The sequence below is a fragment of the Massilia sp. CF038 genome, assembly GCF_900129765.1.
In the GTDB taxonomy this organism is placed as follows: Bacteria; Pseudomonadota; Gammaproteobacteria; order Burkholderiales; family Burkholderiaceae_D; genus Telluria_A.
Map to the genome: position 1 here is coordinate 1,766,298 of NZ_FQWU01000001.1, position 224,895 is coordinate 1,991,192.

Consider the following 224,895-nt stretch of genomic DNA (forward strand, 5'->3'; position numbering starts at 1 on the left):
GGGCAGCCGCCTGGGCCGCCCGCTGGCCTGGGCATTGTCGAATTCATTTGCCTTCGGCGGCTCGAACGCGGCGCTGGTGCTGGGGAGAGGCCGATGAACTGGCCGCCCATCGAAGAGCTGGTGCCGCACAGCGGCGACATGGTCTTGCTTGAGCGCGTCATCGAGGCCAGCGACGATGCCTTGACGGCCGAACTGACCATTGGTCCGGACACCGTGTTTTTTGACGGCGCCGGCGTTGGTGCCTGGGTCGGCATGGAGTACATGGCGCAGGCGATCGCCGCGCATGCGGGCCACAAGGCCAGGCTGCGCGGCGACACCGTCAAGGTCGGCTTTTTGCTGGGCGCGCGCCGCTACCAGGCCGGGGTGCCGCTGTTCGCCCTGGGCACGGTGCTGCGCGTCCATGTGCAGCATGCGATGCAGGGTGATAACGGTCTGGCCGCGTTCGAATGCAAGATCACCGATGGCGCCAGCGGCGCGCTGCTGGCCAACGCCACCATCACGGTGTTCGAGCCCGATAATGTCAACGAATTTTTGCAGCGGAGTTTTTCATGAGTACTAACAGCGAAACCATCCTGGTCACCGGATCGTCGCGCGGCATCGGCAAAGCCATCGCCCTGCGCCTGGCGCGTGACGGCTACGATATTGTGGTCCACTGCCACAGCAAACGCGACGAGGCCGATGCGGTCGCGCGCGAAATTGTGGCCATGGGCCGCCAGGCCCGCGTGCTGCAGTTCGACATTGGCGCACGCGAGAGCGCGGCCGCCATCCTGCTTGCCGACGTCGAGCAGCATGGCTGCTATTACGGCGTGGTGTGCAATGCTGGCGTGGCGCGCGACAACGCCTTCCCCGCCATGAGCGGCGACGACTGGGACCTGGTACTGAAAACCAATCTCGATGGCTTCTACAACGTGCTCAATCCGCTCATCATGCCAATGGTCCAGCGCCGCAAGCCCGGGCGCATCGTGACCATGGCGTCGGTGTCTGGCCTGGTGGGCAACCGCGGGCAGGTCAATTACAGCGCTGCCAAGGCTGGCATCATCGGCGCCACCAAGGCCCTGGCCCTGGAACTGGCCAAGCGCGCCATCACTGTCAATTGCGTGGCCCCGGGCTTGATCGAGACCGACATGATCGCCGATGTGCCGCTGGAAGAAGCGCTGCAGATGGTGCCGGCGCGGCGCGTGGGCAAACCGTCCGAAGTGGCGCACGCGGTCAGTTTCCTGATCAGTGCCGACGCGGGCTACGTCACGCGCCAGGTCATTTCCGTCAACGGAGGCATGGTATGAGCCGCCGCGTCGTCGTCACCGGCATGGCCGGCATCAGCCCGATCGGCAACGACTGGGCCAGCATCCGCACGCGCCTGGGCGAATACCGCAACGCCATCGTCAACATGCCGGCGTGGGCCGACTACGAAGGCCTGAACACCAACCTGGCGGCGCCGGCCGCGCCGTTCGAACTGGGTGAGCGCTTCAACCGCAAGGCCATCCGCAGCATGGGCCGGGTGGCCCTGATGGCGACCCGCGCCAGCGAAATGGCGCTGCAGCATGCCGGCCTGCTGGACCATCCGCTGGTCAAGAGCGGCAAGATGGGCATTTCCTATGGCTCGTCGGCCGGCACCACCAGCGCCATGGCCGACTTTGGCCACATGCTGCAGGAACGCACCACGCGCGGCATCAATGCCACCACCTACATCAAGATGATGGCGCACACGGCGCCGGTCAATATCGGTGTGTTCTTCGGCCTGACCGGACGCGTGATCACCACCTCGTCGGCCTGCACCTCGGGCAGCCAGGGTATCGGCTACGCCTATGAAGCCATCAAGAGCGGGCGCCAGCTGGCCATGATCGCCGGCGGCGCCGAGGAGCTGTGCGCGACCGAAGCGGCGGTGTTTGACACCCTGTTTGCCACCAGCGTCATGAACGATGCGCCGCACACCAGCCCGCGCCCCTTTGACGGCAGTCGCGACGGCCTGGTGATCGGCGAGGGCGCCGGCGCCCTGATTTTGGAGGAGCTGGAGCATGCGCTGGCACGCGGCGCCACCATTCACGCCGAACTGGTGGGCTTTGGCACCAACAGCGACGGCTGTCACGTGACCCAGCCAAACGCGGCGACCATGCAGGGCGCCATGCAACTGGCCCTGGACGACGCCGGCCTGGCGCCGTCGGACATTGGCTACATCAACGCGCACGGCACTGCCACCGAACAGGGCGACATTGCCGAGACCAACGCCACGGCGCAGCTGTTTGGCCCGGCCATGCCGATCAGTTCACTGAAAAGCTATATGGGGCACACGCTGGGCGCCTGTGGCGCGCTGGAAGCGTGGATCAGCATCGAGATGATGCGCGAAGGCTGGTTTGCACCAACGCTCAATTTGAACGAGCCGGATGCGCGCTGCGGCCAGCTCGATTACATTCGCGGCGAAGGGCGCCACATCGCGTGCGACTACGTCATGTCGAATAACTTCGCCTTTGGTGGCATCAATACCTCGCTGATCTTCAAACAATGGCGCTAGCGCCCCAGGTATGGCTGGTTGACGGGGCGCCGCTCGATGACGCCCGGCTGGCCGGCTTCACCCACTGGCTCAGTGCTGGCGAGCAGGCGCGCTACCGTGCCTTTGTGCGCCAGGCGCGGCGCCGCCAGTTCCTGATCGGACGGGTGCTGCTGCGCCAGATGCTGGGGCAGATGCTGAACCTGGCGCCCGAGCGCGTGGTCTTGCAGGAGCGCCCGGGCGCGGCCCCGCAGCTGGACCATCCCGACGCTGCCGCCATTGGCTTGAGCATTGCGCACAGCGGCCCCTGGGTGGCCTGCACGGCCAGCCTGGAATGCAAACTGGGACTCGATATTGAAGTGCTTGATCCAGCGCGCGACATTGGCGCTCTGGCGGCGCAGGCCTTCGATGCGCAAGCATGCGCGTGGCTGGCGGCCCGCCCCGAAGCGAGCCGGCTGCGCGACTTTTACGCCATGTGGTGCGCACAGGAAGCGCGCATCAAGCTGGGCCCGTCCCCTGCGCAGCATGTCGTTGCACTGGACACGGCCGCGCTGGCCATTGCCGTCTGCAGCAGCAGCGCGCTGGCACAGGTGCCGGCGCTGCTGCCGCGCTGCTTGTTCGATCAGTCGACGCCGAAGTCGAAGTAGCTGTTGGCAGCCTGGGCGAAGAAGCCGGCAGTGCGCATTTCGCCCGTGTACAGCACCAGCGCGTATTCGCCGGCCTTGAGCGGCGCTTCCGGTGTGATCTTGTACAGGATGAAGCCTTCGCGCGCGCCTGACTGGTCGGGCAGGGCGGTGGTGGTGACCTTCACGACCCGGCTCTTGTTGATGCCGCTCGAATAACTCATGTAGCCGCCGCCAGTCATCACTTCACGCGTGTCGTTATTGCGCACGGCGAAATTGGCCAGGGTGAGGTAATTGTCGGCCTGGGCGTTCTTTGGCACCGAGACGATGAATTCCGGGGTGTTCGAGGCCAGGCGGCGCTGCGCAGCCTTGCCGCTCAGGCTGGCATAACTGGCCATGCCGCCAAAGCCGAGGGCACGGGCGGCAGTGCGGGTTTGCGGGATGATGTACGACATGATCTGCGGCTGGCCGTTGACAATCAGGGTCACTTCCTCGGGGTTGTAGCCGCTGTTGCTGGCTTTGCGCTGCTGACTTGGCGCGCTTTGCTTGCCAGCGCTGGCTGCCGGGGCGGCAGTGGCGCCTGCCGGACGCAGCATCGCACTCAGAATGGCCGGGGTAGCACCCTTGGCCTTGAGGGCGATCAGGGCGTCGGTCGAGGTATCGAACTTCGGTGTGCCATTGGCGATGGCTTGCAGTACAACTTCTTCGGGCATGCCCGCTTCCAGCAGCTTGATGACGTCGGCGTTGCGCACGGTGGCAGCCAGGGCGGCGGTGGAGACCAGCACGGATGCCAGCAGGGCAGTAAGCAGGGGAGTGACACGTTTCATGGGATCTCGCTGTAAAGGAACTTGAAAAAGGAACTGCATTGAAGAATAATTGATTCTTTCACAATATGCAACATTTCAACCTAATATCATTATGAAAGTTTAGTTTCTCCGTGTCAATTTATTGATATAATCCGGCCCTGCGCTGTCTTCCGCCTGCTGACGCCTTTTTCTTCCCCCTCGTTTTCCCGACCATGCCGCACTTGCTTCCGATCTGCCGTCTGCTTTTGGCAACTATGTTGTGCGCAGCGCTTGGCGCTTGCGGCACCCTGTCGCGCATGGAGCTCGACACCGACGCCGCGCCGGCGCAGCGTCTGGCCGCTTCTAGCGACCTGAAAGCGGAAGTCGACGGGCTGGCACAACCCTTGATCGAGCGTGGTGAAAACACCGGCCTGGTGGTGGGCGTGCTGGCTGCGGACGGGCAGGCACAGTATTTCGGCTACGGTGTGACGGCGCAAGGAGGCAACCGTCCGGACGGCGATACCTTGTTTGCCATTGGTTCACTGAGCAAGGGTTTTCTCGGCGGTACGACCGCGATCCTGGTGGAAGAAGGTGCCCTGGGTTGGGACGAGACCCTGGCGACACTGTTGCCCGCGCACGTCAAGCTGAGCGACGATGCGCGCCGCATCACCCTGCGCCAGCTGGTGACCCATACCTCGGGTTTGCCGCGCCAGCCATTCACGCCCGAAACGCTGCGCTATTTCATCGAATACCTGTTCACCGGCAAGAGCTTCTACCGCCATTTTGACCGCGATTATTTGCTCAACTATCTGGCCACCTTCAAGAAAAGCGGCGAAGCACGGCCGCAGTATTCGAACATTGGTTACGGCATTCTGGGCGCCATCCTGGAGCTGCGCTCCGGGCAGCGCATCGATGCGCTGGTGCATCAGAAGATCCTCACACCGCTGCAGCTGGACCATACCGGCTATGTGCCAGCGGCCTTGCCCGGTTATGCCACGCGTGCGCGCGGCCACGCGGGCGACCAGCCCAAAATGATCCGGCGTGGCCAGCCAGTGCCCGATTGGGAATTTACAGACGTGATGAGCGGCTCGGCGGCGCTGTACTCGAATGCACATGACCTGCTTGCTTATGCGCGCGCCCATCTGTACCCGGGCGCGGATGCCCTGCGCGACCGGGCCTTGCGCAACAGTTTGCAGGTCCAGTTCGCGCGCCCGCAAGAGGCCGCCGCCACCGCCTGGATTGTGGACGAGATTGAAGGGCGCAAGATCACTTACCAGATTGGCCTGGTGGCCGGCTACACCGCCTATATCGGCATGGATGTCGAAAGCAGGATGGCGGTGGTGGTATTGCAGAACAATTTCAACTGGACCAATCGGATTGGTCACCGCTTGCTGCTGCGCATGGTGCATGCGCAGCAGGTGCGCACGCGCTAGCGGTTCACCCCCATCAGTTTGTGCACCAGCTCGGACGAGGTGGCTGCTGCAAACTTGCGCATCAGCTTGGCCCGATGCATTTCCACCGTGCGCGGGCTGAGGCCGGTTTCACGCGCAATCACCTTGCTGGTTTTGCCTTCCACCAGAAACGCGGCAATTTCCCGTTCACGTGGCGTCAGCTCGGCGGTGACCGGGCGTTTTTCGCTCACATCTTCAAACGTCCATACACCGGCCCCGAGGGGATCGCGCGCGTCAATGGCGCGCCCGCTGACATGGCACCAGAACAGTTCGCCATTGGCGCGGCGCATGATCCGCTCGTCCGAATACACGCCGCGCGCGTTCATGACGGGAATGATGCGGTCGCCGGTGCGCAGAAACTCGTCGATGGTCGGGTACAGCACCTGGAACGATTGCCCGTCGAGCGCTCCGTGCGCGTAGCCAAACATGGCGCTGACCGCCTCATTGCAGGACTGAATCACGCGATTGACCGAGATGCACATGCCAACCGGCGCGTGACGGAAGATCATTTCAAAATCGATTGCGGGGGCTGCGCTCATTTGATCCAGATTCATTGGTTCAGATAAAAGGAGATGACCGGTATTTCTACGGTATTGTGCTTTTGGCTGGCGTATTTTATGCTGAGAATCCACTTGGCAGTACAGAAACGAGCGCATCGCGCTCACACTATAAAAGGGACAGTATGAACAAAGTTTATCCCGACGCGGCAGCGGCGCTGGCCGGTATCGTGGCCGATGGCCAGACCATTGCCGTGGGGGGCTTCGGCCTGTGCGGCATTCCCGAGGCGCTCATCCTGGCACTGCGCAACTCCGGCGTCAAAGGCCTGACCGCCATTTCGAACAATGCGGGCGTGGACGATTTCGGCCTGGGCCAGCTGCTCACCACGCGCCAGATCAAGAAAATGATCTCGTCCTACGTCGGCGAAAACAAGGAGTTTGCGCGCCAGTACCTGGCAGGCGAACTCGAACTGGAATTCACGCCGCAAGGCACGCTGGCGGAAAAACTGCGCGCCGGCGGTGCCGGCATTCCTGCCTTCTTTACCCGGACCGGCGTGGGCACCATCGTCGCGGAAGGCAAGGAAGTGCGCGAATTCGATGGCGAACAATACGTCATGGAACGCGCTCTGGTGGCCGATGTGGCCCTGGTTAAGGCCTATATGGCCGACCGCGCAGGCAATCTGGTGTACCGCAAAACCGCGCGCAATTTCAATCCGAATGTGGCGATGGCAGGCAAGATCACCATCGTGGAAGTGGAAAAGCTGGTCGAAGTGGGCGAGATCGATCCGGACCAAGTGCACACCCCAAGCATTTTCGTGCACCGCATCGTCGTCAACGCCACGCCGGAAAAGCGCATTGAACAGCGCACCGTGCGGGCCAACTAAGATCAACCGGAGAAAAACATGGCATGGACTCGTGACGAAATGGCCGCGCGCGCGGCAAAAGAGCTGCAAGACGGCTTTTATGTGAATCTGGGCATTGGCTTGCCCACCCTGGTGGCCAATTACGTGCCCAAGGATATCGAAGTATTTTTGCAGTCTGAAAACGGCTTGCTTGGCATCGGCCCGTTCCCGACCGAGGCGGAAGTCGATGCCGATCTGATCAATGCAGGCAAGCAGACCGTCACGGCCTTGCCCGGCGCGGCCTACTTCAGCTCGGCCGATTCCTTCGGCATGATCCGCGGCGGCAAGATCAACCTGGCCATTCTGGGCGCGATGCAAGTGTCGGCGCAGGGCGACCTGGCCAACTGGATGATTCCAGGCAAAATGGTCAAGGGCATGGGCGGGGCCATGGATCTGGTGGCCGGTGTGCGCCGCGTGGTGGTGGTGATGGAGCATGTGGCCACCGCCAAGGATGGCACCACCTCGCACAAGATCCTGAAGCAATGCGATCTGCCGCTGACCGGGGTGGGCGTGGTCGACCTGATCATCACCGACCTGGGCGTGATTGAAGTGACCCCGGCCGGTTTGAAGCTGATTGAACTGGCGCCCGGTGTCAAGCCCACCGAGGTGCTTGCAGCCACGGGTGCGCCGCTGGACGTGTCCGCCTTCTAAGCCGGCAAGGTTTTTCCAACTCGGGCTCGATGATGAGCCCGAGTCAATGCATTACTGCAGCGTCCACACATACTGCATGTGCATCCACTCCTGCACAGGTTTGCCTTTCTTGACTGCGGGCGAGAACTTGCACAGCTTGATGGCCGTGCGCGCCGCTTCATCCAGGTCTGCGTGGCCGCTGGACTTGGCCACGCCGGTATCAACCACGGCGCCATCGGTGCCAATCAAAAACTTCAGCGTGACCGTCCCCGTGCGGTTGGCGGCGAGGGCGTCCGCCGGGTAGACCGGCTTGGCGCAGCTGGTAAAGTTGACCACTGCTGGCTTGTCGGTTGCGGCCAGTGCGCCCGTGCTCAACAACAGGGCGGCGCCTGCCAGTAGCAGCGATTTTGTCATGCTCATCTACATCTCCATTGTGTTGGTGTTGGAGTATGTAGAATAGTTTGTCTAGACACTATTGTCTAGATAATTTCGCGCGTCCAGACATTTATTTCTATTCCAGCACCCAGACATACTCCATCTTCATGACGGAGCGCACCGGCTGCCCGGCGCGCACTGCCGGCACAAACTTGCACAGGGCAATGGCGCTGCGCGCCGCCGCATCCAGGTCGGCGTGGCCGCTGGAGGCAGCAACGCGCGACTCGGCCACGCGGCCATCGGGGCCGATCTCGAAGCCCAGCGTCACGGTGCCGGTGCGGTTCTCGGCGATAGCGCTGACCGGATAGCGCGGTTTGGCGCAGCTGGAGAAATCGGCCACGGCAGTGTGGTCCACAATCAGACGTTCCAGCGCCGGCACGCGCGCTGCCGCATGGGCATACATCCCGGCGCATGCCAGCGCACATACCAGCAAGGGCAAGCCCGCTTTCCAGCTGCGCGCCTGGGTATCTGGTTGCAGCAGGCGCCGCACACGCGTGAGCAGCGCGCCGCCGCTGGCTGCCACCGTGAGCTGGCTGCCTGCAAATTGCAGGCGTTCGAGTTCGGACAAGGCTTGCGCGAGCTGGCGCGGCTGGCCCGTGTGGCGGGCCGCCAGATCGTCGGCGATCTGTTCGCGCTCGTCGCGCACGCGGCCTGATAGCCACCACACCGCCGGATGATAGAACAGCACTGTTTCAATCACGTTCTGGCCCAGGTTGACCAGGTAATCGTAGCGTTTGATGTGCGCCATCTCGTGCGCCAGCAAGGCCGTGAGCAGCTCGGGCGGCATGCCCGACACCAGTGCCGCCGGCAGCAGCACCACCGGGCGCCACCAGCCAACCGTGAGCGGACTGGCGAGGCGCTCGACCACGTACAGGCGCACCGGGCGCGTGACCTTGAAGGCAGCCGCAATGCCGCTGGCGCATGCCTGCCAGTGCGCATCGGTGCGCTGGCGCGCTGCGGTGTGGCCGATCCATGCCAGACCAAGCGCCATGCGCAGTGCCAGCACGGCGGCGCAGACGGCCCAGAAGCCGACGATCAGTGGGAGCGAAGCCTGCAGCAGGGCCAGCAAGCCACCGGAAGCGCCATTGACCGTGTTGACCAGCATGGCGTCGGTAAACCGCATCAGCGGGACGGCTTCGCTGCCGGCGCTCAGGCGCAGTGTCAGTTCGGCCGCGGGCCACAGCAGACAAGTGAGCAGGCCGGCGCACGCGACCAGGTAGCGTGCGCCCGGACCGGCCCGGCGCAAGGCGGCCAGCGCCACGGCACTGGCCAGGCCGATCACGGCGCCTTGCCAGACAAAATGCAGCAGCGTCCAGCCGATGCTGTCGATCAGGGGCGCGTTCATTTGGGTTGATCCCCTTGCTGGAGCAGCTTTTCGATTTCTTCGCGCTCACTCTTGGAAATGCCGCTCTTGAGGGCGGCCAGCACCAGCGCCTTGGCCGAGCCGGCAAAGGCTTTCTGAATCAAGTCCTTGAGCAGCCCGGTCTGCAGGGAGTCCTGGGCCTGGGCGGGCGCGTACACGTGCGATCGCTCGCTCTCGTCGCGAATCAGCAAGCCCTTGGTGTGCATGATCTGCATCAGGCGCAGGACGGTGGCGTAGGTCACCTCGGGCCGCTCCTTGCACATTTGCTGGTGCACTTGCTTGGCTGTGGCGGCGCCCAGAGGCCACAGTACCTGCAGCAAATCGAGTTCAGCGGCGGTGGGTTTGGGTGGGGCAGGGCTTTTGGACATGGGTCAGGTAGAAGAATCCGGGTCTGACTAGGGTAGCGGAACTAGACCGCGATGTCTAACTAAACCCGTGCACGGGGTTTTAATGATGCCTTGCCTGATCGCTGCGCACGACTTAATATAGACAATATTGTCTATATTGGAGCCATCATGTTCAAGCTTGTCCTGTTCGCCTTGTTCTGCGCCATGCCGGCCGCTGCGGCGCTGGCTGCCGATCTGCCAGCCTATCCCTTCATTCACGCCGATGGGGTCGGCAGCGCTACGGTCTTGCCTGATCAGGGCGAGATTGACTTTGAAATCGCCGCGCGCGACGCGGACCCGGCATTGGCGGTGGCCCAGGTGCAGGCGCGTGTCGCCGAGATCCGCGCCCTCATGGACGAGAACGGCATTGGGCCGGATGACGTGGAAGTGCGCGACTTGCGCAAGGAGATCGTCAAGGATGGCAGCGCCGAGGCCCCCAGCTACGAGATCCGCTGTGGCGTCAAGCTGATCGTACGCAACCTGGCCAAGTGGCGCGCCGTGGTGGGGCCGCTGCTGGACAAGCCCAATCTGGATGGCTTCATGACCGTGTTTGACACCGCTGAGCGGGCCCGCGTGGAAGGGGACTTGATGCGCGAGGCGGTGGCCGCGGCACGCCGCAAGGCCGAGGCAATGGCAGCGGCCGCAGGGCGCAAGCTGGGTCCGGTCAGTGCAATCAGTAGTGGGGAAATGAAAAATCTGTCGCGGGCCATGAATCTGGCCCCGGGCGACTTCGGCCGCTACAGTGGCAGCAAGAGCGAGCCGGCCAGCCGTGCCGATCTGCTGGCGGTCACCTTGCTGAAAATGGCGCAGCCGGTCAGCGTGATCTACCGGCTGCGCTAGGGTAAGAGCGTGGTCGCCCTCGCGAAGGCGGGGGGCTATTCCATGGATCCGAATCCGGAGAAATGGAATAGGCCCCCGCCTTCGCGAGGGCGACGTCGCTTCATTTTCGTGGTTTCACCTACGTTGTAGCTGCCAGCGCATCTACATTTGCCCGTCAACCTGCGGATCAGGCTGCCTTACGAACCGGATACAGTTCGCGGTCGTCTTCCAGATGGGTGGGGTGGCGCAGTTCCGATTGCAGGCGCTCGTGGTTGAGCTCTTTCTCCCAATGCGACACCACCACGGTGGCCACGCCATTGCCGATGAAGTTGGTCAGCGCGCGGCATTCGCTCATGAAGCGGTCGATGCCGAGAATCAGCGCCATGCCGGCCACGGGGATGGTGGGCACCACTGCCAGCGTGGCCGCCAGGGTGATGAAGCCGGCCCCGGTAATGCCCGAGGCTCCCTTGGAGGTGAGCATGGCCACGCCCAGAATGGTCAGTTCCTGCATCAGCGTCAACTCGGTATTGGTGGCCTGGGCCACGAACAGGGCGGCCATGGTCATGTAGATGTTGGTGCCATCGAGATTGAACGAGTAGCCGGTCGGCACCACCAGGCCGACCACGGGTTTGGAGCAGCCGAGCTTTTCGAGTTTGCGCATCAAGGCCGGCAGCGCGCTTTCCGACGAGCTGGTGCCCAGCACGATGAGTAATTCTTCCTTGATGTACGAGATGAAGCGGAAGATATTGAAGCCCGTCAGCCAGGCAATGGTGCCCAGCACCACGACCACGAACAGGCCGCAGGTAAGGTAGAACGAGCCCATCAGCTTGGCCAGCGGCAGCAGCGATGCCAGGCCGAATTTGCCAATCGTGAATGCCATGGCGCCGAACGCACCGATCGGCGCCGCCTTCATGACAATGCCGACCACCCCGAAAATCACATGCGACAGGTCGTCAATCAGCTTGGTGACGGGGCGGCCGCGTTCACCCAGCAGCGAGAGCGCAAAGCCGAACAGGATCGCAAACAACAGCACTTGCAATATATCGCCCTTGGCAAAGGCGTCGACCACGGTGGTCGGAATGATGTTGAGCAGGAAGTCGACCGTGCTTTGCGAATGCGCCTTGGCCGTGTATTCGGCAATGGCCTTGGTGTCGAGGGTGGCCGGGTTGGCATTGAAGCCGTCGCCCGGGCGCACCAGGTTGGCCACCACCAGGCCAATGGCCAGGGCAAAGGTGGACACGACCTCAAAGTAGAGCAGGGCCTTGCCGCCCACGCGGCCGATTTTTTTCATGTCCTGCATGCCGGCAATGCCCGAGACGACCGTGCAAAAGATGACTGGCGCAATGATCATTTTGATCAGTTTGATGAAGCCGTCGCCCAGCGGTTTCATGTCCACCCCCAGCTTGGGGTAAAACACGCCCAGCAGAATGCCACAGAAGATGGCGAACAGGACCTGAACGTACAGGATTTTGTAGAACGGTTTCTTGGTCATGGCGGTGTCTCCGGCCGGTGTTGGAATCCTTCCATCATTGTTCAATTAGACCGCGTAATCTATTGTGGATATCCGCAGTGGGTAGGATTTGACCGTAAGAAGACATGCGCGGGACCGATGCGGGCGGGCATCGATCCCCTTCCGCTTACTGCGCGGCCCAGCCGCCATCCATATTCCACGCCACGCCGCGCACCTGGTCGCCAGCCGGGCTGCAGAAGAAGACCGCCAGGGCGCCCAGTTCCTCGGGGGTCACGAATTCACCGGACGGCTGTTTCTCCGACAGCAGCGCTTTTTTGGCGTCCTCGTTGCTCAAGCCTTCCTTGGCGGCGCGGTCGTCGACCTGTTTTTGCACCAGCGGCGTCAGCACCCAGCCTGGGCAGATGGCATTGCAGGTCACGCCAGTGTGGGCGTTTTCCAGTGCCGTCACCTTGGTGAAGCCGACCAGGCCATGCTTGGCCGCCACGTAGGCCGATTTCTGCGCCGAGCCGACCAGGCCGTGCACCGACGCCAGATTGATGATGCGGCCCCAGTTCTTTTTCTGCATGCCGGGCAGGGCCAGGCGTGAGGTGTGAAAGGCGGAGGTAAGGTTGATGGCGATGATGGCATCCCATTTCTCGACCGGGAAATCTTCGATATTGGCCACATGCTGGATGCCGGCATTGTTGACCAGGACGTCAACCCCGCCAAATTTGGCATCGGCAAACTGCATCATCGCGGCAATTTCGTCCGGCTTGGACATGTCGGCGTTGTGATACGCGGTCTGGACATCGAATTCCTTGCCAATGTCGGTGTAGAGCTTTTCAATCTGCTGCGCATCGCCAAATCCATTGAAGACGAGGTTGGCGCCTTGCTGGGCCAGCGCGCGGGCAATGCCCAGGCCAATGCCCGAGGTCGAGCCCGTGACGAGAGCTGTTTTGCCGCTCAGCATGGAAGTTTTCATTGTGTCCTCTGTCGGAAAGGTTAGTGGGTGATGATGTAGAATTCTAAACACGGTAAAGATTGAAACACATATTTGAATTTGGAGTCGGCATGACCGAAGCGAGTATTAAATCCGTCCAGTGCTGCTCTCCAACCGGCCTGCATTCAATGTCGTACAAGGAATGGGGCGCGGCAGACAACCCGAACATTCTCATTTGCGTGCACGGCGTGACGCGGGTCGGCGACGACTTCGATGCGCTGGCACGCGCGCTGGCGGGCAACTATCGGGTGATCTGTCCCGATGTGGTCGGCCGCGGCCGCTCGGGCAAGCTGCTCGACCCGCGCCTGTACAGCGTGCCCCAGTATGTTAGCGACATGGTGACCCTGATTGCACGGGTAACGGCGCACAATGCTTCTGCGCAGATCGACTGGTTCGGCACCTCGATGGGCGGTTTGATCGGCATGGCGCTGGCATCACTGCCGGGCAGTCCGGTGCGCAAACTGGTGCTCAACGACATCGGCCCCACGCTCGATCCGGCGGCCTTGCTGCGCATTGGCGATTACATCGGCCAGGAATTGCGCTTCCCGGACTTCGATGCGGCGGCGCGCTTTGTGCGCGAAGTGTCCCTTTCCTTCGGCGAGCATACCGATGAGCAATGGAACAAGCTGGCCAGCGACGTGCTGCGCCAGCAGCCGGATGGCCAGTGGGTACGCCATTACGACATGGGCCTGGCGGTGCCCTTCAAAAATACCACGCCCGAGAGCAGCAAGGCCGACGAGGCCGCGTTGTGGGCGATTTACGATGCGATCCGCTGCCCGACCTTGCTCATTCGCGGCGCCAATTCCGATCTGCTCTCGCGCGAAACCGCCCAGGCCATGGCCGCGCGCGGACCCAAGGCGCAGTTGATCGAAATTGCGAACGTGGGCCATGCGCCCACCTTCCTCAACGAAGACCAGATCGCCATCGCACGACAATTCCTGATCGGCTAAGCGCCGCTCTTTATCAGACACGGAACCACCATGGAAATTACAAGACTGCACGTAGGAAAACGCTTATCGGAAGTGGCCATTCATAACGGCACGGTGTACCTGGCCGGCCAGATCGCCGAAGACACCAGTGCCGACATTGAAGGGCAGATGCGCGAAGTGCTGGGCCACGTCGACCGTTTGCTGGCCGAGGCCGGCAGCGACAAAAGTTGCATCTTAATGTGCCAGATTTTTATTGCCGACATGGCCCACTTTGCCGGCATGAATGTGGTGTGGGATGACTGGGTCGCATCGGGCCACACGCCGCCGCGCGCCACCGTCGAATCGAAGCTGGCCGATCCGGCCTGCCTGGTCGAAGTCATCGTCACCGCCGCCTTGCGCTAGCCACGGTATGGTTTCCATTGCCGCGCTGGGGAGCGCGACCAGTCAGCTGGTCCAGGGGCTGGGCGCCGAAGATGCCGCCCGGGTCGAGGCTGCGCTTGACTACGCGAGCCAGGCTTACCAGGACAAGGTCTGTACCTCGGGCCAGAACGCGCTCGACTTCGCCGTCGGCGTGGCCGGCACGCTAGCCTTTTTGCGCACTGACGCCGAAACCCGCATCGCCGGGCTGATGTTCGAGCTCACCGTCCTCGACCCCAAGGCAGTACTGGGACTGGAGGCGCGGGTAGGCAAGGAAGCGACCGATCTGGTGACTGGCGTGCGCCAGCTGATTCGCCTGCGCGACATGACGGTCGGTAAAGAGACGGCAGGGCGCGGCAAGAACGCGGCCCAGCAAGCCGTGGCCCAGGTCGAAACGCTGCGCAAGATGCTGCTGGCCATGGCCAGCGACATGCGCGTGGTGCTGGTGCGGCTGGCATCGTGCGTGACCACGCTGCGCTATTTTGCCGACCTGAAGCTGTTTAACGACCTGACCCAGGCTTATGGGCGCGAAACGCTGGAGCTGTACGCGCCGCTGGCCAACCGATTGGGGATCTGGCAGCTCAAGTGGGAGCTGGAAGACTTGTCGTTCCGCTTCATCGAACCGGACACCTACAAGCGCATCGCCAAGATGCTCGAAGAAAAGCGCATGATGCGCGAAGGCTTTGTGCAGACCTCGATCGAGCGTTTGCAGCGCGAACTGGCCGAGGCGGGCATCAAGGCGGAGGTATTTGGCCGGCCCAAGCACATCTACAGCATCTGGAACAAGATGCGCGGCAAGGAGCTCGATTTCTCGGAGCTGTATGACGTACGCGCCTTCCGCGTGATTGTGGCTGATGACAAAACCTGCTACACGGTGCTGGGCGTGGTGCACAATATCTGGACCCCGATTCCGAAAGAGTTCGACGATTACATTTCGCGGCCCAAACCAAACGGCTACCAGTCGCTGCACACCGTGGTGATGGCCGAAGACGGGCGGCCGCTGGAAGTGCAGATCCGCACCCAGGAAATGCACAATTTTGCCGAATACGGGATTGCGGCCCACTGGCGTTACAAGGAAGAAGGCGGTTCCAACTTCAAGGGCCAGAAGTACGACGAAAAGATCGCCTGGCTGCGCCAGCTGCTGGCCTGGAAAACCGACGTGGCCGACGCCGTCGTCAGTCAGGAAGAAACCCAGCGCGAATGGGTGGAGAAGCTCAAGTCCGCATCCCTGGACGACCGCATCTTCGTGCTGACGCCGCAGGCGCGCGTGCTGGAGCTGCCGGTGGGCGCGACGCCGATCGACTTTGCCTACCACCTGCACAGTGAAGTGGGGCACCGCTGCCGTGGCGCGCGTGTGGACGGCGTGATGGTGCCGCTCAATACACCACTGAAAAGTGGCCAGACCTGCGAGATCATTACCGCCAAGGGCGCGCCCGGTACCGCTGGTCCGTCGCGCGACTGGCTTGGCGCCGGCTATACGGTCAGCACCCGCACCCGCTCCAAGGTGCGCGCCTGGTTCCATGCCATCGACCTGGAAGAAACGCTGGCCCATGGCCGCGCAATGGTGGAAAAATCGCTGCAGCGCGAAGGCAAGACGGCGGTGAATCTGGAATCGCTGGCGCACAAGCTGGGCTTTGCCAAGGTGGACGATCTGTTCATCTCGGTCGGCAAGGAAGAATTCAGCCTGCGCCACGTGGAGCAGGCGCTGCACGATACCGGTGAAGTGGCGCCCGTGGAAGACGCGGCCGTGGTCAACAAGAGCCGGGCGTCCAGCGTGGAGCAGGGCGCCAAGTCGGGTGTGCTGGTCGTGGGCACCGATGGCTTGATGACGGCGCTGGCCAAGTGCTGCAAGCCGGCGCCGCCGGACGGCATCGTCGGTTTTGTCACGCGCGGCAAAGGGGTGTCGATTCATCGCGCCACCTGCAAGAATTTTGCCGAGATGCGGGCCAAGGCACCCGAGCGCGTGATTCATACCGACTGGGGGCGTACCGGGCAGGATACGGTGTATCCGGTTGATTTGTTTATTCTGGCGGGCGACCGTCAGGGTCTGCTGCGCGATATCTCTGAAGTTTTTTCGCGCGAAAAGATCAATGTGATCGGCGTGAATACGCAAAGTGCGAAGGGGCAGGCGCGCATGACCTTTACGGCCGAAATTGGATCGACCGCGCAGCTGCAGAAGGCCCTGCTGGCGATCATGGAAGTGACGGGCGTGCAGGAGGCGAGGCGACAATGACTGAGCCGAGGTGGTATGGGTCCCCGCCTGCGCGAGGACGATGTAGTGGTTTTCCGTCGTTCGCATCCCCTCGGTTGCGCGCCAGTGTTACATCGCCCTCGCGCAGGCGGGGGCCTATGGCACCGATGCTCAGCCTCCAACAATGAACAGCTTCCTCACCACCAAACCCTCGCGCTGGGGCCCGCTCCTGTGGCGCTACCTGGCCAGCTGGTGGTATTTGACCCACCTGGGCGCCATCGCCATCGTGATGGCATTCTCGCCGTCCACCTACAACCGGCGCAACCGGATCGCCACGTCCCACTACATCTACACCAGCACCTGGCAAGTGCTGCCCTGGTTCACACTGCTGTCAGCACTGGTCAGCCTGGTCATCATCCGCATCGTGGTGGTCACGGCGCGCAGTTACGGTTTGTCCGCCTATGCCCTTGAAATGGTGGTGCGCGTGCTGGTGCTGGAACTGATCCCCCTCACTGCCGCCATGTTTGTGGCCTTGCGCGCCGGCCTGGCCTTCAACGCCGGCGACGCGCTGGCCGTTGCCGCTGCCGCCTCGCCGGACCGATCGCGCGAAGCGCAGAACCGCTTGCGCGCCGATCTGGTTCCGCAAGTGATTTCAAATGCGTTCGCGGTCCTGAGCCTGGCCATGGTCAGCAGCGTGATCGTGCTGGTGCTGGCCTACATCAGCGTGTACGGCGGCTCGCCATGGGGCCTGGTCGACTACACGCGCACGGTCGGCCGCATCTTCGACCCGGTGGTAACCACCGGCTTCGCGCTCAAGACCATCTTGTTTGGGCTGGCGGTGGCGGTGATTCCAACCGCAGCCATCCTGGAAACCCACCGTACCGGCCTGCGTCCTACGTCGACCGTGCAGCCAGGCGCGGTGCGTTTGCTGTTTGTGCTGCTGGTGATCGAGGCGGCCTCGCTGGCCGTCAAATACATTTGAACAGGAAGTGTCCATGACTGAAGCCGATCTGCCGTCCGAACCGGTAGCCCATGTCGAGACCAAGGCGGTCATTCTGCTGGTGCTGATGGCGGCCCTGATTGCCGCGTTCCTGCTGTACGTGATGTATGCGCGGGGTGTGTTCGAGAGCACCCAGCGCCTGGTGCTCATCGCTGACAATTCCGAAGGCGTCATTCCCGGCATGGACATGACGTTCTCGGGTTTTCCGATCGGGCGCGTGCAGCGCGTCGAGCTGGCCGCAGACGGCAAGGCGCGCATTCTGGTCGACGTGCCGCGCAAGGACGCCAAATGGCTGCGCCAGTCGAGCGTGTTCACGATGGAAAAGAGCATGGTGGGCGAGACGCGCATTCGCGCCTACTCGGGCATCCTGACCGATCCGCCTTTGGAAGATAATGCCTCGCGCACGGTACTTGCGGGCGATACCGCAGCCGAGATTCCCAAGCTGGTGGCGAGTGCCCGCGCCTTGCTGGAAAATCTGGACAACATGACGCGCAGCGACTCGTCCATCAACAACAGCCTGGCCAATATCGAAGCTGCCACTGGCCGCTTCGGCGGCAAATACGGTTTGCTGGGCGGTGCGCTGGGCAGCGAGGCGGAAGCGCGCAAGCTGCTGCAAACGCTGGAGCATGTCGATGCCCTGATTCTGAAAGCGGACCGGCGCGTGTTTGGCAAAGAAGGCGTGATGGACGACGCGCAGGCGGCCATTCGCCAGTTGAATGTGGTGCTCAAGGATGCCAGCGCCAGTCTGAAAAAGGTGGACGCGGTGCTGGTGGAGGCGCAAGCCGTGGCAGGTAACGCCAACAAGGCCACCAAGGACCTGAGCGTGCTGCGCGCCGAAGTGGACGCCAGCTTGCGCAAGGTGACGCGCCTGATCGATGAAATCAACCGCAAGTGGCCCTTTGCCAGTGAAACGGAGCTCAAGCTGCCATGAAGACCCTGACCACACTATGCGTGCTGGCGGCGCTGCTTGCCGCATGTGGCAATCAACCGCCGCAGCCGGACTGGAAGGCCAACGCCGGCTCCGCCCTGGGCGCCTACAGCGACGCTTACCTGAAGGGCGACAGTGCCATCGCGGCCACCGAGTTTGCCCGCGCGCGCAGCGAAGTAGCCAGTACCGGCCGTCCCGATCTGGTCGCACACGCAGAACTTGTGGCCTGTGCCACGCGCGTGGCCAGCCTGGAGTTTGACGATTGCCCGCGCTTTGCAGCACTGGCCCAGGATGCCACGCCAGCCGAGCGGGCTTACGCCAGCTATCTGGGCGGCCAATGGCAGGGCTTGGATGTGGCGCTGCTGCCGGAACAGCACCGTGCCGTCGCCCAGGGCAAAGGGACGCTGGCGGCCATCGCCGATCCGCTGGCGCGCCTGGTGGCAGCAGGTGTGTTGATGCGCACCGAGCGCATTACGCCGCCCGACATCGCCGTCGCCACGGACACGGCGTCCGGTCAGGGCTGGCGCCGCCCGTTGCTGGTATGGCTCGGGATCTCGCTGAAGCGCGCCCAGGCGGCGGGTGACAGTGACGGGGCCGCGCGCCTGCAGCGCCGCATCGATATTGCGAGCGCGCCGTGACGCGGCAGCTGGTTGCTGTTTTTGGATGAGCCCTGTGGCCCTTGCGCAAGCTTGCTGGATGGACCTGTCGCATGTGCACGGAGACCTAAAAACATCGTCCTCGCGCAGGCGGGGACCCAAGGCACGCGCGCGCTGAGGTATTGCTTGCGTGGAATGGGTCCCCGCCTGCGCGAGGACGATGCAGGCTGACTGTTCCTGCGGTCCATGACGCTCGTGGCCCGTGCGCAAGCTGCTGGGTGGACCTGTCGCATGTGCACGGAGACCTAAAAACATCGTCCTCGCGCAGGCTGAACTGCTCCTGCGGTCCATGACGCTCGTGGCCCGTGCGCAAGCTGCTGGATGGACCTGTCGCATGTGCACGGAGACCTAAAAACATCGTCCTCGCGCAGGCGGGGACCCAAGGCACGCGCGCGCTGAGGTATTGCTTGCGTGGGATGGGTCCCGAGTCGTCGGACCGCCGCCTGCGCGAGGACGATGCAGGCTGAACCGCTCCTGCGGTTGACGCTCGCTGCCAGTGCGCAAGCGTGCTGGAGCCGCAGGTGACCCACATGTAAGCCGAGACCAACTGCCTGGCGCGTTAGTGTCGCACGGCGCTGACGTCGAGATACTCGGCATTGACGAGCGTGCTGCCATCGGTGGCCTCGTTGTTGCTGGCCCATAGCGCGGCCAGGTCCTTGCGCAGATTGTCCTTCGATTCGCCTTCCAGCGCGGCCAGCGCGCGCACCGTGGGGCCGTAATACGTGAAGAAGAATTCGGCTACCTCGGCCGGCGGGAAGGGGTAATGCATGGGGTAGGTCTTGCGCACCAGCGACAGGCTGCGCGTGCCGGCGCCCAGCCGTTCGCGCACAGTGTCTTCGTCGCCCCATTTGAGCGGTGACACCATCAGCGGCGAAGGCGGCACGTAGCCGGCGATGGTTTTGAACATCTGGCCGACGTGGCCCTGCGGGGTCCAGTTGGCCATGGCAATGCGTCCGCCGGGTTCGCACACGCGCAGCAGTTCGGCGGCCACCAGGTCCGGGCGCGGTGCGAACATGGCGCCAATCAGGCTGACCACCAGATTGAAACTGGCGTCGGGGTAGGGCAGTTGTTCGGCATCGCCCTCGGCGAAGGTGACCTGCACCCCTTCGCGCGCGGCCCGCTCGCGCGCGTGCGCAATGAGGTTCGAGGCAATGTCCACACCAGTGACCTGGGCGCCCGCGCGGGCGGCGGGGATGGCGATTTGCCCGGCGCCACAGCCCACATCGAGCATGCGCACACCTGGTCCGGCTTCCAGACGCTGCAACCAGGCCAGTGCGCCCGGTTCGAGGTAGCCGGCGAAATGCGCGTAGTCCCCGGACATCCAGGTGGCTTTCAGCCGCGTTTTAAGCGTTTCCATTTCAGGTGTCATGGTGGGCATGTCGTTCTCCTGGTGGCTTGAGAAGTAGACAAGATTGCGCTTGACTGGTTCCGCTGTCCAGTACATTATCGGCTTGTTTTCTTGCAGCAATTCTTTGAAAGTCGCGATGGAACCGATCATTCTGCCCGTCCCCAAAAAGCTGTTCACCACCATGCTCATCGGGTGTGCGATCGTGATACTGGCGCCCCTGCGCCTGTTGTTCAGTCCCTTGCCAGGGGCGACCACGGTGGCGATCGTGGGCATTGTGTTCATTGCAGCCGGCGCCATCTTTTTTGTCATCAAGCTCAATTCGTCGGCGCCCATGCTGGTCATTGACAGCACCGGCGTCACCGACAACGCCAGCGCCGTCAGTGCCGGCTTCTTGCACTGGCACGAAATCAGCAGGGTGGAAATCAAGCACTTTCTTGGAAACGATTTTCTTTGTTTCCATCTGGTCGAGCCGGAGGCGATGCTGGCGCGCATGAATCCCCTCAAACGGGTGCTCATGCGCATCAATGCGCGCTGCTTTGGGGCGGCCCATGTCAACTTGCCGATGCGCTCGCTAGAAATTGCCCCCGGTGTACTGATGGCCAACCTGCAGGGGTGGATTGACGCCAACCGGGGCTAGGTCCGGTAACGCGGCGGCAGACGGTTGTGGATGCGGGTGGCGGCCACGGCAGCCTGGCCGGCAGCCACGCTGATCTGATTGAGGCCGCGTGTAACGTCGCCCACCGCGTACAAGCCAGGCACGGAGGTCTGCTGATGCTTGTCGACGAGTAGCTCCTTGCAGTCAGCCATTTCCGCTCCCAGCGCGGCGGCCAGGTCGGAACGTGCCGTCTCGCCCAGCATCGGGTAGACCACATCGGCGTGGTGGTCCTCGCCGTCTTCGGTGTGCATGACCGGCTTCATGCTGTCGGTCATGCCGATGCCTTTAAGTGGGGAAAGCACGTAACGCACCCCGGCTTGTTCCAGCTGGGCGCGCTGACCCGCGTCCAGATGCGCATCGGCCCCCCGCTCGAACAGGGTGACACTGGTGGAAAATGTGCGCATGAAAAGGGCGTGCCCCACTGGATTGGTGGCCGAACTGACCACGGCAATGCGCTTGTCGAGTACATCGTACCCATCGCACACCGGACACAGGCGTACGGCGCCGCTGGCTACGGCTTCGTGCCAGTTCTCGATGGGCAGGCCGGCGTCGGCGATGCCACTGGCCAATAGAACTGTGCGTGCGAGCAATTGCTGTTCTCCCATCGTCGCTACGAACAGGTCATTTTCGAGTCGGACATCCGTGATTTCGCCCTCGGTCACGCTGCCTTCGTATTTGCCCAGCTGGCAGCGCAGATTCTCAAGCAGCTGCTTGCCCTGAATCCCATCCGGGAAGCCGGGAAAGTTGTGCGTGACAGGAATCAATTGAAGGCGGCTATGCCCTTTGTCGACCAGGATAATGTCGCGCCGGAAGCGGCGCAGATAAATGGCGGCAGTCAGGCCGCCAGGGCCGCCACCGATGATCAGGGTGTCATAGATGTGTGTATCCATGCACAGATTGTCAAAGTGCCGGGCAGTCGCGGCAATCGGTGCGCGTGCCGCGTCCAGGTAAGACGGGGCCCACAGCAATCAGGCGCGCGCCTCGGGCTGGAGCGTGACATGGTCGATCCCGTGGCGGGCCAGCAGCATGGCGTTGACCGCCGCGAGGATGCGCGGCCAGTCCTGCATGCTGCGAATCTGCAAATGGCCAATCAGGGCAGGCTGGCCTGGCGACATATCCCATACGTGCAGATCGTGCACCGACAGCACGCCATCGATCAGGGCCAGATCGTCGCCCACCTTCAGATAGTCGATGTCGTGCGGCACGCCTTCCATCAGTGAATGGTAGGACTCGCGCAGAACGCCAATGGTGGATTTGAGAATCAGCAGCGACACCAGAATCGACAGCAGCGGGTCGATCTGCATCCATCCCGTCTGCCAGATGACGGCGCCGGCAATCAGGGCCGCGATGGAGCCAAGCACGTCACCCATCACGTGCACCAGGGCTGCGCGGGTATTCATGTTGGCCTGGTCGCGCGAAAGCAGCCAGGCCACGCCCAGATTGATCGCCAGGCCGATGCCGGCCACGATGAAGACGGTGCCGCCGGCCACGGGTTTGGGCTGGGATAGCCGGTGCACTGCCTCAAACAGGATCCAGCCGACCACCAGCAGCATGGCCAGACCGTTGACGAAGGCGGCCAGCGCTTCGGCACGGCCAAAGCCGAACGAATGGCGGGCCGACGGCGGCCTGCGCGCGATCAGCTGGGCCAGCAGCGCTAAGCCAAGCGCGGCGGCATCGGTCACCATGTGGCCAGCATCGGAAATGAGCGCCAGCGAGTTGGCGGCCCAGCCAGCACCGACTTCGACGCCGGCAAACAGCAGCGTCAGCGTCAGCGAAAAGGCCAGCGCATTCTGGCTGCGCTTTTCGGCAACGTGTACATGGCGTGCGTCGCCCTCGTGGTGGGCGTGCAAATGGGCGCTGGGGGAGGGCGATTCGGAAGGCTGCATGGCAAGATAGAAAAATGCGATGGCACCAGTGTAGTGGAAAACGCTGCAAGGATGCTGGACTTGTGATGACGGAAATATTTACACTTCCATCACGCATGATTTGTAAGTCTTTGATCTGGAACAAATTTTCGCTCTGGCGCGGCGCTTGCTTCGATTGCCAGTTCCCGTCCTGTCAGGAGAATGCAATGCGTAAGCTGTTGGCAATGTTGTTTGCCGCCGCGATGGCTGTGCCGGCCGTCGTCCAGGCCACGGTCATCGATTTCAATCACGGTCTCGACGAGCATTTCTATTACACGAACATGTATACCACCCGCGGGCCGCGTGGCGGCGACAACGGCTTTGCCCAGATGGTCAGGCTGACTGGCGGGCAGGTCCTGTCGAACCCGTTCGGCGCCCCCCACGCATCGCTGTTTTTGCCGGGCCTGGATACCTTCACGCTTAATTCGCTGTTCATTGGCGGCGCCTGGGGCACCCAGACCGTGTTCATCGAAGGCATTCTCGACGGACGGGTGCTGTATGAACGCTATGTGCCGATCAGTCCGACCCCGCTGGCCTTGCAGCTGGACTGGGGCGGGATCGACTTCATCCGCATTGCCACTGGCGATGATTACGTCAACACGGTTGAGGGCGGCAACGGCCGCAACTGGGTGATCGACAATCTGCTCATCAACGATCCGGTGCTGGTGTATGTGCCCGAACCGGCGCCGTTCGCGCTGCTGGGCCTGGGCGCGCTGGCATTGTTAACGGCCCGGAAAAAGCGATACACACTTTCTGCGAAATAGCCCTTGTTTTTCTGAAAGCGGCTCTCTATAATGCTGGTCTTCGGGCGGTTAGTTCAGCTGGTTAGAATACTTGGTCGACATCCAAGGGGTCGGGGATTCGAATTCCTCACCGCCCACCAGAACATGCAGTACATTATGTAAGAGCGAGAAAGGCACCATGGTTATGGCACCGCGAACTACGACGGGGTTGTTCCAGCGACGCTAGTCGAGGTGACTTCTTTTGCTCTTCAAAAAAGAAAACGCGGCTAGTCCGCGTTTTTTTTCGTCCGCATTTTTGTTAATCTTTACACCGCAGTCTTTGTTCAGGAGAACAGCATGGTTTCAGTCCGACTTCCCGATGGTTCCGAGCGCCAGTTCGATGGCCCAGTCACCGTAGCACAAGTTGCGGCCAGCATCGGTACCGGCCTGGCGAAAGCCGCGCTGGCCGGCAAGGTCAACGGCAAAGTCGTCGATACTTCCTTCCTGATCGAAAGCAATGCCGATCTGGCGATCATTACCGACAAGGATCCGGAAGGGCTGGACGTGATCCGCCACTCGACGGCGCACTTGCTGGCTTACGCCGTCAAGGAATTGTTCCCGGACGCGCAAGTGACGATCGGTCCTGTGATCGAAAACGGTTTCTACTACGACTTTGCCTACAAGCGTCCGTTCACGCCGGAAGACCTGGTGGCGATCGAAAAGAAGATGGCCGAACTGGTCAAGAAGGATGAAAAAGTCACGCGCACGGTCCTGCCGCGCGACGAGGCGGTGGCTTACTTCAAGTCCATTGGCGAGCACTACAAGGCTGAAATCATTGCCTCGATTCCTGCCGGCGAAGACGTGTCGCTGTATGCGGAAGGCGGCTTCACCGATTTGTGCCGCGGGCCTCACGTGCCATCGACGGGCAAGCTGAAGGTATTTAAGCTGATGAAGCTGGCCGGCGCCTACTGGCGTGGCGACTCCAAGAATGAAATGCTGCAGCGCGTGTACGGCACTGCCTGGGCCAAGAAGGAAGATCAGGAACTCTACCTGCACAATCTGGAAGAGGCGGAAAAGCGCGACCACCGCAAGCTGGGCAAGCAGCTCGACTTCTTCCATTTCCAGGATGAAGCGCCGGGCCTGGTGTTCTGGCATCCCAAAGGCTGGACCATCTGGCAGCAGGTGGAGCAGTACATGCGCAATAAGTACCAGGTCAATGGCTACCAGGAAGTGAAAGCGCCGCAAATTCTCGATTCCAGCCTGTGGGGCAAGACCGGCCACTGGGAAAACTATCGCGAAAACATGTTTGTTACGGAATCGGAAAACCGTTCCTACGCGCTCAAGCCGATGAATTGCCCGGGTCACGTGCAAATCTTTAACAGCAACATGCGCAGCTACCGCGACTTGCCGCTGCGCTATGGCGAGTTTGGCCAGTGCCACCGCAATGAGCCCTCGGGCGCCTTGCACGGCATCATGCGCGTGCGCGGCTTTACTCAGGACGATGGCCACATTTTCTGCACCGACGAGCAGATCGAGCCGGAAGTGGTGGCCTTCCACCAGCAGGCGATGGAGGTGTATGCCGACTTCCACTTTGAAAACATCGAAGTCAAGCTGGCCCTGCGTCCGGATAGCCGCATCGGCACCGACGAAGTGTGGGACAAGGCCGAAGACGCGCTGCGTTCGGGTCTGCGCGCCTGTGGCGTAAGCTGGACCGAATTGCCGGGCGAGGGCGCGTTCTACGGTCCGAAGATCGAGTACCACCTGAAGGATAGCCTGGGCCGTCCATGGCAGGTGGGCACCATGCAGGTTGACTTCTTCATGCCGGAGCGTCTGGGCGCGGAATACGTGGCGATGGACAATTCGCGCCAGGTGCCTGTGATGCTGCACCGGGCGATTGTCGGATCGTTGGAACGTTTTATCGGCATCCTGATCGAAAACTATGCTGGCGCCTTGCCACTGTGGTTGGCGCCAGTACAGGTTGCGGTCCTGAACATCTCCGATGCCCAGGCAGACTACGCCCGGGAAATCTCGGCGCAGCTCAAGAAACTCGGGTACCGCGTTCACACTGATTTGCGAAACGAGAAGATTACCTATAAAATACGCGAACATTCCGTCCAAAAACTGCCATATATCCTCGTGATTGGCGATAAAGAGCGGGATGCCAATACTGTGGCCGTGCGAGCACGTGGCAATGTCGATCTGGGCGTCATGTCCATCGATACGCTGGTGGAACGCCTCAAACACGAGGTCGAATCCAAAGCTTAACCAGCATGGCTAATTCATCAGACATTAAAAGGAAACAACATAGCTACTGACAAGTCGCATCGCATCAACGGCGAAATCACCGCCCCTGAAATGCGTTTATCCGGGGTGGACAACGAGCCGCTTGGCATTGTGAGCCTGGCTGAAGCATTTCGTCTGGCCGAAGAAGCGAACGTAGACCTGGTGGAAATTGCGCCAACCGCGCAACCACCAGTTTGCCGCCTGATGGACTACGGCAAGTTCAAATATTCGGAGCAGAAGAAGGCGCACGAAGCCAAATTGAAGCAGAAGATCATCCTGGTCAAGGAAGTCAAATTCCGTCCTGGTACCGATGATGGCGACTACAATATCAAGCTGCGTAACCTGATCAAGTTCCTCGACGAAGGTGACAAAACCAAGATCACGCTGCGCTTCCGCGGCCGTGAAATGGCCCACCAGGATATCGGCTTCCGCATGCTGGAACGCCTGAAAGCCGATCTGGAGCCGTACGGCCAGGTTGAGCAGTTCCCGAAGATGGAAGGCCGTCAGATGATCATGATTCTGTCGCCGAAGAAGAAGAAATAAGCTGTAAGGCTTAATCAAAATACAAGGGCGGGTGAGCAATCACCCGCCTTTGTTGTTTCAGCCACCACATCGTCCTCGCGAAGGCGGGGACCCATTCCACATCGCCAAAGTTGTTCAGCATGCTATGGGCCCCCGCCTTCGCGAGGGCGATGTGGTGGTTGCTCGCGGCTGTGGGGATAACGCGAGCGCCTATGTGAGACTTTTGTTGCTTCTCCGCAGAATCGTGTTAAAATCTCCGGCTTCCTTCTGTAAAGAGGGAAGTCTAATGTGAAAGCAGGCCCCTAAGCGCAGCGCGTTGCTGCCACCTGCAATCCTGCTACTGGAGCTGTCCTACAGGACAGAACTAATATGCCTAAAATGAAGACCAAAAGCTCCGCGAAGAAACGTTTTCGCGTGCGTCCAGGTGGAACCGTCAAGTCGGGTCACGCTTTCAAGCGCCACATCCTGACCAAGAAGACCACCAAAAACAAGCGTCAACTGCGTGGTACCCGCAACATCAATGCGTCCGACGTCACGTCCGTCATGCGCATGATGCCATCTGCTTAATCTCACAACTAAGGAGTTACTATGCCTAGAGTAAAACGTGGGGTTACAGCTCGTGCCCGTCATAAAAAGATTCTTGTACAAGCTAAAGGCTACCGTGGTCGCCGCAGCAAGGTATACCGTGTTGCCAAGCAAGCAGTCATGCGCGCTGGCCAATACGCCTACCGTGACCGTCGTAACAAGAAGCGCGTATTCCGTCGTCTGTGGATCGCTCGTATCAACGCCGCTTCCCGTGAGCATGGCGTAACGTACAGCGTCTTCATGAACGGCCTGAAGAAAGCATCGATCGAACTGGACCGTAAAGTCCTGGCCGATATGGCTGTGATGGACAAGCCGGCGTTCGCCGCGATTGTCAACGCAGTAAAGGCAAAGATCGCTGCGTAAGCATCGATGTTTGTCATGGGCGCCGTCAGGCGCCCCTAGAAGCGGGGCAGAGGTTCAAACCTGTGCCCCGTTTTTGATTGTGGCGCGTGCGCCGTCCAACACCGGAAGACTTTCATCGCATGAACTCCCTCGAAGAACTCGTCGTCTCGGCCCAGGCTGACTTTATCGCCGCCGAAGACGCTGCCGCACTCGAAAACGCCAAAGCCAAGTATCTTGGCAAGACCGGCCAGATCACCGAACAGATGAAGGGCCTGGGCAAGCTCGATCCGGAGCAGAAAAAAGCCCAGGGCGCCCTGATCAACGCTGCCAAGGTGCAAATCGAGGCCGCGCTGACCGCGCGCCGCGACGCCCTGGCGAACGCCATCATGGAAGCACGTCTGAACCTGGAAGCGATCGATGTCACGCTGCCGGGCCGTGGCCGCGCCATGGGCGGCATCCATCCGGTGATGCGCAGCTGGGAGCGGGTCGAGGAGATCTTCCGTTCCATCGGGTTCGACGTGGCCGACGGCCCCGAGATCGAAACCGACTGGACCAATTTCACTGCCCTGAACAGCCCCGAGAACCATCCGGCCCGTTCGATGCAGGACACCTTCTACATCGAAGGCAATGACAGCACCGGCAAGCCGCTACTGCTGCGTACCCACACCAGCCCGATGCAGGTGCGCTACGCGCGCACCCACACGCCGCCAATCAAGGTGATCGCGCCCGGCCGCACCTACCGCGTTGACAGCGATGCGACCCACTCGCCGATGTTCCACCAGGTCGAAGGCCTGTGGATTGCCGAAGACATTTCGTTTGCCGACTTGAAGGGCGTGTACCTCAACTTCGTCAAAGCCTTCTTCGAGACGGACGATCTGCAGGTGCGCTTCCGCCCCTCGTACTTCCCGTTCACCGAGCCATCGGCCGAAATCGACATCGCCTTTGGCAGTGGCCCGCTCAAAGGGCGCTGGCTGGAAGTGTCGGGCGCCGGCCAGGTGCATCCGACGGTGGTCAAGAACTTCGGCCTCGATCCTGAAAAATTCATCGGCTTCGCGTTCGGCTCCGGCCTCGAGCGCCTGACCATGCTGCGCTACGGGATCAATGATCTGCGCCTGTTCTACGAAGGCGATCTGCGCTTCCTGAAGCAATTTAACTAATTCCGAGGTCCATACAATGCAATTTTCTGAAAATTGGCTCCGTACCATGGTCGATCCGAAGATGACTTCGGATGAACTGGCCCACCTGTTGACCATGTCCGGCCTGGAAGTGGAAGAAGTCGAAGCAGTCGCGCCCCCGTTTTCCAACGTGGTGGTGGCCGAAGTGCTGGAAGTGACGCGGCATCCGAACGCGGACCGCCTGAACGTCTGCAAGGTCGATGCTGGCACCGGCACGCTGCTCAATATCGTCTGCGGCGCGCCCAATGTGCGCGCCGGGATGAAAGCCATTTGCGCCATGGCCGGCGCAGTGCTGCCGCCAAGCGCGGACGGCAAGCCTTTCGTGATCAAGGTCGGTGAACTGCGCGGCGTGGAGTCGCAGGGCATGATGTGCTCGGCCAAGGAACTGAAAATCTCGGAAGAGAGCAGCGGCTTGATGGAGCTGCCCTCGGACGCCCCAGTGGGCCAGAACATCCGCGACTACCTCGCTTTGAACGACCTGAAATTCACCATCAAGCTGACCCCGAACAAGGCGGACTGCCTGTCGGTGCTGGGCGTGGCACGCGAAGTGTCGGCCCTGACTGGCACCCCGTTGCAGGCACCCGTCACGCGTCCGGTGGCGGTCAACGGCAGCGAAATTCTGCCTGTCAAAATCAGCGCCCCGGACCTGTGCGGCCGTTTTTCGGGCCGCGTCATCCGCGGCTTGAACGCCAAGGCGGAAACGCCGGCCTGGATGCGTCAGCGCCTCGAGCGCAGCGGCCAGCGTCCGCTGTCGGCCCTGGTCGATATCTCCAACTACGTCATGCTGGAGCTGGGCCGTCCGTCGCACGTGTTCGACCTGGCCAAGATTCACGGCGGGCTGGACGTTCGCTGGGGCAAGAAGGGCGAGTCGCTCAAGCTTTTGAATGGCAGCACCGTGGACGTGGACGAGTGGGTTGGCGTCATCTCCGACGACAAGGAAATTGAATCCCTGGCTGGCATCATGGGCGGCGACGCGACTGCCGTCTCGCTTGAGACCGAAGACATCTATCTGGAAGCGGCCTTCTGGTGGCCGAACGCGATCCAGGGCCGGGCACGGCGCTTTAACTTCTCGACCGATGCGGGCCACCGCTTCGAGCGCGGGGTCGATTTTGCCACCACGGTGGAACACATCGAGCGCATCACCGCCCTGATCGTGGAAATCTGCGGCACCGCGCAGACCGTGGTCGGACCGGTTGACGACCAGATCGTCAACATCCCCCAGCGCCAGCCAGTGCAGATGCGCACGGCGCGCGCGCAAAAGGTGATTGGCGTGCCGATCACCGATGCCATGGTGGCCGACATCTTTACCCGTCTGGGCTTGCCGTTCACGCAGCAGCCTGGCCTGTTCGCCGTCACGGCGCCGTCCTACCGCTTCGACATCGAGATCGAGGAAGACTTGATCGAAGAAGTGGCGCGCGTGTACGGCTTTGAAAACATCCCGGCGCTGCCGCCGGTCGCTGCCAGCGCCATGCGCATCGCGCCGGAGCACACCCGCTCCCTGTTCGCGGTGCGCCATCAACTGGCCGACCTGGGCTACCAGGAAGTGGTCAACATGAGCTTTGTGGAAGCGCAGTGGGAAGCCGACTTCAATGCCAATGAAGCGCCGATCAAGCTGCAGAACCCGATCGCCAGCCAGTTGTCAGTGATGCGTTCGTCGCTGATTGGCTCCCTGGTGGCCAATGTGCGCTACAACCTGAACCGCAAGGCGGGCCGGGTGCGCGTGTTCGAGGTGGGTGCCATCTTCCTGCGCAATGCGCAGGCGGTGGACGGTCCGCTGTCGATCGCCGGTTTCGACCAGCCCAAGCGGGTGGCGGCCATTGCCTACGGCCAGGCCGTGGACGAGCAGTGGGGCGCGGCCGCGCGCCTGGTTGACTACTTCGACGTCAAGGCCGATCTGGAAGCCTTGTTCGCGCCGCGCCAGCTGCGTTTCTCGAAACTGAATCACCCTGGTTTGCACCCGGGCCGTTCGGCTGCGGTCGAGCTCGATGGCGTGCAGATTGGCTTCATTGGTGAACTGCATCCGCGCTGGCTGCAGAAATACGACCTGCCACAGGCGCCGGTCCTGTTCGAGGTCGATGCAGTTGCGTTGCAACAACGAGTGGTGCCGAACTATTCAGAAATTTCGAAGTTCCCGGGCGCCACCCGCGATCTCGCCTTGATCGTCAAGCAAGACCTTGCGGCACAAGACCTGCTCGATACTTTTGCTGCTGAATTACAAGTAAATCCTGCAGGAAAGATTGTGCAAGCCATTGTTTTGTTTGATGAATATCGCGGAAAAGGGCTGTCGGCGGATGAAAAAAGCCTTGCTTTCCGCTTTAGCTTGCAAGATACTCAAACCACCTTGCAGGACGATGCGGTCGACGCTTTGATGTCGGCGATGACCGATGCTGCCAAGCGAAATAACGGCGCGACACCTCGCGCATGAACCCCACGGGTAAGTTCGATTTAAAGGCAGGGCTGGAAAATTAATAACAACGACGTTGATTCCGCGGTACTCCAATCGGCACTGGCGGCCGACCTGCATCGGGCCATGCAGGTCGCCAAAGTGCGCGCCGAGGCCGAAAAAGATTTGCCGACCTTGACCAAGGCCGAGCTGGCCGAACTGCTGTTCGAGCAGGTCGGACTGAACAAGCGCGAAGCCAAAGATATGGTCGAAACGTTTTTCGATGAAATCCGCAATGCGCTCGAGCGCGGCGAGGCGGTCAAGCTGTCCGGTTTCGGCAATTTTCAGCTGCGCGACAAGCCGCAGCGGCCCGGGCGCAATCCTAAAACCGGAGAAGAAATACCGATTACGGCGCGCCGGGTCGTCACCTTCCATGCGAGCCAGAAGCTCAAAGGAATGGTCGAAGAAACCAGCCCGCTGTCCCGTGTCGTCTAGCCTGCTCTAAAAGCGCCCTATGAACGATCGTGCAAGCAAGACCGATCTGATTGTGTTGCCGGCCATTCCGGCCAAACGGTATTTCACGATCGGTGAAGTGAGCGAGTTGTGCGGCGTCAAACCCCACGTACTGCGCTACTGGGAGCAGGAATTTACCCAGCTAAAGCCGGTCAAACGACGCGGCAACCGCCGCTATTATCAGCACCACGAGGTGCTGCTGATTCGCCGCATCCGCGAACTGCTGTATGAGCAGGGCTTTACCATCAGCGGCGCACGCAACAAGCTCGATACCCGCCACGGCGAAGGCGCACCCGACGACGTTGGCGCTGCCGATGCGCACGAGGCCTCGCCCGAGTTCCTGGCCGGTCCCGACATGGCCACCCTGCGGGCCGAACTGAGCGCGATCCTCGCCCTGCTCAAGGGCTGATTACAACCCCACGTCCAGCACACGCCGGCTGCATCTGCTTGGCGTGCGGCCGCCGGATCAGCGATAATCTCTGCGCACGCCAAAATGCCGTGTTTCGATATGCACGTGTGTTTGTATAAAACAATCAGAGTGCTAGAATACCAAGGGATGCGCAGTGCCGGGCGTGGGGTTGGCCTCGGGCTCTTTCCTGTGACAGGGAAAATTTAAGGGAAGACAATGATACGCGTTGCCATTTGTGACGATCACCAGATAGTAAGAGCAGGATTCAAACAGATTTTTTCGTCTTCCGATGACTTTGAGGTCGTTGCTGAAGGCGCTACCGGGCGCGAAGCGCTCGATATCGCACGCCGCGAAATTTGCGACGTGCTGTTGCTCGATATTGCCATGCCCGACCAGAGCGGCATCGATATCCTGCGTACCATCCGTCAGGGCCAGCCCAATCTGCCGGTGCTGATTTTGTCCGGCTACCCGGCGCAGCAGTACGCGCTGAATTTGTTCAAGATGGGCGCCAACGGCTACCTGAACAAGGAGTGCGAAGCGGACGAACTCAAAACCGCGGTACGCACCGTGTTCCAGGGCCGCCGCTACGTCAGTTCCACTGTCGGCGAACTGCTGGCGCAAAGCTTCGACCGTGATCCGAGCACGGCGCTGCACACCGAGCTGTCGGACCGCGAGTTCCAGGTCTTCTTGCGCCTGGCCAAGGGTGCGACGGTGTCCGACATCGGCGTGGCCTTGTCCCTGTCCATCAAGACCGTCTCCACCTACCGTACACGTATCATGGAAAAAATGGGATTGCAGTCGAACAGCGACCTGACCTATTACGCCATGAAAAACAATCTGCTCGACTAATTGTCCCCGCGGCCGGCACACGCCAGCGGCCGCTGTTTTTCCCCCTCACAGATGTGCTTGGCTGCAGCCAGGCAAGGTCCGGACTATAATTGCCTCTCGCTGAGTGTGCGGAGCGCAAAGGATCCTGGATGTATTTCACCATCGACCCACCCCTGAAGGCGGGACTGCCGTTCTACAAGACCGCTGTGGCACTGTTCTGCGTGCTGCTGCTGGTGGCGAACGGGGTGAGTCTGTTCCATAACTACGGATCGCTGAACGCGGCTAACCGCCTGCAAAGCAAGACCGCGCTCGTCACTGACAAGGTGCAATACCTGAACGTGCTGGTCATGGATGCGGAAACCAGCTTGCGCGGCTACTTCCTGTCCGGCTCCGAGGTGTACCTGGGGCCGCTGCGCACGGCCACCAGCAAGATCGACGATCAGTTCGATGAGCTTGGCGTGCTGGTGGCCGACAGCGCGTCCCAGCGCAAGAACCTGGCGCAGCTACGCACCCTCGTCAAGCGCAAGCTGGAAAACATGGAACAGGTGCTGGAGGTGTACCAGAAGGGTGGCCTGAACGATGTGGTGGCCATTGCCGCCACCAGCGACAGCAAGTTCCTGCTCGATGAAATTCGTTTTCAAGTGGTGATCATGGTGCAGGAGCAAACAGAATTGCTTGCTGCCCGCCGCGCCGCGTTTGACAAGGAGCACCGCAATGCCGTCATGCTGGGCATTGGCATCAACGTGCTGGCGGTGCTGGTGCTGGGCCTGTTCTATCGGCTGATCCGGCGCGGTTATTATGAGCGCGTGGCCAGCGCCCAGGCACTGCGCAACGCCAACGAAAACCTGGAATCGATGGTGGTGGTGCGCACCGAGCAGCTGTCGGTGCTGTCGCGCCACCTGATCCGCGTGAGCGAGGAAGAAAAGGCGCGCCTGGCGCGCGAGCTGCACGACGAGCTGGGCGCCAACCTGACGGCTATTAACATTGACTTGAACGCGGTGGCGGACACGCTGCGGCCTGTGCAGCCCGCGCTGGCGGCCATGCTCGACCGCGCACGCGGCACCCTGGTCGATACGGTGGAACTGAAGCGCCGCATTGTAGAAGACCTGCGCCCCAGCATGCTCGACAACCTGGGTCTGGCCAGTGCCTTGCAAAGCTATTGCGACGATTACGCCCGCGTGACCGGACTTGACTGCGAAGCCTTGATCGAAGGCGAGGTCGATAGCGCCGGGCCGATGCAGGCCATCGCAATCTTCCGTATCGTGCAAGAGTCGCTGAACAACGTGGCCAAGTACGCCAATGCCAGCCAGGTCATCGTGCACCTGGCGCGCGAAGGCAGCCATCTGGCGCTGGAAATTACAGACAATGGGATCGGGATCGATGCCGAGGCGGTCAGCAAACCGCGCTCGCATGGCTTGCTGGGCATGCGCGAGCGCGCATTGTTATTGGCGGGAAGCTTGACGGTGAAGCGGGGAATGAACAATCGCGGTACCTGCGTCGAAGCGCACATACCGCTGGGCGGGCCGCCGGAGCGCCCGCCCGGGCAGGAAATCAGCGTGCCACATCCATCAGCAGGCGGTCATATTCCGTCTTTGCCACCTTATAGCACTCGCCCGCATACGCCTCAAGACCTTGTCGGTCGATGACGGTGATATTGCCGCGGCGGTAGGTGATCAGACCATCGTCCTGCAGCTTGCCGGCGGCAGCGGTAATGCTTTCGCGGCGCACGCCCAGCATGATGGAGATCAGTTCCTGGGTGACTTTCAGTTCGTTCGAAGCGGAGCGATCCAGGCGGTCGAGCAGCCAGCGGCACAGTTTTTGTTCGATCGAGCTGTGACGGCCGCCCACGGCGTTCTGCGCCATTTGGGCAAACAGGGCATTGGTATAGCGCATCAGCAGCTGGGGCAGGGCGCCGCCCTGGTTGAAGGCATCGCGCAGGTACTGGGTTTTAAGGCGGTAACCGTAGCCCGCGCTTTGCACCACGGCGCTGCACATGGCGCGCTCGCCCATGAACAGGGACATGCCCACCACACCTTCATGGCCGACCACGGCGATCTCGGTGGTGGCGCCATCTTCCATCACATACAGCAGCGAGACAATGGCAGTGGTAGGGAAGTAGACGTTTTCCAGCTTGCTGCCGTATTCAAACAGTTCTTTGCCGAACGGGAGCGCAACGAGCTCCAGGTGTTCGAACAGCGATTCCAGATCATGGCGGGGAAGGGCGGCCAGCAATTCGTTTTGCTGGGTGCCGCTATAGCTGACAACTGGCTTGGACGCAACTTTCAACTCCTGTGCATTGGCAGGAATCTGGTTTACCGATGGCGCATTGTGCGCGGTGGTACCAAGTTGGGTGTTGTTCATTGTTTTCCTCACTCTCGAACGTGCTTCAGGGGCGACCTGCACACAGCAGCAGATCGCGATGTGTGAACATTAAAGCTATCGTCTGTTGGCGAACATAAGATTAGCAGTCGCCCCCATGTAGGCTGCATGCATACGGCCTTGTGGGCCCAGTCCTACTGGGGAGAAATCGCGTTTTCCCTGCTGAATGCCGCTTTTTTACGCACACTTGCCTAAAAGCAGCACTTGAAACCGGCTGTCAGCGGCACGACATGGGGCCGCAATGCCTGGCGAGATGCTTGGGCGCACAGCGTGCTATGCCTCATAATGTATGTAACGCAACTAAAAGAGCTTCCGCATGCACGTGTTACTGGTCGAAGATGACGCCGTTCTGGCCGATGGTCTGTGCCGCATTCTGCAAAGCCATGGCATGCTGGTCGAGGTGGTCGGCAACGGCACCCAGGCCGACCAGCTGCTGCAGGGCGGCGACATGGCCGTGGTGGTGCTCGACATCGGCCTGCCAGGCATCGACGGTTTTGAAGTGGTACGGCGCCTGCGCGCGCGCCAGGACAATGTGCCGGTGCTGCTGCTGACCGCGCGCGACGCCATCGAAGACCGGGTGCGCGGCCTGGAGCTGGGCGCCGACGATTACCTGGTCAAGCCGTTTGCCACGGCCGAACTGGTGGCCCGCATCAAGGCACTGGCGCGGCGCAATGCGCCCAAGCCGGCTGTGCTCAGTCTGGGCCAGCTCACGCTGGACACCCAGACCCGGCGCGCCCAGGTTGGCACGCGCAGCATCGATTTGTCGGTGCGCGAGTGGGCCGTACTCGAATACCTGGTCCAGCATGGTGGCCGGGTGGTGTCCAAGCAGCAGATCATTGACGCCATTCTGCCCTGGGGAGACGATGTCACCCTGAATGCGGTGGAAGTCTACATTTCGCGCATCCGCCTCAAGACCACCGATGCGGGCATCAGCATCCGCACCATTCGCGGTTTCGGCTACATGCTTGAGCTGGACAAATGAACAGCATCCGCCTGCGCCTGCTGAAGTGGCTGATCGTGCCGATCATCCTGATCAATCTTGCCGGCGCAAGCATGACTTACCTGCTGGCCTGGATTCCAGCCCAGATTGCGTTTGACCAGAGCCTGGCCGATGCCGCCGTGGCCCTGGCCTCGCGCCTGCGCGAAGGGCCGGCCGGCGCCAGCATCGACTTGCCGCGCCAGGCCGAACAGATTTTGCGCGCCAACGATATCGATGCCTTCTACTTCGTGGTGCGCACCGGGAAGGGCCAGATCCTCGCTGGCGACGTCGATTTCCCCTTGGGCGGGCGGCTCGAGGTGGCAGCCCATGACGGCACCATGCGCGGCGAACCGATCCGGATTGCTTTTCTGCCCGTGGTGCAGGGCGAGGAGCATCTGCTGATCGGGGTCGCCAAGACCATGCGCAAACGCCAGCAAGTGCGCTCGGCCATCCTGCGCGCGCTGCTGCTGGTGGAAGGCGTCTTCATTCTCGCGCTGGTCGGCCTGATCTGGTTTTCCGTCACCAACGGCCTGCTGCCGCTGGCGCGCATGCGTGCCAACCTGAATGCGCGCGAAGTCAATGATCTGGCCCCGATTGACAGTGGTGCCGTACCCTATGAGCTGGTGCCTGTGGTGGGGGCCTTCAATGAAATGCTGGGCAAGGTGCGTGCTGGTGCCACCGCACAGCATAATTTTCTGGCCGACGTGGCGCACCAGTTGCGTACCCCGCTGGCAGGCTTGAAACTGCAGCTTGAGTGGCTCGCGGCCCGCTACAAGGGCGATCCGGACACGGTGCGCTCGGTGCAGCTGATGCTGACGTCGAACGAGCGCATGATCCGCCAGACCAACCAGTTGCTGGCCCTGGCGCGCGCCGAGCCAAGCCGGTTCGAGAAAAAACGCCTGGAACAGGTCGACCTGTCGCAACTGGTGGGGCAGGTGGTGCAGTATTTCGTCGACGAGGCGGGCAAGAAGCAGATCGATATCGGCTTCGACCTGCAGCCAGCACCGGTGGCGGGCGATACCAATTTGCTGCGTGACCTGATTGATAACCTGGTCGACAATGCGGTGCGCTACACGCCCCAGGGCGGCACGGTCACCGTGCGCACCTTCGCCGATGGCCAGCAAGGGGTGCTGGAAGTGGAGGATTCCGGTCCCGGGATTCCGCCCCACCAGCGCGGACTGGTGTTCCAGCGCTATGTGCGGCTGGACGACAAGAGCACCGGCAGCGGCCTGGGGCTGGCCATTGTGCGCGACATCGCCCAGGCGCACCGCGCCAAGGCCGAAATCGGCGATGGCCGCGATGGCCGCGGCATGACCATGTCGGTCCGCTTTCCGGCCCTGAAACGGCGCGCCAGTCCGCTGACCATTGCCGCGCTGCCCGGGCGCAGCAGCAGTGGCCGACCGCGCGCCTGAGGGCTGGCGTAATCATTTCACACGAGCGGCTCAAGAATCGGTAAAATTGAGGGTTTTGTGCACAGGGCCAAGCTATGGCTGAGAATATGGCCAACGATATCGATCCAACACTCCCCGACGCCGACAGCGGCGTCACCAGCGCGGCGCGCCAGCCGGTCCAGATTGCGCGTGAAGTCGCGCGCCGCCGTACCTTCGGCATCATCTCGCACCCGGATGCGGGCAAGACCACGCTGACCGAAAAACTGCTGCTATTCTCGGGCGCGATCCAGATGGCGGGTACCGTCAAGGCGCGCAAGAGCGGCCGTCACGCCACTTCCGACTGGATGGAGATCGAAAAGCAGCGCGGCATTTCCGTGGCCAGCTCGGTGATGCAGTTCGAGCATCGCGACCATGTGATCAACCTGCTCGACACCCCCGGCCACCAGGACTTCTCGGAAGATACCTACCGCGTGCTGACGGCAGTCGACTCGGCATTGATGGTGATCGATGCCGCCAAGGGCGTTGAAGCGCAGACCATCAAGCTGCTGGCTGTGTGCCGCATGCGTAGCACGCCGATTGTCACCTTCATGAACAAGATGGACCGCGAAACGCGCGATCCGCTTGAGCTGCTCGACGAACTGGAGTCGGTACTCAAGATCCAGTGCGCGCCAGTGACCTGGCCAATCGGCATGGGCAAGAACTTCCGCGGTGTGTACCACCTGCTGCGCGATGAAATCATGCTGTTCAAGGCCGGCGAAGAAAAGGCCGACGGCGCCTTCGAGATCATCAAGGGCATCGACAATCCCAAGCTACAGGAGATGTTCCCGCTCGAGATCGAACAGCTGAAAATGGAAGTGGAGCTGGTGCACGGCGCCTCGCATCCTTTCGATCTGGAGCAATTCCTGGCGGGCGTGCAGACCCCGGTCTTCTTTGGTTCGGCGATCAACAACTTCGGCGTGCGTGAAATTCTGTCGGCCCTGGTTGACTGGGCACCGGCGCCGCGCGAGCGCGATGCCAGCGTGCGCGTGGTCGCGCCCGACGAGCAGCCATTCTCCGGCTTCGTCTTCAAGATTCAGGCCAATATGGACCCGGCCCACCGCGACCGCATCGCCTTCCTGCGCGTGTGCTCGGGACGGTTCGAGCGCGGCATGAAGGTCAAGCACCTGCGTTTGGGGCGCGAGATCAAGGTGTCGTCGGTGGTGACCTTCATGGCATCGTCGCGCGAACAGGTCGAAGAAGCCTACGCGGGCGACATCATCGGTCTGCCCAACCATGGCAACATGCAGATTGGCGACAGCTTCTCCGAAGGCGAGATGCTGCAATTTACCGGCATTCCTTATTTTGCGCCGGACTTCTTCCGCTCGGTGCGGATTCGCAATCCGCTCAAGATCAAGCAGCTGCACAAGGGTTTGCAGCAGCTGGGCGAAGAGGGCGCGGTGCAGGTGTTCAAGCCGGTGCAGGGCAGCGAGCTGGTACTGGGTGCGGTTGGTGTGCTGCAGTTTGAAGTGGTGGCCAGCCGCCTGCTGAACGAATACGGCGTGGACGCCGTGTTCGAAGGCACCAGCATCAGCAGCGCGCGCTGGGTCAGCGGTGACGACAAGCGCGTGCTGGCTGATTTCGAAACCGCGCTGGGACACAATGTGGCTTACGATGCGGCGGGCAATCTGGCGTATCTGGCCACGTCCAATGTGAACCTGCGGCTGACCGAAGAGCGCTGGCCCAAGCTGAAGTTCCACGCAACGCGCGAACACGCGGCCAAGCTGGGATAAGCACATCGTCCTCGCGGAGGCGGGGACCCATACCACTTTGCCGAAGTTGTTCAGTGTGGTATAGGTCCCCGCCTCCGCGAGGACGATGTTGGTTAGAGCAGCAGCGCCTGCGCACTCGGCTGCCAATTACCCCCGTGCGTGCGCAGCAGATCGGTCAGCTGCGCCGCCGGCATGGGCCGCGCAAAATAGTATCCCTGCATGATGTCGCAGCCTGCGCGGCGCAAAAATTCCAGCTGTTCCAGTGTCTCCACACCTTCTGCCACCACCGTCATGCCCAGGCTGTGCGCCATGGCGATAATGGCGGTCGCAATTGCCTCGCCGTCGCCCGGTACGTCATGCACGAAGCTGCGGTCGATCTTGAGCTGGTCGATCGGGAAGCGCTTCAGGTAGGACATCGACGAATACCCGGTGCCGAAATCGTCAATCGACAAGTGAATCCCGGCTGCCTGGAAGCCATGCAGCAAATCGAGGTTCGCGTTCACGTTCTCCATCAATACGCCTTCAGTGATTTCCAGTTCCAGCAAACGTGGCGGCAGGCCGGTCTCGCGCAGGATCGCCTGGATGTCGTGCATCAGACCATCGTCACGGGTCTGGCGCGCCGACAGGTTGACCGCCACGTGTTCGATGGTATCGAGCAGGCCGGCGTCGCGCCACGCCGCCGCCTGGCGGCAGGCGTGCTGCAGAACCCAGCGTCCGAGTGGAACGATGATGCCACTCTCCTCGGCCACCGGAATGAATTCCGCCGGACTGACGTGGCCCAGTTCTGCGCAGTGCCAGCGTGCCAGCACCTCAACGCCGACCAGGCGCCCGCTGCGCAGGTCGATCTGCGGCTGATAGTGCAGCTCCAGTTCGTCGTGTTCCAGTGCGCGGCGCAAATTGGCTTCCAGCTTCAGGCGCTTTTGCGCCTTTTCTTCCATGGCCGGCTGAAACACTTCAAAGGCGTTCTTGCCATTGTTCTTTGCGTGGTACATGGCCGTGTCGGCACTGCGCGTCAAGGTGCGCGCATCGCCTGCATCGCGTGGATAAATGCTCACACCGATGCTGGCACTGACATACAGCTGGTGACCGTTGACTGCAAACGGGGCGGCCAGCACGGCCAGAATCTTGCGCGCGACCGCTTCGGTCTCGCCCTGATCGCCGGCCGGCTCGACGATGATGACAAATTCATCGCCACCTATCCGGCAGATGATGTCGGTTTGGCGCAAACTGGCCAAAAGCCGGTCTGCTACCTGCTTGAGCAGCATGTCGCCGCAATCGTGTCCAAGCGTGTCGTTGACGACCTTGAAGTTGTCCAGGTCGAGCAGCAGCAGGCCCACCGTCGCGTTGATGCGGTCTGCCTCGCTTAACGCGAGGGCCAGCCTTTCATTGAATTCGTGTCGATTTGGCAGCGTGGTGACGGAGTCCACATGGGCCAGGAAATGCAGGTGCTCCTCGGCCTTGCGCACCCTGCGCCGCATCGAGGCGACCAGTGCCCATGCAAGTGCCAGCGAACACAAGGCCACGGCCAGGGTCAGCACCGCGTAAGCAAGCAGGCGCGCGAACAAGCCGTCCAGCGAGGCGCGGATGGCGATGGTGCCAATATGCTGGTTGTTGACCCGCACCGGTTCGGACACGTCGATGTAGCGTGCGCCAACGTCATAGGCGGAATCGGCCTGCGCGGCCGACGGCGCCTGCAAGGTGATGCGTCCGGCGCGTTCATAGTGCGCCAGGGTTGCGCCCCGGGCGTCGAAGATACTGGCCGCCACCACTGGCGGCGAGGCTGCCAGGCCAGCCAATGTTTCGACGCCGGCACGCTCGTCGCCAAACATCAGTGCCGCGCTGCTGTTGGTACCAATGATGCGTGCCTGGACGCGCAGATCGTCGACCATGGCCGCCCGTAGCGAGACGAATTGCACGGCGATCAGTGCCAGGCTCGCCACCAGCAGGGCGGCGCCCGCGGTGATGATCGTGGTCTGGGTCAGGCGGCGGCCCAGGCCTGGGGCCTGGTCGCTTTTACGCCGATTGTTCATTGCACGCTCCTGGCAAGGCGCAGCAGTTTGGATGAAATGGTGAGCTGCGTGCCGCGTGCCGCGGTCAGGTCGATGTCAAAGCTGACGCGTTGATTTTGCATGGACAGCAGGATGACCGCGCCATCGGCGCCAAGTTCGTCGGACACCGTCAGCACGTGGCTGCCGCCCAGTTCGCGCTTGTATTGGGGCCATTGCTCGTGGTCCGCGCGATCCAGTACCAACACATGGCAGCCGCGCACCGGCGTCACGCTGGATCGCACGGCAATGCGGTGACCATTGACTGCCTTGTCATTGAGCTGCAACAGTGCCGGCAGCATGGCGTTGCCCGCGCCAGCGCAAATATTGAATGGCGCCCCGTCTGGCAGCACCTGGCGTGGCCATTCAGTAAAGACCGCAAAATTGAAGATAAATGCAGCCTTCAAATCATTGGCCTGCACCGGCTGGGCCGCGACGGGTCCCGCCGTGAACAGCGCGAGCACTGACGCGACGGCCAGCAGGGCCCCGCCAATACGCTTAGAACGCATGGCCAACGCGAAGCCGCAGCGCGCGCCCGTCCTGCGCGATGAGCGCCTGCGTATGCTCGGTGGAGCCGGGGTCGGCATAGCGCCGTCCGAACAGGTTATACACCGACAGGGATGCCTCTGTGTGACCCCACAATCGGGCCGTGAGAAGATTGGCATTGGCCAGCCAGAAGCCGCCTACCGGGCCGCTTAGGCCCTGGCGCGGTCCCACGTACTGCGCTTCGATCGCCCCTTGCCAGTTGGCGATGCCGATCGGACCGGTCAGATTGAACTTTGCCAGGCGCGATGGGGCGTTGAGCTGCTGCCCCCCACCGTTGGCGATATGGCTGTAGCTGTAGCTGGCGCGCAGCGCCGCGCCGTTTTCCCAGCGCTGTTCGAATTCCAGTTCCGCGCCCCGGGCCTGAATCTTTGCCTGATTCTCGAAACGGGTGGTGCCATCGGCATCGAATTGCTCTTGAGTGATCAGCCTTGAAACGATATTGCGAAACGCGGTGGCGGTCAGGCGCGCGCTGGTGTCCAGCTGCTGCACGACGGCCAGCTCGGTCGATGCAATCCGTTCCTTGTACAGATCCGGATTGGCCGCCTGGCCACCAGGGCCGGGGTAAGCATAAAAGCGTTCGAAGGCATTCGGCGCGCGAAATGCGAGGCCATGAATGGCTTTAATCGTGGTCGCCTTGCTCAGTGCGTGAATCAGGGCCACACGCGGACTGACGCCGCCTGGCTGGCCGCTGGGCCGGTCATAGCGCATGCCCAAGTTCAGGCGCGATGCCGCACTGAGCGCCAGCTCGTCTTGCAGATACACGCCTGCGCGCCGCGCGCTACGCTGGTCGCTCAGGTAAGTAAAGAAGGGGGCCACATCAAAGTTGTACTGCTGCAGCCGGTAGTCGCTTTGCAATTCGGCGCCGGCCAGAATGGTATGGCCGGCAAACCGGGTGCTGACCAGTGACACTTCGCCGCCCCACCAACGCCCGGCGCTGCCATCGTGATTGAGCGTGCTGGTGGCATTGTCAACGGCGTAGTCGCCAAAGGAGTCGTACTGGCCCCAATACAGGCGCGCCTTCAATTGCTCGGGCACGTCGGTCGCGCTGTGCCAGGACGCGCTCAGGTAGTTCTGGCGGTCGGTGGTGCTGGAACGCGGGTCGTTAAAAGGTTGATAAAACGCGGCCGTGGGCACGCCCTTGACCCGGCGCGCGTGCATCCATGTGATGGCAAGTGCGCCGTTGCCAATCCGCGCCAGTAGACGTTCGCCGCGATCATAGTCGAGCCCTTGCGCGATGCCCTTGTTTTGTGTCGGCGTGTCGAATTCGGCGTAATACAGATCGCGTCCGGCGTCGTCCCGTACGCTGCCCGACAGCAGAACGTCTGTCCCGCCTTCGCTGCGCCAGGCATAGCTGGCACCGACACGGCGTGCGCCCGCGCCGCCTGCCTCGGCAAAGGCGCGCCCGCCAGACAAGACCTGCGCGTTTTTGGTGATCACATTGATCACGCCAAAAATGGCATTCGATCCGTAGATTGAAGAACCGGGTCCGGGCACGAATTCAATCCGCTCAACCAGCTCCAGATCGAGCGGAAATTCGGTGCCCACCGGGGCCTGGTCGTACACGGCGTCGTTGATCCGGTTGCCATCGACGAGCAGCAGAAAGCGTGTGTTGTAATCGCCCGGACGCAGGAAGCCGCGTTCGCCCAGGTAGCTGTAGTTACGGTCATAGCTGACGTACAAGCCGCGCACACTGCGCGCGACATCGGCAAGCGTGCGCCAGCCGTACTGGCGGATTTCCGCAGCGCTGATCACGGTGACCAGGGCCGGCGCATCGCTCGCTTTTTGTGTGAATTTGGAGGCGCTGTATACCTCCATCGTCAACAGTTGTTCAAATGGCAGGGAGGTAAGATCGTTCGCGGCAGCGTGGCCGGTTCCAAGCGCATACAGAGCGGCGGCGAGCGCAACAGTGCGATGGCGTGCTGCCAGTTGATGTCTGAACAAGGCGGTCATGTCTAGCAGTCGCAAGGCGCTTGCGATGTCAATGAATGTTGATGTGGATCAACATGGTGACATCGGTTTTCCTCCTTGTACAGCCGCACACGAAGCATTTCTGTGTCGCGTTTCAACGCCGCCACAGTCGGGAATCTTACCTTCTTAGCGTTCTGATAACCACGCGTCAAGAATGCTCACGGCCCAGCAGCCGACCAGCACATACACGGCGACATGGACGCCGCCGCTGGCGCTCAGCGCCGCCGCACGCATGCGCAGAAACGCCGCGACCAGGTCAATCATTTCTCCTGCGGCGATCTGGATCTCGAGCTGCTCTTTAATTGCCAGCACCGGCTTGAGCACGTCGCTCAGGAATACGCCGACGGCAATCAACGTTGGCACTGCAAAGGCAAGCGCGCGCGCGCGCTTGCCAAGGTACAGCTGGCCCGCGCCGGGGAAGATCAACGCTGACCGTAGCGCAGCCTGGATGTGTCGCTTCATTGCACTCCCTTGTTTGGATCACTTTGATGTAGCGCAAACCGCCCAAGTCGCGCGAGCGTAGATTGCTCCATGCGCCGCGGAAACTTTGTATCAAATGGTGGCGACTATCATACTACCCCCGCGTTCTGAGGAGAATCCGCGTGAGCCAGCAGCGTCGATGGAAAAGCCTGGACCTGCTGGCGCAACTGCGCATCGGCCCCAAACTGCTGTTGGCGCCCGGCCTGGTCTTGCTGATTTTGCTGGCCTCATCGGGCGGCGCGTATTGGGCGCTGTGGCGCCAGAACCAGTCACTCGAGAGCATCGTTCAAGTTCGCTCGGCGCGCATTCGCGACGCGACCGAACTGGTCGCCGAAGCGCAAAGCGCGCACGCACGCGCCTACCAGCTGCTGACCTGGATCAGCGGCAGCTTTTCCCTGGCGCGCATTGATGCGCTGGCAGCCGACATCGAGCGCCGCCACGGCGCCATCGAGCAGCGCTTTTCAGGTTTGCGCGGGCATACCCTACCGGGCAGCGCCGAGCGGCGGCTGCTGGAACAATCGCAAGGCGCACACGCCGACTATCTGCGCGAGCTGGGCGAGGCAATTGAATTGGCGCGCGCCGATCAGACGATCGGCGCCAGCGCGATGCAGAAGCCGCAACGGGCATTCGAGACGGTCGCGCAGCGCCTGCAGGAACTGGCCCAGCTTGAGCGCGAACTGAGCGAGGCTGCCTCGCTGCAGGCAGCGCGCGACTTTCGTGCCATTTCGACCTTGATGCCCTTGCTGGCGGCGCTGTCGGTGGTGCTCTCGCTGGCCATTACGCTGGCCGTGCGACGCTCGCTGCTGCGCCAGGTACGCGGCATCGACGCCACCGCACTGGATCTGGCCAGCGGTAACCTGACGGTGCCGCAGCGCGAGTATGGCGTCGACGAAATCGCCGATACCTCGCGCACCCTGGACGCCAGCATCCGAAATCTGAGCGGTACGCTGAGGGGCATTCTCGATTCGGCCCGGTCAATTGACGACGCCTCGCGCGCGATCACCGCCGGCAATGCCGATCTGACCCACCGCAGCGGCGAGCAAGCCAATTCGATCGAACAGACGGCCGCCTCGATCCTGGCCTTGTCGGCAACCGTCAGCAGCACGGCCGACACGGCGCAGCAGGCCAACCGCCTGGCCGCATCGGCCTCGACCATCGCGCAGAAAGGCGGCGGGGTGGCCGAGCACCTGACCCGCACCCTGGCAGGCATTGGCGTCAGCAGCGCGCGGGTGATGCTGTTGCTTGAACAAGCCGAGGGAATGGCTGCACGCGGCGGAACACTCACCTTGAACGCGGCGGTGGAAGCGGCGCGCCTGGGTGAGCAGGGCGGCGCCTTTGCGGCGCTGACGGGCGAGCTGCGGGCATTGGCGCAGCAGTCGGCCGGCATGCTGGCCGAGATGCGCGCGCTGGTGGCGCAGTCGATGGTGCAGATCGAGGCGGGCAGGACGGCTGCCGAGGAGGCGGGTTTCAACCTGGCCGATATCGCCAGTTCGGTGCGCGAGGTGGGGGATATGATTGACCGCATCAGCCACGCCAGTGTGGCCCAGGCGAGCGGTATCTCGCATGTGAATACGGCCATCGTGCAGATGGATCAGGTGTCGCAGAAGAACGCTGCGCTGGTGGCGCAGGCGGCGACGGCGGCGCAGTCGCTGCAGAGCCAGGCGGTGGCGCTGTCGCGGGCGGTGGCGGGGTTCCGGCTCGATGATACGGTGGCGCCGGTGGTGGCTGGTGGCCGGCCGCGTTTGCGGCTGGCCTCAAAACGCTGATACATCGTCCTCGCGAAGGCGGGGACCTATACCACGTTACCGAAGTTGTTCCGCGTGCTATAGGTCCCCGCCTTCGCGAGGACGATGTAGGGGATAAAAAAATGGCGCGGCGGTTTGCACCGCCGCGCCATGTTTACCACCTTATACAGCGATTACTCGTAATCGCTGATCGGTGCGCAGCCGCAGAACAGGTTGCGGTCGCCATACACGTTGTCGGCACGGCCTACCGGCGGCCAGTACTTCTGCTTGCGCAGCGACGCGACCGGGAACGCTGCCACTTCGCGGCTGTACTTGTGCTCCCAGACGTCGGCAGTGACCACTTCCGCCGTGTGCGGCGCGCCCTTGAGCGGATTGTCCATGCGGTCATACTCGCCGCGCTCGACCTTGACGATTTCGGCGTGGATCGCGATCATCGCATCGATGAAGCGGTCGATTTCGACCTTCGATTCGCTTTCGGTCGGCTCGATCATCAGCGTGCCCGGTACCGGGAAACTCATGGTCGGAGCGTGGAAGCCGAAGTCCATCAGGCGCTTGGCCACGTCTTCGTTGCTGATGCCGGTGGCGTCGGTGATCGGACGCAGATCCAGAATGCACTCGTGCGCGACCAGGCCGTCGTGACCGGTGTACAAAACCGGATAGTGCGGCGCCAGGCGGCGGGCAATGTAGTTGGCTGCCAGGATGGCTGTTTCGGTGGCGGCGGTCAGGCCCTCACCACCCATCATCGCGATGTACATCCACGAAATCGGCAGGATCGAGGCCGAACCGTAAGGCGCCGCGCTGACGGCACCGATGCCTGCTTCGTCGCGGGTATAGCCGGATGAACGCTGGTTCGGCAGGAACTTGGCCAGATGCGCGCCCACGCCGATCGGACCGACGCCAGGACCGCCGCCGCCGTGTGGAATGCAGAAGGTCTTGTGCAGGTTCAGGTGGCTGACGTCGCCGCCGAAGCTGCCTGGGGCCGCCACACCGACCAGCGCGTTCATGTTGGCGCCGTCGATGTAGACCTGGCCGCCGTGCGAATGGATGATGTCGCACAGTTCGGTGATGCCTTCTTCAAACACACCGTGGGTGGACGGGTAGGTCACCATCACGCAGGCCAGATTGGTGCTGTGCTGTTCGGCCTTGGCGCGCAAATCGGCCAGGTCGACGTTGCCGTTATCGTCGCAGGCGGTGACCACGACCTTCATGCCGACCATGTTGGCCGATGCCGGGTTGGTGCCGTGGGCCGACGATGGAATCAGGCAGATATTGCGGTGGCCTTCTCCACGCGACTGGTGGTAAGCCTGAATCACCAGCAGACCGGCATACTCGCCTTGCGAACCGGCGTTCGGCTGCAGCGAAATGGCGGCGTAGCCGGTCAGTGCGCACAGCATGTCTTCCAGCTGGCCGATCATTTCACGGTAGCCGACGGTCTGCGCATCGGGCGCGAACGGATGAATGTTGGAGAACTCTGGCCAGGTGACCGGGATCATTTCCGAGGTCGCGTTCAGCTTCATGGTGCACGAACCGAGCGGGATCATGGTGCGGTCCAGCGCCAGATCCTTGTCGGCCAGCGAACGCAGGTAGCGCAGCATTTCGTGCTCGGCGTGATAGCGGTGGAAGGTCGGGTGGCTCAGGAACGCGCTGGTACGGCACAGGTGGTCGGGGAACGCGGTTTGCGCAGCCGCTTCGATGGCGTCGAAGTCAGGTTCTGCCGGCGCGTTCGAGACGCCCTGCGAGAAAATCGACCACAGCAGGGCGATGTCGTCGCGGGTGGTGGTTTCATCGAGCGAGACGCCAATATGGCTGGCGTCCACGCGGCGCAGGTTCACGCCTTTTTCAGCGGCGATCGCGTGCAGCTCGGCGGCGCGGTCGGTCTTGATGGTCAGGGTATCGAAATAGGTGCTGTTGACGATGCCGTAGCCCAGCTGGCCCAGTTTGGCAGCCAGGATGTTGGTAAAGCGGTGCACCCGGCTGGCGATCTGGGTCAAGCCTTTCGGGCCGTGGTAGACGGCGTACATCGAGGCCATTACGGCCAGCAGCACCTGTGCGGTACAAATGTTGGAAGTCGCTTTTTCGCGGCGGATGTGCTGCTCGCGGGTTTGCAGCGCCAGGCGGTAAGCCTGGTTGCCCTGGGCGTCGATGGTCACGCCCACCAGACGGCCAGCCATGCTGCGCTTGAATTCGTCGCGCGTGGCCAGGTAGCCGGCGTGCGGGCCGCCGAAACCGAGCGGTACGCCAAAGCGCTGGCTGTTACCGACCACCACGTCCGCGCCCCATTCGCCTGGGGGCGTGAGCAGGGTCAGGGCCAGCAGATCGGCAGCGGCGATCACCATGGCGCCCGATGCGTGCAGCTTTTCGACAGCGGCGCGGTAGTCGCGCACGTCGCCGTTCACGCCTGGGTACTGGACCAGCACGCCAAAGCAAGGCTCGGACAATTCGCCAATCGCGCCAGCGGCAATCACGCGCACTTCAACGCCGATTGGTTCGGCGCGGGTCTGGATCACTTCCAGGGTTTGCGGCAGCACGTCGTCGGCTACGTAGAACACGTTCGAGGCCGATTTGCCCACGCGCTGGATCAGCGTCATGGCTTCGGCGGCGGCGGTGCCTTCGTCGAGCATCGACGAGTTGGCGATGCCCATGCCAGTCAGGTCGGTGATCATCTGCTGGAAGTTCAGAATCGCTTCCAGGCGGCCTTGCGAAATCTCTGGCTGGTACGGGGTGTACGCTGTGTACCAGGCCGGGTTTTCAAAGATGTTACGCAGGACGACGCCTGGCGTGTGGGTGTTGTAATAGCCCTGGCCGATCATCGATTTCATGACCTTGTTCTTCGATGCGATGCCTTTCAGCTTGGCCAGTGCGGCCTGTTCCGGCATCGGGTCGAAGAACTGGCCCAATTCCAGCTTGCTCTTTTTGCGGATGTGGGCAGGGACGATTGCGTCGATCAGTGCAGCGCGCGAAGCGTAGCCGAGGGTCGACAGCATGGCTGCCTGTTCGCTCTCGGATGGGCCGATGTGGCGCGGGATGAAGGAGTCGCGTGCTTCAAGTTGGGTCAGGCTGGAGCGGGTCATGAGATCTGAAAGGCCAAAAAGAGAAGAGGAGGGGCGTGCACATCGTCCTCGCGGAGGCGGGGACCCATAGCACGCTGAACAACTTCGGTAACGTGGTAATGGGCCCCCGCCTGCGCGAGGGCGATGTCACTTATTCTGCGGTGGTCTTGCCGTAGGCGGTCGCGTCAAGCAGACCGTTGATGGCGCTCGCGTCGCTTGGTTTGAGCTTGAACAGCCAGGCCGAATACGCATCGCTGTTGATCGAGTCAGGTGCATCCGACACGGCGGTATTGACGGCCACAACTTCGCCCGAGACTGGCGCGTAGATGTCGGAAGCGGCTTTCACCGATTCCACCACAGCGGCGTCGTCGCCAGCGGTGTAGGACTTGCCCACTTTTGGCAGTTCGACGAACACGATGTCGCCCAGTGCATCCTGCGCGTACTCGGTGATGCCGACGGTGACGGTGCCGTCAGCTTCGGCGCGCACCCACTCATGGGACTCGGTGTATTTCAGATCGGCAGGGATGTTCATAAAGTTCGCTCCAGTGAGTTTGATTTGTTTGTGAAAGGTCAGGCAACCAGGATTTTACCGTTACGCACGAAGGGCAGCTTGATTACCGTGGCGGCCAGGCGTTTGTCGCGAATTTCAACGTGCACGGTGTCGCCCACGGCCACATCCATCGGCACGCGTGCCAGGGCGATGGCTTGCTGCATCGACGGGCTGAAAGTGCCGCTGGTGATTTCGCCTTCGGTGCCCGACGCTGCCACCACTTTCTGGTGGGCGCGCAGGATGCCGCCTTTTTCGCGCAGGATCAGACCCACGTATTGTGCGTTCTGGCCGAGGGCCTTGAGCGCAGCCTTGCCGATGAAGTCGCGCTCGGACACCAGGTCGATGGTCCAGGCCAGGCCGGCGTCGAGCGGGTTGACGGTGTCGTCCATATCCTGACCGTACAAGTTCATGCCTGCTTCCAGGCGCAGCGTGTCGCGTGCGCCCAGGCCGGCCGGCTTGACGCCCGCTGCCAGCAAGGCGTTCCACAGCGCGTCGGCCTGGCTGGCAGGGAAGGCCAGTTCGAACCCGTCTTCGCCGGTGTAGCCGGTGCGCGCCACCATCACTTCGCCAAACGCGGTGTCGTTCACGATGACGGCATTGAACGGCTTGAGCGGCTCGGACGCGTCTTTGGTGGTGGGCAGTACTTCCCATACCTTGGCGCGCGCATTCGGGCCCTGCACGGCGATCAGCGCCATCGGGTCATTGCCGTCGCGGCGCTGGGTGATTTTCACGCCGCTGCCGGTGGCGGCATTTTGCGCTTCGATCCAGGCCACGTCGCCTTCGGCGGTGCCGGCGTTGACCACCAGGCGGAACCAGTTCTCGTTGAAGAAGTAAACGATCAGGTCGTCGATGACGAAGCCCTGCGGATTGAGCATGCACGAGTAGAGGGCCTTGCCAGCCACTTGCAGCTTGTCGACGTTATTGGCCAGCAGGCCGCGCAGGAAGGCGCGCACATTCGGGCCTTCCAGGTCGACCACGCACATGTGCGAGACGTCGAACATGCCGACGTCGGTGCGCACGGCATGGTGTTCTTCGATCTGCGAACCGTAATTGACGGGCATGTCCCAGCCGCCGAAATCGACCATCTTGGCGCCGGCGGCGCGGTGTGCGGAATTGAGCGGGGTCGCTTTAAGCGTCATGGAATCCTCGAGGCAGGTGTAAAGGGGTCGCCGAACAGGCATTGACGGCCCCATGGCCGCCAACGGGTGTTCTTGCCCCTCTGTCCTTGATACCTGAGAGATAGCGGTGTGTGTGCCGCCTGCCCCTTCGGTGTGCCGCCGGCATGATGCCGCGGCCGCTCTCCAGAGTTTGACCGGATGCGCTGTGCGCTGCCGACCCCTGACCGGTCCTTTTGCCTGAGAGTTTTTGGGTGATGCCCCTTCGGCGGCAGCGCGTGTCTGCCCTCTCCCGATCAAGAGGGTAGAGGATATGCCAGCGGGCCCTGGATGTCAACCTTCGCCCTCTGGCGCCGGGTGCGCACGGCTGAACGGCGGGCAAGGGCCGCGCACGCCGCTCTTTGTTAAAATAATGCATCCACTAGACGAGGATATGACATGAGCGACGACCTGGAAAAAGCAGCAAACGAAGCCTGGTTTACTCTCTCCGGCGACGTCAACAGCGACATGGTGCACCGTGTGTTCGAAGCCGTGGCCAGCATGAGCGAGTCCGGTGTCGAAACTGCCCACGTACTGATTCAATCGAACGGTGGCTACGTCAGCGATGGTCTGTGCATGTATAACTTCCTGTCCAATGCACCGGTCAAGTTCGTGATGTACAACGGCGGGGCGGTCGCGTCGATTGCGGTAATCCTGTTCCTGTCCGGCAGCCGCCGTTATGCCAGCGAGACGGCGCGCTTCATGGTGCACAAGTCGCATGCCACGGCTTCGCCTGGTGCGCGTCCCGATGCGCTCAACATCATCGTTGAGGGGCTGCGGGCCGACGACGCGCGCACTGAATCCATTTTGCGCAAGCACATCGAGCTCACGCCCGAACAGTGGGCCATTCATCAGTACTCCGATCTGCACCTGACCTCGCGCGACGCGAAAACGGCACGCATGATCGACGACGTGGCCGACTTCGCGCCGCCGCGTGGGGTCCGCATCCGTAATATATAGGCAGTTAGTTCAGGCAGTCAGGCCAGGCGCGTTGCGCCTTTGGCCGTCCCAATACAAAAGAGCCTGTCAACGGCATGGCCGCTGCAGACTCTTTCGATTGCTTCCTGTTTGATCACTGATCGGGCTTAGCCCGGAAACCCGGCTTGCCCCAGCGTGCCGCCTGAGCGGCTACGATCAGCGGTTACCGCTGCTCTTGTTGCCCGACTGGCTGCTGCCGGAATTGGAGCCGGACTGACGCGAACCGCTCTTGTCGTCATTCTTGTGGCTTTGACGGCCAGCTTCCACGTGCTGCTCGTGGGTGCCGCCCTGGGTGCCGCTGCCCGAGCGCGAGCCGGAGCCTTGGTTGCCCGATTGCTTGTTCGAGCTGCTGCTATCGTCTTGCTTGTTCTGACCGCCTTTTTGATTCGAGTTCATGTTCATTCCTTTGTAAAGTTTGAAAATGTCGTGCTCGCCGTTCCGCTGGAAAATTGTTTCTGACCAGCGTTTCCGGAGACACAATGATGGGAGTGGCACTGTTCAGACGGTATCGGATGATCGCTTGAACCCATGTAGGAGCGATTCCTACAGGATTGAAATAGATTCTTAGACGAATTTTTCGCTTCTGCAAGTGCCGGGCCACCACCTCGTCCTCGCGGAGGCGGGGACCCATTCCACGTTACCGAAGTTGTTCAATGTGCTATGGGTCCCCGCCTCCGCGAGGACGATGTGGTGCATCAGTTCAGCGTCATCCCCCCACCATGGGTGGCACCACACGCATGACGGTGGGTGCCAGCGCCTGGGCCGCGCGCGCTGGCTGCCGTGCATTGCAGTGCGCAAGGTGAATCAGCGGCGCTGCCGGATGCGCCGCACCAAGATGCAAGGGCGAAAGGATGCGGGTCAGTGTGGCGGCCTGATCGCGCAGGCAAGCCGCAGTGTGCGCTGCCGATTGCGCGCCAGCGGCGTCGCGCGCCGCGTCCTGCGCCAGCGCGGCGATGGACTCGTGCAACTGCCTGATATCAGGGGCGAGGCTGGCGTTGCCGTCTTCTATATGACGGAGTTGCTGGGCGCCACAGTCGACCGTGCGTGCCGCATCGTCAATCTGGCCGCAGATCCGGGCCAGCGCCGTGCCGGCCGCGCTGGTGCGCGGTGCGATGCTGGCTAGCGTCTGTCTGAGCGCTTGCGCTGCCTGCGTTAGGTGCTGGCTCTGTTGCCGCATGGCTGAAGCGGCCCGTCCCAGGCCATCGCCTGCTGTTCCGGCACGGTTTGCATCCAGCTCGGCACTCACGGCCAGCAGATTCAACTGCAAGGCCAGCGCGTCGATGCTCTCCTGCAGCGCGTTGCCTTGGGCGACGCCGGTCTGGATAGCGGCAATTTCTGCGCGGACGGCGGCAACGGCCGGCGCGATGGGATGGAGGGCGCGCCCTGCCGCAGCCATGCTCAGGCGCGCTCCCTGAATTTGCCCGGCTTGCTCGGCAAAGCCAGTCGCCACGGCGGCGCTCGTGCTGAGCCCGGCCTGAAGGGCGTTGCCCTGTGTCTGGGCGCGCGCAGCCAGCTGGCGGCCGGCGCGCAGCAGGTCGACCGCACTGCTGCCCACGTTTGTGCCTTCTTCCCGCGTTCGTGCAACAATGTCTGCAAGGAAAGCATTCATTTCTTGCATTGTAGAAATAAGTTCATTATTCTTGAGGTTCGGGCGGCTGAAATGGTCGGCATCGAGCTGTCCCTGGGCAGCCTGGCGTGCGATCAGCAGCGCAAGCTCCGCCGGCTCGACCAGGGCGCGCCGAAGCCAATGCGCCATGGCTGCGGTGAGGGCCAGACTCAGGGTCAGTGCGAGCAGGGCGGCAAGGCGCAGGTCGAAAATATGTTGGGCCGACCCACTAAACTTTTGCCGTACAGCAACCGTTAACAAGTTGGGCGCGGTACACTGGCTCAGTACCCCAAGCACGATTGCCGTGTTGATACAGCAGAGCAGGGCGAAGCAGAAGTACAATTTACGGCGGGTGTCGAGCGGGCGCAGGGCAGGCATGGCAGGCATCCTTGGCAAGTGAAGCGGCGGGTCACCTTTGTTATGTTAGGGAAAGGTCTTGGCGCAACTTTGCGTCGGATCAAAAAGTCCCAAAGGCAAGAAAAATCGACTGTTTCTTCGGATTTTGTGAGTTTTTGCAAGATTCTCGATTTTTTTCCCATTACTTTCCTTTTGGCTATTGCCTTGTGGAAAGGCTGTGGCACAATTGATGGTAGCGTAGTCAAAGTAATATTCCTCCGGAGAAGACCAGATCATGGCATCAGCGGCAACATCAACAGTGAATGCAAAGAAAGCGGCGGTCGTGTCGCAGCATGAGCTATTGGATTCGCTGATCGCGATTGTGACAAAGCACGTCAATGAGCAATTGAAGGGCGTGACCACCCGTCTGGTGGCCAGCCTGCTCGACATCGAAGATCCGCGCCTCGACGCGCGCCAGGTGTTCCAGCGTGTCAAATCAGGTAACTTGCTGAAGGAGAACAGTTACGCGTTCATTCATCTCGCTTCAGGTGGCCTGGACAAGGCCTTGCACAGTGCGGTAGACGAGCTATTGCCACGTCCGCGGAAGGTCACGTCGATCAGCGAGGCCAACCTGTCCCTGGTCCCGTTCGAAGAAATGGATCAGCGCGTTGCCTTCGACGCCATCAGCCGCCCGTTCGAAATGAAGTACGCCAGCCAGATCGCCACGCTCAACGTGCGCATCGGCTTCCTGCTCAATCGCGACATTCTGCGCATTGCCCAGAACCCGTTCCGGCCCGAGATGTTCCTGTCGGTCATCAACAGCGCCTGGAAAGAATTCGAACCAAATCAAGAAGCGCACAGTCTGGTCGCGCCGCTGCTGCAACCGACCGTGATGTGGGACTTCGGTCCCATGTACGATGCCCTGTGCGACGCGCTCATCAGCCGTGGCCAGCCTGGCTCGGTCGATTCGTTCAACATCAAGAAAACCGAAACCGCCAAGGCTGCCAAGGCCGAGCGCGCCAAAAAGCAGGATGCGCTGGCCAAGCAACTGCGCCAGTTCCTGGCCGGCGGCGCCGAGAGCGAGTTTGGCGACGATATTCCGATGATTCCCGATCTGCCTGTCATCAGCGGCAGTGGTGGCGGCTGGCGGCCAAGCGGCGCCGAAGGCTTTGGCGTGGAAGCGCCGGCCGAGCCAAGTCAGGTAGTCCAGGGCGGTTCCCCGCAGCACGCCTTCGCCGGCGCGCCTCAGGGTGCCCCGTACACGGGTGCGCCGATGGGCCAGCAGCAGGGCGGCAATGGCCAGCCTTCGCCGCACCACGGTAACCATTATCCGGATCACGGCGCCATTGGCGCGGCACTTGGCCAGGCTGGCTACGGTGCCACCCAGGCGCCCTTGCTCGATATGCTCAAGGCCTTGCAGGCACGCATGCCCGAGCAGTTCGCCGCGACCCCGCTGGCACCGAACAGCGGGCAGGCACTCGATGTCTTCTATTTACCGCGTCTGAAGGAAGGCTTGCCAAAGGGCACCCTCAGCCGCGGCGACGAAAGCACGATCGACTTGCTGTCGAAAGTGTTCGAAACCGTCTTCCTGGATCCAAACATTCCGCAGGAAACGCGTGAACTGATCAAGTTCCTGCAGATTCCCGTCTTGAAGGCAGCCCTGTCGGACAAGAACTTCTTCTTTGAAGAGGCGCATCCGGCGCGGCGCATGATCGACCTGCTCTCGCGCATGGGTCTTGAGCAGCGCAGCCAGGACGATCCGCTGTTCCAGGCCATGCAGCGCAGCGTTGACCGCGTGGGCCGCGAAGCCGACGACAGCGCCGTATTCAGCAGCGCCGTGGAAGAGCTCGAAGCATCGATCAAGGCCGACGAGAGCGAGGCCGTGGAAGCGATTGCCGAGCCGATTGCGGTCGCGCTCAAGCAGGAAAAAGTCTACGCGGCAACACGCTCGGCCAAGACAGCCGTGGCAGCACGTGTGAGCAGCGGTGAAGTCGTGGCCGTGCTCGAGACCTTCCTTGAAAACAAGTGGACCTCGGTCCTGACGGTCGCTTACAGCGTCGAAGAAGACAAGCCTGGCGCCGTCAGCAGTGCGACCAAGACCATGGACGACCTGATCTGGAGCGTCAAGCCGAAGATCACCCACGACGAGCGCAAGCAGCTCATCGCCAAGTTGCCCGGTCTGCTTGCCACCCTGAACAAATGGCTGGACGTGATCAAGTGGCAGGAAGCCGAACGTCTGCAGTTCTTTGCCGAACTGGCCGAGTGCCATGCGTCGATCGTGCGCGCGCCGCTGGACATTACGCCTGAACGTCAGCTGGAAATTGCGGTCGAAGTGGCCCAGGAAGACGCCAAGCGCCGCCTGGAGAAGGAAACCGCCGCAGCTGTCGAGCCGGAAATCGAGATCGACGAAGCCGTGCTCACGGTCGAAACGCTCGAGCGCGGCGCCTGGCTGGAGTTCACCCAGACCGATGGCAGTCTGCTCAAGGCCAAGCTGGCCTGGGTCAGTCCGCTCAAGACGCTGTTCATCTTCTCGCTGGGTGCGCGCAAGGAATCGTTCTCGCTCTCGTCCGAGAAGCTCATTGCCGGCGTGCGCGCGACCAAGGTCAGCGTGGTACGTACCGACGGTCTCGTCGAGCGCGCACTGTCGGACGCCATGTCCGGTGGTGCGGTCAACGACGCCAACGCCATGGACGTCGCTGCCTAAAATACATCGCCCTCGCGAAGGCGGGCTCGCATGCGAGCCCCCTATTCCTTTTGACCGAATCCGGTGATGTGGTATAGGCCCCCGCCTTCGCGAGGGCGATGTGCTTTCGGCGTCAAATATTGCTTCATACCATAACTACTTTCACGCTTTCGGAATGAAAGCAACAAATGGTATGATGAGGCTCTTTTATCATCGCGAGCCAGCCCTGCAACGTGCGTCTATCCTCTATTAAATTGTCGGGATTTAAGTCTTTCGTCGATCCCACCAATTTCCAGGTGCCGGGTCAGCTCGTTGGCGTGGTCGGTCCCAATGGCTGCGGCAAGTCCAATATCATCGATGCGGTGCGCTGGGTGCTGGGTGAATCGAAGGCCTCGGAACTGCGCGGCGAGTCGATGCAGGACGTGATTTTCAACGGTTCCACCCACCGCAAGCCAGCCGGGCGCGCCTCGGTCGAACTGGTGTTCGACAATAACGACGGCAAGGCTGCCGGCCAGTGGGGGCAGTACGCTGAAATCGCGGTCAAGCGCACGCTGACGCGCGATGGCACTTCCACGTATTACATCAACAGCCAGCCTGTGCGCCGGCGCGATATTCAAGACATTTTCCTTGGCACCGGTCTCGGCCCACGCGCCTACGCCATCATTGGCCAGGGCATGATCTCGCGCATCATCGAGTCGCGCCCGGAAGAGCTGCGCGTCTTCCTTGAGGAAGCTGCGGGCGTATCGAAGTACAAGGAGCGGCGTCGCGAAACCGAGAACCGCCTGAACGACACGCGCGAAAACCTGCTGCGGGTCGAAGATATTCTGCGTGAACTGAACACCAACCTCGAAAAGCTCGAGGCGCAGGCTGTGGTGGCCAACAAGTTCCATTCGCTGCAAGCCGACCAGGAAGAAAAGCAGAAGCTGCTCTGGCTGCTGCGCAAAAACGAAGCGCAGGCCGAGCAGGGCAAGTACCTGCGCGACATGGCGCAAGCCCAGACCGATCTGGAAGAACAGACCGCCAAGCTGCGTCACGTCGAACTCGAACTGGAACATATGCGCCAGGCGCATTTTGCCGTGGGCGACCGCCTGCACCAGGCCCAGGGCCATCTGTACCAGACCAATTCCGAAATCGGCAGCCTGGAAGCGCAGATCAAGTTTGTGATCGAGTCGCGCAGCCGCCTGCAAAACCAGCTGCTGGCACTGACCGCCCAGCGCAACCAGTGGCAAACCCAGGGCCAGGACTACCAGCAGCAAATCGAGGAAGCGGAGTTTCTGCTGGAAGAACTGGGCGGACGTGTCGAGCAGTCGCAAATGGCAGCTGAAGCGCAGGGCGAACGTTTGCCGGCGCTGGACGCGGCGTGGCGCGAAGCCCAGCACAAAACCACCGAGTCGCGCGCCAAAATCATGCAGGCGCAGCAGCAGATCGAGCTGGAATCGGCCCATCAGCGCAACGCCTCCAACATTTTGAATGGCTTGCTGACGCGGCGCGAGCGCCTGCAGCAGGAAAAGAGCGGCCTCAATCTCCCCGATAGCAGCCATCTGGCCAACCTGCGCATGCAGCTCGAAGAAAAGCAGCAGGCGCTGGAAGAGCAGGGCATGTTCCTGGAAGAGGCAACCGAACAGCAGCAACGCGTGGAAGAAGAACGCGGCGCGGCGCAAGCCCAGGTCAATGCGGAAACCACGGCCAACGCGCAGCTGGAGGCGCGCCTGTCTGCCCTCAAGCAGCTGCAGGAACGCACCCAGACCCAGGGCAAAGTCACGCCCTGGCTGCAGAAGCACGAACTCGATACTTTGCCGCGCCTGTGGCAGAAGCTGCACATCGAGCAGGGCTGGGAAACCGCACTGGAATCGATCCTGCGCGAACGCACCACGGCGCTGGAAATGTCGAACATCGACTGGGCCAAGGCCTTCTTCAACGATGCGCCGCCGGCCAAACTGGCCCTGTATTCGCCATCGCTGGCCAATGTCGCAGCGCCAGCCGACGTGGCCGGCCTGAAGCCCTTCGTCAACCTGCTCAAGCTGAACGAATCAGGTTTGCGCGGCCTGCTGCACGACTGGCTGCACAATGTGTTTGCCGCCGAAGACGCGCCATCGGCGCTGGCCGACCGCGCGCGCTTGCCACAGGGCGGCTCCTTCATCACGCGCCAGGGCCATGTGGTGACCCAGTCGAGCGTGCGCTTCTACGCGGCTGACGCCGAACAGGACGGGGTGCTGGGCCGCCAGCAGGAAATCGAGAACATCACGCGCCAGCTGCGCGCGCAGACCATGCTGGCCGACGAAGCACGTGCCCGCGCGGTACGCGCCGATGCCGCCGCCTCGGAACTGACGCGCCGCCTGCAGGACACGCGCCAGCGCGTGGCCACGCTCACCCAGTCTGTGCACGCGCTGCAGATCGAGGTGGTCAAGCAGTCCGAAGTCGAAGCGCGCTTCAACCAGCGCAGCTCGCAGATTCAAAACGATCTGGCGGAAATCGCCGCGCAGGAAGCCGAGCAAAAGCAGATCCAGGCCGAATCCGAAGAAAAATTCGAGCAGCTCGATATCGCCCTGGGCGAATTGCAGGGTGCGCACGAAGACGGCCAGACCGAATTCCTCAACAAGGAGCAGGCACTGGCCGACGCGCGCGAAAAGCTGCGCGAACTTGAACGCGCGGCCCAGGAAGCCCAGTTCGCGGAAAAATCCCAGCGCAGCAAGATCGAAGAACTGCGCCGCAATATCGCCACCGCCACCCAGCAGGCCGCCCAGGTCAGCGAGAGCATTGAAGCAGGCCAGCAGGAGCTCGAAACGCTGGAAACGGGCGCCGCCAATGACGGCCTGCAGGAACTGCTGGACCGCCGCACCACCCAGGAGCGGGCCCTGTCGGACGCGCGCCACGAACTCGATCAGATCACGCAGCAGCTGCGCACGGCCGAAGAATCGCGCATGGCGGCTGAACGCAGCTTGCAGCCGCAGCGCGACAAGATCACTGAAATGCAGCTCAAGGAACAGGCCGCGCGCCTGAACCAGGAACAGTTTGCCGAAGCGCTCAAAGCCGTCGAAGCCGACGAAGCGGCGCTGTCCGAAAAACTGCACCCGGACCTCAAACCGTCCTACCTGCAAGGCGAAGTGACGCGCCTGACCAATGCCATCACGGCCCTGGGCGCGGTGAACCTGGCGGCGCTGGACGAGCTGTCGCAGGCGTCCGAACGCAAGAACTTCCTGGATGCGCAAAACAAGGATCTGGTGGAGGCGATCACCACGCTGGAAGACGCCATCAGCCGCATCGACAAGGAAACGCGCGAACTGCTGCAGGATACCTTCGACCGCGTCAATCACCACTTCAGCGAACTGTTCCCGATCCTGTTCGGCGGCGGCAACGCCAAGCTGGTCATGACGGGCGACGAAATCCTCGATTCGGGCGTGCAGGTCATGGCGCAGCCGCCTGGCAAAAAGAACGCGACCATTCACCTGCTGTCTGGCGGCGAAAAAGCGCTGACCGCGACGGCTCTGGTGTTCTCGATGTTCCGCCTCAATCCGGCGCCTTTCTGCCTGCTGGACGAGGTGGATGCGCCGCTCGATGACGCCAACACCGAGCGCTTCTGCCGCATGGTCAAGCGCATGAGCGACCATACCCAATTCCTTTTCATCTCGCACAATAAAATTGCGATGGAAATGGCCAATCAACTTATCGGTGTGACGATGCAGGAACAAGGTGTATCGCGCATTGTGGCGGTGGACATGGAGTCCGCCGCGAATTTCGCTACCGAGGCACAAGCAGCATGACAGATATCGAAATGAGCATCAGCATCGGCGCCGTCATCGTCGCCGGTGTCATTGTGTACAACAAGTGGCAGGAACATAAAGCCCGCAAGAGCGTCGCGCGCGCCTTCTCGTCCGACCATGACGATGTGCTCATGCGCACTGACGAAGCACGCCAGGAGCCCAGTTTCGACCTGCACGGCGGCGCGGCCGACAAGGGCCGCCATGACGAGCAGGACATGCACGACAATGTGCCCATCTTGCACGGTACCGACCCCACCACGCCAGCGGCCGAACTGGCCATCAGCCTGGTCGACCCCCTGATTGACTGCCTGATTCCACTGGCGCTCGAAGTGGCTGTTCGCGGCGATAAAATCCTGCCGATTCTGCAGACCCTGCGCCACGTTGGCAACAAGCCGGTCCACTTCATCGGCCTGCACGTGAATGGCGACTGGGAGCCGATCACCCACGGCGGCGTGTACACCAAGCTGCAGGCTGGCGTGCAACTGGCCAGCCGCACCACCGCGCTTAACGAACTCGAATATTCGGAGCTGATCACGCGCCTGCGCGCCGTGTCCGACGACATTGGCGCCGAGCCGGAAATTCCTGACATGATCGAAGTGATGGGCGAAGCGCGCACCTTGCATCGCTTTGTGGCCGGGCACGACGCGCAGCTGGGTGTGAACCTGCTGTCGAACGGCGCCCCGTGGTCGATTGCGACCCTGATCGGCGCACTGGAAAAACAAGGCTTCGACGTGCGTCCCGATGGCCGCTACATCATGCCTGACGGCGATGGCGGTCAGTTGTTTACGCTCTCGACCAATGTCACTCTGGGCGCCGACACCACCAGCCGCCTGACGCTGCTCCTGGACGTGCCGTGCGTGGCACCAAGCCGCGACGGTTTCGGCCAGATGGTGGCCTGCGCCAAGGCGCTGGTCGGGCGCCTGGACGCGATCATCGTCGATGACAGCGACCAGCCCCTGATGGATCCGGCGCTGGCCGAAATCAACAACCAGGTGCTGGACTTCTATCACGAGATGGAAGCGGCCGAAATCGCAGCCGGTTCCACCCGCGCCATGCGCCTGTTCAGCTGAGGAAGACTGTTTCGTGAGTACTGAAGTCGCTGGCAGTGATGCCCTCAAGCGGATGGCGTGGCTGACGCAGGAACTGAACCGCCACATCTACGCCTACCATGTGCAGGATGCGCCGACCATCCCGGACGCGGAATACGACCGCATGTTCGGTGAGCTGCAGCAGCTCGAGGCAGCCCATCCCGACGCCGTATCGGTCGACTCGCCCACCTTCCGCGTGGGCGCGGCCCCGCTGCCGGAATTCAAGCAGGTGACCCACAGCGTGCCGATGCTGTCGTTGAACAACGCGTTTGCCGACGAAGACATCGACAACTTCGACCGCCGCGTGCGCGAAGGCCTGGGTGCCGAAGAGGCGCTGTACTGCGCCGAACTCAAATTCGACGGCCTGGCAATCAGCCTGCGCTACGAGCACGGCGTATTCGTGCAGGCCGGTACCCGCGGTGACGGTGCCACCGGCGAAGACGTCACTGCCAATATCCGCACGATTCGCGCCATCCCATTGCGTTTGCACGGGGATAAAGTGCCCGCGGTGCTGGAAGTGCGTGGCGAGGTTCTCATGTTCAAGGCGGACTTCAACCGCTTGAACGAGCGTCAGCGCGAGGCAGGGCAGAAAGAATACGCCAACCCGCGCAATGCCGCTGCCGGCAGCCTGCGCCAGCTCGATTCCCGCATCACGTCGTCGCGCAAGCTGAGCTTCTTTGCCTATGGTGTGGGTGCGCTGGAAGGTGCGCCAATGCCACTGTCGCATTCCGGCCTGCTGGACTGGTACCAGGCGCTGGGTCTGCCCGTATGCAAGGAGCGAGGCACCTTCACGGGCGCCCAGCAGTTGCTGGCGTTTTACCGCGACATCGGCAAGCGGCGCGCCAGTCTGCCTTACGACATTGATGGCGTGGTGTACAAGGTAGACCGCCTGGAAGACCAGCAGCAGCTGGGCTTCGTGTCGCGCGCGCCGCGCTTTGCCATTGCCCATAAATTCCCTGCCGAAGAAGCGCTGACCAAGGTGCTGGACATTGAAGTGCAGGTTGGCCGTACTGGCGCCATCACGCCCGTGGCACGCCTGGAAACCGTGTTTGTCGGCGGCGTGAACGTGAATAACGCGACGCTGCACAACGAAGGGGAAGTGCGGCGCAAGGATGTACGCATCGGCGACACTGTCATTGTGCGCCGCGCCGGCGACGTGATTCCCGAAGTGGTGGGCCCCGTGCTCGAGCGGCGTCCCCTTGATGCGCGTGAGTTTGCCATGCCAGCTGTCTGCCCGGTATGCGGCTCGCCCATCGTGCGCCCCGAAGATGAAGCTGTCGCGCGCTGCTCTGGTGGCTGGACCCATTGCGGTGCCCAGAAGAAGGGCGGGCTGATGCATTTTGTGTCGCGCCGCGCGATTGATGTGGAAGGCTTGGGCGACCAGCTCATTGAGCAGCTGGTCGACAAGAACATGATCCATACCGCCGCCGATCTGTACAAGCTGGACAAGGCCAAGCTGCTGTCGCTGGACCGCATGGCCGAGAAATCAGCGCAGAATGTGCTCGATGCGCTGGAAAAATCGCGCGATACCACGCTGACGCGCTTTATTTACTCGCTCGGCATCCGCAACGCAGGCGAAGGCACCAGCAAGGCGCTGGCGGCCCACTTCGGCAACCTGCCGGCGCTGTTGCACGCGGCCACCTGGGAAGGCGGCATTCAGCTGCTGGAAGTCCCCGATATCGGGCCGGTGGTGGCACGCTCGATTCACGAATTTCTGACTGACCCCGACAACCTGGCGCTGGTCAATGAGCTGGCCACCATGTTGCGCTGGCAGGACGGCGCTCACGTCATGACCGCCGCCGGCGGGGGCTTGAGCGGCAAGACCTTTGTGCTGACAGGGACGCTGCCGACCATGGGGCGCGACGACGCGGGCGCCTTGATCGAAGCGCTGGGCGGCAAGGTGTCCGGATCGGTGTCCAAGAAAACGTCGTACGTGGTGGCCGGTGCCGATGCCGGCAGCAAGCTGGCCAAAGCCCAGGAACTGGGCATCACCATCCTCGACGAAGCGGGTTTGCTGGCCTTGCTGGAGAGCGTCAAATCCCAGGAGAGTGCCGCCGATGAAGCCAGTTAGAAAAGCCGTGTTCCCGGTTGCCGGTCTTGGCAGCCGCTTTCTGCCTGCGACCAAGGCGCAGCCCAAAGAAATGCTGCCCATTGTCGACAAGCCGCTGATTCAGTATGCCGTTGAAGAAGCTGTCGCGGCGGGCGTGACGGACATGATCTTCATTACGGGCCGCAGCAAGCGCGCCATCGAAGACCATTTCGACAAGGCCTACGAGCTCGAAGCGGAACTCGAGCGCGCGGGCAAGACCGCGCTGCTGGAGATGGTGCGCAACGTCATTCCACGCCATATCAACTGCATTTACATCCGCCAGCCCGAACCCCTGGGATTGGGCCACGCCGTGCTGTGCGCGCGTCCCGTCGTGGGCGACGAGCCGTTCGCGGTCATGCTAGCCGATGATTTCATGGCGACCGGCGCCGGCACGGTCCCGGTGCTGGCGCAGATGACGGCGATTTTCGAGAAAGAGCAGTCCAGCATTCTGGCGGTGCAGAAGGTGGCGCGCGAACACACGCGCCAGTACGGCATCGTGGCGGCCTGCGCTTATCAGCCGCGCCTGGAGCAGGTGTCGGCCATTGTTGAAAAACCGCTGCCTCAGGATGCGCCTTCCACCTGCGCGGTGGTCGGGCGCTACGTGCTGACAGCGGCCATTTTCGATGCCTTGACCACGGTCCGTGCCGGCGCCGGCGGCGAGATCCAGCTTACCGACGGCATCGCAGCCCTGATGTCCAGCGAACGCGTACTGGCCTATCATTACGAGGGCCAGCGCTACGATTGCGGCTCCAAGCTGGGCTACCTGAAAGCGATGACGGCGATGGGCTTGCAGCATCCGGAAACGGGCGCCGCCTTCCGCGCCTTTTTAGATCAAATGCACCAGGAGCAGCATCAGCCATGACGGTTCACCAAATCCTCAAGATGGGCGATCCGCGCCTGCTGCGCGTGGCCGAACCGATCCGCGACTTCAACACGCCGGCACTCGATGCCTTGATCGCCGACATGTTCGACACCATGTATCATGCCAATGGTGCCGGCCTGGCTGCGCCGCAGATCGGGGTCAACCTGCAGCTGGTGATCTTCGGCTTCAAGCAGAACCAGCGCTATCCGGATGCGCCAGCCGTACCCGAAACGGTGCTGATCAACCCCGTGCTGACGCCCTTGTCGAACGAGACCGAAGAGGCCTTTGAAGGCTGCCTGTCGGTGCCGGGCTTGCGCGGCAGCGTACCGCGTTTTGTGCGCCTGCGCTACGAGGGCGTGGACCAGCATGGCAACAAGATCAGCCGCGACGTGGAAGGCTTCCATGCGCGTGTTGTGCAGCACGAGGTCGATCACCTGCTTGGTATCTTGTACCCGATGCGGATCACCGACTTTTCGAAGTTTGGCTATACCGAAGTCATGTTCCCGGACATGGACCCCAACGACGACGATTGAACCCGATGACAATGAAAAAATTTGCCGTGCTTGCAGCGACCCTGATCGCATGTGGCCATGCATGCGCCGACGATGAAGGCGCAAAGCGCAACGAGCTGTGGCTCGACACCGGCTTTGCGACCTACCACTTCCAGAGCGACAAAAATCTGAACGGCCGCAATCCAGGCATCGGCATCGAATACAAGTTCGATGACGAATACGCGCTCACCGCCGGGCGCTTCTTCAACAGCGACCGCCAGCACTCCAACTATGCAGGTTTGTACTATCAGCCATGGACAATCGGGCCAGTACGTGTGGGTGCGGTGGTGGGTGGCTTTAATGGCTACCCAAAAATGAATGATGGCGGCTGGTTCCTGGCCGTCATTCCGGCAGCCACCTTCGAGTACAAACGCGTGGGCATCAACATCGCCGTGATCCCGACCTACAAGAACCGGCTGCATGGCGGTATCTCGGCGCAGCTGAAATTCAAGCTGTGGGACTGATCAGGTAGTGTTCGAACAGCGCATACGTGCGCTCGTTCGCCAGCCTGGCCGCGGCGGCATCGAAATGCTTGCCGTTGACGCGCGCAAAAGCGTGGTTCTGGCCGGGGTAGGTGTACACCTTGATGTTGTATTTGGCTTGCACGGCGTTTTCAATCTGTGAGCGCGCTTGCTGGTCGATGTATTCATCGGCTTCACCCAGGTGCATGATCAGCGGCGTGTTCAGCTGCGCCACTTCGCCCAGGTACTTGTGGGTGCCGCCGCCGTAGTAGGCAGCAGCAGCGTCGGCGCCATGACGCGCCGCCGTCAGGAAGGTCAGCAAACCACCCGCGCAATAGCCCATCACACCGATTTTGCCGGTTGCGCCGGGCAGGGCGCGTGCCGCTGCCATGGTCGCGGCCACGTCGTCCACCCCTTTGTCGACGTTGAATTTTTTGTAGAGCGCCATGGCCCTGGCCCATTCGGCCTCGCTTTGATCGGTTAGTTCCACGCCTGGCTCCAGACGCCAGAACAGGTCGGGGCAGAGCGCGATATAGCCCTTGGCAGCAAGCGCGTCGCAATGGGCCCGCATATCGGCGTTGATGCCGAAAATCTCTTGAATCACGACCACGCACGGCGCCTGTGCTGCGTCAGGGCGCGCAATGTACGCTTCAAACGCACCGTCCGGCACGGTAATGGTGATGCGATCGCTCATGGCAACTCCTTGGCAGGGAAAAGTGCGGTCATTTTGTCACGGATCAGCGACGCGATCCGCACGGCAGAAGACAATAGCCAGTTGCCACCCACAACAGGAAATCCATGGATACGCCGGACAATGAAAAGATGGAGCGCATCATTGCCGCTGTCGCGCATCTGACGGGCACGCTCGCTTGCCTGGTCGGCTGGATGTCCGGCACCAGCCCGCGCGGTGTGCAGGCCACGGCCATGCTGCTGGCCAGGGCCCGCTACGCGGGCGAGCGTTACATGTGCGCGCACGGCATGCCGGAAGATGTACGCGGCAGGCTGCTCGATCTGCTGGAAACCGTGCGCGAACTCGATTCCTGCAGCACCAGCCTGATGGCGCGTTCTGGCGCCGACATCGAGCGCTATCTGGCCATGGCCAGCGGTGCCGAACACGCGCTGGCCGACATCATCGGCGATCTTGGTTACGTGGCCAATGCCTAACGTTTGACGCGGCCGAGCGGGTCGGTCTTGTTCCACACTGGCGCGGCCGCCGCGTTGGCCACGTCGTAGCCCAGGTTCAGCGTAAATTGCGCCTGCTGCACCATGCCGGACAAATCCCAGCTTGGGTCGTAGCGGTCCGTCACCTGGTGGTAACGGGTGTTGAAGCTCTTGATCTTGTCGGTCGACGCAGCCGGGTCGTGTTCGAACTCGAAGGCGCCATCGCCCGAAAACACGGCCGAGCCCACGTTAAATGCCGGCACGCCTGCCTTGGCAAAATTGAAGTGGTCGGCCCTGAAGTAGGCGCCGCCCAGGTCAGGCGTGGTGGGGGCCAGGCGCAGGCCCATCGTCTTTGCCACCCGCGCCGCGCTGGCGTACAGGCTGCTGCGCTCGGCGCCGGCCACCCCGATATCGCGCGTCTTGCCCACAAAATTCATGCTGTCCAGGTTCAGATCCGCCACGGTTTTCGCCAGTGGCCACAAAGGTTCGCGCACCCAGGTTGCGCTGCCGCTCAGGCCATGTTCTTCGGCAGCAGGCCACAGGAAAATCTGGGTCCGGCGTGCCGGCTTGCGCACAGCCACTTCGGCCATCGCCAGCAGCGCCGCGGCGCCAGACGCATTATCGACGGCGCCATTCCAGATCCGGTCCGGCCCATTCGGCGTGCTGGATTTGCCCAGGTGATCCCAGTGCGCGGAGTAGATGACTGCTTCGTCCTTGAGCTTTGGATCGGTGCCGGGCACGATGCCAGCCACGTTGAATTCTTCGATCGGCCGATGGGTCGCGTCGAGCGCAACGCGCACACGCACGCCAAGGTCGACCGGCTTGAAGCCGCGTACTTCGGCCTGAGCGCGCAATGTATCGAGGTTCTTGCCTGCTGCGGCGAACAGCGCGCGTGCCGTGTCCTCGTGCAGCCAGCCTTGCATGGCGTTGCCCTGGCCAGCCAGGTGGAATTGCTCTTTGCCGTGGCCATTCGAAGCCACGCTCCATGGGTAGGAGGCCGATTCGGTGGTATGAATCAGCAGCACGCCGGCGGCGCCCTTGCGCACGGCCTCTTCGAACTTGTAGACCCAGCGTCCGTACCAGGTCAGCGACTTGCCGCCAAAGCGGTCCGGCTCGGCCGCAGTGGGTTTGGGATCATTGACCATCATGATCAGCACCTTGCCGCGCACGTCGCTGCCTTCGTAGTCGTTCCAGTTGTCGTCGGGCGAGTCGATGCCGTAGCCGACAAACAGCACGGGTGCATCAAAACGCGTTTCGGCAGTGCCATTGGCATTTGCAACGTAGATCTCGCTGCCCAGTTTGGGCGCCAGCGTTTTGCCGCCGGTCTCGAACTTGATACTGGTCGTGGGCCGCGTGATGCTGCCGACCATATTGACGGTTTGCCGGTAGCTGCCGGCGCGGATCGGTTTGAGACCAATGGCGGCGGCCTGCGTTTCGAGGTAGCGCACGGTCAGGTCGCCGCCGCGCTGGCCGGTGCCGCGGCCTTCGAGCAGGTCGTCAGCGAGAAAATCGAGGTGGGCGCGCAGCGGCGCTTCGGCTACTTGCGGTGCGGATGGCGCAGCCTGCACCTGGGCGGCCAGCAGAATGCCGGCCGCGAACGAGTAAAACAAACGCATGTGATCTCCAGCGGACTTAGTTTTTTAGAACTGTTCTTCCGGGCGCAGATAGCGCCACTGGCCAACGGGCAGGTCGCCCAGTTTGACTTTGCCGATGCGCACGCGCTTAAGGCCAATGACCTTCAGGCCTACCATGTCGCACATGCGGCGGATCTGGCGTTTTTTGCCTTCCTTGAGCGTGAAGCTGAGCTGGTCGTCGTTCTGCCAGCGCACTTTGGCCGGCAGCAGCGGCTTACCGTCCATCCACAGGCCGAAGCACAGTTTTTTCAGGTCTGATTCGGGCAGCTTGCCTTCCTTGGTGTACTGCACGCGCACCAGGTATTCTTTTTCGATCGAGGTGTCTTGGCCGATCAGGGTTTTGGCGACGCGGCCGTCCTGGGTCAGGATCAGCAGGCCGACCGAGTCGATGTCCAGGCGACCCGCAGGCACCAGGCTGCGCAACTGGGTCGGGTGGAACTGCTGGTCGGTGGCGGGATCGTCGGCCCAGCGGTTTTCCGGCTTGATGAGGGCCACGGCCGGGGTGTAGCCATCTTCGGCCTGGCCGCTGACGTAGCCCATTGGCTTGTTGATCAGGATGGTCACGCGTTTGGATTGCTCGGCTGCGGCCTGGCGTTCGACGGTGATTTTCTGATGCGGCAGCACTTTGCTGCCCAGTTCGGAGATCACCTGGCCGTCGACCCGCACCCAGCCACGCGCGATCCATTCATCGGCTTCGCGGCGGGAGGACAGGCCCAGTTCGGACATGCGTTTGGAGAGGCGTACTAGTTCGGTCATAAAACCACTTCAGTTAAAGGTAAGTTACATCTTCCTCGCGAAGGCGGGGACCCATGGCACGCGTGCTGCCTCGCAGAGCTGGCGTGGTATGGGCCCCCGCCTGCGCGAGGGCGATGTTGGTTAAGTTCGGCGGTAACGCAGATGCGGCAAGGTTAAACTTTCAGGGCGTCGAGCAAATCGGTTTCGAGCTGGATCTGGTTGCGTGCGTTGTTGAGCACTGCGCCGTCAACCAGGAACACGTCTTCCACCCGTTCGCCCAGCGTCATGATTTTGGCGGTGTGCAGGTTGATGCGGTAGCGCGTCAGCACGTTCGCGATCGAGTACAGCAACCCGGTGCGGTCGTTGGCGGCAATCGACAGCAGATAATACTGCCCCCGCTCGTCCGGCCGCAGATCGACCGTGGGCGTGATCGGGAAGGTGCGCGACAGGCGCGACAGCCGTCCGCGCGTGGGCGCCGGCAAGGGCGCCTGCGAGACCAGCAACTGGCAGATCTCGTGCTCGATCAGGCTGATGATGTCGCGGTAGCTCTTGGCGAAATTCTGCTCCGTGACCAGGAAGGTATCGAGCGCGTAGCCGTGGCGCGTGGTGTGGATCTTGGCGTCCAGGATGGAAAAATTCTTGCGGTCGAAATAACTGCAGATGCGCGCAAACAGATCCGGCTGATCCTTGGTGTACACCGCCACCTGCAAGCCTTCGCCAATCGGCGCCAGGCGGCATTTGACGACCGGCTTGTCGCTGTTGAGGCGGTCGTACAGGGCGCGCGTCTGCCAGGCGATGTCGGATGCTTCATGGCGCAGGAAATAGGCCACGTCGAGCTGGTTCCACAGCGCCTCGTGCGCGTCCGCCGGCAATCCATACAGGCGCAGCGTGGCCTTGGCCTCATCCTGGCGGTTCTTCAGTTCGCGGTCAGTGGAATGAGCTTCGCCGCCCAGCACGCGCAAGGTGATGCGGTACAGGTCTTCGAGCAGCTTGGCCTTCCAGGCATTCCACACCTTGGGACTGGTGCCGCGAATGTCGGCTACCGTCAGCAGGTACAGCGCTGTCAGGTGCCGTTCGTCCTTGACCGTTTTGGCGAAAGCGGCAATCACGTCCGGATCGGACAGGTCCTGCTTTTGCGCCACTTGCGACATGGTCAGGTGGTTCTCGACCAGGAACACGATCAGCTCCGAGTCTTCCGAGCCCAGGGAATGGTCTTCGCAGAACTGCGCCGCGTCCACGGTGCCCAGCTTGGAATGGTCGCCGCCCCGGCCTTTGGCGATGTCATGGAACAGGGCGGCGATGTAGAGCAGCCAGTTCTTGCGGAAGTTGGCGATCAGCTGGCTGCAGAACGGGTACTCGTGCGCGTGCTCGGTCATGGTAAAGCGGCGCATGTTCCGCACCACCATCATGATGTGCTGGTCGACGGTGTACACGTGGAACAGGTCGTGCTGCATCATGCCGACGATGCGGCGGAAGCTCGGTAAGTAGCGCCCCAGCACACTGGTGTCGTTCATGCGGCGCAGCGCGTGCACCAGTCCCACCGGCGCTTGCATGATGCGCAGGAACAGGGCGCGGTTGACCGGGTCTTCGCGGAACTTGGCATCGATCTCGAAGCGGGCATGCCACAGCGCGCGGATGGTGCGCGCTGTCATGCCCTTGATGTGCGGGCGCTCGGTCATCAGCACAAACACTTCCAGCACCGATGACGGGGTATTGGTGAAGGTGTCGTCGTCGGCAATATCGATAAAGCCATTGACGTCGTTGAAGCGCGCATTGATGGCAATCGGTTCGCCCGACTGCGGGAACAGCTGCGCCTCGATATTTTGCAGCATGATGGCATTGAGCTGGGTGACCGTCTTGGCCGCCCAGTAGTAGCGCTGCATCAGGTATTCGCTGGCGCGGCGCGCGTTCAAGCCTTCGCCGGTGGTCTTCAGGCCGAAGGTTTCGGCGATCGGCGTCTGGACGTCAAACACCAGCCGGTCTTCGCGGCGGTTGGTGTGCAGGTGCAGGCGGATGCGGATGTCCTTGAAGGCGCGCTCCTTTTCCATCAGCTGGCGCGCTTCGGTCTGGGTGATCAGACCGCGCGTGGCCAGCTGGCTCCAGGAATTGGCCAGGCCGGCCGCCTTGGCCACCCACAGAATGACTTGCAGGTCGCGCAGGCCGCCCGGGCTTTCCTTGACGTTCGGTTCAAGCGAGAAGGCGGTGTCTTCGTATTTGGCGTGACGCAGCCGCATTTCGGCTGCCTTGGCGTGAAAGAAGGACTGGGCGTCCAGCGCCTTGTCGTAACGCTGCTGCAGTTGTTCGAACAGGGCCGCGTCGCCGGTGACGATGCGCGCTTCCAGCAAGCTGGTTTGCACGGTGATGTCAGCCTTTGACTCGCTCATGCATTCGTCGATGGTGCGGATGCTGTGGCCAATTTCGAGGCCCAGGTCCCACAGCATCTGCACCAGTTCTTCCAGGCGCGCTTGGGTGATGGCGTCCGCCGGCTGGCCCAGCAAAATCAACAGGTCGACGTCGGAGTAGGGAAACAGTTCGCCGCGCCCGTAACCGCCCACGCCCACCAGCGCCGTGTTGGCCGGCAGGCTCACCGATTCCCAGGCTTCGGTGAGGACTGCGTCCACGCTCTGGCGCAGGCTGCGCAGCAGTTTTTCAGGCTTGCCGTCCTCGCGGAAGGCGGCAATATGCGCCAGCCGCTCGGCTTTCAGCCTTTGCTTGAGCAGGTCCCGGCTTTCCTTTTTCAGCGCGGCGGCGGACATGGCTTAGGCCGCAACAGCCTGGTGCGGGGCCGTGATAAAGGCAGGCGGTGGCGGCGAACCAGCCGACAGGGTCAGCACTTCGTAACCGGTCTCGGTCACCAGCACGGTGTGTTCCCACTGGGCTGAAATGCTGCGGTCCTTGGTTTTGACGGTCCAGCCGTCGCCCATCATCTTGATGTCGCGCTTGCCGGCGTTGATCATTGGTTCGATGGTGAAGATCATGCCCGCTTCCAGGCGTTCCAGCGTGCCCGGGCGGCCGTAGTGCAGCACTTGCGGTTCTTCGTGGAAGACCTTGCCAATGCCGTGGCCGCAGAATTCGCGCACCACGCTGTAGCCGTTCTTTTCGGCGTGCTGCTGAATCACGTGGCCGATGTCGCCCAGGTAGGCACCGGGTTTGACCTTGGCAATGCCCAGCCACATGCATTCATAGGTGACGTCGGACAGGCGCTTGAGGAAGGGCTTGGTTTCGCCGACCAGGAACATGCGACTGTTGTCCCCGTGGTAGCCATCCTTGATGACGGTGATGTCCAGGTTGACGACGTCGCCGCTTTTCAGGACTTTGTCGCCCGGAATGCCGTGGCAGATCACGTCGTTGACCGAGGTGCAGATGGCCTTGGGGTACGGCGTGTACCCGGGCGGACAGTAATTCAGCGGTGCAGGGATGGAACCTTGCACGTTGACCATGTATTCATGGCAGAGGCGATCGAGCTCGCCGGTGGTGACGCCTGGCTTCACGAAGGGCGTGATGTAATCGAGCACTTCGGAGCCAAGGCGGCCCGCGATGCGCATGCCTTCGATGTCGGCAGGGGTTTTGATCGAGATGGAATCGGACATATTAAACAATCGACAAGAAATCGTAAGAATCGGTAACACTGGTCCCGGCGCAGGGCTGGGGCGTGCAGAATATGTTGCCATTATAAGGGAAGTAGCCCCGCATCGTCCTCGCGGCGGCGGGGACCCATGCCACGTCGAACGACTTCGGTGACGTGGAATAGGCACCCGCCTTCGCGAGTGCGATGTAGTGGTTTCGGTGAGCGATGTACAGGAAATAACTTTTCCGCCCGTTTTACCTATGACAATGCTTGAACAATTCATGAAATCCGGTTAGAATCTCGGGTTGCTTGAATTCGGTTTTGAGCAATGATGTAAAAGCAGTGCAAATATTTTGTTAAATCGCGAGTCCGGTCGCAAAGGGTGCCTGAATGGTGACTGACCGGATTCCAGACCCAACCCTGGAGAATTACATGTCCGTAACAATGCGTGAAATGCTGGAAGCCGGTGTCCACTTCGGTCACCAAACCCGTTTTTGGAATCCAAAGATGGCACCGTTCATCTTCGGTCACCGCAACAAGATCCATATCATCAACTTGGAAAAGACGATGGGTATGTATCAAGAAGCGATGAAAACCATCAAGCAAGTCGCCTCGAACCGCGGCACCATCCTGATGGTCGGCACCAAGCGTCAAGCACGCGAAATCATCGCTGCTGAAGCTGCTCGTGCTGGCGTGCCTTTCGTCGACCAGCGCTGGCTCGGCGGCATGCTGACCAACTTCAAGACCATCAAGACCTCGATCAAGCGCCTGAAAGACATGGAAGCCCAGATCGAAGACGGTTCGGTTGAAAAGCTGTCGAAAAAAGAAGCCCTGATGTTCCAGCGCGAAATGATCAAGCTGCAGAAATCCATCGGCGGCATCAAGGACATGGGCGGCGTTCCTGACGCAATCTTCGTCGTTGACGTTGGCTACCACAAGGGTGCGATCACCGAAGCCGGCAAACTGGGCATTCCAGTCATCGGCATCGTCGATACCAACCACTCCCCAGAAGGCGTGACCCACGTCATTCCAGGTAACGATGACTCCTCGAAAGCCATCATGCTGTACGCCCGCGGCGTCGCTGATGCAATCCTGGAAGGCCGTGCCAACGCCACCAACGACGTTGTGTCGATGGTGAAAGAATCGGGCGACGACTTCGTCGAAGTGTCCGAGCAGGCTTAATGCTCAGGCAGCCCTGACGGGTTGCCACGCAATAAAAAGGGGTAGCGTCTGCTCCCCTTTTTTTTAAACCGAATACGAAATAATCTAGGAGAAACACATGGCAGCGATTACAGCAGCGATGGTAGGCGAACTGCGCGCGAAGACCGACGCACCGATGATGCAATGCAAAAAAGCACTGACCGAAGCCGAAGGCGATATGGCCCGTGCGGAAGAAATCCTGCGCGTCAAGCTGGGTACCAAGGCTGGCAACGCCGCCTCGCGTATCACCGCTGAAGGCGTAGTAGCAATCCACATCGCCGGCGGCGTTGGCGCTCTGGTAGAAATCAACTCGGAAACCGACTTCGTCGCCAAGAACGACGACTTCCTGGCTCTGGGCAACAACGCAGCACGCCTGGTGGCAGAGCACAACCCAGCCGACGTGGCAGCCCTGCTGGCACTGCCGCTGGACGGCTCGACCCTGGACGAAGTGCGCCTCGCCCTGATTGGCAAAATCGGCGAAAATATGACGATCCGTCGCTTCCAGCGCTTCGAAACCGCTGCCAAGCTGGCTTCGTACTCGCACAACTCGCGCATCGGCGTGCTGGTCGACTTCGACGGCCCGGACGAGCAGGTTGGCAAGGATCTGGCCATGCACATCGCTGCGATGAAGCCAGTTGCTCTGTCGTCGGAGCAAGTGCCTGCTGAACTGATCGAAAAAGAGCGTTCGGTTGCTGCCCTGAAAGCACAGGAAGATGCAGACAAAGCGGTTGCCGAAGGCAAGCCAGTGCAGTCGCCGGAAATCCTGGCCAAGCGCCTGGAAGGTTCGATCGCCAAGTACCTGAAAGAGGTATCGCTGCTGAACCAGATGTTCGTCAAGAACGACAAGCAGTCGATCGAGCAGATGCTCAAAGCCGCCAACACCACCGTGAAAGCCTTCACGATGTATGTGGTAGGTGAAGGGATCGAGAAGAAGCAAGACGATTTCGCAGCTGAAGTTGCTGCGCAAATGGCTGCTTCGAAGCAGTAAGATAAAGCGGGCCGCAAGGCCCGTTTTTCAAATGTGGAGACTTGTTTGAGTCTCTACAGAACGACCCGAATACAATCTGTCATTTATTGGAGCCCTGCACATGTCGAAACCAGCCTACAAACGCGTACTTCTGAAACTGTCCGGCGAAGCTCTGATGGGCGATGATGCCTATGGCATCAACCGCGGCACGATCGAGCGCATGGTCGCCGACGTGGCGGAAGTGGCAAAGGCAGGCGTGGAACTGGCAGTGGTGATCGGCGGCGGCAACATCTTCCGCGGCGTCGCTCCTGGTGCGCAAGGCATGGACCGCGCCACCGCCGACTACATGGGCATGCTGGCGACCGTCATGAACGCGCTGGCCCTGGCTGACGCCATGCGCCATGTGGGCATCACCGCACGCGTGATGTCGGCCATCGGCATCGAGCAAGTGGTCGAGCCATACGTGCGCCCGAAAGCGCTGCAATACCTGGAAGAGGGCAAGGTCGTCGTGTTCGCAGCGGGCACCGGCAACCCCTTCTTCACCACCGATACCGCAGCCGCACTGCGCGGTTCGGAAATCTCCGCCGAAATCGTCCTGAAAGCGACCAAGGTCGATGGCGTATATACTGCCGATCCAAAGAAAGACCCGAACGCCACGCGTTACGAGTCGATCACGTTCGACGAAGCCATCTCGAAGCATCTGCAGGTGATGGACGCCACCGCGTTCGCCCTGTGCCGCGACCAGAAGCTGCCGATCAAGGTGTTTTCCATCGTTAAGCCGGGCGCGCTGATGCGTGTCGTCATGGGCGAAGACGAAGGTACACTGGTACACGTTTAATAATACAAGCCACCGTTTTAGGAGAGCAGCATGACTATCGCTGACGTCAAGAAGAGCGCCAACGAGCGCATGATCAAGTCGATCGACACCCTCAAGGGCGATCTGGCCAAGGTCCGCACGGGCCGCGCCCACACCGGTATTCTCGACCACATCACGGTCGACTACTATGGCGCGCCGACCGCGCTCACGCAGATCGCCAACGTGACGCTGATCGATGCGCGCACCATTGGTGTGCAGCCGTGGGAGAAAAAGATGCTGAACGCCGTGGAAAAGGCGATTCGCGATTCCGATCTGGGCTTGAACCCGTCGTCGCAAGGCGAGATGATCCGCGTGCCAACGCCACCGCTGACCGAAGAGCGCCGCAAGGAGATGGTCAAGCTGGTCAAGGGCGAAGCGGAAGACGCTAAAATCGCGATCCGCAACATCCGCCGCGACGCCAATGAATCGCTGAAGAAGCTGGTCAAGGACAAGGCTTGCTCGGAAGATGACGAGCGCCGTGCATCGGAAGAGATTCAAAAGCTGACCGACAAGTTTGTGATTGATGTTGACAAGCTGGTGGCTGAGAAAGAGAAGGAAGTGCTGACGGTGTAGTCGGCGGGCAGCGACGTCGTCCTCGCGAAGGCGGGGACCTATCCCACGCGGAACAACTTCGGTAACGTGGTATGGGCCCCCGCCTTCGCGAGGGCGATGCAGCTCTGTGCAGCAAGTACGATTTAGTCTGGATTTATGATATTTAAAAGTTCGACCACAGAAGTGCCGGAAGTGGCGGCCGTGCCGCGCCATGTTGCCATCATCATGGACGGCAACGGACGCTGGGCGACCAAACGCTTCCTGCCGCGCGTGGCCGGTCACGTCAAGGGCGTGGAGGCGGTGCGCGACATCGTCGAAGCCTGCGCCTTGCGCGGGGTGGAATACCTGACCCTGTTTGCCTTCTCGTCCGAGAACTGGCGCCGTCCCGAAGAAGAAGTCTCGCTCCTGATGCGCCTGTTCGTCACGGCCCTGGAACGCGAAGTGTCGAAGATGCACGCCAATAACATCCGCCTGAAGGTGGTCGGCGATCTGTCGCGTTTTGATGCCAAGCTGCAAGAGATGATTGCGAATGCCGAGCGCCGCACCGCCAACAATACGCGCCTGACCGTCACTGTCTGCGCCAACTACGGCGGCCGCTGGGACATCATGCAAGCCACCAGCAAGATGGTCAAAGCCAACCCTGGCGTCACCGACTTCACCGAGGCGCAGCTGGCCGAGCACCTGGCCATGGCGTACGCGCCCGAGCCAGACCTGTTCATCCGCACCGGCGGGGAAGAGCGCATTTCCAACTTCCTGCTGTGGCAGCTGGCATACTCGGAGTTTTACTTTACCGAAACCTACTGGCCCGATTTCTCGCCCGAGGCGCTCGACACCGCCATCGCTTCCTACCAGCACCGGGAGCGCCGTTTCGGCCGCACCGGCGCCCAACTGGCTGAAAAGAAAACCTGATGCTCATTACCCGGATTATCACTGCCGTTGTCCTGCTCGTCATCCTGCTGGCGGTTCTGTTCGGCGGATACTATCCGGCGTTCGTGGTCGTTGTGCTGGCCTTCCTGATGGCCGCCGTGACCGAGTGCTTCCAGCTGTTTGGCCGCACCCGCAAACAGGCCGCCATTGTCGCCGTGTTCTGGGTGGCAGCGTTTGCCTATGCCTTCCTGTACAACCCGAACGCGCCGTATCAGTTCTTCTTCGCCATCAGTACAGCGATCTGGCTGATCCGCTTCGTACCGTCGCTGAAAACCGGCTTGCCGCCGCTCGAGAGCGTGCGCAGCACCACCATGGGCATGCTGTACGCCATGACTATCATCACCACCTTCGCGGCGATTGTCATCTTCTTCAAGCAGTCCGCGATTTTCCTGCTGTCGGTCCTGGCGCTGGTGTGGATTGCCGATATTGGCGCTTATTTCTCGGGCAAGGCCTTCGGCAAGCGCAAGCTGGCGCCCACCATTTCGCCTGGTAAATCCTGGGAAGGCGCGATTGGCGGCGGTATCGCCGTGCTGGTGCTGTCGAGCCTGGTAATCCTGTTTGGCGGCCCATGGCTGAATAATACCTTCGTGGTGCAGCTGCATGCGCAAATGGGCTGGGCCGCCACCCTGGGCATTCTGGTGGTGCTGACGGCCGCCAGCGTGGTCGGCGACCTGTTCGAGTCGCAGCTCAAGCGCCGTGCCGGCGTCAAGGACAGCAGCAATCTGCTGCCTGGCCACGGCGGCGTACTTGACCGCATTGACGCCCTGATCCCCACGCTGCCGCTGGCCGCGCTGATTCACCTGGCGCTGTAGAAGGACCTCACATGCAACGCATCACAATCTTGGGCGCGACCGGTTCGATCGGCGTGTCAACGCTGGACGTGCTTGCCCGCCACCCTGATAAATACCGCGTGTATGCCTTGTCGGCCCACAGCCGGGTCGAAGAACTGGCCGCCCAGTGCGCGCAGTTTCGTCCCGAGCGCGCCGTGGTCGGCACGGCTGAAGCAGCCCAGCGCCTTGCCGCGCTGCTGGCGGAGCAGGGCGTGCGCACCGAAGTCGAATACGGCGAAGCCGCCCTGTGCGCGATTGCGTCCAGCGCGGGCACCGATACTGTGATGGCCGCCATCGTCGGCGCCGCCGGTCTGGCGCCGACCCTGGCCGCGGCGCGCGCGGGCAAGAAGATCCTGCTGGCGAACAAGGAAGCGCTGGTCATGTCCGGCCAGCTGTTCATGGATGCGGTGCAGGCGCATGGCGCCACGCTGCTGCCGATCGACAGCGAGCACAATGCCATTTTCCAGTCGCTGCCGCAGTCGTATGCCCGTTCGCCCAAGGCCGCCGGTGTGGCCAAGATTTTGCTGACCGCGTCGGGCGGCCCCTTCCTCAAGCGCGCTGTCGAGACGCTGGAAAACGTCACGCCGGCCGAAGCCTGCAAGCACCCGAACTGGGAAATGGGGCGCAAGATCTCGGTCGATTCGGCCACCATGATGAACAAGGGTCTGGAAGTGATCGAGGCGCACTGGCTGTTTGGCGCGCCCGCTTCCCTGATCGAGGTGGTGATTCACCCGCAAAGCGTGATCCACTCGATGGTGTCGTACACCGATGGTTCGGTCATCGCGGAGCTGGGCAACCCGGACATGCGCACCCCAATCGCCAATGCACTGGCGTTCCCGGAGCGGATCGAGTCCGGCGTGGCCCAACTCGACCTGACCGTGGTCGGCACGCTGCAGTTTGAAAAACCCGATTTCAAGCGCTTCCCGTGCCTGGCACTGGCGTTTGAGGCACTGGAAGCAGGCGGCACTGCACCTGCTTTGCTGAACGCGGCCAACGAAGTGGCGGTGGAAGCGTTTTTGGACAGCCGCATTGGGTTCCGTGAGATCGACCGGGTCATTGCCCGCGTCATGCACGAAAACCCGCACGGCGCTGCCAGCAGCATTGACGCCGTCATGGCGCAGGATGCGCACGCACGGCGCGCCGCCGCCGGCATCATTGCCGGACAGGCCAGATGAGCGTCCTGATGAAAATCATCGCCTTCCTGCTGTCGGTGGGGCCGCTGATTATTCTTCACGAACTGGGACATTACTTTGCCGCGCGCGCCTGCGGCGTGAAGGTGGTGCGTTTTTCCATCTTCATGGGCAAGATCATCTGGTCGCGCAAATTCGGCCGTGACCAGACCGAATGGGCCATTTCAGCCATTCCGATCGGCGGCTACGTCAAAATGCTGGACGACCGCGATCCGGCCACCCGTGCCACGACCCCCGAAGATCAGAAGCGCGAATTCACGCGCCAGAATGTCTGGAAGCGGATCGCCATCATCGGCGCCGGTCCCCTGACGAATTTTATCGTTGCCATCTTCCTGCTGGCCGGCTTGTTCATGCACGGCGTGCCGGAGCCGGGTAACAAGGTACGCATTGTGCCGGTGGAATCGGTGGCTTACCAGGCCGGTCTGCGAGGAGGCGAGGCGATTGTGGCCGTCGACGGCGAGCCGGTTGAGGCCTGGGGCGAGATCCACATGGCCTTCGTGCGCGCGGCCATGGACAAGCAGGAAGTGCGGCTTGACCTGCGCCAGGAGGGCGGGGGCAACATCGCGGCTGTGATCCCCGCATCCGCAATGTCTGCGAGCAAGCTCGACGGTGATGTGCTGGGCAGCCTTGGCCTTATGGTGCAGCGTCAGGCGGCCACGATCGGCATGGTGTTCCCGGACGGCGCGGCCGCCCGCGCCGGATTGCAAAGTGGCGACGTGGTGCTGGCCGTGGACGGCAAGCCGATGATCGACGGGATCACCACGATTGACGCCATCCGCGCCTCACAAGGCCAACCCCTTGCCGTTCTGGTGCAGCGCGGCGCCGAACAGATCACGCTGCAGATCACGCCGCAGATCGAGCAAAGTGACAAGATCGCTCGCATTAAGGCCGAGGTACTGTCGCCGGCCGTCACGGTAATGGTGGTGCGCGGTCCCGTTGATGCCGTTGCCAAAGGCGCCAGCGCGACCTGGGAGCAGTCGGTCCTGATCGTGAAAATGATCGGCAAAATGTTCACCGGCGAGGTCTCTGTCAAAAACCTGACCGGCCCGATCACCATTGCCGACGTGGCCGATCAGACGATACGCCATGGACTGGTCGAGACGCTCAAGCTGATTGCGGCCATCAGCATAGGGCTGGGGGTAATGAATCTGTTACCAATTCCGGTGCTGGATGGGGGGCTTTTGCTGTATTATTCGCTGGAAGTTTTGACCGGCCGGCCTTTGCCTCCCAAGGTAGACCAGCACGTAAGGACGGTGGGATTTGTCCTGTTTGTGATGCTAATGTCGCTGGCCCTCTACAATGATGTCACGCGGCTGATCAGTTAAGCGCCGCGCATCCCGAATAAATATGTATGTTGTCGAACGATTGACCCATTGAATAACCCCAATGAAATTACACACTGAACGTTTTGCCGCTTCTTTCTTTCGCCGTAGTTTAATCGGCGCCGCCGTTCTCGTTATGTGCGCAGCGCCTGCGCTGGCAGTCAATCCATTCGTCGTCAAGGACATCCGTGTCGAAGGCATCCAGCGCACCGAAGCTGGTACCGTGTTCAGCTACCTGCCAGTGCGTGTCGGCGAAACCTTCGACGATACCAAGAGTATTGCCGCAATCAAGGCTCTGTATGCCACCGGCTTTTTCAAGGACGTGCGGCTGGAAGAAGAAAACGGTGTGCTGGTCGTGCTGGTCGAAGAGCGTCCCGCCATTTCGACAGTGGACTTCACCGGCACCAAGGAATTCGAAAAAGATGTGCTGATCAAGGCGCTGAAAGAAATCGGCGTGGGCGAAGCGAAAACCTTCGACAAATCGTCGGTCGAGCGAGCTGAGCAAGAACTCAAGCGCCAGTACCTGTCGCACGGCCTGTACGGCGTCAAAGTCACCACCACGGTCACCCCGATCGAGCGTAACCGCGTCACCGTGATGTTCAACGTCGATGAAGGCGAGACCGCGCGCATCAAGCAGATCAGCATTGTCGGCAACAAGGCATTCGAAGACAAGGAACTGCGTCAGCTTCTGACGCTGAACACGCACGGCTGGTTCAGCTGGTACACCAAGGCGGACCAGTACTCCAAGACCAAGCTGACGGGCGATATCGAGTCGATCAAGTCGTTCTACCTGAACCGCGGCTATCTGGAAGCGAATGTCGAGTCGACCCAGGTGGCAATCACCCCCGACAAAAAAGACATCTACCTGACCATCAACATCACAGAAGGTGAACAGTACAAGGTTGCCGGCGTCAAGCTCGAAGGCGAAATGTTCGGCCGCGAAGCCGAACTGCAGCAGCTGATTCTGCTGAAGCCGGGCGCGATTTATTCGGGCGAACTGCTGACCGAATCGAACAAGCGCATTTCAGAGCGCATGGGCGAATTTGGCTATGCCTTCGCCAACGTGAATGCCAACCCCGAAATTGACCGCGACAAGCGCGAAGTCGTGTTCACTTTCCTGGTCGATCCGGGCAAGCGCGCCTACGTGCGCCGCATGAACGTGGCTGGTAACACCACCAGCCGCGACGAAGTCATTCGCCGCGAATTCCGCCAGTTTGAAGGCTCCTGGTACGATGGCAACCGCGTCAAGCTCTCGCGCGACCGCGTCGACCGTCTTGGCTACTTCAAGGATGTGACGATCGATACGCCGGAAGTGCCGGGCACGGGCGACCAGGTCGACGTGAACGTCACCGTGGTCGAAAAGCCGACCGGTAACTTCATGATTGGCGGCTCGTTCTCGCAATCGGAAAAATTCACCTTCACGGCATCGATCCAGCAAGCCAACTTTGCCGGTAGCGGCAACACGGTGGGTCTGGAACTCAATACCAGCCATTATGGCCGCACGATCGCGTTCTCGCAGACCGACCCGTACTTCACCGACGATGGCATCTCGCAGTCGTTCGAGCTGTACACCCGTACCTCGCGTCCGCCCGCAGTCAATCAGGGTACCTACAGCGTCAAGCAGTCCGGCGCCAAGATCAGCTACGGTGTGCCGTTCTCGGAAGCCGATACCGTGTTCTTCGGCATTGGTCTGGAACGCACCGTGATCGAGACGGACGAATCGAGCCCGAATCGCTTCCGCGACTACGTGACGCAAATTACCGGCATTCCTGACGGGATCGGCATTGCCAAGGCCAATGCGCTGCCACTGACGGCAGCCTGGGCCCGCGACAGCCGCGACAGCGCCGTCACGCCAAACCGTGGCCGCTTCCAGCGCGCCAATCTGGAACTCGATCTGGTGGGCGACTCGAAGTATTACCGCGCTGTCTACGAGCAGCAGTGGTACCGTCCGATCACCCGCAAGATGACGCTCGCGCTCAAGGGCGAGATCGATTACGGTCGCGGCTTGCAGGGCAAGCAGTACCCGGTCTTCAAAAACTTCTACGCCGGCGGTATCGGTTCGGTGCGCGGCTACACCAGCTCTTCGCTCGGTGTGCTCGACTCGCGTACCGGCGACGTGCTGGGCGGCTCGACCCGTATCATTGGCCAGGCCGAATTGCAGTTGCCATTCCCGGGCAGCGGCACCGACCGCAGCCTGCGCTGGTTCGGTTTCCTGGACGGTGGCCAGGTGTTCCAGGAACGCCAGAAAATCCGCGCCAACGAGCTGCGTTTCTCGGCCGGTCTGGGCTTATCCTGGATTTCCCCGGTCGGTCCGCTCAAGTTGAGTTATGCTTTGCCTTTGAACGACAAACCGCGTGACCGCCTCGAGCGCTTCCAGTTCCAGATGGGTACCGGTTTCTGATCATCCAAGACAGCGGAGAACTATGTTGAACATTGTGAGTGCCTCCATGCCAAAACGGCTGCTTTTGCTGTGCGCCCTGTGCGTGTGCTCACTGGCACATGCGCAGGCACAGGCCCAGCGCACGCCGAGCCGGATCGGCATCGTGTACATCGAACGGCTGATGATCGAGTCGAAAATGGCCAAAGCGGCCGACGCCAAGATCGAGGAAGAGTTTTCCAAGCGACAGAAGAAGCTGCAGGATCAGATTGCCCTGTTCAAGGCCACGTCCGACAAGTTTGACGGCGAAGCGCCTACCCTGGCCGAATCGGACCGGATTCGCCGTGCGCGCGAGCTGCTCGACATCGAAAAGGATGTGCAGCGCGCCCAGCGCGAGTTCCGCGAAGACCTGATTCAGCGCAAGAGCGAAGAACGCGACAAAATTGGCATCAAGGCCAAGAAAATCATTGAGCAGATCGCCGAGCAGGAGCAGCTTGACGTGGTGCTGCAGGATGCGGTGTGGTTCAGTGCACGGATTGACGTGACCGACAAAGTGCTCAAGGCGCTGGATAAGTAATACAGCACGCACATCGTCCTCGCGAAGGCGGGGACCCATGGCACGCTAGCTCAGTATGGGTCCCCGCCTTCGCGAGGACGATGTAGTGGTTTTTTTAATTCTCTTCACTCGAAAGACCAGGATGGGCACTCGACTAGGTGAATTGGTCGAACGCTTGGGTGGTCAACTGGCGGGCGATCCGAATATTGAAGTTCAGGGGATTGCACCGCTGCTTGAAGCCGGCGTTTCGCACATCAGCTTTCTCAGCAATAGCAAACTGCGGGCCCAGGCCGCGCAGTGCGGGGCGGCCGCGCTGATCGTCTCGCCCAACGACGATGAAATCATCGCCGCCACCTACCAGGGCGCGCGCATCGTTACCAAAAATCCGTATGCCTACTTTGCCCGCGCAGCGCAGTATTTTGCGTCGCTGACCGCCATCGTTCCCGCGCCGGGCATTGCGCCATCGGCCGTGGTCGACTCGTCCGCCAGGGTCGCCGCCAGCGCCCATATCGGCGCTCAGGTGACGATTGAAGCGGGCGCCGTGGTGGGCGAGGGCGCCGTCATCGGCGCCGGCTGCTTTATCGGACGCGAGGCCGAAATTGGCGCCGGCACCGAACTGTTTGCCAACGTGACCTTCCACGCCAAATGCCGTATCGGCGCGCGCGGCATCATTCACTCGGGCGCCGTGATCGGCACCGACGGCTTCGGTTTCGCCAACGAGGGCGGGGTCTACATCAAGATCCCCCAGACCGGGCGCGTGATCATCGGCGACGACGTCGATATCGGTGCCAACACGACCATTGACCGTGGCGCGCTGGCCGACACCATCATCGAAGACGGCGTCAAGCTCGATAACCAGATTCAGATTGGCCACAACTGCCACATCGGCGCCCATACCGCCATGGCTGGCTGCGTGGGTGTGGCGGGCAGCGCCAAGATCGGCAAATACTGCACCTTTGGCGGCGCCGCCATGGTGCTGGGACACCTGACCATTGCCGACCATGTGCACATTTCATCGGGCAGCATGGTGTCGCGCTCGATCCTGGAGGCCGGTCAATACACGGGCTTCTACCCGCTGGCAAAAAACGCCGACTGGGAAAAAACTGCAGCAATCGTTCGCAATCTGGACACGATGCGCGATAAAATCCGGGCGCTGGAAAAAACCATCAAAACACTGACAGAACAAAAATGACCACTACAGACAACAGCAAGATGCTCGACATCTGCCAGATCAAGGCGCTCCTCCCACACCGCTACCCGCTGCTGCTGGTGGACCGCGTGCTCACCTGGGAAGCGAACAAGTCGATCACCGCGATCAAGAACGTGACCGCGAACGAAGAATTCTTCAACGGCCATTTCCCGCACAAGCCAGTCATGCCGGGCGTGCTGATGATCGAGGCACTGGCCCAAACGGCTGCCATTCTGTCGTTCCTGACCATGGGCGTGAAGCCGGACGAAAATTCGGTGGTGTACTTTGTCGGCATTGACAATGCGCGCTTCAAGCGCCCGGTCGGCCCTGGCGACCAGCTGAAGATGGATGTGGAAATCCTGCGCGTCTCGCGCGGCATCTGGAAATACAAGGCAGTTGGCACGGTCGACGGCGCGACCGCGCTGGAAGCAGAACTGATGTGCACCATTCGCAGCAGCGCCGACGCGAGCCAGCCAGTGGGGCAGTAATGACAAAGATTCATCCTAGCGCGATCGTCGATCCGAAAGCCCAACTCGACAGTTCGGTGGAAGTCGGTGCGTTTTCCATCATTGGTCCAAACGTGTCGATCGATGCCGGTACCGTGGTTGGCCCGCACGTGGTCATTGAAGGCTATACGACGATCGGCAAGGACAATAAATTCTTCCAGTTTTCGTCGATCGGCGCTGCCCCGCAAGACAAAAAATGGGCCGGCGAGCCAACCCGTCTTGAGGTGGGCGACCGCAATACGGTGCGCGAATTTTGCACCTTCAATACCGGCACCGTGCAGGACAAGGGCGTTACGCGCCTGGGCAATGACAACTGGATGTCGGCGTACGTCCATCTGGCGCATGACTGCCAGGTTGGCAGCAACACGATCTTCTCGAACAATGCGCAGCTGGCCGGCCACGTGGAAGTGGGCGACTGGGCGATCTTGTCCGGCTACGCTGGCGTGCACCAGTTCTGCAAGATCGGTGCGCACGCGTTCATTGGCATGTATACCAGCCTGACCCAGGACGTGCCGCCGTACGTGCTGGTGACGGGTAACCCGGCCGGTGCGCGTGGCGTGAACATCGAAGGCTTGAAACGGCGCGGCTTCTCGCGCGCTGAAATCGACGCTGTGCGCAACGCCTACAAAACCGTGTACCGCAACAACCTGACCCTGGAAGAAGCCAAGGCGCAGCTGGCCAAGGATATGGCCGAAGCGACCGAAGGTGCTTCGTCGATTGGCGCCATGCTCGACTTCCTGGGCAGCGCTACCCGTGGCATCGTCCGCTGACGTCACGGTGGCCATGGTCGCCGGCGAGGTGTCCGGCGACATGCTCGCCGCGCGCCTGCTGGCCGGCCTGCGTCCCCATTTGCCCGAGGCCCGTTTTCATGGGATCGGCGGGCCCAATATGCAGGCCCAGGGATTTGTTTCCGACGTCTCGATGGACAAGCTGACCGTACGCGGCCTGTTTGAAGTCATTCCCCGCTACCGCGAAATCAAGGGCATCCAGAACGCGCTGCGCGACCGTTTGCTGGCCGAGCGCCCGCAGGTGTTCATCGGCGCCGACTATCCCGGCTTTAACCTGGGGCTGGAACAGCAGCTCAAGGACGCCGGCATCCCGACGGTGCATTTTGTCAGCCCGCAGATCTGGGCGTGGCGAGGTGGGCGCATCAAGCAGATCATCAAATCGGTATCGCACATGCTGGTGATCTTCCCGTTCGAGGAAGAGATCTACCGCCATGCGGGTGTGCCAGTGACGTATATTGGCCATCCGCTGGCCGAGATGATTCCCATGGTGCCGGATCAGGCAGCGGCGCGCGTGGCGCTTGGCTTGCCACTCGACGCGCGCGTCATCACCGTCATGCCGGGCAGCCGCATGGGCGAACTGAAGTACCTGGCGGCGCCTTTCATTGCGGCCGTCAAGCTGCTGGCCCAGCGCGACCCCGATTTGCGTTTCGTGGTGCCGATGGCTGGTGAGCGTCAGCGCGCGTATTTCAATCAGCTGGTGGCCGACGCTGGTTTGGCGGACGTGCGCATCGATCTGGTGGACGGTTCGCATCCTGCCATTTGCGCCGCCGATGCGGTGCTAGTGGCGTCCGGTACGGCCACGCTGGAAGTGGCGCTGTTCAAAAAACCGATGGTGATTGCCTACAAGGTGATGGAAGCGTCGTGGCAGATCATGCGCCACATGGGTTACCAGCCCTGGATCGGTTTGCCGAATATCCTCGCGCGCGATTTCCTCGTGCCCGAACTGCTGCAGCGCGCCGCCAGCCCGCAAGCCATGGCCGACGCCGTGTGGCAGCAACTGAACGATGCACCGCAGCGCGCCCGTCTGGTGCAGCGCTTCACTGATATGCACCACAGCCTGCTGCGCGACAGCGCCCAGGAAAGCGCCGCGGCAGTCATGCGCATCATTACCTCGTCGAAGCGAACATGAGAACCAAGAAGGTCAATTTTTATCCGGGGCTGAAGAAAAACGCCTATCCATTCACCGCCGAAGACATCGTCTGCGGCGTGGATGAAGCAGGGCGCGGGCCGCTGGCCGGCCCGGTGTTTGCCGCGGCCGTGATCCTGCATCCGGAACGGCCGATTGACGGCCTGCGCGACTCCAAGAAGCTCACTGCCGAACGGCGCGATGCGCTGGCGCCCTTGATCCGACAGCATGCGCTGGCCTGGGCGATTGCCGAGTGCTCGCACGAAGAAATCGACAAGTACAACATTCTGCAGGCGACCATGCTGGCCATGAAGCGGGCCGTGGAAGCACTGGCCACCTTGCCGACCGTGGCCCTGATTGATGGTAACCGCAGTCCGATGATGGCAATCCGCTGCTGCCCGATCATCGAGGGCGACGACAAGGTGCACGCCATTTCCGCAGCCTCGATTCTGGCCAAGACGGCACGCGACGCTGCGCTGGTGCTGCTGCATCAGCAGTATCCCGAATACGGTTTCGATCAGCACAAGGGCTACGGCACGGCGCTGCATTTGCAGCGCCTGAAGGAACATGGCGCTTCGCCGGTACACCGACGCTCGTTTGCGCCGGTCCGCGCGGTGCTGCCGGTGGCCCCTGGCGACGCTTACCTGGGCGCGTCCATGGCATTTGACTTTGGCGACCTTGACGAGGCACTGGCATGAAGACCATTACCTCGCGCGACAACCCACTCTATAAAGAACTGAAGCACCTGGCAGGCAGCTCGCAAGCGCGGCGCAAGGCCGGCCAGACCCTGCTCGACGGCGTGCACCTGTGCCAGACCTACCTGCAGCTGCGCGGTGTGCCGCGCCATTGCATTTTGTCCGAGAGCGCCCTGGCCAATCCGGAAGTGGCGGACATCCTGATGCAGTGCGAGAACGCGCACGCCCATTGCACTGCCATGCCTGATGCGCTGTACAGCGCGCTAAGCCAGGTGGAGCACGGGGTCGGTTTGATGTTCCTGATCGATACGCCCGTGCTGGCGGTGCCGGCCGTGCTGGAACGCGATGCGGTCATGCTGGACAACCTGCAGGACCCGGGCAATGTGGGCTCGATCCTGCGCAGCGCCGCCGCCGCCGGCATCACGCAGGTATTCTGCAGCAGCGGCACGGCGTTCTGCTGGTCGCCCAAGGTGCTGCGCGCCGCGATGGGTGCGCACTTCGTCGTGGAGATCTACGAAAACGTCGATCTGGCCGCGCTGATCAGCTCGTCGGCGATTCCCGTACTTGCCACCAGCGGTTACGCGAAGCAACGTTTGTATGAAGTTGACTTGCGTCAACAAGTCGCGTGGTTATTCGGTCACGAGGGGCAGGGCGTGGCGGACGATCTGCTAGGATTAGCCAGCAATCAGGTTGTCATCCCACATCTCGGTCAAATCGAATCGCTCAATGTTGCAGCGTGCGCAGCAGTGTGTTTTTTTGAGCAATTAAGGCAGAAACAGATGTAGACGGTTTGACAATCCTTAGGTACTCTTGAAGGCAGGGCTTTCTCGGAGTAATGATGGATATCAGCCACTTACATTTCCTGGTTGCAGAAGGCGACAACGGTCAGCGCAAACACCTTTGCGACATGCTGGCCACGCTTGGTGCCATTCAGATGACGCAAGTCTCCGATGGCGCCGCCGCGCTGCACTGCTTTCATGATGCATTCACACCCGCGGTCCACATCGCCATTATCGACATCGGCCTGGCCCATCCCGACGGTCTGGAGCTGATTCGTGAGCTGGCTGCGCGCAACTGCCGCGCGCGCGTCATCATCATAGGCACGCTCGATACCACGCTGCTGTTCAGCGTTGAAACCATGGCGCAGGCATACGGGCTGGAGCTGCTGGGCACTCTGGCGCAGCCCGTCAACGCCGAGCCCTTGCAAGAAATGATAGGCCACTACCAGCCCGGCGGCCCGGATACCACGCCGCCGCTGCCGCCGCAGATGGACTTCGAGCAGGTTGCCGCAGGCCTGCAGGCGCGTGAATTCGAACCGTATTTCCAGCCCAAGATCGTGCTTGAAACGGGGCATATCAAAGGCCTGGAAGTGTTTGCGCGCTGGCTGCATCCCGAGCATGGCGTGCTGGGACCTGCGTCGTTTATGGGCGCGCTGCAAAAAAACAGCCGCATTGATTTTCTCGACTGGAGCATGATCGAAAAGTCGGTCGCGCATTGTCGCCGCTTTCACGAGCAGGGTTTGCCGGTAGAGATATCGATCAACGTGGCGCCCGAGACGCTGGCGCATCCGGCGTTTATTCAGCAGATCAGTGCCTGCGTTGAACGGCACCAGATCATGCCGCAGTACCTGACGTTTGAGACGCCGGAATCGTCGGTGCTGACCAATGACCCGAGTTTTCTCGAGCGCCTGGTGCGGCTGCGCATGCTGGGGTATGGCCTGGCGATTGACGATTACGGTACCGGGCGCTCCAACCTGCAGCTGCTGGCGCGGGTGCCGTTCACGGAGCTCAAGATCGACCGCAGTTTTGTCGATGGCGCGGCGCGCAGGCGGGCGTTGGGGACGGTGCTCAGTTCCTGCCTGACGCTGGCGCGCAGTCTGGGGCGCGAATCGTGCGCGGTGGGGGTGGAGACGCGGCAGGATTGGGATTTCTTGCAGGGGCTGGGGTGCACGTATGCGCAGGGTCACCACATTGCCAGGCCGATGGCGGCGGAGGCGTTTCCGGGTTGGCTCAAAGACTGGATGCAGTTCTTTGATTAGCCAACATCGCCCTCGCGAAGGCGGGGGCCTATACCACGCTACCGGATTCGGATGCGTGGTATGGGCCCCCGCCTGCGCGAGGGCGATGTGACGGCTTTTTCCCTGCCGGGTATCGCTCCAGCGCTTGCGGCTAATATTCGCGCCGGTCTGGTTTGATCTCTTGCAGGATCGTGGTTGCGATTTCTTCGATTGATTTGGTGGTTGAAGAGAGCCAGCGAATCCCTTCGCGCTTCATCATCAGCTCAGCCTCGTTCACCTCGTAGCGGCAGTTTTCGATGGAGGCGTACTTGCTGCCTGCGCGCCGCTCGTGCCGAATCTCGGACAGCCGCTCCGGCGTAATCGACAGGCCGAATATCTTGGCGCGAAACGGCGGCAGCGAAGAAGGCAGTTTGCCGCGCTCGAAGTCGTCCGGAATGAGCGGGTAGTTGGCGGCCTTGATCCCATACTGCATGGCCAGGTACAGACTGGTCGGGGTCTTGCCCGAGCGCGAAACGCCTACCAGTATCACATCGGCCGATGCCAGATTCTTGTGCGACTGCCCGTCATCGTGCGCCAGCGAGAAGTTGATCGCCTCGATGCGGTTCTTGTATTCCTCGCTGTCGACGATGTTGTGCGAGCGGCCAATGGTATGGGTCGACATCACCCCCAGTTCTTGTTCCAGTGGGGCAACAAACGTCTGGATCAAGTCCATGTGCATGCCGTTGGCCTTGCGGATCACGTCCGACAAGTCTGGCTTGACCAGGGTCGAGAACACGATCGGGCGCTGGTGGTCGGCCTTGAAAGCGTCGTTAATTTTGCGCATCGCGTCATACGCCTTGTCGACCGTGTCGATGAAGGGCAGGCGGATCTGGCGGAAGCGCAGGTCGAATTGCGTCAATACAGCATGGCCGAAGGTCTCCGCCGTGATGCCGGTGCCGTCAGAGACGAAAAAGACGGTGCGGGCCGAGGTGGGCAGAGGAGGGCGTGTTTCTGTGGTCATAAGTTTCCGGTCTGTTCGGATGCTGCCAATGTTTCAAGGTTGTGCGCTGTAAATTTGCGGCCGAGGCTGTAAAATGCTCTGCATCGTAACAATTGTGCTGCACCACACAAAGAATAACAAGAACGGTCGCTAGCCCTGCGCAAAGATTTCTATCAATAGTAAGGGTGTTTATTATGACTAACGCAGTATTCAAGGAGCCGGAACGCACAGGCGTGTATGTCGCGCCATTCGAGCAATTGCGCATGACCGATGTGGAATCGGTGGGCGGCAAAAATGCGTCGCTGGGAGAGATGATCAGCCAGCTGGCCGCAGCGGGCGTGCGCGTGCCTGGGGGCTTTGCCACCACGGCCGAAGCATTCCGCGATTTTCTGACGCATGCGCTGCCGAACGGCCCGTCGCTGGCCGATCGCATTGCCACGCGCCTGGAAGGCTTGAACATCGACGACGTGCGTTCGCTCGCCGCCGCCGGTGCCGAGATTCGCCAGTGGATCGTTGAAACCCCGTTCCAGGACCGTCTGGAACAGGAAATCCGTTCGTCCTACGCACGCCTGGTGGCCGATTCGGAAACCGAAATGTCGTTTGCCGTGCGCTCGTCGGCGACCGCGGAAGACTTGCCTGATGCGTCCTTCGCTGGCCAGCAGGAGTCCTTCCTGAATGTGGTTGGCATCGACAATGTGCTCGAGGCGATGAAGCACGTGTTCGCGTCGCTGTACAACGACCGCGCCATCTCGTACCGCGTGCACAAAGGCTTTACCCACGCTGAAGTCGCGCTGTCGGCTGGCGTGCAGCGCATGGTCCGTTCCGACCTGGGCGCCTCCGGCGTGATGTTCACCATCGATACCGAGTCCGGCTTCAAGGATGTGGTGTTCGTCACCTCCAGCTATGGCCTGGGCGAGACGGTGGTGCAGGGCGCGGTCAATCCCGACGAATTCTATGTCCACAAGCCGATGCTGGAACAAGGCAAGTCGCCTGTCATCCGCCGTAATATCGGCTCCAAGCTGGTCAAGATGGAGTTCACCGCGGAAGCCAAGGCGGGCCGCTCGGTCAAGACGGTCGACGTGCCAATCGAAATGCGCAACCGCTATTCGCTGGACGACGCCGAAGTGGTGGAGCTGGCCAAGTACGCTGTCATCATTGAAAACCACTATGGCCGTCCAATGGACATCGAGTGGGGCAAGGATGGCCGCGACGGCAAACTGTACATCCTGCAGGCGCGCCCGGAGACGGTCAAGTCGCAGCAGAAGTCGACCGATGCGCAGCAGCGCTTCAAGCTCAAAGGCAGTGGCACGGTGCTGGCCTCGGGCCGCGCGATTGGCCAGAAAATTGGCGCCGGCCGCGTGCGCGTGATTCACGATCCATCGGAGATGGAACGCGTGCAGCCGGGTGACGTGCTGGTGGCCGACATGACCGATCCGAACTGGGAACCGGTCATGAAACGCGCCTCTGCCATTGTCACCAACCGCGGCGGCCGTACCTGCCACGCGGCGATCATTGCGCGTGAACTGGGTGTGCCGGCGGTGGTGGGTTGCGGTGACGCGACCGAGACGCTCAAGGATGGCATGCTGGTGACGGTGTCGTGTGCGGAGGGCGACGAAGGCCGCATCTATGACGGTCTGCTGGAAACCGAAATTTCGGAAGTGGCGCGCGGCGAACTGCCGAAGATCCCGACCAAGATCATGATGAACGTGGGTAATCCACAGCTGGCCTTCGACTTCCAGTCGATCCCGAACGGCGGCGTGGGTCTGGCCCGCCTCGAGTTCATCATCAACAACAACATCGGCGTACACCCGAAGGCGATTCTCGAGTACCCGAACATCGATGCAGACCTGAAGAAGGCGGTCGAATCGGTCGCGCGCGGCCACGCTTCGCCAAAGGCCTTCTACATCGACAAGCTGGCCGAAGGAATTGCCACCATTGCTGCGGCGTTCTGGCCCAAGCCAGTGATCGTGCGTCTGTCCGACTTCAAGTCGAACGAGTACAAGAAGCTGATTGGCGGTTCGCGTTACGAGCCGGATGAAGAAAACCCGATGCTGGGCTTCCGCGGTGCGGCGCGTTATCTGTCGGCCGATTTTGCCGAGTCGTTCGAGATGGAATGTGCCGCCATGAAGCGCGTGCGCAACGACATGGGTCTGACCAACGTCGAGATCATGGTGCCGTTCGTGCGTACCCTGGGCCAGGCCGAAAAAGTGGTCAACCTGCTGGGCAAGAATGGCCTCAAGCGCGGCGAAAACGGCCTGCGTCTGATCATGATGTGCGAAGTGCCGTCGAACGCGATTCTGGCCAACGACTTCCTGCAGTATTTCGATGGCTTCTCGATCGGTTCCAACGATCTGACCCAGCTCACGCTGGGCCTGGACCGCGATTCGGGCATGGCGCTGCTGGCAGCGGACTTTGACGAGCGCGATCCGGCGGTCAAGGCGCTGCTGTCGATGGCGATCAAGGCGTGCCGCGAGCAGGGCAAGTACATCGGCATTTGCGGGCAGGGGCCTTCCGATCATCCGGACTTTGCGGCCTGGCTGATGGGTGAAGGGATTGAGTCGATGTCGCTTAATCCGGATTCGGTGATCGACACCTGGCAGAAACTGGCGTCGCTGCAGAAGTAATCGCAAGCGATGGTCGAAAAGCCTTCCCGCGCTCTCGCGCCGGAAGGCTTTTTTACGTCCACTTCATCGCCCTCGCGGAGGCGGGGGCCCATACCGCGTTGCCGAAGTTGTTCACTGTGCCATAGGCCCCCGCCTTCGCGAGGGCGATGTAGTGGCGTCGCTAAATTACCGCCACATTCATCAACAGAACAGCTATTATGAAACCTGCAATATCTTGGACAATTCTTAAGGAGCTGCAATGACAGAATTGACGGGCTGGCTGGTGCTGGCCGGGGTGCTGGTGGTCTTTGAGCTGTTCACCGGGACGTTCTATGTATTGATGATTGCAATTGGCATGGCCTTCGGCGCCATCGCCGCCGCGCTTGGCTTTAGTCTGCCGGTGCAGGTGCTGGTGGCCGCCGTGGTGGGCGTGCTCTCCACGGGCATTTTGCATCGCAGCCGCTTTGGCCGCCCGCTGCGCCAGGATGCCGCGCGCGACCCGAACGTGAACATCGATATCGGCCAGGTCCTGCATGTCGATACCTGGAACGATACCAAAGCGCGCGCCATGTACCGCGGCGCCTTGTGGGATGTGGAACTGGCGCCAGGCGCTATTGCCGGCAGTGGCAATTACAAGATTGTTGAACTTCGCGGCAGCCATCTGGTTGTCGCCAACGCATAACCACTCACTGAAAGAGACTAGGCATGGAAACGTTTGGAATTTTTACCATAGTGCTGTTTGTCGTCGCGCTGGTATTCGTGTTCAAGACCATCAACGTGGTCCCGCAGCAGCATGCATGGGTGGTGGAGCGTCTCGGCAAATATCACGCCACGCTGGCGCCAGGTTTGAACATCGTCATTCCCTTCATTGACCGCATCGCCTACAAGCACATTCTGAAAGAGATTCCGCTGGATGTGCCGCCGCAGGTCTGCATCACGCGCGATAACACGCAGCTGCAAGTGGACGGCATTTTATACTTCCAGATTACCGACGCCATGCGCGCGTCTTACGGTTCGTCGAATTATCTGGCAGCGATTACCCAGCTGGCGCAAACGACGCTGCGTTCAGTAATCGGCAAAATGGAACTCGACCGAACCTTTGAAGAGCGCGATCACATCAACACCACCATCGTCAACGCGATCGACGAGTCGGCCGCGAACTGGGGTGTGAAGGTACTGCGCTACGAGATCAAGGATTTGACGCCGCCAGAATCGATCCTGCATTCGATGCAAGCGCAAATTACGGCCGAACGTGAAAAGCGTGCGCTGATTGCGGCGTCGGAAGGGCGCAAGCAGGAACAGATCAATATCGCGACAGGTGAACGCGAAGCGGCCATTGCGCGCTCGGAAGGTGAAAAGCAGGCTTCCATCAATCGCGCTGAAGGTCAGGCCGCCGCCATCGTGGCGCTGGCAGAAGCGAATGCCTCGGCCCTGCGCCAGATTGCCGACGCCATTGGCGCGCCTGGCGGGCACGATGCCGTCAATCTGAAAGTGGCGGAGCAGTATGTGAACGCCTTTGCGCATCTGGCCAAGACCAACAACTCGATCATCGTTCCGGCCAACATGGGCGACATGAGCGGACTGATTGCCAGCGCCATGCAGATCGTCAAATCGCAGAAGTAGCATTGCCTTGCGCGGGGCCGCCTCCGCGCATATTCTGCTCAGCGGCAAGTGCTGGACTCGTCAAACATTCACAGGCTGGGGACGCAATGCAAGTCATCATCATCACCGGGGCATCCGACGGCATCGGCGCAGAAATGGCACGCCAGCTTGCTGCGCGCGGCAAGGATGTTGGCTTGGTCCTCGCTGCGCGCAATCAGGACATGCTCGACGCCGTCGCTGGTGAATGCGCCGCGCTGGGCGCGCAGACACTGACCGTGGCGACCGATGTCGGAGTGCAGGATCAATGCCGTCATCTGATCGATGCCACCGTGGCGCGCTTTGGCCACATCGACGCGCTGATCAACAATGCCGGCCGTTCGGCCCATGCCCTGTTCGAAGATGTTGCGGACCTGGGCTGGTACGAAGACTTGATGCGCGTGAATTTGTGGGGCAGCGTCTGGTGTACCCACGCTGCCTTGCCGCACCTGAAAGCATCCAAGGGCAGCATTGTTGCAGTGTCATCGCTGGCAGGGCTGGTGGGTGTGCCCGGCCGCTCTGCGTATGGGGCGACCAAGTTTGCCATGACGGGCTTTTTTGAAAGCTTGCGGGCGGAACTGAAAGGGGCAGGGGTAAGCGTGACGACGGCGTATCCCGGCGTGGTGGCCACGCGCATCCGTCACCGCGGCTACAACGCCCAGGGCGGCATCCTTGGCAGCAGCAGCCTGAAGGAAGACGATGCCATGCCGGTCGAGGAATGCGCCCGCCTGATCATTGACGGAATGGCGGCACGCAGGCGTGAAGTGGTGATGACGGCCAAGGGCAAACTGGGCCGCTTCCTGAAACTGATTGCCCCTGGCCTGGTGGAAAACCTTGCCTTGCGTGCTGTGAGCGACGAGCAAAAGCCCCACTAAGGCGCGTGCCTTCCTTACTGCGAACTCTCGTGCACGTCCGACAGAATTTTAAGTGCGGCGCTGCGCTCGACCGGGACCATTGAAAAGAAGCTCTGGCAGTTGTTCATTTTGCCCATGGGGTCATTACCGGTGCCATACACGCCGCCGTGGGCCAGCCCGGCGCCAACACCGGCGCTGATCGCCCGGCCGAGAATCAGGTCTTTGTTGGGCCGAATTTCAAAGAACAGTTCTTCGCCAGGCTTGGCATCGACGCGGACTTCACAGCGGTTCGTTTCAGGCGTCAATTCAACATTGAGCATCTGTTTGCCAGCAACCGTGGTGAAGCTGGCGTAGCCCGCGTGCGCGCAGTATTTTGATTCACGATTGTTGAGCGTGACCTTGGCGTCGCGGCCAGATGCAACCAGGGTTTCACTGGTGCGGAAGACGGTCAGGCGCACCTGTTCCGGCCTGGTTATTTCCAGATCCCAAGCCTGGGCGTCGTAGGGTTTGCCGGAAGCCGCACAGCCGGTGAGGGTGATGGCAACGAGTGCAAGAACAATTGTTGCGAAGCGCATTGCTAGATTCGCTTTCGAAGGGTGAAAGATGCACAATTGTAAAGCAATTTAAATTGCCTTTGGTTATTTTTAAAGCAGCGCAACAGGCATGCAACGCCCGCTTAAGCCAGCCCAAAGTTTGCCCCCGTATTGTTCAGTCATGACAAGCCACCGGAGCCACGCGATGAAGAACTGGGTACGCAGCAATAAAGGATTTGTCCTGTTCCTGCTGCTGTTTGGATTCTTCCGAACTGCCATTGCGGACTGGAACCCGATTCCCTCCGGGTCCATGCGCCCAGGTTTGCTGGAAGGCGATGTCGTGTTTGTCAACCGGCTCGCGTTCAACGTCAAGGTGCCGCTGACCAATATGGTATTGGCGCACACGGGCGAGCCGCAGCGTGGCGATGTGGTTACGTTCTCGTCGCCTGCCAATGGCACGCGCCTGATCAAACGCATCATGGCAGTGCCGGGTGACCGGGTCGAAATGCGCGGCGAGCAGATCATCATCAACGGCCAGGCGGCCAGTTACACGCAAATCGAATCGGTGCTTGAGCCGCACCAGGGCGGCCTGACGCCGGCCTTGCGCTTTGACGAGGTGCTGGGCAAGCAGGTGCAGCGCATTCAGGTGCTGCCGGCTGTGTCCGCGCGGCGCAGCTTCGGGCCCATCACGGTGCCGCCGGAACAATATCTCATGCTGGGCGATAACCGCGACAACAGCGAAGACTCGCGCTTCATCGGCCTGGTGCCACGCAAGCTGCTGGTGGGCCGGGCAGTGCGGGTGCTGGTGTCAGCCGATATCGAGGGCAACTGGATGCCGCGTTTCGAGCGCTTCGGCAAACCGCTTCACGTTGATCCCGAGTAAGAATTTCCAAATACCGGTAGAATTTCGCCTTTGATGAAAAGGCGACCCCATGCAGCGTTTGTTGACCGTAATTCTGGCTTGTCTCGGCATGGTGGGCGCACTGGCAATTGACACCTATCTGCCCTCGATCCCCGCCATTGGCCGCGAATTTGACGTCGGCCCGCTGGCGGTGCAGCAGACCCTGAGCGTGTTCCTGTTTTGTTTTGCCTTCATGATGCTGTTTTACGGCACCCTGTCGGATTCTTTCGGACGCCGGCCAGTGATCCTGGCGGCGCTCTCGATCTATACCCTCGCCTCGCTGGGCGCCGTGTTCGCGCCGACCTTTTGCACCTTGCTGGCCTGCCGCGCGCTGCAGGGCCTGGCTGCCGGCGCCGGCTCCGTGATCGGTCAGGCCATCGTGCAGGACCGCTACAGCCACGACCAGGCACATGCACAGCGCATCATGTCGCACATCATGATGGTGTTTGGCCTGGCGCCGGCGATTGCACCGGTACTGGGTGGCTGGCTGCACGTGAGTTTCGGCTGGCGCTCGACGTTTGTGTTCCTGGCCAGCTTTGGCGCCCTCATGATCCTGCTGGTCTACAAGGCGTTGCCGGAAAGCTTGCCGCGCGAACAGCGCCACGCCTTCCACGGCCTGGCCATTGCCCGCAACTATCTCAAAGTGTTGCGCAACCCGCAGTTTCTGCTGCTGGCCGTGGCCGTCGGCCTGGCGTTTGGCGGTCTGTCGCTCTACATCGGCTCGGCTGCCAACTTCGTGATGGGGATTTTGCATCTGCCGGAAACGGCGTTTGCGTGGTTGTTCATTCCCATGATTGGCGGCATGACGATTGGCTCGGCCTGGGGCGGCAAGGCTGCCGCGCGGATCAAGCCGGCCAGCATGATGTGGCTTGGCTTTGCCATCATGGGTGCGGCAGCGGCCCTGTCGGTGGCCTATAACAGCGTGTTCGTGGCCGCCATTCCATGGGCCGTGCTGCCGCTGGCGATTTATACGTTCGGCCTGGCCGTGGCCATGCCGGCCATTCAAGTTGGCGCACTCAGCCTGTTCCCGGACAACCGCGGACTGGCGGCATCGATGCTGTCGTTCATCCAGATGATGCTGTTTGCGCTGGTGTCGGGTCTGGTGGCGCCGCTGCTGTTCGACAGCGCCCTGAAACTGGCGTGCGGCGTGTTGGCCGGGCTGGTGGGCAGTTTCGCCTGCTGGCGCCTGAGCCTGCGCATGGCAGGGCCGGACCAGCAGGGCAGTGCTGCTTAGCGGGTGTGCGTCTTCATGGCGGCGGCAACTTCACGTTTGCCGTCGCGCTCTTTCTCGGTGGCGCGCTTGTCGTGCTGCTTCTTACCTTTGGCCAAGCCGATTTCGCATTTGACGCGGCCTTCCTTGAAATGCAGATTGAGCGGCACCAGGGTGTAGCCGGAGCGCTCGACCTTGCCGATCAGCTTGTCGAGTTCGGCACGGTGCAGCAGCAGCTTGCGCGTACGCACCGCTTCGGGGTGGGTGAACGAGGAGGCGGTCGCGAGCGCGCTGATGTGGGCGCCGAACAGGAACAGCTCGTCGCCGCGCACAACCACGTAGGCTTCCTTGATCTGGACGCGGGAGTCGCGGATGGCCTTGACTTCCCAGCCTTCCAGCACGATGCCCGCTTCCCAGCGGTCCTCGATGAAGTAGTCGTGAAACGCTTTTCGATTGTCAACAATACTCATGAAATGGCTAAAATAGGTGGTTCAGTTAAACTACTGATGCAAAATACCTCACATCATAACAAACGGTTGATTAATGGCAGTAGTACACAAAACAGTATTTCTTGGATATAGCGCTGAACAGATGTTCGATCTGGTGGCAAAAGTGGAAGACTACCCGAAATTTCTGCCCTGGTGCGGCGGCGTGAAGGTGATCGAACGCAGCGAGGACACCCTGGTTGCCTGCCTGGCGATCCATTTTCACGGCGTCAACCAGAGCTTTACCACGCGCAATCACAACAGCCGGCCCACGCAAATGAAGATGAAGCTGGTTGACGGTCCCTTCAAGACCATGGACGGCACCTGGACCTTCAAGGCATTGCGCGCCGACGCCTGCAAGGTGGAGTTCGATCTGCACTACGAATTTTCCAGCATGATTCTGGAGCAACTGATCGGCCCCGTGTTCGGCGTCATCGCCAATAGCATGGTCGATTCGTTCTGCAAACGCGCGGAGACCGTGTATGGCTGACCTGCTGCAGGTGCAGGTTTGGTATGCGAGCGCGCTCAGTCAGGTGCGGCGCGATGTCTCGGTGGAGGCGGGCACGACGATCGAGCAGGCTATCGTGCAAAGCGGAATTCTGACGGACATCCCCGGGATTGATCTGGCGCAGCAGCCGGTTGGCTTGTATGGAAAAAAACGGCCGCTGGACACCGTGTTACGGGCCCGCGACCGGATCGAGATTTATCGGCCGCTGGTGGCCGATCCCAAAGTTGCCAAGCGCCGGCGCGCCGCCAAGGACGCGTCGGGCACGACTACTTAGCGCAGTCTGCCAGCGCCTTGTTGGCACGCGCGATTTCGGCGGCGCGTTGCTGGTCGTCCATCATGGCCCCGTCGGCACCAGTGCGCATGCGTTGGCCCGATTCCAGCGCCGCCTTGTTCACACGTGCAGCATCGCAGTTGCCTTTCTTGGCGCTCGCAATGGCCGCATCTTCGCTGGCCTTCTTGTCGGCGTCGGCCTTGGCTAACTGGCGTTTTTTATAGTCGGCCTCGCGGTCGGCCAGCGAATTGCCAGGCGCCGCGGCGGGTGCAGCAACGGCTTGTACCTGCTCAGCCTGCTGGACCCCGCGCGGGGATTTCAGAATGTTTTTGGCAGGGATATTGGCTGGCGGCGAGCGGTCCGAAAACTGTTTGACGCCTTTTTCGTCTACCCACACATATTGCGCATGCGCGACGCTGGTGAAGATCAGCAAAGCACTGCCTGCGAGGAAGTGCACGCCACGCATCCAGGTAATCTTGTTCATTTGAATCTTTCTCTGTGTAATCTAGTGCAGATTTAACCGTACATAGCGCGCGCGGTCAACGGTGTTTCCGCAAAACCATCGGTTTTGAGGCGGTCAGGAGACAGAGGGCAAGAACTTCTGTATAATTCGCTTTTGCGCCAATAGGAAAATGCTATGCGTCTACTTCAAAAAGCACTCACGTTCGATGATGTGCTGCTCGTCCCGGCTTACTCGAACATCCTCCCAGCCGACACCTCCCTCAAGACTCGCCTGACCCGCAATATTGCCCTGAACATTCCACTGCTGTCCGCTGCCATGGACACCGTGACCGAAGCCCGTCTGGCAATCGCCATGGCGCAGGAGGGCGGGATTGGCATTATTCACAAGAATTTGTCGCCCAAGGACCAGGCCCGTGAAGTAGCGCGCGTAAAACGTTTCGAAGCCGGTGTCCTGCGTGACCCGATCACGATTCCTCCGACCATGAAGATCCGCGACGTGATCGCGTTGACCGAACAGTATGGCATCAGCGGCTTCCCCGTGGTTGAAGGCAAGACCGTGGTCGGCATCATCACCAACCGCGACTTGCGCTTCGAAGAAGAGCTCGATGCGGAAGCCCGCGCCAAGATGACCCCGCGCGAAAAGCTGGTGGTCGTCAAGGAAGACGCCGACACCGCTGAAGCGAAGCGCCTGATGAACAAGCACCGCCTCGAGCGCGTGCTGGTGGTCAACGATGAATTCGAACTGCGCGGCCTGATCACCGTCAAAGATATCCAGAAGTCGCACGAGCACCCGTTTGCGTCGAAAGACAAGCTGGGCAAGCTGCTGGTGGGCGCCGCCGTTGGCGTGAGCCAGCGCGACGAAGAGCGCATCGAGCTGCTCGTTGCTGCCGGCGTGGATGTGCTGGTGGTCGATACCGCCCACGGCCACTCGCAAGGCATTCTGGACCGCGTGAAATGGATCAAGACCAAGTTCCCGCACGTGGACGTCATTGGCGGCAACATCGCCACCGCAGCGGCCGCGCTGGCCCTGGTGGAGCATGGCGCCGATGCAGTCAAGGTTGGTATTGGCCCGGGTTCAATATGCACCACGCGCATTGTCGCCGGTGTGGGCGTGCCACAAATTACCGCCATTTCGAACGTGGCTGAAGCACTGGCTGGCACGGGCGTGCCATGTATCGCCGATGGCGGCATCCGCTTCTCGGGCGACATTTCCAAGGCACTGGCGGCGGGCGCATCGACCGTCATGATGGGCAGCATGTTTGCCGGTACTGAAGAAGCGCCGGGCGAAGTGATTCTGTACCAGGGCCGTTCCTACAAATCGTACCGTGGCATGGGTTCCCTGGGCGCGATGGCGGACGGCTCGGCCGACCGCTACTTCCAGGACGCCGCTGCCAAGGCAGACAAATTTGTGCCTGAAGGTATTGAAGGACGCGTCGCCTACAAGGGCTCGGTACTGGCCATTATTTACCAGCTGGTTGGCGGCGTACGCCAGTCGATGGGCTACTGCGGCTGTGCCTCGATCGACGAGCTGCGCGAGAAGGCCGAGTTTGTCGAGATCACCTCGGCCGGCATGCGCGAATCGCACGTGCACGATGTGCAAATCACCAAAGAAGCGCCGAACTACCGTTCGGAGTAACAAGCAAAACAACGCGGCGACCAGTTCGCCGCGTTGCTTTTACAGCCAGCAGAATTTCGCAACTACTTAGCGCCCTCCATGCACTCTAAAATCCTCATTCTCGATTTCGGTTCCCAGGTAACCCAGTTGATCGCGCGCCGCGTGCGCGACGCCGGCGTGTTTTCGGAAGTCTATCCCTACGACGTCAGCGACGAGTTCGTTCGCAACTATGGCGCTGCCGGCGTGATCCTGTCGGGCAGCCACAACTCCACACTGGACGGCGAATCGCCACGCGCACCGCAAGCCGTGTTCGAGCTGGGCGTGCCGGTACTGGGCATTTGCTACGGCATGCAGACCATGGCGGCCCAGCTGGGCGGCAAGGTCGAGAACGGCCTGGTGCGCGAGTTTGGTTACGCCGAAGTGCGCGCGCGCGGCCATACCGCGCTGCTCAAGGGCATCAACGACTTCGTCACCAGCGAAGGCCACGGCATGCTGAAAGTGTGGATGAGCCACGGCGACAAGGTGCTGGACATGCCGCCAGGCTTCAAGCTGATGGGCGACACGCCTAGCTGCCCGGTGGCCGCCATGGCCGACGAGGAGCGCCGCTTCTACGCCGTGCAGTTCCATCCAGAAGTGACGCACACCAGCCAGGGCAAAGCAATGCTGGGCCGCTTCGTGCACGAAATCTGCGGCTGCAAGTCCGAGTGGAACATGCCCGACTACATCAGCGAAGCCGTTGCCAAGATCCGCGAGCAGGTGGGGACCGATGAAGTCATCCTCGGCCTGTCGGGTGGCGTCGATTCCAGCGTGGCTGCCGCGCTGATCCACCGCGCCATTGGCGACCAATTGACCTGCGTGTTTGTGGACCACGGCCTGCTGCGTCTGGATGAAGGCAAGATGGTCATGGACATGTTTGCCAAGAACCTGGGCGTGAAAGTGCTGCGCATTGACGCGGAAGACCAGTTCCTTGGCCATTTGCAAGGCGTGTCCGATCCGGAAGCCAAGCGCAAGATCATTGGCCGCGAATTCGTCGAAGTGTTCCAGGTGGAAGCGGGCAAGCTGCAGAACGCCAAATGGCTGGCACAGGGCACCATTTACCCGGACGTGATCGAAAGCGCAGGCAAGGGCAAGAAGGGCCAGACCATCAAGAGCCACCACAACGTGGGCGGTTTGCCGGAAACGCTGAACCTGAAGCTGCTCGAGCCGTTGCGCGAGCTGTTCAAAGATGAGGTGCGCAAGCTGGGCGTGGCGCTTGGTCTGCCGCACGACATGGTGTACCGTCATCCTTTCCCTGGCCCTGGTCTGGGCGTGCGCATTCTGGGCGAAGTGAAGAAGGAATACGCTGATTTGCTGCGCCGTGCCGATGCCATCTTCATTGAAGAGCTGCGCAATACGCCGTGCGAGCTGCCAGCGCTGGAATCGATTGACGCCGGCGAGGCGCCAAAGAACTGGTACGAAGCGACCAGTCAGGCGTTTGCCGTGTTCTTGCCAGTGAAGTCGGTGGGCGTGATGGGCGATGGCCGCACCTACGAGTGGGTGGTTGCCTTGCGTGCAGTGCAGACGCTGGACTTCATGACGGCGCAGTGGGCACATTTGCCGCACAGCTTGCTGGGCAAGGTGTCGAACCGGATCATCAATGAAGTGCGCGGGATTAACCGCGTGGTCTACGATATCAGCGGAAAACCACCGGCGACGATTGAGTGGGAATGATATTGCGTCTGGCGATCGCGCGCATTCAGGCGCAGTAGACAAATCTAAACCCCTGAATTTCAGGGGTTTTTTTCGTCTAAAGCGGCTGAAACTGGCAGTGGCAGGCAGGGGCAAGCGCCTGTCTGCGTACGAGGGCTCTGTCGTTTCCGAGCGCAGGTGGCGTCGGACGGTGTTTCTTTAGAGGGCAAGGTGTCTCGCGATTTCTCTGAGGGGGACCTGCTGTAATGGCAGAACTGGATAAATTGTTAAAAAATGGCAGTCTTACGATGGATAAATTGCGCGACCTGCAAACAAAATGCGAGCACAGTTGCAGAGCTTAAACAAAAGGGGCGTGCAACGACTCAACGATGCGTATAGAGATGCGGATACTGAGATGGAATTTTATATCATGCGGAGTAGTTCGGACCCTAAGGAGATAGGCGTTTCGAACGGGATTATGCAAGCAGAAATACTCAGAAGTGGCTTTTTGAATCCTTCTAAGTATGACGATCTTATGGCAAACCTTGGTTCCAATCTTTATTGGAATCATGTCGACAAGATTCGTTCGATGGTTTTTGATGTGCAATATGCGAAGCTGTTGCCGGATGCAATCCGAACTGATTTTTTGCAATTTGGGCCAGCATTGATTAGCTGTCCGTTTTTGATTTCGACGTCCGCGAAAAACTTGTTAATGCAATTTAATTTGAGCGGTCTATCGCTTTGGCCGGCTACTGTGGCGAAAGGCAGGGAAAGATTTGACTATTTTTTGGCGTACCTTTCGCATGTCCCTGATGAGAGTATTGACTTCGGCAAGTCAGTGTTTTTTACCGGGGGTATGTTCTTGCCGAAGAATTTTCTAAAGTTTTCGGATGCAAACGAAAAACGTCAGTTCGTATCAAAAAATTACGACTTGGGATACCACTCGATCTATTCTGGCAAGGGGTTCGACTCCTCGTTAGATCTATTCGAGCTCTCCAACGCGGAGGTGCTAGTCTCTTCCCGTTTGAAAAATGCACTTGAAAAAGCGCAGCTTTCTGGGGTCCACTTCTTACCCGCGTTTGGCGAAGAAGGCGAATGGCTCAAGCTCTATTGCTAAGCATCGTAGTCGATACGGAGCAACATTTTTACTAAAGAGGCTGGTTTGAGGTCAGGTGCGGCCATCCGCCAGGGGTGCTTCAGTCATTTTATTGGGCGCAGGTTAAGCTACCTCCCGCTTGACCAGCGTCCAATCCTCTCGTTTCAAGTGTGCAGTACATTTAATTGTCTCCCCCAAACGATTCACTTCCCGCCTTTACTGTTGAGCGAGGCAAAAATTGTGCTGGCGACGTCAGCCTGAAAATTGCTGGGGTTGATGGCTTCCAAACGCTGGTGAAGGCGCGCAGCGTCGCGGTCCTGGATGGATCGACAACCGGGTTAAACCCGCGAAGTTCATCTCGCATTCGTCAACTAATGCGTTTACAGACGCAGGTGATGGCACAGCCTCTGTCGCTATCGTGATTAATTGTGGGAAATAAATGAAGTCTTTTCTTGGAAGCGCGTTGCAAATACTTTTGGTTGGCAACCTATTCGCTTGGGTAGTTCCTGTAGTCCAGTTTGCCGATAACCACTTCTTCATTGCAGTGACGGGAGAGGTTGTCAGTTCCGAGCGCGTGTATGTAACCCATAGCTCGCCCCAAGTCGGCGATTACCAAGTAGAGCTGGTGGAAGTGCGCACCGCCTATGTCTATCAAGGCAGCAATTATGTACTGAAAGTCGAAACCAGTTTAGTCGATGGCGTCGAAAAACCCCTCAGGGAAGTTCATTCTTTTTATTCTAGAGGGCGAAAGATTCTGGTTTGGATTGATCCCAACCGCCCATACGACGCGAAGCTCAGTAGAGTCATCCAAACGCCAGTTTTGGCATATATATTTTTGCTGCTTTTAATCGTGACGTTTTTCTTCTATGTGAGACTGAAAAGCGATTCATCGTTTCGCTCCTGACGGTTGCTTCGTTTCTGGCTGCGAAGGAGAACGTCGGCATGCCGAGCTGCTTGCACCAGGTAGCGCCGCAATTGCCGTGCGAGTGCACCTCGACCACAGCATCGCCACCGCCTGATGACAAAGCGACTTGACACAGCAGTCTTCATGTAATATCGTAAGTTACATGAGACGCGACAGCCGATTATCCGGAGTACTTCACATCCTCTTGCACATTGCCAGGCGAGAAGGGGCGCCCATGACATCGGAGTTGCTTGCCAAGGCCATGGAGACCAACCCCGTGGTGATTCGGCGCATCATGTCGGGTCTGCGAGACGCGGGCTACGTCCGTTCCGAAAAAGGTCACGGGGGAGGGTGGACTCTGGCTTGCGATCTCGCCCAATTAACGCTGCGCGATATTTATCTTGCTCTTGGTTCCCCCGAATTGCTCGCGATGGGCAATCGCACGGAAGCGCCCGGGTGTCTGCTTGAGCAGGCCGTCAATGGCGCCCTCAATTCCAGTTTTATGGCTGCGGAAGCGCTGCTGCTCGAGCGGTTCGGACAGGTCACTTTAGCCCAGCTTGATCTCGACGTACGGGCGCTTGAAGCTGGTCGCAAGAACCTTTCGTCGTGTCCCGCCGGCCAGCAGTTGCCATCGCAGCATTCCAAGGAATCCACACATGATGTATGACGCAATCATTGTTGGCGGTGGGCCGGCAGGCCTGTCCGCAGCGCTCGCTCTGGGGCGCGCTCGCAAACACGTGTTGCTTCTTGATGGCGGCCCCCGGCGCAACATGGCGGCACTGAAGGTACACAATTTCGTCACGCGGGACGGAGTGGCGCCGGATGAGTTCAGGCGGATCGGCAGGGAGCAGCTCGCGCATTACCCCAAGGTGGAAGTGCGTGATGCCATTGTCGAATCGATTTCAGGCGTGTGCGGCGCTTTTCAAGTCGCGCTGGCGGCCGGCCCCGTCAACGCACGACGCATCTTGTTGTGTACTGGCATGGTCGACGAGATGCTTCCGATACCAGGATTTGCACAGCTCTGGGGACACGCAATTTATCAGTGCCCGTATTGTCACGCCTGGGAATTGCAGGATCGTGCGTGGGGCTATCTTGTGCATCCGGCGCATGCACACATGCTGCTGACTTTTGCCTTGCAAGCGCGCGGATGGACGTCGGACCTGACTGTCTATACCAACAACGCCTTCGACCTGCCGGCGGAAACCAGCCGCGTTCTTGAGGAGGCAGGTATTCGGCTTGAGACGGCAGCGCTTACGCGCGTGGTCGGAACCGGGCATCAGCTGGAATCGATCGAGCTCGCAAGCGGCGAGCGCGTGGCGTGTGTGGCGCTGTTTGTGCATCCCCCACAGCATCAGACGCGCTTGATCCAGGCACTGGGCCTCGCATTGGATGATCAAGGTTACGTGTCGTTCGATCCAATGAAGCGCGAGACATCGGTGCGCGGAATATATGCTGCGGGCGACCTGACGACGCGGATGCAAGGTGCAATTCACGCGGCCGCCGCGGGCGCGCACGCTGCTGCGATGCTCAATGCCGAACTGACCTCTGAGATGATTTTGAAGCGGACTGTTTGACGGGGCGGAAGGCCGGCTCGCGTTTCCAGTGTGGCAGTCCGGATGTCAGGTGCTGTATGTGTGCCATGCCTAGCTCGAGAATCAATACACCTCGAATCGATCTTCGTATTTGAACTTTAACGGGTCTGGCGTACTTCCATCGAAGAGAACCGGAATGGAGATTGCAGACCAATCAGTGGCACAATCTTCCAAATCCGGCACAAACCAACTGACGACATAATGCCACGACGCTCCGTCGCCCTTTAGCGCGCATGCGTCAAACTTTGGCTCAAAGGGCTGAACTTCCGCAAGCATGCGTTGCACTGCGATCCTTGAGTTGGCAATTGCAATTCGCGGCGAGAGCGGCGGAAACTCTGCGTGTTCCAACCACTGCGGCGCGCGTTTCAAGCAGGCCGGCGAGATTGAGAATCTATACCCGAAGTCTTCGTTCCAATATGTGTAATGCGTAATCATGTGTGCGTCGGTCCTGAATAATGTCCTGCGTGGACTGGGAAGGCGTTCAGTGCCCTGTTTCGCCAAGCTGGGGGCGCGGTGATTGTTCATCGTTCAATTGGACTTCGTTGACGAAATTCCGGCAGCATGAAGGATGAACGCTTCGATTAGCATGTCCTGTACCCCCGACGTCTCGTGGCCCTGGTCCGTCGCCAACACCAGCTCCTTGCGGGCAGTAATCAGATTGTAGGCGGCAAAGGTGGACGTTGGCGGCGTCACCGTGTCGTTATAACCCCAGGTGTAAAAGCCGGGCGTACGCAGGCGCCGCGCGAAGTTGGCCGTATCGTAGTAAGCGGTCGTGATTAACTTTGCTTCTATCGGTTCGTCCGAGCGCGTCCCATTGGCGCCGGGTTTGAACAAATGCGGCCAGCCACCGGTGCCGCCGGCCGCGTAGCCGGACACGTCGCTATACGCAGGATAGCTTGCAGCCAGCGCTGTGACGCGTTTGTCCAGCGCCGCCGTCATGATCGACAATTGCCCGCCTTGGCTGCCACCTGTCACGATTAAATGACGCCGGTCCCATTTTTGATGGCGCGCCAAAAAGTCGGCAGCGCGCAGCACCCCAAGGTACACGCGGCGGAAGTAATAATGGTTGCGGTCATCAATGCGGAAGCGGCTATAGTCGGCCAGCCCACCGCGGCCCAAATCTTCGTACACGGCCGGTGGCAGATTGACGGGAATGCCATGGATGCCAACTTGCAGGGTAATCATGCCCTTCGCGGCCAGCGTCAGCGCGCCATTGTAGGGGCGCACGCCCGCGCCCGGCACCGAAAGCAGGGCGGGGAAAGGGCCGGCGCCACGCGGCACTGCAAGCACACCGTAAAAGTGGCTGGGCCCGGCATAGTTACCGACATTTTGGAAGCGCAGATAGGACACCTCGATCGCAGCGCTGGATAATTCTGGCGCCGGTGTTAATTCCCATGCTGGCGCGATCTTATCAAGGGCGGCGCGCTGCTGATCCCAGAAGGCATCGAAGTCGGCCGGGTCTCGCTGGCTGGCCGCAATCTGCTGCGGTGCGAATCCCAGCGTGGCGCTGCTGATCAGGCTCTTTCCGTCAATCTCGACCCGTGCAATGCACCGCACAAAGCCAGCGTGCGCTTGCGCAGGCACGGCAATGTCCGCGCCTTGTTCCGGGACGATCATTTCGCGCTCCGGTCCTTCGCGCATGTCCGGTCCCAACCTATAGCGCAGCTTGAAGCCCTCGGCAGGGTAGGGGCTGCGCGCCAACCGGACGCGCATCGTGGCCGGCGTATTCAGCGGGTACGTCCAGTCATTGCGATCGGGTACGAGTGTAAGCGGGTTTTCGGGCAGAGCCGCGCCGACAGGCAAAAAGCGAAGGGGCGCCGCTGCTGCGGAAGCGTTTTCCTTCGCATGGGAAAAAGGCGCGCTGACAATCAGAATGAGTAGGAGAGGAAGAATCTTGTTCACGCTTGCTCGCTGGTGGATTGGGGGAGGCAAGACTGACCGACCTGAGTAGTGACCCAACATGGTACCCCACTTCCTTTTGAAAGGCGGGCTGGGGTCAGAAATCATTACAAAGTACGCAACCACAAGCGTGGTGATACACACCGTGCCGTGCACATGGTTTGAATTCCTCGGGCTCAGCCCCCAACTGCCAACGCCATTCAGACACTGGCAAAATATCCTCCGCCAGTATCCTGAGGAAGCCGCCGGCCGGGAACGAACCGGTCCTGTCAAGCGCGTCAATTGCAGCGAACAGGAATGCGAGACTGATCGTGTCATGCGCGGGCACAGTTCCTGCGCATCGCATTGCCGGTCCGGATGGAAGAAAGCCTGAAATCCGCGAGTAGGTTAAGATTTGCGCTTGCCTTACGGGTGCCATTCGCAGGAGTATCGAAAATTTTACAATCGTTCGTCATCGCCGCCGTGCGCAAGCCAAGGCTGACTATTGCTCTCGTATTACTGTTCATGGTCGCCCTGGCCAGTACCATGACTTATGCTGGTTTTCTGGTGGTCGGGGTAGTTGCTGAACATCTCGGCACTGGTCGCGCTTTGGCAGGACTGCTGTTGGGCATTATATTTGCACGAATTCCGCGCATCAGCAAAGGCAAGCTGCAGACGGTGGGGCTGTTGCCCAAGCCTGCGCGTCTGCCAATCATGGTGGGCTTGCTGACCCTCTGCCTGGTGACGTTCCTGTCACGCGGTGACTACGTGGCGGTGGTCTTTGCCGGCATTGCGATGGCCTTTATTCTCACCTTTCCGTGGATTAAGCGCGCTGTATCCGGTCGAGTGTTATCGTCCATTTTCCGACCCGCCACGAATGCGCATCGTCCCCAACAGGCTGACGACACAGTGATTGACGTTGAGTTCCGGGAAAAGAAGGATTAAAAAACGCAAGGTCCCCGGCGCCTGCGCCTGCAATGGCCGGGCGCGGTCCCCTGACTGCGATGCCCAGCCTGCGTTGACGCGCCGCAGCGATTACTGCGGCTTGGACGGCACGAACTCATCCATTACCGCCTTGCGCAACAGCCCTGGCGGTACCAGGCCCTGCGCCAGCACGAAGTCGTTGAACTTCTGACGGTTGAATCGGCCACCCATCGCCACCTCGGCCGCCTGGCGTGTTTCCATCAGGCGCTGGTAACCATAGAAGTAGGCGGTGGCCTGGCCCGGCGCGCGGAACGTATAGCGCTGCACCTCTTGTGTCGCCATGCCCTCGGACAGGCCGACCTCCTGCATCAGGAAGGTCTTCACACCCTCGGGCGTGATCTCACCCAGGTTGACCATCGGATCGAGGAAGGCGCGCGCGGCGCGCATGCCCCGTGCCTGCAGTGCGAACAGCTGGCCGTCGAGCGGCTCGTAAGGCTGCATTTCCGCTTCGGCATACAGGGCCCAGCCTTCGACGTTGACGCTGTTGAAGGCAAACACCGCGCGCGCCGTCGACACCCCGGTCTCGATCATTTTTGCAAATTGCATCTCATGGCCCGGGCGCGCCTCGTGCGCCGTGATCGACCAGGTGCCCGCCTGGTGGGTGAAATCGTCGAACACCAGTTGCTTGCCCGCTGCGTCGGGCGGCATGCCGGTGGTCAGTACGAATTCACCGTACTCGCCGGTATTGCCGATCAGGCGCGGAGGACTCATGTGCGGCGCCGGCTGCGCTGCATTCTCGGCCATCGTCGCCAGACGGATCACAGCGCGCCGCTCGGGCAGGGTGACCACGTTTTGCTCACGCGCTGCCTTTTCCAGCGCAGCCAGGCGCTCGGCATACAGCGGCATCACCTGCTCGGTGGGGATCTGCTGCTTTTTCAGTTCGAGCATGACGGCGCGGTAGTCGGCATTGTTAAAGCCGCGCTCTTTTGCCACCAGGTTGGCCGTGATCTGCATCTGGTTGCGGATTTCCGCGAACGAGGTGAGTGACTTCGCGATCAGTTCCTGCGGACTGATGTCGACGCCGAAATTTTTCAGGTTGTCGGCATAGACTTCCGGCGGCAGTCGATGATCAGCGCGGGCGCGCGGCAGGATCTCTGCCTTCACGCGCGCGTTGTAGGCCGTCAGCTGCTTTTCCAGCGCATCGAAACGTGGCTCCCAGCCTTTCAATGCACTCTTGGCCAGCAGCTCGCGCATGCCCTTGAGCAAAGTGGGGAAGTCGTTGATCGACTGTTCGACCTGACCTTTGTACGGTCCGAGCAGTTTCGGGTTCGCTTTCAGGCGTTCCTGCAGGCGTTCGTGGGCCAGTTCAGTCATTGGCCGATATCCTTTCACCAGCCCCGCATACTTGTCCAGGCGTGACAGCAAGCTTTGCTGGCGCGCGACCGGGATGCGCGGGTCGAGCGTCGAGCGTACGACGCCGAACATCATCCGGGTCAGGTCCTGGTAGGGCATGAAGTACTTGCGCTGCAGGGCCGCCGTCTTGAGCTGGTCCTGGGCCTTGTCGATCAGGATCTGCAGGTCTTGCCTGACCTTGTTGTCGGTCTCGCCGGCCAAGCGCTTTTGCAGTTGCACGATGGCTGCGCGCAGGTCACGGTTGGATGCTTCGAACTGGTCGCGCGACAGGTCGACGATCTGCTCGTCGTAGCCCTCGACGCCGAGCGTGCTGGCGCTCTCGGGAGAGTACTTTGCGAGGACGTGCAGCAAGACCTTGGCATTGGTATTGCTCTTCGTGACCCATGCTGGTTCGGCGGCCGAGGCGGGCAGGGACAGGGCAGCGACGAGCATGCCGAGCAGGGCGGTTTTGGCAAAGGGAAGCTTGGTCAGCATGCGATTCCTCGTGAAAAAGTATGTTGTATGGACTGAAGCTATGGCGACAGCCGCCGCAGGGCACCATTATGCCGCGACTTGCCCCCAGACGGACGCGATCGCGAATACGCGGCGACCAAGCCGGCAATGTGGCAATCCGGCCAGGAGGACTCAGGCCGGCGGCGTCGGCCCTGTTGTCGCTGCGGCATTGGTGCGCGCGCGCAGTTCCTCCAGCAGCCAGCGTCCAGCCGGGCCCAGGGGCCGCTCGCGCAGGTGCGCGGCATGAATCGGCAAGCCCTCGCGCGGCGACGCATCGTCCGCGAAGGTCAGTTCGACCAAATGCCCGCTTGCAATGTGCTCGAGCACCAGGTGCTCAGGCATTCGGCACCAGCCGAATCCGGCAAGCAGAAAGTCAAGGCGCCGTCCAAGGTCGACGAAGCGCCAAAGCCGCGAACCGACAATGCCGAAGTTCCCGGCGTCCGGTGCAACCGGATCGGACAGCACCAACTGGATGTAGGGCTCAAGCGCGTCGCGCGTGAGGGGACCGATGATGGCTGCCAGCGGATGCGTCGCCGCCACGACCGGCACCATGCGCACTCGAAACAGGGCAGTGGCGTCCAGATCGGCAGGCACCGATGGCAGCAGCACGCAAACGCCCAGCGCGGCAGTGCCGGCCCGCAAGCGCCGCAGGGAGCCGCCCAGTCCCTCGGTCGAGAAGCTCAGTTGCAGGTTGGGGAAACGTGTGCCGAGCGCGCGCAGGCTGTCGGCCAACGGTGCGCTGGGCACCAGGGGATCGATGGCAATGACGAGCTCAGGCTCGATGCCGGCGCGCATGTCCGCCGCCGCCGCGGCAAAGCGCTCAGCGCTGGCCAGCACCAGGCGCGCCTGGCCCAGCAGCACCCTGCCGGCCTGCGTCAGACGCGGACGGTGGCCGCCGCGCTCGAACAAGCGCACACCCTGCAGTTCCTCGAGCGTAAAGATGGCCTGGCTGATCGCCGACTGCACGCGCCCGAGTCGACGGGCAGCGGCGGAAAAGCTGCCGGTGTCATCGATGGCCACCAGGATGCGCAATTGGTCCAATGTGAAGTTGCCGATCATGCCGTCCTCTGTTCGATCATAAATAACGATAGAATCTATCATTATTTAATCACTTCCGCTGATGGTTCTCCAAGGGCATAGTGTGCCTGCCAGGCCGGGGTTACGCGGCCGATTGTCGGCTTCGGCCCTGGCCTGTATTCGGTAGAGCACAAGACCATGACCAAGCTTCTCGTAATTGAAACCAGCCCGCGCGGCGAGCGCTCGGTGTCGCGCGCCATGACCAGCCGCTTCATCTCAACCTGGCAGGTGGCACACCCTCACGGCACTGTCATGCGGCGCGACCTGGCCGATGCGCCCCCGGGCTTCATCGACGCCGAATGGCTGCAGGCGTATTTCACCCCGCAGCCACAGCAGACAGCCGAAATGCGGGAAACTCTGCGCCTGTCGGACGCGCTCGTGGCGGAACTGCTGGATGCCGATCACCTGGTGATTGCCACCCCTGTCTACAACTACAATGTGCCGGCCGCGCTGAAATCCTGGGTCGACCATATTGTCCGAAAGGGCATCACGCTTGGCTTTGACGGCGCGCCGCTGGTGCACGGGAAGCGTGCCACGCTCCTGATTGCATCAGGGGCAAGCTATGGCGCAGACTCGCCGATCCGTGAGCGCGATATCGCCACGCGCTGGTTACAGCTGGTGTTGGGGATCATTGGCATAGCCGATGTCAGCGTGGTGGCCGGCGGCGGCGCCAAGGCGGTCGATCTGGGTGCGATGACGATGGCGGCGTTTGTCGACGCGCATGAGGCAGATGTCGTGAAGGCAGCGCAGTAGAGGCGTTTCCGCAGGTTTTGCAGCGGCCGCCTCGGTTGGCTGCACGTGGAATCCGTATCCGATCCGTACATCAAGGCAGGCTATCGTGTCTGCTTGCTCGCCACACGGGCGGCAACGGCCGCGGGATGTGCTCCGCTGAGGTGGGCGTCATGATCGCGGCATGCAATCGCTACTGAGCCCGAGGAACCCGATAATGACCAATCCACGCACACGTCTCGCCAGCGCACTGGCAACGATGCTTGCCTGCGCCAGCATCGCGCCCGCATACGCCGTTGGCGCCGCGCCGGCCCAGCGCGTACAAGCCTACTATGGCGGCTACGCCTGGCACCTGCCCGACTACCAGGCGCCGCAACACGTCGACATGCGTACCATGACGCACTTTGTCTTTGCCCGCATTGGCCCTGGCGGCGGTCAGGGCGGTGGCGCGCCCGGGGACGTGGTACTCGGCGCCACGGATGCCCAGACCCGCACCGACATCGGCCCCGGTGCGCCCGGCAAGACGGTCGAAGACTACATGATCGGGCGCGCCCACCAGGTGGGAACCAAGGCCATGATCATGCTGGGCGGCGCAGGTGATAATGACGGCTTCCGCGTCTCGACCCAGCCAGCCGTGCGCGCCCGCTTCGTCAAACGGCTGGTGGACTATGCGGTGGCGCACGATTACGATGGCATCGATGTCGACTGGGAAGGCATTCCGCAATCGGCTACCGGGGATCAGGACTTGCTTGAGGCGCTGCTGCGCGAACTGCGCGCCGAAGCGGCCACCCGGCCGCGCTATCAGAGCAAGCCATTCCTGATCTCGTTTGCGGCCGATGCGCTCAACCCCAATTACCAGAGGGTGCTGCCGCACCACGCGCGCGTGGCCGCTCTGGTGGACTTTTTTGACGTCATGACCTACGGTATGGCGTGGTTTGGCGATGGCTGGAACACCAGTACCTTTGCGCCGATCAACGGCCGCGCTGGCAACCGCCCGCTGGATGTGGCCAATTCCCTTGCCATGTACGAAGCAGGCGGCGTGCCACGTGCGAAGATGGCATTGGGTATCGGGTTCTACGGTATGAGCTACAAGCCGCCCTACACCAGGCCGGACCAGCCCACCAGTGGCGATGCCAGTGCATTTTCCGCCAACGACGTGCTGTGGAATTACACGCAGCTGAACAAGCACGGCTATCTCACCCGCGGCACTTTCGTGTTCGACCAGGTAGCGCAGATGGGTTACCGTAGTTATGCGCAGGGTTATACGCCCGCCACACGGCCATCCACCACCAGCGGCTATATCAGCTACGAAGATGAACGCAGCATCGCCGCCAAAGGTGCATGGTCGCGCAGCACGCGCAGCGGCGAAGGCGCCGCCGGCACCATCGTGTGGCTGATTAACTACGGCAGTACCGATGGGGTCAATAACCCCTTGATGGCCGCCGTGAAGAAGGGATTTCTTGAGCCTGGGACAACGCCCGATCCGACCCCGCCCAGCGGCATGAAACTCAGTATCAGCACCACCATGGGGAACGATTGGACGCAAGGTTACTGCGCTACGATCAATGTGCGCAACATCGGCCAGAGCGCCGGCGAATGGGTCGTGGCGCAGCCATTCAAGGACCGCATTACAGCACTGTGGAACGGCAAGTACGTGGTGGCAAACGCGGTGCTGACGCTGCGCGGGGAAGAGTGGAACAAGCGAATCGATCCGGGACAGCTGCGCCAGGTGGGATTTTGCGCCACCCGCAGCGCGGCCAAACTGCGCTGATGTCGCAGGCGCACTGAGGCACTTGCGTCCTGCACTGGCGGTAAAGCGCGCGCCGACACCTGTGCGGGCGCGCACCTGTTGTTAAGGTTTGACCCGTGCGTCCGCTGCCTGCTTCATTTTCGATGGCGCCGGCGCCACGCTGCGCCGGCCGCTGCGCAGCACATCGCGTTCGTCGATCGTCACGCCGCGCTGCTGACGCTGCAGCAGGCCCATTCGTCCTTGGTCGAGCAGTGTCAGGTCGCGCAACTCGAAGGGCCCGCGTGCGCCGGCCATGACTGCCGCATCGTATTCGAGCGTTATGCTGCCGGTACCGGCGTTCATCCACTGCGCGGCATGCGCCATGGCCACTGGCTGCATGACGCCGCCACGCATGCCGTACAACTGGGCGCGCACCTCGTAGCGGCCCGGGGCACCCACGTCGACGCCAAGGCGCACGCCCACTGCATCCTGCACATTGAGCATGCTGACGGCGCCGTTCAAGCGCGCGACCGGCATGGCCACCCCAAACGCGTAGCGCAATGAACGCATCACGGTCTGGCCTGCCACTGTGGCACTGGATGTGGCATGCACCTCCCACAGGCCCGGGCTGGGCGCTTCGTTCGCATCCAGCACCAGGGTGGCGCCGGGCCTGCCATCGGTGCGCGTGTGGAACGCCAGCGGGAACATGCGTCCGCCAGGCGACGTGACATAGCCCTCCAGCTTGCCGATTGCATGGCGGCGCTCGCCATTGCCAGCCACTTGTTCGACGAGATCAGGCAGCACCACGAGCTGCTGCCCGTGCAGATAGTTAGGGGCCCCGGTCTGCAATGTGAAGGCTACTTTGCTGTCTGGTTCGACCACGTTGATCAGGTAACGGCCGCTGCCGCGATTGGCGCCGCTACTGAGTTTGAATGCGCCGCTGCCCAGTTTGGGGTCAAGCCGGAAGGCCGAGGTGCCAGGGCCAAAAGCGCTGCCCGCCTTGCTCATCTGCTCGGCAGAGACAAGCAGGTCCATGCCGCTGCCGGCAGCAAAGCTGCGTCCGCCTGCGTCACGCACGGTGAGTGATAGGGGTGCCACGGCTTGTTTCTCCGCCGTGCCGGGTGCTGCGATTGGCTGAATGCGCACCAGTGCGCGCGGGGCGCTGGTGTGGATATCGACGCCGGCAGCCAGGTCATCGGCCGACACCTCCTGATAGTACTCGCGGCTTTGCCCGACAAAGGGAACCGGCGCGGCGCTGGGGGCCTGGGTGGCCCAGTTCAGGGAAACCGGCTCTGGCCGGGTGTTCGGTGCCCCTGCGCTTTTCTGCATGGCCGATGGTGCGACGACGGCAGTTGACGCAAGGTCGCCGCTTTGGGGCGGGAGCAGCTGGGGGCGGGCAGTGGCTGCGCCCGCGGCGAGAAGGGCGGCCAGCATGACAGTGTGACGCAACGTTCCGGTTTGTTTGGTGTGCATGGCGTTCCTCACAGATCGTTGCGCAAAATGGTGTCCAGGCCGAAGCACTGGCGCCGGCTTTGGTTGTGCGACAGCGGTTCGCCGCCGATGGTCCTGGCTTTGTCATAAAACCAGTTGCTGCCGGCCCCGGCGGCACTGCTGCAGTTAATGAAACCGTCCGAGCAGCTGTTCAGCCAGGCCTGGGTCACTTCCAGGCCCACGTTCAGGCCGTATCCGCCGCAGTAGCTGTCGCCGTCCAGCGGCGAGGTGTCGACGTCGGTGCCCACCACGCTGTAGAAAGGTTTGGGCAGAGCCGGGCGCCCCGCGGTCCCGTAGAGCCAGTTGGCGTTGTAGCTGGCCATCCACGACACTTGCTGCTGGCGCACCGCGTCGCTCTTGTAGCCCAGCAGCCAGCCGAGCGACGATTCGAACACGTTGCCGCTGATGGTCGCGTCGGCCAGCGGCGTGCCCAGCGAGGAGGGCGCAATCGCATTCACCCAGCGGATGGCCTTGATGATGGCCGGGTAGCGGCTGTCGCGGGTCGGGTTGGACATGAGCCAGCGCACCACATTGCCACCGTTGGAATGGCTCTCGACGACCAGGTCGGTAATGTTGTTATTGACGATGAAGGGGTATAACTGGTCTGCCAGGCAGCCGGAGGCACCCGCAGCCCACATGTATTGGCTGAAGTCGCAGTTGATCACGATGACCAGATTGCGGTTCGGCAGCCCTTGCCTGACCGAGTCGATCATGGCTTGAGTCCAGTATTCCTTGGCCGCGTCCGGGTGGTGACCGGTGCCATGCACAAAGGCCAGGCCGGTATTGCCGGCGGCGGCTGCCGTCAAGACGCTCAGCAGCGCCGCTCCCAGCAAGGGGCGCATCATATTTTTTATCATTTTATTGGTCATCCATATCTCCATGGTTCTTCGCGACAATCGCCGTTTGATGCTAGGCGCATGCCAATTACTGATCGTGTACAGATGCCGATTTCGCCAATTATTTCCGCTGCGCACAATTGAAATTAATTAATCATTGATTTTGTTGTTCAAGTGATAAACTCCAGTTTCTACAATCCAACCTTCTTGGAGCACGCATGAGCAACGAAACGAGCGGTCATCTGGCAGCAGTCCTGAAAGACAATCACCAAACCTTGCTGGATGGGTGGATGAGCACCATGTTGTCACGCCTGGTTCGTCGCGATCGCAGTGCCGAAGCTGAAATTCACCAGCAAGCCAACCGCTTGCTGCCCTTGCTGGCGCAGGCCACCGGCCAGGGCCGCAGCTACGATATCGATACGCCTGCCTGGGGCGACGTGCGTCACCTGCTGACCGAAATTTCCCAGTCGCGTGTGCGGCAGGGCTTTACCCCGATTGAAACGGCGCAGTTTGTTTTCTCGCTGAAGGACCCCTTGTTCGCACTGCTGCGGAACAAGATGAAAGACGACCTCTCCGCCATGGTGGAAGAGACCTCGGACACCGGTTCCTTGATCGACAAACTGGGTCTGTTCACCATCGAGGAATACCAGAAGACCCGCGAGAGCGTGATCCTGCGCCAGCAGCAGGAACTGCTGGAACTGTCCACGCCTGTGGTGCAACTGTGGCGCGACGTGCTGGCCCTGCCGCTGATCGGCACGCTGGATAGCGCACGCACCCAGGTGGTGATGGAAAATCTGCTGCAAAAGATCATCGATACCGGGGCCTCCATCGCCATCATCGACATTACCGGCGTGCCGACGGTTGACACCCTGGTGGCCCAGCACTTGCTCAAAACGGTGGCGGCAGCGCGGCTGATGGGCGCCGATTGCATCATCAGCGGTATCCGTCCGCAAATTGCCCAAACCATCGTCCACCTGGGCGTGAACCTGGAAGACGTCATCACCAAGGCAACCCTGGCCGATGCCTTCCTGGTCGCGCTGAAACGCGTGGGCGCTTCGGTCAAGTACAACGAACAAGCAGACTGAGCGCACCATGGACCGCATTCCGATTTTAAAGATGGGTAACCTGCTGCTGGTGACCATTCAGGTCGACATGCACGACAGGCTGGCCATGACGCTGCAGGACGACCTGACGGCACGCATCGTCAAGGACCGCGCCCGTGGCGTCCTGATCGATATCTCCGCGCTCGACATTGTCGACTCCTTTATCGGCCGCATGATCAGCAACACGGCCTCCATGGCACGCATTCTGGATGCCAGCACCGTGCTGGTCGGCATGCAGCCGGCGGTCGCGATCACCCTGGTGGAGCTGGGGCTGCGCCTGGAAGGCGTGCGCACGGCGCTGAATGTGGATCAGGGTATCAAACTGCTCAAGCGTAGCGGCATTTGAAGACCCAAGTGCAGACTGGACATTTTCGTGACCGATAACAATGGTGTTCGTACCTTGCCGCTTCGCACCGACGAAGACGTCGTGCGCATGCGGCAGGCGGTGCGCGAACAAATGATTGCGCTCGGCTTCAGCTTGATCGATCAGACCAAGATCGTGACGGCCGCCAGCGAGCTGGCACGCAATACATTGCGTTACGGCGGCGGTGGCGAGGGCCACCTCGAGCGCGTGCAAAATGGCATGCGCCAGGGCTTGTCACTGGCCTTTTCCGACCAGGGGCCCGGCATTCCCGATATCGAGCTGGCCCTGCGTGACGGTTACACCTCGGGCGGCGGCATGGGCCTGGGCTTGAGTGGGGCCAAACGACTGTCGGACGAATTCGACATTACCACAGCAGTGGGTGCAGGAACTACCGTAAAGATCGTCAAATGGAAACCGTTTTAGGCAGCGAAAGCCGCCAGTTGCGGTTCAGTATCAACGAATCGACCCAAGTTGCGGCCGTGCGCCGCGCCGCCAGCGATCTTGCCAGCGAACTTGGCTTTGGCGAGAGCGGCGCCGGCCAGGTGGCCATCGTGGCGACGGAAGCGGGCACCAATATTCTCAAGCATGCAAGCCATGGCGAGATGTTTTTGCGCCGTCTTCAGCGCGATGGCGTGCCTGGCATCGAACTGCTGGCACTGGACCGCGGACCCGGCATGGGCAATGTGGCAGGCAGCATGCTGGACGGCGCTTCAACCACCGGCACCTACGGTGGCGGCCTCGGGGCGATGCACCGCTTGAGCCAGGAATTTGATATCTATACTGCCCCGGGCAAGGGAACGGTGATTGCCATGGCGCTATGGGCGAACGGCGCTGCACCGCCGCCCAGTGCTTTTGAGTACGGCGCGCTTTGCCAGCCCATTTCCGGTGAAACTGCATGTGGCGACGCCTGGTCGCTTGCCGACGATCCCACCACCGGCCTGGTGTTGCTGGCCGACGGCCTGGGCCACGGACCCCAGGCAGCGTTGGCGTCCGAGGGCGCGGCCATGGTGCTGGCGCGCCATCACGACTATCCCGCCGCCGCTTTGCTGGAAGAGGCGCACGAAGCCTTGCGCGGTACCCGCGGCGCCGCTGTGTCGGTCGCCCGCATCGATACCCGCAATGGCGTGCTGCAGTACGCTGGCGTGGGCAACATCGCAGCGCATGTCTACAACCAGGATGGCAGCGGACGGCGTCAGCTGGTCTCGCACAACGGTATTGTGGGCAGCAATCTGCGCAAGGTGCAGGAGTTTTCCACGCCGTGGCCGGCCGGCGCGATTCTGATCATGCACTCCGATGGCCTGGCGTCGCGCTGGGATCTGACTGACTATCCGGGCATCTTTCAGTGCCATCCACGCGTGCTGGCCGCGCTGTTATACCGCGACTTTACCCGTGGCAGGGACGACGTCGGCATCATTGTCGTGCGCGACCACTGCTAGGAGAACCAAGTGAGCTTGCGTATCCTGACCCAGACCATTCGCGCCGAGCTCGACGTCGTCGCCTCGCGTCAGCGGGCACGCCAGATTGCGGCCTTGTGCGGCTTTGGCGCGCAGGACCAGGCCCGCATCGCCACGGCGGTGTCGGAACTGGCGCGCAATGTATTCAGCTATGTGGGAAGCGGTCGCATCAGTTTCTCGATCGAAGGCAGCACCGCGCCGCAGCTGCTGGTCATTACGATTGAAGACAAGGGCACAGGCATCGCTCAGCTTGATCTGGTGCTGTCTGGGCGCTACCAGTCGTCCACTGGCATGGGGCTGGGTCTGCTGGGCGCGCGCCGCATGATGGACCAGTTCGAGATCGACACCGGTCCTGGCGGCACCACCATTGTATTGCGCAAGCTGCTGCCTTCGGGCAGTCCGGTCATGACAGCGGCCCTGATTGGGGAAGTCGGTGGCCAGTTGGCGGGCCTGGCGGCCGACGTGACTTTGTCTGAAATGCAGCAACAGAATAAAGAGCTGCTGGCCACGCTGGCAGAACTGAAAACACGCCAGGACGAATTGCTGGAACTGACGCGCGAACTGGAAGATACCAATCGCGGCGTGGTGGCCCTGTACGCCGAGCTGGACGAAAAAGCCGACCACTTGCGCCGCGCCGATGACATGAAGTCGCGCTTTCTGTCAAACATGAGTCACGAGTTTCGAACGCCGCTCAGTTCGATTCGCGCGCTGTCGCGCCTGTTAATTGACCGCGTCGACGGCGAACTCAACGGCGAGCAGGACAAGCAAGCGCGCTACATTCTGTCCAGCGCCGAGGCCTTGACAGACCTGGTCGATGACTTGCTGGACCTGGCCAAGATCGAGGCGGGCAAGATCGATGTACGCCCGGTCCAGTTCGATGTGGGCGAGATGTTCAGCGCCTTGCGCGGCATGCTGCGTCCTTTATTGGTCAGCAATACGGTCGACTTGGTGTTCGACGAGCCCGATGCGCCCATCTCGATGTACACCGATGAAGCCAAGCTATCGCAGATTCTGCGCAATTTTATTTCGAATGCCCTTAAGTTTACCGAGCGTGGCGAAGTGCGCGTGTCCGCACGCGTGATAGCCGGCGGCACCGTGGAGTTTGCGGTGAAAGATACCGGCCTTGGCATTGCTCCCGCCAACCAGCAATTGATTTTCGAAGAGTTCAGCCAGGTGGAAAACGCCCTGCAAAGCCGCGTCAAGGGGACTGGCCTGGGCCTGCCCCTGTGCCGCAAGCTGGCGCTGTTGCTGGGCGGCGAAGTCAATGTCGAAAGTACGCTGGGGGAAGGCTCCACTTTCCGCGCGACGGTAGCCCTGCAGTACAGTGCACGGCCAGGGACGGCGCCGGATGCGCACGAGCTCGCAGGCGGCGTACCGGATGGCATCCCGATCCTCGTGGTAGAAGATAACCCGGGCGTCGTATTGCTATACAAGACTTTTTTTCGCGACTCGCCGTTTCGGATGGTGGCGGCGCGCAGTATCTGGGAAGCGGATCAGGCCCTGCGCGCCGTGACGCCTGCCGCCGTCGTGCTCGACCTGTATCTGACCGGCGAAGACACCTGGCGCTGGCTGTCCGACTTCAAAAGCGATCCGGCGTGCCGCCATGTTCCCGTGATCGTGGCATCTGAAGTAGAGGATCCTGGGAAGGCCTTTGCGCTGGGTGCGTCCGCGTATTTCAAAAAGCCCTTACGGCGCGAGGATTTAATTCAACGGCTCAGCGAGCTCTGCGCGCTGGCGCCTGACGACAAGGGGCGCGGTGCTGCACCGCGGTAAATTCAATGACGACTGAACAGCAAGCAGAGCTCATTCTGAACGTGGACGATACTGTCGCGGCGCGTTACGCCAAGACACGGATCCTCACCCGTGCCGGCTATCGCGTGATCGAAGCGGCTAGCGGCGCGGAAGCGTTGCAGCGCGCGCGCGACGATGCGCCTGATTTGGTTCTTCTTGACACCAAACTGCCGGACATTAACGGCTTTGAAGTGTGTCGCCGGCTGAAAAGCGATCCCGGCACACGCATGGTGCTGGTGCTGCAGACGTCCGCCTCGTACGTGGGCACGCCGGACAAGATTCGCGGACTGGACAGTGGCGCCGATAATTATCTGTTTGAGCCGATTGAGCCGGATGAGCTGGTTGCCAATGTGCGTGCCTTGATGCGCCTGGGCCGGGTCGAGCGCGAGCTGCGTGACGTCGATCGCCGCAAGGACGAATTTCTCGCGGTGCTGGCGCATGAATTGCGTAACCCGCTGGCGCCGATCCGCAATGCCGCCGAACTGTTGTGCAAGCTTGACCCTGAGGTGCCGGCTGCGCAAAACCACGCCCGCCAGCTCATTTTGCGGCAGAGCGCGCACATGGTGCGCCTGGTCGACGACTTGCTCGACGTGTCGCGCATCTCGCAGGGCAAGATTGCCTTGCATCGAGCCGTGGTCGAGCTGAGCCCGATCCTCGACGCGGCAATTGAAACAGCCCAGCCGAACATTTCCCAACGCAAGCATGCTTTGACGGTGACGCTGCCCGACTTACCGCTTTGGGTACATGCTGATGCTGTCAGATTCGCACAAGTGATCGCGAACCTGCTCAACAATGCATCCAAATTCACGCCGCCGGGCGGCCGCATCGAGGTCGCGGCCGAGCTGGTGGACGAGCAAGTGGTCATCAGTGTGAGCGATAACGGCATCGGTATCGCTGCCCATCATCTTTCTTCCATCTTTGATCTGTTTGCGCAGGGCGGTCACAGCGCCGACCGCGTCAAGGACGGTCTGGGTATCGGCTTGTCCTTGTCGCGCAAGCTGGTTGCTTTGCACGACGGAACGCTGGCCGTCAGTAGCGAAGGGGAGGGCTTGGGCAGCCGCTTTACCGTTACCTTGCCCGCGCTGGCGCCTGCAGAGTTGGCGGCGCCGATCCTCGAGGCACATGCTGTCATGAATGGCCGCCGCATTCTCATCGTCGACGACAATGTGGATTCTGCCGAGACCCTGGCCGCGCTGCTTGGCTACTATGGCCATCAAGTCGGCATTGCCCACGATGGCGAATCGGCCATTGCCATCGCCAGTACCACCAAGCCGGACATCGTGTTCATGGACGTGGGCTTGCCCGATATGAGCGGGCTGGCTGCTGCCGAGCGCATCCGCGCGAACGCGGAACCGGCGGCTATCAAGATCGTCGCCCTGACCGGTTATGGCAGTGACGGAGACCGCGCAGCAGCGCAGTTGAGCGGCATCGATGAATACCTGACCAAGCCGGTCACCCTTGAGCGGCTGACCGAGACCATCGCCCGTTTGTCGAATTAGCGCAGCGCGCGGGCGCGCAGTCGCAAGTGTGCACAAGTTTATTTGACCTTGTGTAAATACTAAGGTACAGTGCCGGCCTCTCGTGTCGGACACCGGCATCGGGCGCACGCGTTACCTCCCTGAACGAAGGCACTCCTTCCTCCATTTTTTCTCCGGCATTGACTGTCGGAGTGAAGGCGCGCGCCTGCGCGTTTGTAAAAAATAGAGGAGGGCATTTGCGTCCAGGCGAGTCCGCGCCGAACCTATTCATCGCTATTCTGGAACTTCATGCCCTTATTTACTCGCTCTACATTCCCTCTGCTGATTGCGCTGTCAGCTGCTGCCAGCGCATTTGCGGCCAACCCGGCAGACACAGCGCGCCAGCCAATGGCAAGCGCCGCCCTGGCAGCACCGGCCTGGTACGCGGCCAAGATGAACAGTGCTGCCGCATTCGACAGTTTTTCCCGGAACGGCGGGGTACTCAGCACCTCGGGCCGCTCGCTCAAGTTCTTGATTGATAACCGCAACCCATCCGCGCGCACCATCAATTTCATCAATGGGAATTACACGGAAAATGGCAGCTCGCCCGATTACGTGAAGTACCACTATGACTTTGCCCGCCGCCGCCTGAACATTGGCGACAGCGTGGCCAGCTTCAATAACAGCACCTACTTCGCGCAGACCAAGAAGTACTTTGCCGGCACCATCCAGACTTATACCCTCGGCGACGCGACCACGCCGATCTACGCGGTGCAGTTCTACCCGGACGACGTGGTGTCCGAATCGGCCTTGCTCGACGCCTTGACGACCGTTCAGCGCGCATTGCCGATACCCGGCGCCAAGCTGGCCTTCGTTGCCACGGGAACCCAGCAGACCTTCAAGAACATCGCCACGCAGGCCCGCGCCTTGAACATCCAGTTGCTGACCATCGACCAAGTGCTCGGCGACATCAAGTTCATCGGGCTCAATCCAGGGGAGGCCTGGGGCTACCTGCGCCTGTTCCCAAGCGACGCGAACGCCCTGCGTCCTACCGACATTGCCGTGTTTGACGAATTGCCCCTCGATTTGTCGGTGCTGGCGGGCGTCATGACGCGTGCTTACCAGGACGTCAATTCGCACGTCAATCTGAAATCGAAGGAACGCAATACGCCCAATATGGTGTTGCGTGATGCCAGCATCAGCCATCCGCGCCTGCAGCAATGGGCCGACCGTCCCGTGCATCTGGTGGTGACCTCGCAAGGTTACACGCTGGAGTCGACCACGCCAGCGATCATCGCCGAGAAGCTGGCCCAAAAGCTCAACCGTCCCTGGACAGCGCTGCCCGTGGTGAACGAAACGCGTCTCCAGAGTTTTGACGAACTGTGCCCGAGCTTGAAAACCGCCACTGCCAGCGCCAGCTGCTTTGACGCGGCCAAACGCTACGGTGGCAAGAGCACCGGCCTGGCCTTCCTCGCACGCGGCGTGGGGCGTGCCGCCACGCCAGGCAGCATCAGTGCGCCGTTTGCCTATGACCTGACGCCAGCCGGCCTGGCCGTGCCGGTGCAGTTCTACCGCGATATGCTCATCATGCCGGAAAATCTGGCGCTCAAGATCAAGGTCGATGCGCTGGCCGCAGCCGAAAAGGCGGGCTACTTGTCGCCGCAGGAACGCGACGCCATGGTGACCGAGGTGCAAGCCCTGTTCTACAAAGCCAAGTTGCCCGTCGGTCTGGCCGATGCCGTCAAGGCGCGCTTGCTGACCGTTAGCCCTGGCACCACGAAATTCAAGTTCCGCTCTAGCGCGACGTCGGAAGACGTGGCCAATTTCAATGGCGCCGGCCTGTACGACAGCTTTGCGATCGAACCGGAAAAGACCGATAACGCCGATTTGTCCTGTGTCGTTGAAGCCGACAGTGTGGCAGGTGTGGTGACCAAGCTGAAAGTCAAGCCGAAGACCGTGCAGTGCGGTATCAAGGCCGTGTACGCAAGCTTGTGGAATTCGCGCGCCCTGGTGGAACGCAGCTTTGCCCGTCTTGACCACGCCACGGCCGGCATGGGCTTGAGCATCAATCCTTCCTATGGCGACGAACTGGCCAACCTGGTACTGGTGACCCGTGTGCTCGGCAGCGATGTGTATGGCTACTCGCTGTCGGTGCAGGTGGGCGAAAATCTGGTGACCAACCCGACCCCGGGCACCATCTCCGAGTACACCATTGCCTCGTTCTCGGACCCGGGTCGCCCGCCGCGGTTCACGCCAGCGCGCTTTGCCAAGCCGACGCCGACCGAGCCGGTACGCACCACGCCCATCCTGACGCAAAAGCAGATGAGCGATATTGTGGAAGTGGCGCGGAAAATCGAAGTGGCGTACTGCAAGGCCAAGCCAACGTACTATCCGCGTGGTGACTGCAATAATGTGTGGCTCGATAAGAACAAGCCCTTGTCACTCGACATGGAAGTGAAGATTCTGCCTGACGGACATTATCAATTCAAACAAGTGCGCGAGTTCCACGGCCGCTAGCAAGTCAGCAGGCGAACTTTTTTCGGGGTAGCATGTCTTAGGCGCTATTGCCACCCCGAAGGATCGCCAACATGACCGCCAGCACGCCGCACCTTTCCAGCCAGTTCGACACCGCCACCATCATGGGTGGCTTGTACGGAGACGGCTTTATCGTCTGCAAGGGCGCACTGGAACGCACCTGGGTCCAGCGCTTGCGGGAAGATCTTGCCGTCCTGTTCGACGAGGCGCGCAAGCAGCCGGGTGGCGCGCTCGAACGCGGGCCCAACCGCTACTACGTCGAAATCCATCCCGAACGCTTGCGCGGCTTTGCCGAGCTGCTGGCCCATCCATGGATTGTGGCTGTGTGCAGTGCCGTGCTCGGTCCCGACTACAAGGTGGTGGAAGCCGGCTTTGACGTGCCGGGTCCGGGCGCCATGCTGCAGCCCTGGCACCGCGACTTTCCCGCGCCGCCCGAGACCCTGATTGGGCGCCGTCTCAATTCCCTCGCTTTCAATATCACCACCGTGGACGTGACCGAAGCCATGGGCCCGCTCGAGATTGCGCCCGGCACCCAGTGGGATGCGCTCAGCGATGGTGACCCGATGTTCCCGGACCGCTCGCTCTATCCACGCTACCAGGCAAGGTGCCAGCGCAAGCTGGCCCAGGTGGGCGATATTTCGGCCCGTTCCGCCTTGACCATTCACCGTGGCACAGCCAATGTGTCAGACCAGTCGCGTCCGGTATTTGTGCTCGGCGTCGATGCGCCGGACGGGCGCAACGCCGAGCGGCACGACCTGCAGCTAACGCGTGGCTATTACGATGCTCTGGCGCCCGAGTTGCGGCGTCATCTGGCGTGCCGGGTGGTCGACACCTTGACGCCCGTGGTGCAAGCCCACACTATCGAGGGGCTGCGGATGGGCGCTGCACCCTGACGCGGCGGACCTGGCTTACCTGGGCTTCTCGGGCGGTGCCAGTGGCACGTTGGCGTACTGGTCAACATGCCAGTTGAAGCGCTGGTCCCCGTGTGCCCCCATCCACGTCCACATGGTTTCGACCGCCGCCCGATTGGCCGCGTAATAGGGTTTGCTGAAGGCGAGCCAGAAATGGTGGACGCGCAAGGGCGTCTTCAGCCGCACCAGCTGGGCACCAAACTTGGCTTCCACCGAAGCATCCATGCGGGTGGGCGCGACCATCGTGGCCGCGTAACCATCGATGCGGTGGCGCGCCAGCTTTTCCAGGTTGCGTGCGCCGTCGTGGGCGCCATCGTCCACCCGGAAACCTTCCGCGCGTAACTGCGCGGCCAGCGACGCGCCGTTGTTGGTCCCAAGCCGGTGGACGGCGAAATAGTCGCGCGGATCCGTGTGCAGCGCGATCTGGTCTGCCGCGCGCACAAACACCACCGTGTACATGCGGACCGCGCGCGCTGCGTCGAGCTTGCCGTCGGCATGCAAGGGCAGGGCAAACTCGGCTGCATCGGCAGGGGTAGCGTTCATCAGGGTCGCGTCGACCTGCTTGCTGACCAGTGCCTGGCGCAGCCGTAGCGGCGGCAGCCTTACGGCAAGCACGGTGCAGCCGGACGCGGCGGCCATCTCGCGGATCAGATCGACGGTGGCGCCGGGCCGCTCCGCTTCGGTGCTGCCATTGCCGATAAAGTAGGGCGGACGATGCTGGTCGACATAGCCCAGCCGGATGGGCGTGCATGCCCCGCTGGCATGCGTTGCCAGCAGCGATGCTGCCAATGCAAATCCAATCCGGGCCGCGCGCATAGGGTAATTTTCGATGTTGTCGGAATTATTGTATTCCTTATCGCATCGAATTTACCCTGGCCGCATAAAAATGTTCAGATTGGAAATGTCAGACCGGGTCGCGCATCTTTTTGTCGACGTAGCACCAGCCCCAGGTTTCGCCAGGTTCCTTGGAGCGGATGACCGGGTGCCCCGTTGCCGCGAAATGCTTGCTTGCATGCTTGTTGCGGGAATCGTCGCAGCAGCCGACATGGCCGCAGCTCAGGCACACCCGCAGGTGCACCCAGCTGTCGCCGAGCTTGACGCATTCTTCGCACCCGTCGGTGTTCGGTGCGCGGGTCTGGATCTGGCTGAAGTGCGGACAGGGTGCGGTCATGAATTGTTTCCTTTGCATGCGTTCGGGACGGTCCACGCCGTCTTTACGGGTCCTGATATTCTGGCATACTGCGCCACTCCCTGCATCGAGGAAACAAGATGGATTACCTGATAGGTGTTGTGCTGGCGGCTGTGGTCGGTCTTCTGGCAACCGTGGTCGGCTTTGACCGTGACCGCGCGTTCTACCCGACGGTCATGATTGTCATTGCCTCCTACTACGTCCTGTTTGCCGTTTCGGGCGCCAGCATGGTGACAATTGCCATCGAAGCAGGCGTGATGCTGCTGTTTGCGGCGCTGGCCATTGCCGGCTTCAAGCGCTCCATGTGGCTGGTGGTGGGGGCGCTGGCGGCGCACGGCGTGTTCGACTGGTTCCACGCCCCGTTGATTGCCAATCCTGGCGTGCCAATCTGGTGGCCGCAGTTCTGCCTTGCGTATGACGTGGTGGCCGCGCTGTATCTGGCGGGCCGCTTGCTGCGTCCCGCTAGTACAAAGGCCGGATAGCATCACGCTGATACGCTTCAAGCTGTCAGCGACAGTCCCAATTTCCACAACCGTGCCGCATTGGCAGGGTCCATCGCATAGTGCGCCACGCCGCGGTAGTCGGCAGGCCGGTGCGTCACCACGGCCGCTTCGTTGCAGTCTTCAAAGTACTTACCACCCACGCCCTCGAGCAGCGGCGACGCCGCCAGCAGCACCGAGGTGGCCGCGCCTTGCGCCGTGTTCTTGCGGCGTGCCTCCGGCGTCTTCAAACCACCCGTGTGCCGTTGCAGATTGGTGGCAATGGCACCCGGATTGAGCGCATTGGCAAAAATGCCCTCATTGGCCCAGCGCCGCGTGGCCTCCAAGGCCAGCAGGGCGCAGGCTGATTTTGATTGGCCATAGGCCACCAGGGGATCGTAGGGCATGAAGGCAAAGTGCGGATCGTCAAACAGGACCGGGGCAATCAGATTGCCGCTGGAACTGACCGAAACAATGCGCGCGCCTTGCGCGGCGGCCAGTGCACGGTGCAGCCCGGTCGACAGCGTAAAGTGCCCCAGAAAGTTGGTTGCAAACTGCATTTCCCAGCCTTCGGCGCTCAGGCTCAGTGAGGGCAGGGCCATGATGCCGGCATTGTTGATCAATAGGTGCAGCGGACCCTGCCATGCTGCGGCAAACGCCTTGACCGAGGCCTGCTCGCTCAAGTCCAGGTAGGCGACCCGCACATTGCTGTGGCCGCCGGCCTGGTTCAAGGCCGTGGCAACGGCCTTGCCTGCGTCAACGTTGCGAACGGCCAAGGTGACTTCGGCGCCCGCTGCGGCAAGGACGCGGGCCGTGTCGATCCCGATGCCCGACGCGCCGCCCGTGACGATGGCGCGCTGGCCATGCAAGTCGATGCCCTGCATGACCTCGTCAGCCGTGGTGGCAAAGCCAAATGGTGTTGTGATCATGTCTGCGCTCCTTTGCTGTGATGCAGTACAGGATAGGTGAGCGAGCCTGATGTGACAATCCGCATAATTGGGGATGCGTTGTTGAAAATAATGGGATAATGACCTGGGCGAAATGCGCCGGACTGGAGCGAACCATGGCCTCAATGAATGAACTGGATGCAGTGCTGGCCGTTGCGCGTTTGCGCAGTTTTCGTGCTGCGGCAGTGGCGCTGGGCATGTCCACCTCGGCACTGAGCCATGCGGTGGCGGCTTTGGAAGGGCGGCTGGGGGTGCGCCTGTTCAACCGCACCACGCGCAGCGTCGCCACCACGGAGGCAGGTGAAACATTTATCGCCAACATCACACCGGCCTTGCAGACCATCCGCCGCGCCATCGACGAGGCCGGCAGCAGCGGCGGCGCGCCGTCGGGGACGCTGCGCATCAACACCCCGGCGGCGGCAGCGGCCCGCTGCATGCCATTGTTTACCGAATTCCTGCGCCGGTATCCCGAGGTCAAGCTCGACATTGTCAGCGAGGGGAAGCTGATCGACATTGTTGCCGAGGGCTTTGATGCGGGCATCCGCCTGGCCGAAAGCCTGCCGCAGGACATGATTGCGGTACAAATTGAATCGTCGCTGCGCTATGTCGTGGTCGGCAGTCCTGACTTTCTCGCCCTGCACGGCCGCCCGGCGACGCCTGCCGACCTGACCGCCTTTCCCTGCATTCGCGTGCGCATGCCCAGTGGCGCCATGTATCGCTGGGAGTTCGAGCGGCATGGCGAAGCGCTGCTGGTGGATGTGCCGGGAAAACTGACGCTGGACCAGCCCATGCTGATGCGCGAAGCGGCGCGGCAGGGCCTGGGCCTGTGCTATCTGGCCGAATGGCATGTTGCTGACGATTTGGCGCAAGGCAAGCTGGTGCAGGTGCTGGACGGCTGGACCCCGGTCGTCGAAGGGTTGTGTTTGTATTATCCCGGGCGGCGCCATGTGGCACCGGCGCTGCGCGCCCTGGTGGAATTGGCCAAAGCGCGCTTTAGTACTCAACAACCCGGCCATGCCGCCGCCAGCGGGCGCTTTGCTGTCTAAATGTTCATGAAGTGACGCTGGCGAACAACGCTCTGTTCGCTGCCGGACAAGCGCTGATATTTCCGCGCTACAATCACTGCATCCACCGTCCCGCATCTGGACGCGTACGCCCGGCCCCACATCGTTGCGCCTGGCTTTGCATTCTTTGGCGCCATTCCCCCGCGCTGACGCAGCCGCAACCGACACCACCGTAACGAATCGCGATCCCTCCGGTACCCCGGCCCGGGGCGATCTGGCCAAGCGCGTTCTCGCCTCACTCGCATGCATTGAATAGGTAAGCAAAATGACCAACCTGCAACAGGACATTGATGAGCGGAGCAATCTGACTGGCTTGAACAAGCTTGAGCTGCTGCTGTTTCGTTTGGGGGGCGATGGCAATGGCGATCACGCGGAAATCTATGGCATCAACGTGTTCAAGATCCGCGAAATTGTCGTGATGCCACCGTTGACCGTCATCGCAGACAGCCATCCGCACATGATGGGTGTGGTGAAAATTCGTGACGAGATCATCCCCGTCGTCAACCTGCCCGCCATTGTTGGCTGTGTGCCGCGCGCGCCGCTCAACCTGCTGCTGGTGACCGAATTTGCCCGCACCACGCAAGCGTTTGCCGTGGAATCGGTGGAGGAAATCGTGCGTCTCGAATGGACCGACGTGATGCCGGCCGACAGCACCACCGCCTCGGCGCTGATTACCAGTATCGCCAAGATCGATGCCGGCACCGATGCCGCGCGCCTGGCCCAGGTGCTCGATGTGGAAACCATTCTGCGCCGCTTCAAAGCGCCGGAGCAAGAGGCTGACGAACAGCAGGCGCTTGGCGGTCCGATCGTGCTGGGGCCGGATCAACTGGTGCTGGCGGCCGACGACTCAAGCGTGGCGCGGATGCTGATCGAGGGCATGCTCAAGGAATTGAAAATCAATTACGAGATGGTTGCGTCCGGCAAGCAGCTGTGGGACCGCTTGAACCAGATTGAAGCGCAGGCTGTCGCTGATGGCAGCGCGGCCAAGAAAAAGGTCGCCATGGTCCTGAGCGACCTGGAAATGCCGGAGATGGATGGCTTTACCCTGACGCGCAAGATCAAGCAGGACAGCCGCTACTCGAGCATTCCAGTGGTCATTCATTCATCCTTGTCGGGCGGCGCCAATGAGGCGCATGTCAACGGCGTCGGGGCCGACGCCTACATTGCCAAGTTTGTGCCCAACGAGCTGGCGGACCTGCTCAGGAAGTTCCTGACCTAGCCGGCTTTACTTCACCGTCAGCGGTACACTGACCGTGGCCCCCGCGGCATCGTTGACGCTGATTGTCGCCTGGCCGGATGCCACCGCCGTGATCGTGAAGCTGGTGCCGTTGATGGCCACCGTGGCGATGCTGGCGTCGTTGGTGGTGACGTTGTAGTTCGGTGTGCCGCCGCCCGCCTTGAAGGTGGCGGTCTCTTTGACACTCATGATCAAGCCCGAGGGCGCCGTCGTGTACAGTGCCGTGCCGGTGGCCAGGCCGGTATCGCCGCCGCCGCAGGCGCTCAGCAGGGAAGTGACGGCCATGCCAAGGCAGAGCAGGGCAGCGCGGGAGAAGGAGGGCGCCTGACGAAGTGGGTTCATGCTGACCTTTGCTGTGTGTGAGCTTGCATCGTCGCACAGGCAGCGCGCGCTGACAAAAAAATCTTCGTGTGCTGTGGCACTTCCATTATTATTCTTCCCAGAAAGCCGACCTTCTTACCACCCCCGCGCCCATGACCGTTCCAGCCTTAAGCTTCGACAACATCACTAAACGCTACGGCAAAAAAGAAGTGCTGAAAGGGGTTTCGCTCGAGGTGCGCCAGGGCGAAATACTGGCCCTGGTCGGCATGAATGGCGCCGGCAAGACCACCTTGCTCAAGTGCCTGCTTGATTTTCATTTGCCTGACAGCGGCACCATCGCCATTGCCGGTGCCAGTCATCGGCTGACCAGCGCGCGCCAGCCACTGGCATATCTGCCCGAACGCTTCATGCCGCCGTATTTCATGAGCGGCCAGGACTTCCTGAAATACATGCTCAGTCTGCAGGACCTGCAGTATGACCGCGCCGCGGCCGTGGCCATGCTGAGCGACCTCGATCTGGAAGAAGCGGCTCTCGATAAAGTGGTGCGCTCTTACTCCAAGGGCATGAGCCAGAAGCTGGGACTGGCGGCCTGCCTGCTGGCGCGCAAGGCGCTGTATGTACTCGATGAGCCCATGAGCGGCCTCGATCCCAAGGCACGTGCCTTGCTCAAGGTCCAGCTCAAGGCCTTGCGCGAGCGCGGCAGCACCCTGTTTTTCAGCTCGCACGCCCTGGCCGATGTGGACGAAATATGCGACCGCATGGCGATTCTGCACGGCGGCCAATTGCGCTTTATCGGCTCGCCAGCCGAATGCCGCAGCCACTATGCCAGCACGACGCTGGAACAAGCCTACATGGCCTGTATTGGCGAGGTCGAGCCCGCTTGAACACAAAGGGCTACTTCACCTGCGGCAATGTGTGCTTTAATTGCGACAGACCTCCTACCCTGCGGCCACCATGTATCTTGCTCATTACGGTCTGAACTTGCCCCCGTTCGGGATCACCCCGAATCCGGATTTTTTCTATTCCGGAAACCAGCGCGGTGAAATTCTCGATGCGCTGCTGTACGCAGTGACGCATGGCGAGGGCATCGTCAAAGTCACCGGCGAGGTGGGCAGCGGCAAGACCATGTTGTGCCGCATGCTGGAACGGGCATTGCCGGACAATGTGGTGCCCATTTATCTCGTCAATCCGACGCTCTCGCGCGAAGAAGTCGGTTATGCCATTGCCGGCGAACTGGGCCTGGACGCGGCCGGACGGCGCGCCGATGAAGTCATCCGTCTGCTCCAGAACGACCTGATCGCCAAGCACGTGGAAGGCAAGCAGGTGGTGCTGCTGGTTGAAGAGGCGCAAGCCATGCCGCTCGAGACGCTGGAAGAAATCCGCCTGTTCTCGAATCTGGAAACCTCGCATCACAAGCTGCTGCAAATTGTGCTGTTTGGCCAGCCCGAACTCGACGAAAGCCTGAACCTGCCGCGCATGCGGCAGCTGAAAGAACGGATCACGCACAGCTTCAAAGTGCCGCCGCTGGCCCCGACCTTGCTACCCGAATTTTTAATGTTTCGCATGCGCGCTGCCGGCTACCGCGGCCCGAACGTGTTCACGCAGGGGGCGATGGCCCTGATTGCCTCGGTCTCGGAAGGCATCGTGCGCAGGGTCAGCATTTTGGCCGACAAGGCCTTGCTGGCCGCGTTTGCCGAAAACACGCACTCGATCACGGCAAAGCATGTCAAGGCCGCCATTCTGGATAGTCAGTTCACTTACTCGGCAGGAAAGCGGCGCAAACGCAAGCTCATTGCTGGTGTGGCCATCGGCGCTGCGGCCTTGCTGGGTGCCGTGCTGTGGACGCTGCTGCCGCGTACCAACGCAGCGCGCGCGCCAGTAAGCTCCGTTGCTGCACCCGTGCCACTGCCCCCTGCAGCCGCGCCGGCGATCGCGGTGCAGGCACCTGTCGCCGCCGTTCCAGCCGCCGCTGCCGATCTGCCCGAGCGCCAGTTGCAGCAGTCGCGCGCCTGGCTGCAGCAACAGGCGCCGACCCGTTTCACCTTGCAGATTGCGCTGGCCGATACGGACCCGCGCAAGCTCGATCGCCAGTTGCGCAAACTGCATGAAGAAGTGGGCTTGTCGAACTTGCACGTTTATCCGACGAAGGTCGCTGGCGAGGCGCGTTTTGGCATCGTCTATGCATCGTTCGCTGCACGCGCCGAAGCACTGGCCATGAAGCAGCAGCTGGCGCAGGAGTGGGGCTATCAACCGCAGTTACGCACCATCGCTGGCCTGCGCGAAGAGATTCGGCGCACGGATAGCGACACAATGTGGCCGAAATAGAAATGCTTTCGTGGAAACCGCCACGGTATCGGTGCGTTACATTAGTTAAATTGAATAAATTGACTTAGAATTGATCTAGAACAACGTTCGATAACCGTTTGATTTATATCGGGTCTAGATGCTAAAAGTCGCTACCCCAATTCTCACCTGCGTGCTGCTCACGGCTTGCGGTGCCAGGCCTCTTGCGCCGTCGACCAGCCACATTCGCGACACTGCGCCCACCGAGGGTGCGATTCCTGCGCCGCTTGGCAATAGTGCGATGCTGTTGCCGCCCAAACCAAGCGTCAAAGCCGAAACCTACAGTGTGGCGGTGCACAATGTGTCGGTACAGTCGCTGCTGTTTGCTCTGGCGCGCGACGCCAAGCTGAATGTGGACGTTCATCCGGGCATCAGCGGGCAGGTGACCCTGAACGCGCTGGACCAGACCATGCCGCAACTGCTTGCGCGCATCAGCAAGCAGGTCGACATGCGCTACGAAATCGACGGACCGAATCTGATCGTGCGGCCGGACACGCCGTACCTGCGCAACTACCGTATTGACTACGTCAACATGGCGCGCGATTCAAGCAGTACCAGCAGCATTGCGACCCAGATTTCCACCACTGGCGCGAGCGAGAGCGGTGGGGGCGGCGGTGGCAGCAACAATTCGACCACCTCCGTATCGAACACCTCCAACAACCGGTTCTGGGAAACGCTGGTGCAAAACATCCGCGATACCTTGCACGAAACCGACAAGATACTGGCCGATACCAGCGAGCAGCCCATGCCTGCCGCGCCTGCACCGGCGGGCAATGGCAAGGGCGGGAATGAAGCGGCCGCGCCAGCGCGTGCACCGACCTTCCGCGAAGCAGCGTCCGTCATCGCCAATCCCGAGACGGGCTTGATCGCGGTGCGCGCCACCAGCCGCCAGCACGAAAAGATCCAGGAGTTCATCGACATGGTCATGTCGAGCGCGCGCCGCCAGGTCATGATCGAAGCGACCGTGATTGAAGTGCAGCTGAGCGACAACTACCAGCAAGGCATCAACTGGTCGAGCATCCGCACCAAGGGCGAAGGCTTGAACGTGATCCAGGGCCAGGTGGGGACCAATCCCTTGCCCTCGAACGTCTCGCAGGGCGTAACTCCCGGCGTGTTTGTGATGAATTACCTCAAGCCGCTCACTTCCATTGGCAACCTGACGGCGACCGTGCAGCTGCTCGAATCGTTTGGCAAGGTCAAGGTACTGTCGAGCCCGAAGGTCAGCGTGCTGAATAATCAAACCGCATTGCTCAAAGTCGTCGACAACAAGGTGTACTTCACCATTACCGCCACCACCACCGATGCCACGGTGGGCGTGCCCGCCAAGTCGACCTACACCTCGGAACTGCATACCGTGCCGGTCGGCTTTGTGATGAGCGTGACGCCCCAGGTGGCCGAGTCCGACGAAGTGACGCTCAATGTGCGGCCCACCATTTCGCGCATTGTCGGCTACGTGCAGGACCCGAGCCCCGCTCTGGCCCAGGCCAATGTGGTGAGCAATGTACCGGTGATTCAAACGCGTGAAATGGAATCGATTCTGCGCGTCGCCAGTGGCAACGTGGCTGTGATGGGTGGCCTGATGCAGGATTCGGTCGACAACCTGAAAGATGGCGTGCCGCTGCTCAGCCGCATTCCAGGCATTGGCGACGCGTTTGCATACCGCAACGAGAAAACCAGCAAGTCGGAGCTGGTGATCTTCATTCGTCCCGTGGTTATCAAGGAGGCCAGCATGAATGGCGACTTCCGCGATTTCCGCAGCTACCTGCCCGACAATACGCCGCCAGGCCGGCCGCCTTACGGTGAACCGCGCAAACCTGCGCCCGCTTCCGGAAAGCCCTCAAAATGAGTCTGCTCATGCAAGCGCTGCGCAAGGCGGAATCGGCCAAGAAGGACCACGCCGCCGTCGCTGCTGCCGTGGCCGAGTCCACCCCACCCGAGGTGGCTGCCGACGCTGCTGCGCCAGCGCCCTCGGCCGAGCTGACGCTCGAAGTGCAGGAGCCCACCCGCGAACAGATTGACACGGCCAAGGAAGTGGCGGCGCAGGCCCAGGCTGCACCGGCGGACGTGACGGCACCAGCGCCGCTGTCGGCGCCGGCGGCCGAGAGCGTCGACTATTTTTCTTCGGAAGTACCACCGCCACGCACGCCCTATGTGCCACCGGAGAGCGCAGCGCCAGCGCCCAGCCAGGGCTTCGATCCCGACCGCGGCTTTGTTGCGCCGGCGCCGGTGCCGCCAGTGGCCCCGGCCGTGGCGCGGGCGCCCGCCGCAGCGCCTGCGCAAGCGACGATGGAGCGCAAAGATGCCCAGGCGGACGCCGAGCGCAGCGCACTGGAGGCGCGCACTGCCGCCGCTGCAGTGTTTGCCGCCAAGCAGCAGGGCGGACGCCATCAGCGCTCGCTGATCCTGGCCGCCTGCGGACTGTTGCTGCTGTCCGCGACCGGCGCGTATCTGTATTACCAGTACATGCGCATTGCGCCGCAGCCCTTGGCACTGCCGCCAGCACCGCCGCCGGTGGTCGTTGCTGTGCAACCGGAGCCGGCCGCCGCCCAGCCAGCACTTCCCGCCGCGCCATCCGAGCCGGCCGCCACGCCTGTGGAAATGGCCGACGGTGGCGTTAAAACGCCGCCCGTCGTCGCTGCCACGCCAGTGACAGCGGCGCCGCCCGTGCCAAAACCTGCCACCGCTGCGCCAGCCGCGCCCGCCAGCGTGCAGGAAGTCGCGCCCAGAACCGTCGCACGCGCACCTGCACGCAGCAATCCTCCCGCAGCGGGCAGGGCAGCAGTGAGCACGCCCGGTATCGAATTGCGCCGCACCGACAGCGCGCGCCAGGTCAACCCGGTGTTGACCAGTGCCTATCAGGCCTTCATGGCGGGTGACGCGGACAGCGCCCGCAGCCAGTACCAGCGCGTGCTTCAGCAGGAACCGGACAACCGTGATGCGCTGCTCGGCATGGCGGCCATTGCCGTGAACCGTGGCCAGAGCGCTGAAGCCGGGTCGTTCTACGCGCGTCTGGTGGAACTCGATCCAACCGATGCCGAGGCGGCAAGCGGCCTGGCCAGTGTCCAGCGCAGCGAGCCCGACCAGGCCGAGAGCAATTTGAAGAAGGTATTGGCGGCCAGCCCGCACAGTGGCCCGGCGTATTTCGCACTTGGCAATGTGTACGCCCAGCAGCAGCGCTGGCCGGAAGCCCAGCAAGCCTACTTCCAGGCGGTCGGCGCCGCACCGGGAAATGCCGATTACGTCTTCAATCTGGCCGTCAGCCTGGACCGGCTTGGACAAAAGAAGCTGGCGCTCGAACACTACAAGCAGACGCTGCAACTGGCCCAGCCCGGCAGCAATGTCAGCCGGGACACGGTACAGAACCGCATCGCGCAATTGCAGAAGGACCTGGCTGCGCCTGCGGCGCGCTGAGTCCGCGCGCGCCATCACCGACACGAAACGATAACGGACTCATGGCTGAAAAACCGAAACTCCCCCTGGGAACCTTGCTGATCCAGAAGCGCGTGATCAGCGAGGACCAGTTGCGCATTGCCCTGATCGAGCAGAAACACAGTGGATTACCGCTCGGTAAGATGCTGATCAGCCTGGGCTTCGTGACCGAAGCCACGGTGCGCGAGGCATTGAGCGAAAACCTCAATCAGCAGTCGACCGACATGGCCAATATGTCGGCCGATGCCAGCGCCATCAAGCTCATCCCGAAGGATGTAGCCAAGCGCTACGTCGTGTTCCCGATGACGTACGACAAGGCGGCCAAGACCCTGATGCTGGCCATGGCCGACCCGGCCAACATTGTTGCGCTGGACCAGATCAGCGCCATGCTGGGCCAGGACATCACGCTCATGCCGATGCTGGCGGGCGAGTCGGAAATCACACGCGCGACCGACCAGTATTACGGCTTTGAACTGTCGATTGACGGCATTTTGAACGAGATTGAAACGGGCCAGGTCAATTACCAGAGCATGCAGTCGGTGTCGGACGAATACAGCCAGCCGATTGTGCGTCTGATGGATGCCTTGCTGGTGGACGCGGTGCAGCACAATGCGTCCGACATTCACTTTGAACCGGAAGAATTCTTCCTGCGCATTCGGTACCGGATTGACGGCATCCTGCGCCAGATTCGCAGCCTGCACAAGACCTACTGGCCGGCCATGGCAGTGCGCTTGAAGGTGATGAGCAATATGAACATTGCCGAAACGCGGGCGCCGCAGGATGGCCGTATTTCGATCGGCTTTTCCGGGCGCCAGATCGATTTTCGCGCGGCGGCCCAGCCCACCACCCACGGCGAAAACTTTGTGCTGCGGATTCTGGACCGGCAAAAAGGCATTGTGCCGCTTGACGGCCTGGGCTTGCAGGACGACGAGCTGACCTTGCTCAAGCTGATGATTGCCCGTCCCGAAGGCATCATTCTGGTGACCGGGCCGACCGGTTCCGGCAAGACCACGACCCTGTATTCGATCCTCAATCACATCAATACTGACAGCGTCAACATCATGACGCTGGAAGACCCGGTCGAGTATCCGATGAGCATGATCCGCCAGACCTCGGTCAATGAATCGGCCAAGATGGGCTTTGCCAACGGCATTCGCTCGATGATGCGCCAGGATCCGGACATCATTTTGATTGGCGAGATCCGCGACAAGGAAACCGCCGAGATGGCGTTCTCCGCCGCCATGACAGGTCACCAGGTGTATTCCACGCTGCACACCAATTCGGCGGTGGGCGCCATTCCCCGCCTGCTCGACATTGGCATCCTGCCTGACATCATGTCGGGCAACATCATCGGCATCATTGCGCAGCGCCTGATCCGGCGCTTGTGCGGCGCCTGCAAGGAGCCGTTCGTGGCCGACGAGGTCGAGCGGCGCCTGCTGGGGCTGACGGAGATCCATCCGCCCGTCACCATTCATCGTGGCGTGGGTTGCGACAAGTGCGCGCACCAGGGTTACAAGGGACGGATCTCGATTGTCGAAATGCTCAAGATGAACGCCGAGCTGGACGACCTGATCGCGCGCCGCGCCACCACCAGCGAACTGAAACGCAAAGCCATGTCCATGGGTTTCCGGCCGCTGGTAGAAGACGCCGTGCGGCGCGTGCTCGATGGCTCCACCTCGCTCGATGAAATTTCGCGCGTGGTCGACCTGACCGACAGGTTGATGTAATGGCACTGTATTCGTACACGTCGATGAATCCAGCTGGCAAGCTGGTGCGCGGCGTGATCGATGCAGCGAACCAGCCCGATCTGGAGTTGCGGCTGCGCCGCATGGAACTCGATCTGATCGACAGCAAGCCGACCGGTCAGCGCAGCTTCAGCTTTGGACGCGGGGCTATCACCCGCAAGGATTTGATCAATTTCTGCTTCCACATGGAGCAGCTGACCGCCGCTGGCGTGTCAGTGCTGGACGCCCTGACCGATTTGCGCGACACGCTTGAGCAGCCGCGCCTGCGCGGCATTGTGGCCGACATGATTGAAGACATCGAGGGCGGTTCGCAGTTGTCCGAAGCGATGCAGCGCCATCCGCAGGTGTTCGACCAGGCCTTCAGCAGTTTGATTACCGCCGGCGAGCAAAGCGGCCACCTGGCCGACGTTTTCAAGAGTCTGAGCGACAGCCTCAAGTGGCAGGATGAACTGGCGTCCCACACCAAGAAGATCGTGATGTATCCGGCCTTTGTGGGCACCATTGTGATGGGCGTGACCATTTTTCTGATGATCTACCTGGTGCCGCAACTGACCGGCTTCATCAAGAACATGGGGCAGGAACTGCCGTTTCATACGCGCGCGCTGATCTTTGTATCGGACATTTTTATCAATTATTGGTATGTGGTGCTGGCCGTGCCGGTGCTGCTGTTCGTGGCGCTCAAGCTGACTCTGAAGAACAGTGCGGCCGCGCGTTTCAAGGCGGACGTCCTCAAGCTGCGCATTCCGGTGGTGGGGGAAATCATTCACAAGATTATCCTGGCCCGTTTCGTGACATTCTTTGCCCTGATGTATGGTTCCGGGATCACCATTCTGGACTGTATCCGCCTGTCGGAAGGTATCGTCAATAACCAGCAAGTGGCGCTGGGCTTGCGCCAGGTGCGCCAGTTGATTTCCGAAGGACAGGGCGTGACCGCGGCCTTCCAGCTGACCGGCATGTTTCCGCCACTGGTGATCCGCATGCTCAAGGTGGGCGAATCGACAGGCGCTTTGGACAATGCCTTGCTCAATGTCGCTTACTTCTACAATCGGGACATCAAGGAAAAAATCGAACGCTTGCAGTCGCTGATCGAACCGGTCATGACGGTGGTCCTTGGCGCGCTGCTGGGCTGGATCATGTTGTCGGTGTTCGGACCGATCTACGACACGATCAGCAAGATCAAGATCTGAAGGGGACCCGTGCAGAAGCAATTGTTCTATCTCACCAACCAGGAACTGGTTGCCTACGCCTGGCAGGGCAAGGCGTTGACGCGGATCGACAGTTACAACAACGATGACGAGGGACGCCGGCGCCTGGGCGCTTATCTGGAACATGCCGAGTCGGTGCCCTCGTACCTGCTGGTCGATGTCATTGAAGAAGACTTTCAGCGGGATACGGCGCCCCACGTGTCCGGTCGCGCCCGTGAAGCGCTGCTCGAGCGCAAACTGCTGCAACTGTACCGCGATACGCCCTACCGCCAGGCCACCTTGCAGGGACGCGACAAGGAAGGCCGCAAGGACGACCGCTACCTGTTCAACGCGCTGACCAATCCGGAACTGCCGCGCTCGTGGTTGCTCGTCATGCAGAAGCAGCGGGTACCGCTGGTGGGCATTTATTCCCTGGCGTCGCTGAGCCAGCTGTTGTTTGACAAGCTGAAACTGGGCAGCGGCGCCGTGCTGCTGGTGTCGCACCAGTCCAGCGGCTTGCGCCAAAGCTTCTTCCAGGATGGGGCACTGCGCTTTTCGCGTCTGACGCCCTTGTTCGACCACGCCCCCGAACGGCTGGCTGAAGCGTTCCGGGTCGAAACGGCCAAGACCCGCCAGTTCATGGCCAACTCGCGCCTGCTGGCGCGCGGGGTGCAGGTGCAGGTGGTGGTGCTGGCGCGGCAGGATAATCTGACCGCGCTTGCCGGCGGCATGCAGGGTAATGCCGAGGTCAGCTATCTGCCGATTGACCTGGAGCAGGCGCGCACGGTGCTGCGCAGCGGCCAGTTTGACACCAGCGCCGAATGCGATCCGCTGACCCTGTCTTTGCTGGCCAGCACTCGCGTGCCTAGCCATTTCCCGCTGCGCGACCTCAAGCATTTTTACCAGTTGCTGCAGGCCCGTCTGCTGCTGTACGGCTTGAGTGGTGCGGTGGCCCTGGCAGCAGTGGTCTGGGCGGCGCTGGACGTGAACAGTATTTTCGCCCTGCGCCGCGAAGAAGCGCGCCTCGATCAGGAAGCCGCCGCCACCGAGCAGCGTTACCAGCAGATCGTCAAGAACATGCCGGTCACGCAAGTGTCGCCGCACAATATGAAGTCTGTCGTCGAGCTGGCAGCCATGTTGGACAACAACGTCCCGCTGCCGAACGCGCAGATGGCGCAACTCAGCGCCGTGTTGAACGGGATTCCGGAGATCAAGGTTACCAAGCTGACCTGGAACGCCGTGGAAGCGGCCACGCTGCAGCTTGAAGTCGATCCGAATGCACCACCACCGGGACCATTGGAAGATTTTTCGCCGCCGCCGGGCTTGCTTGGAATGCCCGACAAGACCGCCCAGACCGTGTTGCTGGAGGGCGAAATCGTGCCCTTCAAGGGCGATTATCGGGCGGCCATTGACAGCGTGGCCCGCTTTGCCGCGCAGCTCAACCGGAATCGCGGCGTGCATGCCGACGTCACCCTGCAGCCCCTGGACACGCGCCCCGGCGTGAAGCTGGAAAAGAGCGCTGGCGCCGAGGATGGCGACGGGCAAGCCGTGTTCACCCTCAAAATTACCTGGAAGCCCTGAGCATGGAAGCGAAAAATCCTGCTACCCCAGCCAGGCCGGGACCGGCCAAGCCCAAGGTCGTGATCGAGGCCTACACCTTCCGCAAGCAGGGCTGGCCCTATATCCGTCAAGCCGGCATCACCTTTGGCATTGTGTTTCTCCTCAGCGCGGTATTGGTCACGGCCGTGCGGCTGGTGCTGCTGCAAGTGCGCCCGGCCACGATTGCCGCCCAGGCGCGCCAGATTGCCGCGAATGAAAAGCTGGCGCAGGTTGAAATGGAACGCGACAACCTGCGCGATTATCAGCCCAAGTTTGTGCAGTTGCGCACGCGCGGCTTTGTGGGCCCTGAAAGCCGACTGGCCGTGATTGAAGCCATCCAGTCGATCCAGAAGCAGCGCCGCCTGTTGCCTGTTGCCTTTGATCTGTCGCCGCAAAAGACCATCGCGCTGGACCCCGCCTTGCTCGAGCCACCGCTGGAACTGCATTCGACTGCGGTGCGGCTGCGCCTGGATCTATTGCATGAGCGGGACCTTGTCGACTTTTTCAATGACCTGAAGACGAAGGGTTTTTTCACCGTGAGTGAATGTCTGATCAATACCGGGCAGGGCGCGGCAGATGACAGCCTGGCAGCACGGCTGAACGCGGACTGCACCCTGTTCTGGCTGACCGTGGACGCGGCTGCGGTGGATCCGGCAGCCGTCCCCGACCCGGCCGCCGTGCCCGTGCCTGCGGAGGCGGTCAAATGAGGCGTCAATTTCTACTTTGGCCCGTGTTGTGTGCCGCACTGGGGATCGCACCGGCAGCGCCCGCACAGGAAATCGGACGCCTGTTCACCACCCCGGCGCAGCGCGCCGCGCTGGACCGGGCGCGCGCTGCCAGGCCGGCCGATCGCAACGCCGCAGTGACGGACAGCGAGGCGCCGGTCGCAGTAGCAGAAACGCCGCTGCGTGAGGGCGAGCAAGTGTTAATGGTCAACGGTGTGGTGCGCCGGAGCGGATCCGGCCGAGACACCATCTGGGTGAACGACACACCCCTTGCCAGCGGCGAGCGCTTGCCCAGCGGTGCCACGGTGGCACAAGGCCGCAACGGCACACTGGCCGTGACTCTACGTTCCGGCAAACGGGTAACAGTCAAGCCGGGCCAGAACGTGGATGCCGTGTCAGGCAATGTGCGCGAAAGTACGCAGGCGCCGGCCGAAGGCCGCTGAGCTCAATGCGGTGAGCGCGCTGCCAGCCTGGCCCGTTCCAGCACCGTGGTGATGGCCGGGTGGCTGAGTATGTCGTCGAAATAGCTGGCGCCGCTCACAGCAACGGGGGCACGGTCGATGAATACAGTGGCGCCCGTGAGCGCCAGGCCATTGCGGTTTGGCAGTTCGCTGCTGCCAGCGCTACCCCCATGCAAAATCCCATTTGCATCATACGCACCCACGCTGTTGGCGCCGTGCATGACCAGCACATAGGGAGCGCCCGTGGACACGGGCGGCGCAGCAGGCTGGCCTGCCCACGCTGGCGCGGGCTGGTTCAGCCAGTTGCCATTGCCGTCCTGGACCTGCAAGCCTTTTCCATACAAGTAGTTATTCGGGTGCATGCACGCATTGCCGCTGCACGGGGCGGGGCTGCAGGCGTTGGCGGCGCCGGTCACACCGTTGGTGCTGCCGGCCGGGTCGCACCAGCTCATGTTCATCAAGGTAAGCAGGTTGCTCGCCAATGCAGGCTGGACGCGGTAACTGATGCGCTGATTCCAGGCGTCGCGGGCCTGGTCTTCGCTCAGGCTCAAGGTGACCCAGGGCACCACGCCATTGATCTGCGTGGCAGGAACGCATTGACCGGTCGACAGATTAATCGCTTCCGTGCCAGCGTTCACCAGTCCGCTCCTGATGGTGCCATTGGCAGGGCAGGGCAGGCGCCGGTGACGCGCGACGAACTCGGCCAGGGCGTGGTCGATGACCGCCATTTGCGCTGGACCGCTGGCGCTCATTTCAAGGGTGCGTTGATTCGCCTGCAGTGCAAACACCGCCAGCACGGCCAGCGACAGCACCATGACGATACCGACGACGGCCAGCAGCACCGCGCCACGCTGCGGATTAGTGCGCGCGCGGTCCAAGATTGGCCCGGTTCAGTACCGTCATGATGGTGGGGTGGCTGAGGTAGTCGTCAAAATAGGCAAGGTAGTACGGCGCCTGCCCCGGTGGCGTGGTGGGGCGCACCTGCTTCAACTCAGCCAGCGGCGCATCCCGGTACACATTGAGCTGGGTTGCATTCAACACCAGCGGCTGGTCTGCCATGTTCGGCAATTCATCGTCGGGATTGATGGAGGAGACGGCTGTACTCACCAGGGTGCCATTGTTGCCGTAAGATCCGGTCCGGCTTGTACCGTGCGAGATGACCACATACGCTGCCCCGCTGCCGTTCGGACGGTTGTTCTGGCGCTGCGCAAAGCCCGCCGCGGCATTGCGCCCGTTCCAGACATCGAGCCCTTTGCCGGCCAGGAAATTCGTCGGCGACGTGCAACTGGCCGAGCCGGTGCAGCTTGCGGCCGGGACGCTGCAGGCGCCGCCAGGCGCGGTCACACCGGTGGCGGCTGGGTCGCAATTGCTCATGTTCATCAGGCCGGCCGTGGACGCCAGTGCCGGATCGACACGGTAAGTCATGCGGCCATTCCAGGGATCGGTCACGTCGTTTTCCGACAGTCCCAGTGTCACCCAGGGGAGCACACCATGCGTCTGGTTAGCCAGACTGCAGGCGCCAGCGGTCACCAATTCCGTGCCTGCATTGACAGCACTGACAGCGAGGCGGCCGTCAGCCGGGCACGGCAGGCGCTTGTGGATGGCGACAAAATTGGCCAGTGCCGTGTCGACCGTGTCGAGCTGCACCCGCACGGCCTTGCGCCGATTGGCATCGAGCATGCCGCTAGTCAGGCCGATCAGCATGGTAGCCGCCAGCCCGATGATGACAACCACGATCGCCATTTCAATCAGCGTAAAGCCGCGGGTGCGGTGGCGTGGGGCAGGGGGCAGGTCGAAGGAAGGCAAGGGGCGTCGCTCCAGGGTTGCAATATTGCCAGTCAAGCCGGCGGTTTCTGCCCGCCAGTTTGCGGCCAAATGTGCGATTATTCTGATTATCAACTATTTTACGGCGCGGACCCGGATTTCATGAATTTTCAGCCGATGCGACAAATCCGTTCGATTGCTTTTTATACATTGCTGGAAGCAGTGCGCAATCGTATGGTGTGGCTGATTGGGGTGGTTGCGCTCATTGCAGTGGGTCTGTCCGGCTTTGTCGACAGTCTGGCCGTGACCGAAAGCCGGCAGATGCAGGCCGCGCTGGTTGCAGCGCTGGCCCGCTTCGCCGCCGTCTTCATTGTCGCCACCTTCGTGGTGACCAGCATGGCGCGCGAGTTCAACGACAAGGCACTTGAATTGCTGCTGGCGCTGTCGCTGCCGCGCGCCGCCTACCTGTTTGGCAAGTTGCTCGGCTACGGCGCCATCGCCTTGTTGCCCGCCGTGCTGTTTGGCGCGCTGATGCTGCTGTATGCGGCACCCCTGCAGGCGGCCATCTGGACGGTGTCGCTGGTGTGCGAATTGTGGATCGTGGCAGGCTTTGGCTTGCTGTGCATTTTAACCTTCAAGAACGTCATGGCAGCGCTCAGTGCGGCCATGACGTTTTACCTTGGGGCACGCTCGGTCAGCGCGTTTGTGCTGCTGGCACAAGGTCAGGCCAGCGAGGCCGGCGCCTCGCAGCGCGTGATCGGCGGCGTGTTCGACACGTTGGCGGCCGTTTTGCCGCGCCTGGATGAATTCACCCGTTCCGATTGGCTGGTGCACAACAGCGGTAGCTGGGGCAATTTGCCGGCCATCGTGCTGCAGACCTTGCTGTGCATGGCTCTGATTGGCGGCGTGGCGCTGTTTGACCTGTACCGCAAGAATATCTAGCAATGCGCGAACGAGCCATTTCCTCGGTCCCCCTGCCAGCCCTGGCATTGCTGGGACTGGCGCTGCTTGCGCAGTTGGCCTGGCACGCGATGGTGCCGCCACAGCAGAACAGCGACATCACGCTGAGCGCGCCGCCTTCGCTGAGCACACTGCGCCTGGCGGCGCTGGGCGACCCGGTCGCGCTGTCCAAACTGCTGATGCTGCAAGTCCAGGCTGCCGACAGCCAGGGCGGCAATGTGGCCCTGGGCCGTCTCGATTACCAGGCACTGGAGGCATGGCTGGAACGCGTTGCCGATCTCGACCCCAAGGCGGCTTACCCCATGTTCGTTGCAGGCCATATATACGCGGAGGGCGGCGATATGGCGCGCAAGCGCCAGATGCTCGAGTTTGTGTACCGCCGTTTTTTGCTGGACCCCAAGCGCCACTGGGGCGCGCTCGCGTATGTGACCATGGTGGCCAAACATCAGCTGCATGATTTGCCGCTGGCATTGCGCTACGCGCGCGCGCTGCGCCAGGAGGCGACGTCGCCGAAGGTGCCATCCTGGGCCAGTCAGATGGAACTGTTTGTACTGGAAGACATGAACGAGCTCGAAAGCGCGAAAATACTGGCCGGCGCCATGCTGGCGAGCGGGCAGCTGACCGATCCAAACGAACGCGCCTTCCTGAACCGGCACCTGAAGGCGCTCAACGCGCGCACGGGCGCCAAATGAGTGGCCTGCGCATCCTGCTGGTGGAAGACGATCCGGCACTGCGCACCATGCTGCGCGGGCTGCTGGAAATGAATGACTTTCAGGTCTGTGAGGCCGACCATCAGGCCGCCGCCATGGCCTTGCTGCGCGAGGACCCGGCCATTCGCATCGTGCTGCTCGACTTCGGGCTGCCGCCGCATGCCCACGACATGACTGAAGGCATCGCCACCCTGAAAGCGATTCAGGCCGAAATCATGACCGCCAAAGTGATCGTGCTCACCGGTCAGGACCAGGATGCGGCCGCACTCGAAGCGATCCGTGAAGGCGCCTTCGATTTTCTGGCCAAGCCGGTCGCTTATGACGCCATCCTGCGCGCGATCACGCGCGCGGCACTGTTCCTGGATAAAGAGCAGCAGCTCAGTCTGGAAGGCATCACCCGCATTGCGGTCAACGCGCAGGCAGGCGAGGGCTTGAAAGGGATCCGTTCCGATGCGGAAGAACGCCTGGTGCGGCAAGTGCTCAAGGAGACGGGCTTCAATGTGTTTCAGAGCGCCAAGCGGCTGGGCGTCAAACGCGAGAACGTCTACTACTTCATGAAGAAGTTCGGTATCGTGCGCGATGATTGAGCAATTTCATCTTTACCTGATCCTCATTGGTCTGACCATTGGCTCGGTCATGGCGGCGCTCTGGTACAAGGCGCGCCAGGCCAGCATGCTCAACCTGGAATTGATTCGCTTGAACGAACAGCTTGGGTTCGATGCGCCTGCCTTCCTGCGCCATGCCTGGGGGTTGCTGGCGCGATCGAGCCTGCGGGGCATGCAGTGGGAGCTGGACTGGTTTGGCGTGCAGACGCGCGAGGAGGTCGGTGTTGCCAAAGGGCGGCCAGCGCAGCACCGGGTCGAGGTGGGCGAAATGGCCTTGGTGCTGACGGTCTACCGCCACGATGGGCGCGGCGAGCAGCGCTACTTTGAAGAAGGCCTGATCGAAACGCTGTTGCTGCTGCTGCGCACTGACATGCTGATCAAGGCAGGCACCACCGATGCCGCGCTGTCGCATATGTCCAAGCTGAATCTGTTTCTGCAGCACGACATGAAAAACATCGCGCAGTTCATTCAGCTGATGAGTGATCAACTGGCCGCAGTCCCGGCCGGAAAAGAGCACAAGGTCCTCGACTACCTGCGGGTCGCCACGCCCTTGATCCGCCATCGCGCCGATCGGATCGTGCGCACGCTCACGGTGGGCGCCGCGCCATCTGCGGCGGGACAGCCGGTGCCATTGCGGCCTTTATTGGAAAAACTGTGCGCGCTCTACGATCTGGAATGCCAGATCGATGGCGACGCCGCCGTGGCGACCGACCCGAATGTGCTGGAAACGGTACTGGACAATATCTTAAAAAATTACAAAGACGCGAGTGCGCGCGAGAACATCACGCATCTGCTGCTCGAATTTACCGTGACCGCGCAAAACGATACCGTGCAGCTGACGGTGCAGGCGCCGGCTGCGCCACGGGCGGCAGCACCGGAGCGCATGTTCGAACCGTTCTGGAGCAGTACGCCGGATGGCCTGGGCATCGGTTTATACCAGGCCCGCCACTTGATCGAAATGCAAGGCGGCAGCTTGTCGGTCAGCCAGGACGACGGCCAGCCTTTGCGTTTCCACCTGCATTGCCCCGTTGCCGATTCGACAGGCTTGTCATCCTGACTGTGAAGATATTGCCCGTGTAAAAAATTTAGACAGGTGGATTATTTATTGCGCCATGGTAACTTAGCTTCCATCGAAATCGATCGCGATTTCATTTACGTGGAGCTTATATGAAACATAATTCCTTCCTGTCACGCAAACAGTCCGGTTTCACCCTGGTTGAAATCGCCATCGTTCTGGTCATCATTGGTTTGCTGCTGGGCGGCGTGCTCAAGGGCCAGGAAATGATTGAAAACGCCCGCATCAAGTCGGTCGTTGGCGACATGAACGGCATCTCGGCTGCGTACAACTCGTATTTCGATCGCTACCATGCGATCCCTGGTGACGAAACCGCAGCCACCTTTACCGGTCGCGGCTGGGCTGGCACTGCAGTGGGCAACGGCAACGGCGTGCTGCTGATCACGCCCGCACAAACCTTCACCAACGGCGGTGAGCAAGCGGCACTGTGGCGCTCGCTGCGCGCTTCGGGCATGACTTCCGGCGATCCAACCGCGCCTGCCACTGCAGTCGGCCTGCCACGTGCTGGCACCGGCGGCCTGCTGGGTGTGACCGTCGGCGTGTATGGCATGACGGGCAACGCCATCTGCGTATCGGGTCTGACCACCAAGCAAGCATCGGGCGTGGACACCACGATCGATGGCGCGCTGCCAGCAACCAATATCGGCAATAACGTCGGCAACGCACGTGGTGCAACCGGTGTTGCGCCGCTGGCACCGACGGCTGCCGTGCCAGGTCCAACCGCTTACAACGAAACCACCGTGCTGACCCCATGGACCATGTGCCGTACCCTGTAATCTGACGCGCAAGCGTTGCACTAGCCCACCTTTGTGTGGGCTATTTTTTTGTCTGTACGCGATGGTGCCTAGGTCCTCAGCCCATCAAGAATGGCAGCCACGGCTCGTTCCGCCTCCGTTTCGGCCTCGTGCTGGTCTGCAAACGTGTGATCGGCTGCCACGCGCTGCTTGGCGAACACGCTGGTCATATGCATGGGATTGTCAGACGGCATCGATATCGCGACAAAGGCGCCCCATTCTTCGGTGCCTTTCAGCTGTTCAGCGATAAATTCCACCAAGTATTGATCGATTGTTTTGGTCGGCATGGGTTCTCCAGAAGGCATTGCGTCTTGACGCTCGCACCAAGGATAGCCCGGCTGCGTTCGGAAGCCGAGCACGTTTGGTAGTATGGCGTTTCCCCACACCGAATTGATTATCAAAGGCAAGGAATCCGATGGCCGACCGACCAGCACCATTGACTGCAGAGGCGCAAGCAAGCAACTTCACCGGCTATCAAAAATTTGTCGCAGGCATGCTTGCCTTCCTGCAGTTTGCCGTCATTCTCGACTTCATGGTGATGGCGCCGCTCGGTGCGCTGATCATGCCGGCGCTGGGCATCACGCCCGCGCGCTTCGGCATGGTGGTGTCGGCTTACGCGTTCAGTGCAGGCATCAGTGGCGTGCTGGCGGCGGGGTTTGCCGACCGCTTCGACCGCAAGCGCTTGCTGCTGTTCTTTTACGCGGGCTTCCTGGGCGGCACCTTGTGGTGCGCCATGGCCCAATCGTTCGAATCCTTGCTGGCCGCCCGTATCGTGACGGGCCTGTTTGGCGGCGTGATCGGCTCGGTCCTGCTGGCCATCATGACTGACCTGTACGCCCCCAATTTGCGCGGGCGCGCCATGGGTATTTTGCAGACCGCGTTTGCCGGCAGCCAGATCATGGGACTGCCCATTGCACTGTACCTGTCCAACCACTGGAGCTGGCATGCACCGTTCTTCATGATTGTTGGCGTGGGCATCCTGGGCGGCATCGTGGTGGTGTGGCGATTGCAGCCTGTGAACGCGCATCTGGCACTGCCGCGCGAGACCAGCGCCTTCAAGCATTTGCTCGGTACCGTGGGCGACAAGCGCCATCTGCCGGCGTTTGCCACCACGGCGCTGCTGACCACGGGCGGCTTCATGTTGATGCCGTTCAGTAGCGTCTTCACGGTCAACAATCTGGGCATCCACATTGCGCAGTTGCCGACGATCTATCTGGTCACGGGACTGTGCACCATGTTTGCCGGTCCCCTGGTGGGCAAGGCCGCCGACCGCTTTGGCAAAATGCCGGTGTTCCTTGCCGGCAGTGTGCTCACTTCGGTCATGGTGGTGACTTATACCCATCTGGGACCGGTCCCGCTGCCAGCCGTGATTGCCGTGAACGTGATTCTGTTCATCGGCATTTTTTCGCGCATGATTCCCTACCAGGCCATGTCGGCTTCGGTGCCGGAGCCGGCCAAGCGCGGCGCATTCAGTGCCATCAGCGCCGCGATCCAGCAACTGTCCGGCGGTGTCGCTGCAGTCGTCGCCGGCCATCTGGTGAGCACGGGTGCCGATGGCAAGCTGGTCGGCTTTGCCAACGTCGGCTACGTGGTGGTATGCAGCACGATTGTGGCCGGTTTCCTCGCGCACCAGGTCCACCGTGGCATCGTGCAGCGCGAGGCCCTGGCAGCTGCCGCATCCTGATCGGCAGTTCGTTGACACTCAGGCCGCCAGCCTGGCAAGGCGGGGCGGACGGATTGGGCGCGCAGGCAGGGCGGCGGCACTCTTGGGGCGCGCCGCCGGGGCAGTGTCGAGGCGGAACGTCGCGACGACCTCGCCCAACTGCCGGGCCTGCTGGTGCATCGCAGCCGACGCCGCAGCCGAATCTTCCACCAGGGCCGCGTTCTGCTGGGTCATTCCATCGATCGCGCCAACGGCTTTGTTGATCTGTTCGATGCCGGCAGTCTGCTCGCGGCTGGCCACACTGATGCCAGCCATGATGTCGGTCACGCTGCCGATGCTGCTGACAATCTCGCGCATGGCCGTCCCGGCCTGGTCCACCAGACTGGCGCCCAGCGTCGTTTGCTCGACCGATGCCCCGATCAGGGACTTGATTTCGCGCGCGGCCGAGGCTGAGCGCTGCGCCAGATTGCGCACTTCGGTTGCCACCACGGCGAACCCGCGTCCTTGCTCTCCAGCGCGCGCCGCTTCCACGGCAGCATTGAGCGCCAGGATATTGGTCTGGAAGGCGATCCCGTCGATGACGCCGATGATGTCGACAATCTTTCTGGCCGAAGTGTTGATGGAACCCATGGTATCAACCACGCGGGCGACCACCGTGCCACCTTCGCCGGCAACGGCGGCGGCCGTCTGGGCCAGCAGATTGGCTTGTTGCGCGTGGTCGGCATTTTGCTTGATGGTGGCCGTGAGCTGCTCCATGGACGATGCGGTCTCTTCAAGGGAGCTCGCTTGTGCTTCGGTCCGTGCCGACAGCGCCAGATTGCCGCTGGCAATGTCCGATGCGCCGCGCGCGATCGCTTCAGTGCCAGCCTGAACTTTGCCGACGGTGTGACGCAAGCTGGTGTTCATGTCTTTCAGGGCGCGCATCAGGCGCCCCGTTTCGTCGTCGGAAACGATTGCAATGTCCTGGGTCAGATCACCGGCGGCAATTCTGCCGGCAATGTCGACCGCTTTTTCCATTGGCCGCGAGATGGCGCGCACCAGCCATACTGCCATGCCGCCAGCCAGGACCAGACTGAACGCGACCGCAGTCAGGCAACTGATCCACACCAGCCGGAAATTGCGCTGGGTCTGGTCAAACTCCGCTCTGGCCACATCGAGTTGCAGTTTAAGCAGGGCATCAATCCCGGCGCGCACCGGCTTGTACAGCCGTGCCATCTCACCATGCACCAGGCTGGCTGCGCCCTGGTTGTCGCCGGCACGCAGCGCGACCAGGGCCGGTGCCAGCCCGGCGCTCTGGAAGGCCATACGCTGTTGGGCAAATTGTTCCGCCAGTCGGCTTTCTTCTTCGGTGTGCGCGGTGGCCATGAAGGCGGTCCAGCGCGCTTCGATGGTGTTCATGTTCGTATCAATCTGGTTCAGCGCATCGGGCAGAGCGGGTGCGGACAGGCCCTTTGCCACGATCAGCTGATTTTCATCGAGCAGGCGCACGATGGTGTCGAGCTCGGACATGGGCACCAGGCGGTCGTCGTAAATGCGGTTGGTGGACTGGTTGGCCAGATGCAGGCTGCCGATGCCAATCAAGGCACCGGCCAGCAATTGCGCTGACAGGAAGCCAATGACAAAAAGGAGTCTCGAGCGGATGGTTAGTTTGCTGAACTTCATGTTGCGGTCCTTGCGGGTCTTGGATGGTAGACACCATTCTGGCAAGGTAAAACCGCAAAATCGTTGATGCAAATCAAAATCAAATTCCTTAAAGTAATTTTATCAGGGTGGCCAAGCGTACGGTTAGTTGGAAAAACGGATAGGATAGGCAATCGATACATCATGTAACAAGCCATGGCCCGCCAATTCGACGATCTCCAGCTCGGCAGCATCGAGCTTTTCTGTTCTACTGCCGAGCTGGGCAGTTTCACCGCAGCCGCAACTGCCGCGGGCGTGACGCCCGCTGCGGTGAGCCGCGCGATCTCGCGCCTGGAGGCGCGGCTGGGCGTTCGATTGTTCGTGCGTACCACGCGTACCCTGAACTTGACCGATGCCGGCCGCGATTATTACGAACAGTGCCGGGCTGCGCTGCATCAGCTGGTCGAAGCGGAGCGTGTCGTCACCGGCCGCCAGAGCGCGCCTTCAGGCCTGCTGCGCATCAGTATGGCCACGCCCTACGGCCACTATCGCGTGCTGCCGCTGCTGCCGGCATTTTCCGCACGCTACCCGGAGGTGCGGATCGAATTTCACCTCAGTAATCGCAATGTCGATTTTGGCGAAGAAGGCTTCGATCTGGCGATTCGCGGCCGTACGCCGGCCGATTCGACCATGATCGCGCGTCACCTGGAAGATGCCGAACTGGTGCTGGTGGCCACGCCGGCTTACCTGGCGCGCTGCGGTTCGCCCCGCAATCTGGCCGAGCTGCAGGACCATAATTGCATTCAGTTTGCGTTGCCCAGCACGGGGCGCAATATCGACTGGCTGTTTCGCGACGGTTCGCAGGAGATCGACTTGGCCACGACCGGCTTGTATGGCTGCGCGGAAGACATTCTGGGCGCGGCCACCCTGGTACGCGCGGGCGGCGGCCTGTTTCAAACCTACCGCTTCATTGTCGCTGACGACTTGCGGGCAGGGCGGCTGGTGGAATTGTTGCCGTCGCTGGGTGGACGTTCGCGTCCCTTCTACCTGATTTATCCCCATGGGCGCCACCTGACCACCCGCGTGCGTGCCTTTGTCGATTTTCTCATTGAACATTTGCGCAGCGACGCAACCGCTTGAGCACGTGATTCATTACATCATGTATCGAGTGAATTGATTCAGACCATCTTTTTCCTGTGGCATGCGATGCCTATAGTGCTTGAACGGGTGCACCCACCCGACCCTCAATCACTGAAAAGGAAACATCATGAACAAGGTCCCACGCACCGTCGTCATTACCGGTGCATCGAGCGGCATCGGCCTGGCACTGGCCGCAGCTTACCTGCAACGCGGCGACAACGTGGTGGGCAATGCCCGCAACGCACAAGGTCTGGAGCGGGCTGCCGCCCAGCTGGGTAACCCATCCGGTTTTGTTGGCGTCGCCGGCGACATTGCCGACCCGGCCACCGCGGTCGCACTGTTCGATACAGCCAAAGCGCGCTTTGGCACCGTCGATGTCCTGATCAACAACGCCGGTATCTTCATCGCCAAGCCCTTTCACACGTACACACCCGACGATGTCGAGCGCCTGGTCGCCACCAATCTGATGGGCTTTTTCTATCCGTCGCAGCAGGCAGCGGCGCACATGGTGGCCAATGGCGGCGGGCATATCGTCAACATCACGGCCAGCGTATCCCTGCAGCCTAGCGCGGCCCTGCCGGCCGTTCTGCCAGTGCTCGTCAAGGGTGGCCTGAACAGCGCAACGCGTGCGCTGGCACTGGAACTGGCGCCGCACAATGTCAAGGTCACTGCCGTGGCCCCCGGGATCATCGACACGCCCTTGCATGCCCCGGGCACGCATGACTTCCTCAAGGGCCTGCAGCCAACCGGCCAGTTTGGCCAGGTAAAGGACATTGTCGACGCGGTGCTGTACATGACCGACGCCAGCTTCACCACCGGCGTGGTGCTCAGTGTCGACGGCGGCGCCACTGCCGGCGTCTGGTAGGAGAGCGCCATGCCCTACATTCTGGTTCAGGTGACCGACGAAGGCGTCACCCGCGAGCAAAAGGCCAAGATCATTGCCGGCGCCACCGCGCTGATGGTGGACATTCTGGGCAAGGATCCCGAAGCGACCTTTGTCGTGATCGAGGAGGTCGACACCGACAACTGGGGTCACGGCGGCGAACTGGTGACACTGCGCCGCCAGCGCCAGGCAGCGGGACAGCTGCGATGAGCGAGCGGAACGCGGCAGAAGTCGAGCGGGCCATCGGCCATGTGCTGTCCACCTACTTCGCTGGCCTGTACAACGGCGACACGGCACTGCTGCGTTCCGTATTCGACCCCGACGCCGCGCTGTTTGCGGTGCAGGGCGGGGCGCGCTATCACAAGCCGGTCGAGATCTATCTCGCCGGCGTGGCCACCCGTTCTTCGCCACGCGAACTGGGCGAGCCGTTTGCCATGGCGGTTCTGTCGCTTGAGGTACTGGGCCACATGGGCATGGCCAAGGTACACGTGCCGGCGCGCGGCCATCACTATGTCAATTACTTGTCCCTTCTGCTGGCAGAGGGACGCTGGCTGATCGTGAACAAGCTGTTCGACGACGTGCCCCCATTTTCTATCGAGGAGAACTGAAATGCATCATCCACAACCCGGCACCGCGGTCGTCACTGGCGCATCGACCGGCATTGGCGCCTTGTATGCCGAGCGCCTCGCCGCGCGCGGCTACGATCTGATCCTGGTCGCCCGCAACGAAGCGCGATTGCGCGAACTGGCAGCGCGTTTGCATGCCGGCAGTGGTCAAGAGGTGCGTACCCTTGCCGCCGACCTGACCACGGAAGCGGGCCTGTCTGCCGTCGAGACAGCGCTGCGCACCGACCCCAGCATCACCATGTTGGTCAACAATGCCGGCGTGGGCGCCACCGGACCACTGCTTGGTTCCGACATCGCCAGAATGCAGGACATGATTGCCCTGAACGTGGTGGCGCTCACGCGCCTGACCTACGCTGCGGTGCCGGGATTCGCCGAGCGCGGCAAGGGGACCTTGATCAATATCGCCTCGATCGTCGCGATTGCGCCGGAGCTTCTCAATGGCGTGTACGGGGCCAGCAAGGCCTATGTGCTGGCCCTGAGCCAGTCGCTGCGCCATGAACTGGCGGGCAAGGGCGTGCGCGTGCAGACCGTTTTACCGGGTGCAACCGCGACCGACTTCTGGAAGCTCGCCGGCACCCCGGTGGAATATCTGCCGCAAGAAATTGTGATGCGCGCCGATGCGATGGTCGACGCGGCCCTGGCCGGTCTGGATGCAGGGGAGTTTGTCACCATTCCAGGCCTGGAAGACGGCGCCAAGTACGATGCGTTTGAAGCTGCGCGCATCGCCATGCACGGCGAATTGTCGACCACGACCCCGGCGTCGCGCTATCGGGCATGATGCTGTTATGTGTCTGAATGTGTCTGGCGGCGTTACAGCAACATGGCCCGCCCGCCCAGACACAATCCCGACATTGGCGTGACATGCTGGCGCGGTTTAATGCATGTGTGGACTGCAAAGCAGGCTTCATCCCGGCGCCGGCAAGCATGTCCCTCACAGGAGAACCACCATGAAAGTCACCTACCCGAAGCGCGCCCGCGCAACCTTGCTGCTGGCATCGGCCTTTGCCCTCGGCAGCGCCGCAATGGCCCCAGCATCGGCACAGCAGCTCGACGCCAACGGCATTGGCCGTACCGAGGTGGTGCGCCGCGATCTCGATGCCAAAAACGAGGCGATCCAGGTCCGTGTCGACTTTGGCCCGCACGCGGCCTTCGGCAAGCACGCGCACCCTGGTGTGGAAATCGCGTACGTGCTGGAAGGGACGATGGAGTATGTCCTTGACGGTAAAGCCGTCACGCTCAAGGCGGGAGAGTCTCTGTTCATCCCTGCCGGCGCCGTGCATTCGGCCCGTAACCTCGGTAGCGGCAATGCATCCGAACTGGCGACCTACCTGGTCGAAAAAGGCAAACCAATTCTGGTGCTGGCCAAATGAGCGGCCCGCACAAAACAAAACGCATTGCGCTCATGGCGGGAGCACTGGCCGTGGCCGGTGCGCTGGCAGTGCCGGCGCTCACCGGCCTGTCCCTGGTGGGGGCCGCGCCAAGCGGCAGCCGCCTGCAGGTGGAGGGCACCATGGCCGGTTTCGACGGCGCCACTACCTGGCTCAATTCCGCTCCCCTGACCGCGCCCAAGCTGCGCGGCAAGGTCGTGCTGGTCGATTTCTGGACCTATTCGTGCATCAACTGCATCCGCAGCATGCCCTATGTGCGTGCCTGGGCTGCAAAGTATCGCGACCAGGGGCTGACGGTGGTCGGCGTGCATACGCCCGAATTCAAGTTCGAGGAAGATCTGGTCAACATCAATGCGGCAGTGGGGCGCTTTCAGATCGACTTTCCCGTGGCCGTGGACAGCCAGCACAAAATCTGGCAAGCCTGGGGCAATCGCTACTGGCCTGCCTTTTATCTGGTCGATGCACAGGGCAAAATCCGTTTCCATCAATTTGGTGAGGGCGGCTACGACAAGATGGAACTGGCGATTCAGTCCTTGCTGGCCGAAGCGTCGGGCCGTCCGGGTGACGGCAAGCTGGTCAATCCGCAGGCTGGCGCCGAGCATATGGCGCCAGCCCTGGGCAGCATCGGCTCGGACGAAACCTACGTCGGCTACGAGAAAGCGTCCAATTTCCGTGGCGCGCCACGGCTGCGTGAAGATCGTTTGCAGACCTATACGATGGCCAATCTGGGCTTGAATCAATGGGCTCTGGCGGGCGGCTGGGTGGTGGGCGCCGAAAGCGCGGTCGCTGCCGAATCGGGCGCCGCGCTGGCGCACCAGTTCAGCGCGCGCGACCTGCATCTGGTGATGGGGCCAGGCGCAGCCGGTGCCAAAGTGCGCATCAAAGTGACGCTCGATGGCCGCGCACCCGGTGCCGATCATGGCGCCGATATTGACGCCGAGGGCAATGGCGTGGTGGATGCGACGCGCTTGTACCAGCTGGTGCGCCAGTCAGGCCGCGTAAGCCAGCGGCGCTTTGAAGTGCGCTTTCTCGACAAGGGCGCCGAGGCATTTGCGTTCACTTTCGGGTAAGTCGTCTGCTCTCGCGCAGGCGCAGCCTCCGCGAGAGCGCATTCATCGTTTCAAGGCAGCGTCCAGTGACACGGCGCCAGCGCCACGCCCAATCAGGGGCAGCAGCAAGGCCATCCAGCTTAAATGAGTCGGCCAGGCTGCCGGATACACAAACACCTGGATCACCGCCGTCATTCCCAGCAGGCCCAGCGCCGCGCTACGTGTAAACAGTCCGATCACCAGAAGCAGGGGCAGCAGATGCTCGGCCCCCGTTGCCAGCTGCGCTGCCAACTCGGGGGCGATCAAGGGCAAGGCGTATTCTGAACTGAACAAATCATAGGTGGCGGGCTTGATGGTCATCAGGCCCTCCACTTTGGTGCGCCCGGACAGAAAGAAGATCGAGGCGGCCGACACTCTGGCCAGTAAAAGCAGGGCCGAAGTCGGGATCAAGTGGTCGGGAAGGGTAATTGGTTTCATGGTGGCTCGCACGATCAAGGGTAAGTTCAAGTGCGCCATACGGCAGCGCGTGTCACGCCGAGAACGGCGTCGGCAAATGCTTGTGGTGCTTCACGGGGTAAATCGTGTCCGGCAGCGGCGATATGCAGCACGCGGCTCTGCGCCAAGCGCGCCGGCTGGCGTGCGCTGGCGCCGCCTTCGAGTGCGATGACCGGAACGGTCGGCGCTTTGCGCGCCGCCACGGTCAGTTCGGCCTTGACGTAGCGGGGATCAGGATCGGCATTGCCGAAGCGATAGCGCCAGGCATGCAGGACTGTCTCGATAAAATCGGGGTTGTCGAAGCTGGCAGCAGCTTGCGCAAACGCGGCTTCGTCCATTCGGCCATCGCGGTTTGCATGGCGCCACACCTCTCGCATCACGCCAATGCGGTTGGTTTGCAAGGCCTGCCGTCCGCGTTCCGTCTGAAAGTAGAACTGGTGCCACAGCGCCGCCTCGGCCGCCGGGGCCAGGGGCGTGGTGGCTGCGGCCGCGTCGTCGATGCCTTCGTTATTGGCAAGCACAAGCCCAACGCAGCGACTGGGGCGCAGCGCGGCCATTGCGCATGCAGCGCTCGCCCCCCACCCGAAACCGGCAAACACTGCTTCCGGAATGTGGAGCGCATCGATCAGGTCGAGCAAATCACGCCCGAGCGCGGCCTGCTGGCCGGAGCGCGGCGTAGCCTCGCTGCGATAGCGGGTGGCACCGTGGCCGCGCAGGGACGGAACGATCACGCGCAGGCCCGCGTCGGCCAATATCCCAGCGGCCGCGGCGAAGCTCCGGATGTCGTAACCCAGATCATGGACAAGTACGACCGGGCGCCCATGCTCCGGGCCCAGAATCGCGCACGAAATGGCCAGTGTGTCGGTGTTCACCTGCTGAACCTGCAACCCGGGCAGCGCGACTGCGCCGAGCGCCCCTTTCGCCGCGGCCAGGGCCACAGCACCGGTCAACAGAAATTGGCGGCGGCCGTTGATATGAGGACGGTTCATGCTGCTCTCCGGTTCGTGGGTGTGGCCGCGCTCTGCTCGACACCGATGATCATGTCATTGGCAAGCCAGTCCGCCAGCATGGCGCCAGCTCTGGCCACGCCTGCTTCCTCGCCCAGGCGTTCGGCCAGCAAGGCACACAGCGCGGTAAAGCCACGGTGACCACGGGCTTTGTGGAGGGTCTCAAGTTCGAGTTGCTGCAGCCGGCGCAGGCGTGTACCAAAGCCGCGCCGCCAGATGGCGATGCCTTCTTGTGTCGCGAGCATGCGCGCTTCGGGCGCCGGCTCGCCGTTTTCGAGCGCGATCCAGATCTCGGCGGCGTTGGTGGCAACCGACGCCAGCGCCAGGGATGGGGTAAAGACCAGGCGCGCGCGCTCCCAGTTGACGCCGGCGAGCATGCTCGAGTCGACAGGGGCCGCATCGCGCGCAACGAAGGCAGTCGTCATCGCCCATTCGATCCATGCCAGCTCGTGCAGGTCCGGGTTGTCGGGAAATTGCAGACGCAGCGTATCGACAAAGCGCTCGCCGTAGGCATCCAGCGTCCAGGCCTGCGGCGGACGACGGTTGATGTGCGCGACGGCGGCGTGCTGGAACGCGGTGGCGCCGATGAAGCTTCGCAAGCGCGGGAAAGTCTGTTCCAGGCAGCCGGTCAATTGGCTGCGGTAGTTATTCTGATAGACGTGCAAACCGCCACGGGCAGTGCCCGCGAGCCGTCGGGCGCTGTCCTCATCGGCGTGGATCAGCCAGCTGCGCATCTGGCGCTGCAGGGTGGCCAGCTTCATGTTTGCACCATCGCGCCAATCTGACGCGCGGTATGCAGTTCCGCCATCAACTCTGCCAGCGGTGGAATGGCGGCGTCGCGTTCGATCATGGTGGCCACTGCGCCACAGCGGGCACGCGCGTGCGCGTACAGCGCCCAGACGGCGTCCGCAACGCTGCTGTCGTGGGTATCGATTAGCAGACCATCGCCGCGGCTGTGTCCCGCCAGATGGATTTGGCGCACCATCGGAGCCGGTATGCCCTCGAGGAAGGCGTGCGGATCGAAGCCGTGGTTGACCGAACTGACGTACACATTGTTCACATCGAGCAGCAAGCCACAGCCGGTGCGCTTGCACATGGCCGCAATGAATTCCCACTCGTGCATGGCAGCGCCGGGGAAGCTCAGGTAGGCGGACGGATTTTCAAACAGCATGGCCCGGCCCAGCGTGTCCTGGGCGCGTTCGATATTGCTGCATACGATGTCGAGCGCTTCGTCAGTGTAGGGCAAGGGCAGCAGGTCGTGCGAATTGAAGGCGCCGATGCGCGACCAGCTCAGATGGTCGGACACAAACAAAGGGTCGATTTCGTCTGCCAGTTCGCGCAGGCGCGCAAGATAGTCGGCCCGTGGTCCGTCAGCCGAGCCAATCGACAGCGAGACACCATGCATGGCAACCGGATAGCGATCGCGGATCCGGCGCAGAATGTGGCGCGGCTGACCGCCGTCGACCATAAAATTTTCGGAGATGATTTCGACAAAATCGACGCCGACATCGGTCTCGAGAAAATCCTGGTAATGCTCGCGGCGCAGGCCCAGGCCATAGCCGGAAAACGAATCGGGTAAAGGAAAAGCCGGCACGGTGGGCCTCGCATCAAAGTGATTACTCTGGTCCGCCGCTGAAAGTGGGCGGACCAGCATGGACTTACTCTTTTTCGGTCAGGGTGCCGCCCAGTGCCTTGCACTCGGACGGTGTTTTGACCAGCACACCCTGGCCCTTGCAGTCGTTCAGGCCTTTGCAGTCGTTTTTGGCCGTGGCGCACAGGCTCTGGCCCTTGCAGCTATTGATGCCATAGCAGCGGGTGGGCTGTTCGGCGTCGGCCGCAAAGGCGGGGCTGGCGGCACCAGCAGCCAGAGCGAGAAGGGCGGCGGCGCCGGCAAGGCTGACGCGGGAAGTCAATGTGGTTTTCATGTGATGCTCCTTGATGGTGGTGAAATGCGGGCAGGTGCTGCCTGCCAGGTTGGGAAAATCAGAATGTGTCCAGCGCGGCCTGTTCGATCACCTTGGCCACGTCCTCCGGCCGCGATACGTGTACGGCATGGCTGGCAGCCAGTTCGACCACTTTGGCGTGAGCGCGCTGGTACATCATGCGTTGCGTTTCGGGACTGAGAAAACGGTCGGCGCTGGCCACGATGGCGTAACTGGGCTTGCTGTGCCAGAGCGCCGCGTACGATGGCGTGCCTGCGAAGTCCTGGTACATCGGTACCTGCGAGGCGGCAAAGAAGCTGGCGCGGTTCGGGCTCAGATCGGCCCCGAAATCGCTTTGCCAGCGGGCCCGGTCTGCCCAGTAGACGCCGGACCAGTCGGGTTTGATAGCGGCGCCTTGAGTCGGCACGGCGCGCAGCAGCTGCAGCGCGTTTTCGCCTACCTCGGGCGCCAGCGCTGCCACGTAGACCAGCGCGCCAATCTTGGCGCCACTGCCCGCGTGACCAATCACGCTGCCGCCAATGCCATGACCGACCAGCACCACCTTGCCGATCTGCTGAAACAGGATGCGGCGGGTCATCGATACATCGGCGTCAAGCGAGGTATGGGTGGCCGGGACCACGGTCACGCGGTAGCCCTTGTGGCTGAGGATATCGTGCACGACGTGCCAGCTTGAGCCATCGGTAAAGGCGTCGGGGACGATGACAATATTGCGCGCCAGGGGCAGCGCTGCCGGTTCGGCGGGGGCTGCGCCGGCGAACTGCATGGCCACACTCAGTGCGGCAGCCGTCATCAGTTTGTGGGAAGTGAAAGGCATGATGTCCGCCTTATTTGCGTGGCGTGAGCGAACCGAAGCCCTTTGGGGTCTTGATGGTGGTGCAGGTGCCTTTGGCCACCAGGGTCCAGGCATCGCCCTGGTAATCGGTCTTGGAGGTGGCGGCGCAGCTGGTACCGGCACCGGCTGCACAGTCATTGTGACCGGCTAGCGAGACGCCGTAGCATTTCTCGGTTGGCTTCCTGGCTTCGTCGGCGTGGGCGGCGCCCGCGCTCAGGACCAGAGCGAGAGCGGCGGCAGCGGTGGATAGAGAATGTTTCATGGTCTGGCTCCTTGTGGACGTTGTCGCGGCGGTGGAAATCATCGTTGCGCGATGTGTTCCATTAGACCGGGCGGGTGTGTCGTCGACATCTCGCGCGTGTGTCGCAAGGAGGGGCGATTGTGTCAATGGCCAGGCCAGACACAATCCGAAACAAATCTGTTCTACAAAACCGGGTTTTACAGCGCCGTCAGGACGAGGCGCGCTTCCAGACCGCCTTCGGGGCGGTTGTGCAAAGTGAGTGTGGCTGCCATGGTGCCCGCCAGCTGGCGGGCGATGGCCAGGCCCAGGCCGGTGCCGCCGGTATCGCGGCTGCGCGAACCCTCAAGCCGGTAAAATGGCTCGAATACCGCTTCGAGCATCGCTTCCGGAATGCCAGGGCCCGTGTCGCAAACCCGAATCGTGCAGCGTTCGGGTCCGTCGCGCTCGAGCACAACGTGCGCAGTGGCGCCGTATTTGAGCGCATTGTCGATCAGGTTGACCAGCAGGCGCCGCAGGGCCTTGGGCCGCGCAGGCAGTGGCCCACCGCAGCTCCCCGACATGCGCACTGCTGCCCCTGCGTCGCGGTAATCGAGCACGATACTATCGAGCAGATTGTCGAGGTCAACCACTTGTGCCGGCTCCGGCTTGCCGTGCATGGTGCGGGCATAGCCGATCCCCTCGCGCACCAGGTCCTGCAACTGGCGCAAGTCGTCGCCAAAGCGCGCCTGCTGCACCGTATCGTCCATCAGATCGACGCGCAGGCGCATGCGCGTGATGGGCGTTTGCAGATCATGCGATATGGCGGCCAGAATACGCAGACGTTCGTCGACGTAGCCCGCAATGCGGCGCTGCATGGCGTTGAGCGCACGCGCGGCGCGCACCACCTCGGACGGCCCTTGTTCGGGCATTTCGACGGGGCGCAGGTCGGGGCCTAGCGCATCGGCCACCTCGGCCAGGGTGCGCAGGGGACGGGTGGCCATGCGCACGGCCAGCCAGCACGCCAGGGCAACCAGTGCCAGCTGCGCGGCCAGCATGTAGGGCAGCCAGGGCGAGAGCGGCAAGCCGGAACGCGGGCGGAAGTCGATGGTGATGGTCTGGCCGTCGGTCAGGCGCACGTCGACCTGAAAACGTTCGATCGGGCCCGGCACCGCGTGGGCCGAAAACGGATAACTGCCTTCCAGAGCACGCGCCGTCGAGGCAAGCAGGCGTGCCGAGAGCGTCGATTGCACGGGCGGGCCAGGCTGGGTGGGGCCCGCTTCGAAGCGGTAGGCCCCGCGGGCCAGGCGCGGCATCCAGGCAGGACGCTCGGCGGCGGGCAAGCGGTCCAGCAGGGACACGGCGGCGCGCACATCGACTTCGACCAGATCGATCATCGCGCCCATGGTGGTCTGGTCGCGTTCGCGGATGGCCAGGCTGACAGAAAGCAGCTGCGCGGCAGCCAGGCCCGCCAGCAAAATCAGGGACAGACGCGCGAACAGGCTGGCCGGAACCAGCTTGCGAAGCAGCGCGCCCGCGCCGCTCAAGGTGCGCCCTCGAGCACCGTCACGGCACTGGAAAAGACATACCCTTCGCTGCGCAGCGTTTTGATGTAGCGGGGCTCGCGCGCATCGTCACCAAGGCGCTGGCGCAGGCGGCTGACCAGGATATCAATCGAGCGGTCGAACTGGTCGGCGTCGTCGCCATGGGTCATGGCCAGCAACTGCTCGCGCGTGAGCACCCGCTGTGGATGGTCAAGGAAGACCCGCAGCAGACGGTACTCGCCACCGCTGACGGCCACCACCACGCCGTCGCGATCGAGCAGGTGGCGCGCTTCAGTGTCAACGCGCCAGTCGCCAAACCCCAGCATGGTGGCCACTTGCGTGACCTGCATGTTCGGGGGCAGCATGCGCGTGCGGCGCAGCACGGCGTGAATGCGCGCCAGCAGTTCACGCACCGAAAATGGCTTGGGCAGGTAATCGTCGGCACCCAGCTCAAGGCCGACAATGCGGTCGGTTTCTTCATCGCGCGCGCTGAGCATGATGATGGGGATGGCGCGATGTTTCCCCGCCCGCATTTCGCGGCACAGGGTCAAGCCGTCGTCGCCCGGCATCATGATGTCGAGGACAATCACATCCGGCGTGAAGCGCTGCAGCGCGCTGCGCATTTCGCGCCCGTCGGCCGCGCCCGTGGCACGCAAACCCTGCTTTTCCATATAGGCGCAAATGAGCTCGCGGATACCGCGGTCGTCATCGACAACCAGGACATGGTCGTTTTCGCGCATCGGCGCTCTCCTTGATTTACGCTGGGCCCTTGCCTTTGACGGCATCGATCAGATTGTTGCGGATCTTGACGATCTGCTGCTGCACCGCCGGTACCGCCTCTGGCGCCAGGCCGGTTTGCTCGATCACGCCGCGGCCGATGGCGCTTTGGCGCAGGCGGTGGCCAGCCTCGGTCAGCGCGACCCGGACCTGGCGCTCGTCTTGGCTGTCACGCCGGCGCCGCACATAGCCCATCGCTTCCAGCTTTTTCAGAATCGGCGTGAGCGTATTCGATTCCAGGAACAGCTTTTCACCCAGGCTGCTGACGGTTTGTTCGTCCTCTTCCCACAGCGCGATGATGGCAATGTACTGGGTATAGGTCAGGCCCAGCTCTTCAAGGAGCGGCTTGTATGCCTTGTTGAGCGCGAGGTTGGCCGAATAGATCGCGAAACACAAAAAATCCGACAACTTCCTCACGCCCGGGTCGCCCGGCTGCACACGATCGCTGTTTTTCATGCTGGTCTCCTTGCAGTGCATCTTGTCTGTGCGCCGATTATATGTCGAACCCGATTGATTCAGCATGCTTGATTTTATGCCACCGCCGGCGCGCCGACGATTGCCTTGGCGGCAATGTGGCGGTCGGCCAGCAGCGCCATGCCAAAGGCCAGGGCCACCAGCGCGCCGGCCATCAAGCCGAGGCGGTGCGGATCAAACCAGCCCAGGCCGGCGGCGCCCAGCACACCGGCCGAGGACACGCCCACATACAGGGCTGCCGAATTCAGGCCCATCAGCAGCGGCGCGGCAGCCGGTGCCAGCGTGATCAGGCGGTGCTGCTGTGGCACCAGCAAGCCCCAGCCGCACAGGCCCCAGACCACAATTGCCAGCACCGATGTGACGGCATGGGCCGAGCTCCACGGGGTCAGTGCGAAATTGAGCGCCATGATGACCAGTGCGGCATGGATGATGCGGCGGCTGCCGAAACGGTCCGTGAGCTTGCCGGCTACCAGGTTGCCGATGGTGGCCGCGAGGCCCCACACCAGCAGCAAGCCGGCCAGCATGCTTGAGCTGCCGTGCGTGACCCGGTCAAACACCACGCCAACGTAGGTGTAGACGGAGAATGCGCCTGCATAGGCCAGCAGGGTGGTCAGCAAGGTCAAGGTGATGCGGGCATCGGCCAGGGGTGCCAGGCGCTGGCGCAAAGTGGCCGAGGGCAGTGCCGGAATCGGGGGCAAACTGAACCAGACCGCAATGGCTGCAATGGTGCCCACCGCACTGACGAACCACATGGTGGCGCGCCAGTCGCCCACGCCGGCAATCAGGGTACCCAGCGGTGCGCCGAGCGCGGTGGCACTGGAGAGACCGGCAATCACGATGGCCAGCGCGGCGGCGCGCCGTTCAGGCGCAACCAGCGAGGCACCGGTGGCGGTCGCAGTCGGGCTGTACATGGCGGCGCCCAGGCCGGCAATCACCCGGCTGGCCAGGACCCAGCCGATGCTGGGCGCCAGCGCCGTGATGGCGTTGCCAATCACAAAAATGACCAAGCCCGTCAGCAGCAGCTTGCGGCGCGGCCAGTGGCCGGCCAGCGCTGCCACCGTCGGCGACAGCAGGGCATAGCTCAAGGCATACAGGGTCACCATTTGACCAGCCAGGGGAATCGACACGCCGAGCGATGCGGCAACCTGCGGCAAGATGCCGGCAACGACAAAACTATCGGTCCCGACGGCAAACATGCCGGCGGCTAGAACGAGTAAGCGGCGGTCCATGGTGGCTCCTGATATCGGCGCGTGGCCTTAAATGCCGAGATACAGCGGGTTGGGCGCCACGATCACGCGCACGGCGGGCAATTGCGTACCCGGTGGCAGGATCTGCTTGAGAGCGAACTCATTGACATTGGAATAGGTCGACACTTGCCAGCCAAAGCGTTGGCCATCGAACTCGAAGGTGACGGCTTCGCCATTGGTGACGTGGACATATTTGGTGGCGGCGCTAATCCGGATGACGCGGCCGCTGGCGCCGTCCGTGACGGGAACGCCGTAGTCGGCGCCAGTGGCGGCAGGGGTGAGGGCGTGTGCGCCCAGGCTGAAGGTGGCGCTCAGAACGAGGGCGGCAATTGCAGGCAATTTGGACATGATGGTCTTTCGTGAGTGGGTAGGAAATCAGGCAAGACGAATGGCCACATCAATATTGCCGCGGCTCATTTTGGAATACGGGCAGGTCTGGTGCGCCATATCGACCAGGGCCTGGCCTTGGTCGCGGGCGACGCCGGGCAGGTTGACGGTCAGCCGGGCCTGCAGGCCGTAGCCGTCGGCACCGGTGCCCAGATCGACTTCCGCATCCACGCTCAGATCGGCTGGCAAGGTGATGCCGAGCTTGGTCGCAGCGATGCCCATGGCGCCGATGAAGCAAGCGGACCATCCTGCGGCGAACAATTGTTCCGGGTTCGTGCCAGTGCCTGCGCCGCCGGGTGACGACAGATGGATGTCAAGACGCCCGTCGGAACTGCGGGAAGTCCCGTTGCGCCCGCCGGAAGAGGTGTGGGTTTTCGCGGTGTAAAGCACTTTGTCGAGCTGGATCATGATGTTACCTTTCGAGAATTTCATTGTTCGGCGCATCCGATTGGATCGCATGCGATGCATATTATCAGACTTTCCCGCAAAGTCAAGCGCATGCGATTTAAATTGGGGTGGCCCGGGGCAGGGCCAAGGAGAATCGCTGAGGCGGTCAGGTCAGGCGGCGTTGAAGACCACGGAGTGTGCGAGGTGCACGTCCATCATTGAGTGCTGGGCGTTTTGGGTGAAGCCGCCGCGCGGGTAGGCGCAGAACAGGGAGAAGCGCTCGCTTTGGCACATGCGCGCCCATAAATGCTCGAGCCGGATGGTGGCGCCGCAATGGCCTTTGGCCCATAGCAGGGCCACCATTTCGCCGAACGCCCGCACTTTGGGATAGCGGGGACGCGCCCGCTCCAGCAGAGAAAACACAAAGGCGTTGAAGCGCTGTTCATCGGGCCAGCCGTTGTCGACGAAGGTGTCAATCGCGGCGGCGGCGTCCAGCGCGATGTACTGGTCGCGCTCGGCAGCTGCGGCCAGGTCAAAGCCGCTCCTGGCCAGACGTTCTTCCAGCAGCTTCAGGTGGACGCTGGTGGCAATCAGGATCACCGCTTCGCCTTGCTGCAGACCGGCGCCTGCATAGGCTTCCAGCGCGGCCAGGAAGACATCGTCGTTTTCGTAAATTTGCAGGCAATGATCGCAAGCGGCAATTTCGGCCCAGAAAACGTCCACGTCTTTTGCAGGTTTTTTCGGTAGTGAAGTCATGGGTAAGCTGGTCATTTGGTTGCGACCAGCTTACTGCAATCCCTGTTCCGAATCGGCGGAGCAACAGGCGGGTTGTTTGAGCTATATCAAGCTTTGGTCAGTGAACTTGGGCTGCGACTAGATATTTCTCAAACATTGTAACTATTAGTTGATTCACTTTGGCAATTGCTTCCAATGCTGCATGAGCTTGCGCAGCGCTTCCGGCTTGTTGAGCGGGGTGAAGCCACCGGCCTGATCCTTGGAATTGAGTCCGTGACACGAGGCGCAGGTGCGGATCTCGCCAGGCTGGAAGGTAAGCCAGTTGCGTTCGCGTACCACGGCTTTGCCAGCCGCGTCGGTCAGCTGCCAGGTCATGGCGCGCCGCGCCGGCACAAAGGCCGCGCTGGAGCCATCCAGTCCCAGCTTGACGCTGCCGGCAGGGCCGCCAGTGCCAGTCGGATTTTTCACCTTCGGATCGTGCATGGTCTGCGCCAGTGGCCGCCGGCCCTCGCGCGGGGCGTTCACGCCACCATAGCCGCGGATCTGGTCGGCCTGGAACAGCTGCAAGTGGCTGATGTCATACACTTTGCCGTTGTCGCCTTTTTTGCTCACGCCGCCTGGCACTTGCAGATTGAACGGTTGCTGGCGCTCGCCGCGGTCACGGCTGGTGTTGTCGCGCGTAACGATCAAGGCCAGGTCGTTCGAAGTGAGCCAGGCGCGCAGCTGCGCTTCGTCCACGTTTTCTTCCAGCAGAACGGCCCGCTCCGGCGCTTCCAGTGCATCGCTGCGGCGCGACGGTTTCGCGCGCGGCATCACTTCGACCGGGTCGAGTTCCCACAAAATGCCGTCAAAGTCGACACGCGCATCCGGGTCCCAGTACCACAGCGCCTTGCGCGTACCAGCGGTCAACGCGCGGTCAGCCACAAAATGAACGCCGCTTGGCTTCATCGATTTCAGACGGAACTGGTAACGATAGCGCGGCGCCGCGCGGGTGCCTTCGTTCTGGTCAAGCCGGGTCTCGGCCGTGTGCACCGCCACCAGGGCGCCGTCAGCCATCGGCAGGGGATTGCGGTACATGCCGCTGTGGCTGGCCGCGGGCGTGCCGCCTTCTGCAGTAAAGCCGGCCGTATCAGGATGGGTCACGGCGGTGACGATCATGGTCTCGGCGTTCAGTGTTGGGCTGCCGGTAAAGCGTACGATCTGATTGGCGCCGGCAGTGCCGAATTCACGCACGTTGCTGCCGTAGTAGGTGCCGGGCTGGAGCGGGTCTTCGCGCAGATGGAACAGGCCGCCGTCCGAACGCAGCAAGGTGCGGTTGGCAAAGACGGATTCACGGCTGAATTCCAGCAGACTCGGGTCGTTGTTAAACGCGCGCGGGATGTAGCTTGGGCCGATTTCATGGCGCCCCACGTGGTTCAGCGTTTCTTCCGATGTGCCGTCTTCATTGACTTGCCATGGCATGAAATGGTTGAAGGTGTGGCCGTTGGCGTGGTTGGCGACGTTGCTTGGGTGGTTGTCCAGGCGCGGCTCGGGGAACACTTCGTCGGCCAGTGCCTTGCGCGCGGCGGCCGCGCTTTCGTCGGCGTACAAAAAGGCGCCATTGGGCGGACTGGCCGGGTTGGCGCGGTCGGCGTCGGCCTGCTGGTCCTGCTGCAGGTGATCCCAGCGGGTGAAAATCACCCGTCCAAAGCTGTCCACCGACGGGCTGAAGGCGCCGCTGACGGTGTGATTGAGCAGGAACAGATTGCCGCTGGCCGGATCCAGGCTCCAGATCCCGGTCACGATCGGGAAGCTTTCGTATTCATCGAGCTGCGGGTAGAGATGCGCTTCGCCACCGCGCGGACGGTCCGAGGTAAACAAGACCCGTTCATCGCTGCCGTAAAAAGGCGAGACGTTGTTGTACGCAGGCTGGCGCGCGATCTTGGCGATGCGTGCAGTGGCGCCTTTTTCCAGGCCGCTCACTTCATATACTTGCCACTGATACTGGCGCACTTCGTACTGGGTGGCGGGCGAACCGACGACCATGCTGAACAGGGCCTTGCTGCCGCTCCAGTGCACCGAGGGCTCGCGCACCGCGATTGCGTTGGCGCCCTGGAACCCGGCGCTGCCGAAGCCGGCTTCCTGGGTCAGATTGCGCGTACTGCCGTCGGGGTAGCGGATCATCAGGTCGCCGCCGCGCGGCACCGCCGTCGGACTGGCCAGATGATTGCCAAAGGTGGTGGTGCGGCTGGCAAAGCCCGACACCGGGGTCTGGGTCACATAAAGAATAGGATTGCTGCCAACGGCCACCGGTGCCGCCACGGTCACGGTGGTACTGGCAGTCTTGCTGCCACTGGCGTTGGTGGCGGTCAGGGTATAGGTGACCCCGGCCGCAGCCGTCACCGCTTTGCTGCTGCCGGTAACCACGCCGATGCCCTGGTCAATCGAGATCGCCGTTGCGCCAGTGACGTTCCAGGTCAGGGCAAAACTCTGACCGGCACTGACAATGGCCGGATCGGCGCCAAAACTGGCAATTACGGGAGCCACACCCTGAGGCGGGGTTGGATTGGTGCCTGGTGTGGGTGTCGGTGCCGGAGTTGGCGTTGGCGTGGAGGGGCTTCCACCACCGCTGCCGCCTCAGGCGGCCAGGGTACAGAGAATCAGGCAGGTGAGCAGGCGTTGCGGGTAACGGACCATCGTGTTTTCCAGTGGGGCTGATACTGTCCGTATTGACAGTATTTTGCGACATGGTACTGGAAAATTTACTTAATGCAACAAAATGCACATCCCATTTGCGCAAACGTAGCGCAAATGTAAGTGACGGCGTCCGTGCTGCCAAAGAATTAGGCTAGGGCGCGGTCACCGTCACCAACAGCCAGGCGGGCAGGCCGATGAACAGGGCGGCATGACCGGCCCGTTCCAGCGACTGGCGCACGGCGCCGGTGCGGCCAGGCTGCACCAGCGCGGTCGCCAGGGTGCCGGCAGCAATGGCCGCGCGCAGCAAGGCTTCGCTCAGCACCACGCCGATCGTCCATGCCGCCCACCACAATGCAAAAGCGCTCAAATACGCCTTCAGGCCGAAACTGTAATACTCGCCGAACGCGCCGCCATAGGCAATCTGCTGCTGCAGGTGAAATGCTGGAATGGCCAGGGCCAGAGGCAGCAGCACATACTTTGCCAGCGGGTGATCGAGGCGTGAGCGCGGTGTGGCCAGCGCAGCATGGGTATAGGTTTGCATGAGGGCGCGCGACTGGGGTGGGCTTGCCGCCGCGCCTGTCAGCAGCGCGGCCAGCTCTTGCGGCCTGACGCTGGCCAGGCCATAGCGCCAGCGCGCGCCGGACGTCAGCTGCAGCCACAGGCCGGGGCAAGGCAGTGGCAGGCGCCATAGCTGGACGGAGGCAATGTCGGCCAGTGCAAATTCGATCCGCTGCTTGCCGCGCGTGATCACCAGTGTGCCTTGCGCGACAGTGGCCTTGGCCGAAAACAGGTACAGCACGCACCATGCCGCCGCTTCGGGGACCAGGAACAAGGCGCCAAACATGCGCATCTGCGCCAGCGTATTGGTGCGCAAGGCTTCGTCGCGCAGCAGCGTGATGCCGATCCACAGCAGCCCGGCGCGCGCGCAAAGGCGCAAGATGGCCGCGGCCAGGCGCGCTGCCGGCGCCAGCACGGCCACGGTCTGCGCCAGCGCCGGGCCAGGCCGTGCGGGGCGCGCGGCGGGCGCTGTCAGGCGCAGGGCGGCGCGCCAAGACCACAGGCCCAGGGCGACGAGGAACAGGCAGGCCGCGCGCCCGACCCAGTCACCCCAGCGCACCATCAAGGTCGGGGCGGCGGCGTGCACCGGCAAGTCGGCAATGACCAAGGTGCGCTCGCCCATGCGCGAACCGGCCAGGATGGCGCCGGTGGCATCGATGGCGGCGCTGTACCCGTTGTTGGTGACCCTGAACTGAGGCAGCCCGGTTTCGATGCTGCGGAAGGCGGCGACCGTCTGGTGCATGCGCGCGCCCAAAGGTGCGGCGCTGAACCAGGCGTCGTTGGACATGGTCAGGATGACCTGGGCACCGAGGCGGGCACCATCGGCCGCGAGCGTGGGGTCTACGTCGTCGCGGCAGATCAGCGGCAGCACCGGGATTTCGCGGCCATCTGCCAGGCGCAGGGGGAAAACGCGTGCGCCATTCCCGGCGCGCCAGCTGCCAGTCCAGGGCAGCAGGCGCCGCAGCGCGGGGCTGTCCATCCAGGCCGGCACGTACTCGGTCAGGGGGAACAGGCGCGTCTTGCGGTACATGCCGAGCAGGCCGGTGTCGGGCTGGACAAAGGCGGCGGCATTGTATTCGCCAGCGCTGCCGCGATCGTAGGTACCGAAGATGAAGGGCACGCCGGCCGCTTTGACGGTAGCGAGAATGTGCTGGTCGAATTCGGCGCCGCTCTCACTGCGCGGCTGGCCAAAGGTGGTGGGATAGGCCGTTTCGGGCCACATGACTGCATCGGCATGCTGGCGCACGATGGCGTCGTAGCTCATCGCGAAATGGGTGTCGAGTACATCGCGCACCACAGCATAACTGCCTTTTTCCTGGCGCTGGCGGTCGTAGGCCACGATATTGGATTGAATCAGGCCGATGCGCACCGACTTGGCATCGGGCGCCGGCGTACCCGAAAGCGCAAAGGCGCCATACCCGGCCAGCAGGAGCGGCAGCGCCAAACCCATCGCCAGCGGTGCTGCCAGCGCGCGCACGCCGTTGGCGCGGCGCGCAAGAGCCGCCGTGACGGCCTCATTCACGAGCAGCAGCAGCACGCTCAAGCCGGCCGCACCACCCACGGCCGCCCCCTGGCGCAGCAAGCGCGATGGGTGCAGGCCGTAGCCGATGGTGTCGCCAAGCAGTCGGGGAAGCAGCCATTCGGCGCCGACCCATGCTGCTGCCCCGGCCAGCGCGCCAAGCAGCACACCGTGCCGGCGCCGGATCAGGTGGCGCAGCAGCACGAAGGCGAAAAATTGGGGCTGAAACAGCGGCGCGCCAAGCAGCAGCAAGACCACACCGGCAACTTCGCCAATCTGTGCGTACAGACCGAGTGCGCTGCCAAACCAGGCAAATGCGGCAGCGGTGTAAGCGAGCGCCATGGCATAGGCACGCCACAGTGCGGCACCCACGGTCACGCACGCGTCGAGGGTACGCAGCCACGGTACCAGGAATACGAAGCCGAGGAGCCAGGCGGGCCCGCCGCGCACATACAGGCCCGCCATCACTGCACTTGCCAGTACCGCCGCAATGCTTGGCAAGTTCGTTTTCAGTCGACGCAGCATCGCTTCAGCGGCCCCCATTCAGCGGCCCCCATTGGCGGGCGGCGGAATGACGATCTTGCGCAGGGCCAGGCCGGCCGGCGCCAGTTCGGGCGGGACCACGCCGTTGGCGGGCATGGCGATGGGGCGCCCGCTGGCATCGAGCATTTGAAAGCCGGGGGCGAACATCAGAATCGCCTCGATCGGCTGGCCGTCGTCGGTGGCCTGATGGTGGCGCACGTAGCCCTTGGGCAGAACAAAGTCCTCAGGTACCGCCAGGCCCACCAGCGGCGGACTGGTGCCCGGAGGTGAAAAGGCGCCCAGGCCGGAATAGATGCCGCGCTGGTGCAGGCGCTCGATCACCTCGGCCACGCTGGGGTTTTCGCCGCGCGCGACGTAGCTGGACAAGTCCGCAGTAGGATCGGCGTCGCCCTCCGGGTCCGGCGTCGGTGCGCCGCCTGGCACGATGGGCGAGATCGAGGCAGCTTGCACGGGTGCCGGTGGCGCTGCTGCCGCCTGGGCAGTTGGCGCATCCGGCGCCGATGGCGTCCACCAGGTCAGCAGCAAGGTCAGGGCGGCAGCGCCGGCCAGCAGCGCGACGATGAAGCCCAGACCCGAGGGACGCCAGGCGCGGTCAGCATCGCTGGCCGGCGCCTGTCTGGGATCGCGTGGAGCGTCCAAGTGCGCGTCCTTTCAATCAGGGCGTGGCCGGATTGTAGGTCGACACGGCCCAGCCGATGCGCTCATGCCCGTACTGATTCCAGATCGGGTTCTTGCCAGCGCTGATGGTGCTGTAGCGTGGCGCGCCGCTGCCGGTGGTGCCGCCAAACAGGCCGGAACTGAAGGTGCTGCCATTGTAGGTTGGGTGGGTATCGTCCGACTGGATGTAGTCGTAGCTGCTGCTCGACGAGATAAAGTGGGTGTTGGCGTCGCGGATGGTCGAGCGTAGCGTCGTGGTGATGCGGTTCACATAGCTCGCTTCGCTCTCGCCATCGATATAGCGCAGGCCGTCCGAATCGATCTTGCCATCGCCATTGCTGTCATAGTCGCCCCCCATGTACTGGGCGAAGTTGTCGGCGCATTTGAAACCCTTCTGGCGCGCCACATCGCACATCATGAAGTTCATGCGGGCCAGCGCGGGCAAGAATTTGTCCTGCATCTTGACGGTCGCGCCAGTACCAGGGTCCTTGCACGAACTTTGCACGTTGTCGACCGCGTAGCCGGGATAGTGCAGATTGGAGACCACCTTCAGCTTCACGCCGGCATAGGCGTTGGCGTTGATGTAATCCATGGCCGCCGTGACGTAGGTTTTGCAGCTGTTCTCGGCGGCCGTCAGCACATTGTAATTGCAGGTGCCAGTCTGGCTCTTGAAACTGGCGCGCGCCTGCAAACCATCATTGCCGCACATCTCGAAGGTGACGACACGGGTATTGCTAGCTTGCATGTAGGAACGTTCAGCCACGATCTTGTTGTTGTACACGTCAGAAGCGATGGCACCGGACTTGGTGCGGCGCACGCTTTCCACGTCGCTGCCCCATTGGGCCGAAAGATACTCCGCATTGACGGTGGGGGCCGCATATTTGGCTGCACTGGTGACGGAACCGTTGTAGCCGGCGTAGATCGAATCACCGTAGGCGACCGTGCGGTATTTGGTGCTGGTGCCGGCGCGGTCGATGGTCCACGAGGCATTCTGGTTGATGGTGCTGGCGTTCGCCTGGGGAATCAGGACGGCAAGTGCAATGACAGGTAACAGGGCGTGCAAGGAACGACGAAAGCGTGTGCTCATGTAGTGTCTCCTTATTGTTGGCATTTATGTCAATACATTGTTTTCCAATAAATAAAGCTTGGAAGACAAATGTAGGGCAATTTGGCGGAGACGTGCCAATCGAACATGCAAAACGCATGGAAAACGATAAATAAACTTTATTTGTTGTATGCATGCAGCTTGCTTGGCGACAAGGGCTACGAGACAAAACAGGGATGGCGCAGCGATGGGCGCCACGGGCGTGGAAGGGGGAGGGCAAGCCCGCGCGCGTGGTGCAAATCGCACGCGCGCGGTTGTTTGAGGGAGGGGCGAACTCCCCTTGAAACTAGTTGCTCATTGCCGCGCGTACGGCTGCCGGGTTGTTGCCGACCTTGCTGACCAGGCGCTGCAGTTCTTCTTCGCTGATGCCCAGCGCCTTTGTCCAGTAAGCCACCTCGTGTTTCTCTGTCAGGCTAATCCGGTTTCGGTCCTGTGCACCGCGATTGTTCAAGTCGTCTGCCATGATGGTCTCCTTAAAGTGAGTCCCTATTTTCTGCAGCACGGTTGTACAGTTCAGTGCGCCATCTCACCGTGCACGCCACTTGCTTTCGCGCTTGGCTGTTCGCGGTGGAACAGGCGCTCCTGCAATTGCTTGAGCGTGTCACTCGCGCCCATCGAGGCCGCCAGGCTCAGGGCGGTCATCCCGCGGCTGTCGGTCGCATCAATGCGGGCGCCCCGCGCAAGCAGCAGATCAACGATGGCGGTGCGGTTGAACATGGCGGCCATCATCAAGGGCGTCTTGCCATCCGGACTGCTACCTTCCACGGCGGCGCCGTGTTCAAGGAGGAGGGTGGCAATGTCCAGATACCCCTTGTAGGCCACGCCGGCCAGTGGGGTCTGACCCTGGTCGTTTGCGACGTTAGGATCGGCACCAGCCGCCAGCAAAATGCGCGCGGTGTCGGCGTGGCCGTGATAGGCCGCGAGCATGATCAGACTGTCGCCTTTTTCGTTACGAAAATTTACCGGCAAGCCTTTGCCAATCAAGCCCTCCAGTGACGCCGTTTCGCCCGCGCGGACCAGGGCGAATACGCCACGGATGAAGTCCAGTGTTTCCTGATCCATTTGTCGTGCCTCTGTCATTGCCTGTGTCCTTTTCCGTTACGTGAGAATGTCATCGCGAGCATAGGCGTCTTTTGCCGTATGGCTCTGTACGCAAACACACGCTGTGGCGACGGGGCATCACTGTTTTGTGCGGCCCTTGCAGGGCGTGGAGGCTGGGCGCAAAATTAGTATTCAGCGTATTAAGTGAGGTGCCGCGACAATGTCCGACAGGGGAATGGCGCGCGTCGCGCCAAAGCGCGATCCCGCCTGGTCGACCATGGATATGTTGAACGACCAGATCGCTGTGATCGATGCGACCGGTACAATCATCAGCGTTAACGCGGCCTGGGAAAAGTTTGCCCGCGACAATGGCGGCGATGCGCGGCGGGTCTGCGCCGGTGCCAATTACCTCTCGGTATGTGAACATGCGGCCCAGCAAGGTGATGCCGATGCGCTGCGTGCCTTGCGCGCGCTGCGCGAGGTGCTCGCTGGCGAAAGTCAGAGCGCCACCATGGAATACGCCTGCGATGCCCCGCACGAAGAGCGCTGGTTCCGGCTGCGCTTCATGCGCTCCCCCATGGCGGGGCAGGCACGCTTTGTCGCTGTGCATGAACAGGTGGTGGCGCCACTGATCGCGGAGCGCCAGATCCGTTTGCAGCGCCACTTGCTGGCATCGGTCGAGCAGGCGGTCATTGCCACCAATCTTAGTGGGGTGATCGTTTTCTGGAACCCATTTGCCGAAAAAATGTATGGCTGGTCGGCCGCTGAAGTGTTGGGGCGCAATATCGTCGAGGTCTTGCCAGCGGAATCGGCGCGCCAGCATACGAGCCAGATCATGGCGCGCCTGAACCGCGGCGAAAGCTGGATTGGCGAATACGAAGTGCGTCACCGCAACGGCCGCACGATGCAAGTCCATGTGACGGACTCGCCGTTGCGAAATGAACGCAATCAAATGATCGGCGTAATCGGCGTGTCGACCGACATTACCGAGAAGAAGCGCATCGAAAAGGCCCTGCGCCTGTCGGGCATGGTCTACAAGGCCATTGGCGAAGCCATCATGGTGTTCGACATGCAGGGGCGCGTGGAAGCCATCAACCCTGCATTCACCGCACTGACCGGCTATGCCGAAGCCGACATCGTGGGACGCAATGTGGATCTGCTCAAGTGCGACGCGGCGGCGGGTCTGGTCCCGTTCGAGGGCCAGCCTGTCCTGTCCAAGACCGGGCACTGGGCCGGCTCGGTCAGGGCGCGGCGCAAGAGTGGTGAACAAGTGCTGGAATGGCTGCGGATTGATACCATTTACGACGAGAGTGGGTGCGAAAAACTACGGATAGGCATGTTTTCGCCTGTAACCGACCAGAAACGCGCAAAGGAAACAATCTGGCGTCAGGCCAACTTCGATACCCTGACCGGGCTGCCCAACCGAAGCATGTTCCGCGACCGGCTGGAACACGAATCCCACAAGGCCGCGCGCAGCGGGGCCAGGCTGGCCCTGATGTTCATTGACCTCGACCAGTTCAAGGAGGTCAACGACACGCTCGGTCACGACACTGGCGACATTTTGCTCCAGCAGGCCGCCGAGCGCCTGAGCGCCTGCGTGCGCGCAGTCGATACGGTGGCGCGCATCGGTGGCGATGAATTCACCGTCATCCTGGGTGAACTGGACGGTGCGACCATTGTCGAGCGGGTCGCCAGCCAGATTGTACGGGCGATGGCGCAACCGTTTTATCTGGGAGAGAACAGCGTGTACGTGTCCGCCAGTATCGGCATCACGGTGTTTCCGGACGACGCGCGCGACGTCGACAGCCTGATCAGAAATGCCGACCAGGCCATGTACGCGGCCAAAAACCAGGGGCGCGACCAGTTTCGCTACTTCACCCAGCGCATGCAGCACGAAGCCTTGATGCGCATGCGGCTCTCGAACGATCTGCGCCATGCGCTGTCGAACCAGGAGTTCGAGTTGTTGTACCAGCCGATTGTGGGCCTGGCTACTGGCGCCATTCACAAAGCGGAGGCGCTGCTACGCTGGCGCCATCCAGTGCGGGGCAATGTCAGTCCGGTGGAGTTCATCCCCGTGGCCGAGCAAACGGGCATGATCGTACCGATTGGCGACTGGGTGTTTCAGCGTGCAACCGAGCAGGCTGCCGTCTGGCGCGAGCGCATTGATCCGCAGTTTCAAATCAGCGTCAATTTGTCGCCGGCCCAGCTGCGCCACGTGGGCAATGGGGGCCATCGCTTGCCTGCATGGCAGCCGCCAGTCAGTGCGGGCGCATCGGCCTGCGCCATCCTCGAAATCACCGAAAACATTCTGCTGGAGTCGAACAAGGCCATCATGGCGCAATTGCAGAGCATGCGCGAGGCGGGTGTGCAGCTGGCCATTGACGATTTCGGCACCGGCTATTCGGCGCTGTCGTATCTGCGCAAATTTCATATCGACTATTTGAAGATTGACCGCAGCTTTGTCACCCGCCTTGCTGCCAACTCAGACGATCTGAGCATGTGCGAAGCGATCATCGCCATGGCACACAAGCTTGATATCAAGGTGATTGCAGAAGGCATCGAACGGGCCGAGCAGCGCGATTTGCTGACCCAGGCCGGGTGCGACTACGGACAGGGCTTTCTGTTTGCCGGCCCGTTGCCGGCCGCCTCGCTGTGCGGCATGCTGGGGCGCTGACGTTGTCAACGCGCCGGTACAGGCGGCAAGCGGCTTTCCAGTTCGGCCCGTGTAACCTGGCCCAGCTTGGTCAACACCAGCGTACCGGCGGCATTGAACAGCAGGGTGGTCGGATAGGCCTTGACCTTGAATTCGGCCAGCGTAGCCGGGTTGCCTGCAATGATCGGATAAGTCACATGCAGGACCTGGGCATAGCGCTGGATGCGGGGCAGGTTGTCGCCGTCGGCGGCCAGACCGAGCACCACCAGATCGCCGCGTGCGTGAGACAAGGCTTCCAGCTCCGGCATCTCCTTGATGCAAGGGGCGCACCAGGTGGCCCACACATTCAACACGATCCACTTTCCCTTGTGCCGTTCCAGCGTATGGCGCTGGCCCTGCACATCGGTCAGGTGGAAGGCAGCTGCCGGCGCGCAGGTAAACGCTGCCAGCACGGCAAGCGTCGCGACAGCCCGGGCAGGCAGCGTGCCCATTACAGTTGCCCGGACAGGCCGATTACCAGCGCGCGGTCGGCGCTGAGCTGGATGCCAGTTACATGACGGTGCACGGGTACTTGGTAAAACGCGTACAGCTGCTTGTTGCCGGGTAGCGCAACGCTCAGGCCGGGACTGGCGTACAGGTAGCGGCCACCGCTGCTGTCTGGCTCGCCTTCGCTGCCACGGTCGGCGCGCTTGTAGACATAGTTCAGTTGCCCCAGCAAGCCGACGGTGGCGCTGATTCCCTTGCGTACTCCCACATCCAGGCCGAGCTGGGCGCCTGGACGGTAATTCTCACGCGTGTTCAAGGCATGCTGGAATTGCCCCTGGGCAAACCAGGAAAGGTCGCTGTCGACCAGCTTGCGGTGATAGTAGCCGCCCAGGATCAAATCAGTGGTGCCGGTGCCGGGCTGCATGCTGCGTTCGCCCACAGCGCCTTTTCCGTTGGCAAGATCAAATTTACCCGTGGGCAGCTTCAAACCGAAGGTGATGCCCGCATTGGCTGGCCGCAGCGGATCGTCCATGGTCAGCAGCTGATAGCGCCCTGTCACACGGACGTCGCCCAGTTCGGTGAAAGACCAGCTGTCAAAGATTTGGGCGCCGTGGTGATTGTGAATGTGCTCATGTTCGCGTTTGCCAATCGCGCCGCTCACTTCCAGGCCGAAGCCGTTGCCGAAGCTGTGGCTGTAGCGCACAACAGCGTTGCGATTCATGGTGCTTACTTCGTCATGGTGGGCCTTGATCTCGCCCACCGCCAGCTTGCGCGATCCGGTCATGGGCTGATCCTGCTTGATGCTCTCAAAGCGCAGATCGAATGCGTCGTTTGCTTCTGCCAGTGCGCTCTCGGCGGTCCAGTTGCTGTTGACGGCGCAAAAGGCGGCGCCGCAGCTGGCGCTGGCGAGGGATGGCAAGCATGCGGCGAGGGCGGCAGCGATCAGAGTGGGGACGATTTTTTTCATAGTGGTTTACCTTCGGTTGGCGGGATTGCCGGGTTGGAGAAATCATATATCTCCGATGCATGTTTTACATTTGATGTAAATCAAATTTTCCCAAGTGCATCAAATAACGCTGCCATCTGTCGAATATTTGATGTGAATCAATTTTTTAACATGCATTGCGAATATATGATTTGATCAAGGTCAACAGGTGCAGTTCCGCACCAGACATAACTAGGTGAGAAAAACATGAAAAAGACAATCATTTCGCAGGCCGTCTTTGCCCTCGTACTTGGCGCCGCCAGCCTGGCGCCGGCGCTGGCGCAGCACGCTGGCCACGGCCAGGCTGGTGGCAGCTCGGCAGTGCAGTACCGCCCGGACGTGACGTTCACGCTGCGCACCGATATCGCCGACGGCAAGCTGGTGTTCATCAGCGAAACCGGTGCCAACAAGGGCACCGCGAACCCGACATTGAACGTGCCGGAAGGCGCTGTCGTACAGATCAACCTGGTCAACGGCGATGGCGCCACCCACGATGTGACCGTGCCCGACTTTAACGCCAGATCAAATCAGATCAATGACAAGGGCGCCAGTACCTCGATCGTGTTCAAGGCGGACAAAAAGGGAGAATTTACCTATATCTGCAGCCTGCCCGGGCATGTTGCCGCAGGCATGATCGGCAAGATTATCGTCGGAGGCGCGGTGGCTGCGCCGGTGGCAAAAGGGGCCGACATTTCACGCAATCCGCTCGATGTTGGTACGCCGGTGGGCGCGCGCGGTCCTAAAAAACTCAAGGTGAGCCTCGAGACGACCGAGATCGTGGGCCAGCTTGCCGACGGCACCACCTACCGCTACTGGACCTTCAACAACAAGGTGCCGGGTCCGTTCTTGCGTGTGCGCGTGGGTGACACGGTGGAAGTCGATATGAGCAATGCCAAAGATAGCCATATGATCCACTCGGTCGACTTCCACGCGGTGACCGGTCCTGGCGGCGGCGCTGCCGTGACCCAGGCCGCCCCTGGCAGCACCAAGAGCTTCACGTTCAAGGCACTGAACCCCGGTCTGTACGTGTACCACTGCGCCACCCCGATGGTGGCCCAGCACATCTCGAACGGCATGTACGGCATGATTCTGGTCGAACCGGAAGGTGGCTTACCGAAGGTGGACCGCGAGTTTTACGTGATGCAGGGCGAGTTGTACACCGCGCAGCGCCATGGCACGCCGGGCGAAGCCGAGTTCTCGCTCGAGAAGCTGCTCAATGAACAGCCGGAGCATCTGATGTTCAACGGGACCCACAACGCCCTGACCAAAACACACCGCATGGAAGCGAAAGTGGGCGAGTCCGTGCGCATCTTCTTCGGCGTGGGCGGACCGAACCTGACCTCGAGCTTCCACGTGATCGGCGAAGTGTTTGACCGCGTGTATTCGCAGGCCGATCTGACCTCGCTGCCGGCCAAGAACGTGCAGACCACCACCGTGGCACCGGGCGGCGCGACCATGGTCGAGTTCAAGGTGGAAGTGCCCGGCCGTTACATCCTGGTCGACCATGCTCTGTCGCGCATGGAGAAGGGCCTGGCCGGTTTCCTGTACGTGACCGGCAAGGAAAACCCGGACATCTTCCGCACCGCCAGCACGCCGGACGCGAGCTCGGGGCACTGATTGCCGCCAGCTTCCCCAAGACCCGCTGCATGCGGGTCTTTTTTGCATTTTGAAAGGCGCCTTATGCTTCCATCAAAAATAGACCGGCGCGAGTTCCTCAAGCGCTTGCCCCTGTTTGCCGACTTCAGTCCCGAGGAGCTGGCCGGACTGGCGGCGCGCACCCAGGAGCTGCACGTCGCGCGTGGCATGCCCATATTTCATCGGGGCGACCCCTGCCGCGGCTTTCATATCGTCATTTACGGCCAGGTCAAGCTGGGGTTTCTGTCGGCCCAGGGCGACGAAAAGATCATTGAAATCATCGGGCCGGGCTTCAGTTTTGGCGAAGCGCTCATGTTCATGGAAAAGCCCTACATTGTCGGCGCCACGGCCCTGGCGGACACCATGCTGCTGCATATCGCCAAAGAGGCCGTGTTTGATGAACTCGAGCGTCAGCCCGCTTTTGCGCGCCGCATGCTGGCCGGGATGAGCCGGCGCCTGCATGGCCTGATCAAGGACGTCGAATCGTATTCGCTGCGCTCGGGCAGCCAGCGCATCGTCGGCTATCTGCTCAAGGATGAACCGGAAGGCGATGGCGCGCTCGTCACGCTCACCGTCAGCAAGAAATCATTGGCCTCGCGCCTGAATCTGACGCCCGAATATTTTTCGCGCGTGCTGCACGACCTGGTTGAACTGAAGATGATCAGCGTGCAAGGTCGGCAGATCACCATTCTCGATATCGAACGCTTGCGCGTCTATGAGGGCTGAAGCGCCCGCTGGATCGCGCGGCAGCGCAGGGTGGCGCGCAGCAGCCCGGTGGCCAGCAGCGCACTGGCTGCCGCCAGCAGCAAGGCGGCCGGGCGCGCGAACAGCGCCGGCAGCCATACCCCTGCCAGCAGCGCCCCCAGCGCGGCGCAATGGCACCAGAACTGGCGCCGCGCACTGTCATCGGCCAGGACGTCGCGCAGCGCCGGCACCGTCCCCTTGCGCGCACGCGCGTCCTGCTGCAGGTGGTACCAGAGCAGGAAGGGCACGATCTTGTAGAGCATCCCGTTGACCACGCCCATGGCAAAGCCAGCCAGGAACACGATTGCCGTGGCCAGCGTCAGGCGATCGCTGGATGGGAGCTGGACTAGCAGGGCGCTCAGCGCCAGGCTGAGCAGGGCCAGACGCCAGTACAGCGTGGAGGCGTCGGCCTTTTTTCGCTGCGGCCTCGCCAGCAGCCAGGCCGTGCACGCGGCAAACCCGGTCAGCAGTAAAGTCAGCGCCGCGCTGGCCCAGCCGGTCTGCGCGGGCATCAGTACGCGCAGGGCGCTCCAGGCCAGCAGCGCCAGGCCCAGCGCCAGGGTGCCCCAGCGCGTCACCAGGACCGGATACAGGCGTGTGGACTGGAACATGGGGACCACCTGAAAGGCCACGCACAGCACCAGCATCAGCACCCAGCCCAGCATTCCCCACAGTGCGTGCAGGTCGACCAGCAGCATCAGCGGCAGGACCAGCCAGCCGCCAAAGCCACTGGCCAGCAGGCACCCAAGGGCCAGCGTCAGGACCAGCGCGGCGACGGCCATGCGCATGCCGCGCACCATGGGCATGGCCGCCGGCGCGGCTGGCCGCTGCAGCGCGCGCGCCAGGCAATGCAGCAAGGGCGCGAAGCCCACCACCAGTGCGGCTGCTGCCGGCACAAACAGCGCGGCAAGGTTGCGCCCGAGGGCAAGTGACAGCAAGATGGTACCCAGCGACAACGCGCTCCAGGCAAGTGCGGCGGCGCTGCGGCTCAGGACCGCGGCGGTGCCGGTGACAACGGGAATGAGCTGCAGCATTGAGCCGGCCATGGCCATGGACAGATAGCCAAGTGTGAGCAAATGGGTGATTGCCAGTGTGGGCGTGGCCCAGCGCGACACCAGAGCGCTCTCGCCTGTCCACAACAGCACCAGCGCCGCCAGCAGCGCAAACCAGGGTGCAGTGAGCAGGAAGACCAGCGGCAGCTGCGGGGCGGGCGAGAGTGCGTATGCCAGCTTGCGCTGCATTAGCGCTCCTCGATCACGATCTGGTACAGGCCGGCCTCGGGCTGGGTGCTCTGGTAGCGGTAGTTGTTGCGCTCGAGGATGCGAAACAGGGGATGCGGCTCGCGCTCGATCAACAGCCGTACTTTTTGCCGCGTTTGCAGCGCAGCCAGAGCGTCAAGCACACGTTCCATCGGCTCGGGCGGAAACAGGCCGCGCAGGTCGAGGAACACTTCAGGCGGTTCGGGCAGGGTGGACATGACGGTTCCAGTCAAAGGAAGAAAAGTGGATTCTTGGTGACGGCAGTGGCGCCGATGTAGCCAAAGCACGCCAGTGCGGCAAAAAATGCGCTGCCGCGCTGCAGGCGGGTGCGACCGTATTTCAGGGCGACCGAACCAAGCAGGATGTAGGCGATGAGGGCAATGACTTTGGCGCCCAGCCAGGGGCTGGTCCAGGGCAGTTGCCCGCTCCACCATGCCAGGCCGATGGCGCTGGCCAGCAGAAGCGAGTCGATCATGTGCGGCAAGCTGCGCACCCAGGCGCGCTCCAGCATGGGCGAGGCGGCCAGCATCCACAGGCCGCGCAGCAGGAACAGGCTGCCGCTGAGGGCAGCAAGGGACATGTGTACGTGCTTGAGAAGTAGGTAGTTCATGTGATCGGCAGCGTCAGTCTGGCACAGGGGGTGAGTAGGGTCGATAATGGGACCTGGTCGAGTTTGGCAAGGTAGGCCTCGGTTGCATCCAGCAGCAGACCCTTGAGCTTGCAGCGCCCGGCCAGCGTGCAGGTGTTGTCCTGCGCGAAGCATTCAACCATTTGAAAGTCCGGTTCCGTCATGCGGATCACGGCGCCGAGCATGATCTGTTCGGGCGGGCGGGCCAGGCGGATCCCGCCAGCGCGTCCGCGCAAGTTCGACAGCACGCCCAGCTGGCCCAGCTGATGCACGATCTTGGTCAGGTGATTGTGGGAGATGCCGTGCGCCTGCGAGATCTCGCGGCTGGTAATGATTTCGCCCGGGTGCGCGCCCAGGTGCATCAGCACGCGCAAGGCATAATCGGTGTAGTCGGTCAGGCGCATGGCGGTTTCCCGGCTCAGCCGATGACTTTGAAGTCGATAATGACCGCACCAGGCTCGCGCGCCAGATAGGCGGCGCGCAGGCGTGCGCCAAAATGGTGATCGAGCTGCTGCAGCAGGGGCAGGGGATCGTGGTCGTTATAAAAGCGCATCGTTTCGCCCACCGAGAGCGAGCCAAGCGCGCCGAAGATGGCGGCGTGGCGAAAGCGTCGCGCCACGCCGCGCGCATCGAATTCATAAATCCCGAAGTCGGAGTTGGGTTGGGAGCATTCGTGCATCATGGGGTTCTCCATGTTAAGTCGGATAGTGGCCGGCGCGCGCCAGTTGCACAGCGCCGGCCGGGTTGGATCAGGCAGCGCTGGCCAGGGCCGCTGCGGCCTGGGTGCGCGCGGCGCGGTTCTGGAACACCAGGCGCCACATGAACAGCACCAGGAACAGCACGCCGATCGTGAACACGATGTCACCGGGCACGCGCAGCCACACCATGGTCTCCATGAAGCTCGAGTGCACCACTTCGGCCGAGCGGGCATACCACACGCCACGGGTGATGCTGGCCCAGGCCTGGTAGATGCCGGCCGGGACCAGCGAGATGAAGACCATCATCGCCAGGCCCAGGTTCAGCAGCCAGAACATCGGACGCAGGGCGGCATCGGACCAGGCCAGGCGGTCGGACAGGCCGCGCAGGCAGAACAGCATCAGACCGATCCCAAGCATGCCGTACACGCCAAACAGGGCGGCGTGGCCGTGCGCTGCCGTCATGTTCATGCCTTGCATGTAGTACAGCGCGATCGGTGTATTGATCGAGAAGCCCAGCAGGCCGGCGCCGACCGTATTCCAGAAGCCGACAGCAATGAAGCACAAGATCGCCCACTTGTAATTCTGTACCCATGGCGCCGCCTGCGAGCGCTGGTAGTTGCGGTAGGCTTCAACCCCGATGATCGACAAGGGCACCACTTCCAGGGCCGAGAACATCGAGCCAATCGCAATGACCGACGTGGGCGTGCCGGTGAAGTACAGGTGATGCAAGGTGCCCAGAATGCCGCCGAACAGGAACACGATTGTTTCGAGCACGATGGCCGTGTTGGCCGACGCGGCGCGAATCAGGCCCAGACGGGTGAACAGCAGGGCGATGACGGCGGTGGCGAACACTTCGAAGAAACCTTCCACCCACAGATGGACCAGCCACCAGCGCCAGTACTCGACCATCGAATAATGGGTGCGTGGACCCCAGGTCAGCGAGGTGGCGTAAAAGCCGCCAATGCACACCGCTGCCAGGAACACCATGGCAATCAGACCGCGGCTGTCGGACGGTTTTTTCAGCGCTGGCCACAGACCGCGGCCCAGCAGCGTGGCCCAGAACAGCAGGCCGACGAACAGCAGAATCTGCCACACGCGGCCCATGCTGGTGAATTCCAGGCCCTGGTTGCCGATCCAGAAGGCGAATTCGGTGCCTTGTTTTTGCAGTGTGCCGAGCCAGCCAAACAGGGTCGAACCGGCCACGATGAACAGCAGCGCATAGAACAGCACATTCACGCCCAGTGCCTGGTATTTGGGCTCATGGCCGGAGATGGCGGGGGCGATATACAGACCGGTGGCCAGCCAGGCAGTGGCAATCCAGAGCACGGCAAACTGGGTGTGGATCGTGCGGCTGACGGTAAATGGCAGAATCTGCGCCAGCGGCAAGCCAAAGAAGCTGGTGCCTTCCACCGAATAGTGGGCGGTGATGATGCCCATCCCGATCTGGGCCAGGATCAATGCCACCACCACGAAGAAGTACTTGCGCGTGGCTTTCATCGAGGCTGTGGGCTTGAGATCAAACAGAGGATCGTTCTTGGGGGGGACGGGATCGTCTTCTTCCTTGTGCATGGAATGGAAGAAGATCATGCCGGCGATCGCGCCGATCATCAGGATCACGCTGGCGATCGACCACATGCCGGCGCCTGCCGTGGGGGTATTGCCCACCAGCGGTTCGTGTGGCCAGTTGCTGGTGTAGGACAGGTCTTCCTTGCCAGGCCGGTTGGCGGCCGCGGCCCATGAAGTCCAGAAGAAGAAGCCGGTCAGGCTCTTGCGGTCTGCCGCGACAGGCAGCGCATTGGGCGTCATGGCATATTGTTCACGCAAATTGTCGAGTGCCGTGGCGTCGCCGAACAGATCGTCAAAGTGACGCGCGGTGCGCCGTACCGCCTCGGCGCGGATGGGCGAGAGCACCAGCGCATCGGCCTTGGGGTCGTAGGTGTTGGCGCGCAGCTCCTGCTTGACCAGTACATCGACGCGGGCCCGGTCGCCCGTGTCCAGCTCGGCGTAAGGGCGGCCCAGATCGCGCTCGGCAATGATGTCCTGCAGGGCCAGCGCTTCGCGGTGCAGCCAGTCGGCCGACCAGTCTGGCGCCACATAACTGCCGTGCCCCCAGACAGTGCCCAGTTGCTGTCCGCCAGCGGACAGCCAGGCTTGCTGGCCATGCTGGACATGTTCTTTTGTATACAGGATGTCCCCGGTCGCAGTGCGGACCTGCAGGGGGATCGGCGGCGCCTCCAGGTAGATCTCGCGGCCAACCCAGCCAAGGGCGGCAAACGAAAGTACACAGATGACAGCGAGCCAGGTCCATAGTTTGCGCGTGGCGTGCATGACAATTTCCTTATTGATGAAGTGTGGTGAAACGGGGTGAGGCATTAAGCTGCATTTTATTTGTATGTTTTAGAAGATGTAAATGGAATGTATCTTTAAAATTGATCCAGTTTAGGTTTCGACGTAGATTGCGTGAACGGGTAAAATTATTCTTTCAGCGCTGCAGACCGGATCACCCGATGCGATTGACTTCCTACACCGACTACGCCCTGCGAACGCTCATGTTCCTGGCCGCCAACCAGGACCGCCTGGTCACCATCCAGGAAATCGCCGACACCCACGGCATCGCCAAAAATCACCTGAGCAAAGTCGTCCATCAGCTCGGACAACTCGGCTACATCGATACCTTGCGCGGACGCAGTGGCGGTCTGCGTCTGGGACGCGAACCGGCCGACATCAACATCGGCGCGGTGGTGCGCCAGACCGAAAACGACTTCTTCATGGCAGCCTGTTTCGATACCGCCTCGGCCGGGTGCATCTACGCCGGCCAGTGCAGCCTGCAAGGCACATTAAGCGCTGCCACCCACGCTTTCCTGGCCGTGCTTGACGGCGCCACGCTCGACAGCATGCTTGCGGCGAGCCAGTCCAAAAAAGGACCGCGCGGCGCAGTCAAGGCGGTACAGATGCATTTCAAAGCGCCGAAAGGCGCATGATCGCACTGACGGCAGGCCGATCTTAGCGGGCGCGGGCGCGCCTTGCCCATGATGTAGATCAAATTTTTTCGAAATGCAGCGCTGCCTGCAAATATAGTTTCGAACCCCGCTTTTTTCATTGCGCAGGCCGCCGCCAATCACTAACATGCATTAAAAATACATGTTAAGGAAACCGTGATGGCACTGCTGCACATCGATCCACCCGGGGCGGCGCCCCACACCTACGGCGGCCCGGCCTGGCTGGCGCTTGGCTTTCGTCCTTTCTATCTCGCTGGTGCGGCCTTTGCCGCGCTGGCCATTCCCTTGTGGCTGGCGCTGTACTACGGCCGCGTGGCCGGCGTGCCGCTGGGCGTGGTCTGGCACATGCATGAAATGGTGTTCGGCTTCGTGATCGCCATCGTGGTCGGCTTCATGTATACAGCAGGGCGCAACTGGACCGGGCTTTGGACCCCGCGCGGCGCCTGGCTGGGCTGTATCGCCGGCGTCTGGCTGGCGGGCAGGGTGGCGCAGTTGCTGGCGCCATCGCTGGCCACGGCCGCCATCGACGCGGCCTTCCTGCCGCTGGCAGCCTGGCCCATGTACCGGGTGCTGGCGCGCTCCGGCAACGCGCGCAACATGGTGCTGGTGGTGGTGTTGGCCCTGCTGACAGTGGCCAACCTGGTGTTTCATGCGGCGCAGCTGGGCATGCTGGCCGTGAGCCCGCTGCGGCCGGTCTATGCTGCCATCATTCTGGTCGTGGTGATCGAAACCATCATTGGCGGGCGCGTGATTCCCAACTTCACCGCCAACGCTGTCCCCGGGGTCAAGCCGGTCCCGCGCCCGTTGCTGGAGCGCGCCACCATGCTGCTGACCATCCTGGCTGGCCTGGGCTGGGTGATGGACGTGCCAGTGGCGCTGGCGGCGCCGCTGGCATTCGCTGCTGCACTGGCGCAAGCGGCACGCCTGGCCTTGTGGCAGCCATGGCGCACGCTGTCCCGGCCGATCCTGTGGATACTGCATATTTCCTACGCCTGGATTGCCCTCGGCATGGCCTTGCTGGGATTGGCCGAGATGGGCCTGGTGACCACCAGCGCAGCCGTGCATCTGCTGGCCGTGGGCGCGCTGGGCGGCCTGATTGTCGGCATGATCACGCGCACCGCGCTGGGCCATACGGGGCGTGCGCTGGCTGCAGGGCCTGCCGATGTGGCCATGTATGTGCTGATGCAGCTTGCCGTGCTGGCCCGTCTGGCCGCCGCCCTGAGCAACTGGCAGCGCGACGCTTTGCTGCTGCTGGCTGGTGCCTGCTGGAGCCTTACTTTCCTGATCTACCTGGCCGTGTATGGCCCGCGCCTGCTGGCGCCCCGCATCGACGGGCGCGAAGGCTGAACCAACAACCATGGAGCATGCAATGAACCACACCCCAACGACCGCGGTCGATTTCGATGCCGCCCTGATCGCAAAAATGAGCCAGCAAGGTCCACGCTACACTTCCTACCCGACCGCCGACCGCTTCCGCGCTGGCTACGGCCATGCGGAATACGCCGCCGTGGTGGCGACCCTGGGCCCGGCCCCGCAACGCTTACCGCTCTCGCTGTACCTGCACATTCCATTCTGCGAGTCGCTGTGCTATTACTGCGCCTGCAACAAGATCATTACCAGGGAGCGTGACAAGGCCGCGATCTACCTGACGTATCTGAAGCGTGAAATCAGCATGCAGGCCGCGCTGCTGGGCCGGGATCAGCAGGTCGAACAGCTGCACCTCGGTGGTGGAACGCCAACCTATTTGTCGGACGCCCAGATGGACGAGCTGATGGCGCATCTGCGCGCCTGCTTTGGCTTTGCCGGCGACCGGGACGGCGAATATTCCATCGAGATCGATCCGCGCACGGTCGATGCGGACCGCATCTTTTCCCTGCGGCGCCAGGGCTTCAATCGGATCAGCCTGGGTGTGCAGGACTTCGACCCCGGCGTGCAGGAGGCGGTCAACCGCATCCAGCCCGAGGCGCTGACGCTGAACGCCATCGCTGCGGCGCGGGCGGCAGGATTCCGCTCGATCAGCATCGATCTGATCTACGGTCTGCCGCGCCAGACGCTGCAGACCATGGACCAGACCTTGCACAAGGTGGTGGCGGCCAGTCCCGATCGCATCTCGATCTACAACTACGCGCACATGCCGCAGCTGTTCAAGTCGCAGCGCCTGATCATTGATGCAGAACTGCCCTCGGACCATGACAAGCTGGCCATGCTGGGGCTGTGCATCGAACGCCTGACCGCAGCCGGTTATGTCTATATCGGCATGGACCACTTCGCCAAGCCGGGTGACGAACTTGCGCTCGCCCAGCAGAGCGGCCAGCTGCATCGCAACTTCCAGGGCTATTCGACCCATGCCGATACCGACATGGTGTCGTGCGGGGTGTCGGCCATCAGCGCCGTCGGCCGCTCCTACTGTCAGAATGAGAAGTCGCTCGAGCGCTACTATGCGGGCCTCGATGCGGGCCATTTGCCGGTCGCGCGCGGTATTGCGCTCACGCGCGACGACGTGATCCGGCGCGACGTGATTGGACGCTTGATGTGCGACTTCAGCCTGAGCGTGCGGTCGGTCGAGCACGCGCACGGCATTGAATTTGCCGTGTACTTCGAAAAGGAGCTGGCCCGTCTGCGCGAATTCGAGGCTGATGGCTTGCTGACGATGTCCGATGCGGCGCTGACGGTAACAGCCCGTGGCCGCCTGCTGGTGCGTAATCTGTGCATGGTGTTCGATCAGTACTTCGGCACGCCGAACGACGTGCCCTTGCAGCGCATGCGCTACTCAAAAACCATTTGAGCAGCCCGTTTTCCTAGCCCCCGCAGCCGCCGCAGCAGCTGCCGCCGGCGTGGCGCGTGGCTTGTTGCGGATAGCCGGAGCGGGCCAATACGGTGCCCAGTTCCTGCGGCGAGGTGCGGTTCTGGTCGAAGCGCACTTCGACCACCCGTTCGCCGGACACGGCTTCGACCGCGTCCACTCCGGGTACCGCGCGCAGCGCATCCATGACTTTGATGACGCCGGCGACATCGAGAACGCTGGCCAATTGCAGACTGTGGTGAATCATTTTTTTCTCCTGGTTGACATGGTTGACGCTTTCATTATCGGGATCTGGGAGACGAGCGTCCTTAAAGCAGTTCAAGGATTTGCGCCGCCGTTGCAGACAGCGCCGCAGACAGGGTTCTACAATTATTTTTGCCGTACTTGCGGCTTTTTTCAGGAGATTGACATGAAGACCTTGGTATCTGTTTTACTCGCTTGTGCCGCCGCCACCGTGACCGTGCAGGCCCAGGCCAATGCGGATCTGGCGAAAGCGAAGAACTGCATGGGCTGCCATGCGCTGGACAAAAAGGTGATTGGCCCTGCCTTTCGTGACGTGGCAGCGAAATACGGCGCCCAGAAGGACGCTCAAGCCAGGCTGGTGGCCAGTATCACCAAGGGCAGCACCGGCACCTGGGGCCCCATGGCCATGCCCCCCAACGCCGTGAGCAACGATGAAGCGCAAACGCTGGCGAAATGGGTGCTGGCACAGAAGTAGCAGGGTTAGGCACGGCATGTTTGCCGGGCCCGTGGAACATCAGCCGCAGCTGCCGATATAGTGGCACTCGCCGCAATGGCTGCAGCCGTCCACTTTGTGCAAGGCCCGGGCCCCGCATTCGGGGCATTTGCGTGCGGTGCCGGCAGCTGGCAGCGGCGCCGGCGGCGCGGGCACGGCCGGCGCCGCCAATGTGCTGCGTTCGAGCTGGCGCGCCAGTTCGGCGACCGGGACCTGGTTGCCATTCCGATCCAGGAAGCCACGCCGTATCAGAACCCGTTGCAGCATGAAGGCAATGGCGCCCACTTCCGAGTCATGAAACGCCGGCACCTCGGTGCCATCCTCGCGCGTGAGCGTGCCGCAGCGCACCGGCCCCTTTTCCCATACCACCTCGCGCATGTCGGCCAGGGCTTTTGCCACCGAGCCGCCGGCCCTTGCCGCAAGCGACAGCAGACGCATGGTCGAGGTGATCCATTGCTGGCCGTCGCTGCGCTGATTGGCCGGCATGAAAAATTCAAACGGGCGCTCAATGAGCACCGGCTGGCCGTTCAGCCGGCCTTCGGCGCGGATGAAACTCACGGTCAGGTAGGCGGCCTTGCTGCCTTCCTGGGTTGCATAGCGTACCTTGCAAGTGACCGATTCCAGTTCACCCTGGGGCCGGTTGTCAAAGCGCTTGACCAGCGGATCGTCGTCGGGCAGCGGCGCTGGCGCGTCGGTCTGGGTGACGCTCAGTACACTGGCCAGGCCGGCGTTCGGCCGATACGTGGCCAGGCCCTTGAGGCCCGCCTCCCAGGCGTTCTGGTACAAATCCTTGAAGTCGGCGTAAGGGTAGTCGGCCGGCACATTGACCGTCTTGGAAATGGCCGTGTCGATGAAGGGCTGCACCGCCTGCATCATGCCCAGATGGTCACGCGCCGACATCTGCAGCGCGGTCACGAATTGCGGCGGCAGGCGCGCGTCGTCACGGACATCGTGTCCCAGGTGGCGATACACGCGCCAGGCATGGTCGGCCACTTCGTAGCTGCGGGTGCTGCCGTCGGCCATGCGCTTTTTGCGCCAGTACACCCATGAGAAGGCCGGTTCGATACCGTTCGATGCGTTGTCGGCAAACGCCAGCGTGATCGAGCCGGTGGGCGCGATCGACAGCAAATGGGAATTGCGGATGCCGTGCACGGCGATCCGGTCGCGCAGGTGCTGCGGCAGACGCGCCGTGAACTGGCCAGCCAGATAGGCGGATGCATCAAACAGAGGGAAGGGTCCTTTTTCGCGCGCCAGCTCGATCGAGGCATCATAGGCGGCATCGCGCAGTTGTTCGGCGATCAGCGCAGCTGTCTGGCGCCCCTGATCGCTGTCATACGCGATGCCCAGCATGACCAGCGCGCTACCCAATCCAAGAAACCCCAGTCCCACCCGGCGCTTTGTGTGGCCTTCCTGTTGCTGCTGCGGCAGTGGCCATTCGGTTGCGTCCAGTGCCAGATCGAGCATGCGCACCCCGACGGCGGCCACTTCACGCATGCGCTCCAGGTCCAGGCGTGCCTGTGGCGTGAAGGGCGCCACCACGAAACGGGTCAGATTGACCGAGCCGAGGTCGCAGCAGCCATACGCCGGCAATGGCTGTTCGCCGCAAGGGTTGGTCGCGCACAGGCGCTCGGCGTAATACAGATTGTTTTCGGCGTTGATGCGGTCGATGAACAGCACACCCGGTTCGGCGTGATCGTAGGTCGAGGTCATCACGGCATGCCACAGGGCGCTGGCATCAACGGTGCGTTACACCCACAGGCCATCTTCGCGCAGGAAGGCGCCAGCGTCGATCTGGTCGTCCGCCGGTTCTGCCGCATGGGCCAGTTCAAAGGACCGGCCTGCGGCGAGCGCCAGCATGAAGGCGTCAGTCACGGCGATCGACAGGTTAAAGTTGGTAAAGGCGCCGCTATGTTTGGCGCTGATGAAGCGTTCGATGTCCGGGTGGTCGATCCGCAGCACCCCCATCTGTGCGCCACGGCGCGCGCCGGCCGACTCCACCGTTTTGCACGAAGCGTCAAACACTTCCATGTACGAGACCGGGCCCGAGGCACGCGAATGGGTGCCCTTCACCTTGCTGCCGCAGGGGCGGATGGCGCTGAAATCGTAACCGACACCACCGCCCCGGCGCATGGTTTCGGCCGCTTCGGCCACAGCTGTGTAGATACCGGGCAGGCCATCGTGCCAGCCGGTGACCGCGTCGCCCACCGGTTGCACGAAACAGTTCATCAGGGTTGCCTTCATGCCCATGCCGGCAGCCGAGTTGATGCGGCCTGCAGGAACAAAGCCGGCTTGCTGGGCCCACAGGAATTTTTCTTCCATGGCGCTGCGCAGCTCCGGGATTTCATACTGCGCCAGAGCACGCGCCACGCGCGCCTGGATCGCCTCGACTGTGGTTTCACTGCCCTTGGCATATTTTTCGCACAATACGTCGAGCGCGACTTCTTGTGCCGGCAGGGGTTTGCCGAACATGTTTTCGTTTGCGTTCATTCTATTCCTGGAGTCCGATGGCACTGGGCGCCACCATGGCGCCAGCTGCGACGACTATGCGTGAACCGCAGCGCCAGTGCCTTAACGCAGGCTAAGAAATTCCGCTCTTGGGATCAGCGCACCTCGATCCGGCCGCGCATACCCGCCTCGTAGTGGCCCGGCAGCAGGCAGGCATAGTGTACGGTTCCCGCCTGCGCAAAGCGCCACACGATTTGCGCCTGGCCGCCTGGCGCCACGTGCGCCATGGAAGCTGCGCCGTGCGTCATGGATGGATCGCGCCGCATGGCTTGGCGGTGCTGTTCGATTTCGTCAGCGCTGCCAAGCACGATTTCGTGCATCAGCCGGCCCTGGTTGCGCAGCAGCAGGCGCACGGTCTGGCCGCGCTTGACCGTCAGCGTACTCGGTGCGTAGCGCATGCTGTCATACATCGCCAGTTCGACGGCGTGCTGCACGGCGTGTGCGTCTCCCGGTGCACCTGCCTGGGATGGCGCGCCTTCAGGTGCCCCGTGCATGTGGCCTGGCCCTGCACGAACATCGACAGAGAAAGTCAACGCCAGCATCCATATCAATTGAGCGCAGCGCTTCATGGCGCCGCCTTGCGCGTTTTAGATGGCGACAAGCGCGCCAGAAAATGCTCGAAGACGGCGCCGTCAAAGGCGTCCATGGTGTTCTTGAAGATCAGGCCAAGTTCGGTGTCGCCTTCCAGCGTCAGGCGACGGCTGAAGAACAGGCTGTCCGGGTCTTCTTCGCGCCGCGCCAGCAGCCACAGATCGTGCAGGCTGGCGCCAACAGTCAGGTCGGGTGTGGCGCTGCTGTCGGCAGGCTCAAATCGTTGGCCGCGCCAAAGCACATCGAAGGCCAGGCCCAGATCGAGCACGCGCAGGCGCAGGTGCCGTCCTTGCAGCGCCACGCGGGTGTCCGTTGGCAGCTGCGGTGCCAGCACGGCAGTCAAGGCGCGCGCAAACAACCACGAACCAGGGTAGACGGGCAGCCGTGCTGTCAGCGCCGCCAGCGATGGCAGGGGCCGGGGCGCTGGCCGGCACCCGCGCCAGCTCACGCGGCCACCTGCAGCATGCCGCTCTGGCCGTGCCAGTAGCCATTGCAGGCCTCACCGGTCAGCAGCGGCGCCAGCTGGGCGCGTGCGGTCTCGAGCGGCAGCAGTTCCAGCGTGTTCAGGCTGGCCGGTTCCTCGATGGCGTAATAGCTCTCGGCCTCCACTTCAAAACGGCCCTTGCACAAGGTGGGATAGCTGGCGTTTTCGCCCGCGCCGTAACGGTCGATCAGTACGCCGTTCAGACGTGCCTCGAGCGCACCAGGCTTCTCGACCCAGCGCACCGCCTTTGCCGGCGAACAGACACCGTGCGTGTTGGGCGACTCACCGGTGGCATACGATGACAGTGCGCAGCGGCCTTCCACCATCACGCACAGGCTGCCAAAGCCAAAGACCTCGATCTCGACTGGCGTATGGCCGATCAGCTGGCGTACCTGGGCCAGCGACAGCACCCGCGGCAGCACGGCGCGCACGATGCCGAAGTGGCGGTGGTAGAAGTTGATCGCCTCGGCGTTGGTGGCCGAGCCCTGGACTGACAAATGCAGGCGCAGGGCAGGGTGGCGCTCGGCCACGTAAGCCATCAGGGCGGGATCGGCGCAAATGAGTGCGTCGGCGCCGGCCCCGGCGGCGCGGTCGGCGGCGCTGCGCCAGGCGCGCCAATTGTCCGCCTGCGGATAGGTATTGAGCGCCACCAGCACCTTTCGCTCGTGTTGGTGGGCATAGGCGATACCCTGTTCAATGGCCCGGTCATCGAAATTGAGACCGGCGAAATTTCGCGCATTGGTCGCATCGCGAAACCCCAGGTAGACGCAGTCGGCGCCCTGGTCGACTGCCGCCTTGAGCGCGGGCAGACTGCCGGCCGGGCAGACCAGTTCCGGAACGCGGGCTTGATCGGGGGCGCTCAGCATGCTGCCTCCGCCGGTGCCACGGCGGCGGCAGGGTGCTGCAGCCGGCGCACGCCGTTGACGAAGCGCGCCAGCGTGGCCGATACGGTCCCACGCGGAATCATCACTTCGATCAGCTCGAAGCGGCCGCGGCGCGCCATGGCGCGATCAAGCGCTGCGCCCAGTTCGGCGCGCGTATGCACACGGCAGCCATGGCCGCCCAGCGCAGGCGCCATGTCGGCAAAATGCCAGTCGCTTAATTCGGTAAAGCGCGCCTCCGGCTCGAACGCGCGCAGCATTTCCCAGCTCTGGTTGTTGAAGACGATGACCAGCGGATCCCAGCCATAGCGCTGGCAGTTGCCCAGTTCCCAGCCCGTCATCTGGAAGGCGCCGTCGCCTACCAGAATCAGTGGCCGGCCTGCGCCGCCGGCTTGCAAGCCCAGACCGGCAGGGACGGCGTAGCCCATGCTGGCGTAGTAGCCCGGCGCGACCAGATCGGTGTGGACGATATCGAGCGCGGTAAACAGGCAGTCACCAATGTCGGCCGCCAGCGGCAGATTGGGGTGCTGCGACAGCAGGTCATTGATGGCGCGCGCCACATCCTGCGGGCCAATTGGCGCTGCGTCGCGCGGCAGTGTGTGGGCGTATTGCGGCGCCTGCAGGGCGGGCGCACGGACGTCCAGCCGGCGGCCCCGTTCAAGCAGTGCGTCGACCAGGGCCGCGAGCGTGACGGCCGGCCAGCTCTGGTAGCCCATTGTGACCGCGCCGTCGCTGGCCTGGATGCTGCGATGCAGATCGATTTTGCTGGCCGAGACGCCAAAATTGGTGTCCGAGACAATCACGCCCAGCATCAGCAAGGCATCGGCCTGTTCGACTGCATCGGCCAGTTCCGCCGGTCCCGCCACGCCCAGATAGGTGCCAAGGAGCTTGCAGTCGGCTTCGGCCAGCAGCCCCCGTCCCATGAAGGATGTGGCGACCGGAATGTCAAGCAGGCGCGCCAGACGCGCCACCTTGTCTTCAATGCCGTAGCGGCGAATTTCTACGCCCACCAGCATCAGTGGTGCGCGTGCGTTGCGCAATCGGGCCAGCACGGCGTCGACACAGGCATCGAGGGCGCGCGTGTCGGTCCGGGGCGCGGCCAGGCGCGGCACGCGCGCGCACGGCGCCAGCACCATGTCGCGCGGCAGCTCGATGTACACAGGGCGCGACTGCGCCAGGCAGTTGGCCAGTGCCCGCGCCAGATCGGCCGGCGCGCGGGCCGGATCGTCCAGCACCACCTGGTCGCAGGTGATCTCGCGGTAAATGGCCAGTTGCGAGTCGAGCGTGCGCACCTGGTGATGCAGCAGGTAGCCGGAGCGGCGTTCGGCGGCGCCGGGTGCGCCGGAGATGACCACCAGCGGCACTTTCTCCGCATACGAGGAGGCGACGGCGTTGACCATGTTGAGCGCACCAGCGCCATAAGTCACCACGGCCACGCCGGGGCGACGGTGGTAGCGCGCGGCCGCATCGGCGGCAAAGCCGACCGCCGGTTCGTGGCTCAAGGTATAGATGGGAAGCAGGGCGGACGCCTCGGCCTGGCGGAAAAAAGCCAGGATGAAGTCGCCAGGAATGCCAAACAGCTCGCGCGCGCCGTGATCGTGCAGCGCATGGAGAAGTGCCTGTGACAGGTTCATGAATTGGATGCTCAAAGAAGGTGGGGCGGGCCCAATGCCAGCCGCAGCCGCACTGTAGCGCGCACCAGGCGCGCACTTCCTTGACCTGCTTTAAGGATTTTGTAATCCTGGCAGGGGGACAATGGTGACCTGTGCAATGGAGGAACCATGGAGACGATATTCGACCTGCTGGCCAGCGATCATGCCGTGCATGGGGCGCTGTTTCAGCGCGTGTGTACGCGCGTGCGGCAAGCGGACTGGGAGGGCGCGGCGCGCACTTTGCGCGGACTCGGGCGCGCCCTGGTGCGCCATTTGCGGCGCGAGGAAGCGGCGGTGCTGCGCCACTTGCACGATGGTGGCCGCGCCAGTATGCCGGTCGCGCAGCTGCGGGTCGAACAGCGCCTCGTGCAGGGTGTGCTGGCGCGCATGGCGCATAGCCTGCAATCTAACGACCGCAGCGCTTTCCTGAAACATGCTGGCACGTTGCGCTTGCTGCTTCAGTTCCACAATCAGAAACAGTCAACCTTGTATGCGCCATGTTACGCCCGCGCTGCAGCACCGGCAGCAGCGCTGCGTGGGTCTATGTAATACTGGACGCCGCAGCAGCGGCACGCGCTCGGCGTGTCTTGGCACACTATTTTTCGCGAGGAATTAGACATGGGCGCAAAGAAAATTCTGTTTCTGACGGGTGATTTCGCTGAAGATTACGAAACCATGGTGCCGTTCCAGGCACTGCAAATGGTGGGACATACGGTGCATGCAGTCTGTCCCGGCAAGCAGGCCGGCGACAAGATCAAAACCGCGATCCATGATTTCGAAGGCGACCAGACTTATACCGAAAAGCCGGGTCACCTGTTCGCTCTGAACGCCAGTTTCGACCAGGCCGACGCAGCTCAGTACGATGCGCTGATGATCGCCGGTGGCCGCGCGCCCGAGTACTTGCGTTTGAATGAACGCGTGATCGCGCTGGTCCGTGCGTTTGCGCAGGCCAACAAGCCAATTGCTGCCGTGTGCCATGGCGCCCAGCTGCTGGCCGCGGCCGACGTGATCCGCGGCAAGCGCATCTCGGCCTATCCCGCCTGTTCACCCGAAGTGCGGCTGGCAGGCGGCGAATATGCCCAGATCGAAGTCGACCAGGCCGTCACCGATGGCAATTTTGTGACGGCGCCCGCGTGGCCTGCGCACCCGCAATGGCTGGCGCAATTCCTGGCCGTTCTGGGGACCGAGATCAAGCTGTAAGCAACAGCTGATTACCGATCCATTACAAATTCGCACGGTCATTCTATTTTCCTCTGCTGCTGCCGGCTTGCCCCGTTACACTGGGTGCAAGGCCCGGCGGCGGGCCCGCACACAGGAGTAGAGGCAATGAATTTGTGGTTTCGCTTGATCTGGATGCTGCTGACGGTGCGCTGGCGCAGCAAAGTGAGCATTTTTGAATCAGCTGCGCTGACAATGACGGTGATGCCCACCGATCTGGACTTCAATGGCCATGTGAATAACGGGCGCTATCTGACGCTGGCCGATGTGGCACGCATGGATTACATCGTGCGCTCGGGCACGGCGCGCGTGGCGCTGGCCCTGCGCGCGCGGCCCATCGTGGGCGATGCCGTGGCCAAATTCCGGCGCGATCTAAAACTCTTCCAGCGGTTTAAGGTCGAATCACGTTCGCTGGGCTGGAATGCGCGCTGGAGTTTTCTGGAGCATCGTTTTATGCGGGAAGGGCGCGTGCTCGGCGTGGTCGTGATCCGCGGCATGCTGGTCAACAAGGATGGGCCGATTGCACCGCCTGATCTGGCGCGCCATCTGGGCGTGGAGCGCGAATCGCCAGCCGTGCCACCCTGGGTGCTGCAGTGGAGCGACAGCTGCGACATGCTGAGCGACCAGTTGCGCCACGAAGAAGCCGAAGCCATGAAAGCACGGCTTGCCGCCCATAATTAAGGCGGCGCCCAGCGGCGTGTGCCAGCGAACGGAGCCGAAAGTCCACCGGGGCTAGACTGGCTGGCACCATCCATCCGCCCGGGAGACAAACATGCTCAACGATAGTGAAGTGGTCGCCATGATCGCCGTGACCGACATTCATCGCGCCGCCACTTTTTATGAAACCACGCTTGGCTTGCGGCGCGAGACCACCGAAGGCGCCGAAGTCATCACCTACCGCAGCGGCGCCACGCGCCTGAATATCTACCGCTCGGAGTTTGCCGGCACCAACAAAGCCACTGCCGTGTTGTGGAACGTCGGCAAGGAGATTGGCAAGGTCGCGGCCGCGCTGGCCGCCAAGGGCGTGCGCTTCGAACACTACGATATGCCGGGCATGACTGTCACGGATGGCATGTACAGCAACGACAACATGAAGGTCGCCTGGTTTAAGGATCCAGACGGCAACATTTTGAGTATCGTCGGCGTTTAAGCACGCATCGTCCGCTTACTCTGTTCACCTGTATAAAGTTTCATTTGATACAATATGCCCCACTGCGGAGACGCATAGCAAAGGGGCTTCGGCTCTTTCTCACCTCCTTCACCGGAGGTGTTTTTTTTCCGTGCCTTGTGGGGCGCGCCACCGACCAAGCGGAGACACATCTTGAGCCTGTTTCGTACAAAAAATATAGATCACATGCTGGCAAACGCGCGCGGCGACAGCGCCTTGCGCAAAGTCCTGGGGCCGTTCGACCTGGTGTTGATGGGTATCGGCGCCATCGTCGGCACCGGCATTTTTGTGTTGACCGGTACCGGCGCCGTCACTGCCGGCCCGGCCTTGACCTTGTCCTTCGTCATCGCTGCCATCGCTTGCGGCTTCGCCGCCCTGTGCTACGCCGAATTCGCTTCTGCCGTGCCGGTGGCCGGCTCGATTTATACCTATAGCTACGCCACCATGGGGGAGCTGGTGGCCTGGATGATCGGCTGGGATTTGCTGCTCGAATATGGCTTGGCCACCTCGGCCGTGTCGGTGGGCTGGTCTGGCTATTTCCAGTCGCTGATCAGCGGCTTCGGATTGAAGCTGCCAGTCGTGCTCAGCGCCGCGCCGGGCGCCATTCCCGGCGTTGAAACCTGGATCAATCTGCCCGCGCTACTGATCATGCTGGTGCTCACGGCCATGCTGTCGTGGGGTGTGCGCGAGTCGGCCCGCCTGAACGGCATCATGGTCGTCATCAAAATTGCCGTCGTGCTTCTGTTTATTGCGGTCGGCATGGGGCACGTCAAGCCGGCCAACTGGACGCCATTCATGCCGTTTGGTATGAACGGCGTGATGAGCGCGGCAGCGCTGGTGTTTTTTGCCTTTATCGGCTTTGACGCCGTGACCTCGGCTGCGGAAGAGGTCAAGCGGCCCGAGCGTGACTTGCCGATCGGGATCATCGGCTCGCTGGCGGTTTGCACCATTCTGTATGTGCTGGTGGCCGGCATCATGACCGGGATTGTACCGTTTGCCCAGTTTGCCGGGGTCGATCATCCGGTCTCGCTGGCCCTGCAAGTGGCGAAAGAAAACTGGGTGGCCGGCTTCGTTGACCTGGGCGCCATTCTGGGCATGATGACGGTGATCCTGGTCATGGCTTACGGCCAGACGCGCGTGATCTTCGCCATGTCGCGCGATGGCCTGCTGCCAAAACGCCTGTCGCACGTCAATCCGCGTTTCGGCACGCCATTCTTTGCCACCTGGGTGGTGGGCATTGTGTTCGGCCTGATCGCCGCCGTGGTGCCGCTCAATGTGCTGGCCGAACTGATCAACATCGGTACGCTGGCCGCGTTCTGCCTGGTGTCGGTCGCGGTGGTGGTGCTGCGCAGAACGCGTCCTGAATTGCCGCGCGCCTTCCGCTGCCCGTGGGTGCCGGTGGTGCCGGCCCTGGCGGTGGTGTTCTGCGTGATCCTGATGACCTTCCTGAGCAAGACGACCTGGATTGCATTTGGCATCTGGCTGGCGCTGGGTCTGGCCGTGTACTTCGGCTATTCGCGCAGCCGCTCGCTGCTGCACCGTTAAAGCGCCCCGGACGGGGGCGCTTGTCCCTTACTGGCCCCAGACTTCCAGCTCCGCGTAACTGTTCCACAGATTCGCGGAGTTGCCGTGTCCGACGATGCGGATATAGCGCACATCGCCTTCCTTGAAATCAAACCGCTGCAGCCCGTCCACGCCGGGCGCGCTGCGCTTGCCTGTCAACAACGGCGTCCAACTGCCGGGCGTGGCTGCGCCCAGCACGTCGAACAACGCGCTGCGCTTGCTGCCGCCACTAAAGAACGCAATCCGCAGCTGGCCTACCTTGCGTGGCGCGCCCAGATCGATGGTGAGCGATTGCGGATTGCCATAGCCCGACCAGCGGCTGGCCAAATTGCCATCGACCAGGTTAGCGACCACATTCAAACCGTCCACCGGGGCGCTGGTGCGGATGGCGGCCGGATCGATGCGCAGCTTGCGCGCCTGCGAACACTGCACTTCAGGATACACAGGGCGCCCGGCCAGCAGGATGCGTGCGTTTAGCGCACCGTTTCCGTAGAGCTGGGTATTCTGGCCCACCTGATGGCTTTCCAGGCGTTTCTGCAAGCCGGCATCGAAGCGGCCCAGCTTGACGAAACCATCGTTGAACCAGCCACCGTTGCTGCCGCTGCCGTCCAGGTAGGCCGGGTAGGGCTTGGCGGCAGGCCAGACGATGCCGAAAGTTTTCACCAGGCCGGCCATGTCCGTGACCGTGTATTCCTGACACATCGACTGGGCTTCGACCATGGCAGCAATCACCGCATTGCCGTGCGAAACGTCCTGGCCAGGGCGCCCGCTCTGGGTCCAGTTTTCGTTCCACCACCAGGCACCGGGATTGAGCGGATGGGCCCGCATCTGGGAGCGCATCGATGCCTTGTAGTTCGGCATGCCGTGGTTGAAGTTGTTGAAAATGGTCCAATAACGGCTGTTGTCGGTGATGACGCCGAGGTCCATGCCAATGCGCGCCCAGTGCGAGGCCATGTGGATGTTCTGGCGGTAGATGTAACTGTTGGCGCCCCGCGTCTGCCACTTTTCCACGATATGCTTTTCGCTGAAGGCGAGAATCTGCTGGTACTGACTGCTATAGCGCGGATCGTTCAGGAGCTTCGGTGAGGTCTTGATGATGCGCAGCAGAGTCGTCACGTAGCGCCAGGCGAAGCTTTCAAACAGCGGGTATTCCTTGCCATCGTTGCCCAGACTTGGGTGACTGTGATTGGCCCACCCGAGGTAGCTGTCCTTAAACTGACTTTTCGGCAGCGCCGACGACGGGCGCGCGCCGGCAATCATGTTGTTCACGTACAGCAAAGCGCGGTCGAGGTAACGCGTATTGCCGGTCGCCTGGAACATGCTGGTGTTGGCGTCGATGGAATAGGCGAGGTTGTAGAACTGCCAGCTGTCGCCGGAGGTACTTTGGGGATGGGCCGTGTTGTATTCGACTGTGGCGGCGCTCTGAAAGCGCGCCTCCCAGTGCGCCACGGTGTTCAGATTTTGGGCGCCGGCGTGGCTGGATACGGCCAGAAGAGCGGCAATCGCGATTTTGTTCATGGAACTCCCTGATTGGTGTGAGCTCCGATTCTTGCACTCAAGTTCAGGGAATGGGGACCGTGGACCGGTCCGCCGGCAAGGGAATATTGAACCGGTATACCATCGGTAGAAAATCCGGACGGCCGTTGCGCTGACCGGCACCCAGGGCGCCGGTCATGGCCAATGGAGCTCGTGAACTTACTTGACGATCACCACGTGGGTGGCGACCGAAATATCGTGGCCTCGCAACATTGGAATGGCTTTGACGACACCGTTCTGGGTGTACACCGCCTTGTTTGCCACCGTGCTCAGGGTGATCGACCCGTCGGCGGAGGTCAGGGAGTTGCGCGGTGTCAGCGCCGGCGGGAACGACACTGCCAAATTCTTGTTCCATATCACCGGCACAACGCCACCTTGCGGAAGCTTTCCTTCGCCATCAACACGCTCTCCGCCATTGCTGGTGCGCCAGGCCGCACTGTAATTTTTGCCGGCATTGAGATACGTCGCCGCACTTGGCGAATCGCCGTTGATATTCCATTTCACCGCCACCGCGCGCCATGTGTTGTAGCTTCGGTCCGGAATCAGGCTGGGATCCAGAATGTAGCGGAACTCTTCAACCGTTGCTCCAGTGTATTCAACCAATCCCCATGTCGTACCCACCACGGTTTTGCCGTCGGGCGAAATGCCGAACGCTTCGTTGAATATTCCCCCTGCACCAACTGGCAAAGCCCGCACACCGCTCTTCGATGACCAGCGAAACGCAATTTGTTGCGTATTCGGTGCCCCGGAATAATAGCTATGGCCGACAATCACAATTTCCGGATCGTTTGCATAGCTGATGACCTTGCCGGCGACGGCAAAGTAATCGGATTGCGGGTCGCCGTCTTCGCCAATCTGACCGCGGAATGCCGCCACGATTTTGCTCGTGTTGGCTGGCGCTGTCGCGTTCATGGTAACGCTCGCGCCGGGGGCGAGATCCTGATATGCGCTGCCGTTAGGCAGAGGGGTGCGATTGCCGTTTGCATCCTCGGCGTAGATCGCGACAGTGCCCTTCATCGCCTGTGTACCTGCATTTTTGATCGTCCAGCTATTCGCCGTCGCTCCAGGCGCGATGTCGATTTTTCCTCTGAAAAAGTGATTGATCATCCCGGTCGAAAAAGCCGAAGCGCGCGGCATCAACACTTTGTAACCGGCTTTCCAAACCTCTGAATTTTCGATGAAAAATGTTGTTACGATTGGAAATTCGGTAAGCAAGGAGCGTGCGGCCAGGGGCAGTTCTTCCGATTGCAGGCCTGAGTAGCCATCCCATACCGTACCAGCGACGTAAATGGTGTTTCTATCACGCCATACGCCATCCGGGTAAACAACGGGTTTTCCGACAAACATTTCCTTCAAGTAGCGGTTAGCGCCACTCGGAAGTGGAAATCCAGAAGCCGGTTTAATGTTGTCATACCCTGCGTATTGGGTGCCGAACGACGTAAAATTATTGGACGTAAATTCGGCCATGCCAACGTACATAGGCACGGTTCCTGGTGATTGCCAGAAATGTCGCGCTGTCGGAAGCACGACCGGCTTCGGATAAGCATAGTCGCGCAGGGCTAGCTCAACATCTGCTGAATGGTCGAGCGTGTACAGCTCGTACGATGCCCAGTCAGGGTAAGTGTTTAAAAAGGGCACTGGATGCAGGTGCTGATCATTGCGGGTATGCGCAGGTTGTCCCATGTCTTGTACATGGTGCACGACGTGGCCGATATTCTGGAAAACCAAATACATCGCCTTGTCGCGTTCAACTTTGCTGGCCGCAGTCAAGGACCGCAGCAGCGCCTGCTGCCCCTTCCTGTACGAAAATTCCTGAGGACATGGCAGACCGCAATTCAGTGTGCCGCCATGGGCGTCAGCCTGCAGGCCACGATCTTCGAGAATGAAATCGGGCGACGCATTACCCAGCTTTACACCAAGGATCGTAAGTGGTCTGCCCTGCAGATTATTTGCCTGCGGGTCGTAGAAGTGGTTCAGGGCGCGGGTGTTGTAGATATCATCTTCGTTCGTCGCACCAAATGCGATCACATCCCGGGTGGATTCGGCGGGAGCCAGAGGCGTGCCACGGTTATAGGTGGCGCTGGTCCATGGCATGAAGCCGAGGTCGCTCAAAACCGAGGGGTTGGTGGCCAGGACGGAGCGGTCCGCAGCGTGCAAGGTCAACTGCTTGTGGGTGCCGGTTTCATAGGCTGCAGCTGGGACGGCAAGCGTCAACAGCGCCACTTTCATGGCAAATCGCAAAATTTGGTTCATACGTGTCTCTGGTTCAGATCGAAACCTCGCCGCGATGCGACGAGTCTAAAATGGCTGCAATGCCGCTGTGCTGTCAGAATTCGTGAACCATCCACTGTTCGTCGACATACAGGAACGTCACCGGCCGCACGGTGATCTTGCTCTTGTAATTCATCCTCACCGACGCCAGCGCATAGCGTGGACGAAGTTCGAAGATCGCAAAGTCGGAAAGGGTGCCGGAGATGGTTCGGGCGGTTTCCCCCATTTCCCCGAAGGCGCGCGCATATTTCTCGTTTGAACCTGACGAGATATATCGCAGTGCGGTGGCCTTGTCGCCCGCATCGAGCGCCGTTAGCATGGCGTTCCAGGTGGCGGCGACGGTCGCGCCTTGATCCACACGGAAAACCCCGCCTGCATCGGCCACCAGCACCGCCTTCAAACGGTTGTTCACACTCACGCGCAGGTCGGTGCGGCCATCGCCGTTCGTGTCTTTCAGCTCCGCGCTGGTCCCCTCGGCACCGAGGTTGATGCCGATGGTGGCAACGCTGAGCTGTTGTATCAGGCGCAGGGCGCCCGTATCCGCGGCCATCGCCACCACGAAACTGGAAGCACTGCTGTTTTCCGCCTTGATCAGAAGGGCACCGGCGCCTGTGCCCAGTACGTCCCCATACACCACGCGGTGCGTGCCGGCTTGCCAGATGCCGCTGCCGGTGATATCCGCTCCCGGTTTGCTGACCAGGGTGAAGGTACCGCCAGCGCCCGAAAGTAAAACAAAGGTCGGACTTGGCGGCGTAATGGGCAAGGGTACTTGGGTGTCGTCGAGATTGAGCATCACGATCGCAGGGCGCGCCCTGACCAGAATATCGGCAATACCATCTTGATTGACGTCGCCGGACAGGACCTCATACCTGGTTCTGCTTACCGCATTGGCAAAGCTTGCCGCTTGTGCTGTTATGCCGATCTGACAGGCCAGCAAGGTGATACCCAGAAGGACGCCGGGGCGCCGTGCACCGGCCGCAAGGCGTTTGACCACTTTCTTCATGTTTGCTTTCGTTTCAATGCCGTCTGGCGGCAAGTGCTGCCGTAAAAAATGGTGCTTGCCGAGTGCGGAAATTGCCAATCGTGAATTGTTTTATGGCAATGATTCTAGCTATCATTTTGGCAAGTTGCAAGTTTATTTCTTTGATCACATAACTTGTATTATTGCCTGCCAGCTGTCTGCAACTGCTTGGGACACGGGGCCGGATGTCGGGCCTCGCGCCAGTCATCGGCCTTGACGGGGGAACAGGAATGCGTCGCGACCACGGGCAGCGACGTGGACCACAGGGAGGGTGATTGGGGATGCTTCAGGCGCCGGGCGTCACGCAGATCCGGTTGCGTCCGCCCTGCTTGGCCTGGTACAGCATGGCGTCGGGGCGCAGGGGCGCGCGTCAGCTGGCGTTACCGAGCTCGATCAGCACTGGTTGATGATCCGAGCCCGTGTGCAGCGGGAGCACGCGCATGCTGTGAATGTGACTTTGCAATTGCGGCGTAGCAAAAATATAGTCGTAGGTGAATGGCACGGTATCAACGGCATGCACGCACACCGTGGCCGGTGTCGGCTGCCCGGGATAGCGCAAATTCCACGCGTCGCAATAAGGCGGCACCGCGTCGCCAAAAGGCGCGGTCAGGCGCCGGTATTCCGGTTCGTGCGGCTGAAAATTGCAGTCGCCGGCGAGCAGGGCCAGCCTGGCCGCAGCAGGCGCACTGAAAGGACCGTCGGACAAGCGCGGCGACTGGGCCGGTGCAGGGCGCAAAGCACTGTCGTGATGCAGCTCACGCAAGCGTTCGACCTGCGCGCTGCGCTGGCTCGCGGAGAAATATTCTAGATGCGTGGTACTGACCCGCAGCACGCCGATTGGCGTGTCCAGCACCGCTTCGATCACGCCGCGCTGCATGCTATCAACCTCGGGGTCGGGCGGCCATGGCAGGGTGTGGCGGGCAATCTGCAGCAGGGGAAAGCGCGAGAAGAGCATATTGCCGAATTGCTGTCGCGGGTGACGATCAGCATGCCTGTCGGTGACGATGCCATCGACGCCGGTAAAGCCAGGGAGCAAATCGCGCAGCTGGGCGAACTGGTCGACGCCCTCCAAGCCGGGCAAGTCGTGATAGCCGCAGGAAACCTCTTGCAGGCACAGCACGTCGAACTCACTTGCCTCGCGTAACTGCGCCAGCGCGCGCGCGGCATCGCACTGGCCGTCGAGGCCGCGGCCGCGCTGCATGTTCCATGAAATGATTCGCATGCCTTCCTCACGAAAAAACGTCAGGTTGTTAGCATACGGCGCCTGTTTGGGCCGTGCATGCGCGCCATCTAAGTGCGCGCGGCGTGTGCGCTTGCCAACTGTGCTAGGCAAGCGTGGCGAACGCCGATGCAAGTTTGCCCAACCGTAGCACGTGAGCGATTGCCCCTAGGTGTGGAGAAGGTCGTCACCGGCACTGCGCTGGTGGTGGAACAATCCGCTTCAGGCGCCGGGCGCCGCGCAGATCCGGTTGCGCCCGCCCTGCTTGGCCTCGTACAGCATGGCGTCGGCGCGCAGGAACAATTCGTTCTCGCTCTTGTGCTCAGGATAGGCGGCCACGCCGCCGCTGAAGGAAAAGTGGCGCAGTTCGCCGTTGCCAATGTCGAAGGCAATGGCGCCAAAGGCGGTGCGCATGGCATCGAGCCGCTGGCGCCCTTGTTCCAGCGTGCAGTCCCAGAACACCAGGACAAACTCCTCGCCGCCAAAGCGGCTGAGCAAATCGCGTTCGCCCACATGGGGCGACAGGCAAAGCGACAGGCGTTTGATGACGATGTCCCCGAAGTAGTGACCCCAGGTGTCGTTGATGGTCTTGAATTTGTCGATATCGATCACGCCAAAGGCCAGAGGGCGGTTTTCCTGGCTCGCCTGACGGATCAGGTCCTGGGCTTTTTTCTGCAGGCCGATCTTGTTCAGCAGCCCGGTCGCGCGGTCTTTGCCGATCAGGTCTTTATTGACGCGGATCTTGTCGGCCCGATTGATCAGCTGCTCGCCCAGCACGTGAGGATCGGTCATGGGCAAGATGGCATCGAAGCCGCTGGCCAGGGCGCGCCGCGTGAGCGCCGTGTCCGGCGCGTGCTGGAGCAGGGCGATCTCGCGCACAGGATCGGCTTCAATGTTCTTTTTGAGGACACGCACAACCGCTTCGGTGCGCTCGTATTCAAGGTCGGTGATGACCACGATATCGGGCTGCAATTCCTTCACGCGCACGTGCAAGGTCTGGGGATCGGCGTGATAGATCAGTTCGACGCGTCGCGCCAGCAAGGCCGCCGCATCCAGACCGACGGGCTCGCCAAGATAGATCAGGCGCACCAGATCGCCGCGCCGTTTCTGCACGAACAGGGTGAACAGTTTGTCGACCAGCACGTCGTTGGCAATCGGCTTTTCGGCATAGGCCAGGCAATTGCTGTCGACCAGGCGCTGTTGCAAGAGGAAGCGGCCACCCTGGCGCACGGATTGTAAATAGACATAGCTGTGGGTGGCGGGCAAGCGCGCCAGCAATTCGCTCAGCATCAAGGTCTTGCGGCTATCCTGCATATCGGACTGCATGTTATGCAGTGCGTCAAGATCGATCACGAACAGGGAATTGCCCTGGTCGTTTTGCACCGCATTGGCAAAGGCGTGGATCTCGTTGAAAAAGACGATGTCGAAATCGTACTTATGTGCGCACAGGAGCAGCTCGGCCTCGTTGTCCTTGACGAAAAACGTCTGGGACAACATCAGCACATGATTTTTGTACAGTGGCGCGTCGCTGGTCATGTCTCCTCGGCTTTCGTGGCGCTGGCTGATTGCTGCGTTCCCTAACGATACACGTTATTGCAAAACGCGGGTGCACTTCGGTGCGGCCCGATGCTTTCAGGTGCCGGCAAGGGGCGAACCGAACAGGCCGACAGCCAGCTCGGCCCAAATCAGCAGAAGGCTGAGCGCAAGCAGCCCGCCAAGCAAGTAGCGCTGGCGCCGCTGCCGTACCGAGCGCAGCAGCGCAACGTAGAGCAGGCCGGTGGCACCCAGCAAGACGGCCGCCACCGCGAAATCGAACAGTGTCCAGTGAATTGCGTCAGTCAGTTGCATGCCGATGAGTGGCAACAGCAAGACCGTAAGCGTGCCCAAGGCGACCAGGGCGATGCTGCTTCCAAGCGAGAGCGGCGCTTGTGATGGTTTGTTGTTCATTACATTCTCCTTCTTGATGAATAAGTCGCCAGCGTAACGAGGTCGTGTGAAGGCAAGATGCGTTTGGCGTGAAGTGCGGTATGTACATCTTTATAAGATCTTGATTCGATGGCGTTAACAATAAGTTACGCTTCCGGTTCGGCGTCCGTTCTGAGCAACACAGGCCTTCCCTATGAGCAAGCCCCAGATTCGCCATTTACCAACAGTTGACGTGAATCAATTCTTTGCCATCATGTCGTTCTGGATTTACAATCACTAGCTATAACTTGGGAATTAGCAACAATCCTGAGGAAAAGACTAACATCTGCCGGTTCGGCGCTATATTCGACACAGGAAGCCAATGAAAATGCCTCAGAAATTTTTCGGACGTGTGACGCGCGTCGCCGCGCTGCTGATGATGGGACTGGTCAGCACCAGCCTGGTACATGCCCAAGTGCAACAGGGAAGTGCTGCTGCAGCGTCGGCATCGGCCGTCACGGGGCGTACGGCAACTGTGGTCAATGTCGCCCAGAGTGGCAAAAGCGTGGGCGTTTTGCGCAAAGTAAATGGCGTCAACTGGATCGAATTTGACACCTCCGGCGTGGCCGTCTTCAAATACGATGAAGTCAAACGAGATGATTCCTCGGTCCACCTGATCGACAATTCGCGCGGCATTACGCTGCAGGTCGATGTGCGTGCGCGCAAGGTAACGTCGATTGATTCGGTCACCCGTCGCCGCGAAATCATGTACGACGTCCAGTCCGCATCCGCCACCCCGGTGCCGGTCGAAGCAATTGCGGCGTCCAAGGAATTCCGTCCCGTTGGCCCCTTGACCACGCGTGATCGCGCCACCGGTGTATCGAGCACCGTGGTGGTCGAAGAGAAGCCGAAATTCTGCTGGACCGACGCCTTGATGCGTCCAGCAGGCACGATTCCAGGCCGCGTGGCCGATTGCCCGGCTGGCTATTCGCTCAGCGGCGGCAGCTGCAAGCGCACCGCAGACAGCATTGCCGCGCCTTCGCGCGCAGCGGATTGCCCTGCCGGCTACACGAACAGTGGCAACGCCTGCGAGCGTGCAGCGGCGACCAAGCCAAACAGCAACAGTCGTCCTGCAGATTGCCCTGATGGCTATACCAATACCGCTGGCGAATGCTTCCGTCTGTCGGCACCAAAACCGCTCGACGCGAGCAGCATGACCTGCAAAGGCGGCGAAACCAAAATCGACAGCCGTTGCTTCCGCAGCTGCGAAGCCGGCTTCACCAGCAGTGGCGCCAACTGCGTGCGCGCAGCGAGCAGCCTGGGCGCCGACAATATGACGTGCAAGGCCGGTTACCAGAAAAATGCCAAGGGCCGCTGCATTGCAGAATGCGCAGCTGGTTATACCAACACGGGCGAAGCTTGCACCCGCGCTGCCGATGCGCTCAGCGTCGATGCCATGTTGTGCAAAGCCGGCGAAACCCGTAACGGTGGCCGTTGCTTCCCAGCCACCGGCAGCTGCGCCAAGGGCGAAGTTCTGCAAGGCGGCCTGTGCTACACCGCCTGCGCGGCAGGGTACGAAGGCGTGGGCACCGCTTGCATCGCAGCAGCGCCAAAAACCTGGGCCCAGTGTGGCATGGGCGCCGCCAAGGATCTGCCGGCCTGCGCTGCCATGGCCTTCGATCCGGTCGGCGCTGTCAAACAACTGGCGCTGGTGGTGGGCTTGACGGGCGGCTCCGGCATTCCGCAAGCGGCCCGTCTGGCTGCCATGCAAAAAAAATACAAGGAACTCAACGACGCCTACGCCAAGGCCAAAGAGCAGCCGGCACTGAAAAAAGCCCGTGCCGACTGGGAGCAAGCCAACAGCGGCAAGGACACCCTGCTGGCCGTCGACAAAATGAGCAGCGCGACCACGGAAGAAGATATGGTGCGCCACGCAGCGCAAATGATCGCCATCGTTGACCTGGTTGGTCCGATTGACCAGGGATCGTATCCGAAGTGCGCGGCCTTGTTTCCGGTGAAATAAGCAGGCTTGGCGCGCGCAGCAATTGCGCGCTGCAGTAAAACGGCAGGGGCACAACGGCGACGTTGTGCCCCTGTTTTTTTTGCCCGCGCCTTACAGGTTGCTAAGCGGGTCGCGCCGCTTTTTGGCGATATATGCGTCGTACGTGTGCTGTGCCATCGGGTCGGGCTTGGGCGCGGCCGAAGGCTTTGGCTGGCCCGGCTGGTCGGGCTTGAGTACCACCAGCCACTCCGATGCCGAGTTGCCGGTCTTGCGCACGGCAGTCTGGTTCGCGCTGTCGGCGTCGGCCTGTTCCACAGGGACTGCGGTGGCCTTGGGCGCGCTGGCCATCATGCGCTCGCCAGGGGGCTCGGCCGTGATGCGGGCAGGCTTGGCCGGCGCAGGTGGGGCGCTGCTGGCCGGCGTCTGGGCCAGCGCGGGGCGTGCACGCGCCGGCATCGCGGCGACGACGGGCACACGAGCTGGTTTGGGCACATGCGCCACGAGCGGTGTCACCCGTGCGGCCGGGCGCAGGGCGTCCGCATGCCGCACTGGTGGCGCGCTCTTGCTCACCAACGCCAGCTTGTTCTGGGCGCGCCGTGCCGGTATTGCCGCGAGCGCGCGTGGCGCCGCTGGTACGACGGACGGTTTGCCAGGTACACGCGCGGACTTAATGGGCGCCAGGGCCGTGGTCCTGGCTGGCGCGCGCAAGGCCAGCGCAGGCCGCACGGCGGGCGCCGCAGACGCTGGGCGCGCGACGTTTGCCGTGATCGCATGCGGCGCCGGGGCAGGGCGCGCGGCCGTGCGGCTTTGCCGGTCGGGAGCGTGCGCCGCCACTGCCTTGGCCGCTGTCTGGGACGCAGGCTTGACTGGCGGGCGCGCCGTTGGTGCAGCAGGCCTTGGCGGCGTGGCCGATCGGGTTCCCAGGGCCACCACCTTGGCAGCAGTTGGCCGGGCCGGAACGCTGGCCGCTGCCGGGGGCACTGGTCTGGCCGGCGTGACCTGGCGCGGCGCCTGCATGACGGGGGCATTGACGGGCAGGGGCGCGGGCGCGGGGGTGTCCAATGGCGGCACTACTTCGGCCGCAAGGGGCGCCACGGCGTCGTCCACCTCATGGGACGGCGCGTCGTCGAACGGGCGTGGCGCGGGCGCCTCGTCAGGACAGGTACGGCGCTGCATGATCTCGCCACGGCGGTTGACGCGCTGCTCGACACGGCAGCCATCTTCCCAGAATACCTCGCTCGGCATGCGCTCGTAGCGGCGCGCGGGGCGGCCATCGCGCCAGTCCTGGGCCTGGGCGGCAAACGGGCTGGTCAGAAAGGCCAGCGGCAGGATCAATAATCTCATTCGGCGCATGATGATTCCTCCACGTCAGGCTGCCTATCGTACGCCCGCCATGCACCATGAAACGTCCCGTTCCTGTATCACACGTAAGCAATGGTTTCTGGGCTGCGGCTTTGGCACCAATGCAAAATATGCCAAAAGCAATCATTGGCAGGAAGTACAATGGTGAACTTCTTCTCTTATGGACAACGTTCATGACCGACCAGGTTTTCAAGCCGCGCGTCGCGCCCCGCAACCTGGCCGATCTGCTGGTCACGGCCGGCGTCGGCCTGGTGCAAGTGCTGGTGCTGATCGGACTGCCCGGCGCGCTGGCGTACGCGGTCAGCGGCAATCCGTTTATCGCGCTGCTTTGCATGACCGGCGCGAATGTGGTGTTTGCCCTGTTCTCGGTGTCCAAGGTTGTGTGCCGCGCAGATGGCCTGCACTTTTCCCGCGTGCTGGGCACGCCCAAGCGCATTGCCTGGGATGCCATCGTCGGGGTGGCCGAAGCGCCGCGCCGCGAATTGCTGGTGCGCGGCTGGTTATGGCCCATCTTTCCGCCGCGCGAGCTGACCACTTCGCTCACCTCGATCGGACATGTCCGCATCGATTACGGCAGCCGTTCGGTGTATTTTCCGCCATGCGACAGCGCCGCCTTCCTGGCCGCGATCGCGGCGCATCGGGCAGCCGTCAAGCCCGCCGGGACGCTGTAAACATTCCGCTATCGGGCTGGCGTCCGCCGTATAATTGACGCATGGATAGCGATCGAGTTGCACCGAACGCGGCCCGGCGCGCGCTGGTACTTGGCGCTCTGGCTGGGGCCGTTCTGCCTGCGCCTGCCGCAGCGCGCGAGCTGCTGGTGGTGGGCGCCCATTTTGCCCGCGTCTACGAACGCGCCGATGGCAATTTCAGCGGCATGGGTCCGGAGATCCTGCGGGCCATTGCCGGCACCCTGGGTCAACCACTGCATTTCGATCTGCTGCCCTGGGCGCGAGCCCAATCCATGGTGGCCAAAGGCCAGGCCGATTTGCTGGTGGGACCCTACAAATCCCCCGAGCGGCTTGGCTTGTTTGCCTTCTCGGAGCGCGCCTTCTACCTCGATGAAATGGTGTTTTATGCGCGTGTGGGCGAGGGCCTGGCCTGGAACGGCAGCTTTGCTGCGCTGCGCAATCTGCGCATTGTGTGCATTAACGGCTGGGCGTATGGGCCGGCTTTCGACGCAGCACGCGCCAATCTGCATGTGAGCGTGACCAACACGGTTGAGGCCGGTCTGGCCATGCTGGCCCGGGGCCGGGTCGATCTGTTTGCCACCAATCGCCGCAACACCGAAGGGGTGGTCCCCCTGCTTGAACTGGAGGACAAGGTGGCGCCGCTGGACCCCATTCTTGCCACCCAGCGCGGCTATTTTGCGTTTCCCAAGCTGCCCGAGTACGATGCGGCGCTGGGCCGCTTCAACCGCGCCTTCAACGCCTATGCCGACAGCGGTGAACTGCAGAAGCTGGGGCGCCGGCTGCGCGTCCAGGTTGGTCCGGATGCCGCCAACTAGTCCACGCGGGACAGCGCTTAACAATTACAATTTCTCGGCGTAATTTTATGCTTGTGTATTTATTTCAGGAGACATGCCGGTGAGCGTAAAAGCCATTTCAGGCGCAGTGACGGTGCGGGTGCTGGTGGTGGACGACCAGACCATCGTGGTGGAAAAGCTCAAGCAGTTGCTGGCCGGGGCCGAGGGCGTCACGGTCTCGGTGGAGACCGATGGCAGCAATGCGGTGGAAGCGGCCCTGGCATTTCGGCCGACAGTGATCTTGCAGGACTTGATCATGCCGCAGGTGACGGGCCTGGAACTGATTGCCGAATTCCGCAAGCACGATGTATTGCGTGACGTGCCGATCGTGATTCTATCGTCGATGAATACGCCACAGCACAAGGAAAAAAGCTTTGAAATGGGGGCCGACGATTACCTCGTCAAGCTGCCCGACCGGATCGAACTGCTGGCGCGGCTGCGCTACCACTCGGCGTCGTTTGCCAAGGGACTGGAACGCGACGAAGCCTTTGAACTGCTGCGCGTGAGTCAGAAAAACCTTGCCATTGCCAATGTCGAGCTGCAGATTCTCAGTGGTCAGGACGGCCTGACCGGCCTGGCCAACCGGCGCCGTTTCGACGAGTCGCTCAAGAAGGAATGGCAGCGCGGCTGCCGCAACGGCACCCCGCTGTCGCTGCTGATGTGCGATATCGATCATTTCAAAAAATTCAATGACAGCTTCGGTCACGTGGAGGGCGATCTGTGCCTGAAACGCGTTGCTGCGGTATTGATCGAATCACTCAAGCGGCCGGGCGATCTGGCCGCACGCTATGGGGGCGAAGAGTTTGCACTGCTCCTGCCCGACACCGATCTGGAGGGCGCGCGCATCGTGGCCGATCAGTGCTTGCGCCATCTGGCCTATATCGCCATCCCCGCGCCGAGCATGGGCGAGGATGGCGCGGTGGTGACCCTGTCCATGGGCGTGGCCAGCGTGGTGCCCGAGGAGGGCGGCTCGAAAGATGATTTGATCCGCCGGGCTGACCGAGCCCTGTACGATGCCAAACATGCTGGGCGCAACCGTGTGGCTTGCGCGCCGGTGCCCGATAAAACGGCGCACTAGCACCGCCGCTGGCGGCCGAATCCCACTACAATGGGTCTCTCATTTCGCTACCCGGAGACGCCATTGAACACTGCCAAGCTGTCATTACGCGGCGCTGCCGCGCTGCCTGTCCTGCTGCTGGCCTGCGCCGGCGCCACCGCCGCCGCCCCGGCGCCCGTCGCGGTCACCGCCATCAAGGCTGCGCACATGCTCGACGTGCGCAGCGGCGCATTGATCAACGATGCCGTGGTGCTGGTGAGCGGCGAGCGGATCACCGCCGCAGGCAGCAAGCTGGCCATCCCGCCTGGCGCCAATGTAATCGACCTGGGGGCCAAAACGCTGCTGCCAGGCCTGATCGACGCCCATACCCACCTGACCGGCAACCCGGAAGACGCTGGCTATTCGAGCGTGCGCATTTCCGTGCCGCGCGCCGCGCTCACGGGTGCCAAGAATGCGCGCCTCACGCTGCAAGCCGGTTTTACCACTGTGCGCGATGTGGGCAGCGAAGGCTATGCCGACATCGGCCTGCGCGACGCCATCAACGATGGCGATGTACCGGGGCCGCGCATTGCCGCTTCCGGACCGGCGCTGGGCATCACGGGCGGCCACTGCGACGACACCATGCACGCGCCGCAGTACAACGCCATTGCCACCGGGGTGGCCGATGGCGTTGAGGAAGTGACCAAGCGCACGCGCCAGATCATCAAGTACGGGGCCGACGTCATCAAGATTTGCGCCACTGGCGGCGTGCTGTCCATGGGCGACGATCCGCGCGCCTCGCAATATTCGCCACAGGAGCTCAAGGCCATCGTCACCGAGGCGCACCGGCTGGGGCGCAAGGTGGCCGCGCATGCCCACGGCGGCGACGGCATCCGCCTGGCCGTGCTGGCCGGCGTGGACTCGATCGAACATGGTTCCTACATCGATGACGAGGGCATCAAGCTGCTCAAGGAGCACAATACCTGGCTGGTGCCAACGCTGTATCTGGGCGACTGGCTGATCGATAACGCCGAAGCCATCAAGCTGCCCAAGCCCTTGCTTGAGAAGGCCAAGGTGGTGTTGCCGGCCGCGCGCGTCAATATCGGCAAGGCGATCAAGGCGGGCGTGCCAATTGCGTTTGGCACCGATGCCGCGGTCTACCCGCATGGTTTGAATGGCCGCGAGTTCGCCGTGCTGGTCAAGCTGGGCATGACGCCGATCCAGGCGATTCGCAGCGCTACCGTCAATGCCAGCCAGTTGCTGGGCTGGAGCGACAAGGTGGGCGCAATCGAGGTGGGCAAATTCGCCGACCTGATCGCCGTCGATGGCGAACCTCTCAAGGACGTCACCACACTGGAGCGCGTGCAGTGGGTCATGAAGGGCGGGGCCGTGGTGCGCTAGGCGCACGGTATACTGGCGCATTTTTTTCGACTGGATCCGATCATGGCGCCACACCCTGAATTGCGCGCGCAAGCGCTGCGCTGCCTGCTCGAGCCCGATCCGGCGCGCAAAATGGCCAGTATCGGCGCCATGGCGGCCGCCTTCGAGTCCGGCGGCTGGGACATCGCGTCCGAGGCGCTGCTGGTCGCCGATGGTCCGATTCCCGGCCGGCCAGCGCAGCCGGTGCTGGTGCCGCCGCGCCTGGTGGGGCGGCGCTCGATGGCCACGCCCGAAGGCCGCGCGATGCTGATCCACTCGCTGGCGCATATCGAATTCAATGCCGTCAATCTGGCGCTTGACGCGCTCTGGCGGTTTTCGGCCATGCCGGCGCAGTACTACACGGACTGGCTGCGCGTGGCACGGGAAGAAGCCAGTCATTACACCTTGCTGGCAGCCCATCTGCACACCCTGGGGCACCAGTACGGCGACTTCACGGCGCACGACAGCCTGTGGGAAATGGTGGAACGTACAACTGACGATATCGTCGCGCGCATGGCACTGGTGCCGCGCACGCTCGAAGCGCGCGGGCTCGATGCGATTCCCCCGCTGCGCGCCAAGCTGGCGCAGGCTGGGGACCTGGCAGCGGCCGCGATTCTGGACATCATCCTGCGCGACGAAGTGGGCCACGTCCAGATTGGCAATCACTGGTATCTGTACTTGTGTCAGGCGCGCGGGCTCGATCCGGTGCCCACCTACGATGTGCTGGCCGCGCGTTACAGGGCGCCCGTGCTGAAGGGACCATTCAATCTTGATGCACGCCGCGCGGCCGGATTCAGTGAGATGGAACTGGCTGCGCTGGCGGACTGGCCGCGGTGATTACGGCGCGGCCAGCAGCGGTGCCGGGGTCGCGCTGATACCTTCGGCCTCGGCACCTTCGCGTTCGGCCATGCAGGCACGCTGGAAGGCGGGGCGCAGTTTAAGGCGGGCCAGGTAATCGCTGACCGAAGGCGGGAAGGCGGGCGCCATGCCCAGATACTCGGCCAGCAGCAGCGCATAGCCGACCGAAATATCGGCCATCGTAAAACGGCCGGCGCACATGGTCGGCTGGTTGGCCAATAGTGGCTCAAGGGTCTTCAGGCGGCCCAGAAACCAGCGCCGGTAATCTTCAGCTGCCTGCGGCAAGCGGCGCTCCGGCGGCTCGAAACGCTCGTAGCGCAACACGATTGTTTGCGGGAAGGTGAGGGTGGCCTCTCCAAAGTGCAGCCAGTTCAGGAACATGCCGAAGTCGGCTTCGTCCGGCCCGGGTACCAGATCCGAGGGACCGTACTTCACGCCCAGGTAGTGGCAGATGGCCGCCGATTCTGTCATGCGCAGATCGCCGTCGAACAAGGTGGGTACGGTGCCCAGCGGGTTGATACCCAGGTAGGCGCGGTCCACCGCGCGCGGCGGGAACGCGAGCACCTTGAGCTGATACGGCAAGCCCAGCTCTTCCAACGCCCACAATGGCCGGAACGAGCGGGCGGCGACGCAGTGGTAAAGCACAATCATCCGGGGACCTGGTTGGTGACAAACCCGCATTTTGGCAGATTGGCGCACCTGCCCGGACAAACTTGCAAAACGAGGTGTGACCCCGGCTTTTCTGCATAGAATAGGATTTAGCTGATCACTGGGGTAGGATACTTCTGTTTTTTGGAAGTAAAGCTTCATTAATTACATGTTTTATATCTGAAACATGAAAGCTACACTACGCCCCAGTCCTGTCGGTACAGCCGGCTGGCGCACACCTACTTACTGGGGAATAACAACACATGGCAACTGACCAGCCCGGATTCATGATCAAAAAACTTGGTGCGAGCGAGATCGCATCGTATTTGTTTGTCGCAGCGCTGCTGCTGCTGGTGCTGGTCAAGGGCTTGCTGGGCGCGCTGTTCGCCGGCTTGCTGGTGTATTCACTGGTGCACCTGATGGCGCCGCGCATCGGCCGCCGCTTCAGCGACGAACGCTCGCGCATGATCGCCGCCGGCGCCATTGGCCTGGTCATCATTGCCACGCTGGGCCTTGCGGCCTGGGGCGTGTCGACCCTGCTGCACGGTGACGCCAGCAGCATGAGCCACATGTTCCAGAAAATGGCTGACATTATCGACGGTGCGCGCGGCCAGGTACCGCCCTGGCTGAGCGAGCGCTTGCCGCTCGACGCTGACGCCGTGCGCGAAATGCTCACTGGCTGGCTGCGTGAACACGCCTCCGACGCACGCGCGATCGGCGCCGAAGCCGGCATGGCGATTACCCGCATTCTGCTTGGCCTGATTATCGGTGTGATGGTGGCGCTGCACGATACGCTGGCGCCGCATACGCACCGCCCGTTTGCCGCGGCCTTGCTCGAACGCGCCCGTCATCTGGCGCATGCATTTCGCAGCATTGTGTTTGCTCAGGTCTGGATCTCGGGGATCAATACCATCCTGACGGCCGTGTTCATTTTTGTCGTGCTGCCGATGGCCGGCATCAAGCTGCCGTTTTCCAAGACCCTGGTGGCGATCACCTTTGTGGCCGGGCTGCTGCCAGTGATCGGCAATCTGATTTCCAATTCGGTGCTGGTGGTGCTGGCGCTGTCGCATTCGCTCGATGTGGCGCTTGCCTCGCTGGCCTTCATGATCGTGCTGCACAAGCTGGAATACTTCCTGAACGCCCGCATCATCGGCGCGCATATCAATGCCCGCTCGTGGGAGCTGCTCATTGCGATGCTGGTCGGTGAGGCGGTGTTCGGCCTGGTGGGCGTGGTCGCGGCGCCGGTCTTCTATGCCTACGTCAAGGAAGAACTGCGCGCGCGCCAGTTGATTTGATTGCCGCTTACTTGAAGGCGTAATTCAGGCTGGCGTAAAAGCGCCGGCCGCGTACATCGGCGTAGGTCGGGTCGTAGCCGGACAGGAAGTAGTAAGCCTGGTTCGAGTACGGCGGGGCCTTGTCGAACAGGTTCTGTACGCCGGCACGCAGCTTCAGGCCTTTCGTGACCGAATACGCCATCGACGCATCCCACAAGGAGTAAGCCTTGACCCGGTTTGCTTCCACCACGGTACCGCTATCAACGTTGATGGCCGAGTTCTGGTCATCGTATGACGAAGAGAAGGTGTTCGACACGCTGGCCGCCCAGTCGCCCTGTTCCCAGTCCATGGTCACGGTGTGGCGCCAGCGCTGCACCACGCTGTCGGTGACGAACTTGCCCAGATTGCTGATGTAGGCGTCGCCAGGGCTGGTCTGAATTTTCGAGTCCAGCACATAGGTGCCGTTCAGGCGCGCGCCAAAGCGGCCAAAGGCGGTATCAATGCGGTGCAGGTCGATCACCAGATCGAAGCCGCTCGCCACCTGCGCGCCGCGGTTTTCCTTGTGCAGCTCGATGTAGTCGATCAAGTCGTCTTCGTCGCGATGGACCAGGTTACCGTATTTGGCCAGGTTGCCGAGGATGATGTCGTCGCCGATTTCGCTGATCAACTCGGTGCGCTTGATGTGCCAGTAATCGAGGCTGGCGTTCCAGTGCTTCGATGGTTCGATCACGATGCCGGCGGAGTACTGCTGGCTGCGTTCCGGCTTCAGGTTGACATTGCTGTAGCGGCGCGTATCCCAGTTGTCGGCGCAATCGGAATAGTTGTTGTCGACGGTGGCGCAATACACCGGGTCGGGCAGGGTGGCGGTGGAGCTGTACACGGTTGGGCGGTACAGGTCCGACATCGACGGCGCGCGGAAGCCCTTGCCAGCCGACGCACGCAGCATCAGCGATTTGTTCGGGGTCCAGGCCAGGCCTACTTTCGGGCTCAAGGCGCCGCCAACCTGCTGGTAATGGTCGTAGCGCGCGGAGAGCTGGCCTTGCCACTCTTTGCTGAAGGGTGCCAGCAGCTCGCCGAACACAGCCTGCACCTTGCGGCTGTCGCTGGTGGCTTTGCCGCCTTCCGGTGCGGCGTCGTTGTTGATGTTGTCGCTCATGAGCAGCTCGGACGGCGTGAACGAAGTACGTTCGCGCCGTATTTCGCCGCCAAACGCGACACCCAGATCGCCGCCGCCCAGCGCCATCAGCGAGCGTGTAGCCTTGAAGTCAATCGAATCCATGGTGCCGCGCGCGCGGCGCACCACATCGTTGACTTGAATGCTGTTGAGCAGACTGACGCCAGCTGCGCCTGACGGGCCGAATGGATTGATCAAGCCGCTGGCAATGCCTTCCAGTAGCTCGTTGTAGAGCACATAGCCATGCGTGTCCTTGTCCTTGACGGTGTTGACGCTGTGGTTGTAGCCAACGTCGTAGTCCCAGCCACCCGCAGTGCCGTTGACGCCGACGACGAAGCGCTGGCTTTCACTGGTCAGTTCGCTGGTGCGCCTTCCGGCTTCGTTCAAACGCATACGCAATTCGACCTCGCCCGGGATGTCATCATCGAGTTCGTCCAGACCGGTATCGGCCAGCGCCGGAATTTTGCGGTAGTCGATATAGCCAGTCACGCGCGCAGCCGACCCGACGTAATTGGTGCGCGAGCGGCTCAGCGCCACTTCGGCATACGCCTGTGCATTCTCGCCCAGTTTGAGCACGCCACGGGTCAGCAGGTTTTGCTTGTTCGACTCGGGATACAGTTCGGTGTCGCCCATGTAGTCATAGGTGCAGGCGTCAACCCCGCCGGTACCTTCCGGCAGATACAGATTGGCGGGCGGCGCGCAGTTTGGAATCGACAGGTTGATGGTCCGGTTGGTGATCGGCTGGCCGTTCAGCAGGAAGCCGTTTTCCTGCAAGTGGTCGCGCTGGGCCGACGTCAGGCGGATATTGGCGGGGCTGGTAAAGCCCGACAGCAGGTGGCCGAGGCGCTGCGGAATTTTCAGCTCGCCGATAAAGCTGCGCTGGTTGGTCGACAAGCGGTCGGTGTGCTGCACGTCCGCCACCGCAAACACATTAAAGCCGTCTTTTTCGAGTTCTCCTGTGCCCAGGCTCAGCGTGACGGCGCGCTTGCCGGCGCCGCCTTCCTTCGTTTTCAGACCGTAGGCATTGATCTCGGCGCCGCGAAAATCCTTGCGGGTGATGAAGTTGATGACGCCGCCAATCGCGTCTGTTCCGTACAAGGCAGAAGCCCCATCGAGCAGCACTTCCACGCGCGCCAGGGCGGCTGCCGGGATGTTGTTCAGGTCAACGCCGGTATCGTCGCCTGGCGAGGCAAAGTTGGCCATGCGCCGGCCATTGAGCAGCACCAGCGTGGACGAGGTGCCGATGCCGCGCAGGTTGGCGCTGTTGAAGCCGCGCTGGTCGCCGCCCACATTGATGCTGGCGCCGTCGGTCAGGCCGCCGCTGTTGGCCGAGATGCGCGACATCAGTTCGGCCGCGGTGGTGACGCCTGCCTTGTCAATCTGGTCGCGCGTGATCACCTGGACTGGCAACGGCGTTTCGGACTCGATCTGCTTGATGGCGGAGCCGGTGATCTCGACCCGGGCCATGGGCGCCTCGGCCGTCTGCGCCCAGGCGCCGGCATGGGCGGCGAGGGCGGCCGCGAGGGCGATGTGCTTGAGGGTGAGATTGGGCGTGCGATGCTTCCGGTGATGCTTGATCATGGGTGGCGGCTCCGAGGGTCTGAGGGAATTATATTTTTCGTCAATGTTGCACTTTACTCATGAGTATGTCAAAACTCAATTTCATTCTGTTGCATTCGCGCTGATACACTAGCGGCCAATGACAGCGCGAGGAGCGAACTTGACCTGGGATTATCCGCATCCGTTTTTACTGACACTCGTGCCGAAGGCCGAGGATATCGACGGTCTCAATCACACCAACAACGCGGTTTATGTGCAGTGGTGCGAGCAGATTGGCTGGGCGCATTCGCAGCAGCTGGGGTTGGGCATTGAGGATTACCGCCGTCTCGACCGTGCGATGGCGATCCGGCGCGGCGAGTATGACTATCTACTGCCGACGTTTGCAGGCGAGCAGCTGACACTGGCCACCTGGCTGGTGGGCGGCGACGGCAAGCTGGTGATGGAACGGCGTTTTCAGCTGGTCAGGCAGAGCGATCAGGCTACTGTGCTGCGTGGGCGGTGGGATCTGGTGTGTATTGAAATGAGTACCGGGCGGGCACGCAGGATGCCGCCGGAGTTCCTGGCCGCGTACCAGACAACGGCTAAATAAGCATCGCCCTCGCGCAGGCGGGGGCCTATACCGCGTGTCCGGAGTCGGAAACATGGTATGGGCCCCCGCCTCCGCGAGGGCGATGTAGGTGTATGCGGGGCCTGGCTCCCGGCAAAGCAACCGTCGCCCTCGCGAAGGCGGGGGCGATGTAGGTGTATGCGGGGCCTGGCTCTCGGCAAAGCAACCGTCGCCCTCGCGAAGGCGGGGGCGATGTAGGGGTATGCGGGGCCTGGCTCTCGGCAAAGCAACCGTGGACCTCGCGAAGGCGGGGGCGATGTAGGTGTATGCGGGGCCTGGCTCCCGGCAAAGCAACCGTCGCCCTCGCGCAGGCGGGGGCGATGTAGGGGTATGCGGGGCCTGGCTCTCGGCAAAGCAACCGTCGCCCTCGCGCAGGCGGGGGCCTATACCGCGTGTCCGAAGTCGGAAACATGGTATGGGCCCCCGCCTTCGCGAGGGCGATGTGGTTTATGTGCTAGTCCTGCGCGAGGGCGATGTGGTGGTGGTGCCTCAGGCTTTCAGGGCCTCGGTACTGATTGGCAGCTTGCGAATCCGCTTGCCGGTTGCCGCGGCAATCGCATTGGCGACCGCGGGCGCCAGCGGCGGCACACCTGGCTCGCCAATCCCGGTCGGGTTGGCGTTGGACGGCACAATGTGCACCTCCACGCGCGGCATGTCGGCAATCCGGATTGGCTGGTAATCATGGAAGTTGGACTGGTCCACCTTGCCGTCGGTGAGGGTGATTGCCCCATTCATGGCCGCTGACAGCGCGAACCCGACCGAGCTTTCCACCTGCGCCTTGATCACATCCGGATTGATGGCGGTGCCGCAGTCGACCGCGCAAACCACCCGGTCCACGCGGAAGCTGCCGTCGTCCTTGACTGTCACCTCGGCCACTTGCGCCACGAAGGTGTTAAAGGCTTCGTGCACGGCGATGCCACGACCGCGCCGCTCGCCCTTTTTGGCTGCCGCAACCGGCGTTCCCCAACCCGCTTTTTCGGCCGCCAGTTTGAGCACGCCCGCATGGCGCGGATGGTGTTCCAGCATCGTCAGACGCCACGCCACCGGGTCCTTGCCGGCTGCCTGGGCCAGTTCGTCCATGAAGCATTCGGTGGAAAACGCAGTGTGGGTCGAGCCTACCGCGCGCCACCACAGGACCGGCACGCCCACATCGGTTGGGGTATGCAGATCGACCCGCATGTTGGGAATGGCGTAGGGCAGGTTGCTTGCGCCTTCAACCGAGGTGCCGTCGATGCCATCCTTGACGAAGGCGGCAAACGGCGAACCGGCCATGATCGATTGACCGACCAGGCGATGCCGCCAGCCGACCAGCCGGCCCTCACTATCGAGCCCTGCCATAATCCGGTGGTGGAACATCGGGCGGTAATAACCGGCGCGCATGTCATCCTCGCGCAGCCAGACCAGCTTGACCGGCGCGCTGCCCTTGATCGCCTTGACGATGTTGGCCGCTTCCAGCACATAGTCCGATTCCTTGTTGGCGCGGCGGCCAAAACTGCCACCCGCATACAAGGTATGGATCGTCACCTGTTCCGGCTTGAGACCGAACACGCCAGCCACGTTGGCCTGGTCGAGCGTGTGCATCTGTTCGCCATTCCAGACTTCACAGCTATCCTTGCCCAGCTTGATCACGCAATTGAGCGGTTCCATCGCGGCGTGCGCCAGGTAGGGGAAGTCGTAGGACACATCGAAGCTGCGCGCCGCGCCAGCAATGGCTTGTTCCGGATCGCCCTTGCCGCCAGGGGCAGGCAGGCCAGGCTTCTTGGCCAGTTCCTGGTATTGCGCCATAACCTGGTCGGAGCTGCGCGTGAAGGCCGCGCTTTCGTCCCATTCCACGGTCAAGGCATCACGGCCTTTCTTGGCGCTCCAGGTATCCTTGGCCAGCAC

212 protein-coding genes, 1 tRNA gene, 2 pseudogenes and 2 riboswitches (2 of these 217 running past the window's edge) are annotated in these 224,895 nt (G+C 61.9%); of the genes and pseudogenes, 128 read left to right on the top strand and 87 right to left on the bottom strand.

Translation table 11 applies throughout. The features are described 5' to 3' along the window. The 5 genes in view from BUC24_RS08015 to BUC24_RS08035 are tightly spaced (each overlapping or abutting the next) and all read left to right on the top strand, a layout consistent with a single transcriptional unit that may run on beyond the window. Positions 1-97 carry the end of a beta-ketoacyl-ACP synthase gene (locus BUC24_RS08015; protein WP_073213522.1) on the top strand. Its footprint begins 1,085 nt before the window's first position, so only the last 97 of its 1,182 coding nucleotides appear in the window; the start codon falls outside the window, past its left edge; its stop codon occupies positions 95-97. Continuing rightward, a complete protein-coding gene (locus BUC24_RS08020) occupies positions 94-552 on the top strand; it encodes a hotdog family protein (protein ID WP_073213523.1) in 459 nt (152 codons plus the stop codon). The genes BUC24_RS08015 and BUC24_RS08020 overlap by 4 nt, the downstream gene beginning before the upstream one ends. After that, complete coding sequence (gene fabG / locus BUC24_RS08025; protein ID WP_073213524.1) at positions 549-1,283, top strand: 3-oxoacyl-ACP reductase FabG; 735 nt, start codon at positions 549-551, stop codon at positions 1,281-1,283. The genes BUC24_RS08020 and fabG overlap by 4 nt, the downstream gene beginning before the upstream one ends. Continuing rightward, complete coding sequence (locus BUC24_RS08030; RefSeq protein WP_073213525.1) at positions 1,280-2,509, top strand: beta-ketoacyl-ACP synthase; 1,230 nt, start codon at positions 1,280-1,282, stop codon at positions 2,507-2,509. The genes fabG and BUC24_RS08030 overlap by 4 nt, the downstream gene beginning before the upstream one ends. Then, a complete protein-coding gene (locus BUC24_RS08035; protein ID WP_073213526.1) occupies positions 2,500-3,132 on the top strand; it encodes a 4'-phosphopantetheinyl transferase family protein in 633 nt (210 codons plus the stop codon). The genes BUC24_RS08030 and BUC24_RS08035 overlap by 10 nt, the downstream gene beginning before the upstream one ends. On the opposite strand, the gene BUC24_RS08040 is transcribed toward BUC24_RS08035, so the two are convergent. Continuing rightward, a complete protein-coding gene (locus BUC24_RS08040) occupies positions 3,108-3,935 on the bottom strand; it encodes a hypothetical protein (RefSeq protein WP_073213527.1) in 828 nt (275 codons plus the stop codon). The genes BUC24_RS08035 and BUC24_RS08040 overlap by 25 nt on opposite strands. Positions 3,936-4,168: 233 nt before the next feature. Here BUC24_RS08040 and BUC24_RS08045 point away from each other — a divergent pair, with 233 nt between their 5' ends. Beyond that, a complete protein-coding gene (locus BUC24_RS08045; RefSeq protein WP_229448150.1) occupies positions 4,169-5,326 on the top strand; it encodes a serine hydrolase domain-containing protein in 1,158 nt (385 codons plus the stop codon). Here the strand turns inward: BUC24_RS08045 and BUC24_RS08050 are convergent. Then, positions 5,323-5,883 carry a LuxR C-terminal-related transcriptional regulator gene (locus tag BUC24_RS08050; RefSeq protein WP_073214980.1) on the bottom strand — a complete coding sequence of 187 codons (561 nt, stop codon included), beginning with the start codon at positions 5,881-5,883 and terminating at the stop codon, positions 5,323-5,325. The two genes, BUC24_RS08045 and BUC24_RS08050, sit on opposite strands and share 4 nt — an antisense overlap. A gap of 143 nt (positions 5,884-6,026) precedes the next feature. On the opposite strand from BUC24_RS08050, the gene BUC24_RS08055 reads away from it, so the two are divergent. Continuing rightward, positions 6,027-6,725 carry a CoA transferase subunit A gene (locus tag BUC24_RS08055; RefSeq protein WP_073213529.1) on the top strand — a complete coding sequence of 233 codons (699 nt, stop codon included), beginning with the start codon at positions 6,027-6,029 and terminating at the stop codon, positions 6,723-6,725. An 18-nt stretch (positions 6,726-6,743) separates the two neighbouring features. Then, a complete protein-coding gene (locus BUC24_RS08060; RefSeq protein WP_073213530.1) occupies positions 6,744-7,394 on the top strand; it encodes a 3-oxoacid CoA-transferase subunit B in 651 nt (216 codons plus the stop codon). Positions 7,395-7,445: 51 nt separating this feature from the next. Here BUC24_RS08060 and BUC24_RS08065 read toward each other — a convergent pair whose 3' ends face one another. From BUC24_RS08065 to BUC24_RS08075, 3 genes are all read right to left on the bottom strand, one after another. Beyond that, on the bottom strand, positions 7,446-7,793 hold the full coding sequence (locus BUC24_RS08065; protein WP_229448088.1) for an energy transducer TonB: 348 nt from the start codon (positions 7,791-7,793) through the stop codon (positions 7,446-7,448). A gap of 91 nt (positions 7,794-7,884) precedes the next feature. Continuing rightward, positions 7,885-9,153, bottom strand: coding sequence for a M56 family metallopeptidase (locus tag BUC24_RS08070; protein ID WP_073213531.1), 1,269 nt, complete (start codon positions 9,151-9,153; stop codon positions 7,885-7,887). Continuing rightward, entirely contained in the window at positions 9,150-9,539 is a 390-nt protein-coding gene (locus BUC24_RS08075; RefSeq protein ID WP_073213532.1) for a BlaI/MecI/CopY family transcriptional regulator, read from the bottom strand. Before BUC24_RS08075 ends, BUC24_RS08070 begins: the two co-directional genes overlap by 4 nt. 147 nt (positions 9,540-9,686) lie before the next feature. On the opposite strand from BUC24_RS08075, the gene BUC24_RS08080 reads away from it, so the two are divergent. After that, the gene (locus tag BUC24_RS08080) at positions 9,687-10,397 is read left to right on the top strand and encodes an SIMPL domain-containing protein (RefSeq protein WP_073213533.1); all 711 of its coding nucleotides are present in this window, start codon (positions 9,687-9,689) and stop codon (positions 10,395-10,397) included. A 166-nt stretch (positions 10,398-10,563) separates the two neighbouring features. On the opposite strand, the gene BUC24_RS08085 is transcribed toward BUC24_RS08080, so the two are convergent. Both BUC24_RS08085 and BUC24_RS08090 read right to left on the bottom strand, forming a co-directional pair. Continuing rightward, on the bottom strand, positions 10,564-11,868 hold the full coding sequence (locus BUC24_RS08085; RefSeq protein ID WP_073213534.1) for a dicarboxylate/amino acid:cation symporter: 1,305 nt from the start codon (positions 11,866-11,868) through the stop codon (positions 10,564-10,566). 145 nt (positions 11,869-12,013) lie between these two features. After that, positions 12,014-12,808 (bottom strand): 3-hydroxybutyrate dehydrogenase, encoded by a 795-nt coding sequence (locus BUC24_RS08090; protein WP_073213535.1) that lies wholly within the window; start codon positions 12,806-12,808, stop codon positions 12,014-12,016. Positions 12,809-12,897: 89 nt separating this feature from the next. On the opposite strand from BUC24_RS08090, the gene BUC24_RS08095 reads away from it, so the two are divergent. The 6 genes from BUC24_RS08095 (at position 12,898) to BUC24_RS08120 (ending at position 18,929) form a co-directional block, all read left to right on the top strand. Next, complete coding sequence (locus tag BUC24_RS08095) at positions 12,898-13,776, top strand: alpha/beta fold hydrolase (RefSeq protein ID WP_073213536.1); 879 nt, start codon at positions 12,898-12,900, stop codon at positions 13,774-13,776. A gap of 30 nt (positions 13,777-13,806) precedes the next feature. Further along, on the top strand, positions 13,807-14,157 hold the full coding sequence (locus BUC24_RS08100; RefSeq protein ID WP_073213537.1) for a RidA family protein: 351 nt from the start codon (positions 13,807-13,809) through the stop codon (positions 14,155-14,157). A gap of 7 nt (positions 14,158-14,164) precedes the next feature. After that, a complete protein-coding gene (locus tag BUC24_RS08105; protein WP_073213538.1) occupies positions 14,165-16,405 on the top strand; it encodes a RelA/SpoT family protein in 2,241 nt (746 codons plus the stop codon). 142 nt (positions 16,406-16,547) lie between these two features. Beyond that, on the top strand, positions 16,548-17,345 hold the full coding sequence (locus BUC24_RS08110; protein ID WP_073213539.1) for an MlaE family ABC transporter permease: 798 nt from the start codon (positions 16,548-16,550) through the stop codon (positions 17,343-17,345). Positions 17,346-17,358: 13 nt separating this feature from the next. Continuing rightward, a complete protein-coding gene (locus BUC24_RS08115) occupies positions 17,359-18,294 on the top strand; it encodes an MlaD family protein (RefSeq protein WP_073213540.1) in 936 nt (311 codons plus the stop codon). Beyond that, positions 18,291-18,929 (top strand): hypothetical protein, encoded by a 639-nt coding sequence (locus BUC24_RS08120; protein ID WP_073213541.1) that lies wholly within the window; start codon positions 18,291-18,293, stop codon positions 18,927-18,929. The genes BUC24_RS08115 and BUC24_RS08120 overlap by 4 nt, the downstream gene beginning before the upstream one ends. 577 nt (positions 18,930-19,506) lie before the next feature. On the opposite strand, the gene BUC24_RS08125 is transcribed toward BUC24_RS08120, so the two are convergent. Beyond that, a complete protein-coding gene (locus BUC24_RS08125) occupies positions 19,507-20,325 on the bottom strand; it encodes a class I SAM-dependent methyltransferase (RefSeq protein WP_073214986.1) in 819 nt (272 codons plus the stop codon). A gap of 106 nt (positions 20,326-20,431) precedes the next feature. Here BUC24_RS08125 and BUC24_RS08130 point away from each other — a divergent pair, with 106 nt between their 5' ends. Next, the gene (locus tag BUC24_RS08130) at positions 20,432-20,932 is read left to right on the top strand and encodes an STM3941 family protein (protein ID WP_073213542.1); all 501 of its coding nucleotides are present in this window, start codon (positions 20,432-20,434) and stop codon (positions 20,930-20,932) included. On the opposite strand, the gene BUC24_RS08135 is transcribed toward BUC24_RS08130, so the two are convergent. Both BUC24_RS08135 and BUC24_RS08140 read right to left on the bottom strand, forming a co-directional pair. After that, entirely contained in the window at positions 20,929-21,840 is a 912-nt protein-coding gene (locus BUC24_RS08135; protein ID WP_073214989.1) for an NAD(P)/FAD-dependent oxidoreductase, read from the bottom strand. The two genes, BUC24_RS08130 and BUC24_RS08135, sit on opposite strands and share 4 nt — an antisense overlap. 78 nt (positions 21,841-21,918) lie before the next feature. Continuing rightward, entirely contained in the window at positions 21,919-22,836 is a 918-nt protein-coding gene (locus BUC24_RS08140; RefSeq protein WP_073213543.1) for a cation diffusion facilitator family transporter, read from the bottom strand. Between the two features lie 185 nt (positions 22,837-23,021). On the opposite strand from BUC24_RS08140, the gene BUC24_RS08145 reads away from it, so the two are divergent. The 12 genes from BUC24_RS08145 to BUC24_RS08200 all read left to right on the top strand — a co-directional run bounded on the left by BUC24_RS08145 (position 23,022) and on the right by BUC24_RS08200 (position 34,262). Further along, entirely contained in the window at positions 23,022-23,618 is a 597-nt protein-coding gene (locus BUC24_RS08145; RefSeq protein WP_073213544.1) for a PEP-CTERM sorting domain-containing protein, read from the top strand. Between the two features lie 42 nt (positions 23,619-23,660). Next, a tRNA-Val gene (locus BUC24_RS08150) sits at positions 23,661-23,737 on the top strand. Positions 23,738-23,933: 196 nt separating this feature from the next. Then, a complete protein-coding gene (gene thrS, locus BUC24_RS08155) occupies positions 23,934-25,841 on the top strand; it encodes a threonine--tRNA ligase (protein ID WP_073213545.1) in 1,908 nt (635 codons plus the stop codon). A 12-nt stretch (positions 25,842-25,853) separates the two neighbouring features. Beyond that, positions 25,854-26,402: a translation initiation factor IF-3 gene (gene infC / locus BUC24_RS08160; RefSeq protein ID WP_267873475.1), complete on the top strand. Its 549-nt coding sequence runs from the start codon at positions 25,854-25,856 to the stop codon at positions 26,400-26,402. Positions 26,403-26,750: 348 nt separating this feature from the next. Next, entirely contained in the window at positions 26,751-26,948 is a 198-nt protein-coding gene (gene rpmI / locus BUC24_RS08165) for a 50S ribosomal protein L35 (protein WP_073213547.1), read from the top strand. Between the two features lie 21 nt (positions 26,949-26,969). Continuing rightward, positions 26,970-27,329: a 50S ribosomal protein L20 gene (gene rplT / locus BUC24_RS08170; RefSeq protein ID WP_038493023.1), complete on the top strand. Its 360-nt coding sequence runs from the start codon at positions 26,970-26,972 to the stop codon at positions 27,327-27,329. A gap of 119 nt (positions 27,330-27,448) precedes the next feature. Beyond that, complete coding sequence (pheS, locus tag BUC24_RS08175; RefSeq protein ID WP_073213548.1) at positions 27,449-28,465, top strand: phenylalanine--tRNA ligase subunit alpha; 1,017 nt, start codon at positions 27,449-27,451, stop codon at positions 28,463-28,465. A 16-nt stretch (positions 28,466-28,481) separates the two neighbouring features. Continuing rightward, complete coding sequence (pheT, locus tag BUC24_RS08180) at positions 28,482-30,908, top strand: phenylalanine--tRNA ligase subunit beta (protein ID WP_073213549.1); 2,427 nt, start codon at positions 28,482-28,484, stop codon at positions 30,906-30,908. A gap of 105 nt (positions 30,909-31,013) precedes the next feature. Beyond that, positions 31,014-31,361, top strand: a complete 348-nt coding sequence (locus BUC24_RS08185) for an integration host factor subunit alpha (RefSeq protein ID WP_073213550.1) — start codon at positions 31,014-31,016, stop codon at positions 31,359-31,361. Positions 31,362-31,380: 19 nt separating this feature from the next. Beyond that, a complete protein-coding gene (locus tag BUC24_RS08190) occupies positions 31,381-31,788 on the top strand; it encodes a MerR family transcriptional regulator (RefSeq protein WP_073213551.1) in 408 nt (135 codons plus the stop codon). 216 nt (positions 31,789-32,004) lie between these two features. Further along, positions 32,005-32,637, top strand: a complete 633-nt coding sequence (locus BUC24_RS08195; RefSeq protein ID WP_073213552.1) for a response regulator — start codon at positions 32,005-32,007, stop codon at positions 32,635-32,637. A 128-nt stretch (positions 32,638-32,765) separates the two neighbouring features. Then, positions 32,766-34,262 (top strand): CHASE3 domain-containing protein, encoded by a 1,497-nt coding sequence (locus BUC24_RS08200; protein ID WP_073213553.1) that lies wholly within the window; start codon positions 32,766-32,768, stop codon positions 34,260-34,262. On the opposite strand, the gene BUC24_RS08205 is transcribed toward BUC24_RS08200, so the two are convergent. Beyond that, a complete protein-coding gene (locus BUC24_RS08205; RefSeq protein WP_073213554.1) occupies positions 34,168-34,977 on the bottom strand; it encodes a Crp/Fnr family transcriptional regulator in 810 nt (269 codons plus the stop codon). The genes BUC24_RS08200 and BUC24_RS08205 overlap by 95 nt on opposite strands. Before the next feature lie 334 nt (positions 34,978-35,311). On the opposite strand from BUC24_RS08205, the gene BUC24_RS08210 reads away from it, so the two are divergent. The 3 genes from BUC24_RS08210 to BUC24_RS08220 all read left to right on the top strand — a co-directional run bounded on the left by BUC24_RS08210 (position 35,312) and on the right by BUC24_RS08220 (position 39,134). Further along, positions 35,312-35,977: a response regulator transcription factor gene (locus BUC24_RS08210; RefSeq protein ID WP_073213556.1), complete on the top strand. Its 666-nt coding sequence runs from the start codon at positions 35,312-35,314 to the stop codon at positions 35,975-35,977. Then, positions 35,974-37,386 carry a sensor histidine kinase gene (locus BUC24_RS08215; protein WP_073213558.1) on the top strand — a complete coding sequence of 471 codons (1,413 nt, stop codon included), beginning with the start codon at positions 35,974-35,976 and terminating at the stop codon, positions 37,384-37,386. The genes BUC24_RS08210 and BUC24_RS08215 overlap by 4 nt, the downstream gene beginning before the upstream one ends. 86 nt (positions 37,387-37,472) lie before the next feature. Next, positions 37,473-39,134, top strand: coding sequence for a peptide chain release factor 3 (locus BUC24_RS08220; RefSeq protein ID WP_073214992.1), 1,662 nt, complete (start codon positions 37,473-37,475; stop codon positions 39,132-39,134). A 92-nt stretch (positions 39,135-39,226) separates the two neighbouring features. Here BUC24_RS08220 and BUC24_RS08225 read toward each other — a convergent pair whose 3' ends face one another. The 4 genes from BUC24_RS08225 to BUC24_RS08240 all read right to left on the bottom strand — a co-directional run bounded on the left by BUC24_RS08225 (position 39,227) and on the right by BUC24_RS08240 (position 44,134). Then, complete coding sequence (locus BUC24_RS08225) at positions 39,227-41,143, bottom strand: putative bifunctional diguanylate cyclase/phosphodiesterase (RefSeq protein ID WP_073213560.1); 1,917 nt, start codon at positions 41,141-41,143, stop codon at positions 39,227-39,229. Next, a complete protein-coding gene (locus BUC24_RS08230; protein ID WP_083598773.1) occupies positions 41,140-41,667 on the bottom strand; it encodes a YfiR family protein in 528 nt (175 codons plus the stop codon). Before BUC24_RS08230 ends, BUC24_RS08225 begins: the two co-directional genes overlap by 4 nt. Further along, positions 41,657-43,645 (bottom strand): TonB-dependent receptor plug domain-containing protein, encoded by a 1,989-nt coding sequence (locus BUC24_RS08235; protein ID WP_373887968.1) that lies wholly within the window; start codon positions 43,643-43,645, stop codon positions 41,657-41,659. Before BUC24_RS08235 ends, BUC24_RS08230 begins: the two co-directional genes overlap by 11 nt. Positions 43,646-43,798: 153 nt before the next feature. Further along, positions 43,799-44,134, bottom strand: a complete 336-nt coding sequence (locus tag BUC24_RS08240) for a hypothetical protein (protein WP_073213562.1) — start codon at positions 44,132-44,134, stop codon at positions 43,799-43,801. 140 nt (positions 44,135-44,274) lie between these two features. On the opposite strand from BUC24_RS08240, the gene BUC24_RS08245 reads away from it, so the two are divergent. Next, complete coding sequence (locus BUC24_RS08245; protein ID WP_229448092.1) at positions 44,275-45,918, top strand: methyl-accepting chemotaxis protein; 1,644 nt, start codon at positions 44,275-44,277, stop codon at positions 45,916-45,918. Between the two features lie 152 nt (positions 45,919-46,070). On the opposite strand, the gene gcvP is transcribed toward BUC24_RS08245, so the two are convergent. The 3 genes from gcvP to gcvT all read right to left on the bottom strand — a co-directional run bounded on the left by gcvP (position 46,071) and on the right by gcvT (position 50,636). Then, on the bottom strand, positions 46,071-48,968 hold the full coding sequence (gene gcvP / locus BUC24_RS08250; protein ID WP_073213564.1) for an aminomethyl-transferring glycine dehydrogenase: 2,898 nt from the start codon (positions 48,966-48,968) through the stop codon (positions 46,071-46,073). A 130-nt stretch (positions 48,969-49,098) separates the two neighbouring features. After that, positions 49,099-49,479, bottom strand: coding sequence for a glycine cleavage system protein GcvH (gcvH, locus tag BUC24_RS08255; protein WP_073213566.1), 381 nt, complete (start codon positions 49,477-49,479; stop codon positions 49,099-49,101). Positions 49,480-49,517: 38 nt separating this feature from the next. Continuing rightward, entirely contained in the window at positions 49,518-50,636 is a 1,119-nt protein-coding gene (gene gcvT / locus BUC24_RS08260; protein WP_073213570.1) for a glycine cleavage system aminomethyltransferase GcvT, read from the bottom strand. Positions 50,637-50,706: 70 nt separating this feature from the next. Beyond that, positions 50,707-50,812, bottom strand: a riboswitch (glycine riboswitch). A gap of 18 nt (positions 50,813-50,830) precedes the next feature. After that, positions 50,831-50,917: riboswitch (glycine riboswitch) on the bottom strand. Between the two features lie 133 nt (positions 50,918-51,050). On the opposite strand from gcvT, the gene BUC24_RS08265 reads away from it, so the two are divergent. After that, positions 51,051-51,611: an ATP-dependent Clp protease proteolytic subunit gene (locus BUC24_RS08265; RefSeq protein WP_073213571.1), complete on the top strand. Its 561-nt coding sequence runs from the start codon at positions 51,051-51,053 to the stop codon at positions 51,609-51,611. Positions 51,612-51,785: 174 nt separating this feature from the next. Here BUC24_RS08265 and BUC24_RS08270 read toward each other — a convergent pair whose 3' ends face one another. Next, entirely contained in the window at positions 51,786-52,025 is a 240-nt protein-coding gene (locus tag BUC24_RS08270) for a hypothetical protein (protein WP_073213574.1), read from the bottom strand. Positions 52,026-52,335: 310 nt separating this feature from the next. Continuing rightward, positions 52,336-53,613, bottom strand: coding sequence for a methyl-accepting chemotaxis protein (locus tag BUC24_RS08275; RefSeq protein WP_178372499.1), 1,278 nt, complete (start codon positions 53,611-53,613; stop codon positions 52,336-52,338). Positions 53,614-53,866: 253 nt separating this feature from the next. Here BUC24_RS08275 and BUC24_RS08280 point away from each other — a divergent pair, with 253 nt between their 5' ends. From BUC24_RS08280 to BUC24_RS08310, 7 genes are all read left to right on the top strand, one after another. Next, complete coding sequence (locus BUC24_RS08280; RefSeq protein ID WP_073213578.1) at positions 53,867-56,275, top strand: DUF1631 family protein; 2,409 nt, start codon at positions 53,867-53,869, stop codon at positions 56,273-56,275. 212 nt (positions 56,276-56,487) lie between these two features. Next, positions 56,488-60,015: a chromosome segregation protein SMC gene (smc, locus tag BUC24_RS08285; protein WP_073213580.1), complete on the top strand. Its 3,528-nt coding sequence runs from the start codon at positions 56,488-56,490 to the stop codon at positions 60,013-60,015. Beyond that, entirely contained in the window at positions 60,012-61,085 is a 1,074-nt protein-coding gene (locus BUC24_RS08290; RefSeq protein ID WP_073213581.1) for a cell division protein ZipA C-terminal FtsZ-binding domain-containing protein, read from the top strand. The genes smc and BUC24_RS08290 overlap by 4 nt, the downstream gene beginning before the upstream one ends. A gap of 52 nt (positions 61,086-61,137) precedes the next feature. Further along, positions 61,138-63,174, top strand: coding sequence for an NAD-dependent DNA ligase LigA (gene ligA / locus BUC24_RS08295; RefSeq protein ID WP_083598776.1), 2,037 nt, complete (start codon positions 61,138-61,140; stop codon positions 63,172-63,174). Further along, positions 63,161-64,054 (top strand): UTP--glucose-1-phosphate uridylyltransferase GalU, encoded by an 894-nt coding sequence (galU, locus tag BUC24_RS08300; RefSeq protein ID WP_073213584.1) that lies wholly within the window; start codon positions 63,161-63,163, stop codon positions 64,052-64,054. The genes ligA and galU overlap by 14 nt, the downstream gene beginning before the upstream one ends. Then, entirely contained in the window at positions 64,051-64,587 is a 537-nt protein-coding gene (def, locus tag BUC24_RS08305) for a peptide deformylase (RefSeq protein ID WP_073213586.1), read from the top strand. The genes galU and def overlap by 4 nt, the downstream gene beginning before the upstream one ends. A 5-nt stretch (positions 64,588-64,592) precedes the next feature. Beyond that, positions 64,593-65,069, top strand: coding sequence for a hypothetical protein (locus tag BUC24_RS08310; RefSeq protein ID WP_229448096.1), 477 nt, complete (start codon positions 64,593-64,595; stop codon positions 65,067-65,069). Here BUC24_RS08310 and BUC24_RS08315 read toward each other — a convergent pair. Next, a complete protein-coding gene (locus BUC24_RS08315; protein WP_073213596.1) occupies positions 65,053-65,760 on the bottom strand; it encodes a dienelactone hydrolase family protein in 708 nt (235 codons plus the stop codon). The genes BUC24_RS08310 and BUC24_RS08315 overlap by 17 nt on opposite strands. A gap of 104 nt (positions 65,761-65,864) precedes the next feature. On the opposite strand from BUC24_RS08315, the gene BUC24_RS08320 reads away from it, so the two are divergent. Then, entirely contained in the window at positions 65,865-66,230 is a 366-nt protein-coding gene (locus BUC24_RS08320) for a hypothetical protein (RefSeq protein ID WP_073213601.1), read from the top strand. On the opposite strand, the gene BUC24_RS08325 is transcribed toward BUC24_RS08320, so the two are convergent. From BUC24_RS08325 to map, 4 genes are all read right to left on the bottom strand, one after another. Beyond that, a complete protein-coding gene (locus BUC24_RS08325) occupies positions 66,227-67,843 on the bottom strand; it encodes a M28 family peptidase (RefSeq protein ID WP_073213604.1) in 1,617 nt (538 codons plus the stop codon). The two genes, BUC24_RS08320 and BUC24_RS08325, sit on opposite strands and share 4 nt — an antisense overlap. 24 nt (positions 67,844-67,867) lie before the next feature. After that, the gene (locus tag BUC24_RS08330; protein ID WP_073213609.1) at positions 67,868-68,617 is read right to left on the bottom strand and encodes a pseudouridine synthase; all 750 of its coding nucleotides are present in this window, start codon (positions 68,615-68,617) and stop codon (positions 67,868-67,870) included. Between the two features lie 152 nt (positions 68,618-68,769). Then, positions 68,770-71,352 carry a [protein-PII] uridylyltransferase gene (locus BUC24_RS08335; protein WP_073213612.1) on the bottom strand — a complete coding sequence of 861 codons (2,583 nt, stop codon included), beginning with the start codon at positions 71,350-71,352 and terminating at the stop codon, positions 68,770-68,772. 3 nt (positions 71,353-71,355) lie between these two features. Continuing rightward, complete coding sequence (map, locus tag BUC24_RS08340) at positions 71,356-72,186, bottom strand: type I methionyl aminopeptidase (protein WP_073213615.1); 831 nt, start codon at positions 72,184-72,186, stop codon at positions 71,356-71,358. Between the two features lie 410 nt (positions 72,187-72,596). On the opposite strand from map, the gene rpsB reads away from it, so the two are divergent. The 17 genes from rpsB (at position 72,597) to BUC24_RS08425 (ending at position 89,283) form a co-directional block, all read left to right on the top strand. Then, complete coding sequence (gene rpsB / locus BUC24_RS08345) at positions 72,597-73,346, top strand: 30S ribosomal protein S2 (protein WP_073213619.1); 750 nt, start codon at positions 72,597-72,599, stop codon at positions 73,344-73,346. A 97-nt stretch (positions 73,347-73,443) separates the two neighbouring features. After that, positions 73,444-74,352, top strand: a complete 909-nt coding sequence (tsf, locus tag BUC24_RS08350) for a translation elongation factor Ts (protein WP_073213622.1) — start codon at positions 73,444-73,446, stop codon at positions 74,350-74,352. Positions 74,353-74,452: 100 nt separating this feature from the next. Beyond that, positions 74,453-75,169, top strand: a complete 717-nt coding sequence (gene pyrH, locus BUC24_RS08355; protein WP_073213625.1) for a UMP kinase — start codon at positions 74,453-74,455, stop codon at positions 75,167-75,169. 30 nt (positions 75,170-75,199) lie between these two features. After that, complete coding sequence (frr, locus tag BUC24_RS08360) at positions 75,200-75,760, top strand: ribosome recycling factor (RefSeq protein ID WP_073213628.1); 561 nt, start codon at positions 75,200-75,202, stop codon at positions 75,758-75,760. A 135-nt stretch (positions 75,761-75,895) separates the two neighbouring features. After that, positions 75,896-76,648: a polyprenyl diphosphate synthase gene (gene uppS / locus BUC24_RS08365; protein ID WP_073213631.1), complete on the top strand. Its 753-nt coding sequence runs from the start codon at positions 75,896-75,898 to the stop codon at positions 76,646-76,648. Next, positions 76,648-77,478 (top strand): phosphatidate cytidylyltransferase, encoded by an 831-nt coding sequence (locus tag BUC24_RS08370; protein WP_073213634.1) that lies wholly within the window; start codon positions 76,648-76,650, stop codon positions 77,476-77,478. Before uppS ends, BUC24_RS08370 begins: the two co-directional genes overlap by 1 nt. Positions 77,479-77,489: 11 nt before the next feature. Then, a complete protein-coding gene (ispC, locus tag BUC24_RS08375; protein WP_073213637.1) occupies positions 77,490-78,671 on the top strand; it encodes a 1-deoxy-D-xylulose-5-phosphate reductoisomerase in 1,182 nt (393 codons plus the stop codon). A gap of 8 nt (positions 78,672-78,679) precedes the next feature. After that, positions 78,680-80,011: an RIP metalloprotease RseP gene (gene rseP / locus BUC24_RS08380; protein WP_229448098.1), complete on the top strand. Its 1,332-nt coding sequence runs from the start codon at positions 78,680-78,682 to the stop codon at positions 80,009-80,011. A 61-nt stretch (positions 80,012-80,072) separates the two neighbouring features. Then, complete coding sequence (gene bamA, locus BUC24_RS08385) at positions 80,073-82,409, top strand: outer membrane protein assembly factor BamA (RefSeq protein ID WP_073213643.1); 2,337 nt, start codon at positions 80,073-80,075, stop codon at positions 82,407-82,409. 22 nt (positions 82,410-82,431) lie between these two features. Further along, a complete protein-coding gene (locus BUC24_RS08390; RefSeq protein WP_229448100.1) occupies positions 82,432-82,962 on the top strand; it encodes an OmpH/Skp family outer membrane protein in 531 nt (176 codons plus the stop codon). Positions 82,963-83,083: 121 nt separating this feature from the next. After that, the gene (gene lpxD / locus BUC24_RS08395) at positions 83,084-84,133 is read left to right on the top strand and encodes a UDP-3-O-(3-hydroxymyristoyl)glucosamine N-acyltransferase (RefSeq protein WP_073213645.1); all 1,050 of its coding nucleotides are present in this window, start codon (positions 83,084-83,086) and stop codon (positions 84,131-84,133) included. Continuing rightward, positions 84,130-84,618, top strand: a complete 489-nt coding sequence (fabZ, locus tag BUC24_RS08400; protein WP_073213648.1) for a 3-hydroxyacyl-ACP dehydratase FabZ — start codon at positions 84,130-84,132, stop codon at positions 84,616-84,618. The genes lpxD and fabZ overlap by 4 nt, the downstream gene beginning before the upstream one ends. Beyond that, on the top strand, positions 84,618-85,406 hold the full coding sequence (lpxA, locus tag BUC24_RS08405; protein ID WP_073213651.1) for an acyl-ACP--UDP-N-acetylglucosamine O-acyltransferase: 789 nt from the start codon (positions 84,618-84,620) through the stop codon (positions 85,404-85,406). Before fabZ ends, lpxA begins: the two co-directional genes overlap by 1 nt. Beyond that, complete coding sequence (gene lpxB / locus BUC24_RS08410; RefSeq protein ID WP_073213654.1) at positions 85,390-86,553, top strand: lipid-A-disaccharide synthase; 1,164 nt, start codon at positions 85,390-85,392, stop codon at positions 86,551-86,553. The genes lpxA and lpxB overlap by 17 nt, the downstream gene beginning before the upstream one ends. Then, complete coding sequence (rnhB, locus tag BUC24_RS08415; RefSeq protein WP_073213657.1) at positions 86,550-87,248, top strand: ribonuclease HII; 699 nt, start codon at positions 86,550-86,552, stop codon at positions 87,246-87,248. Before lpxB ends, rnhB begins: the two co-directional genes overlap by 4 nt. Beyond that, entirely contained in the window at positions 87,245-88,030 is a 786-nt protein-coding gene (locus BUC24_RS08420) for a TrmH family RNA methyltransferase (protein WP_073213660.1), read from the top strand. Before rnhB ends, BUC24_RS08420 begins: the two co-directional genes overlap by 4 nt. 53 nt (positions 88,031-88,083) lie before the next feature. Continuing rightward, a complete protein-coding gene (locus BUC24_RS08425; protein WP_073215003.1) occupies positions 88,084-89,283 on the top strand; it encodes an EAL domain-containing protein in 1,200 nt (399 codons plus the stop codon). A 130-nt stretch (positions 89,284-89,413) separates the two neighbouring features. On the opposite strand, the gene BUC24_RS08430 is transcribed toward BUC24_RS08425, so the two are convergent. Next, entirely contained in the window at positions 89,414-90,262 is an 849-nt protein-coding gene (locus BUC24_RS08430) for a posphoenolpyruvate synthetase regulatory kinase/phosphorylase PpsR (protein WP_073213663.1), read from the bottom strand. Positions 90,263-90,435: 173 nt separating this feature from the next. Between BUC24_RS08430 and ppsA the strand changes: the two genes are divergently transcribed. From ppsA to BUC24_RS08450, 4 genes are all read left to right on the top strand, one after another. Continuing rightward, a complete protein-coding gene (gene ppsA, locus BUC24_RS08435) occupies positions 90,436-92,865 on the top strand; it encodes a phosphoenolpyruvate synthase (RefSeq protein ID WP_073213667.1) in 2,430 nt (809 codons plus the stop codon). A gap of 238 nt (positions 92,866-93,103) precedes the next feature. After that, entirely contained in the window at positions 93,104-93,526 is a 423-nt protein-coding gene (locus BUC24_RS08440) for an NfeD family protein (RefSeq protein ID WP_073213670.1), read from the top strand. 23 nt (positions 93,527-93,549) lie between these two features. Next, positions 93,550-94,467 carry an SPFH domain-containing protein gene (locus tag BUC24_RS08445; protein ID WP_073213673.1) on the top strand — a complete coding sequence of 306 codons (918 nt, stop codon included), beginning with the start codon at positions 93,550-93,552 and terminating at the stop codon, positions 94,465-94,467. A gap of 86 nt (positions 94,468-94,553) precedes the next feature. Beyond that, complete coding sequence (locus BUC24_RS08450; protein WP_073213675.1) at positions 94,554-95,357, top strand: SDR family oxidoreductase; 804 nt, start codon at positions 94,554-94,556, stop codon at positions 95,355-95,357. Positions 95,358-95,371: 14 nt separating this feature from the next. Here BUC24_RS08450 and BUC24_RS08455 read toward each other — a convergent pair whose 3' ends face one another. Continuing rightward, the gene (locus BUC24_RS08455; protein WP_073213678.1) at positions 95,372-95,911 is read right to left on the bottom strand and encodes a hypothetical protein; all 540 of its coding nucleotides are present in this window, start codon (positions 95,909-95,911) and stop codon (positions 95,372-95,374) included. A 163-nt stretch (positions 95,912-96,074) separates the two neighbouring features. On the opposite strand from BUC24_RS08455, the gene lepB reads away from it, so the two are divergent. Both lepB and BUC24_RS08465 read left to right on the top strand, forming a co-directional pair. Further along, on the top strand, positions 96,075-96,752 hold the full coding sequence (lepB, locus tag BUC24_RS08460; RefSeq protein WP_073213682.1) for a signal peptidase I: 678 nt from the start codon (positions 96,075-96,077) through the stop codon (positions 96,750-96,752). 49 nt (positions 96,753-96,801) lie between these two features. After that, a complete protein-coding gene (locus BUC24_RS08465; protein WP_073213684.1) occupies positions 96,802-98,004 on the top strand; it encodes a multidrug effflux MFS transporter in 1,203 nt (400 codons plus the stop codon). On the opposite strand, the gene smpB is transcribed toward BUC24_RS08465, so the two are convergent. After that, entirely contained in the window at positions 98,001-98,450 is a 450-nt protein-coding gene (gene smpB / locus BUC24_RS08470) for an SsrA-binding protein SmpB (RefSeq protein WP_073213687.1), read from the bottom strand. The genes BUC24_RS08465 and smpB overlap by 4 nt on opposite strands. 73 nt (positions 98,451-98,523) lie before the next feature. Between smpB and BUC24_RS08475 the strand changes: the two genes are divergently transcribed. Both BUC24_RS08475 and BUC24_RS08480 read left to right on the top strand, forming a co-directional pair. After that, positions 98,524-98,955: a type II toxin-antitoxin system RatA family toxin gene (locus BUC24_RS08475; protein WP_073213691.1), complete on the top strand. Its 432-nt coding sequence runs from the start codon at positions 98,524-98,526 to the stop codon at positions 98,953-98,955. Next, entirely contained in the window at positions 98,948-99,247 is a 300-nt protein-coding gene (locus BUC24_RS08480) for an RnfH family protein (protein WP_073213694.1), read from the top strand. The genes BUC24_RS08475 and BUC24_RS08480 overlap by 8 nt, the downstream gene beginning before the upstream one ends. Here BUC24_RS08480 and BUC24_RS08485 read toward each other — a convergent pair. Beyond that, positions 99,240-99,728, bottom strand: a complete 489-nt coding sequence (locus BUC24_RS08485; RefSeq protein ID WP_083598778.1) for a DUF4124 domain-containing protein — start codon at positions 99,726-99,728, stop codon at positions 99,240-99,242. The genes BUC24_RS08480 and BUC24_RS08485 overlap by 8 nt on opposite strands. A 153-nt stretch (positions 99,729-99,881) precedes the next feature. On the opposite strand from BUC24_RS08485, the gene guaB reads away from it, so the two are divergent. The 6 genes from guaB (at position 99,882) to BUC24_RS08515 (ending at position 106,563) form a co-directional block, all read left to right on the top strand. Beyond that, positions 99,882-101,342 carry an IMP dehydrogenase gene (guaB, locus tag BUC24_RS08490; protein ID WP_073213697.1) on the top strand — a complete coding sequence of 487 codons (1,461 nt, stop codon included), beginning with the start codon at positions 99,882-99,884 and terminating at the stop codon, positions 101,340-101,342. Between the two features lie 78 nt (positions 101,343-101,420). Further along, positions 101,421-103,031 carry a glutamine-hydrolyzing GMP synthase gene (gene guaA, locus BUC24_RS08495; protein WP_073213700.1) on the top strand — a complete coding sequence of 537 codons (1,611 nt, stop codon included), beginning with the start codon at positions 101,421-101,423 and terminating at the stop codon, positions 103,029-103,031. A gap of 373 nt (positions 103,032-103,404) precedes the next feature. Further along, positions 103,405-104,106 (top strand): hypothetical protein, encoded by a 702-nt coding sequence (locus BUC24_RS08500; protein ID WP_143167425.1) that lies wholly within the window; start codon positions 103,405-103,407, stop codon positions 104,104-104,106. 418 nt (positions 104,107-104,524) lie between these two features. After that, positions 104,525-104,989, top strand: a complete 465-nt coding sequence (locus BUC24_RS08505) for a hypothetical protein (RefSeq protein WP_073213705.1) — start codon at positions 104,525-104,527, stop codon at positions 104,987-104,989. 163 nt (positions 104,990-105,152) lie between these two features. After that, positions 105,153-105,656, top strand: coding sequence for an Rrf2 family transcriptional regulator (locus BUC24_RS08510; RefSeq protein WP_073213708.1), 504 nt, complete (start codon positions 105,153-105,155; stop codon positions 105,654-105,656). Next, positions 105,646-106,563 (top strand): NAD(P)/FAD-dependent oxidoreductase, encoded by a 918-nt coding sequence (locus tag BUC24_RS08515; protein ID WP_073213710.1) that lies wholly within the window; start codon positions 105,646-105,648, stop codon positions 106,561-106,563. The genes BUC24_RS08510 and BUC24_RS08515 overlap by 11 nt, the downstream gene beginning before the upstream one ends. A gap of 81 nt (positions 106,564-106,644) precedes the next feature. On the opposite strand, the gene BUC24_RS26910 is transcribed toward BUC24_RS08515, so the two are convergent. Both BUC24_RS26910 and BUC24_RS08525 read right to left on the bottom strand, forming a co-directional pair. Next, on the bottom strand, positions 106,645-107,016 hold the full coding sequence (locus BUC24_RS26910; RefSeq protein WP_073213713.1) for a hypothetical protein: 372 nt from the start codon (positions 107,014-107,016) through the stop codon (positions 106,645-106,647). 93 nt (positions 107,017-107,109) lie between these two features. Beyond that, positions 107,110-108,588, bottom strand: a complete 1,479-nt coding sequence (locus BUC24_RS08525; RefSeq protein ID WP_178372500.1) for an acetylxylan esterase — start codon at positions 108,586-108,588, stop codon at positions 107,110-107,112. 249 nt (positions 108,589-108,837) lie between these two features. On the opposite strand from BUC24_RS08525, the gene BUC24_RS08530 reads away from it, so the two are divergent. Continuing rightward, the gene (locus tag BUC24_RS08530; protein ID WP_143167426.1) at positions 108,838-109,404 is read left to right on the top strand and encodes a hypothetical protein; all 567 of its coding nucleotides are present in this window, start codon (positions 108,838-108,840) and stop codon (positions 109,402-109,404) included. Between the two features lie 90 nt (positions 109,405-109,494). Here the strand turns inward: BUC24_RS08530 and BUC24_RS08535 are convergent, their stop codons facing one another. Both BUC24_RS08535 and BUC24_RS08540 read right to left on the bottom strand, forming a co-directional pair. Further along, complete coding sequence (locus tag BUC24_RS08535; RefSeq protein ID WP_073213722.1) at positions 109,495-111,270, bottom strand: DUF885 domain-containing protein; 1,776 nt, start codon at positions 111,268-111,270, stop codon at positions 109,495-109,497. A 150-nt stretch (positions 111,271-111,420) separates the two neighbouring features. Then, on the bottom strand, positions 111,421-112,347 hold the full coding sequence (locus BUC24_RS08540; protein WP_073213725.1) for a LysR family transcriptional regulator: 927 nt from the start codon (positions 112,345-112,347) through the stop codon (positions 111,421-111,423). A gap of 156 nt (positions 112,348-112,503) precedes the next feature. Between BUC24_RS08540 and BUC24_RS08545 the strand changes: the two genes are divergently transcribed. Both BUC24_RS08545 and BUC24_RS08550 read left to right on the top strand, forming a co-directional pair. Then, positions 112,504-113,118, top strand: coding sequence for an FMN-dependent NADH-azoreductase (locus BUC24_RS08545; RefSeq protein WP_073213728.1), 615 nt, complete (start codon positions 112,504-112,506; stop codon positions 113,116-113,118). Positions 113,119-113,311: 193 nt separating this feature from the next. Further along, positions 113,312-114,865, top strand: coding sequence for a glycoside hydrolase family 18 protein (locus BUC24_RS08550; protein ID WP_073213731.1), 1,554 nt, complete (start codon positions 113,312-113,314; stop codon positions 114,863-114,865). Between the two features lie 81 nt (positions 114,866-114,946). On the opposite strand, the gene BUC24_RS08555 is transcribed toward BUC24_RS08550, so the two are convergent. Both BUC24_RS08555 and BUC24_RS08560 read right to left on the bottom strand, forming a co-directional pair. Beyond that, the gene (locus BUC24_RS08555; protein ID WP_073213735.1) at positions 114,947-116,296 is read right to left on the bottom strand and encodes a DUF4785 domain-containing protein; all 1,350 of its coding nucleotides are present in this window, start codon (positions 116,294-116,296) and stop codon (positions 114,947-114,949) included. A gap of 8 nt (positions 116,297-116,304) precedes the next feature. Beyond that, on the bottom strand, positions 116,305-117,171 hold the full coding sequence (locus BUC24_RS08560) for a hypothetical protein (RefSeq protein WP_143167427.1): 867 nt from the start codon (positions 117,169-117,171) through the stop codon (positions 116,305-116,307). Positions 117,172-117,368: 197 nt separating this feature from the next. On the opposite strand from BUC24_RS08560, the gene BUC24_RS08565 reads away from it, so the two are divergent. The 8 genes from BUC24_RS08565 to BUC24_RS08600 all read left to right on the top strand — a co-directional run bounded on the left by BUC24_RS08565 (position 117,369) and on the right by BUC24_RS08600 (position 126,747). Next, entirely contained in the window at positions 117,369-118,235 is an 867-nt protein-coding gene (locus tag BUC24_RS08565) for an STAS domain-containing protein (RefSeq protein WP_073213738.1), read from the top strand. Positions 118,236-118,242: 7 nt separating this feature from the next. Next, positions 118,243-118,599, top strand: a complete 357-nt coding sequence (locus BUC24_RS08570) for an STAS domain-containing protein (protein ID WP_073213741.1) — start codon at positions 118,243-118,245, stop codon at positions 118,597-118,599. 87 nt (positions 118,600-118,686) lie between these two features. After that, entirely contained in the window at positions 118,687-119,040 is a 354-nt protein-coding gene (locus BUC24_RS08575) for an anti-sigma regulatory factor (RefSeq protein WP_083598854.1), read from the top strand. Next, entirely contained in the window at positions 119,025-120,053 is a 1,029-nt protein-coding gene (locus BUC24_RS08580) for a SpoIIE family protein phosphatase (RefSeq protein WP_073213748.1), read from the top strand. The genes BUC24_RS08575 and BUC24_RS08580 overlap by 16 nt, the downstream gene beginning before the upstream one ends. 9 nt (positions 120,054-120,062) lie before the next feature. Continuing rightward, positions 120,063-121,844 (top strand): ATP-binding protein, encoded by a 1,782-nt coding sequence (locus BUC24_RS08585; protein WP_073213753.1) that lies wholly within the window; start codon positions 120,063-120,065, stop codon positions 121,842-121,844. A gap of 5 nt (positions 121,845-121,849) precedes the next feature. Next, positions 121,850-123,361, top strand: coding sequence for a hybrid sensor histidine kinase/response regulator (locus BUC24_RS08590; protein WP_073213756.1), 1,512 nt, complete (start codon positions 121,850-121,852; stop codon positions 123,359-123,361). A 267-nt stretch (positions 123,362-123,628) separates the two neighbouring features. Further along, on the top strand, positions 123,629-125,836 hold the full coding sequence (locus BUC24_RS08595; RefSeq protein ID WP_083598781.1) for a PEP/pyruvate-binding domain-containing protein: 2,208 nt from the start codon (positions 123,629-123,631) through the stop codon (positions 125,834-125,836). Between the two features lie 71 nt (positions 125,837-125,907). Beyond that, entirely contained in the window at positions 125,908-126,747 is an 840-nt protein-coding gene (locus BUC24_RS08600; protein WP_073213762.1) for a phytanoyl-CoA dioxygenase family protein, read from the top strand. Between the two features lie 15 nt (positions 126,748-126,762). Here BUC24_RS08600 and BUC24_RS08605 read toward each other — a convergent pair whose 3' ends face one another. Together BUC24_RS08605 and BUC24_RS08610 are read right to left on the bottom strand one after the other, a co-directional pair. Then, entirely contained in the window at positions 126,763-127,554 is a 792-nt protein-coding gene (locus BUC24_RS08605) for a hypothetical protein (protein ID WP_143167428.1), read from the bottom strand. Positions 127,555-127,669: 115 nt separating this feature from the next. After that, a complete protein-coding gene (locus BUC24_RS08610) occupies positions 127,670-127,936 on the bottom strand; it encodes a UBP-type zinc finger domain-containing protein (protein WP_073213768.1) in 267 nt (88 codons plus the stop codon). 98 nt (positions 127,937-128,034) lie between these two features. On the opposite strand from BUC24_RS08610, the gene BUC24_RS08615 reads away from it, so the two are divergent. Beyond that, positions 128,035-128,436 (top strand): hypothetical protein, encoded by a 402-nt coding sequence (locus BUC24_RS08615; protein ID WP_073213771.1) that lies wholly within the window; start codon positions 128,035-128,037, stop codon positions 128,434-128,436. Positions 128,437-128,453: 17 nt separating this feature from the next. On the opposite strand, the gene BUC24_RS08620 is transcribed toward BUC24_RS08615, so the two are convergent. Further along, complete coding sequence (locus BUC24_RS08620; RefSeq protein ID WP_073213774.1) at positions 128,454-129,362, bottom strand: SDR family NAD(P)-dependent oxidoreductase; 909 nt, start codon at positions 129,360-129,362, stop codon at positions 128,454-128,456. Positions 129,363-129,496: 134 nt separating this feature from the next. Between BUC24_RS08620 and BUC24_RS08625 the strand changes: the two genes are divergently transcribed. Continuing rightward, positions 129,497-130,426, top strand: a complete 930-nt coding sequence (locus tag BUC24_RS08625) for a LysR family transcriptional regulator (protein ID WP_073215010.1) — start codon at positions 129,497-129,499, stop codon at positions 130,424-130,426. 283 nt (positions 130,427-130,709) lie between these two features. Further along, the gene (locus BUC24_RS08630) at positions 130,710-131,663 is read left to right on the top strand and encodes a chemotaxis protein (RefSeq protein WP_073213777.1); all 954 of its coding nucleotides are present in this window, start codon (positions 130,710-130,712) and stop codon (positions 131,661-131,663) included. Positions 131,664-131,669: 6 nt separating this feature from the next. On the opposite strand, the gene BUC24_RS08635 is transcribed toward BUC24_RS08630, so the two are convergent. After that, positions 131,670-132,023: a hypothetical protein gene (locus BUC24_RS08635; RefSeq protein WP_073213781.1), complete on the bottom strand. Its 354-nt coding sequence runs from the start codon at positions 132,021-132,023 to the stop codon at positions 131,670-131,672. 131 nt (positions 132,024-132,154) lie between these two features. On the opposite strand from BUC24_RS08635, the gene BUC24_RS08640 reads away from it, so the two are divergent. From BUC24_RS08640 to BUC24_RS08680, 9 genes are all read left to right on the top strand, one after another. Next, entirely contained in the window at positions 132,155-132,886 is a 732-nt protein-coding gene (locus BUC24_RS08640; RefSeq protein WP_073213783.1) for an ABC transporter ATP-binding protein, read from the top strand. Positions 132,887-132,956: 70 nt separating this feature from the next. After that, the gene (locus BUC24_RS08645; protein ID WP_073213787.1) at positions 132,957-134,327 is read left to right on the top strand and encodes an ExeA family protein; all 1,371 of its coding nucleotides are present in this window, start codon (positions 132,957-132,959) and stop codon (positions 134,325-134,327) included. A gap of 118 nt (positions 134,328-134,445) precedes the next feature. After that, positions 134,446-136,191: a pilus (MSHA type) biogenesis protein MshL gene (gene mshL / locus BUC24_RS08650; RefSeq protein WP_073213790.1), complete on the top strand. Its 1,746-nt coding sequence runs from the start codon at positions 134,446-134,448 to the stop codon at positions 136,189-136,191. Then, entirely contained in the window at positions 136,188-137,756 is a 1,569-nt protein-coding gene (locus tag BUC24_RS08655) for a tetratricopeptide repeat protein (RefSeq protein ID WP_073213794.1), read from the top strand. Before mshL ends, BUC24_RS08655 begins: the two co-directional genes overlap by 4 nt. A 41-nt stretch (positions 137,757-137,797) precedes the next feature. Continuing rightward, the gene (locus tag BUC24_RS08660) at positions 137,798-139,501 is read left to right on the top strand and encodes a GspE/PulE family protein (RefSeq protein WP_073213797.1); all 1,704 of its coding nucleotides are present in this window, start codon (positions 137,798-137,800) and stop codon (positions 139,499-139,501) included. Next, positions 139,501-140,706 carry a type II secretion system F family protein gene (locus tag BUC24_RS08665; protein ID WP_073213800.1) on the top strand — a complete coding sequence of 402 codons (1,206 nt, stop codon included), beginning with the start codon at positions 139,501-139,503 and terminating at the stop codon, positions 140,704-140,706. The genes BUC24_RS08660 and BUC24_RS08665 overlap by 1 nt, the downstream gene beginning before the upstream one ends. 9 nt (positions 140,707-140,715) lie before the next feature. Then, entirely contained in the window at positions 140,716-142,284 is a 1,569-nt protein-coding gene (locus BUC24_RS08670) for a hypothetical protein (RefSeq protein WP_073213803.1), read from the top strand. Between the two features lie 2 nt (positions 142,285-142,286). Beyond that, on the top strand, positions 142,287-143,009 hold the full coding sequence (locus tag BUC24_RS08675; RefSeq protein ID WP_073213806.1) for a hypothetical protein: 723 nt from the start codon (positions 142,287-142,289) through the stop codon (positions 143,007-143,009). Beyond that, positions 143,006-143,470 (top strand): hypothetical protein, encoded by a 465-nt coding sequence (locus BUC24_RS08680; RefSeq protein WP_143167429.1) that lies wholly within the window; start codon positions 143,006-143,008, stop codon positions 143,468-143,470. The genes BUC24_RS08675 and BUC24_RS08680 overlap by 4 nt, the downstream gene beginning before the upstream one ends. 2 nt (positions 143,471-143,472) lie before the next feature. On the opposite strand, the gene BUC24_RS08685 is transcribed toward BUC24_RS08680, so the two are convergent. Both BUC24_RS08685 and BUC24_RS08690 read right to left on the bottom strand, forming a co-directional pair. Beyond that, the gene (locus tag BUC24_RS08685; protein ID WP_073213812.1) at positions 143,473-144,366 is read right to left on the bottom strand and encodes a hypothetical protein; all 894 of its coding nucleotides are present in this window, start codon (positions 144,364-144,366) and stop codon (positions 143,473-143,475) included. Next, positions 144,347-145,330: a type II secretion system protein gene (locus BUC24_RS08690; RefSeq protein ID WP_178372502.1), complete on the bottom strand. Its 984-nt coding sequence runs from the start codon at positions 145,328-145,330 to the stop codon at positions 144,347-144,349. Before BUC24_RS08690 ends, BUC24_RS08685 begins: the two co-directional genes overlap by 20 nt. Before the next feature lie 99 nt (positions 145,331-145,429). On the opposite strand from BUC24_RS08690, the gene BUC24_RS08695 reads away from it, so the two are divergent. The 5 genes from BUC24_RS08695 to BUC24_RS08715 all read left to right on the top strand — a co-directional run bounded on the left by BUC24_RS08695 (position 145,430) and on the right by BUC24_RS08715 (position 149,378). Continuing rightward, positions 145,430-146,194 (top strand): ABC transporter permease, encoded by a 765-nt coding sequence (locus tag BUC24_RS08695; RefSeq protein ID WP_229448102.1) that lies wholly within the window; start codon positions 145,430-145,432, stop codon positions 146,192-146,194. 2 nt (positions 146,195-146,196) lie between these two features. Continuing rightward, complete coding sequence (locus BUC24_RS08700; RefSeq protein WP_073213820.1) at positions 146,197-146,904, top strand: hypothetical protein; 708 nt, start codon at positions 146,197-146,199, stop codon at positions 146,902-146,904. Then, a complete protein-coding gene (locus tag BUC24_RS08705; RefSeq protein WP_073213823.1) occupies positions 146,901-147,509 on the top strand; it encodes a response regulator in 609 nt (202 codons plus the stop codon). Before BUC24_RS08700 ends, BUC24_RS08705 begins: the two co-directional genes overlap by 4 nt. Next, positions 147,502-148,584, top strand: a complete 1,083-nt coding sequence (locus BUC24_RS08710) for a sensor histidine kinase (protein WP_073213825.1) — start codon at positions 147,502-147,504, stop codon at positions 148,582-148,584. Before BUC24_RS08705 ends, BUC24_RS08710 begins: the two co-directional genes overlap by 8 nt. Before the next feature lie 110 nt (positions 148,585-148,694). Further along, entirely contained in the window at positions 148,695-149,378 is a 684-nt protein-coding gene (locus BUC24_RS08715; RefSeq protein ID WP_143167431.1) for a prepilin-type N-terminal cleavage/methylation domain-containing protein, read from the top strand. Positions 149,379-149,446: 68 nt separating this feature from the next. Here the strand turns inward: BUC24_RS08715 and BUC24_RS08720 are convergent, their stop codons facing one another. Continuing rightward, positions 149,447-149,683 (bottom strand): hypothetical protein, encoded by a 237-nt coding sequence (locus tag BUC24_RS08720; protein ID WP_073213828.1) that lies wholly within the window; start codon positions 149,681-149,683, stop codon positions 149,447-149,449. Between the two features lie 128 nt (positions 149,684-149,811). On the opposite strand from BUC24_RS08720, the gene BUC24_RS08725 reads away from it, so the two are divergent. Further along, positions 149,812-151,080, top strand: coding sequence for an MFS transporter (locus tag BUC24_RS08725; RefSeq protein ID WP_073213831.1), 1,269 nt, complete (start codon positions 149,812-149,814; stop codon positions 151,078-151,080). Between the two features lie 18 nt (positions 151,081-151,098). Here BUC24_RS08725 and BUC24_RS27495 read toward each other — a convergent pair whose 3' ends face one another. Further along, a complete protein-coding gene (locus BUC24_RS27495; RefSeq protein WP_073213834.1) occupies positions 151,099-152,721 on the bottom strand; it encodes a methyl-accepting chemotaxis protein in 1,623 nt (540 codons plus the stop codon). 174 nt (positions 152,722-152,895) lie between these two features. On the opposite strand from BUC24_RS27495, the gene BUC24_RS08735 reads away from it, so the two are divergent. The 7 genes from BUC24_RS08735 to BUC24_RS08765 all read left to right on the top strand — a co-directional run bounded on the left by BUC24_RS08735 (position 152,896) and on the right by BUC24_RS08765 (position 157,786). Beyond that, complete coding sequence (locus BUC24_RS08735; RefSeq protein WP_073213837.1) at positions 152,896-153,819, top strand: LysR family transcriptional regulator; 924 nt, start codon at positions 152,896-152,898, stop codon at positions 153,817-153,819. 127 nt (positions 153,820-153,946) lie between these two features. Beyond that, positions 153,947-154,684, top strand: a complete 738-nt coding sequence (locus BUC24_RS08740; RefSeq protein ID WP_073213840.1) for an SDR family NAD(P)-dependent oxidoreductase — start codon at positions 153,947-153,949, stop codon at positions 154,682-154,684. Positions 154,685-154,693: 9 nt separating this feature from the next. Beyond that, on the top strand, positions 154,694-154,912 hold the full coding sequence (locus BUC24_RS08745; RefSeq protein ID WP_073213843.1) for a tautomerase family protein: 219 nt from the start codon (positions 154,694-154,696) through the stop codon (positions 154,910-154,912). Further along, on the top strand, positions 154,909-155,310 hold the full coding sequence (locus BUC24_RS08750; RefSeq protein ID WP_073213845.1) for a nuclear transport factor 2 family protein: 402 nt from the start codon (positions 154,909-154,911) through the stop codon (positions 155,308-155,310). The genes BUC24_RS08745 and BUC24_RS08750 overlap by 4 nt, the downstream gene beginning before the upstream one ends. Before the next feature lies 1 nt (position 155,311). Beyond that, on the top strand, positions 155,312-156,106 hold the full coding sequence (locus tag BUC24_RS08755; protein WP_073213848.1) for an SDR family NAD(P)-dependent oxidoreductase: 795 nt from the start codon (positions 155,312-155,314) through the stop codon (positions 156,104-156,106). A 169-nt stretch (positions 156,107-156,275) separates the two neighbouring features. Then, complete coding sequence (locus tag BUC24_RS08760; RefSeq protein WP_073213850.1) at positions 156,276-156,698, top strand: cupin domain-containing protein; 423 nt, start codon at positions 156,276-156,278, stop codon at positions 156,696-156,698. Then, complete coding sequence (locus tag BUC24_RS08765) at positions 156,695-157,786, top strand: thioredoxin family protein (RefSeq protein ID WP_073213853.1); 1,092 nt, start codon at positions 156,695-156,697, stop codon at positions 157,784-157,786. The genes BUC24_RS08760 and BUC24_RS08765 overlap by 4 nt, the downstream gene beginning before the upstream one ends. A gap of 42 nt (positions 157,787-157,828) precedes the next feature. Here the strand turns inward: BUC24_RS08765 and BUC24_RS08770 are convergent, their stop codons facing one another. The 20 genes from BUC24_RS08770 to BUC24_RS08865 all read right to left on the bottom strand — a co-directional run bounded on the left by BUC24_RS08770 (position 157,829) and on the right by BUC24_RS08865 (position 175,930). Next, the gene (locus tag BUC24_RS08770; protein ID WP_073213856.1) at positions 157,829-158,242 is read right to left on the bottom strand and encodes a DoxX family protein; all 414 of its coding nucleotides are present in this window, start codon (positions 158,240-158,242) and stop codon (positions 157,829-157,831) included. Positions 158,243-158,268: 26 nt separating this feature from the next. Further along, positions 158,269-159,249 carry an alpha/beta fold hydrolase gene (locus BUC24_RS08775; protein ID WP_073213858.1) on the bottom strand — a complete coding sequence of 327 codons (981 nt, stop codon included), beginning with the start codon at positions 159,247-159,249 and terminating at the stop codon, positions 158,269-158,271. Next, positions 159,246-160,028, bottom strand: coding sequence for an HvfC/BufC N-terminal domain-containing protein (locus BUC24_RS08780; RefSeq protein WP_073213862.1), 783 nt, complete (start codon positions 160,026-160,028; stop codon positions 159,246-159,248). The genes BUC24_RS08775 and BUC24_RS08780 overlap by 4 nt, the downstream gene beginning before the upstream one ends. After that, positions 160,025-160,921 carry an MNIO family bufferin maturase gene (locus BUC24_RS08785; RefSeq protein ID WP_083598783.1) on the bottom strand — a complete coding sequence of 299 codons (897 nt, stop codon included), beginning with the start codon at positions 160,919-160,921 and terminating at the stop codon, positions 160,025-160,027. Before BUC24_RS08785 ends, BUC24_RS08780 begins: the two co-directional genes overlap by 4 nt. 4 nt (positions 160,922-160,925) lie before the next feature. Continuing rightward, positions 160,926-161,192 carry a BufA2 family periplasmic bufferin-type metallophore gene (locus BUC24_RS08790; RefSeq protein WP_073213868.1) on the bottom strand — a complete coding sequence of 89 codons (267 nt, stop codon included), beginning with the start codon at positions 161,190-161,192 and terminating at the stop codon, positions 160,926-160,928. 58 nt (positions 161,193-161,250) lie between these two features. After that, positions 161,251-162,024 carry an alpha/beta hydrolase gene (locus BUC24_RS08795; protein ID WP_073213871.1) on the bottom strand — a complete coding sequence of 258 codons (774 nt, stop codon included), beginning with the start codon at positions 162,022-162,024 and terminating at the stop codon, positions 161,251-161,253. Positions 162,025-162,034: 10 nt separating this feature from the next. Further along, positions 162,035-162,304 carry a BufA1 family periplasmic bufferin-type metallophore gene (locus BUC24_RS08800; protein WP_073213874.1) on the bottom strand — a complete coding sequence of 90 codons (270 nt, stop codon included), beginning with the start codon at positions 162,302-162,304 and terminating at the stop codon, positions 162,035-162,037. A gap of 176 nt (positions 162,305-162,480) precedes the next feature. Next, positions 162,481-163,806, bottom strand: a complete 1,326-nt coding sequence (locus tag BUC24_RS08805) for an ATP-binding protein (RefSeq protein WP_229448104.1) — start codon at positions 163,804-163,806, stop codon at positions 162,481-162,483. Next, positions 163,803-164,543 carry a response regulator gene (locus BUC24_RS08810; RefSeq protein WP_073213876.1) on the bottom strand — a complete coding sequence of 247 codons (741 nt, stop codon included), beginning with the start codon at positions 164,541-164,543 and terminating at the stop codon, positions 163,803-163,805. Before BUC24_RS08810 ends, BUC24_RS08805 begins: the two co-directional genes overlap by 4 nt. Before the next feature lie 16 nt (positions 164,544-164,559). After that, the gene (locus BUC24_RS08815; RefSeq protein ID WP_073213879.1) at positions 164,560-165,036 is read right to left on the bottom strand and encodes a MarR family winged helix-turn-helix transcriptional regulator; all 477 of its coding nucleotides are present in this window, start codon (positions 165,034-165,036) and stop codon (positions 164,560-164,562) included. A gap of 74 nt (positions 165,037-165,110) precedes the next feature. Next, positions 165,111-166,283, bottom strand: coding sequence for an MFS transporter (locus BUC24_RS08820; protein ID WP_073213882.1), 1,173 nt, complete (start codon positions 166,281-166,283; stop codon positions 165,111-165,113). Positions 166,284-166,310: 27 nt separating this feature from the next. Beyond that, a complete protein-coding gene (locus BUC24_RS08825; RefSeq protein ID WP_073213885.1) occupies positions 166,311-166,649 on the bottom strand; it encodes a CzcE family metal-binding protein in 339 nt (112 codons plus the stop codon). Between the two features lie 27 nt (positions 166,650-166,676). Then, positions 166,677-167,096: an organic hydroperoxide resistance protein gene (locus BUC24_RS08830; protein ID WP_073215023.1), complete on the bottom strand. Its 420-nt coding sequence runs from the start codon at positions 167,094-167,096 to the stop codon at positions 166,677-166,679. 150 nt (positions 167,097-167,246) lie between these two features. Next, on the bottom strand, positions 167,247-167,831 hold the full coding sequence (locus BUC24_RS08835; protein ID WP_178372503.1) for an MEDS domain-containing protein: 585 nt from the start codon (positions 167,829-167,831) through the stop codon (positions 167,247-167,249). Between the two features lie 153 nt (positions 167,832-167,984). Continuing rightward, on the bottom strand, positions 167,985-170,336 hold the full coding sequence (locus tag BUC24_RS08840; protein ID WP_073213892.1) for an HzsA-related protein: 2,352 nt from the start codon (positions 170,334-170,336) through the stop codon (positions 167,985-167,987). A gap of 301 nt (positions 170,337-170,637) precedes the next feature. Next, complete coding sequence (gene lnt, locus BUC24_RS08845) at positions 170,638-173,064, bottom strand: apolipoprotein N-acyltransferase (protein ID WP_229448106.1); 2,427 nt, start codon at positions 173,062-173,064, stop codon at positions 170,638-170,640. Between the two features lie 42 nt (positions 173,065-173,106). Beyond that, entirely contained in the window at positions 173,107-173,745 is a 639-nt protein-coding gene (locus tag BUC24_RS08850; protein ID WP_073213897.1) for a hypothetical protein, read from the bottom strand. A 16-nt stretch (positions 173,746-173,761) separates the two neighbouring features. Beyond that, positions 173,762-174,850, bottom strand: coding sequence for a hypothetical protein (locus BUC24_RS08855; protein WP_073213900.1), 1,089 nt, complete (start codon positions 174,848-174,850; stop codon positions 173,762-173,764). A 304-nt stretch (positions 174,851-175,154) separates the two neighbouring features. After that, a complete protein-coding gene (locus BUC24_RS08860; RefSeq protein ID WP_073213904.1) occupies positions 175,155-175,331 on the bottom strand; it encodes a DUF3606 domain-containing protein in 177 nt (58 codons plus the stop codon). A 50-nt stretch (positions 175,332-175,381) separates the two neighbouring features. Further along, entirely contained in the window at positions 175,382-175,930 is a 549-nt protein-coding gene (locus BUC24_RS08865; RefSeq protein ID WP_229448108.1) for an ankyrin repeat domain-containing protein, read from the bottom strand. 199 nt (positions 175,931-176,129) lie between these two features. Between BUC24_RS08865 and BUC24_RS08870 the strand changes: the two genes are divergently transcribed. Continuing rightward, a complete protein-coding gene (locus tag BUC24_RS08870) occupies positions 176,130-178,583 on the top strand; it encodes an EAL domain-containing protein (RefSeq protein ID WP_083598785.1) in 2,454 nt (817 codons plus the stop codon). A 5-nt stretch (positions 178,584-178,588) separates the two neighbouring features. Here BUC24_RS08870 and BUC24_RS08875 read toward each other — a convergent pair whose 3' ends face one another. After that, positions 178,589-179,053 carry a TlpA family protein disulfide reductase gene (locus BUC24_RS08875; RefSeq protein ID WP_073213912.1) on the bottom strand — a complete coding sequence of 155 codons (465 nt, stop codon included), beginning with the start codon at positions 179,051-179,053 and terminating at the stop codon, positions 178,589-178,591. Then, a complete protein-coding gene (locus BUC24_RS08880) occupies positions 179,053-180,015 on the bottom strand; it encodes a transporter (protein ID WP_083598786.1) in 963 nt (320 codons plus the stop codon). Before BUC24_RS08880 ends, BUC24_RS08875 begins: the two co-directional genes overlap by 1 nt. Positions 180,016-180,240: 225 nt before the next feature. Between BUC24_RS08880 and nirK the strand changes: the two genes are divergently transcribed. Together nirK and BUC24_RS08890 are read left to right on the top strand one after the other, a co-directional pair. After that, positions 180,241-181,650: a copper-containing nitrite reductase gene (nirK, locus tag BUC24_RS08885; protein ID WP_083598787.1), complete on the top strand. Its 1,410-nt coding sequence runs from the start codon at positions 180,241-180,243 to the stop codon at positions 181,648-181,650. 63 nt (positions 181,651-181,713) lie between these two features. Then, positions 181,714-182,394: a Crp/Fnr family transcriptional regulator gene (locus BUC24_RS08890; RefSeq protein ID WP_073213915.1), complete on the top strand. Its 681-nt coding sequence runs from the start codon at positions 181,714-181,716 to the stop codon at positions 182,392-182,394. Here BUC24_RS08890 and BUC24_RS08895 read toward each other — a convergent pair. From BUC24_RS08895 to BUC24_RS08920, 6 genes are all read right to left on the bottom strand, one after another. Next, positions 182,382-183,653, bottom strand: coding sequence for a hypothetical protein (locus BUC24_RS08895; RefSeq protein ID WP_073213917.1), 1,272 nt, complete (start codon positions 183,651-183,653; stop codon positions 182,382-182,384). The genes BUC24_RS08890 and BUC24_RS08895 overlap by 13 nt on opposite strands. Further along, a complete protein-coding gene (locus BUC24_RS08900) occupies positions 183,653-183,889 on the bottom strand; it encodes a DUF2249 domain-containing protein (RefSeq protein WP_073213921.1) in 237 nt (78 codons plus the stop codon). Before BUC24_RS08900 ends, BUC24_RS08895 begins: the two co-directional genes overlap by 1 nt. An 11-nt stretch (positions 183,890-183,900) precedes the next feature. Beyond that, entirely contained in the window at positions 183,901-184,281 is a 381-nt protein-coding gene (locus tag BUC24_RS08905) for a SirB2 family protein (protein WP_073213923.1), read from the bottom strand. Beyond that, positions 184,278-184,703, bottom strand: coding sequence for an RrF2 family transcriptional regulator (locus tag BUC24_RS08910; protein ID WP_073213925.1), 426 nt, complete (start codon positions 184,701-184,703; stop codon positions 184,278-184,280). Before BUC24_RS08910 ends, BUC24_RS08905 begins: the two co-directional genes overlap by 4 nt. A gap of 14 nt (positions 184,704-184,717) precedes the next feature. Then, positions 184,718-184,981 carry a DUF2249 domain-containing protein gene (locus BUC24_RS08915; RefSeq protein ID WP_073213928.1) on the bottom strand — a complete coding sequence of 88 codons (264 nt, stop codon included), beginning with the start codon at positions 184,979-184,981 and terminating at the stop codon, positions 184,718-184,720. A gap of 67 nt (positions 184,982-185,048) precedes the next feature. Beyond that, positions 185,049-187,325: a nitric-oxide reductase large subunit gene (locus tag BUC24_RS08920; RefSeq protein WP_073213932.1), complete on the bottom strand. Its 2,277-nt coding sequence runs from the start codon at positions 187,323-187,325 to the stop codon at positions 185,049-185,051. Between the two features lie 179 nt (positions 187,326-187,504). Here BUC24_RS08920 and BUC24_RS08925 point away from each other — a divergent pair, with 179 nt between their 5' ends. From BUC24_RS08925 to hemN, 3 genes are all read left to right on the top strand, one after another. Beyond that, on the top strand, positions 187,505-187,978 hold the full coding sequence (locus BUC24_RS08925; protein WP_073213936.1) for an RrF2 family transcriptional regulator: 474 nt from the start codon (positions 187,505-187,507) through the stop codon (positions 187,976-187,978). A 177-nt stretch (positions 187,979-188,155) separates the two neighbouring features. Next, positions 188,156-189,343 (top strand): NnrS family protein, encoded by a 1,188-nt coding sequence (locus BUC24_RS08930; protein WP_073213939.1) that lies wholly within the window; start codon positions 188,156-188,158, stop codon positions 189,341-189,343. A gap of 22 nt (positions 189,344-189,365) precedes the next feature. Further along, positions 189,366-190,781 (top strand): oxygen-independent coproporphyrinogen III oxidase, encoded by a 1,416-nt coding sequence (hemN, locus tag BUC24_RS08935; RefSeq protein WP_143167433.1) that lies wholly within the window; start codon positions 189,366-189,368, stop codon positions 190,779-190,781. A gap of 13 nt (positions 190,782-190,794) precedes the next feature. On the opposite strand, the gene BUC24_RS08940 is transcribed toward hemN, so the two are convergent. Beyond that, the gene (locus BUC24_RS08940; RefSeq protein ID WP_073213941.1) at positions 190,795-191,046 is read right to left on the bottom strand and encodes a heavy-metal-associated domain-containing protein; all 252 of its coding nucleotides are present in this window, start codon (positions 191,044-191,046) and stop codon (positions 190,795-190,797) included. Positions 191,047-191,208: 162 nt separating this feature from the next. On the opposite strand from BUC24_RS08940, the gene BUC24_RS08945 reads away from it, so the two are divergent. Continuing rightward, complete coding sequence (locus BUC24_RS08945; RefSeq protein ID WP_073213945.1) at positions 191,209-191,517, top strand: c-type cytochrome; 309 nt, start codon at positions 191,209-191,211, stop codon at positions 191,515-191,517. A 39-nt stretch (positions 191,518-191,556) separates the two neighbouring features. On the opposite strand, the pseudogene BUC24_RS08950 reads toward BUC24_RS08945, so the two are convergent. The 5 genes and pseudogenes from BUC24_RS08950 to ipdC all read right to left on the bottom strand — a co-directional run bounded on the left by BUC24_RS08950 (position 191,557) and on the right by ipdC (position 197,630). Then, positions 191,557-194,022: pseudogene (locus BUC24_RS08950) on the bottom strand (adenosylcobalamin-dependent ribonucleoside-diphosphate reductase). A 113-nt stretch (positions 194,023-194,135) separates the two neighbouring features. Further along, entirely contained in the window at positions 194,136-194,534 is a 399-nt protein-coding gene (locus tag BUC24_RS08955) for a cupredoxin domain-containing protein (RefSeq protein ID WP_178372504.1), read from the bottom strand. Between the two features lie 71 nt (positions 194,535-194,605). Then, on the bottom strand, positions 194,606-195,079 hold the full coding sequence (locus tag BUC24_RS08960) for a ubiquinone anaerobic biosynthesis accessory factor UbiT (RefSeq protein WP_073213950.1): 474 nt from the start codon (positions 195,077-195,079) through the stop codon (positions 194,606-194,608). A gap of 95 nt (positions 195,080-195,174) precedes the next feature. After that, positions 195,175-195,981, bottom strand: a pseudogene (locus BUC24_RS08965) (peptidase U32 family protein); the annotation flags it as partial. After that, entirely contained in the window at positions 195,975-197,630 is a 1,656-nt protein-coding gene (ipdC, locus tag BUC24_RS08970; protein ID WP_073213953.1) for an indolepyruvate/phenylpyruvate decarboxylase, read from the bottom strand. The gene ipdC and the pseudogene BUC24_RS08965, both read right to left, overlap by 7 nt. A gap of 147 nt (positions 197,631-197,777) precedes the next feature. Here ipdC and BUC24_RS08975 point away from each other — a divergent pair, with 147 nt between their 5' ends. The 5 genes from BUC24_RS08975 to BUC24_RS08995 all read left to right on the top strand — a co-directional run bounded on the left by BUC24_RS08975 (position 197,778) and on the right by BUC24_RS08995 (position 201,579). Beyond that, positions 197,778-198,197, top strand: a complete 420-nt coding sequence (locus BUC24_RS08975) for a hemerythrin domain-containing protein (protein ID WP_073213956.1) — start codon at positions 197,778-197,780, stop codon at positions 198,195-198,197. A gap of 69 nt (positions 198,198-198,266) precedes the next feature. Beyond that, positions 198,267-198,848, top strand: coding sequence for a DJ-1/PfpI family protein (locus tag BUC24_RS08980; protein ID WP_073213959.1), 582 nt, complete (start codon positions 198,267-198,269; stop codon positions 198,846-198,848). A gap of 126 nt (positions 198,849-198,974) precedes the next feature. Continuing rightward, on the top strand, positions 198,975-199,547 hold the full coding sequence (locus BUC24_RS08985; protein WP_073213963.1) for a thioesterase family protein: 573 nt from the start codon (positions 198,975-198,977) through the stop codon (positions 199,545-199,547). 91 nt (positions 199,548-199,638) lie between these two features. After that, entirely contained in the window at positions 199,639-200,016 is a 378-nt protein-coding gene (locus BUC24_RS08990; protein ID WP_073213966.1) for a VOC family protein, read from the top strand. 171 nt (positions 200,017-200,187) lie between these two features. Continuing rightward, positions 200,188-201,579, top strand: coding sequence for a branched-chain amino acid transporter BcaP (locus BUC24_RS08995; protein ID WP_073213969.1), 1,392 nt, complete (start codon positions 200,188-200,190; stop codon positions 201,577-201,579). A gap of 27 nt (positions 201,580-201,606) precedes the next feature. Here the strand turns inward: BUC24_RS08995 and BUC24_RS09000 are convergent, their stop codons facing one another. The 6 genes from BUC24_RS09000 to BUC24_RS09025 all read right to left on the bottom strand — a co-directional run bounded on the left by BUC24_RS09000 (position 201,607) and on the right by BUC24_RS09025 (position 209,591). Continuing rightward, positions 201,607-203,115, bottom strand: coding sequence for a discoidin domain-containing protein (locus BUC24_RS09000; RefSeq protein ID WP_073213972.1), 1,509 nt, complete (start codon positions 203,113-203,115; stop codon positions 201,607-201,609). A gap of 177 nt (positions 203,116-203,292) precedes the next feature. Next, positions 203,293-205,386 carry a phospholipase C/P1 nuclease family protein gene (locus BUC24_RS09005; RefSeq protein WP_143167434.1) on the bottom strand — a complete coding sequence of 698 codons (2,094 nt, stop codon included), beginning with the start codon at positions 205,384-205,386 and terminating at the stop codon, positions 203,293-203,295. A gap of 73 nt (positions 205,387-205,459) precedes the next feature. Then, entirely contained in the window at positions 205,460-206,407 is a 948-nt protein-coding gene (locus BUC24_RS09010; protein WP_073213977.1) for a hypothetical protein, read from the bottom strand. A gap of 388 nt (positions 206,408-206,795) precedes the next feature. After that, entirely contained in the window at positions 206,796-207,647 is an 852-nt protein-coding gene (locus BUC24_RS09015; protein WP_073213981.1) for an endonuclease/exonuclease/phosphatase family protein, read from the bottom strand. A 219-nt stretch (positions 207,648-207,866) separates the two neighbouring features. Continuing rightward, on the bottom strand, positions 207,867-209,180 hold the full coding sequence (locus BUC24_RS09020; protein WP_073213984.1) for a GGDEF domain-containing protein: 1,314 nt from the start codon (positions 209,178-209,180) through the stop codon (positions 207,867-207,869). A 96-nt stretch (positions 209,181-209,276) separates the two neighbouring features. Next, positions 209,277-209,591: a hypothetical protein gene (locus tag BUC24_RS09025; protein ID WP_073213987.1), complete on the bottom strand. Its 315-nt coding sequence runs from the start codon at positions 209,589-209,591 to the stop codon at positions 209,277-209,279. A gap of 346 nt (positions 209,592-209,937) precedes the next feature. On the opposite strand from BUC24_RS09025, the gene BUC24_RS09030 reads away from it, so the two are divergent. Beyond that, positions 209,938-211,572 (top strand): hypothetical protein, encoded by a 1,635-nt coding sequence (locus BUC24_RS09030; RefSeq protein ID WP_178372506.1) that lies wholly within the window; start codon positions 209,938-209,940, stop codon positions 211,570-211,572. A gap of 90 nt (positions 211,573-211,662) precedes the next feature. Here the strand turns inward: BUC24_RS09030 and BUC24_RS09035 are convergent, their stop codons facing one another. After that, positions 211,663-212,895, bottom strand: coding sequence for a hypothetical protein (locus BUC24_RS09035; RefSeq protein ID WP_143167435.1), 1,233 nt, complete (start codon positions 212,893-212,895; stop codon positions 211,663-211,665). A 191-nt stretch (positions 212,896-213,086) separates the two neighbouring features. Between BUC24_RS09035 and BUC24_RS09040 the strand changes: the two genes are divergently transcribed. The 5 genes from BUC24_RS09040 to BUC24_RS09060 all read left to right on the top strand — a co-directional run bounded on the left by BUC24_RS09040 (position 213,087) and on the right by BUC24_RS09060 (position 217,727). Next, positions 213,087-213,584 (top strand): hypothetical protein, encoded by a 498-nt coding sequence (locus BUC24_RS09040; RefSeq protein ID WP_073213995.1) that lies wholly within the window; start codon positions 213,087-213,089, stop codon positions 213,582-213,584. Between the two features lie 41 nt (positions 213,585-213,625). Then, on the top strand, positions 213,626-214,417 hold the full coding sequence (locus tag BUC24_RS09045; RefSeq protein WP_083598789.1) for a substrate-binding periplasmic protein: 792 nt from the start codon (positions 213,626-213,628) through the stop codon (positions 214,415-214,417). A 73-nt stretch (positions 214,418-214,490) separates the two neighbouring features. Next, complete coding sequence (locus BUC24_RS09050; protein ID WP_073213999.1) at positions 214,491-215,513, top strand: diguanylate cyclase domain-containing protein; 1,023 nt, start codon at positions 214,491-214,493, stop codon at positions 215,511-215,513. 63 nt (positions 215,514-215,576) lie between these two features. Continuing rightward, the gene (locus BUC24_RS09055) at positions 215,577-216,872 is read left to right on the top strand and encodes a Xaa-Pro dipeptidase (protein WP_073214002.1); all 1,296 of its coding nucleotides are present in this window, start codon (positions 215,577-215,579) and stop codon (positions 216,870-216,872) included. Between the two features lie 42 nt (positions 216,873-216,914). Further along, positions 216,915-217,727 (top strand): ferritin-like domain-containing protein, encoded by an 813-nt coding sequence (locus tag BUC24_RS09060; RefSeq protein WP_073214004.1) that lies wholly within the window; start codon positions 216,915-216,917, stop codon positions 217,725-217,727. Here the strand turns inward: BUC24_RS09060 and BUC24_RS09065 are convergent, their stop codons facing one another. Next, entirely contained in the window at positions 217,728-218,399 is a 672-nt protein-coding gene (locus BUC24_RS09065) for a glutathione S-transferase family protein (RefSeq protein ID WP_073214007.1), read from the bottom strand. It lies immediately after the preceding gene. 260 nt (positions 218,400-218,659) lie between these two features. Between BUC24_RS09065 and BUC24_RS09070 the strand changes: the two genes are divergently transcribed. Beyond that, the gene (locus BUC24_RS09070; RefSeq protein ID WP_229448112.1) at positions 218,660-219,691 is read left to right on the top strand and encodes an AI-2E family transporter; all 1,032 of its coding nucleotides are present in this window, start codon (positions 218,660-218,662) and stop codon (positions 219,689-219,691) included. Between the two features lie 7 nt (positions 219,692-219,698). On the opposite strand, the gene BUC24_RS09075 is transcribed toward BUC24_RS09070, so the two are convergent. Next, a complete protein-coding gene (locus BUC24_RS09075; protein WP_073214012.1) occupies positions 219,699-222,425 on the bottom strand; it encodes a TonB-dependent receptor in 2,727 nt (908 codons plus the stop codon). Between the two features lie 139 nt (positions 222,426-222,564). Here BUC24_RS09075 and BUC24_RS09080 point away from each other — a divergent pair, with 139 nt between their 5' ends. Beyond that, positions 222,565-222,993: an acyl-CoA thioesterase gene (locus tag BUC24_RS09080; protein ID WP_218606486.1), complete on the top strand. Its 429-nt coding sequence runs from the start codon at positions 222,565-222,567 to the stop codon at positions 222,991-222,993. A 507-nt stretch (positions 222,994-223,500) separates the two neighbouring features. Here BUC24_RS09080 and BUC24_RS09085 read toward each other — a convergent pair. Beyond that, positions 223,501-224,895, bottom strand: partial view of a xanthine dehydrogenase family protein molybdopterin-binding subunit gene (locus BUC24_RS09085; RefSeq protein ID WP_073214018.1) — the 3' portion only. Its footprint extends 795 nt past the window's final position; the window shows 1,395 of its 2,190 coding nt (coding positions 796-2,190); its start codon lies beyond the right edge, outside the window; its stop codon occupies positions 223,501-223,503.

What these genes read in the sequence shown, in the direction of transcription:
- BUC24_RS08645 (WP_073213787.1), top strand. Translation starts at nt 132,957, where the DNA reads ATGTATCTTGCTCATTACGGTCTGAACTTGCCCCCGTTCGGGATCACC.
- BUC24_RS08740 (WP_073213840.1), top strand. Translation starts at nt 153,947, where the DNA reads ATGAACAAGGTCCCACGCACCGTCGTCATTACCGGTGCATCGAGCGGC.
- guaB (WP_073213697.1), top strand. Translation starts at nt 99,882, where the DNA reads ATGCGTCTACTTCAAAAAGCACTCACGTTCGATGATGTGCTGCTCGTC.
- BUC24_RS08440 (WP_073213670.1), top strand. Translation starts at nt 93,104, where the DNA reads ATGACAGAATTGACGGGCTGGCTGGTGCTGGCCGGGGTGCTGGTGGTC.
- BUC24_RS08790 (WP_073213868.1), bottom strand. Translation starts at nt 161,192, where the DNA reads ATGAAAACCACATTGACTTCCCGCGTCAGCCTTGCCGGCGCCGCCGCC.
- BUC24_RS08450 (WP_073213675.1), top strand. Translation starts at nt 94,554, where the DNA reads ATGCAAGTCATCATCATCACCGGGGCATCCGACGGCATCGGCGCAGAA.
- BUC24_RS08560 (WP_143167427.1), bottom strand. Translation starts at nt 117,171, where the DNA reads ATGATAAAAAATATGATGCGCCCCTTGCTGGGAGCGGCGCTGCTGAGC.
- BUC24_RS08860 (WP_073213904.1), bottom strand. Translation starts at nt 175,331, where the DNA reads ATGGCAGACGACTTGAACAATCGCGGTGCACAGGACCGAAACCGGATT.
- BUC24_RS08135 (WP_073214989.1), bottom strand. Translation starts at nt 21,840, where the DNA reads ATGGATACACACATCTATGACACCCTGATCATCGGTGGCGGCCCTGGC.
- BUC24_RS08765 (WP_073213853.1), top strand. Translation starts at nt 156,695, where the DNA reads ATGAGCGGCCCGCACAAAACAAAACGCATTGCGCTCATGGCGGGAGCA.
- BUC24_RS08075 (WP_073213532.1), bottom strand. Translation starts at nt 9,539, where the DNA reads ATGTCCAAAAGCCCTGCCCCACCCAAACCCACCGCCGCTGAACTCGAT.
- BUC24_RS08085 (WP_073213534.1), bottom strand. Translation starts at nt 11,868, where the DNA reads ATGACCAAGAAACCGTTCTACAAAATCCTGTACGTTCAGGTCCTGTTC.
- fabZ (WP_073213648.1), top strand. Translation starts at nt 84,130, where the DNA reads ATGACCACTACAGACAACAGCAAGATGCTCGACATCTGCCAGATCAAG.
- BUC24_RS08720 (WP_073213828.1), bottom strand. Translation starts at nt 149,683, where the DNA reads ATGCCGACCAAAACAATCGATCAATACTTGGTGGAATTTATCGCTGAA.
- BUC24_RS08190 (WP_073213551.1), top strand. Translation starts at nt 31,381, where the DNA reads ATGAACGATCGTGCAAGCAAGACCGATCTGATTGTGTTGCCGGCCATT.
- BUC24_RS08625 (WP_073215010.1), top strand. Translation starts at nt 129,497, where the DNA reads ATGGCCTCAATGAATGAACTGGATGCAGTGCTGGCCGTTGCGCGTTTG.
- BUC24_RS08505 (WP_073213705.1), top strand. Translation starts at nt 104,525, where the DNA reads ATGAAGTCTTTTCTTGGAAGCGCGTTGCAAATACTTTTGGTTGGCAAC.
- BUC24_RS08800 (WP_073213874.1), bottom strand. Translation starts at nt 162,304, where the DNA reads ATGAAACATTCTCTATCCACCGCTGCCGCCGCTCTCGCTCTGGTCCTG.
- BUC24_RS08640 (WP_073213783.1), top strand. Translation starts at nt 132,155, where the DNA reads ATGACCGTTCCAGCCTTAAGCTTCGACAACATCACTAAACGCTACGGC.
- BUC24_RS08955 (WP_178372504.1), bottom strand. Translation starts at nt 194,534, where the DNA reads ATGCACGGGGCACCTGAAGGCGCGCCATCCCAGGCAGGTGCACCGGGA.
- BUC24_RS08200 (WP_073213553.1), top strand. Translation starts at nt 32,766, where the DNA reads ATGTATTTCACCATCGACCCACCCCTGAAGGCGGGACTGCCGTTCTAC.
- lepB (WP_073213682.1), top strand. Translation starts at nt 96,075, where the DNA reads ATGAAGAACTGGGTACGCAGCAATAAAGGATTTGTCCTGTTCCTGCTG.
- BUC24_RS09065 (WP_073214007.1), bottom strand. Translation starts at nt 218,399, where the DNA reads ATGATTGTGCTTTACCACTGCGTCGCCGCCCGCTCGTTCCGGCCATTG.
- pyrH (WP_073213625.1), top strand. Translation starts at nt 74,453, where the DNA reads ATGTCGAAACCAGCCTACAAACGCGTACTTCTGAAACTGTCCGGCGAA.
- BUC24_RS08985 (WP_073213963.1), top strand. Translation starts at nt 198,975, where the DNA reads ATGAATTTGTGGTTTCGCTTGATCTGGATGCTGCTGACGGTGCGCTGG.
- BUC24_RS09025 (WP_073213987.1), bottom strand. Translation starts at nt 209,591, where the DNA reads ATGAACAACAAACCATCACAAGCGCCGCTCTCGCTTGGAAGCAGCATC.
- BUC24_RS08225 (WP_073213560.1), bottom strand. Translation starts at nt 41,143, where the DNA reads ATGAACAATCGGCGTAAAAGCGACCAGGCCCCAGGCCTGGGCCGCCGC.
- lpxD (WP_073213645.1), top strand. Translation starts at nt 83,084, where the DNA reads ATGGGCACTCGACTAGGTGAATTGGTCGAACGCTTGGGTGGTCAACTG.
- BUC24_RS08855 (WP_073213900.1), bottom strand. Translation starts at nt 174,850, where the DNA reads ATGAGCACACGCTTTCGTCGTTCCTTGCACGCCCTGTTACCTGTCATT.
- BUC24_RS08775 (WP_073213858.1), bottom strand. Translation starts at nt 159,249, where the DNA reads ATGAACCGTCCTCATATCAACGGCCGCCGCCAATTTCTGTTGACCGGT.
- rpmI (WP_073213547.1), top strand. Translation starts at nt 26,751, where the DNA reads ATGCCTAAAATGAAGACCAAAAGCTCCGCGAAGAAACGTTTTCGCGTG.
- BUC24_RS08555 (WP_073213735.1), bottom strand. Translation starts at nt 116,296, where the DNA reads ATGCACACCAAACAAACCGGAACGTTGCGTCACACTGTCATGCTGGCC.
- BUC24_RS08675 (WP_073213806.1), top strand. Translation starts at nt 142,287, where the DNA reads ATGGAAGCGAAAAATCCTGCTACCCCAGCCAGGCCGGGACCGGCCAAG.
- tsf (WP_073213622.1), top strand. Translation starts at nt 73,444, where the DNA reads ATGGCAGCGATTACAGCAGCGATGGTAGGCGAACTGCGCGCGAAGACC.
- BUC24_RS08915 (WP_073213928.1), bottom strand. Translation starts at nt 184,981, where the DNA reads ATGATGCACGAATGCTCCCAACCCAACTCCGACTTCGGGATTTATGAA.
- rplT (WP_038493023.1), top strand. Translation starts at nt 26,970, where the DNA reads ATGCCTAGAGTAAAACGTGGGGTTACAGCTCGTGCCCGTCATAAAAAG.
- BUC24_RS08240 (WP_073213562.1), bottom strand. Translation starts at nt 44,134, where the DNA reads ATGAAGCGACACATCCAGGCTGCGCTACGGTCAGCGTTGATCTTCCCC.
- BUC24_RS08665 (WP_073213800.1), top strand. Translation starts at nt 139,501, where the DNA reads ATGGCACTGTATTCGTACACGTCGATGAATCCAGCTGGCAAGCTGGTG.
- BUC24_RS08210 (WP_073213556.1), top strand. Translation starts at nt 35,312, where the DNA reads ATGCACGTGTTACTGGTCGAAGATGACGCCGTTCTGGCCGATGGTCTG.
- BUC24_RS09030 (WP_178372506.1), top strand. Translation starts at nt 209,938, where the DNA reads ATGCCTCAGAAATTTTTCGGACGTGTGACGCGCGTCGCCGCGCTGCTG.
- BUC24_RS08050 (WP_073214980.1), bottom strand. Translation starts at nt 5,883, where the DNA reads ATGAGCGCAGCCCCCGCAATCGATTTTGAAATGATCTTCCGTCACGCG.
- def (WP_073213586.1), top strand. Translation starts at nt 64,051, where the DNA reads ATGACGGTTCACCAAATCCTCAAGATGGGCGATCCGCGCCTGCTGCGC.
- rseP (WP_229448098.1), top strand. Translation starts at nt 78,680, where the DNA reads ATGAAAATCATCGCCTTCCTGCTGTCGGTGGGGCCGCTGATTATTCTT.
- lpxA (WP_073213651.1), top strand. Translation starts at nt 84,618, where the DNA reads ATGACAAAGATTCATCCTAGCGCGATCGTCGATCCGAAAGCCCAACTC.
- BUC24_RS26910 (WP_073213713.1), bottom strand. Translation starts at nt 107,016, where the DNA reads ATGATTACGCATTACACATATTGGAACGAAGACTTCGGGTATAGATTC.
- BUC24_RS08715 (WP_143167431.1), top strand. Translation starts at nt 148,695, where the DNA reads ATGAAACATAATTCCTTCCTGTCACGCAAACAGTCCGGTTTCACCCTG.
- BUC24_RS08275 (WP_178372499.1), bottom strand. Translation starts at nt 53,613, where the DNA reads ATGCCTGCCCTGCGCCCGCTCGACACCCGCCGTAAATTGTACTTCTGC.
- mshL (WP_073213790.1), top strand. Translation starts at nt 134,446, where the DNA reads ATGCTAAAAGTCGCTACCCCAATTCTCACCTGCGTGCTGCTCACGGCT.
- BUC24_RS08725 (WP_073213831.1), top strand. Translation starts at nt 149,812, where the DNA reads ATGGCCGACCGACCAGCACCATTGACTGCAGAGGCGCAAGCAAGCAAC.
- BUC24_RS08815 (WP_073213879.1), bottom strand. Translation starts at nt 165,036, where the DNA reads ATGAAAAACAGCGATCGTGTGCAGCCGGGCGACCCGGGCGTGAGGAAG.
- BUC24_RS08535 (WP_073213722.1), bottom strand. Translation starts at nt 111,270, where the DNA reads ATGCTGACCAAGCTTCCCTTTGCCAAAACCGCCCTGCTCGGCATGCTC.
- BUC24_RS08745 (WP_073213843.1), top strand. Translation starts at nt 154,694, where the DNA reads ATGCCCTACATTCTGGTTCAGGTGACCGACGAAGGCGTCACCCGCGAG.
- BUC24_RS08780 (WP_073213862.1), bottom strand. Translation starts at nt 160,028, where the DNA reads ATGAAGCTGGCCACCCTGCAGCGCCAGATGCGCAGCTGGCTGATCCAC.
- BUC24_RS08425 (WP_073215003.1), top strand. Translation starts at nt 88,084, where the DNA reads ATGGATATCAGCCACTTACATTTCCTGGTTGCAGAAGGCGACAACGGT.
- BUC24_RS08185 (WP_073213550.1), top strand. Translation starts at nt 31,014, where the DNA reads ATGCAGGTCGCCAAAGTGCGCGCCGAGGCCGAAAAAGATTTGCCGACC.
- smpB (WP_073213687.1), bottom strand. Translation starts at nt 98,450, where the DNA reads ATGAGTATTGTTGACAATCGAAAAGCGTTTCACGACTACTTCATCGAG.
- BUC24_RS08905 (WP_073213923.1), bottom strand. Translation starts at nt 184,281, where the DNA reads ATGAACTACCTACTTCTCAAGCACGTACACATGTCCCTTGCTGCCCTC.
- BUC24_RS08945 (WP_073213945.1), top strand. Translation starts at nt 191,209, where the DNA reads ATGAAGACCTTGGTATCTGTTTTACTCGCTTGTGCCGCCGCCACCGTG.
- BUC24_RS08755 (WP_073213848.1), top strand. Translation starts at nt 155,312, where the DNA reads ATGCATCATCCACAACCCGGCACCGCGGTCGTCACTGGCGCATCGACC.
- BUC24_RS08110 (WP_073213539.1), top strand. Translation starts at nt 16,548, where the DNA reads ATGAACAGCTTCCTCACCACCAAACCCTCGCGCTGGGGCCCGCTCCTG.
- BUC24_RS08900 (WP_073213921.1), bottom strand. Translation starts at nt 183,889, where the DNA reads ATGTCCACCCTGCCCGAACCGCCTGAAGTGTTCCTCGACCTGCGCGGC.
- BUC24_RS08825 (WP_073213885.1), bottom strand. Translation starts at nt 166,649, where the DNA reads ATGTCCAAATTGCCTGCAATTGCCGCCCTCGTTCTGAGCGCCACCTTC.
- BUC24_RS08055 (WP_073213529.1), top strand. Translation starts at nt 6,027, where the DNA reads ATGAACAAAGTTTATCCCGACGCGGCAGCGGCGCTGGCCGGTATCGTG.
- BUC24_RS08940 (WP_073213941.1), bottom strand. Translation starts at nt 191,046, where the DNA reads ATGATTCACCACAGTCTGCAATTGGCCAGCGTTCTCGATGTCGCCGGC.
- gcvH (WP_073213566.1), bottom strand. Translation starts at nt 49,479, where the DNA reads ATGAACATCCCTGCCGATCTGAAATACACCGAGTCCCATGAGTGGGTG.
- BUC24_RS08710 (WP_073213825.1), top strand. Translation starts at nt 147,502, where the DNA reads ATGATTGAGCAATTTCATCTTTACCTGATCCTCATTGGTCTGACCATT.
- BUC24_RS08595 (WP_083598781.1), top strand. Translation starts at nt 123,629, where the DNA reads ATGCCCTTATTTACTCGCTCTACATTCCCTCTGCTGATTGCGCTGTCA.
- BUC24_RS08705 (WP_073213823.1), top strand. Translation starts at nt 146,901, where the DNA reads ATGAGTGGCCTGCGCATCCTGCTGGTGGAAGACGATCCGGCACTGCGC.
- BUC24_RS08320 (WP_073213601.1), top strand. Translation starts at nt 65,865, where the DNA reads ATGGATACGCCGGACAATGAAAAGATGGAGCGCATCATTGCCGCTGTC.
- pheS (WP_073213548.1), top strand. Translation starts at nt 27,449, where the DNA reads ATGAACTCCCTCGAAGAACTCGTCGTCTCGGCCCAGGCTGACTTTATC.
- gcvT (WP_073213570.1), bottom strand. Translation starts at nt 50,636, where the DNA reads ATGACGCTTAAAGCGACCCCGCTCAATTCCGCACACCGCGCCGCCGGC.
- BUC24_RS08215 (WP_073213558.1), top strand. Translation starts at nt 35,974, where the DNA reads ATGAACAGCATCCGCCTGCGCCTGCTGAAGTGGCTGATCGTGCCGATC.
- BUC24_RS08695 (WP_229448102.1), top strand. Translation starts at nt 145,430, where the DNA reads ATGCGACAAATCCGTTCGATTGCTTTTTATACATTGCTGGAAGCAGTG.
- rnhB (WP_073213657.1), top strand. Translation starts at nt 86,550, where the DNA reads ATGAGAACCAAGAAGGTCAATTTTTATCCGGGGCTGAAGAAAAACGCC.
- BUC24_RS08145 (WP_073213544.1), top strand. Translation starts at nt 23,022, where the DNA reads ATGCGTAAGCTGTTGGCAATGTTGTTTGCCGCCGCGATGGCTGTGCCG.
- BUC24_RS09075 (WP_073214012.1), bottom strand. Translation starts at nt 222,425, where the DNA reads ATGATCAAGCATCACCGGAAGCATCGCACGCCCAATCTCACCCTCAAG.
- ispC (WP_073213637.1), top strand. Translation starts at nt 77,490, where the DNA reads ATGCAACGCATCACAATCTTGGGCGCGACCGGTTCGATCGGCGTGTCA.
- BUC24_RS08100 (WP_073213537.1), top strand. Translation starts at nt 13,807, where the DNA reads ATGGAAATTACAAGACTGCACGTAGGAAAACGCTTATCGGAAGTGGCC.
- ligA (WP_083598776.1), top strand. Translation starts at nt 61,138, where the DNA reads ATGGCGTGGCTGACGCAGGAACTGAACCGCCACATCTACGCCTACCAT.
- BUC24_RS08445 (WP_073213673.1), top strand. Translation starts at nt 93,550, where the DNA reads ATGGAAACGTTTGGAATTTTTACCATAGTGCTGTTTGTCGTCGCGCTG.
- BUC24_RS08580 (WP_073213748.1), top strand. Translation starts at nt 119,025, where the DNA reads ATGGAAACCGTTTTAGGCAGCGAAAGCCGCCAGTTGCGGTTCAGTATC.
- BUC24_RS08925 (WP_073213936.1), top strand. Translation starts at nt 187,505, where the DNA reads ATGCGATTGACTTCCTACACCGACTACGCCCTGCGAACGCTCATGTTC.
- BUC24_RS08635 (WP_073213781.1), bottom strand. Translation starts at nt 132,023, where the DNA reads ATGAACCCACTTCGTCAGGCGCCCTCCTTCTCCCGCGCTGCCCTGCTC.
- BUC24_RS09010 (WP_073213977.1), bottom strand. Translation starts at nt 206,407, where the DNA reads ATGAAGAAAGTGGTCAAACGCCTTGCGGCCGGTGCACGGCGCCCCGGC.
- galU (WP_073213584.1), top strand. Translation starts at nt 63,161, where the DNA reads ATGAAGCCAGTTAGAAAAGCCGTGTTCCCGGTTGCCGGTCTTGGCAGC.
- BUC24_RS08565 (WP_073213738.1), top strand. Translation starts at nt 117,369, where the DNA reads ATGAGCAACGAAACGAGCGGTCATCTGGCAGCAGTCCTGAAAGACAAT.
- BUC24_RS09045 (WP_083598789.1), top strand. Translation starts at nt 213,626, where the DNA reads ATGGATAGCGATCGAGTTGCACCGAACGCGGCCCGGCGCGCGCTGGTA.
- BUC24_RS09050 (WP_073213999.1), top strand. Translation starts at nt 214,491, where the DNA reads ATGCCGGTGAGCGTAAAAGCCATTTCAGGCGCAGTGACGGTGCGGGTG.
- BUC24_RS08680 (WP_143167429.1), top strand. Translation starts at nt 143,006, where the DNA reads ATGAGGCGTCAATTTCTACTTTGGCCCGTGTTGTGTGCCGCACTGGGG.
- BUC24_RS08880 (WP_083598786.1), bottom strand. Translation starts at nt 180,015, where the DNA reads ATGAAAAAAATCGTCCCCACTCTGATCGCTGCCGCCCTCGCCGCATGC.
- BUC24_RS08525 (WP_178372500.1), bottom strand. Translation starts at nt 108,588, where the DNA reads ATGATTTCTGACCCCAGCCCGCCTTTCAAAAGGAAGTGGGGTACCATG.
- BUC24_RS08130 (WP_073213542.1), top strand. Translation starts at nt 20,432, where the DNA reads ATGGAACCGATCATTCTGCCCGTCCCCAAAAAGCTGTTCACCACCATG.
- BUC24_RS08125 (WP_073214986.1), bottom strand. Translation starts at nt 20,325, where the DNA reads ATGCCCACCATGACACCTGAAATGGAAACGCTTAAAACGCGGCTGAAA.
- BUC24_RS09060 (WP_073214004.1), top strand. Translation starts at nt 216,915, where the DNA reads ATGGCGCCACACCCTGAATTGCGCGCGCAAGCGCTGCGCTGCCTGCTC.
- BUC24_RS08830 (WP_073215023.1), bottom strand. Translation starts at nt 167,096, where the DNA reads ATGATCCAGCTCGACAAAGTGCTTTACACCGCGAAAACCCACACCTCT.
- BUC24_RS08795 (WP_073213871.1), bottom strand. Translation starts at nt 162,024, where the DNA reads ATGCCTTTCACTTCCCACAAACTGATGACGGCTGCCGCACTGAGTGTG.
- BUC24_RS08760 (WP_073213850.1), top strand. Translation starts at nt 156,276, where the DNA reads ATGAAAGTCACCTACCCGAAGCGCGCCCGCGCAACCTTGCTGCTGGCA.
- BUC24_RS08465 (WP_073213684.1), top strand. Translation starts at nt 96,802, where the DNA reads ATGCAGCGTTTGTTGACCGTAATTCTGGCTTGTCTCGGCATGGTGGGC.
- BUC24_RS09020 (WP_073213984.1), bottom strand. Translation starts at nt 209,180, where the DNA reads ATGACCAGCGACGCGCCACTGTACAAAAATCATGTGCTGATGTTGTCC.
- BUC24_RS08430 (WP_073213663.1), bottom strand. Translation starts at nt 90,262, where the DNA reads ATGACCACAGAAACACGCCCTCCTCTGCCCACCTCGGCCCGCACCGTC.
- BUC24_RS08750 (WP_073213845.1), top strand. Translation starts at nt 154,909, where the DNA reads ATGAGCGAGCGGAACGCGGCAGAAGTCGAGCGGGCCATCGGCCATGTG.
- BUC24_RS08080 (WP_073213533.1), top strand. Translation starts at nt 9,687, where the DNA reads ATGTTCAAGCTTGTCCTGTTCGCCTTGTTCTGCGCCATGCCGGCCGCT.
- BUC24_RS08020 (WP_073213523.1), top strand. Translation starts at nt 94, where the DNA reads ATGAACTGGCCGCCCATCGAAGAGCTGGTGCCGCACAGCGGCGACATG.
- BUC24_RS08195 (WP_073213552.1), top strand. Translation starts at nt 32,005, where the DNA reads ATGATACGCGTTGCCATTTGTGACGATCACCAGATAGTAAGAGCAGGA.
- BUC24_RS08045 (WP_229448150.1), top strand. Translation starts at nt 4,169, where the DNA reads ATGTTGTGCGCAGCGCTTGGCGCTTGCGGCACCCTGTCGCGCATGGAG.
- BUC24_RS08890 (WP_073213915.1), top strand. Translation starts at nt 181,714, where the DNA reads ATGCTTCCATCAAAAATAGACCGGCGCGAGTTCCTCAAGCGCTTGCCC.
- BUC24_RS08590 (WP_073213756.1), top strand. Translation starts at nt 121,850, where the DNA reads ATGACGACTGAACAGCAAGCAGAGCTCATTCTGAACGTGGACGATACT.
- bamA (WP_073213643.1), top strand. Translation starts at nt 80,073, where the DNA reads ATGAAATTACACACTGAACGTTTTGCCGCTTCTTTCTTTCGCCGTAGT.
- BUC24_RS08895 (WP_073213917.1), bottom strand. Translation starts at nt 183,653, where the DNA reads ATGCAGCGCAAGCTGGCATACGCACTCTCGCCCGCCCCGCAGCTGCCG.
- ppsA (WP_073213667.1), top strand. Translation starts at nt 90,436, where the DNA reads ATGACTAACGCAGTATTCAAGGAGCCGGAACGCACAGGCGTGTATGTC.
- BUC24_RS08515 (WP_073213710.1), top strand. Translation starts at nt 105,646, where the DNA reads ATGATGTATGACGCAATCATTGTTGGCGGTGGGCCGGCAGGCCTGTCC.
- BUC24_RS08570 (WP_073213741.1), top strand. Translation starts at nt 118,243, where the DNA reads ATGGACCGCATTCCGATTTTAAAGATGGGTAACCTGCTGCTGGTGACC.
- BUC24_RS08910 (WP_073213925.1), bottom strand. Translation starts at nt 184,703, where the DNA reads ATGCGCCTGACCGACTACACCGATTATGCCTTGCGCGTGCTGATGCAC.
- BUC24_RS08615 (WP_073213771.1), top strand. Translation starts at nt 128,035, where the DNA reads ATGGATTACCTGATAGGTGTTGTGCTGGCGGCTGTGGTCGGTCTTCTG.
- BUC24_RS08485 (WP_083598778.1), bottom strand. Translation starts at nt 99,728, where the DNA reads ATGAACAAGATTACCTGGATGCGTGGCGTGCACTTCCTCGCAGGCAGT.
- hemN (WP_143167433.1), top strand. Translation starts at nt 189,366, where the DNA reads ATGAACCACACCCCAACGACCGCGGTCGATTTCGATGCCGCCCTGATC.
- BUC24_RS08630 (WP_073213777.1), top strand. Translation starts at nt 130,710, where the DNA reads ATGACCAACCTGCAACAGGACATTGATGAGCGGAGCAATCTGACTGGC.
- BUC24_RS08315 (WP_073213596.1), bottom strand. Translation starts at nt 65,760, where the DNA reads ATGAGCGATCGCATCACCATTACCGTGCCGGACGGTGCGTTTGAAGCG.
- rpsB (WP_073213619.1), top strand. Translation starts at nt 72,597, where the DNA reads ATGTCCGTAACAATGCGTGAAATGCTGGAAGCCGGTGTCCACTTCGGT.
- BUC24_RS08865 (WP_229448108.1), bottom strand. Translation starts at nt 175,930, where the DNA reads ATGGATCAGGAAACACTGGACTTCATCCGTGGCGTATTCGCCCTGGTC.
- BUC24_RS08290 (WP_073213581.1), top strand. Translation starts at nt 60,012, where the DNA reads ATGACAGATATCGAAATGAGCATCAGCATCGGCGCCGTCATCGTCGCC.
- BUC24_RS08810 (WP_073213876.1), bottom strand. Translation starts at nt 164,543, where the DNA reads ATGCGCGAAAACGACCATGTCCTGGTTGTCGATGACGACCGCGGTATC.
- BUC24_RS08540 (WP_073213725.1), bottom strand. Translation starts at nt 112,347, where the DNA reads ATGATCGGCAACTTCACATTGGACCAATTGCGCATCCTGGTGGCCATC.
- fabG (WP_073213524.1), top strand. Translation starts at nt 549, where the DNA reads ATGAGTACTAACAGCGAAACCATCCTGGTCACCGGATCGTCGCGCGGC.
- BUC24_RS08420 (WP_073213660.1), top strand. Translation starts at nt 87,245, where the DNA reads ATGAAGACCATTACCTCGCGCGACAACCCACTCTATAAAGAACTGAAG.
- BUC24_RS08500 (WP_143167425.1), top strand. Translation starts at nt 103,405, where the DNA reads ATGGAATTTTATATCATGCGGAGTAGTTCGGACCCTAAGGAGATAGGC.
- guaA (WP_073213700.1), top strand. Translation starts at nt 101,421, where the DNA reads ATGCACTCTAAAATCCTCATTCTCGATTTCGGTTCCCAGGTAACCCAG.
- BUC24_RS08095 (WP_073213536.1), top strand. Translation starts at nt 12,898, where the DNA reads ATGACCGAAGCGAGTATTAAATCCGTCCAGTGCTGCTCTCCAACCGGC.
- BUC24_RS08035 (WP_073213526.1), top strand. Translation starts at nt 2,500, where the DNA reads ATGGCGCTAGCGCCCCAGGTATGGCTGGTTGACGGGGCGCCGCTCGAT.
- BUC24_RS08280 (WP_073213578.1), top strand. Translation starts at nt 53,867, where the DNA reads ATGGCATCAGCGGCAACATCAACAGTGAATGCAAAGAAAGCGGCGGTC.
- BUC24_RS08370 (WP_073213634.1), top strand. Translation starts at nt 76,648, where the DNA reads ATGCTCATTACCCGGATTATCACTGCCGTTGTCCTGCTCGTCATCCTG.
- BUC24_RS08140 (WP_073213543.1), bottom strand. Translation starts at nt 22,836, where the DNA reads ATGCAGCCTTCCGAATCGCCCTCCCCCAGCGCCCATTTGCACGCCCAC.
- frr (WP_073213628.1), top strand. Translation starts at nt 75,200, where the DNA reads ATGACTATCGCTGACGTCAAGAAGAGCGCCAACGAGCGCATGATCAAG.
- BUC24_RS08070 (WP_073213531.1), bottom strand. Translation starts at nt 9,153, where the DNA reads ATGAACGCGCCCCTGATCGACAGCATCGGCTGGACGCTGCTGCATTTT.
- BUC24_RS08040 (WP_073213527.1), bottom strand. Translation starts at nt 3,935, where the DNA reads ATGAAACGTGTCACTCCCCTGCTTACTGCCCTGCTGGCATCCGTGCTG.
- BUC24_RS08930 (WP_073213939.1), top strand. Translation starts at nt 188,156, where the DNA reads ATGGCACTGCTGCACATCGATCCACCCGGGGCGGCGCCCCACACCTAC.
- BUC24_RS08545 (WP_073213728.1), top strand. Translation starts at nt 112,504, where the DNA reads ATGACCAAGCTTCTCGTAATTGAAACCAGCCCGCGCGGCGAGCGCTCG.
- BUC24_RS08510 (WP_073213708.1), top strand. Translation starts at nt 105,153, where the DNA reads ATGAGACGCGACAGCCGATTATCCGGAGTACTTCACATCCTCTTGCAC.
- BUC24_RS08575 (WP_083598854.1), top strand. Translation starts at nt 118,687, where the DNA reads ATGCGGCAGGCGGTGCGCGAACAAATGATTGCGCTCGGCTTCAGCTTG.
- BUC24_RS08820 (WP_073213882.1), bottom strand. Translation starts at nt 166,283, where the DNA reads ATGGACCGCCGCTTACTCGTTCTAGCCGCCGGCATGTTTGCCGTCGGG.
- BUC24_RS09000 (WP_073213972.1), bottom strand. Translation starts at nt 203,115, where the DNA reads ATGAACAAAATCGCGATTGCCGCTCTTCTGGCCGTATCCAGCCACGCC.
- BUC24_RS08975 (WP_073213956.1), top strand. Translation starts at nt 197,778, where the DNA reads ATGGAGACGATATTCGACCTGCTGGCCAGCGATCATGCCGTGCATGGG.
- BUC24_RS27495 (WP_073213834.1), bottom strand. Translation starts at nt 152,721, where the DNA reads ATGAAGTTCAGCAAACTAACCATCCGCTCGAGACTCCTTTTTGTCATT.
- BUC24_RS09015 (WP_073213981.1), bottom strand. Translation starts at nt 207,647, where the DNA reads ATGCGAATCATTTCATGGAACATGCAGCGCGGCCGCGGCCTCGACGGC.
- BUC24_RS08115 (WP_073213540.1), top strand. Translation starts at nt 17,359, where the DNA reads ATGACTGAAGCCGATCTGCCGTCCGAACCGGTAGCCCATGTCGAGACC.
- pheT (WP_073213549.1), top strand. Translation starts at nt 28,482, where the DNA reads ATGCAATTTTCTGAAAATTGGCTCCGTACCATGGTCGATCCGAAGATG.
- BUC24_RS08655 (WP_073213794.1), top strand. Translation starts at nt 136,188, where the DNA reads ATGAGTCTGCTCATGCAAGCGCTGCGCAAGGCGGAATCGGCCAAGAAG.
- gcvP (WP_073213564.1), bottom strand. Translation starts at nt 48,968, where the DNA reads ATGACCCGCTCCAGCCTGACCCAACTTGAAGCACGCGACTCCTTCATC.
- BUC24_RS08120 (WP_073213541.1), top strand. Translation starts at nt 18,291, where the DNA reads ATGAAGACCCTGACCACACTATGCGTGCTGGCGGCGCTGCTTGCCGCA.
- map (WP_073213615.1), bottom strand. Translation starts at nt 72,186, where the DNA reads ATGTCCGATTCCATCTCGATCAAAACCCCTGCCGACATCGAAGGCATG.
- BUC24_RS08270 (WP_073213574.1), bottom strand. Translation starts at nt 52,025, where the DNA reads ATGAACTCGAATCAAAAAGGCGGTCAGAACAAGCAAGACGATAGCAGC.
- BUC24_RS08835 (WP_178372503.1), bottom strand. Translation starts at nt 167,831, where the DNA reads ATGACTTCACTACCGAAAAAACCTGCAAAAGACGTGGACGTTTTCTGG.
- BUC24_RS08310 (WP_229448096.1), top strand. Translation starts at nt 64,593, where the DNA reads ATGACAATGAAAAAATTTGCCGTGCTTGCAGCGACCCTGATCGCATGT.
- nirK (WP_083598787.1), top strand. Translation starts at nt 180,241, where the DNA reads ATGAAAAAGACAATCATTTCGCAGGCCGTCTTTGCCCTCGTACTTGGC.
- BUC24_RS08265 (WP_073213571.1), top strand. Translation starts at nt 51,051, where the DNA reads ATGAGCGACGACCTGGAAAAAGCAGCAAACGAAGCCTGGTTTACTCTC.
- BUC24_RS08390 (WP_229448100.1), top strand. Translation starts at nt 82,432, where the DNA reads ATGTTGAACATTGTGAGTGCCTCCATGCCAAAACGGCTGCTTTTGCTG.
- BUC24_RS08335 (WP_073213612.1), bottom strand. Translation starts at nt 71,352, where the DNA reads ATGTCCGCCGCCGCGCTGAAAAAGGAAAGCCGGGACCTGCTCAAGCAA.
- BUC24_RS08870 (WP_083598785.1), top strand. Translation starts at nt 176,130, where the DNA reads ATGTCCGACAGGGGAATGGCGCGCGTCGCGCCAAAGCGCGATCCCGCC.
- BUC24_RS08230 (WP_083598773.1), bottom strand. Translation starts at nt 41,667, where the DNA reads ATGCGTTCTAAGCGTATTGGCGGGGCCCTGCTGGCCGTCGCGTCAGTG.
- BUC24_RS08735 (WP_073213837.1), top strand. Translation starts at nt 152,896, where the DNA reads ATGGCCCGCCAATTCGACGATCTCCAGCTCGGCAGCATCGAGCTTTTC.
- BUC24_RS08455 (WP_073213678.1), bottom strand. Translation starts at nt 95,911, where the DNA reads ATGCGCTTCGCAACAATTGTTCTTGCACTCGTTGCCATCACCCTCACC.
- BUC24_RS08980 (WP_073213959.1), top strand. Translation starts at nt 198,267, where the DNA reads ATGGGCGCAAAGAAAATTCTGTTTCTGACGGGTGATTTCGCTGAAGAT.
- BUC24_RS08875 (WP_073213912.1), bottom strand. Translation starts at nt 179,053, where the DNA reads ATGGGCACGCTGCCTGCCCGGGCTGTCGCGACGCTTGCCGTGCTGGCA.
- BUC24_RS08610 (WP_073213768.1), bottom strand. Translation starts at nt 127,936, where the DNA reads ATGACCGCACCCTGTCCGCACTTCAGCCAGATCCAGACCCGCGCACCG.
- BUC24_RS08600 (WP_073213762.1), top strand. Translation starts at nt 125,908, where the DNA reads ATGACCGCCAGCACGCCGCACCTTTCCAGCCAGTTCGACACCGCCACC.
- ipdC (WP_073213953.1), bottom strand. Translation starts at nt 197,630, where the DNA reads ATGAACCTGTCACAGGCACTTCTCCATGCGCTGCACGATCACGGCGCG.
- BUC24_RS08530 (WP_143167426.1), top strand. Translation starts at nt 108,838, where the DNA reads ATGGAAGAAAGCCTGAAATCCGCGAGTAGGTTAAGATTTGCGCTTGCC.
- BUC24_RS08785 (WP_083598783.1), bottom strand. Translation starts at nt 160,921, where the DNA reads ATGCTGGTCCGCCCACTTTCAGCGGCGGACCAGAGTAATCACTTTGAT.
- BUC24_RS08065 (WP_229448088.1), bottom strand. Translation starts at nt 7,793, where the DNA reads ATGAGCATGACAAAATCGCTGCTACTGGCAGGCGCCGCCCTGTTGTTG.
- BUC24_RS08105 (WP_073213538.1), top strand. Translation starts at nt 14,165, where the DNA reads ATGGTTTCCATTGCCGCGCTGGGGAGCGCGACCAGTCAGCTGGTCCAG.
- BUC24_RS08480 (WP_073213694.1), top strand. Translation starts at nt 98,948, where the DNA reads ATGGCTGACCTGCTGCAGGTGCAGGTTTGGTATGCGAGCGCGCTCAGT.
- thrS (WP_073213545.1), top strand. Translation starts at nt 23,934, where the DNA reads ATGGTTTCAGTCCGACTTCCCGATGGTTCCGAGCGCCAGTTCGATGGC.
- BUC24_RS08920 (WP_073213932.1), bottom strand. Translation starts at nt 187,325, where the DNA reads ATGCACGCCACGCGCAAACTATGGACCTGGCTCGCTGTCATCTGTGTA.
- BUC24_RS09040 (WP_073213995.1), top strand. Translation starts at nt 213,087, where the DNA reads ATGACCGACCAGGTTTTCAAGCCGCGCGTCGCGCCCCGCAACCTGGCC.
- BUC24_RS08620 (WP_073213774.1), bottom strand. Translation starts at nt 129,362, where the DNA reads ATGATCACAACACCATTTGGCTTTGCCACCACGGCTGACGAGGTCATG.
- BUC24_RS08770 (WP_073213856.1), bottom strand. Translation starts at nt 158,242, where the DNA reads ATGAAACCAATTACCCTTCCCGACCACTTGATCCCGACTTCGGCCCTG.
- uppS (WP_073213631.1), top strand. Translation starts at nt 75,896, where the DNA reads ATGATATTTAAAAGTTCGACCACAGAAGTGCCGGAAGTGGCGGCCGTG.
- BUC24_RS08990 (WP_073213966.1), top strand. Translation starts at nt 199,639, where the DNA reads ATGCTCAACGATAGTGAAGTGGTCGCCATGATCGCCGTGACCGACATT.
- BUC24_RS08550 (WP_073213731.1), top strand. Translation starts at nt 113,312, where the DNA reads ATGACCAATCCACGCACACGTCTCGCCAGCGCACTGGCAACGATGCTT.
- BUC24_RS08090 (WP_073213535.1), bottom strand. Translation starts at nt 12,808, where the DNA reads ATGAAAACTTCCATGCTGAGCGGCAAAACAGCTCTCGTCACGGGCTCG.
- BUC24_RS08030 (WP_073213525.1), top strand. Translation starts at nt 1,280, where the DNA reads ATGAGCCGCCGCGTCGTCGTCACCGGCATGGCCGGCATCAGCCCGATC.
- BUC24_RS08475 (WP_073213691.1), top strand. Translation starts at nt 98,524, where the DNA reads ATGGCAGTAGTACACAAAACAGTATTTCTTGGATATAGCGCTGAACAG.
- BUC24_RS08220 (WP_073214992.1), top strand. Translation starts at nt 37,473, where the DNA reads ATGGCCAACGATATCGATCCAACACTCCCCGACGCCGACAGCGGCGTC.
- BUC24_RS08205 (WP_073213554.1), bottom strand. Translation starts at nt 34,977, where the DNA reads ATGAACAACACCCAACTTGGTACCACCGCGCACAATGCGCCATCGGTA.
- BUC24_RS09035 (WP_143167435.1), bottom strand. Translation starts at nt 212,895, where the DNA reads ATGAGATTATTGATCCTGCCGCTGGCCTTTCTGACCAGCCCGTTTGCC.
- BUC24_RS08660 (WP_073213797.1), top strand. Translation starts at nt 137,798, where the DNA reads ATGGCTGAAAAACCGAAACTCCCCCTGGGAACCTTGCTGATCCAGAAG.
- BUC24_RS09070 (WP_229448112.1), top strand. Translation starts at nt 218,660, where the DNA reads ATGGCAACTGACCAGCCCGGATTCATGATCAAAAAACTTGGTGCGAGC.
- BUC24_RS08060 (WP_073213530.1), top strand. Translation starts at nt 6,744, where the DNA reads ATGGCATGGACTCGTGACGAAATGGCCGCGCGCGCGGCAAAAGAGCTG.
- BUC24_RS08330 (WP_073213609.1), bottom strand. Translation starts at nt 68,617, where the DNA reads ATGACCGAACTAGTACGCCTCTCCAAACGCATGTCCGAACTGGGCCTG.
- BUC24_RS08325 (WP_073213604.1), bottom strand. Translation starts at nt 67,843, where the DNA reads ATGCGTTTGTTTTACTCGTTCGCGGCCGGCATTCTGCTGGCCGCCCAG.
- BUC24_RS08700 (WP_073213820.1), top strand. Translation starts at nt 146,197, where the DNA reads ATGCGCGAACGAGCCATTTCCTCGGTCCCCCTGCCAGCCCTGGCATTG.
- BUC24_RS09005 (WP_143167434.1), bottom strand. Translation starts at nt 205,386, where the DNA reads ATGAACCAAATTTTGCGATTTGCCATGAAAGTGGCGCTGTTGACGCTT.